Source organism: Alpinimonas psychrophila, from assembly GCF_014137865.1.
In the GTDB taxonomy this organism is placed as follows: domain Bacteria; phylum Actinomycetota; class Actinomycetes; order Actinomycetales; family Microbacteriaceae; genus Alpinimonas; species Alpinimonas psychrophila.
On the sequence record NZ_JACGWU010000001.1, the window covers coordinates 1 to 230686 of the forward strand.

At 58.7% G+C, this 230686-nt stretch carries 221 protein-coding genes, 6 tRNA genes and 1 riboswitch (1 of these 228 cut by a window edge); of the genes, 139 read left to right on the plus strand and 88 right to left on the minus strand.

The window, feature by feature from the left end:
* Together FB555_RS00005 and FB555_RS00010 are read left to right on the plus strand one after the other, a co-directional pair.
* A partial coding sequence (locus tag FB555_RS00005) for a CapA family protein (protein WP_246323486.1) occupies positions 1-1089 on the plus strand: 1089 nt, incomplete at its 5' end.
* Positions 1090-1134: 45 nt separating this feature from the next.
* Positions 1135-1461: a putative quinol monooxygenase gene (locus tag FB555_RS00010; protein ID WP_182483413.1), complete on the plus strand. Its 327-nt coding sequence runs from the start codon at positions 1135-1137 to the stop codon at positions 1459-1461.
* A gap of 20 nt (positions 1462-1481) precedes the next feature.
* On the opposite strand, the gene FB555_RS00015 is transcribed toward FB555_RS00010, so the two are convergent.
* A complete protein-coding gene (locus FB555_RS00015) occupies positions 1482-2687 on the minus strand; it encodes an ROK family transcriptional regulator (protein ID WP_182483414.1) in 1206 nt (401 codons plus the stop codon).
* Positions 2688-2880: 193 nt separating this feature from the next.
* Between FB555_RS00015 and FB555_RS00020 the strand changes: the two genes are divergently transcribed.
* The 10 genes from FB555_RS00020 to FB555_RS00065 all read left to right on the plus strand — a co-directional run bounded on the left by FB555_RS00020 (position 2881) and on the right by FB555_RS00065 (position 12050).
* A complete protein-coding gene (locus FB555_RS00020) occupies positions 2881-3702 on the plus strand; it encodes a sugar phosphate isomerase/epimerase family protein (RefSeq protein ID WP_182483415.1) in 822 nt (273 codons plus the stop codon).
* 50 nt (positions 3703-3752) lie between these two features.
* A complete protein-coding gene (locus FB555_RS00025) occupies positions 3753-4910 on the plus strand; it encodes a substrate-binding domain-containing protein (RefSeq protein ID WP_182483416.1) in 1158 nt (385 codons plus the stop codon).
* Positions 4911-5041: 131 nt separating this feature from the next.
* Complete coding sequence (locus FB555_RS00030; protein WP_182483417.1) at positions 5042-6232, plus strand: levoglucosan dehydrogenase; 1191 nt, start codon at positions 5042-5044, stop codon at positions 6230-6232.
* 5 nt (positions 6233-6237) lie between these two features.
* Positions 6238-7746, plus strand: coding sequence for a sugar ABC transporter ATP-binding protein (locus tag FB555_RS00035; protein ID WP_182483418.1), 1509 nt, complete (start codon positions 6238-6240; stop codon positions 7744-7746).
* On the plus strand, positions 7747-8721 hold the full coding sequence (locus FB555_RS00040) for an ABC transporter permease (RefSeq protein ID WP_182483419.1): 975 nt from the start codon (positions 7747-7749) through the stop codon (positions 8719-8721).
* Positions 8721-9815, plus strand: coding sequence for a Gfo/Idh/MocA family protein (locus tag FB555_RS00045; protein ID WP_182483420.1), 1095 nt, complete (start codon positions 8721-8723; stop codon positions 9813-9815). Before FB555_RS00040 ends, FB555_RS00045 begins: the two co-directional genes overlap by 1 nt.
* A 27-nt stretch (positions 9816-9842) precedes the next feature.
* Positions 9843-10850, plus strand: coding sequence for a sugar phosphate isomerase/epimerase family protein (locus tag FB555_RS00050; protein ID WP_182483421.1), 1008 nt, complete (start codon positions 9843-9845; stop codon positions 10848-10850).
* Between the two features lie 97 nt (positions 10851-10947).
* Entirely contained in the window at positions 10948-11364 is a 417-nt protein-coding gene (locus FB555_RS00055) for a hypothetical protein (protein WP_182483422.1), read from the plus strand.
* Positions 11361-11582 carry a helix-turn-helix transcriptional regulator gene (locus FB555_RS00060; RefSeq protein ID WP_182483423.1) on the plus strand — a complete coding sequence of 74 codons (222 nt, stop codon included), beginning with the start codon at positions 11361-11363 and terminating at the stop codon, positions 11580-11582. The genes FB555_RS00055 and FB555_RS00060 overlap by 4 nt, the downstream gene beginning before the upstream one ends.
* 66 nt (positions 11583-11648) lie before the next feature.
* Positions 11649-11713, plus strand: a riboswitch (guanidine-III (ykkC-III) riboswitch).
* A gap of 13 nt (positions 11714-11726) precedes the next feature.
* The gene (locus FB555_RS00065; RefSeq protein ID WP_182483424.1) at positions 11727-12050 is read left to right on the plus strand and encodes a DMT family transporter; all 324 of its coding nucleotides are present in this window, start codon (positions 11727-11729) and stop codon (positions 12048-12050) included.
* Between the two features lie 261 nt (positions 12051-12311).
* Here the strand turns inward: FB555_RS00065 and FB555_RS00070 are convergent.
* From FB555_RS00070 to FB555_RS00105, 8 genes are all read right to left on the minus strand, one after another.
* Positions 12312-12388: transfer RNA gene (locus tag FB555_RS00070), tRNA-Lys, on the minus strand.
* A 57-nt stretch (positions 12389-12445) separates the two neighbouring features.
* Positions 12446-13687 (minus strand): MFS transporter, encoded by a 1242-nt coding sequence (locus FB555_RS00075; RefSeq protein ID WP_182483425.1) that lies wholly within the window; start codon positions 13685-13687, stop codon positions 12446-12448.
* Between the two features lie 20 nt (positions 13688-13707).
* Complete coding sequence (locus FB555_RS00080; RefSeq protein WP_182483426.1) at positions 13708-15666, minus strand: ABC transporter ATP-binding protein; 1959 nt, start codon at positions 15664-15666, stop codon at positions 13708-13710.
* Positions 15663-17399: an ABC transporter ATP-binding protein gene (locus FB555_RS00085; protein ID WP_182483427.1), complete on the minus strand. Its 1737-nt coding sequence runs from the start codon at positions 17397-17399 to the stop codon at positions 15663-15665. The genes FB555_RS00080 and FB555_RS00085 overlap by 4 nt, the downstream gene beginning before the upstream one ends.
* A gap of 80 nt (positions 17400-17479) precedes the next feature.
* On the minus strand, positions 17480-18574 hold the full coding sequence (locus tag FB555_RS00090; protein ID WP_182483428.1) for an ABC transporter ATP-binding protein: 1095 nt from the start codon (positions 18572-18574) through the stop codon (positions 17480-17482).
* Positions 18571-19341, minus strand: a complete 771-nt coding sequence (locus tag FB555_RS00095) for an ABC transporter permease subunit (protein WP_220475718.1) — start codon at positions 19339-19341, stop codon at positions 18571-18573. The genes FB555_RS00090 and FB555_RS00095 overlap by 4 nt, the downstream gene beginning before the upstream one ends.
* The gene (locus FB555_RS00100) at positions 19334-20158 is read right to left on the minus strand and encodes an ABC transporter permease (RefSeq protein ID WP_182483429.1); all 825 of its coding nucleotides are present in this window, start codon (positions 20156-20158) and stop codon (positions 19334-19336) included. Before FB555_RS00100 ends, FB555_RS00095 begins: the two co-directional genes overlap by 8 nt.
* Positions 20159-20276: 118 nt before the next feature.
* Complete coding sequence (locus tag FB555_RS00105) at positions 20277-21365, minus strand: polyamine ABC transporter substrate-binding protein (protein ID WP_182483430.1); 1089 nt, start codon at positions 21363-21365, stop codon at positions 20277-20279.
* 275 nt (positions 21366-21640) lie between these two features.
* Between FB555_RS00105 and FB555_RS00110 the strand changes: the two genes are divergently transcribed.
* Genes FB555_RS00110 through FB555_RS00120 form a run of 3 tightly spaced genes read left to right on the plus strand, consistent with a single transcriptional unit; the run spans position 21641 to position 25023 of the window.
* Positions 21641-23089, plus strand: coding sequence for an aldehyde dehydrogenase family protein (locus FB555_RS00110; RefSeq protein ID WP_182484215.1), 1449 nt, complete (start codon positions 21641-21643; stop codon positions 23087-23089).
* Positions 23090-23099: 10 nt separating this feature from the next.
* Positions 23100-24500 (plus strand): NAD(P)/FAD-dependent oxidoreductase, encoded by a 1401-nt coding sequence (locus tag FB555_RS00115; protein WP_182483431.1) that lies wholly within the window; start codon positions 23100-23102, stop codon positions 24498-24500.
* A 28-nt stretch (positions 24501-24528) separates the two neighbouring features.
* Positions 24529-25023 carry an Lrp/AsnC family transcriptional regulator gene (locus FB555_RS00120; protein WP_182483432.1) on the plus strand — a complete coding sequence of 165 codons (495 nt, stop codon included), beginning with the start codon at positions 24529-24531 and terminating at the stop codon, positions 25021-25023.
* A gap of 11 nt (positions 25024-25034) precedes the next feature.
* Here the strand turns inward: FB555_RS00120 and FB555_RS00125 are convergent, their stop codons facing one another.
* The gene (locus FB555_RS00125) at positions 25035-25652 is read right to left on the minus strand and encodes a disulfide bond formation protein B (protein WP_220475719.1); all 618 of its coding nucleotides are present in this window, start codon (positions 25650-25652) and stop codon (positions 25035-25037) included.
* A gap of 11 nt (positions 25653-25663) precedes the next feature.
* A complete protein-coding gene (locus tag FB555_RS00130) occupies positions 25664-25822 on the minus strand; it encodes a DUF5993 family protein (RefSeq protein ID WP_182483433.1) in 159 nt (52 codons plus the stop codon).
* 34 nt (positions 25823-25856) lie between these two features.
* Here FB555_RS00130 and FB555_RS00135 point away from each other — a divergent pair, with 34 nt between their 5' ends.
* From FB555_RS00135 to FB555_RS00160, 6 genes are all read left to right on the plus strand, one after another.
* A complete protein-coding gene (locus FB555_RS00135) occupies positions 25857-26483 on the plus strand; it encodes a DNA-directed RNA polymerase subunit beta (RefSeq protein ID WP_343046355.1) in 627 nt (208 codons plus the stop codon).
* A 54-nt stretch (positions 26484-26537) separates the two neighbouring features.
* Positions 26538-27020: a cupredoxin domain-containing protein gene (locus tag FB555_RS00140; RefSeq protein WP_182483435.1), complete on the plus strand. Its 483-nt coding sequence runs from the start codon at positions 26538-26540 to the stop codon at positions 27018-27020.
* A gap of 61 nt (positions 27021-27081) precedes the next feature.
* On the plus strand, positions 27082-27756 hold the full coding sequence (locus tag FB555_RS00145) for a hypothetical protein (protein ID WP_182483436.1): 675 nt from the start codon (positions 27082-27084) through the stop codon (positions 27754-27756).
* A gap of 91 nt (positions 27757-27847) precedes the next feature.
* Positions 27848-28282, plus strand: coding sequence for a hypothetical protein (locus FB555_RS00150; RefSeq protein ID WP_182483437.1), 435 nt, complete (start codon positions 27848-27850; stop codon positions 28280-28282).
* Positions 28276-28881, plus strand: coding sequence for a sigma-70 family RNA polymerase sigma factor (locus FB555_RS00155; RefSeq protein ID WP_182483438.1), 606 nt, complete (start codon positions 28276-28278; stop codon positions 28879-28881). Before FB555_RS00150 ends, FB555_RS00155 begins: the two co-directional genes overlap by 7 nt.
* Positions 28878-29663 (plus strand): anti-sigma factor, encoded by a 786-nt coding sequence (locus FB555_RS00160; protein ID WP_182483439.1) that lies wholly within the window; start codon positions 28878-28880, stop codon positions 29661-29663. Before FB555_RS00155 ends, FB555_RS00160 begins: the two co-directional genes overlap by 4 nt.
* Before the next feature lie 296 nt (positions 29664-29959).
* Here the strand turns inward: FB555_RS00160 and pstB are convergent, their stop codons facing one another.
* The 7 genes from pstB to FB555_RS00195 form a co-directional block, all read right to left on the minus strand.
* Positions 29960-30739 carry a phosphate ABC transporter ATP-binding protein PstB gene (pstB, locus tag FB555_RS00165; protein WP_182483440.1) on the minus strand — a complete coding sequence of 260 codons (780 nt, stop codon included), beginning with the start codon at positions 30737-30739 and terminating at the stop codon, positions 29960-29962.
* Between the two features lie 62 nt (positions 30740-30801).
* Positions 30802-31881 (minus strand): phosphate ABC transporter permease PstA, encoded by a 1080-nt coding sequence (gene pstA, locus FB555_RS00170; protein WP_182483441.1) that lies wholly within the window; start codon positions 31879-31881, stop codon positions 30802-30804.
* Positions 31881-32828, minus strand: coding sequence for a phosphate ABC transporter permease subunit PstC (gene pstC, locus FB555_RS00175; RefSeq protein WP_182483442.1), 948 nt, complete (start codon positions 32826-32828; stop codon positions 31881-31883). Before pstC (FB555_RS00175) ends, pstA (FB555_RS00170) begins: the two co-directional genes overlap by 1 nt.
* A gap of 89 nt (positions 32829-32917) precedes the next feature.
* Complete coding sequence (gene pstS / locus FB555_RS00180) at positions 32918-34015, minus strand: phosphate ABC transporter substrate-binding protein PstS (RefSeq protein WP_182483443.1); 1098 nt, start codon at positions 34013-34015, stop codon at positions 32918-32920.
* Positions 34016-34176: 161 nt separating this feature from the next.
* Complete coding sequence (locus tag FB555_RS00185) at positions 34177-35124, minus strand: NUDIX hydrolase (RefSeq protein ID WP_182483444.1); 948 nt, start codon at positions 35122-35124, stop codon at positions 34177-34179.
* Complete coding sequence (locus FB555_RS00190) at positions 35121-37310, minus strand: RNA degradosome polyphosphate kinase (RefSeq protein ID WP_182483445.1); 2190 nt, start codon at positions 37308-37310, stop codon at positions 35121-35123. The genes FB555_RS00185 and FB555_RS00190 overlap by 4 nt, the downstream gene beginning before the upstream one ends.
* A gap of 66 nt (positions 37311-37376) precedes the next feature.
* Positions 37377-38063 carry a response regulator transcription factor gene (locus tag FB555_RS00195; protein ID WP_182483446.1) on the minus strand — a complete coding sequence of 229 codons (687 nt, stop codon included), beginning with the start codon at positions 38061-38063 and terminating at the stop codon, positions 37377-37379.
* Positions 38064-38366: 303 nt separating this feature from the next.
* Here FB555_RS00195 and ygfZ point away from each other — a divergent pair, with 303 nt between their 5' ends.
* Complete coding sequence (ygfZ, locus tag FB555_RS00200; protein WP_343046357.1) at positions 38367-39494, plus strand: CAF17-like 4Fe-4S cluster assembly/insertion protein YgfZ; 1128 nt, start codon at positions 38367-38369, stop codon at positions 39492-39494.
* Between the two features lie 62 nt (positions 39495-39556).
* Here the strand turns inward: ygfZ and FB555_RS00205 are convergent, their stop codons facing one another.
* On the minus strand, positions 39557-40468 hold the full coding sequence (locus tag FB555_RS00205; protein ID WP_182483448.1) for a class I SAM-dependent methyltransferase: 912 nt from the start codon (positions 40466-40468) through the stop codon (positions 39557-39559).
* 35 nt (positions 40469-40503) lie between these two features.
* On the opposite strand from FB555_RS00205, the gene FB555_RS00210 reads away from it, so the two are divergent.
* The gene (locus tag FB555_RS00210; protein WP_182483449.1) at positions 40504-41253 is read left to right on the plus strand and encodes a phosphoglyceromutase; all 750 of its coding nucleotides are present in this window, start codon (positions 40504-40506) and stop codon (positions 41251-41253) included.
* Between the two features lie 23 nt (positions 41254-41276).
* Here FB555_RS00210 and phoU read toward each other — a convergent pair whose 3' ends face one another.
* Positions 41277-41951: a phosphate signaling complex protein PhoU gene (gene phoU, locus FB555_RS00215; protein ID WP_182483450.1), complete on the minus strand. Its 675-nt coding sequence runs from the start codon at positions 41949-41951 to the stop codon at positions 41277-41279.
* Positions 41952-42136: 185 nt separating this feature from the next.
* Between phoU and FB555_RS00220 the strand changes: the two genes are divergently transcribed.
* Together FB555_RS00220 and FB555_RS00225 are read left to right on the plus strand one after the other, a co-directional pair.
* Positions 42137-43282, plus strand: coding sequence for a sensor histidine kinase (locus tag FB555_RS00220; protein WP_182483451.1), 1146 nt, complete (start codon positions 42137-42139; stop codon positions 43280-43282).
* On the plus strand, positions 43279-43971 hold the full coding sequence (locus tag FB555_RS00225) for a response regulator transcription factor (protein WP_182483452.1): 693 nt from the start codon (positions 43279-43281) through the stop codon (positions 43969-43971). The genes FB555_RS00220 and FB555_RS00225 overlap by 4 nt, the downstream gene beginning before the upstream one ends.
* 36 nt (positions 43972-44007) lie before the next feature.
* Here FB555_RS00225 and FB555_RS00230 read toward each other — a convergent pair whose 3' ends face one another.
* Positions 44008-44505, minus strand: coding sequence for a hypothetical protein (locus tag FB555_RS00230; protein WP_182483453.1), 498 nt, complete (start codon positions 44503-44505; stop codon positions 44008-44010).
* Between the two features lie 233 nt (positions 44506-44738).
* On the opposite strand from FB555_RS00230, the gene FB555_RS00235 reads away from it, so the two are divergent.
* The 6 genes from FB555_RS00235 to FB555_RS00260 all read left to right on the plus strand — a co-directional run bounded on the left by FB555_RS00235 (position 44739) and on the right by FB555_RS00260 (position 50103).
* The gene (locus FB555_RS00235) at positions 44739-45221 is read left to right on the plus strand and encodes a CarD family transcriptional regulator (protein ID WP_182483454.1); all 483 of its coding nucleotides are present in this window, start codon (positions 44739-44741) and stop codon (positions 45219-45221) included.
* 54 nt (positions 45222-45275) lie between these two features.
* Entirely contained in the window at positions 45276-46514 is a 1239-nt protein-coding gene (gene ispD / locus FB555_RS00240) for a 2-C-methyl-D-erythritol 4-phosphate cytidylyltransferase (RefSeq protein WP_182483455.1), read from the plus strand.
* 10 nt (positions 46515-46524) lie between these two features.
* Positions 46525-47937: a cysteine--tRNA ligase gene (cysS, locus tag FB555_RS00245; protein ID WP_182483456.1), complete on the plus strand. Its 1413-nt coding sequence runs from the start codon at positions 46525-46527 to the stop codon at positions 47935-47937.
* A complete protein-coding gene (gene rlmB / locus FB555_RS00250; RefSeq protein ID WP_182483457.1) occupies positions 47927-48940 on the plus strand; it encodes a 23S rRNA (guanosine(2251)-2'-O)-methyltransferase RlmB in 1014 nt (337 codons plus the stop codon). Before cysS ends, rlmB begins: the two co-directional genes overlap by 11 nt.
* Positions 48941-49028: 88 nt before the next feature.
* Positions 49029-49925, plus strand: a complete 897-nt coding sequence (locus FB555_RS00255; protein ID WP_182483458.1) for a DsbA family protein — start codon at positions 49029-49031, stop codon at positions 49923-49925.
* Positions 49926-50027: 102 nt separating this feature from the next.
* Positions 50028-50103: transfer RNA gene (locus FB555_RS00260), tRNA-Thr, on the plus strand.
* Positions 50104-50126: 23 nt separating this feature from the next.
* Here FB555_RS00260 and msrB read toward each other — a convergent pair.
* On the minus strand, positions 50127-50531 hold the full coding sequence (gene msrB / locus FB555_RS00265) for a peptide-methionine (R)-S-oxide reductase MsrB (protein WP_182483459.1): 405 nt from the start codon (positions 50529-50531) through the stop codon (positions 50127-50129).
* Positions 50532-50687: 156 nt separating this feature from the next.
* Between msrB and FB555_RS00270 the strand changes: the two genes are divergently transcribed.
* From FB555_RS00270 to groL, 5 genes are all read left to right on the plus strand, one after another.
* Positions 50688-50996 carry a DUF3263 domain-containing protein gene (locus tag FB555_RS00270; RefSeq protein ID WP_343046358.1) on the plus strand — a complete coding sequence of 103 codons (309 nt, stop codon included), beginning with the start codon at positions 50688-50690 and terminating at the stop codon, positions 50994-50996.
* A complete protein-coding gene (locus FB555_RS00275) occupies positions 50997-51599 on the plus strand; it encodes a LytR C-terminal domain-containing protein (protein ID WP_182483461.1) in 603 nt (200 codons plus the stop codon).
* Positions 51600-51725: 126 nt separating this feature from the next.
* Positions 51726-51929, plus strand: coding sequence for a cold-shock protein (locus FB555_RS00280; RefSeq protein WP_182483462.1), 204 nt, complete (start codon positions 51726-51728; stop codon positions 51927-51929).
* Positions 51930-51999: 70 nt separating this feature from the next.
* Complete coding sequence (locus tag FB555_RS00285; protein WP_182483463.1) at positions 52000-53031, plus strand: DUF3048 domain-containing protein; 1032 nt, start codon at positions 52000-52002, stop codon at positions 53029-53031.
* A gap of 150 nt (positions 53032-53181) precedes the next feature.
* Positions 53182-54801: a chaperonin GroEL gene (groL, locus tag FB555_RS00290; RefSeq protein ID WP_182483464.1), complete on the plus strand. Its 1620-nt coding sequence runs from the start codon at positions 53182-53184 to the stop codon at positions 54799-54801.
* A gap of 435 nt (positions 54802-55236) precedes the next feature.
* Here groL and FB555_RS00295 read toward each other — a convergent pair whose 3' ends face one another.
* The 6 genes from FB555_RS00295 to FB555_RS00320 all read right to left on the minus strand — a co-directional run bounded on the left by FB555_RS00295 (position 55237) and on the right by FB555_RS00320 (position 61565).
* Positions 55237-55527, minus strand: coding sequence for a WXG100 family type VII secretion target (locus FB555_RS00295; RefSeq protein WP_182483465.1), 291 nt, complete (start codon positions 55525-55527; stop codon positions 55237-55239).
* Positions 55528-55642: 115 nt separating this feature from the next.
* Complete coding sequence (locus FB555_RS00300) at positions 55643-57085, minus strand: sensor histidine kinase (RefSeq protein ID WP_182483466.1); 1443 nt, start codon at positions 57083-57085, stop codon at positions 55643-55645.
* A gap of 31 nt (positions 57086-57116) precedes the next feature.
* The gene (locus tag FB555_RS00305) at positions 57117-57803 is read right to left on the minus strand and encodes a response regulator transcription factor (RefSeq protein WP_182483467.1); all 687 of its coding nucleotides are present in this window, start codon (positions 57801-57803) and stop codon (positions 57117-57119) included.
* A 79-nt stretch (positions 57804-57882) separates the two neighbouring features.
* Entirely contained in the window at positions 57883-59520 is a 1638-nt protein-coding gene (locus FB555_RS00310) for a DNA repair helicase XPB (RefSeq protein ID WP_182483468.1), read from the minus strand.
* Positions 59521-59529: 9 nt separating this feature from the next.
* Positions 59530-61272, minus strand: coding sequence for a helicase-associated domain-containing protein (locus tag FB555_RS00315; protein ID WP_182483469.1), 1743 nt, complete (start codon positions 61270-61272; stop codon positions 59530-59532).
* 29 nt (positions 61273-61301) lie between these two features.
* Positions 61302-61565 carry a hypothetical protein gene (locus FB555_RS00320; RefSeq protein WP_182483470.1) on the minus strand — a complete coding sequence of 88 codons (264 nt, stop codon included), beginning with the start codon at positions 61563-61565 and terminating at the stop codon, positions 61302-61304.
* Positions 61566-61636: 71 nt separating this feature from the next.
* On the opposite strand from FB555_RS00320, the gene FB555_RS00325 reads away from it, so the two are divergent.
* A complete protein-coding gene (locus FB555_RS00325) occupies positions 61637-62017 on the plus strand; it encodes a cold-shock protein (RefSeq protein WP_182483471.1) in 381 nt (126 codons plus the stop codon).
* A complete protein-coding gene (locus tag FB555_RS00330) occupies positions 62010-62609 on the plus strand; it encodes a DUF3027 domain-containing protein (protein WP_182483472.1) in 600 nt (199 codons plus the stop codon). Before FB555_RS00325 ends, FB555_RS00330 begins: the two co-directional genes overlap by 8 nt.
* On the opposite strand, the gene serC is transcribed toward FB555_RS00330, so the two are convergent.
* Positions 62606-63718: a phosphoserine transaminase gene (gene serC / locus FB555_RS00335; protein WP_182483473.1), complete on the minus strand. Its 1113-nt coding sequence runs from the start codon at positions 63716-63718 to the stop codon at positions 62606-62608. The two genes, FB555_RS00330 and serC, sit on opposite strands and share 4 nt — an antisense overlap.
* Before the next feature lie 91 nt (positions 63719-63809).
* On the opposite strand from serC, the gene FB555_RS00340 reads away from it, so the two are divergent.
* From FB555_RS00340 to FB555_RS00360, 5 genes are all read left to right on the plus strand, one after another.
* Positions 63810-64511: an iron-dependent transcriptional repressor DtxR gene (locus FB555_RS00340; protein ID WP_182483474.1), complete on the plus strand. Its 702-nt coding sequence runs from the start codon at positions 63810-63812 to the stop codon at positions 64509-64511.
* 213 nt (positions 64512-64724) lie between these two features.
* A complete protein-coding gene (locus tag FB555_RS00345; RefSeq protein ID WP_182483475.1) occupies positions 64725-65591 on the plus strand; it encodes a hypothetical protein in 867 nt (288 codons plus the stop codon).
* A 135-nt stretch (positions 65592-65726) separates the two neighbouring features.
* Positions 65727-66224 carry an HNH endonuclease gene (locus tag FB555_RS00350; RefSeq protein ID WP_182483476.1) on the plus strand — a complete coding sequence of 166 codons (498 nt, stop codon included), beginning with the start codon at positions 65727-65729 and terminating at the stop codon, positions 66222-66224.
* Positions 66225-66241: 17 nt separating this feature from the next.
* Positions 66242-66316 (plus strand) — tRNA-Arg (locus tag FB555_RS00355).
* A 151-nt stretch (positions 66317-66467) separates the two neighbouring features.
* Positions 66468-67163 carry an alpha/beta fold hydrolase gene (locus tag FB555_RS00360; RefSeq protein ID WP_182483477.1) on the plus strand — a complete coding sequence of 232 codons (696 nt, stop codon included), beginning with the start codon at positions 66468-66470 and terminating at the stop codon, positions 67161-67163.
* 28 nt (positions 67164-67191) lie between these two features.
* Here the strand turns inward: FB555_RS00360 and FB555_RS00365 are convergent, their stop codons facing one another.
* Positions 67192-67377, minus strand: a complete 186-nt coding sequence (locus FB555_RS00365) for a hypothetical protein (protein WP_182483478.1) — start codon at positions 67375-67377, stop codon at positions 67192-67194.
* 29 nt (positions 67378-67406) lie between these two features.
* On the opposite strand from FB555_RS00365, the gene FB555_RS10870 reads away from it, so the two are divergent.
* Together FB555_RS10870 and FB555_RS00375 are read left to right on the plus strand one after the other, a co-directional pair.
* The gene (locus tag FB555_RS10870; RefSeq protein ID WP_220475832.1) at positions 67407-67610 is read left to right on the plus strand and encodes a hypothetical protein; all 204 of its coding nucleotides are present in this window, start codon (positions 67407-67409) and stop codon (positions 67608-67610) included.
* Position 67611: 1 nt separating this feature from the next.
* Complete coding sequence (locus FB555_RS00375) at positions 67612-68259, plus strand: dihydrofolate reductase family protein (protein ID WP_182483479.1); 648 nt, start codon at positions 67612-67614, stop codon at positions 68257-68259.
* Between the two features lie 133 nt (positions 68260-68392).
* Here FB555_RS00375 and FB555_RS00380 read toward each other — a convergent pair whose 3' ends face one another.
* The 3 genes from FB555_RS00380 to arr all read right to left on the minus strand — a co-directional run bounded on the left by FB555_RS00380 (position 68393) and on the right by arr (position 69940).
* Positions 68393-68920, minus strand: a complete 528-nt coding sequence (locus FB555_RS00380) for a GNAT family N-acetyltransferase (protein ID WP_182483480.1) — start codon at positions 68918-68920, stop codon at positions 68393-68395.
* A 61-nt stretch (positions 68921-68981) separates the two neighbouring features.
* Complete coding sequence (locus FB555_RS00385; protein WP_220475721.1) at positions 68982-69428, minus strand: VOC family protein; 447 nt, start codon at positions 69426-69428, stop codon at positions 68982-68984.
* Positions 69429-69511: 83 nt separating this feature from the next.
* Positions 69512-69940: an NAD(+)--rifampin ADP-ribosyltransferase gene (arr, locus tag FB555_RS00390; RefSeq protein ID WP_182483481.1), complete on the minus strand. Its 429-nt coding sequence runs from the start codon at positions 69938-69940 to the stop codon at positions 69512-69514.
* A 383-nt stretch (positions 69941-70323) separates the two neighbouring features.
* On the opposite strand from arr, the gene FB555_RS00395 reads away from it, so the two are divergent.
* The 3 genes from FB555_RS00395 (at position 70324) to FB555_RS00405 (ending at position 75476) form a co-directional block, all read left to right on the plus strand.
* On the plus strand, positions 70324-71109 hold the full coding sequence (locus FB555_RS00395) for an LEM-3-like GIY-YIG domain-containing protein (RefSeq protein ID WP_182483482.1): 786 nt from the start codon (positions 70324-70326) through the stop codon (positions 71107-71109).
* A 277-nt stretch (positions 71110-71386) separates the two neighbouring features.
* On the plus strand, positions 71387-75202 hold the full coding sequence (locus FB555_RS00400) for an ATP-binding protein (RefSeq protein WP_182483483.1): 3816 nt from the start codon (positions 71387-71389) through the stop codon (positions 75200-75202).
* Entirely contained in the window at positions 75195-75476 is a 282-nt protein-coding gene (locus tag FB555_RS00405) for a hypothetical protein (protein ID WP_182484303.1), read from the plus strand. The genes FB555_RS00400 and FB555_RS00405 overlap by 8 nt, the downstream gene beginning before the upstream one ends.
* A gap of 358 nt (positions 75477-75834) precedes the next feature.
* Here FB555_RS00405 and FB555_RS00410 read toward each other — a convergent pair whose 3' ends face one another.
* Positions 75835-76245, minus strand: a complete 411-nt coding sequence (locus FB555_RS00410; protein WP_182483484.1) for an FmdB family zinc ribbon protein — start codon at positions 76243-76245, stop codon at positions 75835-75837.
* A 43-nt stretch (positions 76246-76288) separates the two neighbouring features.
* Complete coding sequence (locus tag FB555_RS00415; protein ID WP_182483485.1) at positions 76289-76882, minus strand: 5-formyltetrahydrofolate cyclo-ligase; 594 nt, start codon at positions 76880-76882, stop codon at positions 76289-76291.
* A 71-nt stretch (positions 76883-76953) separates the two neighbouring features.
* Here FB555_RS00415 and galU point away from each other — a divergent pair, with 71 nt between their 5' ends.
* From galU to FB555_RS00500, 17 genes are all read left to right on the plus strand, one after another.
* Complete coding sequence (galU, locus tag FB555_RS00420) at positions 76954-77859, plus strand: UTP--glucose-1-phosphate uridylyltransferase GalU (RefSeq protein ID WP_182483486.1); 906 nt, start codon at positions 76954-76956, stop codon at positions 77857-77859.
* 9 nt (positions 77860-77868) lie between these two features.
* On the plus strand, positions 77869-78522 hold the full coding sequence (locus FB555_RS00425; RefSeq protein WP_182483487.1) for a GNAT family N-acetyltransferase: 654 nt from the start codon (positions 77869-77871) through the stop codon (positions 78520-78522).
* Between the two features lie 59 nt (positions 78523-78581).
* Positions 78582-79463: a hypothetical protein gene (locus FB555_RS00430; protein WP_182483488.1), complete on the plus strand. Its 882-nt coding sequence runs from the start codon at positions 78582-78584 to the stop codon at positions 79461-79463.
* 83 nt (positions 79464-79546) lie between these two features.
* Positions 79547-80341 (plus strand): lytic transglycosylase domain-containing protein, encoded by a 795-nt coding sequence (locus tag FB555_RS00435; RefSeq protein ID WP_182483489.1) that lies wholly within the window; start codon positions 79547-79549, stop codon positions 80339-80341.
* Complete coding sequence (locus FB555_RS00440) at positions 80338-82110, plus strand: protein kinase domain-containing protein (protein ID WP_182483490.1); 1773 nt, start codon at positions 80338-80340, stop codon at positions 82108-82110. The genes FB555_RS00435 and FB555_RS00440 overlap by 4 nt, the downstream gene beginning before the upstream one ends.
* A gap of 99 nt (positions 82111-82209) precedes the next feature.
* Positions 82210-83292, plus strand: a complete 1083-nt coding sequence (gene pstC / locus FB555_RS00445; protein ID WP_246323488.1) for a phosphate ABC transporter permease subunit PstC — start codon at positions 82210-82212, stop codon at positions 83290-83292.
* Between the two features lie 2 nt (positions 83293-83294).
* Positions 83295-84617 (plus strand): phosphate ABC transporter permease PstA, encoded by a 1323-nt coding sequence (gene pstA, locus FB555_RS00450; protein WP_182483491.1) that lies wholly within the window; start codon positions 83295-83297, stop codon positions 84615-84617.
* On the plus strand, positions 84614-86182 hold the full coding sequence (pstS, locus tag FB555_RS00455) for a phosphate ABC transporter substrate-binding protein PstS (RefSeq protein WP_343046359.1): 1569 nt from the start codon (positions 84614-84616) through the stop codon (positions 86180-86182). Before pstA (FB555_RS00450) ends, pstS (FB555_RS00455) begins: the two co-directional genes overlap by 4 nt.
* 127 nt (positions 86183-86309) lie before the next feature.
* On the plus strand, positions 86310-89039 hold the full coding sequence (locus FB555_RS00460; RefSeq protein ID WP_182483492.1) for a hypothetical protein: 2730 nt from the start codon (positions 86310-86312) through the stop codon (positions 89037-89039).
* A gap of 110 nt (positions 89040-89149) precedes the next feature.
* Complete coding sequence (locus tag FB555_RS00465; RefSeq protein WP_182483493.1) at positions 89150-90268, plus strand: hypothetical protein; 1119 nt, start codon at positions 89150-89152, stop codon at positions 90266-90268.
* 33 nt (positions 90269-90301) lie between these two features.
* Positions 90302-91597, plus strand: a complete 1296-nt coding sequence (locus FB555_RS00470) for an immunoglobulin domain-containing protein (protein WP_182483494.1) — start codon at positions 90302-90304, stop codon at positions 91595-91597.
* Between the two features lie 100 nt (positions 91598-91697).
* Positions 91698-92210 carry a hypothetical protein gene (locus FB555_RS00475; RefSeq protein ID WP_182483495.1) on the plus strand — a complete coding sequence of 171 codons (513 nt, stop codon included), beginning with the start codon at positions 91698-91700 and terminating at the stop codon, positions 92208-92210.
* Between the two features lie 101 nt (positions 92211-92311).
* The gene (locus tag FB555_RS00480; RefSeq protein WP_182483496.1) at positions 92312-93364 is read left to right on the plus strand and encodes a hypothetical protein; all 1053 of its coding nucleotides are present in this window, start codon (positions 92312-92314) and stop codon (positions 93362-93364) included.
* Positions 93361-94728 (plus strand): hypothetical protein, encoded by a 1368-nt coding sequence (locus FB555_RS00485; RefSeq protein WP_182483497.1) that lies wholly within the window; start codon positions 93361-93363, stop codon positions 94726-94728. The genes FB555_RS00480 and FB555_RS00485 overlap by 4 nt, the downstream gene beginning before the upstream one ends.
* Entirely contained in the window at positions 94728-96011 is a 1284-nt protein-coding gene (locus FB555_RS00490; RefSeq protein ID WP_246323489.1) for a sortase, read from the plus strand. The genes FB555_RS00485 and FB555_RS00490 overlap by 1 nt, the downstream gene beginning before the upstream one ends.
* 181 nt (positions 96012-96192) lie before the next feature.
* Entirely contained in the window at positions 96193-96990 is a 798-nt protein-coding gene (locus FB555_RS00495; protein WP_220475759.1) for a phosphate ABC transporter ATP-binding protein, read from the plus strand.
* A 71-nt stretch (positions 96991-97061) separates the two neighbouring features.
* Positions 97062-97137 (plus strand) — tRNA-Ala (locus tag FB555_RS00500).
* A 149-nt stretch (positions 97138-97286) separates the two neighbouring features.
* On the opposite strand, the gene FB555_RS00505 is transcribed toward FB555_RS00500, so the two are convergent.
* On the minus strand, positions 97287-98138 hold the full coding sequence (locus FB555_RS00505; RefSeq protein WP_182483498.1) for a UbiA family prenyltransferase: 852 nt from the start codon (positions 98136-98138) through the stop codon (positions 97287-97289).
* A 41-nt stretch (positions 98139-98179) separates the two neighbouring features.
* Between FB555_RS00505 and FB555_RS00510 the strand changes: the two genes are divergently transcribed.
* Genes FB555_RS00510 through FB555_RS00530 form a run of 5 tightly spaced genes read left to right on the plus strand, consistent with a single transcriptional unit; the run spans position 98180 to position 101684 of the window.
* Complete coding sequence (locus FB555_RS00510; protein ID WP_182483499.1) at positions 98180-98962, plus strand: SDR family oxidoreductase; 783 nt, start codon at positions 98180-98182, stop codon at positions 98960-98962.
* Entirely contained in the window at positions 98959-99486 is a 528-nt protein-coding gene (locus FB555_RS00515) for a heme-degrading domain-containing protein (RefSeq protein ID WP_182483500.1), read from the plus strand. The genes FB555_RS00510 and FB555_RS00515 overlap by 4 nt, the downstream gene beginning before the upstream one ends.
* Positions 99483-99863 (plus strand): hypothetical protein, encoded by a 381-nt coding sequence (locus tag FB555_RS00520; protein WP_182483501.1) that lies wholly within the window; start codon positions 99483-99485, stop codon positions 99861-99863. Before FB555_RS00515 ends, FB555_RS00520 begins: the two co-directional genes overlap by 4 nt.
* Before the next feature lie 3 nt (positions 99864-99866).
* On the plus strand, positions 99867-100508 hold the full coding sequence (gene pdxH, locus FB555_RS00525) for a pyridoxamine 5'-phosphate oxidase (protein ID WP_182483502.1): 642 nt from the start codon (positions 99867-99869) through the stop codon (positions 100506-100508).
* Positions 100509-100517: 9 nt separating this feature from the next.
* Positions 100518-101684: a MalY/PatB family protein gene (locus FB555_RS00530; RefSeq protein ID WP_182483503.1), complete on the plus strand. Its 1167-nt coding sequence runs from the start codon at positions 100518-100520 to the stop codon at positions 101682-101684.
* On the opposite strand, the gene FB555_RS00535 is transcribed toward FB555_RS00530, so the two are convergent.
* The gene (locus tag FB555_RS00535) at positions 101611-102510 is read right to left on the minus strand and encodes a DUF4349 domain-containing protein (RefSeq protein ID WP_182483504.1); all 900 of its coding nucleotides are present in this window, start codon (positions 102508-102510) and stop codon (positions 101611-101613) included. The genes FB555_RS00530 and FB555_RS00535 overlap by 74 nt on opposite strands.
* A gap of 54 nt (positions 102511-102564) precedes the next feature.
* Positions 102565-103770: an MFS transporter gene (locus FB555_RS00540; RefSeq protein WP_182483505.1), complete on the minus strand. Its 1206-nt coding sequence runs from the start codon at positions 103768-103770 to the stop codon at positions 102565-102567.
* 207 nt (positions 103771-103977) lie between these two features.
* Between FB555_RS00540 and FB555_RS00545 the strand changes: the two genes are divergently transcribed.
* From FB555_RS00545 to FB555_RS00565, 5 genes are all read left to right on the plus strand, one after another.
* Positions 103978-106479: a ribonucleoside-diphosphate reductase subunit alpha gene (locus FB555_RS00545; RefSeq protein WP_182483506.1), complete on the plus strand. Its 2502-nt coding sequence runs from the start codon at positions 103978-103980 to the stop codon at positions 106477-106479.
* 129 nt (positions 106480-106608) lie between these two features.
* Positions 106609-107601 (plus strand): ribonucleotide-diphosphate reductase subunit beta, encoded by a 993-nt coding sequence (locus FB555_RS00550; RefSeq protein WP_182483507.1) that lies wholly within the window; start codon positions 106609-106611, stop codon positions 107599-107601.
* 236 nt (positions 107602-107837) lie between these two features.
* Positions 107838-108725 (plus strand): ABC transporter substrate-binding protein, encoded by an 888-nt coding sequence (locus tag FB555_RS00555; protein WP_182483508.1) that lies wholly within the window; start codon positions 107838-107840, stop codon positions 108723-108725.
* A complete protein-coding gene (locus FB555_RS00560; protein ID WP_182483509.1) occupies positions 108725-109744 on the plus strand; it encodes an amino acid ABC transporter permease in 1020 nt (339 codons plus the stop codon). The genes FB555_RS00555 and FB555_RS00560 overlap by 1 nt, the downstream gene beginning before the upstream one ends.
* A 62-nt stretch (positions 109745-109806) precedes the next feature.
* A complete protein-coding gene (locus FB555_RS00565; RefSeq protein WP_182484222.1) occupies positions 109807-110559 on the plus strand; it encodes an amino acid ABC transporter ATP-binding protein in 753 nt (250 codons plus the stop codon).
* 73 nt (positions 110560-110632) lie between these two features.
* Here the strand turns inward: FB555_RS00565 and hrpA are convergent, their stop codons facing one another.
* From hrpA to FB555_RS00615, 10 genes are all read right to left on the minus strand, one after another.
* Positions 110633-114544 carry an ATP-dependent RNA helicase HrpA gene (hrpA, locus tag FB555_RS00570; protein ID WP_182483510.1) on the minus strand — a complete coding sequence of 1304 codons (3912 nt, stop codon included), beginning with the start codon at positions 114542-114544 and terminating at the stop codon, positions 110633-110635.
* Between the two features lie 373 nt (positions 114545-114917).
* Positions 114918-115796 carry an ABC transporter permease gene (locus FB555_RS00575; protein ID WP_182483511.1) on the minus strand — a complete coding sequence of 293 codons (879 nt, stop codon included), beginning with the start codon at positions 115794-115796 and terminating at the stop codon, positions 114918-114920.
* Positions 115796-116656 (minus strand): ABC transporter ATP-binding protein, encoded by an 861-nt coding sequence (locus FB555_RS00580; protein WP_182483512.1) that lies wholly within the window; start codon positions 116654-116656, stop codon positions 115796-115798. The genes FB555_RS00575 and FB555_RS00580 overlap by 1 nt, the downstream gene beginning before the upstream one ends.
* A complete protein-coding gene (locus tag FB555_RS00585) occupies positions 116640-117311 on the minus strand; it encodes a DUF4389 domain-containing protein (RefSeq protein ID WP_182483513.1) in 672 nt (223 codons plus the stop codon). Before FB555_RS00585 ends, FB555_RS00580 begins: the two co-directional genes overlap by 17 nt.
* Before the next feature lie 87 nt (positions 117312-117398).
* Positions 117399-118085 (minus strand): DUF2306 domain-containing protein, encoded by a 687-nt coding sequence (locus FB555_RS00590; protein ID WP_182483514.1) that lies wholly within the window; start codon positions 118083-118085, stop codon positions 117399-117401.
* An 18-nt stretch (positions 118086-118103) separates the two neighbouring features.
* Positions 118104-118373 (minus strand): hypothetical protein, encoded by a 270-nt coding sequence (locus tag FB555_RS00595; protein WP_182483515.1) that lies wholly within the window; start codon positions 118371-118373, stop codon positions 118104-118106.
* Between the two features lie 28 nt (positions 118374-118401).
* Positions 118402-119085 (minus strand): hypothetical protein, encoded by a 684-nt coding sequence (locus tag FB555_RS00600; protein ID WP_182483516.1) that lies wholly within the window; start codon positions 119083-119085, stop codon positions 118402-118404.
* Between the two features lie 116 nt (positions 119086-119201).
* The gene (locus FB555_RS00605; RefSeq protein WP_182483517.1) at positions 119202-121868 is read right to left on the minus strand and encodes a winged helix-turn-helix domain-containing protein; all 2667 of its coding nucleotides are present in this window, start codon (positions 121866-121868) and stop codon (positions 119202-119204) included.
* 66 nt (positions 121869-121934) lie between these two features.
* Positions 121935-122180 (minus strand): putative antibiotic biosynthesis monooxygenase, encoded by a 246-nt coding sequence (locus FB555_RS00610; RefSeq protein WP_182484304.1) that lies wholly within the window; start codon positions 122178-122180, stop codon positions 121935-121937.
* A gap of 14 nt (positions 122181-122194) precedes the next feature.
* Positions 122195-123124 carry an FAD-dependent oxidoreductase gene (locus tag FB555_RS00615; protein WP_182483518.1) on the minus strand — a complete coding sequence of 310 codons (930 nt, stop codon included), beginning with the start codon at positions 123122-123124 and terminating at the stop codon, positions 122195-122197.
* Between the two features lie 91 nt (positions 123125-123215).
* Here FB555_RS00615 and FB555_RS00620 point away from each other — a divergent pair, with 91 nt between their 5' ends.
* Complete coding sequence (locus FB555_RS00620) at positions 123216-123824, plus strand: helix-turn-helix domain-containing protein (protein WP_182483519.1); 609 nt, start codon at positions 123216-123218, stop codon at positions 123822-123824.
* A 97-nt stretch (positions 123825-123921) separates the two neighbouring features.
* Here the strand turns inward: FB555_RS00620 and FB555_RS00625 are convergent, their stop codons facing one another.
* Together FB555_RS00625 and relB are read right to left on the minus strand one after the other, a co-directional pair.
* The gene (locus FB555_RS00625; protein WP_182483520.1) at positions 123922-124188 is read right to left on the minus strand and encodes a type II toxin-antitoxin system RelE/ParE family toxin; all 267 of its coding nucleotides are present in this window, start codon (positions 124186-124188) and stop codon (positions 123922-123924) included.
* The gene (gene relB, locus FB555_RS00630) at positions 124185-124403 is read right to left on the minus strand and encodes a type II toxin-antitoxin system RelB family antitoxin (protein WP_182483521.1); all 219 of its coding nucleotides are present in this window, start codon (positions 124401-124403) and stop codon (positions 124185-124187) included. The genes FB555_RS00625 and relB overlap by 4 nt, the downstream gene beginning before the upstream one ends.
* Before the next feature lie 136 nt (positions 124404-124539).
* On the opposite strand from relB, the gene FB555_RS00635 reads away from it, so the two are divergent.
* Positions 124540-126084, plus strand: a complete 1545-nt coding sequence (locus FB555_RS00635; protein WP_182483522.1) for an MFS transporter — start codon at positions 124540-124542, stop codon at positions 126082-126084.
* 32 nt (positions 126085-126116) lie between these two features.
* Positions 126117-128021: a thioredoxin domain-containing protein gene (locus FB555_RS00640; RefSeq protein WP_182483523.1), complete on the plus strand. Its 1905-nt coding sequence runs from the start codon at positions 126117-126119 to the stop codon at positions 128019-128021.
* Between the two features lie 18 nt (positions 128022-128039).
* Here the strand turns inward: FB555_RS00640 and FB555_RS00645 are convergent, their stop codons facing one another.
* From FB555_RS00645 to FB555_RS00660, 4 genes are all read right to left on the minus strand, one after another.
* Positions 128040-129431, minus strand: coding sequence for an L-serine ammonia-lyase (locus FB555_RS00645; protein WP_182483524.1), 1392 nt, complete (start codon positions 129429-129431; stop codon positions 128040-128042).
* A gap of 93 nt (positions 129432-129524) precedes the next feature.
* Positions 129525-130130, minus strand: a complete 606-nt coding sequence (locus FB555_RS00650; RefSeq protein WP_246323490.1) for a CoA-binding protein — start codon at positions 130128-130130, stop codon at positions 129525-129527.
* Positions 130130-131443, minus strand: a complete 1314-nt coding sequence (locus FB555_RS00655) for an O-acetylhomoserine aminocarboxypropyltransferase/cysteine synthase family protein (protein WP_182483525.1) — start codon at positions 131441-131443, stop codon at positions 130130-130132. Before FB555_RS00655 ends, FB555_RS00650 begins: the two co-directional genes overlap by 1 nt.
* 65 nt (positions 131444-131508) lie before the next feature.
* Positions 131509-133278, minus strand: a complete 1770-nt coding sequence (locus FB555_RS00660) for a dolichyl-phosphate-mannose--protein mannosyltransferase (RefSeq protein ID WP_343046360.1) — start codon at positions 133276-133278, stop codon at positions 131509-131511.
* Positions 133279-133319: 41 nt separating this feature from the next.
* Here FB555_RS00660 and rsmI point away from each other — a divergent pair, with 41 nt between their 5' ends.
* Positions 133320-134201, plus strand: coding sequence for a 16S rRNA (cytidine(1402)-2'-O)-methyltransferase (rsmI, locus tag FB555_RS00665; protein ID WP_182483526.1), 882 nt, complete (start codon positions 133320-133322; stop codon positions 134199-134201).
* Between the two features lie 68 nt (positions 134202-134269).
* On the opposite strand, the gene FB555_RS00670 is transcribed toward rsmI, so the two are convergent.
* Positions 134270-135352, minus strand: a complete 1083-nt coding sequence (locus tag FB555_RS00670) for an AI-2E family transporter (RefSeq protein ID WP_182483527.1) — start codon at positions 135350-135352, stop codon at positions 134270-134272.
* A 41-nt stretch (positions 135353-135393) separates the two neighbouring features.
* On the opposite strand from FB555_RS00670, the gene metG reads away from it, so the two are divergent.
* Genes metG through FB555_RS00695 form a run of 5 tightly spaced genes read left to right on the plus strand, consistent with a single transcriptional unit; the run spans position 135394 to position 141550 of the window.
* Positions 135394-136995: a methionine--tRNA ligase gene (gene metG / locus FB555_RS00675; RefSeq protein WP_182483528.1), complete on the plus strand. Its 1602-nt coding sequence runs from the start codon at positions 135394-135396 to the stop codon at positions 136993-136995.
* 15 nt (positions 136996-137010) lie between these two features.
* Complete coding sequence (locus FB555_RS00680) at positions 137011-137922, plus strand: TatD family hydrolase (RefSeq protein WP_182483529.1); 912 nt, start codon at positions 137011-137013, stop codon at positions 137920-137922.
* Positions 137915-138760 carry a 16S rRNA (adenine(1518)-N(6)/adenine(1519)-N(6))-dimethyltransferase RsmA gene (rsmA, locus tag FB555_RS00685; RefSeq protein ID WP_182483530.1) on the plus strand — a complete coding sequence of 282 codons (846 nt, stop codon included), beginning with the start codon at positions 137915-137917 and terminating at the stop codon, positions 138758-138760. The genes FB555_RS00680 and rsmA overlap by 8 nt, the downstream gene beginning before the upstream one ends.
* Positions 138761-138769: 9 nt before the next feature.
* Positions 138770-139705: a 4-(cytidine 5'-diphospho)-2-C-methyl-D-erythritol kinase gene (locus tag FB555_RS00690; protein WP_182483531.1), complete on the plus strand. Its 936-nt coding sequence runs from the start codon at positions 138770-138772 to the stop codon at positions 139703-139705.
* Complete coding sequence (locus FB555_RS00695; RefSeq protein WP_182483532.1) at positions 139706-141550, plus strand: ABC-F family ATP-binding cassette domain-containing protein; 1845 nt, start codon at positions 139706-139708, stop codon at positions 141548-141550.
* Positions 141551-141567: 17 nt separating this feature from the next.
* On the opposite strand, the gene FB555_RS00700 is transcribed toward FB555_RS00695, so the two are convergent.
* Complete coding sequence (locus tag FB555_RS00700; protein WP_182483533.1) at positions 141568-142083, minus strand: MarR family winged helix-turn-helix transcriptional regulator; 516 nt, start codon at positions 142081-142083, stop codon at positions 141568-141570.
* 68 nt (positions 142084-142151) lie between these two features.
* Here FB555_RS00700 and FB555_RS00705 point away from each other — a divergent pair.
* The 5 genes from FB555_RS00705 to FB555_RS00725 all read left to right on the plus strand — a co-directional run bounded on the left by FB555_RS00705 (position 142152) and on the right by FB555_RS00725 (position 145467).
* Positions 142152-142222 (plus strand) — tRNA-Gln (locus FB555_RS00705).
* Between the two features lie 17 nt (positions 142223-142239).
* Complete coding sequence (glmU, locus tag FB555_RS00710) at positions 142240-143667, plus strand: bifunctional UDP-N-acetylglucosamine diphosphorylase/glucosamine-1-phosphate N-acetyltransferase GlmU (RefSeq protein WP_182483534.1); 1428 nt, start codon at positions 142240-142242, stop codon at positions 143665-143667.
* A gap of 30 nt (positions 143668-143697) precedes the next feature.
* Complete coding sequence (locus tag FB555_RS00715; protein ID WP_182483535.1) at positions 143698-144675, plus strand: ribose-phosphate diphosphokinase; 978 nt, start codon at positions 143698-143700, stop codon at positions 144673-144675.
* Between the two features lie 148 nt (positions 144676-144823).
* Positions 144824-145069: a type II toxin-antitoxin system VapB family antitoxin gene (gene vapB, locus FB555_RS00720; protein ID WP_182483536.1), complete on the plus strand. Its 246-nt coding sequence runs from the start codon at positions 144824-144826 to the stop codon at positions 145067-145069.
* Positions 145066-145467, plus strand: a complete 402-nt coding sequence (locus tag FB555_RS00725; RefSeq protein ID WP_182483537.1) for a PIN domain-containing protein — start codon at positions 145066-145068, stop codon at positions 145465-145467. Before vapB ends, FB555_RS00725 begins: the two co-directional genes overlap by 4 nt.
* Before the next feature lie 51 nt (positions 145468-145518).
* Here the strand turns inward: FB555_RS00725 and FB555_RS00730 are convergent, their stop codons facing one another.
* Together FB555_RS00730 and gndA are read right to left on the minus strand one after the other, a co-directional pair.
* On the minus strand, positions 145519-146481 hold the full coding sequence (locus FB555_RS00730) for a carbohydrate kinase family protein (RefSeq protein ID WP_182483538.1): 963 nt from the start codon (positions 146479-146481) through the stop codon (positions 145519-145521).
* On the minus strand, positions 146481-147965 hold the full coding sequence (gene gndA / locus FB555_RS00735; protein ID WP_425485568.1) for an NADP-dependent phosphogluconate dehydrogenase: 1485 nt from the start codon (positions 147963-147965) through the stop codon (positions 146481-146483). Before gndA ends, FB555_RS00730 begins: the two co-directional genes overlap by 1 nt.
* A 223-nt stretch (positions 147966-148188) precedes the next feature.
* Between gndA and FB555_RS00740 the strand changes: the two genes are divergently transcribed.
* The 3 genes from FB555_RS00740 (at position 148189) to mfd (ending at position 153389) form a co-directional block, all read left to right on the plus strand.
* Positions 148189-148896, plus strand: coding sequence for a 50S ribosomal protein L25/general stress protein Ctc (locus tag FB555_RS00740; RefSeq protein ID WP_182483539.1), 708 nt, complete (start codon positions 148189-148191; stop codon positions 148894-148896).
* Between the two features lie 6 nt (positions 148897-148902).
* A complete protein-coding gene (pth, locus tag FB555_RS00745; protein ID WP_182484226.1) occupies positions 148903-149499 on the plus strand; it encodes an aminoacyl-tRNA hydrolase in 597 nt (198 codons plus the stop codon).
* A gap of 326 nt (positions 149500-149825) precedes the next feature.
* Complete coding sequence (mfd, locus tag FB555_RS00750) at positions 149826-153389, plus strand: transcription-repair coupling factor (RefSeq protein ID WP_182483540.1); 3564 nt, start codon at positions 149826-149828, stop codon at positions 153387-153389.
* Here the strand turns inward: mfd and FB555_RS00755 are convergent.
* On the minus strand, positions 153346-154569 hold the full coding sequence (locus tag FB555_RS00755; RefSeq protein ID WP_182483541.1) for a Na+/H+ antiporter NhaA: 1224 nt from the start codon (positions 154567-154569) through the stop codon (positions 153346-153348). The genes mfd and FB555_RS00755 overlap by 44 nt on opposite strands.
* A 300-nt stretch (positions 154570-154869) precedes the next feature.
* Complete coding sequence (locus FB555_RS00760; protein WP_182483542.1) at positions 154870-156309, minus strand: helix-turn-helix transcriptional regulator; 1440 nt, start codon at positions 156307-156309, stop codon at positions 154870-154872.
* A gap of 152 nt (positions 156310-156461) precedes the next feature.
* On the opposite strand from FB555_RS00760, the gene FB555_RS00765 reads away from it, so the two are divergent.
* From FB555_RS00765 to FB555_RS00850, 18 genes are all read left to right on the plus strand, one after another.
* Entirely contained in the window at positions 156462-158348 is a 1887-nt protein-coding gene (locus tag FB555_RS00765) for a phosphoenolpyruvate carboxykinase (GTP) (RefSeq protein WP_182484227.1), read from the plus strand.
* 95 nt (positions 158349-158443) lie between these two features.
* Entirely contained in the window at positions 158444-159130 is a 687-nt protein-coding gene (locus FB555_RS00770; protein ID WP_182483543.1) for a nucleoside triphosphate pyrophosphohydrolase, read from the plus strand.
* Positions 159131-159134: 4 nt separating this feature from the next.
* Positions 159135-160427, plus strand: coding sequence for a histidine--tRNA ligase (gene hisS, locus FB555_RS00775; RefSeq protein ID WP_182483544.1), 1293 nt, complete (start codon positions 159135-159137; stop codon positions 160425-160427).
* 99 nt (positions 160428-160526) lie between these two features.
* On the plus strand, positions 160527-161807 hold the full coding sequence (eno, locus tag FB555_RS00780) for a phosphopyruvate hydratase (RefSeq protein WP_182483545.1): 1281 nt from the start codon (positions 160527-160529) through the stop codon (positions 161805-161807).
* 22 nt (positions 161808-161829) lie between these two features.
* Positions 161830-162336 (plus strand): FtsB family cell division protein, encoded by a 507-nt coding sequence (locus tag FB555_RS00785; protein ID WP_182483546.1) that lies wholly within the window; start codon positions 161830-161832, stop codon positions 162334-162336.
* 1 nt (position 162337) lies between these two features.
* Positions 162338-162847: a DUF501 domain-containing protein gene (locus tag FB555_RS00790; protein ID WP_182483547.1), complete on the plus strand. Its 510-nt coding sequence runs from the start codon at positions 162338-162340 to the stop codon at positions 162845-162847.
* Complete coding sequence (locus FB555_RS00795; protein WP_246323491.1) at positions 162844-164127, plus strand: S8 family serine peptidase; 1284 nt, start codon at positions 162844-162846, stop codon at positions 164125-164127. The genes FB555_RS00790 and FB555_RS00795 overlap by 4 nt, the downstream gene beginning before the upstream one ends.
* Positions 164128-164143: 16 nt before the next feature.
* Positions 164144-165460 (plus strand): FAD-dependent oxidoreductase, encoded by a 1317-nt coding sequence (locus tag FB555_RS00800; protein ID WP_182483549.1) that lies wholly within the window; start codon positions 164144-164146, stop codon positions 165458-165460.
* Positions 165461-165528: 68 nt separating this feature from the next.
* A tRNA-Leu gene (locus FB555_RS00805) sits at positions 165529-165605 on the plus strand.
* A 383-nt stretch (positions 165606-165988) separates the two neighbouring features.
* Entirely contained in the window at positions 165989-168088 is a 2100-nt protein-coding gene (locus FB555_RS00810; RefSeq protein ID WP_182483550.1) for an ice-binding family protein, read from the plus strand.
* A gap of 97 nt (positions 168089-168185) precedes the next feature.
* Complete coding sequence (locus FB555_RS00815; protein ID WP_182483551.1) at positions 168186-168905, plus strand: hypothetical protein; 720 nt, start codon at positions 168186-168188, stop codon at positions 168903-168905.
* 64 nt (positions 168906-168969) lie between these two features.
* Positions 168970-169605: a signal peptidase I gene (locus FB555_RS00820; protein WP_182483552.1), complete on the plus strand. Its 636-nt coding sequence runs from the start codon at positions 168970-168972 to the stop codon at positions 169603-169605.
* Positions 169602-170189 carry a TasA family protein gene (locus tag FB555_RS00825; RefSeq protein WP_182483553.1) on the plus strand — a complete coding sequence of 196 codons (588 nt, stop codon included), beginning with the start codon at positions 169602-169604 and terminating at the stop codon, positions 170187-170189. Before FB555_RS00820 ends, FB555_RS00825 begins: the two co-directional genes overlap by 4 nt.
* Positions 170190-170205: 16 nt before the next feature.
* Positions 170206-171099, plus strand: coding sequence for a cytochrome c oxidase assembly protein (locus tag FB555_RS00830; protein ID WP_246323492.1), 894 nt, complete (start codon positions 170206-170208; stop codon positions 171097-171099).
* A gap of 118 nt (positions 171100-171217) precedes the next feature.
* Entirely contained in the window at positions 171218-171784 is a 567-nt protein-coding gene (locus FB555_RS00835) for a LemA family protein (RefSeq protein WP_182483554.1), read from the plus strand.
* Positions 171785-171843: 59 nt separating this feature from the next.
* Complete coding sequence (locus FB555_RS00840; RefSeq protein WP_182483555.1) at positions 171844-172725, plus strand: M48 family metalloprotease; 882 nt, start codon at positions 171844-171846, stop codon at positions 172723-172725.
* 18 nt (positions 172726-172743) lie between these two features.
* Positions 172744-173988 (plus strand): threonine ammonia-lyase, encoded by a 1245-nt coding sequence (gene ilvA, locus FB555_RS00845; protein WP_182483556.1) that lies wholly within the window; start codon positions 172744-172746, stop codon positions 173986-173988.
* A 21-nt stretch (positions 173989-174009) separates the two neighbouring features.
* A complete protein-coding gene (locus tag FB555_RS00850; RefSeq protein WP_343046400.1) occupies positions 174010-174933 on the plus strand; it encodes a linear amide C-N hydrolase in 924 nt (307 codons plus the stop codon).
* On the opposite strand, the gene greA is transcribed toward FB555_RS00850, so the two are convergent.
* Positions 174930-175418, minus strand: a complete 489-nt coding sequence (gene greA, locus FB555_RS00855) for a transcription elongation factor GreA (protein ID WP_182483557.1) — start codon at positions 175416-175418, stop codon at positions 174930-174932. The two genes, FB555_RS00850 and greA, sit on opposite strands and share 4 nt — an antisense overlap.
* 30 nt (positions 175419-175448) lie before the next feature.
* On the minus strand, positions 175449-175850 hold the full coding sequence (locus tag FB555_RS00860) for a DUF4307 domain-containing protein (RefSeq protein ID WP_182483558.1): 402 nt from the start codon (positions 175848-175850) through the stop codon (positions 175449-175451).
* A 96-nt stretch (positions 175851-175946) separates the two neighbouring features.
* On the opposite strand from FB555_RS00860, the gene FB555_RS00865 reads away from it, so the two are divergent.
* Positions 175947-176186, plus strand: a complete 240-nt coding sequence (locus FB555_RS00865; RefSeq protein WP_182483559.1) for a hypothetical protein — start codon at positions 175947-175949, stop codon at positions 176184-176186.
* 38 nt (positions 176187-176224) lie between these two features.
* Here FB555_RS00865 and trhA read toward each other — a convergent pair whose 3' ends face one another.
* Together trhA and FB555_RS00875 are read right to left on the minus strand one after the other, a co-directional pair.
* Positions 176225-176884 carry a PAQR family membrane homeostasis protein TrhA gene (gene trhA, locus FB555_RS00870; RefSeq protein WP_182483560.1) on the minus strand — a complete coding sequence of 220 codons (660 nt, stop codon included), beginning with the start codon at positions 176882-176884 and terminating at the stop codon, positions 176225-176227.
* A 33-nt stretch (positions 176885-176917) separates the two neighbouring features.
* Positions 176918-177700, minus strand: a complete 783-nt coding sequence (locus FB555_RS00875; RefSeq protein WP_220475725.1) for a COG4705 family protein — start codon at positions 177698-177700, stop codon at positions 176918-176920.
* Between the two features lie 95 nt (positions 177701-177795).
* Between FB555_RS00875 and FB555_RS00880 the strand changes: the two genes are divergently transcribed.
* From FB555_RS00880 to FB555_RS00890, 3 genes are all read left to right on the plus strand, one after another.
* Positions 177796-178575: an isoprenyl transferase gene (locus FB555_RS00880; protein ID WP_182483562.1), complete on the plus strand. Its 780-nt coding sequence runs from the start codon at positions 177796-177798 to the stop codon at positions 178573-178575.
* Between the two features lie 80 nt (positions 178576-178655).
* Positions 178656-180023: an RNA 5'-3' helicase PhoH2 gene (phoH2, locus tag FB555_RS00885; protein WP_182483563.1), complete on the plus strand. Its 1368-nt coding sequence runs from the start codon at positions 178656-178658 to the stop codon at positions 180021-180023.
* A 122-nt stretch (positions 180024-180145) separates the two neighbouring features.
* Positions 180146-180646 carry a prepilin peptidase gene (locus FB555_RS00890; protein WP_182483564.1) on the plus strand — a complete coding sequence of 167 codons (501 nt, stop codon included), beginning with the start codon at positions 180146-180148 and terminating at the stop codon, positions 180644-180646.
* A 438-nt stretch (positions 180647-181084) separates the two neighbouring features.
* Here FB555_RS00890 and FB555_RS00895 read toward each other — a convergent pair whose 3' ends face one another.
* The 5 genes from FB555_RS00895 to xseA are packed head-to-tail and all read right to left on the minus strand — an operon-like array spanning position 181085 to position 185307.
* Complete coding sequence (locus FB555_RS00895; RefSeq protein ID WP_343046361.1) at positions 181085-182488, minus strand: class II fumarate hydratase; 1404 nt, start codon at positions 182486-182488, stop codon at positions 181085-181087.
* 50 nt (positions 182489-182538) lie between these two features.
* Positions 182539-183192, minus strand: a complete 654-nt coding sequence (locus tag FB555_RS00900; protein WP_182483566.1) for a carbonic anhydrase — start codon at positions 183190-183192, stop codon at positions 182539-182541.
* Positions 183189-183836 carry a DUF4245 domain-containing protein gene (locus FB555_RS00905; protein WP_182483567.1) on the minus strand — a complete coding sequence of 216 codons (648 nt, stop codon included), beginning with the start codon at positions 183834-183836 and terminating at the stop codon, positions 183189-183191. Before FB555_RS00905 ends, FB555_RS00900 begins: the two co-directional genes overlap by 4 nt.
* Positions 183833-184081, minus strand: a complete 249-nt coding sequence (locus tag FB555_RS00910) for an exodeoxyribonuclease VII small subunit (RefSeq protein ID WP_182483568.1) — start codon at positions 184079-184081, stop codon at positions 183833-183835. The genes FB555_RS00905 and FB555_RS00910 overlap by 4 nt, the downstream gene beginning before the upstream one ends.
* Positions 184082-184083: 2 nt before the next feature.
* Complete coding sequence (xseA, locus tag FB555_RS00915) at positions 184084-185307, minus strand: exodeoxyribonuclease VII large subunit (protein WP_182483569.1); 1224 nt, start codon at positions 185305-185307, stop codon at positions 184084-184086.
* A gap of 69 nt (positions 185308-185376) precedes the next feature.
* Here xseA and FB555_RS00920 point away from each other — a divergent pair, with 69 nt between their 5' ends.
* Positions 185377-186405, plus strand: a complete 1029-nt coding sequence (locus tag FB555_RS00920; protein WP_182484230.1) for a 4-hydroxy-3-methylbut-2-enyl diphosphate reductase — start codon at positions 185377-185379, stop codon at positions 186403-186405.
* A 12-nt stretch (positions 186406-186417) separates the two neighbouring features.
* Here the strand turns inward: FB555_RS00920 and FB555_RS00925 are convergent, their stop codons facing one another.
* Entirely contained in the window at positions 186418-187218 is an 801-nt protein-coding gene (locus FB555_RS00925) for a DUF6264 family protein (protein ID WP_182483570.1), read from the minus strand.
* A gap of 21 nt (positions 187219-187239) precedes the next feature.
* A complete protein-coding gene (gene fbaA / locus FB555_RS00930; RefSeq protein WP_182483571.1) occupies positions 187240-188265 on the minus strand; it encodes a class II fructose-bisphosphate aldolase in 1026 nt (341 codons plus the stop codon).
* A gap of 164 nt (positions 188266-188429) precedes the next feature.
* Here fbaA and glpX point away from each other — a divergent pair, with 164 nt between their 5' ends.
* Entirely contained in the window at positions 188430-189413 is a 984-nt protein-coding gene (gene glpX / locus FB555_RS00935) for a class II fructose-bisphosphatase (RefSeq protein WP_182483572.1), read from the plus strand.
* A gap of 30 nt (positions 189414-189443) precedes the next feature.
* On the opposite strand, the gene FB555_RS00940 is transcribed toward glpX, so the two are convergent.
* Both FB555_RS00940 and FB555_RS00945 read right to left on the minus strand, forming a co-directional pair.
* Entirely contained in the window at positions 189444-190700 is a 1257-nt protein-coding gene (locus FB555_RS00940) for an MFS transporter (protein WP_182483573.1), read from the minus strand.
* Positions 190701-190762: 62 nt separating this feature from the next.
* Positions 190763-192004, minus strand: a complete 1242-nt coding sequence (locus tag FB555_RS00945; RefSeq protein WP_182483574.1) for a DNA recombination protein RmuC — start codon at positions 192002-192004, stop codon at positions 190763-190765.
* A 182-nt stretch (positions 192005-192186) separates the two neighbouring features.
* Between FB555_RS00945 and iolC the strand changes: the two genes are divergently transcribed.
* From iolC to FB555_RS00980, 7 genes are all read left to right on the plus strand, one after another.
* Positions 192187-193149 (plus strand): 5-dehydro-2-deoxygluconokinase, encoded by a 963-nt coding sequence (gene iolC, locus FB555_RS00950; RefSeq protein WP_182483575.1) that lies wholly within the window; start codon positions 192187-192189, stop codon positions 193147-193149.
* A complete protein-coding gene (locus FB555_RS00955; protein ID WP_182483576.1) occupies positions 193146-194027 on the plus strand; it encodes a class I fructose-bisphosphate aldolase in 882 nt (293 codons plus the stop codon). Before iolC ends, FB555_RS00955 begins: the two co-directional genes overlap by 4 nt.
* Positions 194028-194107: 80 nt before the next feature.
* Positions 194108-195604 (plus strand): CoA-acylating methylmalonate-semialdehyde dehydrogenase, encoded by a 1497-nt coding sequence (locus tag FB555_RS00960; RefSeq protein WP_182483577.1) that lies wholly within the window; start codon positions 194108-194110, stop codon positions 195602-195604.
* Between the two features lie 108 nt (positions 195605-195712).
* Complete coding sequence (iolB, locus tag FB555_RS00965; RefSeq protein WP_182483578.1) at positions 195713-196666, plus strand: 5-deoxy-glucuronate isomerase; 954 nt, start codon at positions 195713-195715, stop codon at positions 196664-196666.
* A 36-nt stretch (positions 196667-196702) separates the two neighbouring features.
* Positions 196703-198631, plus strand: a complete 1929-nt coding sequence (gene iolD / locus FB555_RS00970) for a 3D-(3,5/4)-trihydroxycyclohexane-1,2-dione acylhydrolase (decyclizing) (protein ID WP_246323494.1) — start codon at positions 196703-196705, stop codon at positions 198629-198631.
* A gap of 30 nt (positions 198632-198661) precedes the next feature.
* The gene (gene iolG, locus FB555_RS00975; protein WP_182483580.1) at positions 198662-199675 is read left to right on the plus strand and encodes an inositol 2-dehydrogenase; all 1014 of its coding nucleotides are present in this window, start codon (positions 198662-198664) and stop codon (positions 199673-199675) included.
* 84 nt (positions 199676-199759) lie between these two features.
* Complete coding sequence (locus FB555_RS00980; RefSeq protein ID WP_182483581.1) at positions 199760-201037, plus strand: MFS transporter; 1278 nt, start codon at positions 199760-199762, stop codon at positions 201035-201037.
* Here FB555_RS00980 and FB555_RS00985 read toward each other — a convergent pair.
* The 8 genes from FB555_RS00985 to FB555_RS01020 all read right to left on the minus strand — a co-directional run bounded on the left by FB555_RS00985 (position 201018) and on the right by FB555_RS01020 (position 210358).
* Positions 201018-201980: an SDR family oxidoreductase gene (locus tag FB555_RS00985; RefSeq protein ID WP_182483582.1), complete on the minus strand. Its 963-nt coding sequence runs from the start codon at positions 201978-201980 to the stop codon at positions 201018-201020. The genes FB555_RS00980 and FB555_RS00985 overlap by 20 nt on opposite strands.
* Before the next feature lie 22 nt (positions 201981-202002).
* Positions 202003-202917: an NAD(P)-dependent oxidoreductase gene (locus tag FB555_RS00990; RefSeq protein ID WP_182483583.1), complete on the minus strand. Its 915-nt coding sequence runs from the start codon at positions 202915-202917 to the stop codon at positions 202003-202005.
* A gap of 4 nt (positions 202918-202921) precedes the next feature.
* Positions 202922-204130, minus strand: coding sequence for a Gfo/Idh/MocA family protein (locus FB555_RS00995; RefSeq protein ID WP_182483584.1), 1209 nt, complete (start codon positions 204128-204130; stop codon positions 202922-202924).
* Entirely contained in the window at positions 204127-204918 is a 792-nt protein-coding gene (locus tag FB555_RS01000) for an HpcH/HpaI aldolase family protein (protein WP_182483585.1), read from the minus strand. Before FB555_RS01000 ends, FB555_RS00995 begins: the two co-directional genes overlap by 4 nt.
* Positions 204918-206882 carry a 3D-(3,5/4)-trihydroxycyclohexane-1,2-dione acylhydrolase (decyclizing) gene (gene iolD / locus FB555_RS01005; protein WP_182483586.1) on the minus strand — a complete coding sequence of 655 codons (1965 nt, stop codon included), beginning with the start codon at positions 206880-206882 and terminating at the stop codon, positions 204918-204920. The genes FB555_RS01000 and iolD (FB555_RS01005) overlap by 1 nt, the downstream gene beginning before the upstream one ends.
* Positions 206883-206895: 13 nt before the next feature.
* The gene (locus FB555_RS01010) at positions 206896-208338 is read right to left on the minus strand and encodes an aldehyde dehydrogenase family protein (protein ID WP_182483587.1); all 1443 of its coding nucleotides are present in this window, start codon (positions 208336-208338) and stop codon (positions 206896-206898) included.
* 98 nt (positions 208339-208436) lie between these two features.
* On the minus strand, positions 208437-209459 hold the full coding sequence (locus FB555_RS01015) for a substrate-binding domain-containing protein (protein ID WP_182483588.1): 1023 nt from the start codon (positions 209457-209459) through the stop codon (positions 208437-208439).
* Between the two features lie 17 nt (positions 209460-209476).
* Entirely contained in the window at positions 209477-210358 is an 882-nt protein-coding gene (locus tag FB555_RS01020) for a TIM barrel protein (RefSeq protein WP_182483589.1), read from the minus strand.
* Between the two features lie 281 nt (positions 210359-210639).
* On the opposite strand from FB555_RS01020, the gene FB555_RS01025 reads away from it, so the two are divergent.
* From FB555_RS01025 to FB555_RS01040, 4 genes are all read left to right on the plus strand, one after another.
* Entirely contained in the window at positions 210640-211626 is a 987-nt protein-coding gene (locus FB555_RS01025; protein WP_182483590.1) for a substrate-binding domain-containing protein, read from the plus strand.
* A gap of 108 nt (positions 211627-211734) precedes the next feature.
* Entirely contained in the window at positions 211735-212784 is a 1050-nt protein-coding gene (locus FB555_RS01030) for an ABC transporter permease (RefSeq protein WP_182483591.1), read from the plus strand.
* Positions 212781-213563, plus strand: a complete 783-nt coding sequence (locus FB555_RS01035) for an ATP-binding cassette domain-containing protein (protein WP_182483592.1) — start codon at positions 212781-212783, stop codon at positions 213561-213563. The genes FB555_RS01030 and FB555_RS01035 overlap by 4 nt, the downstream gene beginning before the upstream one ends.
* Positions 213564-213572: 9 nt before the next feature.
* Entirely contained in the window at positions 213573-214355 is a 783-nt protein-coding gene (locus FB555_RS01040; protein WP_182483593.1) for a TIM barrel protein, read from the plus strand.
* 168 nt (positions 214356-214523) lie between these two features.
* On the opposite strand, the gene FB555_RS01045 is transcribed toward FB555_RS01040, so the two are convergent.
* Both FB555_RS01045 and FB555_RS01050 read right to left on the minus strand, forming a co-directional pair.
* A complete protein-coding gene (locus tag FB555_RS01045) occupies positions 214524-215285 on the minus strand; it encodes a GntR family transcriptional regulator (RefSeq protein WP_182483594.1) in 762 nt (253 codons plus the stop codon).
* A 147-nt stretch (positions 215286-215432) separates the two neighbouring features.
* On the minus strand, positions 215433-216038 hold the full coding sequence (locus tag FB555_RS01050; RefSeq protein ID WP_182483595.1) for an isochorismatase family protein: 606 nt from the start codon (positions 216036-216038) through the stop codon (positions 215433-215435).
* Positions 216039-216154: 116 nt separating this feature from the next.
* Between FB555_RS01050 and ychF the strand changes: the two genes are divergently transcribed.
* On the plus strand, positions 216155-217228 hold the full coding sequence (gene ychF, locus FB555_RS01055) for a redox-regulated ATPase YchF (RefSeq protein WP_182483596.1): 1074 nt from the start codon (positions 216155-216157) through the stop codon (positions 217226-217228).
* A 179-nt stretch (positions 217229-217407) separates the two neighbouring features.
* Here the strand turns inward: ychF and FB555_RS01060 are convergent, their stop codons facing one another.
* The gene (locus tag FB555_RS01060; RefSeq protein ID WP_182483597.1) at positions 217408-217659 is read right to left on the minus strand and encodes a DUF6458 family protein; all 252 of its coding nucleotides are present in this window, start codon (positions 217657-217659) and stop codon (positions 217408-217410) included.
* Positions 217660-218060: 401 nt separating this feature from the next.
* Between FB555_RS01060 and FB555_RS01065 the strand changes: the two genes are divergently transcribed.
* The 11 genes from FB555_RS01065 to FB555_RS01115 all read left to right on the plus strand — a co-directional run bounded on the left by FB555_RS01065 (position 218061) and on the right by FB555_RS01115 (position 226772).
* Positions 218061-218735, plus strand: a complete 675-nt coding sequence (locus tag FB555_RS01065; RefSeq protein ID WP_182483598.1) for an SDR family NAD(P)-dependent oxidoreductase — start codon at positions 218061-218063, stop codon at positions 218733-218735.
* Positions 218736-218774: 39 nt separating this feature from the next.
* Positions 218775-220232, plus strand: a complete 1458-nt coding sequence (locus tag FB555_RS01070; RefSeq protein ID WP_182483599.1) for a cryptochrome/photolyase family protein — start codon at positions 218775-218777, stop codon at positions 220230-220232.
* A gap of 166 nt (positions 220233-220398) precedes the next feature.
* On the plus strand, positions 220399-220905 hold the full coding sequence (locus FB555_RS01075) for a hypothetical protein (RefSeq protein WP_182483600.1): 507 nt from the start codon (positions 220399-220401) through the stop codon (positions 220903-220905).
* 55 nt (positions 220906-220960) lie between these two features.
* Positions 220961-221638, plus strand: a complete 678-nt coding sequence (locus tag FB555_RS01080; protein WP_182483601.1) for a phosphatase PAP2 family protein — start codon at positions 220961-220963, stop codon at positions 221636-221638.
* A 257-nt stretch (positions 221639-221895) separates the two neighbouring features.
* Positions 221896-222426, plus strand: a complete 531-nt coding sequence (locus tag FB555_RS01085; protein WP_182483602.1) for a dihydrofolate reductase family protein — start codon at positions 221896-221898, stop codon at positions 222424-222426.
* A 69-nt stretch (positions 222427-222495) separates the two neighbouring features.
* On the plus strand, positions 222496-224064 hold the full coding sequence (locus tag FB555_RS01090; protein WP_343046362.1) for an ABC-F family ATP-binding cassette domain-containing protein: 1569 nt from the start codon (positions 222496-222498) through the stop codon (positions 224062-224064).
* A 31-nt stretch (positions 224065-224095) separates the two neighbouring features.
* Positions 224096-224554, plus strand: a complete 459-nt coding sequence (locus tag FB555_RS01095) for a DoxX family protein (RefSeq protein WP_220475727.1) — start codon at positions 224096-224098, stop codon at positions 224552-224554.
* Between the two features lie 114 nt (positions 224555-224668).
* The gene (locus FB555_RS01100) at positions 224669-225097 is read left to right on the plus strand and encodes a DUF1761 domain-containing protein (protein ID WP_182483604.1); all 429 of its coding nucleotides are present in this window, start codon (positions 224669-224671) and stop codon (positions 225095-225097) included.
* 5 nt (positions 225098-225102) lie between these two features.
* Positions 225103-225627 (plus strand): SOUL family heme-binding protein, encoded by a 525-nt coding sequence (locus FB555_RS01105; protein WP_182483605.1) that lies wholly within the window; start codon positions 225103-225105, stop codon positions 225625-225627.
* Between the two features lie 20 nt (positions 225628-225647).
* Positions 225648-225935 carry a DUF2470 domain-containing protein gene (locus tag FB555_RS01110; protein ID WP_182483606.1) on the plus strand — a complete coding sequence of 96 codons (288 nt, stop codon included), beginning with the start codon at positions 225648-225650 and terminating at the stop codon, positions 225933-225935.
* 132 nt (positions 225936-226067) lie between these two features.
* On the plus strand, positions 226068-226772 hold the full coding sequence (locus FB555_RS01115) for a bacteriorhodopsin (protein ID WP_182483607.1): 705 nt from the start codon (positions 226068-226070) through the stop codon (positions 226770-226772).
* 97 nt (positions 226773-226869) lie between these two features.
* On the opposite strand, the gene FB555_RS01120 is transcribed toward FB555_RS01115, so the two are convergent.
* The 4 genes in view from FB555_RS01120 to nadA are tightly spaced (at most 18 nt apart) and all read right to left on the minus strand, a layout consistent with a single transcriptional unit that may run on beyond the window.
* Entirely contained in the window at positions 226870-228009 is a 1140-nt protein-coding gene (locus tag FB555_RS01120; RefSeq protein WP_182483608.1) for a cysteine desulfurase family protein, read from the minus strand.
* 18 nt (positions 228010-228027) lie between these two features.
* Positions 228028-228906, minus strand: a complete 879-nt coding sequence (nadC, locus tag FB555_RS01125) for a carboxylating nicotinate-nucleotide diphosphorylase (RefSeq protein ID WP_182483609.1) — start codon at positions 228904-228906, stop codon at positions 228028-228030.
* Between the two features lie 2 nt (positions 228907-228908).
* Positions 228909-230516 (minus strand): L-aspartate oxidase, encoded by a 1608-nt coding sequence (gene nadB / locus FB555_RS01130; RefSeq protein ID WP_182483610.1) that lies wholly within the window; start codon positions 230514-230516, stop codon positions 228909-228911.
* Positions 230517-230522: 6 nt separating this feature from the next.
* Positions 230523-230686, minus strand: the final stretch of a protein-coding gene (nadA, locus tag FB555_RS01135) for a quinolinate synthase NadA (protein ID WP_182483611.1). Its footprint extends 1129 nt past the window's final position; the window shows 164 of its 1293 coding nt (coding positions 1130-1293); its start codon lies beyond the right edge, outside the window — the gene reads right to left on this strand; its stop codon occupies positions 230523-230525.

Sequence of the window (230686 nt, forward strand, 5' to 3'; positions counted from 1 at the left end):
CCGGTGACGCATTCCGGAATTGGTCCAGTGTGCCCGACGAGCAACTGCTTCACAGTGGCGGTTACCGGCGACATGCTTTTTCACTCAGGCCTCTGGATTCCCGCAGCGCTCCCCGCTCCCGTGAACGGCGCCAACTTCGACTTCATGCCCCTTCTCGAGGGCCAGCAACGTTACTTGACCCAGGCGGATATCGCCATGTGCCATCAGGAGACCCCGTTCGCCCCCAGTGGCGGCCCCTACACCGGGTATCCCATCTTCAGCACGCCTCCCGAGGTGGCGACCGCGGCCAAGGCTATTGGTTATGACGCGTGCACAACATCCAGTAATCACACGGTAGATGGCGGTCACGAAGGTGTTGTTCGAACGCTTGACACCTTGGATGCCGCAGGCCTCAAGCACACCGGTTCCTACCGCACGCCCGAAGAAGCCCAAGGCGTTCTCATCATGGAAACTCCCGCCGGCAAAGTGGCCTTCGTCTCGGCGACCTTCTCCGTGAATGGCAACTGGAACGAGTTCGACTGGCAAGTCAATTACCCGCTTGATCCGGATGTCATGATTGCCCGCGCAGTTCAGGCACGTGCGCTCGGCGCAGAGATTGTGATTGGTGTTCAGCACGCGGGTACGGAGTACTCAAGCCAAGCCGACGTTCAGCAAATCAACAACGCCCATCTGCTAATTGACAGCGGTCAGTTCGACTTCGTCTACGGCCATCACCCTCACTCGATTCAGCCGATTGAGCTCTACAACGGTAAGTACATTGCGTACAGCCTCGGTAACGGCATCAGTGAGTCATCGTGGGACTACGCCGTAAATAACGAGTTTCTGTTGGTGCGCATCCAGTTCGCCAAAGACGACAAAACTGGGCTGTGGGCCACGTCAGACCTTGCCTGGGCGCCGGCAACAAACAAGCAAAACGGTGCCTACAAGTGGTGCTCCGTTGCAATGGATGCCCCGCAAGGCATATGTCAAAGCGCCGAGTTCGATGCGGGCGTGAGGGAACGCACACGTGCCACCGTCAACGCGATGGGGGCCCAAGCCACCGGCGTGCACGAGCTCCTGATCACGCAGGATGCGGTCGTGGCGCCGTAGCCCGACCGACACGAGGCACCCGACGCAAACCGTTAGGGTGTGAAAATGACACTTCAGAATTCACCCACGCCCGCCTCCGCCATCGTCACTCTGCTGCCAATTTTTATTGCCAAGCCTGGCCGCGGCGGCGACCTCGAGCAGGTGCTCCTCACTCTGCAAACCGCGAGTCGGGGTGATCGTGGCTGCCTTCAGTACTCCGTTTTCTCTGATCTGCACGATGAAAATCGTTTCGTGATGCACGAGGAGTGGACCAGTCGAGAACTCCTCGCGGAGCATAATCTCACAGCGCATGTGCTCGAATTCGTGGCGCAAATAGACGAGCTTCTGAGCGAACCCTTCACCGTTACGTGGATGCGCCCCATCGCCCCGTAGCCCGGTAGGTTGAGCCGGGTTCAGCTCTCGAGTGCGGCAGCCATGGCGTCAACGCTCTCAATGGAGAGGGCATATTCGATCGCCATAACGCTGGCGCCAATGATTCCGGCGTCGAGGCCCGCGCGAGACTGCGCGATCGTGAGATGCTCCGTGGCCAGCGGCATCGATCGGGAATAGACCACTTCGCGCACTCCCGCGAGAAGGTGCTCACCGGCTAGCGCGAGGGAGCCACCGATGGCGATAACAGAAGGGTTCAACACGCTGACGCACGTCGTCAAGACCTCGCCAATGTCGCGGCCCGCCTGTCGAACGGCTTGGATGGCCGCCAATTCGCCTGCCTTGGTAGCGGCAACCACGTCGCTCAACGTGGCAATGGGTTTGCCCTTGAAATTGACGCCTGCGAGAGTAAGTTGTTGGGCCAGCGCTGGTCCCGCAGCCATGGCTTCGAGGCACCCGCTGTTGCCGCAGCGACAAGGAACACTGTGGCCGCGCGCGATTTGAACATGCCCAATGTCACCGGCAATACCTTCGGCACCGCGCTGAAGAATGCCGCTGCTGATGATGCCGGAACCAATCCCGGTGGAGGCCTTGAGAAAGACCATGTTCTCGGTGTCGGGCCACGCGAACTTCTGCTCACCGAGCGCCATGATATTGACGTCATTATCGACCAAGACTGTCGCTTTGAGGTGGTGATTGACAAAACCCGGCACGTCGAAGTCATCCCAGCCCGGCATGATGGGCGGATTCGATGGCCGGCCGGTCGAGTGTTCGACGGGTCCCGGAAGACCAATACCAATAGAAATAAGGTCGGCCTCCTTGAGATGAAGCGCTGCGAGCTCTGAGCGAATCGTGCGCACCATCCAGCCGAGACACGTCTCGGGACCATCGGCAATGATGATTTTTGACGATGTTCGGGCGAGGATAACGCCGGTGAGGTCGGTGATTGCCACCGAGGCTTGCGTCGCCCCGAAGTCGACAGCGGCGACCACGCGGGCAGTGGGGTTGAGGGCGACTTGCGCCGAGGGCCGCCCGCCCGTCGAGACGGCATCATTTACGGGCGCGAGGAGGCCCAGTTCCAGCAACGTCTCTATGCGAAGCTGGATGGTCGATCGGGAGAGGCCCGTAATGTCTACAAGCTCGGCTTTTGTTCGCGGCTGTCCGTCCCGCAAGATCTGAAAAAGGGCGGCCGAACTGAAGCCGATGAATTTCTTTTGAATTTCAACCATTCCCTGATTTTAGTGACGGCAAGAATGTTCCTCTGAGGAATCCGCCTAGATTCGACATAAGTTTGTAACAGATTTATAACGTAATGTTTATTTTCGACAAAAGACTGGTTATTGATGTCATTATGTAATTCAGCAAAAATCATTTTTGATAAAGTTGCCAAACCATAATGGAGCACCGAAGAAAGGCAGATCGATGAAGATCGGATACTCGACGATTACGTGGGGCGGCGTTGTCGGACATCCAGCGGGAGTCACTGCGATCAAAGACCTCTTTTACCTGGCGAACGGTGACGCGCTCACCGCCATCTCTGACATCTCTTCGGCGGGCTATCAGGGCACCGAAATGTTCGACGGAAACCTTGCCGCGTTTGCGGATCGACCTGACGTTTTGCTGGATGCCCTCAAGAAGGCCCAGCTAGAACTCGTTGCCGTCTATACCGGTGCCAATTTCATTTATGACGACATTCTCGAAGACGAACTTCACAAAATTTCTCAGGCGGCCAAACTTGCCTCGGAGTTCGGCGCATCCCGACTCGTCGTGGGTGGGGGTGCCCAGCGCGCTCGTGGAGAGCAGCCCGATGACATGGCCAAGTTGGGGCGTGCCCTTGACAAGGTTGTAGAAATCGCCGCGTCCTTTGGGCTCGAGTGCACCTATCATCCTCACCTCGGCACCATCGTTGAGAGCCCAGACGCGCTCGAACGCTTGATGGGCCTGTCACAAATCAAGTTCTGCCCCGATACCGCTCACCTCACTGCTGGGGGCGGGAATCCTGTGGAACTAATCGAAAAGTATGCGGGCCGCTTGGCTCACGTACACCTCAAGGACTACAAGTACGCCACCGGAGAGTTTCTGCCTCTGGGTCAGGGAGACATTGATTTCCCGGGCGTAATTGCAGCGGTTCGATCGTCAGGCTACGACAGCTGGCTGATGGTCGAGCTGGATTCGTACGACGGGGACCCCAGGGTCGCTGCCGTCATCAGTAAAAAATACCTCGACGACCTTCTTGCCCTCTAGCAAGAGGCTTCTACCAATCCATCCATCACATCACTAAGGAAGTTATTTCAATGAAGAAATCAATTGCAGCGCTGGCCATCGGGACGGCACTCGTCCTCGGCCTTGGGGCATGTTCAGCGTCTGGCACGGGAGCCACCAGCTCCGACAACACGGGCGTTTCGGCTCAGGTCGATGCGGCCCTAGCGGCCCTCAAGGGCCAGGTTCTCAGCGTTGGGCCCAATGGCGAGAAGCCTTCCGGATTCGACACCACGACCCTGACTGATGCAGAAGTTACAAAAATCAAGGCTGGCAAGTTCAAGGCTGCCATCGTCATGCACTACGCCGGGAACGACTGGTCCACGGCTCAGGTCGAGGGCCTGAAATCAGAATTTACGCGTCTGGGCATTGAAGTTGTTGCAGTTACCGATGCAAACTTCAAGCCAGAACAGCAGGTCTCTGACATCGAGACCGTCTTGGCTCTCAAGCCTGACCTCATCGTGTCGATTCCGACCGACCCCGTAGCAACAGCGAAGGCCTACGCACAGGCCCGCGATGCTGGCGTAAAGCTCGTCTTCATGGACAACGTCCCCGCCGGATTCGTCGGAGGAAAAGACTATGTTTCCGTGGTCTCCGCTGACAACAAGGGCAACGGTGTTGTGTCTGCTCACCTTCTCGCCAAGGCGCTCGGCGGCAAGGGCAAAATTGGCCTCGTCTTCCACGACGCCGACTTCTTCGTCACCAAGCAGCGTTACGAAGGATTCAAAGAAACCATCGCCCTTTACCCTGGAATCGAAATTGTGGAAGAAAAGGGCATCGGCGGGCCAGACTTCGCCGGTGACGCTCAAGCAGCAACCACGGCGCTTCTGACGAAGAACCCGGATCTCGCCGGAATCTGGGGCGTCTGGGACGTTCCTGCCGAAGGCATCATGGCGGCTGCTCGTGAGTCCGGTCGCACCGATATCAAGATTGCTACCGAAGATCTTGGTACCAACGTTGCTATTGCTCTTGCTAAGAACGAACTCATCGTAGGTCTTGGCGCTCAGAGCCCCTTCGACCAAGGTGTTGCAGAAGCTCGCCTCGGCGCGGCGTCGCTCATCGGCAAGACCGGCATCCCGACGTTTGTCGCTTTGGGAGCGCTTCCTGTGACGCACGAAAATGTGCTTGATGCCTGGAAGCAGGTCTACCACATAGACGCTCCCGCATCGATCTCAAGCATCTACAAGAAGTAAGTAGGTTCCAAGGGGAGCTGACGGCAGGCATTGCGCGCTCGCTGTCAGCTCCCCTAGGCCACCCATCCATCAAAAAAGGGTAGAAAACTACCCTACCCAGCACTCCCGTCGCATCAGACAAGGAACTCACAATGAAGAAAATCAATGTTGGCCTCATCGGCGGCGGTTTTATGGGCAAAGCACATTCTCTCGCCTACTCAGCCGTGCCCATGTTTTTCTGGCCTACCGAGATCATGCCGGTCAAGCACAGCATCGCTGAGGCCACCGATGAATTGGCTTCCGACGCAGCAATGCGCTTCGGTTTTGAGAAGTCCACGAGCGACTGGCGCTCCATCATCGATGATCCCGAGATTGATCTTGTGGATATCGCCACCCCCAACAACCTTCACGCCGAGATCGCTATTGCCGCTCTCGAAGCGGGCAAGCACGTCATCTGTGAGAAGCCTCTGGCCCGAACGGTCGAGGAAGCCGCCAAGATGTATGAGGCCTCGCGGGGAACCGATCGTGTTCACATGGTGGCCTTTAACTATCGTCGCACCCCAGCCGTTTCTCTCGCTAAGCGTTACATTGACGAGGGCGCAATTGGGCGCATTCTGAACGTTCGCGCCACCTATCTTCAGGACTGGTCTGCTGACCCCAGCTCGCCACTCTCGTGGCGTTTCAAGAAGTCGATCGCAGGATCGGGCGCAGTGGGCGACATTTTGACCCACGTTCTTGACCTGGCCCGCTACCTTGCTGGCGAAATTACCGAAGTCAGTAGCTTGACCGCCAACATCATCACCGAGCGCCCTCTTCAGCAGGCCGGGGCTGACTCGCTCGGCAACGCCAAGAACGACGGTGGCCCGATGGGCCCGGTAGATGTCGAAGACGAGGTTCTTTCGCTCGTGAAGTTTGCCAGCGGTGCCATTGGCTCCGTTGAGGCCACACGCAACGCGTGGGGTCGCAATAACTTCATCACCCTTGAGATTCACGGATCTGAGGGTTCCATCTTCTTCAACTATGAGAACCGCGACGAACTTCAGGTCTGTTTCAAGAGTGATGGAAACGATCGCCGCGGATTCCGCACGATTTACACCGGCCCGAACCATCCCAATGGCGCCAACCTGTGGCCTATTCCCGCGCTCGGTATCGGTTACGGCGAGACGAAGATCATTGAAGCTCACGATCTCTTTACAGCTATTGCCGGCGGTGAGCCTGTTCGTCCCGACTTCGGAGATGGCTACCAGGTTGCCCTCGTCGATCATGCCATCCTCGAATCGGCGGCTTCGGGCCAGTGGGTTAAGGTTCCCCAGCTGAACAGAGAAACTGGAAAGGTCGCGTAGGGCACATGTCCACGTCTCCTGTTCTCGCGGTCGAGATGACCGATATCACTAAGGCCTTCAACAGTGTGCCGGTTCTTCGCGAGGTCAATTTCGAATTGATGGTCGGAGAAGTTCACGCTCTTGCCGGTGAAAATGGTGCCGGCAAGTCGACTCTGATGAAGATCTTGCAGGGGGTCTACCAGCGCGACAGCGGTGAGGTGAAAGTCCTCGGAGAAGTTGTTTCATTGACCGATACCTTCGCCGCGCGGGCGGCAGGCATCGGAATGGTTTTCCAAGAGTTCAGCCTGATTCCCACCCTCACCGTGTGGCAAAATATCTTTCTGACGGCGGAACCCTTGGGCAAATTCGGGCTCATCAACGACGGACTTGCTCGTAAAAAAGCTCAGGAAATCTTTGATGACATGGGCGTTGCCGTCGATGTTACGGCGCTCCTCGAACACTTGCCCACAGCGCTCTGGCAGCTCACCGAAATCGCAAAAGCCCTGGCGCAAAATGCCCGGGTGCTCATCATGGATGAGCCCACGGCGTCGCTGGCCAAGCATGAAACAAATGCGTTGTTCGAACTTATTGAACGGCTCAAGGCCCGAGGAATTTCCATCATCTACATTTCCCACCGCATGGATGAGGTCTATCGTGTCGCCGATCGCATCACCGTTTTGCGCGACGGACAAAATGCTCTGACGGCGAAACTTGCCGACGTTACCCCGGCACAGATTGTCGCGGCGATCGTTGGTCGAGAGATGTCCGGAAATTTGACCTACGAGGATCGAAGCGCGCGCATTAGCAAGGATGCCGTGCTGAGAGTCACCGGATTGGGATCAGGAAGACGCCTCTCCAATATTTCTTTTGATCTGCACCGCGGAGAAATTCTTGGTTTGGCCGGTCTCATGGGCAGTGGTCGCACCGAACTCGTGAACACCCTATTTGGCATCGACCGTGCTCATGCGGGGAGTGTAGAGATCGACGGAAAGAACGTTTCGATTCGCAATCCGGGTCATGCCATCTCGCTGGGGCTTGCGCTCATTCCCGAAGATCGTCGAGCGCAGGGACTTGTTCTTGAGCACTCCGTGCAAGAAAATCTCACCCTTCCCCTCCTGGATGGGCTCAAGGGTGGGTTGTTGTTGAGCACTCAGAAAATCGTGGAGCGAGCCCGGGAGATGATCGCCACGTTCTCGATCAAAGTCGCTGATCAGCGCATGCCTGTTGCGAAGCTTTCGGGCGGCAACCAGCAAAAGGTCGTGATCGGAAAGTGGCTGGGGACCGATCCCAGCATCCTGATGATGGATGAACCCACTGCCGGTGTGGACATCGGAACGAAGCAAGAAATTCTTGCCATGGTTCGTGAGATTGCTGACGACGGCAAGGCCGTCATCCTTATCTCATCTGAACTGCCTGAGCTGCTCTCGGTAAGTGACCGCATTTTGGTCCTCCGCGACGGTGAAGTGGTTCGCAATTTTTTGCGAGCCGACATCCCTTCTGAAGAATTCCTCCAACTCGCTGTTCAAGGAGCCTAAATGTCTACCCCATCAACCCAAATGATGCGCAGTCTTAAATTCGTCAAGCGTTTCGACTGGCGCCAAAACATTATCTATGTCGGTTTCGTCGTAGTATTTATTCTCTTCGCCATTCTCTTGGGCGATAGCGGGTTCACGAGTACCAACAACCTTCTCAACATCGCCCGTCAGACGGCCACGATTTCGATCATGGCCGTGGCGATGACGTTCGTGATTGCGACTGCCGAAATTGACTTGAGCATTGGTTCCGTCGCTGGGCTTGCCTCCGTTGTGTCAGCCATGGCAATGTCTTCCTTCGGGCTTGTCGCCGGTGTCGTCGCCGGACTCGCTGTTGGCCTCGTCGTGGGTGCCATCAACGGTGGCCTCGTTGCCTGGCTAAAGGTCCCTTCGTTCCTTGTGACGCTGGGAATGCTCGGATTGGTCGTCGGAGTTGCCCGCTGGATTACGGCCTCAGCTCCCGTTCCCATTGCCGATGCCACCTTCATTCAAATCTTCGGCGGCGGTGATTTCGGCCCGCTTCCATCGCTGTTGGTCTGGGCCGTGGTCTTTGTCGCCGTGGGTGCTGTCGTCATGAACAAGACGAAGTTCGGGCGCCAGGTTCGAGCCACTGGTGGCAACACTCAGGCGGCGATGTTTACCGGCGTCAATACCGCCCGCATCAAGTTTTATGTGCTTCTCCTTTCGGGAGTTGTCGCCGCCATTGCGGGAATGCTCTACGCCGGGCGCCTCCAGTCGGGACGGTTCCAGTGGGGCACGGGGGATGAGCTTTCTGTTATTGCCGCCGTAATTCTGGGTGGAACATCATTGTTCGGCGGCCGCGGCGCCGTCATCGGATCGCTTTTTGGCGCTTTGTTCATCGGCCTCGTCAACAATGGATTGATTTTGGCCGGTCTAGACGTCAGCCAGCAGCAAGTTGTTCGCGGCGCCATCATTATTGTTGCCGTCGCTCTGTCGAGCAAAAAGAAAACGAGCTAATGGAGTCACCCTTGCGCGCCGGAATCCTGGGCGGCGGTTTTATGGCGGAAGTGCACTCGCGGGCCATTCGGGCGGCCGGTCACGAGGTCATCATGATTTCGAGTTCCTCGCCAGAAAAGTCCGCTGAAGCGGCATCTCGCCTTGGTGTGCGTCATGTTGCGGCGGATGCGCGAAGGCTCGTTGAATCTGAGTCGGTCGACGTGGTGCACGTGTGCACCCCCAACGCTTTTCACGCCGAGCAAGCAGAGCTTGCCATCGCGGTGGGAAAACCCGTGGTGTGCGAAAAACCCCTTGCCACCTCTGTGAGGGATGCCACCAACCTCGTCAGTCGAGCCGCGGAGTCGAAAACTCCCACGGCTGTGCCCTTTGTGTACCGCTATTACCCTGCTGTCCGCGAGATTCGCTCCAGGATTTTGCGCGGCGACGCCGGTGAACTTCACCTTTTGCATGGCGCCTACCTTCAGGATTGGCTCGCCCTCCCAACGGCAACAAACTGGCGCGTCAACGAAGCCGTCGGTGGCGCGTCACGGACGTTCGCCGATATTGGGGTGCACTGGTGTGATGCCATGGAATTTGTCACCGGCCACAGAATCACGCGTCTTGTTTCCCTCCTCGCGCGGCCACATCCGGCGCGTGGCGCTACCGAAGACTCCGCATCCATTCTGTTTGAAACGGATCGGGGTGCCTCGGGCACTCTCATTGCCAGTCAGATTTCCCATGGACGCAAGAACCAGTTGGCATTTTCGTTCGATGGAGAACTTGAATCGTTTGAATGGAATCAGGAACACCCTGGGCAGTTCTCGGCCTCCACCCCGAATGGCTCGACGAACGTGAACGTCGGTTCCGTCGAATTGGCAGCGGCTTCGGCCCAAGAACTTGCGTACCTGCCGGCGGGTCATCCTCAGGGGTACCAAGATGCCTTCAATGCGTTCATGGCGGATGCCTACGCGTCATTTCAGGGCGATGTTGCCCCGGACCTCCCCACTTTTGAAGATGGTTTGCGCGCTGCCGTCATCACCGAAGCAGTTTTGCAATCAGCGCAGTCTCGACAATGGGTTGACGTCGCGCGAGTTGCGGCGCCCGCAATCCACTAGATTCGCAGTGAGTTCAAAGGAGCACTAATGACCAGACCCATCACACTTTTTACCGGCCAATGGGCTGACCTCCCACTCGAACAGGTCGCTCAGTACGCCAGTGAGTGGGGATACGACGGGCTCGAAATCGCCTGCTCTGGGGAGCATCTTGACGTGTGGCGTGCCGCCGAAGATGACGCATACGTTCAGGAACGTCTCGACATTCTCGATCGCTACAATCTGAAGCTTTATGCGATTTCTAATCATCTCAAGGGTCAAGCCGTGTGCGATGATCCCATTGATTTTCGCCATCAAGCCATCGTCGGTTCCACAGTGTGGGGCGATGGAGATGCCGAGGGTGTTCGCCAGCGCGCGGCCCAAGAACTCAAACTCACGGGCATCGCCGCCCGCAAGTTGGGTGTTGATACCGTTGTGGGGTTTACCGGCTCAAAAATATGGCCGTATGTTGCAATGTTTCCGCCGGTCCCAGCATCCGTTATTGAAGCTGGTTACCAAGATTTTGCTGACCGTTGGAATCCCATCATGGATGTGTTTGATGACAATGGTGTTCGGTTTGCACTCGAAGTCCATCCCAGTGAAATTGCCTATGACTGGCACACGACCGAAAAAACACTCGACGCTATCGGGCACCGTCCCGCATTCGGCTTGAACTGGGATCCGTCTCACATGATGTGGCAAGACATCGATCCTGCGGCATTCATTCTCAACTTCGCTGACCGCATTTATCACGTGGACTGTAAAGACACGACAATGCGGCCAAAGGATGGTCGCCGCGGTCGCCTTTCATCACATTTACCCTGGGGTGACCCTCGGCGTTCATGGGACTTCGTCTCGGCGGGCCACGGCAGCGTCGATTGGGAAGCCAGTTTTCGAGCCTTGAACACTATTGGGTATTCCGGTCCCATCTCAATCGAGTGGGAGGATGCTGGCATGGACCGCCTCCATGGTGCCCCTGAGGCATTGGCGTTCGTCCGCAAGCTGCTTTGGGCTCCTCCGACAGCTTCTTTTGACGCGGCTTTCAGCAACCAAGGCTGAGACATCCCGAGCGTCAGTCTTCGATGTGCGCCGTGCGTAATGAGGCATAAAGACAAGCAAGCTTGACAAACGCGGTCTAACGAGCCATGATCAAGTTATGACAAACAACCTTGACAGCTCCGGTGTGAGTGCCGGCGATCGTGCTATTTCACGCTCTTACCTACGTGAGTTCTGGTCCGGAATGATTGCGTACTTCGTTATCTTGGCTGCCGTTCTCCTGTGGGGGCAGTTGGATGGCGATAGTCCATGGCGATTCGTTTGGGCACTGTTACCAGTGCTTCCCGCCCTTTGGCTCGTGGTTGCTCTGCTTCGCCACATTCGCCGGATTGATGATTACCAGCGCCAACTTCTCCTCCAAGGGCTCGCTGCGGGTTTTGCCCTCGCGATGTTGGCCTCGGTGACGTTCGGGTTCTTGGCAATTGCGGGACTTGAGGTTCCCGGGATGGCGTGGATCATTTACAGCATCGGGATGCTGGGCTGGCTCGTCGCCTCCCAAGTCGTTAAGTACCGATGAAGAATCACCTGAAGGTACTTCGCCAAAATCGAGGCTGGACTCAGGGAGCGCTCGCTGACGAACTCGGCGTTTCGAGACAGACGGTCAACGCCCTCGAAACGGGTCGCTACGATCCAGCTCTTCCCCTAGCCTTCCGCATTGCTGCCCTCTTTAATCAACCGCTCGAGTCCATATTCATTCCGTCCACCGACTCTGCGTTGCCTTCTGGCCAACAGTAAAAACCAACTTACCTGGGTGGGAACTGCAGACACAGCTCCTGCACAGGACGGTCACGTAATATTTGGTTTACGCTGCGAAACGTGGCGCCGGACGAGGGATCAGTACCCGGAACGCGACAAGACTGGCCATCGAGGTGGATTGTCATGTCATGGATTTTACTCATCGTTTCGGGTGTTTTGGAGGCCGTCTGGGCAACTGCTCTTGGCAAGTCTGACGGATTCACGAGACTGTGGCCTTCTGTTGTCTTCGGAGTGGCACTCTTGCTCAGCATGGGGGGCCTCGCTGCTGCAATGCGAGACATTCCCGTCGGTACGGCATACGCCGTATGGGTCGGAATCGGGGCTTCGCTCACCGTGCTTTACGCCATGATTTCCGGAAGCGAGCCGGCGTCTCTCCTCAAAATTTTATTGATTTTCGGCCTTGTTGGCTGTGTCGTCGGCCTCAAACTCGTCGACAGCAACCACTAGCACGAGGGATTGCTATCGGTTGGATTGACTCAGTGAGGTGCCCTATGGTTTGGTTTCTCGGGGAGGCGTTCGACAACTCAGCGGTTTTCGGCGTCGTTCTCCCCAGCCGTAAACGGTTTAACGACGCGAACGAGCGCGTAGTTGGGGCAGCTCACATCCTCGACCCAGCACGCGCCAAAAATATAAACACCAGATACGCACCAGAGACAAGAAACGGGTCAGACGCTACTTTCAAAAATAGCGTCTGACCCGGTATTTCTTTGGTAGGCCCCGTCGGGATCGAACCGACGACCCTCGGATTAAAAGTCCGATGCTCTAACCAACTGAGCTAGAGGCCCTCGTCACGCAAGTGACGTTCGTGCAGCATTTATTCTACCGAACCGCAGGGACCGAACTCATACAGGGATGCTTGAGTCGTCGGCCTGGTTGCGCGGGGCGTCCGCAAAATACTTGCGCCGCAGAATGAATCCCGAAATCAAGGGCAATAAACCCACCCCCACGATCAGCAGGTACTCACTGGTCCAGTCATTACTAACGCCATGCATGATGCCGACGAGGAGGGGTCCGAGGGCGCCGAGGGCGTAGCCGACACCCTGCACCATTCCGCTGAGCACGACGGCTCCGGCCTGCGTCGTCGTGCGGAAAGCGATCATGACCAACGTGATGGAGAAGAGCATTGGCCCGGCTCCGGTGATGACCACCCACAGGACAGTTGCCACACCGGGAAAGAGCCACAGGCCCAGGTTTCCGATCACAAAAAAACCGGAGGCGAGAGCGAAGAGGGTAAAGAGGCTTTGGAGCCGTGCCACCAAGCGCGGAATGAAGAACCCCATGGGCAAAGTGATCGCGGCGTAAACGGCGAGCATAACCCCGGTCTCGGCGGCGCTCATACCTAGGCGTTCCTGGAGCATGGCGGGGAGCCATGCAAACATGACATAGGTCTGAAACGCGGCCACCGCGAATCCAAGGGTCATGGCCCAACTCGTGGGTGAAGTCCAGACACGGCGTGCGATGCCCGGGGCGTGGGTGACCTCGTAGGTAAGGTCTGTGCCGCGTTCTGTGTAGATGGTACCGAGCCACGGTAACACCGCAAGGATGGCAATGAGGCCCCAACTCCCGATGGAAATGCGCCAGTCGGTGGCCTGCTCGAGGGGTGAGGCGAAGTAAGGCGGCACGATGGAAGAGGCTACGGCGACCACCAGGTATATCGACGACATCGTCGAAATACGATCTGGGAAGAAGCGTTTAACGAGCGGAGGCAGCAACACGTTGGCGGCACCGATTCCGGCCATCGTGGCGATACTCCAACCTAAGAAGCCCGTCGTTTCTATTGCCGTGGCCCGCAGAATCTGACCGAGGCCGATGAACAAGGCAGCGGCCACCATCGTCCATTCCAGTCCGATACGGCGGGCGACAAGGGGAGTCAGGGTGCCGACGACGGCGAAGGTCAGAGGAGCCATCATTCCCAACAAGCCGATGGTCAGCGGGGTGAACGTCACATCTTTTTCGATGGATGCCATGATGGGCGAAACCGAGGTGACCGCCGAGCGCAACCCTGCTGCGACAAGAAAGATGCCGGCAAAAGTGACGGCGCGCCCGCGGAACAGCGAACGGGAAGGAGAAGCGACGATGTTCACGAGACCCGGCCAGTTCGCCGTTAGGCCTCGTCGAGAGCGGCCGCAAACTGCGCGTTGTACAGCGCAGCGTATGCCCCATCGGCGGTCAGTAGCGCCTCGTGCGTGCCCTGCTCGACGATACGGCCAGATTCCATGACGAGGATGAGGTCGGCATCGCGGATGGTCGACAAACGATGCGCAATCACAAAGCTCGTGCGGTCCGCACGAAGGGCCGACATCGCTTTCTGCACCAACACCTCGGTGCGGGTATCGACGGAGCTGGTGGCTTCATCCAGAATCAAAACGGTCGGGCGTGCCAAGAAGGCGCGGGCAATCGTGATTAATTGTTTCTCACCGGCGCTGACATTATCGGCTTCGTCGTTGAGGATAGTGTCGTAGCCGTCAGGCAGGGTATGCACGAAACGATCTACGTAGGTAGCCGTTGCCGCCTCATGGATATCTTCTTCGGTGGCATCAGGGCGACCGTAGGCAATGTTGTCGCGAATCGTGCCTCCGAAGAGCCACGTGTCCTGCAACACCATGCCGGTGCGTGAACGCAGGTCATCACGGGTCATCTGGGCGATGTTGGTGCCGTCCAGCGTGATGGTGCCCGAATCCAGCTCGTAGAAGCGCATGATCAGGTTCACCAGGGTGGTCTTGCCAGCCCCTGTCGGGCCCACAATCGCGATGGTTTGTCCGGGTTCGGCGACGAGACTGAGGTTTTCAATCAACGGCTTATCGGCCGCATACCTGAACGAAACATCATCAAATACGAGCTTGCCAACATCGCCGGTGGGAGTCTGCGAAGGTTCTGGATCGGGGGACTGCTCCTGCGCATCCAACAGGTCAAAGACACGTTCGGCAGAGGCAACGCCCGACTGCACGACGTTGGCCATGGAACCGAGTTGGGTGAGGGGCTGCGTGAACTGGCGTGAGTACTGAATGAAAGCTTGAACGTCGCCCAGGCTCAGGCTGCCGGATGCCACCATCAGTCCGCCCAACACGGCAATGACCACATACATCAGGTTTCCCACGAACATCATGGCGGGCATGATGATGCCCGAGATGAACTGGGCGCCAAAACTCGCGGCGTAGAGCTCATCATTCTTCTGAGCAAAGACCTCGGTCACCTCTTTTTGGCGACCGAACACCTTGACGAGAGCATGACCACTGTAGGTCTCTTCGATCGTGGCGTTCAGTTCACCCGTGTTCTTCCATTGCGCGGCGAACAACTTTTGGGCGCGCTTGGCAACCACCGTGGTGATCAGAATCGTGACGGGGATGGTGACGAGGGCGATGATGGCCAGCAGAGGCGAAATGATAAACATCATCGTGACCACACCAATGACCGTCAGGAGCGAGGTCATGATTTGACTCAAGGACTGTTGCAGGCTCTGCGAGACGTTATCGATGTCGTTCGTGACGCGACTGAGGAGTTCTCCACGCTGCATACGGTCAAAGTAGCTCAGCGGCAGGCGGTGAATCTTTGCTTCGGCATCTTCACGTAACCGGTAGATCGTGCGTTGCACGACTCCATTGAGTAGGTAGGCCTGAAGCCAGCTAAAGACGGAGGCGAACACGTAAATAACGAGCACTCCCAGCAAAACCATGCCGAGCTGAGCAAAGTCGATACCGGCTCCGGGGGTGAGCTTCACGCCCGAAAGAAGGTCTGCTTGCGATGTCTGCCCGGATGCCCGCAGGCCCGCAATTGCCTGCTCCTGAGTAATGCCGGCCGGAAGCATCTTCGACAGGATGCCCCCGAAGATGATGTTCGTCGCGTTGCCCAAAATCTTGGGTCCGAGAACGGCTAACGTGACCGACACCACGGCGAAGAGGGTGATGACAAAGATAAGCGTACGCTCGGGGCGAAGACGGCTGACGAGCCTCTTCGCGGAGGCACTGAAATTTTTGGACTTCTCTGCGGGAAGAGAGGGCCCGCCCATCGGTCCGCGGCCCATTGGGGGGCCGGAGGGGCGAGACGGTTTCAGGGTGTCACTCATGCGGCCTCCTCCACGGAAAGTTGTGACTCTACAATTTCTCTATAGGTTTGCGAACTTTTGAGAAGCTCTGCACTGGTGCCACGATCGGTAATGACGCCATTCTCGAGAACAAGAATCTGATCGGCATCGATAATGGTCGAGATGCGTTGGGCAACGACAATGATCGTTGCACCGTGGACATCCCGATGAAGCGCCTTGCGAAGGCGGGCATCCGTGGCGAGATCAAGGGCGGAGAACGAGTCATCAAAGATGTAGATTTCCGGTCTCTTGACGAGCGCCCGCGCAATGGCTAGGCGCTGGCGTTGACCGCCCGAGACGTTGGTGCCCCCCTGCGAAATTTCGGCTTCCAAACCTCCTGCCATCTTGGCTACGAAGTCTCGAGCTTGAGCCGTTTCAAGTGCGGCCCAGAGCTCCTCATCGGTGGCATCCGGTTTGCCGTAGCGAAGGTTGGAGGCGACCGTTCCAGAGAAGAGGTATGGCTTCTGAGGCACGAGACCGATGCGACTCCAGAGAGCATCGGCATCCGCTTCACGCACATTCACGCCATCGACCAGCACGTTGCCAGCGGTCGCGTCGAACAGGCGGGGGAGGAGGTTGATGAGGGTTGTTTTGCCGCTGCCGGTGCTGCCGACAATGGCAGTGGTCTTGCCTGGTTGCACCACAAACGCGAGGTCATGAAGAACGGGCATTTCGGCGCCGGGGTAGGCGAAACTGACATTGTCGAGGGTAATCGTTCCGCGTTCGCTGAAGTCGGTAATTCCGTTTTCGGCCAAAACCACCGTCGATTTGGTCGACAGAACTTCGTCAATGCGGTCGGCACACACCGAGGCGCGGGGAATGAGAAAGGCCATCATCGAGGCCATCATGACCGCCATCAGAATCTGCATGAGATAGGTCAAAAAGGCAATGAGGGTTCCGATATCCATGGACCCACTATCGATGCGATACGCCCCAAACCACAGTACGGCGACGCTGGAGATATTCAGGATGAGGAGAACGAGCGGGAACATCAAGGCAAAGAGGCGGCCGGCACGAAGCGCCGTATCGGTGACATCCGCGTTAGCTCCACCAAAACGTGTCGACTCACGACGCTCACGAACGAAGGCTCGAATAACACGGATGCCCATCAGTTGCTCGCGCAAGACACCGTTGACCTTGTCGATGCGCACCTGCATGAGGCGATACAGCGGAACCATGCGCACAATGACAAGACTCATAGCGATAAGCAAGACGGGGACCGCCACGGCGATGAGCCAGGACAGTTCGAGGTCGAGCGACAGTGCCATGATGATGCCGCCAATAGAGAGCATCGGGGCCGAAACCAAAATGGTGCAGGTCAGCAGCACGAGCATCTGAACTTGCTGCACGTCATTGGTATTGCGGGTGATGAGCGAGGGAGCACCAAACAGGGTGACTTCGCGCTCCGAGTATTGGCCGACGCGCAAGAAGATGGCGGAACGCAAGTCTCGGCCGAGGCCCATCGCCGCCTTCGCGCCAAAATAGACCGCGATGATGGCGCAGATGACCTGCACGAAGGTGATACCAAGCATGAGCGCGCCGGTCGAAAGAATGAATCCGGTGTCTCCGGTTGCAACGCCCTTGTCGATGATTTGGGCGTTTAACGTGGGGAGATAGAGAGACGCAATCGATTGAGCCAGCTGAAAGACGACCACGCCCACGAGCAAGCGCCAGTGGGGTTTGATGTACTGCCAAATGAGTCTCATGAGTGTCATTTGGGGCTCCCCTAAATCTGCTTCGTTCAAGTGGTGCGAAATGAACTCTACTTCAGAATGTCAAGAGGCTGGTACACGAACTAGCCGCCTGGATTTGCAACAACGACGCACCGCGGAAGGTCAAATTTCAGGCCAACACGGTCTCCGTAGGAGGCAACATTTGCGGCGTGGACGGTGCAATTGATTGGATGCTCCTGGCCGGGGACCTCGATGGACACTGTTGAGGAGCCACCCAAGAAGAATGTGTCGACAACAATGCCACTCATCGTGGCCTCACTGGGGCCAACGAGGACAACATCCTCGGGTCGGACCACCAGGGTGGCTGAACTTCCGGATGGAAGCTCGGAGGGTACGGCGAATGTGCCGAGACCCGGCACGTCAATCCCATCCGTTGTTGCACGCCCGTCGAAGAGGTTTGCCGAACCAATGAAACTGGCAACGAAGCGAGTCGCGGGTCGCGAGTAAAGGCCAAGGGGAGTGTCCAGCTGTTCCACGCGACCCTGGTTCAGGACCGCAATTCGATCAGCCATGGACATGGCTTCCTCTTGATCATGTGTAACGACCACAAATGTCATGCCAACTTCATGCTGCATGCGCTTGAGCTCGAGCTGCATCTCGGCTCGAACTTTTCGGTCCAGAGCGGAGAGCGGTTCATCTAAGAGGAGGAGTCGTGGCCTCTTCACTATGGCGCGAGCCAGGGCAACGCGCTGTCGCTGTCCGCCAGATAGTTTGGCCGGCCTGCGTTGCGCCATGTCAGTCAGACCCACAATTTCCAAAATTTCACCGACTCTTCGGCGACTCTCGGCGCGCGGTACGCCTTCGGATTCGAGTCCATAAGCCACATTCTTTTCCACCGACATATGGGGAAAAAGGGCATAAGACTGAAACATCATGTTCACAGGGCGCTTGTGGGCGGGCAGCGTGGTCAGGTCCACACCGTCCAAAAGAATTGCGCCGTGGGTGGGGGTTTCGAATCCGGCGATGGAGCGCAAGAGAGTCGTTTTACCGCATCCGGAGGGGCCGAGGAGCGCGAAGAATTCGTTATCGGCGATCGAGAGTGAGATGTCCTTGAGAGCGGCGACACTGCCGTAGGAATGATTGACGCCCTGAATATCCAGCAGGGGGGCGGCGGAGCGGGTCACGGGTGTTACGGGAGTGACGGCTGGAATTGTCATAGGGAGTCCGTTATTCGGGTCAGGCGCTGGGCGCCAATGACGGTGAGCACGCTGACAAGGAGCAACATGGTGGCCAGGGCGTTGATTTCGGGTGTCACGCCGAATCGCACCATCGAATAGATAGCAATGGGCAACGTCGGACTCGTTGGCGAGGTCGTGAAGAAAGCAATGACGAACTCGTCGAGGGAAAGGGTGAAGGACAGCAACGCTCCCGCGATCATTCCGGGGGCGAGCTGGGGGAGGGTCACTCGCCAAAACGTGCGTGCGGCTGAGGCGCCGAGATCCCTCGATGCTTCCTCCAAACTTGGATCCAGGTTGGCTAACCGGGCGAGCACAATCGCGGTCACGAAGGCCATCGCAAATGTTGTGTGAGCGATGATGACGGAATACAAGCCCAGCGTCATTGACAGTAATGAGAACAGGCTCAAAAGTCCGACCGCCATGAGAAGGTCCGGCAGGAGCGCTGGAGCGATCGCAAAGGCTCGAATCAACCCTCCCCGGGTGTACCGGTGAATACCCACAGCCATCAATGTGCCGATTGCCGTCGCCAAAATCGTGACCGACGTGGCCACAATGAGGGTGTTCTGAAGACCGGTCATGATGGCACCATCAGCAAAGACGGCCGGATACCACTCGAGCGAGAACCCGCGCCAAACAAAGAGGTTCTTCGAAGCGTTGAAGGACATGATGACGACGACAAGAATGGGCACGTAGAGGAATGTGTAGGTCAACCACAGCGGAAATTTAGCGAGGCGGGATTTACGCACGGGATGACACCTTCCTTTCTTCGGGCCCGTCCGTGAGCCGTTTGGATGCCCGTTGCTGAGCAACCAAGAGTGCTATCAGCAGAAGAGTAAGAACGAGGGCGAGAGCAGCACCAAAAGGCCAGTCACGGGCCTTAAGAAATTGGTCTCGAATGAGATTGCCAATCAATACAGTCTTGCCACCCCCGAGGAGTTCGGGAATCACGAAGTTGCTCATGGCGGGCACAAAAACAAAAACACAGCCAGTGAGGACCCCCGGGATGGACATCGGAAAAGTGACCGTTCTAAAAACCCGCCAGGGGCTTGCGCCAAGATTCGTCGCCGCTTCCACTAATTGGGCATCTTGAGAAGCGAGCGACGAATACAGCGGCAAAATCATGAGGGGGAGGTACATGTACAGCAACCCGATTGCGACGGCCTGCGGCGTGTAGAGCATGGTGAGCGGCTCATGGATGACCCCCATCCCTTGAAGTGCCTGATTGATCCACCCGGCATTATTGAGGAGCAAGATCCAGGCATAGGTTCGCACGAGGAAGTTTGTCCAAAATGGCAGCAGAACCGCCACGAGCGCGATCGTTCGCCACTTGGGGGACAACCGCACGATGGCGAGAGCCGTTGGGTAGCCAAGCGCTAACGCCAGGATGGTGACCACGAGGCCCATGCCAACGGAGGTCATGATCACGTTGACGTAGAGCGGATCGATCAGGCGAGCAAAATTATCAAAGGAAAAGTTGAAGACCACACCGCCGAAACGTCCGCGCTGAAAGAACGAGTAGCCCAATATCAAAACGAGGGGGGCCAGAACAAAGACGAGGAGCATGATGGATCCTGGGGCGAGAAATGGCGCGCCCGTCCATCTCCGGAGCCCCCGCGGGGAGGCGGGGGGAAGAGGGGATTGGCGCGCCATAACTATCTGCTGTTCTCTGATCGTGGCGGCGTTAGCCGGCCATTACTTCCGTAGCGAGTTTTGTGTACTGGGGGCTGAATTCACCAAGATCGATGACGGTCTCTTGCTTGAGCAGCTCGGCAGGAGTCATCGTCAGGTTGGGGTAAGAAGCCAGTACGGCAGGGTCGACCAGTTTCATGGCTGCTTCGTTCGGTACCTTGTACAGGATGTTCTCAGCGACCCAGGCTTGAGTTTTTGCCTCAAGGATGTAGTTGACGAACGCCATTGCGGCCTCCTTGTTCTGCGAAGATTTCAAAACGGTCATCGTGTCGACCCAGAGGTCGCTGCCCTCGGAAGGAACGACAAATTTAATGTTGGGGTCTTCCGCGATCCCGTAGTTGCACCAGCCATCCCACGCTTCCGCCATCACCGACTCACCGGAGATGAGCTTGGAGTAAAACGTAGTGTCGTCAAAAGCCAGCAACGTTTTCTTTGTCGTGAGGAGCTGCGTCTTCACCTTTGCAAGGTCATCGGGGTTCGTCGAGTTCACCGACATTCCCATGGCTTTCAAAGCAGGCAGTGCCATCCAGCGCTCGGTCGACAGCATTGTCGTCTTGCCGACGAGCTCCGGGGCGGGGTTCAGGAGATCATTCCAGGATGTTGGTGCCGTTGGCATCAAATCCGAACGGTAGCAGAGCCCCGTCGTTCCCCAGGCATAAGGTATGGAGTAGTTGTTGCCCATGTCGTAGCTCAGGGTGGTGGCCTCGGTGTAAAGATTTTTTTCGTTGGGAATCATGGACTTCTCCATGGGCTGCAGGAGACCCGCTTCGTTGAGGGCTTGGGCGTACTGGCCAGAAACAAAAGCAACATCAATACCGGAGTCGGCCCCTGTTGTGAGCTTGCCCATGATTTCTTCGTTGGTGGCGTGATTCACGATGGTGATCTTTATGCCCGTCGCCGCCTCGAAGTCTGCTGCCAGCCCTTCGGGGTAATAGCCCGCCCAGTTGCTGACGACCAGTGTCTGCTTCGTGACGTCGGCACTGGGGTCCAGAGCCGAAGATGTCGTTGCGCCGGCGCAAGACGTTAGCGCTGTTGTGGCGAAAGTCGCTACTACAAGAAGCGGAATTATTTTGGATCGCATAGTGCCTCCTAGTGATTGGGGGCAAAATGCCCACGATGATGATCGGTCGTATCTGTGTGTGGCTCAAGTATGTCGAGGCCCTAGTCATAAATCAACAACTTTATGTAACAATCTTGTTGAATTCGCAAATGATGGATCAAATATTTGCTAAATATGTTGACTTTCAATCTGGATTGATTAGTGTGAGAACCCAGGCGGAAATGCCATCCGGTCTTAGCCGCTATACCTTTTTGAAGAAAATAGTTCGTCCCGAAGAGAGGCTCCTCGTGAATTCAATGCCCACACCACCGCGTCAGCAGCTGTATATCGATGGTCAGTTCACCGATGGAACCTCGGGTTCATCCGTAGACGTCGTGAGCCCCGTCACGGGACAGGTTATTGGGACACTCCCGGTTCCCAGTTCAGCCGATCTTGATCGGGCTGTTAGCGCCGCTCGGGCCGCACAAGCAACGTGGCGCGGCGTAGGCGTGTGGCAACGCGCCGCAATCTGCCACCGAATCGGCGATGAACTCTTGAAACGAGCCGACGTGCTGGCTCGGCTGCAGACTCTTGAGCAGGGCAAGCCACTCGCCGAGTCTCTCTCTGACGTCAAGGAAGCTGCTCAGCTCTTCCACCTTCACGCTGAGGATGCCGTTCGTCTTCACGGCGAAACAATGCCCTCGAACGACACTCACAAGCGCATGTTCACGTTCTATCGCGCTGTCGGAACCTGGGCCATCATCACCCCGTGGAACTTTCCCCTGCTCATGCTCGCCGAATTTGTTGCTCCGGGGCTTGCCACCGGAAATGCCCACGTTGTCAAGCCACCAACCCACACGTCCCTTACCGTGCTGGCGGCCATGGAGGCATTTGACGCAGCTGGCCTGCCCAAGGGACTCATCAATATCCTTCCGGGCGAAGGCGACTTCGGCACCAAGCTCGTCACGCACGACGGTATCGACGCGATTGGTTTCATCGGATCCTCTGCGACGGGGGCGAAAATCAATGCCGTCTCCGGGCTGAAACGATCGATTATGGAGCTGTCGGGTAATGGGCCCGTCATCGTGCTCGAAGACGCTGATCTTGAAGCCGCGGCACGAGCTGCCGCCGAGGGTGCCTACTTCTGCGCCGGCCAGGTGTGTTGCGCCACCGAGCGTGTTCTCGTTCACGCCAATGTGCACGATGCCTTCATCGAGCAGTTGCTCAAGACCGTTCCGGGTGTCAATCTTGGAGATCCCTTCGACCCCTCGGTAAACCTCGGCCCCCTGAATAACGAGGGTGTGGCCCAAAAGATGGATCGTCATCTGGCCGACGCGCGAAGCCGCGGGTTTGATATTCTCGCCGGCGGCGGACGTCGCACAGGTTTCCCCACAGATTTGTACTACGAGTTCACCATCGTTGATGGCGTTTCCGAGGACAGCTTGCTCAGCGTGGAGGAGTCATTTGGCCCCGTTGTGCCCGTTATCACCGGGGCATCAGACGACGACCTTTTGCGCATTGCAAACGCCGACAGGTTGGGGCTGCAAGCCGCGGTCTTCACCAATAATCTCACCAAGGCCTTCCGTTTCATGGAGGAAATTGAGGCGGGGCAGGTTGTCGTCAACGACAGCAACGGCTTCTGGGACGTCAACATGCCCTTCGGCGGCGCTGGCGGCAAGAACACTGGTTGGGGTCGCATCGGCGGTAAGCACACATTGCTCGATATGAGTGATTTGCGCACCGGCATCATCCACCTCAACAACTAGGGCGAGAACTATGTCAGCGAGTGCGCCCACCGTTGGGCTTGAGGGTGCACGACCCGTTTCGTTATGGATTGATGCTGCACTGGCGCCGGAACCGCAAGATCCCCTCGTGGGCGACATTGAAACTGATTTGCTCATTGTGGGAGGTGGCTATACGGGGCTCTGGACCGCAATTTTGGCGAAGGAAGAGGACCCCGCTCGCAGGGTAGTCCTCCTGGAATCAGGAAAATGTGGTCATGCGGGGAGCGGTCGAAATGGGGGATTCTGCTCGCCGAGTCTGACGCACGGTCTGTCCAACGGTTTGAAGCGCTGGCCAAAAGAAATCGACACTCTCGTTCGGCTCGGTCTTGAGAATCTCCACGAGATTGAGCAGACACTCAAGCGTCACGGTGTCGAAGCAGACTTCCAGATGACTGGCAGAGTTGCCTTTGCGCGCACGGAGTGGGAGGCCGAGGGGCTCAAAAGCGCAGCCGTGACGAATACTGCGCATGGCGATGCTGCAACATTTATTCCGCGCGAAGAACTGTCGAACTGGACCACCTCACCGGCCTATGTGGCAGGAATGTATTCGCCAAACTATGGCCTCGTCGATCCCTACAAACTCGTGCTGAGTTTGAGGCGAATTTGTCTTGAGTTGGGCGTTCTCGTTTATGAATCGACGCCGGCAATATCGGTGGAAATGCATCAGCGAGAGTGTGTCACGGTCGTCACTCCCCGCGGCACCATCCGGGCTCAATTCGTCGCCTTGGCCACAAACTTCACGCGACCGCTTTTGAAACGGATGTCACTTCTCACGGTTCCGGTCTACGACTACGCCATCGTTACCGAGCCTCTTTCGGAAGAGCAATTTGCCAGCATTGGATGGCGAGGCGATGTGGGCCATACAGACTCGGGAAACCAGTTTCACTACTATCGCAAGACTCCTGATGGACGAATTCTCTGGGGTGGTTACGACGCCATTTATAACTTCGGATCCGCTCGCGACGAAGAGAAAACCCAGCGCCCAGAGACTTTTGAGAAGTTGGCGGCACAGTTTCGTGCGACCTATCCGCAGTTGGCCGACGTGACGTTCACGCACCAGTGGGGCGGTGTGATTGATTCCTCAACACGGTTCTGCATGACGACAGGCACCGCGGCTCGTGGCCGTGTGGCCTATGCCATTGGATTCACCGGTCTCGGGGTCAGCGCTTCCAGGTTCGGCGGCCGCGTCATGCTCGATTTGTTGTCGGGGAGGCAAACGGAAAGAACCCGCCTAGCTATGATTCGCCGGGGCGCATTTCCGTTTCCGCCGGAACCGATTCGCTTCCTTGGGGTGCAGCTGACGCGCTGGTCCATGGCACGTGAAGACGCCACGGGACGGCGCAACCTTTGGCTGCGCCTGATGGACTGGCTAGGTCTCGGTTTTGACTCTTAAACGTGGGCTGGACGCTAGTGTTGGAGGCATGACTTCCCCCGTTGATATGGACGATATTGACCGGCAGATCATTACCGCCCTCCAGTCAGACGGCCGCAAGTCCTTCACCCAGATTGCCGAAGATTTAGGAATTCCGGCGTCATCGGCTCGCTATCGGACCCGCCGACTCGAAGAGACGGGCATCCTTCAAATCGTGGGAATCGCTAACCCCCTGGCGATTGGTTTTGATCGTCTTGCCATGATTGGTATTCGGACAGCCCCGGGCAAAGCTCGTGTGGTATGCGAGGCACTTTCAGAGCTCCCGGAGACCAGCTATGTCATCATGACAACGGGGCAATTTGATGTGATGGCCGAGGTCGTGTGCCGGGACATCGAGCACTTCACCAATGTGGTCAACGACCATATGCAGGGTATCGACGGACTACTCTCGACCGAATCATTCTTCGTCTTGGAGGCCCACAAGCTGGCCTACGGCTGGGGTGTCGGTAACGTTCCAGGGCCGTCGGGAGTCTCCAGCACCTAACGAGAGCTTGACTACTTCAGAATTCCCAACTGATAGAGCAACTCGTACCGCACGGGGTTATCGGGCAGATAGAGGTTGAAGCCCTCCTCAACGAAGACAACCACGAGGTTGACGGCGACCGTGGCAACGAAGATCCAGATGATGATCCAGACAATGGTGCGGGCCGCCGGCGAGGTCGGGGCAATGGGAGTGAACTCTGTGCCAAATACGAGAATCACGCCGGCAAACACAAGCACGACAACGAAACTCACGAGAGCCCAGGTGTAGAGGTGCAGGCCAAAAACAGCCTCACCGTATCCGGGGTCTCCGGGCGCGATATGCAGCAGAATCTGGCGGGCTGACATGAAGGCGCCGAGCAGCGCTCCCACGATGGAGAATCCCAGGCCCGTCATAAAGCCGGAGGTTGAAAGTGTGCCTCGTAGGGACTGCACGAGAACGTAGACGGCGCCGAGGGAAGACAGCATCATGCCCATGCGCTGCGTGATGCACAGGGGGCAGGGCAACTCGTTCAGAGCGAACTGAAAGAAGAACATGGCACCCGAAAGGACACCAATGTAGGCGACGAGAAAAGCGACTTGGGCCCAGAACCCTAGTTTGCCCAGCAGCATGTTGCGTTGCTCTAGTGCCACAGGTTCCGGCATCAGAAACTCACGTTCAGGGCGTCGGTGACGTGGTGGGCGAACAACGCCGCGGTTGCGAGAAATGCCACGGAGTAGCTGAGCATAATTACCCAGCGCTTTCTCACGAAGATAATCACGAGCGCGGCAACCAGAATGAGCGCAAAAACGAGGGGGTCCATAAGATCACCCTATCTTCGTAGGAGAATGGAGGGGATGAATGAATTTCACAAACCCGCACTTTTTGCTGGCCATGAGTTCACTGCTTTTCGCGGCGGTGAAGATCCAGCAGAGGTGAGTTTCTTGGCGCACGAGAGCGCCCGGGCCTTGCTGGCGAGGGTTCGCGAGGCCCAGCAGCCCGAACTAGTCGATCGTGTTGTGACGTTTGCCGATGAAAATGGCATCGATGTTTTGGCCGAACTGTGGTCAACCTCGAGCCCGCACAGCCTGCCGGGGGCCTTGTGGCGCATGTATCTCATTCGCGACATGATTGTCACGAACGCTGAGAACATCAGCATTCTCTATGGGCGGGGGGTGGAAATATCCGTCACTCCCGACCCCCTCGTTGCCGGTGCCCCGGTTCCCGCCGGCCCGGAGGAGATGCGTGCGCTCGCCGACCGGATTTTGCGTGGAGCCTTCGAAGGTGACTTTGCGGATGCCCTGCATCGCTCGGCAGCGTTCTGCCGGGTCTTGGCGCACGGCTGTACCTCCATGGCCGATGACGCTGAGCTCATCAACCCTGAACGTGCGACAGCCCTCACGACGCAAGCCTTTCGCTTGAGCAAAACCGCCGCCGAGTTCAGTGTCTGCGCCCGTCTGCATCGTGATGGTTCGCTCGCCTAAACCCGTCGACAATTAAAGACCAATCCCTTTGGGCGAGGGCTCCGAACTAGTTACATGTCACAAGCATCCACAATCACCCGCAAGGGTGTTCTCGTTCTGCCGATCCTGGTCCTCGCTTTGTCGGGATGCACAGGTTCCACACCATCCCAGGTGCTGCCTTCCGGCAGTGCAACGGGCCAGGCGGCAGAGCACGGAACGACCCATGCGGCAGAACACGGCGCTGAACAGGCTTCGGGCGACGTCGTAACGCTCAGCCTCAAATTCATGCCCGACACGATCACAGTACCGGCAGGCACAACAGTGCGCTGGGTAAACGGCGAACGCATTTTGCATACTGTGACGACCGGGGCGTGGGGCGACGTCAATCAAAAGACGGGGCTTCGCGGATCGCAGACGCCCGACGGTCTTTTCGACCACCGCCTTCTACCGGAGGGCGAGGCGGGCAGCACGTTCGAGTTCACGTTCGCCACCCCCGGCACGTATCCGTACTACTGCGATATTCACAAGGCCATGAACGGCGTGGTCATCGTCGAGTAATCGACGCCATAAACCGAACCTTTGCACCTGGGAACTGCACATCACAATTAGGAGAAATAAAATGCGCAAAACAACAGCATTCGCTGGTCTTGGTCTCGCCGTAGCGCTCGCGCTTACCGGCTGTGCCGGAGCCGCAACAGCCACACCAGAAGCAACGACTTCCCCCTCGGTGCACGACCACGATACGGTCAACAGTGCCGGAGCCGGCCTTCGGGCAGCTCTTCAGGGCGTTCTCTACGACCACGTTTTCTTGGCCGGTGCCGCGATCCATCAGGCGCTTCAGGACGGCGGAGACCTCACGGCCCCTCGCACTGCTGCCGCTATCCAGACACTCGACGATAACTCGGTTGCCGTCGCTAAGTTAGTCGGCTCTGCTTACCCAGATGCAGAACAGCCCTTTTTGGATTCATGGCGATCGCACATTCCCCTCTTCGTCGAGTACACGCTCGGCAAGGTCGGAAATGACCAGGCCAAGGTTGCCGCTGCCGTAGCCGGTCTCGGCGATTATGCCGTTGCTTTCGGCCAATTGATTCACTCGGTTGTCCCCACGCTGCCGGCTGAAGCCGTTCAGGCAGAGCTTGAGATGCATGCGACAACCCTGCTCGCGGCAATTGATGCTGATATCGCCGGCGACCCCCTGTACTACTCGTTATTGCAGGCATCCGCTACACACATGCAAGCCACTGCGGCGGCTCTGGCCGGCGGCATAGCTGTAGACAAGAAAATCGCGCTATAACCCAGGCACCATAGAACAGGCCGGCGGAGAGCGGGGGAACTTGCTCCCCGCCGGTTTTCTTTGATGAGCAGAATCACGTAGGAGAGTTTCCATGAAGGTCATTGTGCTCGGTTTAGCTATCGCGACAGCCACAGCGTTCGGCGTCAACGCCGCCATACACTTCATGCTGGCGGGACCCTTTGATGCCAACCCGGGAAATCTCGTGTCGCAGGGTGACTTATTCAGGGTTCAGGCTGTCGGCAACGTCATTGCGGCGGCGTTGCTGGTTATTCGGCCCCGGCCGGTAACGGCGTGGATTGCCGCGGCCGTGGCAGCCGTTGGACTGGGGCTCGTCGTCTTCACGGTTTACGCGCCTCTGGACCTCCTTGCGATCGGCGGCCCGTTTCTCTATGAGCCGGCCTGGTACCCCGACAAGGTTGCGTCAGCAATTGCTCAACTCGTGGCAATCGTCGGTTCGCTGTTGCTGGTAATCACCACAGGACGGGTTCAATCAAATAGGCGGAGCGCAGGGCATCTGTCATGCTGAGGCTTGTGACAAGGGAAACAGACGTCGAGAATGACCTCGAAGAACTTTCACCAGCCCAGCTCCAACGTGATTTGATCGAGCGCATAGCCGACGGAGATCAAGGGGCTTTTTCGAACCTTTACGATCACATCGCCCCGCGAGTGCTTGGCTTGGTCACGAGGTTGTTACGAGATCACTCGCAGTCTGAAGAAGTAACCCAAGAGGTCTTTCTCGAGATCTGGCAGACTGCCCCACGCTTTGATCCCCACAAGGGGGCCGTTGCAACCTGGATCTTCACCATGGCTCATCGCCGGGCCGTAGATCGGGTGAGAGCGTCACAGGCGTCCCGCACGCGAGACACGAAAATCGGCATCCGGGATTATGATCCCGAATATGACAATGTGGCAGAATCCGTGGAGATTCGCATTGAGCATGAGAAAGTAGAAAAGGCTATGACGCGACTGACTGAGCTGCAACGTCAGGCCGTCACGCTCGCCTATTACGGTGGCTACAGTCACACCGAGGTGGCCACGATTCTAGACGTGCCGGTAGGCACAGTGAAGACCCGCTTGCGTGATGGAATGATTCGCCTTCGCGACGAAATGGGGGTGGCATCATGAGCTCCACTGACGACAACAGTATGAACAACATGGCCGGTGCCTTTGCACTTGACGCGCTCAGTGCAGAAGAAAGATCCGCCGTCGAAGCTCACCTCGGTGAGTCCGAGTCGATGCAAAAGGAGGTGGCAGAAATGAGAGAGACAGCGTCGCTCCTTGGTCGTGCCGTGACACCAGTCGAGCCCTCCGTGGCACTTAAATTGAACCTCATGACCCTCGTGGCATCGACGCCACAGTTGCCCGGGGCTTTAGCCTCCGTTAGCGCTTTGCCACGCGAAAAATCCTCTTCTCCGACGACGTCGGAACGCAAGGCTCAGTCCCGTTGGTTCCTCCGGCCGGTCACAATCTTTGCCGCGGCCGCGGCATCTGTCGCCCTCGTTATTGGTGGTGTTGCCGTCGCAAATACAATCATTGACGCCGACGCAAAGTTGGCACAGACCAATCAGCTCGTCGCTATCAACGCGTCCAACGATTTTCAGCAAGCGAGTGTTGATGTCAAGGGAGGCGGACACGCCAAACTTGTGTGGTCGGTGGAACTGGGAAGCTCCGCGCTGCTGATGGACGGCTTGGCGCTCCTTCCCTCAGACAAGACGTATCAGCTCTGGTACATCGACGCGGCGGGTGCTCGCTCTGCCGGAACGTTCGCCGCAGCGGGGAACGGATCTACGTGGAGAGTGCTCGATGGAACCTTGGCCAAGGGCGACACGGTAGGGGTGACCGTCGAACCGAGCGGGGGCTCAACGTCGCCGACCACGGACCCCATCATTATTGTCACAAGCACGTAGCGATGTTCGTTGTGAAGGTTCGCTCGACGAGTTCATGCGGAGCGCGTATCTTTTAGATTTGCCTGCGAGAGGTGGGACTCGACTGTGCGAATCGAGAGGATAAGTATGGCCGCAATCTGCCCGCGGGCTTTTAAATCTAAAGCCAACGATTCACTGTGAACTCTTCAGGTGTGCATCAGGGATGCCTTGGTAAACTATGAGAGCCGGACCGCAGTAACCCCGGGCTCCATTTTTTCGCCGCCATGAGCGGCCGTCCGCCGTGAGGCGTTCACTGCGGTTCGGCTTTTTGCGTCTGATTACCCGAAACGGCCGGAGATGTAGTCCTCGGTGGACTGCACGTGGGGGTTCTCGAAGATGGTCGTGGTGTCATCGAACTCGATGAGCTTGCCCGGTTCTCCGGTGCCGGAGATGTTGAAGAAGGCGGTGCGGTCGGAGACGCGGCTGGCCTGTTGCATGTTGTGCGTCACGATCACAATTGTGAACTCATTCTTTAATTCCCCAATGAGGTCTTCGATGGCCAGAGTCGAGATGGGGTCGAGTGCCGAACACGGCTCATCCATCAGCAGAACATCGGGCGAAACGGCAATCGCCCGGGCGATGCAGAGACGTTGCTGCTGTCCGCCGGAGAGTCCGGAACCGGGTTTGTCGAGCCGGTCCTTGACCTCGTTCCAGAGGTTGGCACCTTGGAGAGACTGTTCCACCAAGTTATCGGCATCCGATTTCGACATTTTGCGATTGTTGAGCTTGACGCCGGCAATGACGTTGTCACGAATCGACATGGTGGGAAAAGGGTTGGGGCGCTGAAAGACCATGCCTACTTGGCGGCGGACGACGACGGGGTCGATCCCAGGGCCGTAGAGATCCTGGCCATCAATGAGAACCTCGCCCTCGACGCGGGCGCCGGGGATGACTTCGTGCATGCGGTTGATGGTGCGAAGGAGGGTTGACTTGCCACAACCGCTGGGGCCGATGAACGCCGTGACGGTGCGGGGTTCGATTGTGAGGCTGACTCCTTCGACAGCGAGGAAGTTGCTGTAATACACGTTGAGGTCATTGATTTCGATGCGCTTAGACACGTCTTATCCTTCGGCAGTTTCGCTGGAAATGGAGGCGGGGGGACGATGGAGGGTAAGGGGCATTATCGGAGCCCCTTCGGGGAGAGGAAGTGTGAAATCAAGCGAGCCACGAGGTTGAGGGCCATGACGATGAGAATGAGCACGAGGGCACTGGTCCACGCTCGATCAAGATAGGCCTGAGTATCCATTCCTTGGTTCGCATACTCCGTGTACACAAAGACAGGAAGGGTCGCCATGCGGTCGCTGAAAAGGTCGTAATTCATGCTCGTGCTCATGCCCACAATGATGAGCAGGGGGGCCGTCTCACCAATGATGCGCGAGATCGAAAGCATCACACCCGTAACAATCCCGGCGATAGCAGTCGGTAAGACAACTTTGACAATGGTTAACCACTTTGGCACCCCGAGGGCAAATGCTGCTTCGCGTAGCTCGTTGGGAACGAGTTTGAGCATCTCTTCGGTCGAACGAACGACCACAGGAATCATTAAGACCGACAGTGCGACTGCGCCACCGATGCCAAAGCGAATGCCGGGGCCAAAGAAGATCGCGAACAGTGCGAACGCGAACAGCCCGGCAACAATCGACGGGATACCGGTCATGACGTCGACAAAGAACGTAATCGCCTGGGCGAGGCGGCCGCGGCCGTACTCCACGAGATAGATCGCGGAAAGTAGGCCGACCGGCACGGAGATGAGGGTAGCCGCGCCGGTGATTTCTAACGTTCCGATGAGCGCATGCAGCCCACCACCGCCTGCGCCGACAACGTTGCGCATGGAGGAGCCAAAGAAATCGATGTCAAAGCGCGGTAGGCCATTGACGACGGTTGTGAAGATGAGCGAAATCAGGGGCAGGAGTGTAACCAAGAAAGCTGTCGTAACGAGCCCCGTCATAAGGCGATCGGTTGCTTTGCGCCGCCCTTCAGAGATTCGCGAGAGCACGTAGATCAAGATGATGTCAAGAACGGCAGCAACGACAACAGCACCGATGATGTTGAAGTTGTGAGTCGCGCCACCGAGATCCAAAATAAAAAAAATACCGAAGGCAACAACAACGCTGAGCCCGAGTGTGGTCAGCTGTACTCGCTTCGTGAGCGGGCGATATCCGCTCGCCACAACGGGTCTGTTCATGGTCATGGTGGTCATTAGTTGGCCCCCGAGAATGCCTTGCGGCGGTTGATGGCGACACGGGCAATTGAGTTGACAATCAGCGTGATGATGAACAAGAGCAGACCGGTTCCGATCAAAACATTCACGCCGATGCCGCTGGCCTCCGGAAAGTTGAGAGCGATATTTGCGGCGATGGTTGTCGGGTTTTGCGATTGGAGTAAGGCAAACGAGATGATGACCGACGGCGAGAGCACCATGGCAACCGCCATTGTCTCACCCAGGGCGCGGCCGAGGCCGAGCATCGTGGCCGAAATGAGGCCGGGGCGCCCAAACGGCAGCACGGCCATCTGTATCATTTCCCAGCGCGTAGCGCCGAGGGCCAATGCGGCTTCCTCGTGCAGGCGCGGTGTTTGCAGAAAGACTTCGCGGGCGATCGCGGTGATGATGGGAAGGATCATGACGGCGAGCACGATAGCGACCGTGAGAACGGTTCGCCCCGTTCCAGAAACGGGGCCGGCGAAAAAGGGAATCCAACCGAGGTTGTCAACGAGCCAAACAAAGAACGGCTGGACGGCCGGAGCGAGGACGGTGATACCCCATAAGCCAAAGACGACCGAGGGAACAGCCGCTAGCAGGTCAATGATGTACCCGAGGCCTTGAGCGAGCTTACGCGGCGCTATATGGGAGATAAAGAGGGCAATGCCGATCGACAGGGGCAACGAAATGAGGAGTGCGAGTGCGGCTGCCCAGATCGTTCCAAAGACGAGGGGGCCAACCAGCCCCCAGAATCCTGATCCATCGGAGGAGATATCGGCAGGGTTTGCTAGGAAGGCGGGGAGGCTCTCGGCGACCAAAAAAATAGCGACAGCGGCAAGGACCACGAGGATCGCAACTCCAGCAACCAATGCCGAGGTTGAGAACACTTGGTCCCCCCGTCGTTTCGGAGAGCGAACCTGATTTGAGGCAGTCACAGCGTGAGTCACATGTCTTTCTTAGCGCACAGGGGGCTTACAAAGAAATACCCGGCTCGAAAGTGTCCAGAAAAGGACCTTCGAGCCGGGTACTAGTTTATTTACTTGATGGCGTTGACGATAGCCAATGCCTTTTCGGAAACAGCTGCCGCGAGGGGAGCCGATCCGGCGTTTGTAGCGGCGTCCATCTGTCCTGCATCGCTCAGGATGTAGTCAAAGTAGGCCTTGACCAGGGGAGCAGATGTTGCGTCCACGTACGAGTTGCAACCAATGAGGTAGCTGACCAACACGATGGGGTAGTGCGTGGGGTCGGTCGTGGTGCGGTTGATCTTGATCGCCATGTCGGTGGCATCGCGGCCCGCGACTGCAGGGCTGCCAGCAACAACGGCTGCGGCGGCTTCTGCAGTGTAACCAACGAACTTGTCGCCAACCTTGATCTTGGCTACGCCAAGCTTGCCAGCCTTTGATGCATCTGCGTAGCCGATGGTTCCGACTCCGTTTTTGACAGCGTCAACGACACCTGAAGTGCCCTTGGCGCCTTCACCGGTTGCAAAGGGGAAGGGGTCGGCGGGCTTGTCGATTGCCCAGTCAGCCTTTGCCGTCTGGAAGAGGTAGTCCGAGAAGTTCTTGGTCGTGCCCGAGTCATCCGAGCGGTGAACTGCTGTGATGGCGGTCGAAGGCATGGTGGCCTTGGGGTTCAGAGCAACAATTGCGGGGTCGTTCCAAACGGTGATGGCACCCGAGAAGATCTTGGCAAGAGTAGAAGCATCGAGGTTGAGCTCGGTTACGCCCGCGACGTTGAAGATAACAGCGATGGGGGAGATGTAAGCAGGAACCTCGAAGGGCAACGTACCGGCGGTGCAGGCAGCGAAGGGTGCAGCCAGCTCGTCCGTGCTGAGTGAGGAGTCAGTACCAGCGAATGCAGATCCGCCAGCGATGAACGTCTTGCGTCCCGCGCCGGAACCGGTGGGGTCGTAGTTGATCGTGACTTTAGGGTTGGCAATCTGGAAGGCAGCGGTCCAAGCTTTCTGAGCGCTGTCCTGGCTGGATGCGCCGGCGCCGACCAATGTACCGGTCAGGGTGGAGACGGATGCCACGGGTGCTGCTGCTTCGTTGCTGGCGCAAGATGACAGCGCGAGGGCTGCTACGGCTGCGGTTGCAACGATGGCCGAAATACGGCCGGTGCGTGTGATTTTCACTGTGAGGTGATTCCTTTCAGGAATGTAAGTACAACGCGAACCAGTGTTGGTGGCTCGTTGCAAATGTAGGCAGTGGAAGTAACGCCCCACTGGCCCCAAGGTAAACGCAAGGTTAACTCGACATGAATCGCAGGTTCTCCCTAAGGTGAACGGCAGGGGTTTCACACTAAAGCGTCGTGGGTTTCAATGGCGATGATGCCGGATGCCGGATGCGTCTTCGACAGGTGAATCACACTGAAAGAAGCGGTATCCAGAAGGCCTGCCTCCATGACAAAACTCCCCAATGGAGTGCCCGTTGCGAGAGCAATCTCACGAACGAGCTCAGGAATAACGGGTCCATGGCTGCAGATCACGACGGTTTTCTTCGATCGCACACGCTTGCCAATGAGGCTGCGCACGTCCTCGCTGTCATCGTGGAAGGCGTGCTGGCTGATGGCCTCGACGAGCTTGACGTCGCGCCCCAACGCTTGGGCAAGGGGCGTCATTGTCTGCTGGCACCGTAAACTCGTGCTGGCGATCAGGCGGCGGGGGTGCCAGCTGCTCAACGCCTTGACGAGGGAGGTTGCTTGACGAGAACCACGGCGACTCAAAGGACGGTCGACATCAGCGCCTTTGAATGTTGTGGGTTCCACAGCCTTGGCGTGACGCAGAACAATGAGGGCAAACGTCTCCGTGATTTGTTGTTTCAGGAGAGCTGCGAAATTATCCAAAATAATGCGGTCCGGGTCGTAACTGAGCTCTTTGCGTGCCCTCTCCACGGGCATCCACTCCAGGGCGGCGACCTCGTCGTTGGGAATGAAGGTTGACGCGTGAATCGCGTTCTCAGTGACCTCGGCCGCCCAGTAATGCACGATCTTGTTGCGGCCGCTGGGGAGGACGTACTCCGTGACGCCCAGCGGTACGCCCAAGGCGACCGTCAGACCGGTTTCCTCGGCAATTTCTCGAACCGCTGTTTCGGGCAACATTTCGCCGGGGTCAACTTTGCCCTTGGGCAGAGAAATGTCGCGCCGGCCCGAGCGATGGATGAGCAGCACCTGCACGGTGCCCCCAATGTTTCGCCAACAAACTGCTCCAGCGGCGTAGACCGCCGTCTCAACGGTCAGGCTCATCGTTTTACTCCGGTGCGGCGGCGTTGGGAAATCTCTTTCATCACGGTGTCTTGGAGGTCTGTGAGGGGAAGCCCATCAGGTCCCGTGGCGTGCCGAACCCATGACCCATCTGGGTCCATCCACCAGGATGCTGTCTGCGCGTCCATCGCCAACGTGAAGAAATTATCAATCTCGGCGACGTGGTCTGGCACGGCGAGACGAACGAGCACTTCCACTCGGCGATCGAGGTTGCGGTGCATCATGTCGGCACTGCCGATAAAGACCTCGGGCTCACCGTTGTTGGCAAACATGAACACCCGCGAATGCTCAAGGTAACGCCCAAGAATCGAGCGAACACGGATCGTTTCGCTGAGCCCCGGCACACCGGCTTTCAGGGCGCAGATGCCCCGAACCCAAATATCAATCGGCACACCCGCCTGGCTCGCTCGATACAAGGCATCGATGATTACTTCATCCACTATGGAGTTGATCTTGATTTTGATTCCCGAGGGTAACCCCGCAATTGCGTTGGCGGTTTCTGTGGCAATGTGTTTGAGGAGGCCCTTGCGAAGGTGGAGGGGTGCCACCAGAAGGCGCTTGAACTTCTTCTCGATCGCGTAGCCCGAGAGCTCGTTGAAGAGACGCGTCAGGTCACGGCCCACCAAAGGATCGGCGGTCAGTAGCCCAAAGTCTTCGTACAACCGGCTCGTCTTCGGGTTGTAGTTGCCCGTTCCCACGTGAGAGTAGCTGCGGAGAATGCCATTCTCTTGACGAATAACCAGCGCCAGTTTGCAGTGGGTTTTCAAACCCACGAGTCCATAGACGACGTGGACGCCGGCTTTTTCCAGTTTTCGTGCCCAGCTGATGTTGGCCTGCTCGTCAAAGCGCGCCTTCAGCTCGACGAGGGCAAGAACCTGTTTGCCGGCCTCAGCCGCGTTGATGAGGGCCTGAACAATGGGACTGTCGCCCGAGGTGCGGTAGAGGGTCTGCTTGATCGCCAAGACGTTGGGGTCGGCCGCGGCCTGCTCGAGAAAAGCTTGCACGCTTGTGGAGAATGACTCATACGGGTGGTGCAACAGAACATCTCCGCGTCGAATGGACGCAAAAATGGAGGATTGCTCACCGGTTTCACTGGGCAGCAGTTCGGCAGCCGTCGTCGGAACGTGGGCTGAGTAGTGCAGGTCGGGGCGTTTGAGGCCAGAAAGCCCAAATAGGCCGCCAAGGTTCAATGGTTCAGGCAGGCGGTAAACCTCTTGGTCGGTGATGTCGAGTTCGCGCACCAACAGATCGAGGGTCACAGAATCCATGGCCTGGCTGATTTCCAAACGGATGGGCGGCCCGAACCGCCTCCGCAGAAGCCCTTTTTCCAACACTTGGATGAGGTTTTCGGTCTCATCCTCATCGATCTGTACGTCCTCGTTGCGGGTGACCCGAAACGCGTGATGTTCGATGATTTCCATTCCAGGAAAAAGATGACCGAGGTGATTGGAAATGAGGTCCTCGAGCGCAATAAAGCGAACGTCGGACAGTTCTTCGCGCTTATCAATCCGCAGGAACCGCGGCAACATGGGCGGAACCTTCAAGCGAGCAAATTCCTCCGTGCCCGTTTTTGTGTTTCGCACTCGAATCGCGAGGTTCAACGACAACCCTGAAATGTAGGGGAACGGATGCGCCGGATCCACGGCGAGCGGCATTAGGACCGGGAAAATCTGGTCGGTGAAGTACTCCTCCAAGATGTCCTGGTCGGCTGCATCGAGGCTATCCCACGTGACGACATGGATCCCGGCCGCTGACAATTCTGGGCGCACCACATCTTTGTAGACCGCGGCGTGGCGAGCCTGTAGCTCATGGGCTTTGGCGGAAATAGACGCCAGAACGTCGCTCGGGGCCGTTCCGATGTTGGTGGGGACGGCGAGCCCGGTCACGATGCGACGTTTGAGACCAGCGACGCGAACCATGAAGAACTCGTCGAGATTGGCGGCAAAAATTGCGAGAAAGTTTGCTCGTTCTAGAACGGGAATGGCGGTATCTTCGGCCATCTCCAGAACGCGCTGGTTGAAAGCGAGCCAGCTCAATTCACGATCAAGAAATCGATCATGGGGCAAATCGGCAACCTCGGCAAGGGGTGATTCGTCGAAATCGTCGTCGAAATCGTCGCCGACTTCGGGAGTCGCGCCCAATGCGCCGCTGGCTGAAAGTACATCCATAAGGAATATCTTGTCAGGTTAGTCAAACGTCAGACGTCCCGAAGGTGTCCAACAACTTAACGACGCCTATGCAGACAGCGGGGCCTTGCGCGCGTCATCCGCGACATTGAAGCGATACCCAACGTTGCGAACAGTGCCGATGAGCTGTTCCATCTCGCCCAACTTGGCGCGTAGTCGTCGCACGTGCACGTCCACCGTTCGGGTGCCGCCGAAGTAGTCGTAGCCCCACACTTCGCTGAGCAGTTGTTCGCGGGTGAACACGCGAGAGGGGTGTGTGGAGAGAAAGCGGAGGAGTTCAAACTCTTTGTACGTCAGGTCCAAAGGTTTGTCGTGAACCTTGACCGAGTAGCTCGCCTCATCGATGACAACCCCCGAGGCCAAGACGCGTGAATCACTGTGAGACGCGCTGTTTGCACGGCCCAAGGCCAAGCGAATGCGAGCATCCACCTCTGCGGGCCCCGCCGTTTCAAGGATCACATCGGTCACACCCCAATCGGGGCTCACCGCGGCAAGGCCGCCCTCGGTTATGACGAGAAGGAGAGGAGCGCTCAGGCCGGTCGCTTGCAGAATCTTGCACAGGCTCTTGGCGCTGACGAGGTCTGTTCGCGCATCCACAATAATCACATCGCTGTTGGGGGCATTCACCAGCTCTGCCGGCTGAGCGGGAATTGTCTTAACCGAGTGCGAAAGCAACTCAAGGGAAGGAAGCACATCGCTTTCGGGGCGCGTGGCCAAGATAAGGATGGTCGCCATGTTTCCTCCGCGTCTCTTGCAGTTTCATTCTAACCCACGAGAATCCAGCGTCTTTTCCGTGCAACGGGGGGTGAATTTCCCGGCGGATGACCGGATCTCCTGGCCGAATGATTAGAATAAAACCATGCTGCTTGCACTGGAACTCTTCTTCATTGGACTCCTCGCTTTGGCGAGCCTTTCCATCGCTTGGGTTGCTGGCATCGTCGTCTTCAAACTCTTCCGGGGCCAGCGCTAATCGCATCCGCCCCGTTCACCGAGAACCCTTCTGCTTCTGAGAGCGTGCCTCGCTCCTTGGGGTCTCCCGTGCGATCACCCCTGCTGGGTTTGCCGGCATCCGTTGAATCAATCGGGCTTGGGGTCGCTGCTTCTTATGGCAATCCCTTCACTGAGCAACGTGATCTCCTTTCAGGAAGCGCTGTGGTCGATCTCTCGCATCGCGGCGTCGTTACTGTTACCGGCCCCGATCGTCTTTCGTGGCTGGATTCGCTGCTGAGTCAGGATTTGCGCTCGCTGAAGCCCGGGGACAGTACTGAGGCGTTGCTCCTCGATCCTCAGGGCCACATCGAACATGCCATGCGCATCATGGATGACGGTGTAACCACGTGGCTACTGGTTGACGAAGACCGCTCTGTGTCGCTTGTGAAGTGGCTGGACCGCATGCGTTTCATGAAGCAAGTCGAGGTCGCCGATGCTTCTGATGCTGTTGCGACGTTCGGGTGTTTCGATAGCGGCTCGGCATTTTCCGCGCTCGGTGCAGTCGCCCTTTCTCCCCAGGGAGCCGCTCTCGTGTGGGCCGATCCGTGGAATCACGTGTCTGCCGGCGGTTGGCAATATGCCGATGCCGCTGAGCATCCTGCCGGTGAATGGAACTATCGCGAGGTGCTGGTGGCGCGCGAGCGTATGCCCGAACTCGTGCTGTCCATGAAGGGGGCAGAGACTGCTCCCGCGGGCCTCATTGCCCTCGACGCACTTCGTATTGCTGCGTGGAGACCGCGTATCGTGACGGAGGGTGACGCGACAGCGTTACCTCACGAAACTGACTGGCTACGCTCGGCGGTGCACTTAAACAAGGGCTGTTACCGCGGCCAAGAAACTGTGGCCAAAGTGCATAACCTTGGCCACCCCCCTCGGCGTCTCGTTTTTCTGACGCTGGATGGTTCCGACGCTGTTCTGCCAGAAGCGGGAACTCCCGTCTTCTTCGGCGAAACGGAAGTCGGGCGCATCACCTCCTCGGGCCGCCATTTTGAGGAGGGGGCCGTTGCGCTCGCCATCATCAAACGCTCGGTGGCCCCGGATGCTGAACTCGTGGTGAATGTCGACGCCGTCGAAATCGCCGCCGCTCAGATTGTCATCGTGCCGACGGATGCCGGTCGTGTCGCCAATGTGCCGCGCATGCCGCGTCTGGGCAAGGTCACCCGCCCAATCGCGTAGCTCACCCGCCCAATCGCGTAGCTCACCCGCCCAGTCGTGATTTATTGAACGGCCGACGATCTTCAAGCGAGGGGAGCGACGGCTGCCCAGTCCACGGTGAGCTCGCCCAAACGCCACCGGGTTCGACCGGCACGAATCGGCCAGCCGGCGTCACGTAGGGCGCTGACCGTAGCGATCCAGCGTTGCGTTGCTCCGAAGTCGCGCAGCGGTGCATTTACGCGCCACGCCCGATCTAAATCGGTGAGAAAACGATGAATGTTTTCTCCCTCGACGTTGCGGTGAATGAGAGCCTTCGGCAAACGTTCTGCCACGATCGACGGAAGTTCCAGCTCGTCGAGACGGAGCGAAATCGAGAGTGTTTGAGGTCCTCCCGGCACGGCCGGGTGACCTGATTTCTGAATCCCGGGCGGAGTGACCGCAATCCAGCTGGCGATGCGCCCGATTTCATCGCACGTCCCATCCACGAGTACGCCCCCAGGTTGCAATCGCGTCAGCATGCGTTCCCACGCGGGCGCCACTTCGCCTTCGTCATACTGGCGCAACACGTTAAACGCCCGAATGATGACGGCTCGGCGATTGCGGGGGAGCGGCACTTCAAATCCGCCGCGTTCAAAACTGACATTCTGCATGTCCGCGACATCACGCGCGACCCTAGCGGTACCGCGGAAAGGGAGCGGCGGGGGAGTTCCCTCAAGCACCCGTGCCTCTGCGAGTGCCCGAGCCTCCTCAAGTTCCCTCCGGGCAAGAGCTACGCGCTCAGGATGGATCTCCAAGCCGATCAGCTGCACGTCCGGCCGAGCCTTGCGCAGGCGCTGCATGAGTTCTAGGGGTGTAACGGCGCTCGCGCCATAACCTAAGTCGACAACGAGGGGATCATCTGTCGTCCTGAGTTCGGGCCACGTCTGGAGCCAACGGTCGACGCGGCGTAAACGGTTGGGATTCGTGGTCCCCCGCGTAATCGTTCCTTCGGCCATGATTCCTAGTCAACCACCTTCGGTAAACTGGATGTATGACGACGCACACCCTCATCCTTCTTCGCCACGGTAACAGCGAGTGGAACCAAAAGAATCTTTTTACCGGATGGGTGGATGTCCGGCTCACCGAACAAGGCGTCGCAGAAGCGAAGCGTGCCGGCGATTTATTGGTTGCGGCTAATCTCCTTCCCGACGTGCTTTACACCTCAGTCCTGACCCGTGCCATCCAGACGGCGAACTTGGCTCTGGATGTTGCCGACCGCGCCTGGATCCCTGTCAAACGAAGCTGGCGCTTGAATGAGCGCCACTACGGTGCGCTTCAGGGCAAGGACAAGGCGCAAACCCTCGCCGAGTATGGCGCCGAGCAGTTCCAACTGTGGCGTCGGTCATTCGACGTACCACCACCTCCCCTGAGTGACAACAGTGAATTTTCGCAGGTACATGATCCGCGCTATGTCGGGATTGACGGCGCGCTCCCCAACACAGAGTGCCTCAAAGATGTCATCGACCGCATGCTGCCCTACTGGGAGTCCGACATTAAAGTTGATCTTGCCGCAGGCAAGACCGTTCTCGTTACGGCCCACGGCAACTCGTTGCGCGCGATGGTCAAGCACCTAGAGGGAATCTCTGATGACGCCATTGCCGAGCTCAATATTCCAACGGGAATCCCACTCGTCTACACGCTAGACGACAATTTCCTGCCCATCGGTGCGGGAGAGTATCTTGACCCCGAGGCCGCTGCAGCGGGTGCCGCCGCTGTCGCCGCTCAGGGCGCTCAGAAGTAGAAAGTCGCCCACGCAGAAAAGCGCTATTCGGCAGATTTCTTGGTGGCTGAAATGTCGGGTGCCCACTCGCCGGTCGAGAGGTATTTGACCTTGCGCGCAATTGAGACGGCGTGGTCGGCAAAACGTTCGTGATACCGCGAAGCGAGGGTAGCGTCCACGGTGTCGCCGATTGATCCTGACCATTTTTCACTCAGTACCTTGTCGAAGACGCTCACGTGAAGTTCATCGATTTTGTCGTCGATGTCGCGAATTTCTTCGGCAAAAGTGAGATTTTGCGTGCGGAGAAGCTCAACGAGCTTGCCGACGATTTCGACGTCGAGTTCCCCCATTTTGCGGAACGTGCCACGGAGGCCCTTAGCGACGACGCGTTCAGGGAAACGGTACCGAGCGAGTTGCGCGATGTGCTCGGCCATGTCACCCATGCGCTCGAGGGAAGCGCTCATGCGAAGCGCGCTCACTACGATCCTGAGGTCGCGAGCCACAGGCTGCTGACGGGCAAGAATCTGAATGGCAAGTTCATCAAGACTGAGCGCGAGTTCGTCAATGCGAGCGTCTTCTTCAATAACTTGTTCTGCCAACTCGACGTTGACGTCACCGAATGCCGTCGTGGCATTCTTCATTGAAGCGGCGACAAGTTCAGCAATCTCCACTAGTCGCTCTTGAACTTCATGAAGTTCCTGTTGAAATACATCGCGCATGAATATCCTCCCGGCACATCGTGGTAGCCGTCTCAGTTAGCCCCGAAAAGGTATCCCAGACATGTCTAACAGGTTAACGCAAACTCAGACTCTGGTTAACACTTGAGCACTCTTGTCGCCGCCACGCTATCGCGCCCCCTCCGACACCGCCGCGAGGCGCTCCGGTGGATTAGCCTGAACACGACATGAATACTGAGTACCTTCTCCTCATCGCGATCGGCGTCGGGGCAATCGCTGGCGCGGCAATTTCGAGCTTGGTCTTTGCCGCCGCGCGTCAACAGCAAACAGCCGCCAAACTTTCCTCTTGGGAAGTGCCCCAAGGGGTGACCTCGCTCATGGAACTCTTGGAGGTGCCCGCGATCATCGTTGATCCGTCGCACAATGTCATGACGGCTTCACCACTCGGGTATTCCCTGGGTTTCATCTCGCAAGGACGCCTCGTTACACCGGAACTTGTCCAAATGGTCGATAATCTTCGAGACCGGTCAGATTCCCTCACCGGCGAATTTGAGGTTGCCCGAGGCCCCTTCGGGGATGCGTCGCTCAGTATCTTTGCGAGGGCATCACACTATGGCATTCGGTTCACCCTTCTCCTCATCAGCGATAAGACGGAGTTTCGTCGGTTAGATGAGGTTCGCCGAGATTTCGTCGCCAATATCAGCCACGAGCTTAAGACGCCGATTGGCGCCGTTGGGCTGCTCGCCGAGGCAATAGAACAGGCAGCCGATGATCCTAAAATGGTCAAACATTTTGCCGATCGACTCCAGACGGAGGGCCGGCGCTTGGCGGGAATCACCCGGGAAATCATTGAACTCTCCCGACTGCAAGCTGAAGGCGCTCTCACCTCTTTCGAAAAGGTGAGCATTGACGACATTATTTCTCAGGCCGTCGATCGCAATCGCGTTGTTGCCACGACGAAGAACGTCGATGTCACGGTGGGTGGTGAGTCGAGGACCTTTGTTTACGGTGATGCCGGATCTCTCATTGTCGCTGTAGACAACCTCATTTCGAATGCCCTGCAATATTCCCCCAATAACTCCCGCATCGGAATTGGTGTCACTCGGCAACGTGACTGCATCGACATTGCCGTCACGGATCAAGGGATAGGAATGACGCCGGATGAGGCGGCGCGCGTTTTTGAGCGCTTCTATCGCACCGATCAGGCACGGTCGCGCACGACCGGGGGAACGGGACTCGGACTCAGTATTGTGAAGCACACCATCCAGAATCATGGTGGCGAAGTTCGCGTGTGGTCTCGCCCCGATAACGGTTCAACTTTTACTATCCGATTGCCCGAAGCTACCGAATACCCCCACGGAGAGACTCCATGACCCGCATCCTTCTCGTCGAAGATGAAATAGCCCTCAGCGAACCACTGGCATTCTTGCTGGGGCGTGAAGGCTTCGAAGTGACTGTAGCGGAGACCGGACCTGAGGCAATCGAGATGTTCGCGCTCGCAAACCCCGACCTGATTCTGCTGGACCTCATGCTTCCGGGCATTCCGGGAACCGAGGTGTGCCGCCAGATTCGTAACATTTCGAATGTTCCGATCATCATGTTGACGGCGAAGGACTCAGAGGTCGACGTTGTTGTGGGTCTTGAGCTTGGGGCTGACGACTACGTCACGAAGCCATATTCCACGCGGGAACTCTTGGCCCGGGTGCGTGCGGTCATGCGTCGCCGTATAGAAGAAGGCTCGCCGATCTCAGATGACGTGCTGTCGTCAGGGCATATCTCCCTGGATATCGACCGCCACACTCTGCACGTCAGCGGGAAGCTGACGCCCATGCCATTAAAGGAATTCGAGCTGCTGGAGTACCTCATGCGAAATGAGGGACGCGTTCTTACCCGCGGCCAATTAATTGACCGCGTCTGGGGTAGTGACTATTTCGGGGATACCAAGACGCTGGATGTGCACATCAAGCGCATCCGCTCCCGTATCGAAGCTGATTCCAAAGAACCCGTCATGCTAATGACCGTTCGTGGTTTGGGCTATCGCTTCGACGCTCCACACAGTTAGCATCCCCGCGAAGTCTCGCCGCGAGGGCTGAAAAAGTTACTTTGTGCCGAGGTGCAGAACGGTGGAGGGCTCGAGCCCGCTATATTCGGGTTGACCCGTCGTGAGCACGGGCACGAGGGTAGTCTTGCCGTCGGAGTTTCCATACTGGAAGTACACCTTGAGAAGCGACCCGGGTTGCGTGTCAATACCTTCGAAGACAATCTTGTTCTCGGTGGCGGCACCCCACGAGGTGGGGGTTTGCGAGCTGGGAATTCTCAGTTTCCCGTCTACCATTGCCCCCTTGGACAGGAACTGGATGTTCAAGTTCACGTCACTGCCGGAGGTGTTGATGGCGGACATGAGCAAGCTGGCGGCCTGGCCGTCATTACTGATCAAAATGAGGTTGCGAAGTTTGATATCGCCCACGTTGACGCCAATGCCATCGCTGGCATCGTACTGATGGGTCGTTGCCTGGGGCTGGATGAGGTTGCAACCGCTGGCACCAAGGGCGAGCCCAATGGCCAAGATGGCAGAGATGGCGATACGAACCTTCACGACGAAAGCCTCCAAGTGGGCGGTCTGTGCGGCCTCATTTAAGGCCGAAAATCACAGCAAATACAGCTCAACTCTAGCCTAAAAACCATGCGCGGCTCGGCTTCATCACCCCGCTGAGCGGGAAGATATTATGAAATGGATTTAGTGTAGTACACAGTGTTTTGCTGGAAAAGCCCCGAAACCAGAGGCTATTTGGCGTGGTAAACTGGACTATCTTCGAAGGAGAAACACGCATGCAGTTCATCGTCGGTGAAACCGTCGTCTACCCGCACCATGGTGCGGCAAAAATTACAGAGGTTAAGACCCGTGTAGTTAAGGGCGAAGACAAGCTCTACCTCAAGCTTCACGTTACGCAAGGCGACCTCACAATTGAGGTTCCTGCCGAGAACGTAGACCTTGTTGGCGTTCGAGACGTCATTGGCAAAGAGGGCCTCGAGGAGGTCTTTGACGTGCTTCGGGCACCCTTCACGGAGGAGCCCACCAACTGGTCGCGTCGCTACAAGGCCAACTTGGAAAAGCTTGCCTCGGGCGATGTCATCAAAGTTTCCGAAGTGGTTCGTGACCTGTGGCGTCGTGACCAAGATCGTGGACTCTCCGCTGGGGAGAAGCGAATGCTTGCCAAAGCGCGTCAGATTCTGATTTCAGAACTTGCGTTGGCCGAGAAGACCGACGAAGAGTCGGCATCCCTCGTTCTCGATGGCGTTCTGGCGTCGTAGGCGTAACGCTTTCATTCTTTAGCCCGTTCTCGGAGCGAACATGAATCAGCACGCATGAGTCCTTCGTTCACGCCGCGCGTCGGCGTGATTGTGGTGGCCGCCGGGAGTGGCGCGCGTCTTGCCATGACAGAACCCAAGGCTTTCGTTGAGCTGTTAGGGGAGACGCTGCTCGAGCGGGCGCTACATTCTGTTTTTGGAATGTTGGAGCCGGCTCAGGTCGTCATCGTTGCCCCGCCAACGCATCTCGAGCAGGCTCGCGTCATCGGCGAGCGCGCCGCAGGTGTGATTCCCGGAATCATGTCGGTGGTTGCCGGTGGGGAGACTCGGCATGCCTCGGTCGAGGCCGGCCTTGCGTGCCTCAACCCTGGCATCTCTGTTGTGCTCGTGCACGATTCGGCCCGAGCACTGACTCCGGCTTCCGCCTTCGACGCCGTTGTGGCAGCCGTGGACTCTACGGGCGAGGGCATCGTGCCGGCTCTTTCGGTAGTAGATAGCATCAAGAGAATTGGTTCCGGAGGCGAGATTCTGGGCGTTGTCGATCGCCGTGACTTGGCGGCGGCCCAGACGCCTCAGGGTTTCCCGCGGGCAGATCTTGTGGGCGCCTACGAGCGTGCCGAACATGCGGACTACACGGACGACGCTGCCGTCTTCTCGGCCGCGGGCCACCGAGTCCACGTCATTGAAGGTCATGCCCTCTCTTTCAAGATCACGACCTCGTGGGACCTCAACCGGGCGCGCCATCTTCTGAGCGACCGTTTCGACGGCGCTACGGTGGCCGCAGTCCCAGCCGCAGCCGCAGTCCCCATGGCAGCCCCCGCTGCAGTGTCTCGCGTGGGAATAGGGGTCGACGTGCACGCTTTTGGCCAAGGGGGGAACCTGTGGCTGGCCGGGTTGACGTGGCCCGGTGAAAAACAACTCTCGGGACACAGCGATGGTGATGCCGTGGCGCACGCCTTGTGCGATGCCCTTCTTTCGGCAACGAGCCTCGGTGACATGGGCGCCGTCTTTGGAACATCACGGCCAGAATTTGCCAATGCGAGCGGTGAGGTTTTTGTGCGCGAAACAATTCGGCTTCTTTCCGTAGCCGGCTTTGAGCCCGTTCATGCCAGCGTGCAAATCATTGGCAATCGCCCCACCTTTTCCCCTCGCCGCCTCGAAGCGGAAGCGCTCCTTGCACGATGGGTCGGGGCCCCCGTCAGCCTTTCTGCCACGACAACCGACGGGCTCGGATTCACCGGCCGCGGTGAGGGAATTGCCGCCCTGGCAACCGCCCTCGTTCGCCTCCGCCAGTAGGCTATGTCGGGTGAGCATCCGCCTATTTGATTCGAAAGAAGGAGCCCTTCGGGCTTTCGTTCCGCTCGAACCCAATCGCGTCTCTGTGTACGTGTGCGGCCCCACTGTTCAGTCCAGTCCTCATGTCGGACATTTGCGAAGCGCCTTGGTTTACGACCTCCTTCGTCGCTGGCTGACCCACGAGGGGTATGACGTCACGTTGGTGAGAAATGTGACCGACATTGATGACAAGGTCCTGGACAACGCGGCAGCGGCGGGCATCGAAAAATGGTGGGCGCTGGCCTATCGCATGGAACTCGAGTTTTCGCAGGCCTATGCGGCGTTGGGCATCCTTCCGCCGACCTACGAACCTCGGGCTACCGCGAGCATTCCCGAGATGATTGCGCTCATCGAGCGCCTCATCGACCGCGGTCACGCGTACGTTGCTGCCGATGACTCGGGCGATGTTTACTTCGACACGCGCCGTTGGCCTTCCTACGGTTCTCTGACCCATCAGAATCCTGATGACATGGATGCCGCGGCCGACGCGGACCTTCGCGGCAAGAACGACGCGCGCGACTTCGCCCTCTGGAAGGGCCACAAGGTAGGCGAGCCCGATTCGGCAAATTGGACAACGCCGTGGGGCGGCGGCCGCCCCGGCTGGCACATCGAGTGTTCGGCGATGGCCACCAAGTACCTTGGCTCATCCTTTGATATTCATGGCGGCGGGCTCGATCTGCGCTTCCCCCACCACGAGAATGAACTGGCTCAGTCCGAGGCAGCCGGCGACGGTTTCGCTCAGTACTGGCTGCACAACGGACTCGTCTCGATTGGCGGTCAGAAGATGAGCAAGTCGCTCGGAAATTCAGTTTTTGCCGCCGACTTGTTGGCCGCATCCGATGCCATTGTGCTTCGTTATTTGCTCGGATCGGCACACTATCGTTCGACTCTAGAGTTGCACGAAACCGCTATTGCCGAGGCGCAGGCCGCCTTTGACCGAATCACGGGTTTTCTAGCCCGGGTCAACAGATCTGCCGCCGCCGATGTTGTTGCCGGGCAGGTTCCGGAAGCGTTTCGAGAGGCCATGAATGATGACCTCAATATTCCTCAGGGTATTGCCGTGATCTTCGACGAGGTACGCTCAGGGAACACGATGCTAGATGATGGCATGATTGCTAAGGCGGTTTCCATCGCCGAACGCATTGTTGCGATGCTCGATGTTCTGGGATTGAACCCGGGAGCACCCGAGTGGAACAACACCGGCACACAGCCCAGCGCCGTAGCCCTCGAGCTCCTCCTGGAGCAACTACTTCTCAACCGCCAAGAAGCGCGTGACACACGTGATTTCGCGGCGGCCGACAAAATCCGCGACAATCTCGCCGCGGCAGGAATCACGATAGAAGACACCCCCACGGGTGCACATTGGAGTCTTCATGGCCGGTAAGCCAGGACGAGCCGGAGCGGTTCGCAAGCAGGGTAAGAATAAAGCAGTTGGTTCCGGCGGACAGGGCCGTCAGGCGCTTGAGGGCAAGGGCCCTACGCCGAAGGCAACGCAGCGCGACTGGCACCCCGCCGGCAAGCGCAAGATTCACATGGACAAGTTGGCGGCCACCCGGAAGCTTCGCGGCCCGGGTTCTCCGGCTTCGGCTGATGGTGCCGTGCGCAAGCCGCAGGTTCGCCGCCCCAAGCAGGTCGACGAGGCAGAAATCGTGACGGGGCGCAACTCCGTTCTCGAGGCACTCCGCGCGGAGATTCCCGCCACAGCCTTGTACATCTCGAACCGCATCGAAATGGATGACCGGGTCAAGGAAGTCCTCAACATTGCCACCAAACGCGGCCTCCCCATCATGGAGGTTATGCGCCCCGAGCTTGACCGCCTCGCCGGTCACGACTCGGTGCATCAGGGCCTGGCCCTGAAGGTGCCGCCGTACGAGTACGCACACCCCACCGAACTTCTGGATGAGGTCATTGCCTCGGGCCAGAACCCTCTCTTTGTGGCGCTCGATGGCATCACGGATCCCCGCAACTTGGGAGCAATCATCCGTTCCACCGCAGCTTTTGGCGGGCATGGAATCATCGTGCCTCAGCGACGTTCGGTAGGTCTCACCGCTTCCGCGTGGAAAACCTCGGCCGGTGCGGCGGCTCGTTGCCCCGTGGCAATGGCCTCCAATCTGACGGCCGCGATCAAGGCATTCAAGGAACGTGGCGTGTTTGTTATTGGCCTCGACGGCGATGGCGACGTAGATCTTCCGGGCCTCGAACTCGCCGAGCGGCCATTGTTGATTGTCGTGGGCAGCGAAGGCAAGGGACTGTCGCGTCTCGTCACGGAGACGTGCGACGCCATCGTTTCAATCCCTATCTCGGCCAGCACAGAGTCCTTGAATGCAGGAATCGCAGCGAGCGTCACGCTCTATGAGGTTTCCCGCTTGCGCTCAGCCGCTGTCTAGCTAACTTCCAGACTTCGCCCCTAGGCTAGAAGATGCGCCGGCGGCTTCATGCCGGTGACACCCCAGACCCCCCTTGGAGTAAACCCGCATGACCATTGGTTCGCCAGGATCACGGCCCACCCGAAATGAGCGTCGCGAAGACGCCCGTTCGAAGGCAAAACAGCATCGCGAAGCGCAAGCTAAGAAAGACAAGCGCAATCGTTGGCTCCTTCAGGGCGGTATTGCTGTGGCTGTCATCGCTGTCATCGCTGTTGTTGGCCTTTCGATCAGTAGTTCTGTCAAGCCGGCAGGCCCCGGCCCCGCCAACATGGCGAGCGATGGAATCGTTCTCGGTATTGGCATGAAGGCTCAGCTGACGGATGCGCTGGCCGACGGTGCCGCGATCGTTCCGACGGTGGAGACGGCTGGCGTTATCGATATCCGCATTTATCAGGATTACTTGTGCCCGTATTGCAAAGATTTTGACACGACAAACTCGGTACAGATTCAGAAACTCGTCGAGAGCGGCGCCGCCACGGTTGAAGTTCACCCCATCGCGCTGTTGACGAGTCGCTCTGCTGGTTCGAAGTATTCATTGCGGGCGACGAACGCCGCTGTCTGCGTGGCAAACTACTCACCCGACAGCTTCTGGGCCATGAACCAAGCTTTCTTCGCCCAGCAACCAGCTGAGGGAACGGCCGGGCTTGATGACACGGCCATCAAGGCGCTCATTGCCTCGACCGGTGCCGCAAACACCTCGACGATAAACAAGTGCATCGACGATAAAACGTTTGAGAAGTGGTCCCAGTCGGCTACGGATCGTGCGCTTACCGGACCATTGCCTGGCTCGCAGGTGGCCAGTGTAAGTGGAACGCCCACGGTTCTCGTGAACGGTGTTCAGTATCAGGGATCCCTCACGGATCCCGCGGTGTTCAACGCATTTGTCTTACAGATCGCTGCGGCGGCCTACTCGACGGCAACACCCACGCCAACACCGACTCCGTAACGCTCGAATTCATCAAAAAAGCCCATCCTTCACCAGGGTGGGCTTTTTTGCGTTCACGGATTCGTTATTGTTAAGGGGTAGGTCCCCTTTCGGGGCGTACATGCCGGCTTGGCGCAATTGGTAGCGCACCGCTCTTGTAAAGCGGGGGTTGTGGGTTCGAGTCCCACAGCTGGCCCCACGTTCGTTTTCGCCCGATCGGGTTTATTTATCCTCGGCTGAAAAGTCCAGAGCCAGTGAGTTCATGCAGTAGCGGTCGCCGGTGGGAGTGCCAAGACCGTCGGGAAAGACGTGGCCCAAGTGAGAACCACACGCGGCGCAACGGACTTCCGTGCGCATCATTCCCAAAGTATTGTCCTCGATCAGCTGGACAGCTTCGGGGTTAATAGACTCATAGAAGCTGGGCCAACCGCATCCGGAATCAAACTTCGTGCCACTCTTGAAGAGCTCGGCATGGCACGCGGCGCAGGTATAGAGCCCCGATCGTTCTTCATCGAGGAGTTCGCCCGTCCAGGGGCGCTCGGTGGCTGCCTCGCGTAGGACCGCAAATTGCTCTTGCGTAAGTTCGCCGCGCCATTCGTCATTGCTCTTTGAAACTGTGTAATCCATGTTTTGCCTCCTCCTAAATTGTACGCGCGCCGATGCTGAACGGGTGGTGAGAAGACAGTGAATGACGCTCTGTGACGTTCTCATGCAGTGCCCTCAGGGGGGGAGGGACTCGGATCCGCCCATAGGATGAAGGGAGACGTCTTGGGAGGGATGAGGATGGCATCGAGCGAAGCTAGGCCAAAAAAACCCGCTCCACGGAGCCTGACGGATCGTGACATGGCTATTCTGGATTTTGAGCGGGAGTGGTGGCAACATCCCGGTGCGAAGGAAGACTCGATCCGCCAGGTTTTTGGGCTTTCGGGGGCTCGGTACTATCAAGTTCTCGGCGCCCTGCTGGTGTCGGAGGCAGCTTTGGCCTACGACCCAATGCTGGTTAAGCGTCTGCTTCGCATAAAAAATGAACGCAGCAGTAACCGTCAGGCACGAATTTCTCCCGAATCCGCCAAAAATAGTGACGAAAGCTAAATGAATAAAAAAATTACTGTGGATGCCTATGACGACATTCCTGAAGGCTTAACACGGCGCGGTGCGCACCGTACCCCCAAGCGAACCCGAAGCGGGTATGTGAAGTTTGCGTGGGCGGCGTTGGCGACGGGAGTTCTTGTGTCCCTCGGAGTCGGCGGCCTCGTCGTCGTCAGTGACACGGTGAGTTTGAAAGAGCTCACGTCACTCTTCGCGGGCTCCACGCCGAGCCCCACGCCGAGCGCCGAGGTAACGGCCGCTCCGACGCTTGATCCGGCCCTACTGGTCAATGTTTTGAACGCCACAGACTCCCCAAGACTCGCGACGACAGTGGTGGCAACCCTGGCCGCGGCCGGATGGCAGGTCGGGTCCGGAACTAACGCGAGTGAGGTGGTCCAGAACACTGTTGTGTACTACGGCGACCCCAGCCTGGAGGGTGCCGCTCGGGGAGTTTTGGCAACGCTCGTTGCCGGGGGATGGGATACCGGCGGCGGAACAATTGACCTGACGGATGCCTATATTTCGAGTTCAGCCCAGCTCACTGTCGTGCTCGGAGCGGACTTTCTCGGGCCAATTACGGCGACAGAAACTCCCGCTGCAACCTAATCGTTACCATTTAGAGGAATTTTTGGTGGCATTGAGTTTCTCGCACAAAGATTGGTCGACTAGTATCAATTCAACGGCACCAGCGTTTTGTGGGTGTCGGTTGGTTACTGCAATTGGAGATTTAACATGGCGAATGGAACCGTAAAGTGGTTCAACGCTGAAAAGGGCTACGGTTTTATCACTGTAGACGGCGACGAGCAGGACGTTTTCGTCCACTACTCCGCTATTGACATGAACGGCTACAAGGTCCTCGAAGAGGGTCAGCGCGTCGTATTCGAGGTCGGTACTGGAAACAAGGGGCCTCAGGCTGAGTCTGTACGTTTGGGCTAACCTTTTTTGAAATTTCGGGCACGCCCGAACTAACGCCGTCCGCACTAGTGGGCGGCGTTAGTCTTTGCTGGTGAGCCTCTCTTCGAAATATGTGTCCCGTGCGCTGTTCGCCGTCGTTACGGCAGGCCTCGTGCTCGGGGTTGTTGCGTGTTCATCTCCAGGCGCATCGCCCTCGGGGAGCAAATCACCGGCGTATGTCTCTACTTACGCGACGCCCGCCCCCACAGTAATTGCGCCGTTGACAGGTCTCGTCGTGGCCGCAGGCGCTGCATCCGGCCCCGCTCTCTCGGTGAAAATCTGCAACGTTGAACACTGTGAACCACAGATTGGTTTGAATCAGGCCGACGTCGTCTTCGAAGAACTCGTCGAAGGTGGCATCACCCGCTACGTCGGGATCTGGCAATCCAACGTTCCCGAGGTCGTTGGGCCAGTTCGCTCCGTGCGGCCCATGGATCCCGACATCGTCTCCTCGTTCGGTGGCATCGTCGCCTATTCCGGATGGGGTCCTCAAGAAGTTCGAAACATGATCCTCGATACGGGGCTCGTAAACATCACCGAGAATGACACCACCATGTTCCGGATCGACACCCGTGTTGCCCCGTACAACTTGGCGCTCCGCGCGCAACAGGTCATTGCCGAGAACCCAGGGCTCGCTGCCCCCCAGCAACAGTTTGCGTACGCTTCCAGTCCGGCACTGTCCTCTGCAGGCCGTGACGGTACCCCGACCAGTAGCATCACGACCGTTTTTAGTAACTACAGCGAAAACTCTTGGGCGTATGACGTGGCATCCGGCAAGTATGTGAGGTCACAGTGGGGTGGCTCCGACCTCGATGAGGCGGGCGGTCAACTGGCCGCAACCAACGTGGTCGTGATGCGCGTTGCGATCGAAGAATTCATGACCCTTCCCAAGACCGTCATGGTCTCCAGCGGTGAAGCGTGGGTGTCCACGGGGGGTAAGACGATTCATGCAACGTGGAGCAAGGATTCGGCGACAAGTCCCATCCGTCTGACGGATGATTACGGAATGACAATCCGTTTGGCTCCCGGCAACACGTGGATCGAGATGCCTCCCGGCGATGGCTCGGTCACGCTCAATCCATAAGCTGTGTCGGGAGGTCGCCTGCCGACCACGAATCGCCCTCCAACTCACTTGCACTCTCAGGTAGTGAGTGCCAGAATGAGAGTTAGCACTCGTCTGTTTTGAGTGCTAATCCAGTATTTTTCTGACGTCCGGGAGGGACGAAAAACAACCATGGCAAAAATTATTGCTTTTGATGAAGAAGCCCGTCGTGGCCTAGAGCGCGGCTTGAACATTCTCGCCGACACGGTCAAGGTCACCCTTGGGCCCCGTGGCCGCAACGTGGTCCTCGAAAAGAAGTGGGGAGCCCCCACGATTACCAACGATGGTGTGTCCATCGCTAAAGAAATCGAGCTTGACGACCCGTTCGAAAAGATCGGTGCCGAGCTCGTCAAGGAAGTTGCTAAGAAGACTGATGATGTCGCTGGCGACGGAACGACGACCGCAACGGTTCTCGCTCAGGCACTCGTGCGTGAGGGACTTCGCAACGTTGCTGCTGGCGCAGACCCTATCGCTCTCAAGCGCGGAATCGAAAAGGCTGTTGCCGCTGTTTCGGCAGAGCTGATTGCGAACGCCAAAGAGATTGAAACCAAAGAAGAGATCGCGGCTACCGCATCCATCTCTGCTGCAGACCCCGAGATCGGCGCCATCATTGCTGAGGCCATCGACAAGGTCGGTAAAGAGGGTGTTGTCACCGTTGAGGAGTCGAACACGTTCGGTACCACTCTTGAGCTGACCGAGGGCATGCGCTTCGACAAGGGCTACCTGTCGGCATACTTCGTCACCGACCCTGAGCGTCAAGAGGCCGTCTTCGAAGACCCTTACGTTCTGATCGTGAACAACAAGGTCTCGAACATCAAGGACCTGTTGCCCATCGTTGACAAGGTCATCCAGTCGGGCAAGCAGTTGCTCATCATTGCAGAAGACGTTGATGGCGAAGCACTCGCTACTCTCGTCGTCAACAAGATTCGTGGCATCTTCAAGTCCGTAGCCGTCAAGGCTCCTGGCTTCGGCGACCGCCGCAAGGCAATGCTTCAGGACATCGCCATCCTCACCGGTGGACAGGTCATCTCTGAGGAGGTCGGACTCAAGCTTGAGAACGTCACCCTCGAGCTTCTTGGTAACGCCCGCAAGGTCGTCATCACCAAGGACGAGACCACCATTGTTGAAGGTGCCGGAGACCCCGAGCAGATCGCAGGCCGCGTGGCTCAGATCCGTGCCGAGATTGAAAACACCGACAGCGACTACGACCGTGAGAAGCTCCAGGAGCGTCTCGCCAAGCTTGCGGGTGGCGTTGCTGTCATCAAGGCTGGCGCCGCTACGGAGGTCGAACTCAAGGAGCGCAAGCACCGCATTGAGGACGCTGTCCGTAACGCCAAGGCTGCCGTTGAAGAGGGCATCGTCCCCGGCGGCGGAGTTGCTCTCATCCAAGCTGGCAAGACTGCTTTCGAGAAGCTCGAGCTCAAGGGTGACGAGGCGACCGGTGCAAACATCGTTCGCGTCGCTATCGAGGCTCCTCTTCGTCAGATCGCGTTCAACGCTGGTCACGAGCCCGGAGTTGTCGTCGACAAGGTTCGTAGCTTGCCCATCGGTTGGGGCCTCAACGCCGCTACCGACGAGTACGTTGACCTTCTCGCCGCCGGTATCATCGACCCCGCCAAGGTAACGCGTTCCGCGTTGCAGAACGCCGCGTCGATTGCGGCACTGTTCCTCACCACTGAGGCCGTTGTTGCTGAGAAACCAGAACGCGCCCCTGCTCCCATGGGTGACCCTTCGGGTGGCATGGACTTCTAGTCCATTTCGGGAGGCGTCCCTCGCGGGGCGATTCCTTACTCGAACGGTTCCTACGGAACAAATGCTTTACATGCACTACGAAGAAATGCTCTTCGCCTCTTGGGCGGGGAGCATTTCTCGTTGGGCTGCCAGCGCGTTTTGCTGAGTTGTTTAAGTTTTCTCCGCGCGCGCGTCCCCTTCTGGAGACATGTCGAGGGGTCTGTCATGCGTGTCTGTCGTGCGTGGAATGCGCCGTGAGCCGCGAGTGGTCGCGTTTCGCGGCCTGTTCGGATGCACTGAGGGCCGAGTGGTCGTGTTTCGCGATCCCCGTCGGCGTGTCGGCCACGAAACGAGGCAACTCGATTCAGATATTCGCTGGGCGGTAACGAAACGAGGCAAGTCGATTTCGGGCCAACGTTTCGGGCGAAGTTGGGCGCGGCAGGCGGGCCTGTGGTGCTAGCCGCGGAACATCCGCATGTTGGCTGCCTCGATCTCGACATACTGGTTTGCGGCGAGAGTGAGCGCTTGGTTGATGGCGGCAAGACTCTCATCGACACGGCGGGCGGTGAGATGCCACTGGCCCACAACGCCCTGGAAGGCGTCAGAGGCCGTTCCTTGCCACGAGGACTGCAGATTTGTCAGTTGGGCGTGTAATCCGGTCACCTCGGCCTGGATGCGGGCTATGGAGGCCTGCACGGACTGAGTGGTCGAGGTGACGGCATCGCTGTCTACGCGGAAGATGGCCATGGAATGCTCCTTGTCGTTGGAGTTGAACTCTAGGTTTCGCGCTGCTCACCGCTACGGCCAATCTTCGAGACGAGCCCGGGAAGCAGTCCGGTGGAGCATGTGGAGGAGGGGAGCCCTAGGCCTCGTCGGGGAGTAGCGGCAGGCGCACGCGGAAGGTCGCCCCGCCCCCGGGGGTCTCCACGACATCAACGGAGCCATGGTGGGCCGCCAGAATCGATGAAACGATGGCCAAACCCAGGCCACTTCCGCCCGTTTCCCGGGTGCGAGAGTTGTCGGCGCGCCAAAAACGTTCGAAGATTTTGTCGCGAATTTGCGGGGGAATGCCGTCGCCGTGGTCGACGATCTCGATGATGGCTTCTTTCGTCTCTAGGTCTTCTGCCACGTTGAGCTCGAGGGGTGATCCCGGGTTCGTGAACCGCATGGCGTTCCCCATGAGGTTGGTCACAACCTGGCGAATCTTGTTCTCCTCGCCCGAGACGAGGACGGAGTCACCGGTGACGGTGACCGTGCGTTCGGGGTCGAAGGCGCGAGCATCCAGAGCGGCATCGTTGGCGATGTCATGCACATCAAAAAAGGTGAGGTCCAGAGGGCGCGTTTCGTCTTGGCGGGCGAGCTCGAGCAAATCCTCGACCAGTTCCCCCATGCGAATTGCTTCTTTTTCGATGCGGTCCATGGCCTGGGCAATTTCTTCCGGGGTCTGTAAGGCACCCATCCGGTACAGCTCGGCATAGCCGCGAACGGAGACCAGCGGTGTGCGCAATTCATGACTGGCATCGCCCACGAATCGGCGCATTTGGTCGATCGTTCGAGCACGGTCGGTGAAGGCGCGATCGATGCGACCCAGCATGGTGTTGAGCGAGCGATTGAGGCGACCGACTTCGGTATTGACGGGGGAGGAGCTGGGAAGTCGCTGGCTGAAGTCCCCGCCCGCAATGGCTGCCGCGGTTTGCTCGACCTCTCGGAGGGGTTCAAATGTTGTGGTCACCAGAAACCGCGTGAGCAGGGCGCCGACGATGACGACACCGATTCCAAAGCCTAAGAAGATCGATAAATACGTCGTCATGAGACGGTCGACGCTAGCCGTCGAGAGGGCGACGAGTACGGTCCCCATCGTTCCGGCCGAATCTTGAAATGTTACGGGTACGGCGATGGCGTGAAAGAGGGTGCGATCGTTGCCCGAGCGAATCGGAAAGATCGTACCGTCAAGGACAATTGCCTGATTGAGGGTGAGGCCGGAGGCGACGGTGGGCCGGATGCTGTCGGTCTTGTCATTCCAATTGTGCTGGAGGAGTTTGCCACTGGCGTCGTAGACGGCGTAATAGAAATCTGTCGGGGCGCTTTGCAGCGAGTTGGTACTACTGACATCCAGAACGCTCGTGAGATCCTGTTGCACGGCCTGAAGCTCGCTGTCGAGCTGGCCGATGAGGGCCGGCTTGAGCATGGCCATGGTGCCAATCCCCGAGACGAGCAACCCCAGCGTCAACAGCAAAACGGTGACACCGGTCACCTTGGTGCGCAGTGATACGGAGTTCCAGCGTTCGGAGAGGGTCTCAGACATGAGGGCAATCAGACAGTTAGAAAAGGATGGTTTACTTCGAGACCTTCAGCATGTAGCCGAACCCGCGCTTAGTCTGAATCAGGGGCTCCGTGGAGTACTGATCGAGCTTGCGGCGTAGGTAGGAAACGTACGATTCAACGATTCCCGCATCTCCGTTGAAGTCATATTCCCACACGTGGTCGAGAATTTGCGCCTTGCTGAGAACGCGGTTGGGATTCAGCATGAGATAGCGCAGGAGCTTGAACTCGGTCGGGCTGAGATCGATGCTGGTGTCACCCACGAGGACCTCGTGCGTGTCCTGATCCATGGAGAGTTCACCGGCACGAATGAGGGCCTCCTCATCGGCGGCCATGGTGCGACGCAAGATTGCCTTGATTCGGGCGACAATTTCATCCAAGCTGAAGGGCTTCGTGACGTAGTCATCGCCACCGACCGTGAGACCGGTGATCTTGTCTTGGGTGTCGTCTTTTGCCGTAAGAAAGAGAATCGGTGCGGTGTAGCCGGCGGCCCTCAGGCGCTTGGTGACGCTGAACCCGTTCATGTCGGGCAACATCACATCGAGAACAATGAGGTCGGGCTCCTCTGCCAGAACAGCAGAAATCGCAGCAGCGCCGTTACCGACAGCCTGAACGGCGAAACCGGCAAATCGCAAGCTTGTAGTGAGCAAGTCGCGGATGTTCGGTTCGTCATCAACAATGAGAATTCGTGGGCCTTCCATGACTCAATTATCTGCATGTTGGCTGGGAGAAAGCTGGGAGTTGGCTCGGCGTGTAACGCCGGCCGGCGCCTCGCGGGTGTCACTCCAGAGTGTGGGCATCCACGATCTCATAGGCGTACCCCTGCTCGGCCAGAAAACGCTGGCGGTTCTGGGCGAAGTCCTGATCCACGGTGTCCCGGGCAACCAGCGTGTAGAACGTCGCCGTGAATCCTGAGGTCTTGGGGCGTAGGAGGCGACCAAGGCGTTGCGCCTCTTCTTGGCGAGAGCCAAAGGCTCCCGATACCTGGATAGCGACGCTGGCCTCGGGGAGGTCGACCGAGAAATTGGCGACCTTGCTGACGACGATGACGGGCTCACTTCCCTCACGGAATGCCTGGAAGAGGCGCTCACGTTCGTCGATGGGAGTGGCGCCGGTGATCTCGGGAACGCCGAGGGCTGCTCCGAGCACGGCCAACTGGTCGAGGTATTGACCGATGACGAGGATGCGCTCGCCGGGGTGATGGGCGATGAGCTTCTTGACGACGGCGAGCTTGCTGGGGCTAGTGGCCGCCAAGCGATAGCGTTCTGAGTCGCTGGAGGCCGCATACATCATGCGCTCGTCGGGCTCGAGATCAATGCGAATCTCTTTGCACTCGGCGGGAGAGATGAACCCCTCCTGCTCGATTTCTTTCCACGGAGCATCGAAGCGCTTCGGGCCGATGAGGCTGAAGACGTCGGATTCGCGACCGTCTTCCCGAACGAGCGTGGCGGTCAGGCCGAGGCGGCGACGAGCCTGCAACTCAGCTGTCAGCTTGAAGACCGGTGCGGGCAGCAGATGCACCTCGTCGTAAATGACGAGGCCCCAGTCGAGGGCATCCAACAAGGCAAGGTGGGCAAATTCGCCGCTGCGCTTGGCCGTCAAAATTTGATACGTCGCGATCGTGACGGGGCGAACTTCCTTGGTTTGCCCCGAGTACTCGCCGATTTCCTCGGCCGTGAGACTCGTGCGTTTCAACAGCTCGTCGCGCCACTGGCGGGCCGAAACGGTGTTGGTGACCAGGATCAGGGTGTTGGTCTTGGTTGCCGCCATCGCGCCGGCACCCACAAGAGTCTTGCCCGCACCACAGGGGAGCACGACCACGCCGGATCCGCCGTCAAGAAAGTTATTGATGGCTTTTTCTTGATAGTGACGCAAGTTCCATTTCTCGGTGTTCAAGCTGATTTCGTGCGGGGCTCCCGGCTTGTAGCCGGCGTTATCTTCGGCCGGCCAGCCCAGCTTAAGTAGCTCTTGCTTGAGCTGTCCGCGGGCCCAAGCGGCAACTTCGTAGGTACCATCGGGACGCTGACCAACGAGAAGGGATGACACCTTCTTGGACCGCGAAACCTCGGTCAGAACGTTGTTGTCGGTGCCGCGCACAATGAGCACACCGTCCTCGTCACGCTCAATGGTGAGGCGTCCGTAGCGCGCGATCGTCTCGGTGATGTCGATGGTCACGCTCGCCGGAACGGCATACTTCGAGTAGGTCTCGAGCGTGCCCAAAATTTCATCGGCGGTGTGACCGGCGGCGCGCGCGTTCCACAATCCCAGTCGCGTAATGCGGTAGGTGTGGATGTGCTCGGGAGCACGCTCCAGTTCAGCGAATACCGCCAAGTCGTGGCGGGCATCTGCAGCTAACGGATGCGCAACCTCCAACAAGACAGAGCGGTCACTTTGGACAATCAGGGGGCCGTCGGACATCTGACTAATTTACTCCGCTTGTCGCAGGGCCGTGATGCTTCCCACGGGCAGCGTGCGCTCGACTTCGGTTGCCCGGTCAAGTGCGCGCAAGCGCCCGTTAGAGAGTCCCCGAGGCTCAATGGTGAAATCACGAGAGGAGCCATCTGGCAGCCCCACCGTGACGACGATGATGGAACGGTCGCGAACGGCCAGATCAAGTTGGCGCGCAATCCATTGGGCGGCGTCGTTGCCGGTCTCTTCGCGCGCTCCGCGCAAACGATCAACGACGGCAATGTGAGGGTTCGTGTGCTCTACTCGCATATCGATGGTACGAGCGCGCTTGGGAAGAGAGACGATGGCACCGGCGGTGTTAATCATCACGGCGGGATAGCGAGCGTCGATAAGAGCACCGACAACGGTGGCAGGTTCACGACGGGAGTGCAAAACGCCCTCGGCATCGCGCAAGAGAGTGAGTGCCGTGAGCGACTGGTCAGCTGCAAGAGTTCGCAGCACAACGGGGTCAGCGCAGTTGATGACAGATCCCGCCTCATGCGCCCGCACCGTGATGGAACCGAAACGGTCGGCAACATCACCGATGAGGTAGGTAACGGGCTGCGGAAGGTCAACAGCAGAAAGTTGCGTGAGCAGAGCCAGGATGCTGTTGGCCGTGCCTCCCGCCGCCAGCGCCGCCGTAATACCGGCCGCCGTGAGGCGATACGTCGACGCAACCCCACGAGATTCGACGACACACAGTTGACGCAAAGCAGATTCTGCTGGAGGGCGTAGTGGTCCAGGGGCGACGATGGTGAGGTCGTGCTGCACGTACACCAAATCGGCATAGGGGGGAACGGCTTCGAGAGCCAAAACTTCGGCCTGCTCCCACTCACCGGCCAAGACGAGAGCGCCCAGCTGGGTGCGGTGGCCGTCGGCGTTCAGGCCGAGCAACTCGCCCAACCGAATGCTTTCGTTAATGGAGGTTTCCAACCATGCGGAGCTGATGGGGTAAGCCCATTCCACGAACGCGTTCAAGGATGTTCCCCAGTCGGATCGTTCGGAGAGAACCCAGCGCTCGGCGGGGCTGAGCGAATCAAACCAAGCATGCGTCAGAGCAAGCCAACGACCGGCAGCCTCCTCGGTTATCCAGGTAGAAACGGAATCGGAGGCAAGCCACCAACCGCCCCGACGTTCGATGAGGGAGGCACGAGCGGCCAAGCTCAGTAGTTCTTTGGGAATCATGTCGCCGAGTGGCATGCGCTCCGTTAAGCGAGTGGCGTCGGCGGCACTGAGGCCTCCGCGAGCAAGTTCCCGCAGGGGGTCTTCCCCTACGGCACGCGCCAATTCTTCTAGTGCGATGGAGGTTCCGAGTCCACGCTCGAGAGAGACGCGCTCGCGCAAGTGTCGCTCCGGGGTCTCTCCCAGAATGAGCTCGGCGGGGGGATCTTGAGAGAAATCAATGCCGGTGCCTTGCTCGCCTAAGCGGGCGAGGACCTCGGGAAAAATAACAACACCCTCGTCAGAATCGAGGGCCAGCAGCTGTTCCACCGCAAAGGCATTGGCCTGGGCGCTGGGCCGTGCCAGCGTCAATGACGCCAGCAGGGGGCGGGGCATGCGCGCCACGGCCGAGTCGATGGCGATGGGCGCAAGCAGTGCATCCGCTAGGTCAAAAAAGTCACGGATCCCCGTGGCCGACACAACACGTTCTGCAATGACCCCCTGCAGACGTTCGTCAGAGAGTTCTCGGAGGTGCTTGGAGAGGGCGAGGGAAGATGACACGGTCCGCAAATCAGGCAAGGAGCACCGAGTTAGCGAGCAACCGTGTTCGAGCTGCGCTTGCGACGAAGACCGTTCACGATAAGCAAGCTGAGGAGAAGGAGGAACCCGAGGGGCAGGCCAACCAATGGGAATGCAGTAATAAAATAGCCGAATTGCGAATTTAGGCTGTAGCCCAACGGGCCAGCGAGCATCACGCCAAAAAAACACAATACAGAAAGTCCCACCGCGACGGCAACCATGGTTGCCAGAACGCGTTCTGGTCGAGACGCTTCCGGAGTTTCTTCAATGGCCATAATCTCTAGGATACGCGTGTCTGGTTACGTCCCGGTAAACTGGCACTTGGTTCGCTACTGCAGGAGGAAAAATGCCAACCGGCAAAGTCAAGTTTTACGATGACGATAAAGGCTTCGGCTTCATCTCAACCGATGATGGCCAGGAGGTCTTCTTGCACGCCTCTGCGCTGCCAGATGGCGTCAAGGTGCGTCCTGGCTCGCGCCTTGAATTTGGCGTAGCAGAGGGAAAGCGCGGTGCTCAGGCGATGTCTGTTCGCGTGCTCGACGAACCGACCAGCATGGCCAAGCTCAACCGCAAGCCTGCCGACGACATGGCCATCATCGTGGAAGACCTCGTGAGCCTGCTCGATGGCATTGGCGAGTCGCTCAAGCGTGGTCACTACCCTGACTCGACGCACAGTCGCAAGGTCGCCGCCGTATTGCGCCGCGTGGCCGATGAACTCGATGCATAGGACGCCTTTCGCTAGTGTCACCGAAGCGGAGAACAACGTTGCTCTCGCTGCCCTTCGGGAAATAACCAGTGAAGACAGTATTGGTGAGGCCATTGGCCGCACCGAAAACGACGACGGCGCCCTGAACCTCATTTTTGCGTGCCTGTTGCCGGGCTACCCCGGATGGCAATGGAACGTCTCTGTCGGCCGTGTCGAAGGCGATGAGCCGACGGCGATGGAAGCAGACCTCTTGCCGACCGACGGTGCCCTTGTCGCCCCCGAGTGGGTGCCGTGGTCCTTGCGCCTTGCCGATTTCTTGGAAGCCCAGAAGGTTGCGGCTGAATCGGGCCTCGCCCTCGACGGAGATGTGGCCGTTGTCGTTGAGGAAGACGATGATGATGATGACGATGACGATGACGATGACGATGACGATGATTTAAGCGACATCATTGAAGATGTCCGTGACGTCGACATCGACGGGATTCAGTTCGAGGAAGAGTCACTTCCCGAGGACGAAGCTCATGATGGCGATGTTGACGAAGACGAAGATAATAGCGACGACGAAGATAACGAGACTCACGAGGATCACATTTCGGCGGAACAAGAAAGCTAGAGCTTTCCGACCACGTATTCGATCGAGCCAATGAGCGCTCTAACGTCATTGGGGTCAATCGCCGTAAACGTCGCAACCCGAAGTTGGTTGCGTCCTAGCTTGCGGTAGGGGTCGGTGTCCACAATTCCGTTGGCCCGGAGAACCTTGGCAATGCGCGCCGCATCAATGTCGTCGGTGAAATCAATCGTGACGACAACCTGCGAGCGGTGATCAGGATGAGCGACGAACGGCGTTGCGTAGTCAACCGAAGCGGCCCAGTCGTACAGGGCTGCGGAGGATTCCTTGGTGCGCGAATCCGCCCATGCGAGACCTCCCATCTCGTTCATCCACTGAATCTGGTTCTCCATCATGATGAGCGTGGAAAGGGCCGGGGTGTTCAGGGTCTGTTCGAGACGAGAGTTATCGAGAGCATTCTTGAGGCTCAGAAATTCCGGAATGTAGCGGCCGCTGGCGGCGATGCGTTCGACGCGCTCGATAGCTGCCGGCGAGAACAGAGCGAACCAGAGACCCCCGTCGGAGGCAAAGTTTTTCTGAGGCGCAAAGTAATAGACATCCGCTTGGCTGATATCCAAGTCGACACCGCCAGCGGCACTGGTGGCATCAATCACCGTGAGCGCTCCGTCGTCACCCTGCACGCGCGTGACCGGGGCCATTACCCCAGTGGATGTTTCGTTGTGAGGCCAGGCGTAGACATCGACGCCCTCGGTGACAACGAATTCACTGCGTGAACCGGCAGGGGCATGGATGACATCGGGGGCCCTCAAGAAAGGGGCGGCAGCCGCGCTGGCAAACTTCTGCCCGAATTCGCCAAACACGAGATTCTGACTGCGGTTTTCAATAAGAGAGAAAGCGGCAGAATCCCAGAATGCTGTAGACCCACCGTTGCCCACGAGAACTTCATAGCCATCTGGCAAGGCAAAAAGAGTCGACAGGCCATGTCGAACGCGCCCGACCATGTTCTTGACTGGTGCCTGGCGGTGCGATGTGCCGAGCAGGGATGCGCCGGCGGCGCTCAGGGCGGCAATTTGCTCGGGACGCACTTTGGAGGGGCCGCAACCAAAGCGCCCGTCGAGGGGGAGGAGGTCTGCGGGGATAGTGATATCGGCCATAGAGCAATTCTAGGGTCGACGCCGATACGAAGAGGGCGATGGTGGGCGGCGCTAAGATTGCAACACGGCGAACCGGCAGGGATAAATAGACATGGCTGACCTGATCGACACCACGGAGATGTACCTCCGCACAATCTTGGAGCTCGAGGAAGAGAACATCGTTCCTCTGCGGGCTCGCATCTCCGAGCGCCTCGGACAATCCGGTCCCACCGTGTCCCAAACCGTGGGCCGCATGGAACGCGATGGCCTCGTGCTGGTCTCTGGAGACCGCCATTTGGAACTCACCGAAGACGGTCGTCTCAAAGCCACGCACGTCATGCGCAAGCACCGCCTCGCCGAACGCCTCCTGAGCGACATCATTGGGCTCGAGTGGGAGTTCGTCCATGACGAAGCGTGCCGCTGGGAGCACGTCATGAGTGAACAAGTGGAGCGCCGCATCCTCTTCCTCCTAGGAAATCCATCTGAATCCCCGTATGGCAATCCCATTCCTGGTCTCGCAGAACTCGGCCTTCCTGCCGCAGAATCCTTTATGGCGGGTGTTTCGGCAGCGACTGATCTTGTTTCTTCAGAGGGTGCCACGGCATCCGGTATTCTGCGCCGGCTCGGGGAGCCTGTTCAGTACGACCCTGAACTTCTGGCTAATTTCCGTTCAGTGGGTGTTATGCCCGGCGTGTCGGTTGCACTTTTTCGCAGCAATCACAGGGTGCTTATTTCGGTGTCCGAATCCTCAGAAATCCTTGATTTACCACTAGATGTAGCGGTTCACGTCTTTGTCGAACCCAAGCTGTTGTAATTGAAGCGTTACCTATTTGTGATAAATATGTGCGGCGAATATGACTTTCACAGGTTTGTCGCGTAGTGTCGATAGCGCTGATAGACCACATAAGGGTTTATCGGACTCCCGCCCAGACGTCTCAACCCCTACCTCTTGGCGAGAGCACCGAAGCGGATTCCGCATCGTGGTGGGGCAGCTACCTAGCTTGTTGAGGCGCCGGAGGTTTATGCTTTGGCCGAAATAGGTAACGGGACTTCGAAAGAAGTTTCTTCAGAAAATAGTTCATCTGCAGTTCACTACGGTTCCCGTTCTGAACGCAAAAAAGCCGAGCGCACGTCGTTCGGTTCTTCGGCTCGCGCCGCCTTCACGTCTTCGCGTGCAAAGAAGTCACGCGTTGCTGTTCCCTCTACCGCCGTGGCTGTGAGCCACCCCGGCTTAAACAAGAACGAAGCCCCTCGTGCGTCTTCGACCACCCCTCGTGCGAACCGCATTTCTGTGCGCCGCCGCGCTTCGGGAGTTGTTGTCATGACGGTCGCCATGGGCATCATCGGAACCTTTGCTCTTCCTGCCTACGCTTTCAACCCCGCCGACGGCGCCGTTGACCACAACACGTTCGTTGCTCCTTCTGGCACAACGCAGAGTCTCTATGTCGCTGCCGGGGCTGAGGCCTCCACTGCTCGCGATGCTTTCTCCGCCACGGCTGCCGCTCCGGTGGTTGTAGCGAACAACTTCGGAACCGCTCCCACCACACGTGGAGCAAGTGTTGACGTTTCCAGCATCCCGTCAAACTCGGCGCTGTTGTCTGCTGCGCTTTCACTCGTCGGCATGTCTGGTGACTGCACAATGTTGGTCGAGTCGGCTCTTCGCCTCCTCGGGTACCAAGTTGGCGACCTCGGCCCCATGGGCTTCGGCGGCTACGGCACAGTGTTCTATGACCCCAGCCAGGTTCAGCCCGGTGACATCATGATGCGTGGCGGTCACGTTGCAATTTATGCCGCTCCCGGTTTGGCTGTTCAGGGCGGTATCGGCTTCATGTCGTACCTCACCTCCGTTGCCTCCAACCCGGCCGAATACGTCGCCTTCGTTCGCGTCGGCTAACAGGCGCGCCGTTACCTCCCGTTCACACTCTGGGGCTAATCTGATACACAAGCATCGTGAGAAATCACGCGTTGCGACCATTCGACACCGCCTCCTGCGCGCCACGTAGGACAAATCGAAGGGGGCTCATCGCCCGTGCGCACTCTCGTACTCAACGCAGGTTTTGAACCACTAGCAGTGGTCTCATTTCGACGAGCTCTCATGCTCGTGATGAATAACAAGGCCACGGTGATCAAGGCGGATGCTGAGCATCCGATTGAATCGACGTCAGAATTCTTTGAGCGGCCCACCGTTATCGTGCTCACGCGCTATGTGCGCATTCCTTTTGCGCGTCGGGTGCCACTTACCCGGCGCGGAGTTCTGCGCCGTGACTCGCAGTCCTGCGGCTATTGCGGCAAGGCCGCCAACACGATTGACCACGTGAGGCCCAAATCTCGCGGGGGAGCCGACTCGTGGGAAAACCTTGTCGCGTGTTGCTTCAGATGTAACAACATCAAGGGTGACCGCACGCCGGCCGAAATGGGCTGGCGTTTGCTGGTTAACCCGCGCATGCCGTCCGGCCCCTCGTGGTTCGCCGTGGGCATCGAACGTCGCGACGAGGCCTGGGAAGCATTCCTGACCCCTGCAGCCTAAGTAGACTTTGGCGGTACGCCTCTGTAGCTCAATGGAAGAGCAGTTCCGTCCTAAGGAAACGGTTGGGAGTTCGAATCTCTCCAGGGGCACCACCTGAGCGCGAATTTCTTACGGGCGGCGCAACCACGACTCTCATGCCCAGAAGGACTGCGCGGTACCGCCTTCGCGGGGGATTGTGCTTAGGGGTCCGCCTAACGGCACTGCTCACTGAGCAATGTCACAGGTACGAGGAATAATTGAGCCATGAAGACGATCGTTATCCCGCCCCTCCTCTGCTCGCCTCTTACCTACACCCCAGTGCTAGACACGCTCTGGTCGCGAGGGCAGGTCACCATCGCAGACACACGTCGCGATAACACCATCACGGCCATGGCAGAACGTCTCCTGCGGGAGAACACAGGAGACTTCGCTGTTCTCGGAACGAGTATGGGCGGGTACGTTGCCCTCGAGGTGATGCGGCAGGCACCCGAGCGTGTCATCGCACTCGCGCTTGTGAGCACATCCGCTCGGGCCGACACAGACGAGCAGAAAGCAGCCCGCGCTCGACAATCGGCTCTTGTTGAAGCAGGACAATTCACGACTTTGATCGATGCCGCCTTCCCCGGCGTGGTCACGGCAGAGAACGAATCCAACGAAACACTTCTCGCCATCTGGCGGCAAATGACGACCCCGTTAGGCGCAGACGCGTTCCTCCGGCAGCAGCAAGCTGTTATGAACCGAGCTGACCTGCGTTACATGCTGCCCGCGATTACCTGCCCGACCGCGATCATTCACGGCGCTGGCGATCGCCTCATTCCGATTGCTGCCGCCGAAGAATTAGCGGCAGCACTGACGACGGCCACCTACACGGTTATTGAAGACGCTGGGCACTTCTTGTTCCACGAACAACCCGCAGCAGCACGCGCCGCCATCGTCGCGTGGCTGGACCTAGCCGTCTGATCGATTGTTTGCCCGGTGAGCTGAATCGTTAGAGCCAGGTTTCGATGACGGCGGTGTGGCTGGGTGCCGTGGCGTACTTGCGGTCATTCTCAATGAACGAACGGATGTCCTCGCTACTGGCCTCAACGCTGCTTCGGGCACTGATTCGCGCGAGCACGTCGACCATTGTGGGGCGGGACGTGTCGTCTCGAACCTGGATGATCTTGGTACTCATACGGACTGAATATCCTAGGTTCACGAATTGTGCATGCGAAGGTTACACTTCCCGCATGGGCAGATCAGCCATTCCTCGCCTCGGATGCCGCACTTCGAAGCGTCATCGACCGCATCGCCCCCGACGCCCTCGACGCCCTGCATCTGTGGCTCGGCGAGCAGCGAACCCTTGCAGAACGCCAAGCCGACCGGCTGGGTATCCACCTAATCCGAACTGCTCCGAAGGGAATCTGACATGACCCGCGTTCGCATCGACCTGTTTCTCTCGCTCGACGGTTATGCCGCGACGGCCGAGCCAACCCCCGAAAATCCGATGGGCGAGGGCTGGGAGCGCCTCACCGCCGCCTATGTCGCAACTCGTACGTTCCGCGAGATGGTCTTCGGCGACACCAGCGGCACCGGCACGACCGGCATCGATGACTCCTACGCCGCCGCGTTCTTCGAGGGCGTCGGACCCGAGATCATGGGCGCGGCGATGTTCGGCCTGCACTCGTTTCCCGACGATCCGAACTGGAAGGGCTGGTGGGGTGACAATCCGCCGTTTGGCAGCCCGGTCTACGTGCTCACCAAAACTGCTCCGCGTCCGTCGATCCCAATGGAGGGCGGAACGACGTTCCATTTCCGCAACGCCGCCATTGAGGAGGTACTCGCCGAGGCGACCGAGGCTGCCGGCGGCCTGGACGTGCGCGTCGGCGGGGGGATCAGCACCGCGCGGGAGTTCCTGCTTGCCGGGCTGGTCGACCACCTGCACCTCATGATCGCCCCGATCATCCTCGCCAAGGGGACTCGGCTGTGGGATGACCTCGGAGGTCTCGAGCTCACTCACACGGTGACGACCGAAGTGGCCGAGAGCGGCACCATCCACGTCAACTTCACCAGATAAGACCCATTCATAACGATCGAACGGCCGCGTGCTGTTGCTGTGACGTTTCCGCCCTTCCAGCGGGCCACAAAACACAACAATTAACCGTGAGGACCTCGTTTCAGAGAGGTAGGCTCAGCGGAAAATTCGGATATCAGAGTGGGTGTTCTTGACGGAGTGCGGTCAAATCAAATGACCACGCGTTCACTCTGATCGGATTTCCCTTTGGGTACTCGAAGTCCTGCTCTCCGCGGAACGCAAAGCCGACAGATTTACAAAGTGAATTCGAAGCTGTGTTGTCTACGCGAGGGAATGCCACCACATCCTGACGGTCGCCGAACGCTGCCGCGTGTTGCAGACACTCTCTCAGTGCACGGGAAGCTAAACCCCGACCCTGGTACCGAGTCTCGATGCTCCACCCGGCTTCGTAGACTCCCACGTTCGCCCACTTCGTCTTCCAGTAACCGACAGATCCGACGGGCTCGCCCTCGGAGTCGGTCCTGATCGTGAACATACGCGCTTCGTCGTCTTCCCACCGACGGAGGAAGTTCGCTTGGCGTTTCACCAGCTGCTCTGGGGATTCCGGACCACCGAGAAACGTTGTCATCTCGGGAGTGTTACTTCGCTGCAATACCGGCAAATCATCAACTGTCCAGGGCAGCAAGAAAACCTGATCCTTCATAGCTTGACCCTATAGGCCACTGGTTTGGCTGAGAGGCTCCGGCGTTGCTTGCTCTGGTTTATCAGTCAATTTGTTCGGCCAAAGCGACGATGATGCCCGCGGGGCCGCGGAGATAGCAAAGCCGGAAAGTACTCTCGTACTGTGCCACCTCGCCGAGGAGTTCTGCGCCGTGGATGCGCAAGCGGGCGATCGTGTCGTCGATGTCGTCGACGGTGAACATGACACGATGAAGGCCCAACGTGTTCGGCGGCGGCGGCGGGCTCTCCGGCTCGGTGCTTGTCGGCGCTGGGGTGTGGTATTTGGTCAGCTCCAGCTTGCTGAGGCCGTCCGGGGTTCGCATCATCGCAATGTCACTCCGGACGCCGTCAAGTCCAACGGTGCGGTCCGCCCACGGGCCTTCGATCTGTCCCCGGCCTTCGAACTCCATGCCGAGCGCGGTGAAGAACGACACAGCCGCGTCTAGGTCGGAAACAATGATGGCGACGTTGTCCATCCGCTGAATGCTCATGTCTCTGAGCTTAATGAGCGTGGAGAAATATGGTTGCTGGATGGTGAATTGGGTAGGGTTCAAACGCTTGTGCCCGAACGCTTCTAATCGTGAATCACAGCGAGACCACGGCGTTTTAGGTCGGCGAGGCCGTCTCGCATGGCCTGCAATTGCTCGGGTGAGTGTCCGATCCAATCCACGAGTTCACCAACAACCTTCACCGACTCCCGGGTGCGGTACGACCGAGTCGGATTGCCGGGGAACTTCTTATCCGTCACGTTTGGGTCGTCTTCGACGCTGCCTGTCGGTTCCACGATATAGATCCGTCCAGGACTTTCTCCCGCGGATAGTTCGGCACCCCACGTTGCGGCATCCAGGGTGGCGGTCATGTAGACGTGATTTGAGATCCTGCCTTCTTCAAAGTTTGAGCCGCCTCCCGGAACCAACAGGTCTCCCACCGAAAGGGACGCCTTTGTTCCGTGAAACAGGACGCCCGATTCGTGGACTTCGAATGGTTTGGGTTCGTTCGACATGCATACTCCTAAAGGTTCGATGGTGAGATGTTAGCCCGGCCGCCCCATTACGATAGCAACGCTCTCTGTGGTGAAACGAGCCGGGAGTAGACGCCCGCACGTTCTCTAACGTTGGGGTGGGGCTCGAGACTCCCCAGTGCCACTATTTTTTGGATGGTTGAAACTGTTGCTAGTTCGAAGTGGTCAGGACTAGAAAGTCATCCCCTGTCGGTAGAGTCGAAGAAGAGAGCCAAGAGGTTCTGATGCTTCTCAGCAAGGACGACAGTGTCGCTCAATAAATCAAACAAGCATTCCCAACTACTTACTGAGAAATTGGGAACCTATCATCGGGCCGAAGACGAACGGCTGGACGGTGCGCTGTTGACCGAAGGGGAGTCGATCTAATGGAAAACAGCCGCGAATCAATTCCCCATGAGGTGGCAGAGCTCCTGGGCTACTACGTCTATGCGCTTCGGGATCCACGCGATGGGCGTGTTTTCTACGTGGGCAAGGGTGTAAGGGGCCGGATCAACGCCCATTCTCAGGAAGCCGGAAAGAACCCAGCCTCGGAGCGGGCCAAGCTTCATAAGATTAATGACATCGAAGCATCCGGCAGTCGTGTCGAACTTCTCTTTCTGCGCACAGGAATCACCGATGAGGCGACCTCGTTTATGGTTGAGCAGGCCGTAATCGACGCATTCGCAGCCAACCACCAACCACTCACCAATCTCGTCAAAGGCCATCATGCCGGAGAACACGGATTGGCGACGCTCGACGCAGTCATTGCCCGCCACGGAGCCTTGCCAACCCCTCAGATTGCTGAGCCGTTGATCATGGTGAAGATCAATCGTGCTTGGCTCCCTGACATGAACGATCAGGAACTCTACGAGGTGACTCGGGGGCACTGGAAGATTCGACGCGAAGTGCGTGATCAAGCGAAGTATGCGTTGGGCGTTGCTCACGGGGTGGTCCGTGGCGCTTATAGCGTCGACTCCTGGTTCCCATCCGCGCAACCCGGCGAGGCAGGACGGTGGGGATTCGTCGGGGAGCCCGCTACTGAATTGAAGCATGTCATTGGGACCCATGTGCGGGATTCGTTCGCACCCGGGAGCCAGAATCCGTACCGGAAATTCTTGAGCGGGTACAAAATGGATGCAGCAGTTGCAAGCGAAGAAGCCGAGATTCTATGACCGCTTCGACAAAGGCGACATTTAGCCCATTCTGACCGATCTGAGCTACGTAGTGCTTCGCCTGGCCGTGGCAGCGCAGTGGCGAGTAGCAGTCATTGTGATGAGGCCGGGAAGCCGCAATCTTTGCTGAGAAGTTCGCGATACCCCGCGTCAATACGTGATGTTTGTACCCCGGGAGCATAGGGTTTTGCCTGTGTGGCGTCTTGATCGAAAGTCTGCCGACGGTTATCCGTCGGCGAATAATGGCGGCTCGTCTAATGAAGATGAGAACGTCCCGATGAGTGACGACCCCATCCGCCTCGATTCGGGGCCCACAGAACGGGTCACGTCGGTGTCGATAACCTCAGCAACTTTCTCCACAGCGCGGCCAGAATCTGCCGAGTCTTCTCCGTTGCCAACGTCGCACTCGGCTGCGTTCACGGCCATTAATGTCGCTGCACCAACGTGGCAAGAATGGCGCGAAGAACTCGGGCAGGTCGGAGGCACCTCGCCGCTGCTGCAGTTCGTCGACACTCCGCGCACCAGAATTGACCTCACCTCGATGCATCCTGGCGGTTTGCCGCAGTTCATTTCGGGGCAGTCCACGTTGCTCTCGCACCTCATTCGTGAAGACTTTGCCCTGCGTAATGCTCGGCTCGCGGCCACGGCCATCGCCGCCAAAAGTGTTGAGCTGCGATCCATGCGCGGCATCGAATCGGTCTACGTTGCCATTGGCTTGGCAACGTGGGAATTCGGAGAGCTCAGCTTTTGTGGGCCCGTGCTCTTGCGCCCCATGTCGCTTCGTCGCTACGGCAAAGACTTTGAACTAAAACTCAGCGGTCGCGCTTTTGTGAACCCGCAATTGGTGCGCGCCTTGGAAAGTCAGTTCCAGGTTTCTCTCGATACCGAGGCTTTTGTGGCTTTGGCTCACGACAACGGCACGTTTAAACCGCAGCCGGTGATCGATCGCTTGCGTGGCTTGACGCAACATGTGCCGTCATTCGCCGTGGAGCCGCGGCTCCTCGTGTCCACGTTTGCCGACGTGTCGGCAAGCATGGTGGCCGATGTGCGTCAGTTGGAGCATCCGGTGCTGGATGCGTTGGCAGGCAACATTTCGGCGCGTGCCGCCCTCAATAATGGTTTTCTCGACGTTGTGGCCACCGGCCAAGACGAGCGCCCGACGGCCACCGACACCTTGTTGCTCGACGCGGACGCCGAGCAAGAACAAGTTGTTGCGGAGATTCTCGCCGGGAACAGCATGGTCGTGAAGACCCTTCCGGGCACCGGAGGCACCCAGACCATCGTCAACGCGCTGGGCGCCCTGACCGCGCAACACAAGCGCGTGCTAATTGTGGGAGCCCGTCGCTCCAGCCTTGACTCCATCTTTCAGCGGCTCGAGCAGGTGGGCTTGGACGGCCTGACCGTCTCACCCCGTACCCTTCGCAAAGACCTGATCAGCGCGATTTTGCGCAACGAGAAGGCCACGCGCCCCAACGTCACGGATGTTGACGATGCGCTCATGCGGTTGCGCAAAGTTCTGGTGGACTACCGCACGTCGCTCGGACGCCGCGACGAAGTGCTGGGGGTTTCTGCTCTCGAAGCGCTCGAGGAACTGTCACGTCTGAGTCTGCTGCCGACTGCTCCCGCAACCACCGCGCGTCTTCCGAAGCGCGCTATCGAAGGCTTGGCGTCTGGCCGCACCGACGCAGCGCAGAGTTTGATCACCGCGGCCGCCCTCGGCGAGTTCAAGTACGGCCCCGATGACTCGCCTTGGTACGGCGCCGATTTCTCCACCACCGCGGAGGCAACGGCCGCTCACGACTTGGCCAAACGGATCCACGCCATTGACCTGCCCCGACTCCTAGAGCGTGCGGACACCGTTTTTGGCCGCACCCGCATGCGTCCGTTCGAGAACATGATCGAGCTGGGCATCTATATCCGCCTGCTCATCGACATTCGCGAGACGCTGGATAAGTTCTTGCCCGCCGTCTATGACCGTCCCCTCACCGAGCTCATTACGGCCACGGCCGGGCGACGCGGGGGCGACATGACGAGCGCCAATCGTAGACGCCTGCGCAAGCTCGCGGATGAGTATGTGCGCCCGGGCGCGAACGTGTCAGATATGAATGACTCGCTTACGCGCATCCAGCAGCAACGCGTGCTGTGGCAGCGTTATGTTGTCGCCGGAGCCGTGCCCGAAGTGCCGGTTGGCGTGGGCGATTTGCAAGCCGCGTACCAACGCGTTGTGGATGACCTCACGCAGCTCGACATGCCGCTTGGGGCAACGGGCACGACAGAGTCTCTAGTGCGGCTCGATCTGGTGGGTCTGCGCAACAAGATTGGATCGCTGGCGGCGGAGTCCGAAGTTTTGGCTAATCTCCAGGAGCGCACCACTCTGTTGGCATACCTTCGTGAACTCGATTTAGACGTTCTGCTCGCCGATCTCTCGGCTCGGCATGTACTCGAGGCTGATGTTGCCAACGAGCTCGAACTCGCCTGGTGGCAGTCGGTTCTGGAAGGCATGCTGGTCGAGGATAAAGCACTTCTGAGCGCCAATACCGCCATTTTGGATCGTCTCGAATCGGACTTCCGCATGGTCGATGAGGCCCACGCTTCGGCCAACGGCCAACTCCTGGCAGCCCGTTTATCAGACCTCTGGAAAATCGGACTCGTGGACTGGCCCGATGAGGCTGACCGCCTTCGCCGCACACTTCGGGGCGACCAGATCACCCCGGCCGAACTCTTTCGGATCGCGCCACGGCTTTCGCGAGCCATCTCACCAATCTGGGCGTGCTCGCCGTATGAGGCGCACCTGATTCCCAGAGATGTTGCCTTTGACGCTGTTTTCTTGCTGGATGCTGGCGCCACCACCATTGCCGAAAACGCGGGCGCTATTCGTCGGGGTTCCGCCATCGTCGTTTTCGGTGATCCCGTCACTCAGACACCTTCGCGCTTTGAAACCGGGCTTGGTGAGGACAGCAATGGCATGTTGCGTGCTCCCGTGGGCGATGCAGATGCGTGGCACTCGCGCTCGGCCCTCGCCAAGCTTTCTGAGGTTTTGACCGTTCGCACGCTCACGCACAGCTATCGTGCCGGTGGCGAAGACCTCGCCGATGTGGTGAACCGTCGTTTCTACGGCGGCAAGATTACGTCCCTTCCCTGGGCCGGAACGTTCCTCGGCCACTCCAGCCTGCGCCTGCGGTACATCGCGGACGGTACTGGCATGCCCGACCCCGTTTCTGGGGCGATTGAGAGCGTCGACGCCGAAGTGGCGAAGGTTGTGGAGTTGGTGCTCGCTCACGCGGCCGACCGCCCCACCGAATCTTTAATGGTGATCACGGCTAGCCCCAAGCACGCCGTTCGCGTGGAGCAGTCGGTACTCTCAGCATTTGCGCGTCGCAGTGACTTAGCCGAATTTATTCTGGCCGACCGCGCCGAACCCTTCGCCGTCATGACGTTGGAGCAGGCCGTTGCGCAGAGCCGCGACCGCGTCATTTTCTCCCTCGGTTACGGGCGCACCCCGCACGGTCGTTTACTCTCTGACTTCGGTGCCCTCGCCAAGCCGGGGGGAGAGCGTTTGCTGGCCGTGGGAATGACGCGCGCCCGCCGATCCATGGAAATTGTGTCGTGCTTCCGCCCCGGTGACATTGAAGAGAGTCGTCTCAGCGGCGGCATGCGGGCGCTCGCGGAAGTTCTCTCGGAGACGGATCGCACCCCCACTCTTGTTCGGAATGACGCGGATGCTGAACCCATGCTCGTCGAGTTGGCCGAACGCCTCGTGGCTCGCGGTTTGACCGTCTCACTTAATCACGGCGAAGAAATTGCTCTCGCTGCGTCGTTCGAGGGGCGGGCGGTTGCCGTCGAGACCGATGCGTTGCTCGGTCGGGGTAGCCTGCGTGAGTCGCTGCGGTTGCGACCGGAAATGCTGCGCCGCCTGGGTTGGCATTACCTGCGCGTGCACAGCTTCGAGTTATTCGCCGACCCCGAAGCCGTGGCCACGCGCATTGCGAGCTTGATCGGCGCTGTCACTGACGATGACGTGTCAACCGGCCCGATTGTGTTGCCCGCGCGTGATGCTGCGGGTGCTGGTGCGCATGCCGGAGCTCATGCCTAAGAAAGCGAAAGATCTCGAGAGTGCCGATTCGAAGAAATCGGGCATTCGAGAGACAGGTTCGCCGACTCCCGCGCTGGCAAAGAAGGCCAGGGTTTCTCGGCGTGTGAAATGGATTCAACCAGGATCTACCGAGAATCCGGCCAGCAGTGACACCGAAGTGCCCGAGCGGGATCGCCCAGAAAACTGGGGCGATCGGGCAACGCGCACTCGTTCAGGGGCAAACACGAGCAACGACGAGCAACTTCGCCGCGACAAGCCACCGCACTGGGGCTAGCCGCAGTATCTGCTGCTCTGAGCAAACGCACCGACGGGTGGCTGTTCTGTCTAACGTCGGGCGACCGGATATCGGGCGATTTAACGCGGGGTGACCTAGTGCCGGGCCGGTTGTGTTCGTAACTCCTGTAAATCTTCGGACGTCACGTTGCAGGACTGAAGTAGACCCCCGTATTCTCGGGCTTTTTGTTCCCATCGGACGAACGCGTGGGAAAAATTACAGGAGTTACGCACGATGGGACGTCGCCAGTGCCCACTGTGGGAAGGATGTGCCGCAGGGCGGGACGAGATCAAGCAAATCTGAGTTCTCAAGCCCGCAGGAGAACTCGGATTAGTTCATGGCTTTAGGAGAACTCGGACTAGTTTGAGGAACTGGAAGAACTGGAAGAGCCGGACGACGAAGTGGAAGGCTTCGAGGGGGCGGAGCCGCTGGAGCCTGAGCCGCTGGAGCCTGAGCCGCTGGAGCCTGAGCCGCTGGAGCCTGAACCACTGGAGCTTGAGCCGCCCGAACCGCCTGAGCCGCTGGACGAGCTAGAAGAGCTCGAGGAGCTGGCCTTGCCTGCCTTACTGGGCTTGCCGGAGGAACCGGCAGCGGCACGGGAGTCTGTGCGGTAGAAACCAGAGCCGTTGAAGGTCACGCCGACCATGGCGAAGATTTTGCGGAGCTTGCCGTTGCAGACGGGGCAGACCGTGAGGGAGTCTTCGCTCAGTGCCTGCTGAATGTCGAACGCATTGTCACATTCGGTACAACGGTAAGAATAGGTTGGCACGGTGAATCTCCGGACGTTAGTAGGTGCAGAAGTTGTAGAGAGGTCAGAAAGTGATGAGTGCTGACGGGGTAACAACACCGTCAACGGGCTGGTCATGAATTTCGCGCGGCAGGTCTTCCAGCAGCTCTTCATCGAAGATGATCGCATAGACGGGCGGGCGTTTGTCCATGGAACCGAGAGTCTTGTCAAAGTAGCCGCGACCCCAGCCCATGCGCGTCCCTGAACTGTCTACCGCTGATGCGGGAACGAGAATGAGGTCGACATCGTTGATGGCGATCGGCCCAAGGAGCTCGCCGGTGGGTTCTGGGAGGCCGTGAAGGCCCTCGTTCTCTTCATCCGTTCCGTTGGCTACGGCCCAGTCGAGCAGGCCGTCATCACGGGACACCGGTAGAAGAACCCGAATGCCTTGCTCGAAGGCCCAGGAAAGGAACGGACGCGTTTCCGGCTCCGTTGGACCAGCCAAATAACACGAGAGGCTCTTGATGCCGCGGGCCGCCACAAGATTCTTGAGGTGCTCGGTGATGCTCGACGTGGCGGCGTCGCGCGCCAGATCGGGCATTCCTCGGCGGCGTTCACGAATATCTGCCCTGAGGGCTCGCTTGGTGGACACGGCGGTGTCGGGCAGGTCTTCAGACATGTTTCCAGTCTAAGCGGCCCGGATGGGCGCTACTTTCGGGAACACTGAGGTTCGCTGGCTAGACTTCGACCATGAAATCTCGTGTGACAAAAGCCGTCATTCCCGCCGCTGGTCTCGGAACGAGGTTTTTACCCGCAACCAAAGCACTGCCGAAAGAGATGCTGCCGGTGGTTGATAAGCCGGCCATCCAGTACGTCGTTGAAGAGGCGGTAAACGCGGGACTCATCGATATTTTGATGATAACCGGGCGCAACAAGAATGCGTTGGAGAACCACTTCGACCGCAACTTCGAATTGGAAGCGCGGCTCGAGGAGAAAGGTGACGACTCTCGCCTCGATAAGGTCACCCATTCCACCGACTTAGCTGATATTCACTATGTTCGCCAGGGTGATCCTCTCGGACTGGGGCACGCTGTTTCTAAGGCCGCGATGCACGTGGGACAGGAACCATTTGCGCTCCTGCTGGGCGACGACATCATTGACGAAGAATTCGATTTGCTCGTTCAGATGATTGCGGAGCACAGCGAGAGAAACGCCACAATCGTCGCCCTGATGGAGGTGCCCGACGAGCTTGTCTCCAGCTATGGCATTGCCTCCATCGAGGCGACCGAGAAAGAGGGCGTGGTTCGGATCACCGGCCTCGTGGAGAAACCTGAGTTGGGGCAGCAACCCTCGAACTACGCCGTTATCGGCCGTTACATTTTGCAACCCGAAGTCTTTGCTGTTCTTGCCGAGACAAAGCCCGGCCGCGGTGGCGAGATCCAGCTCACGGATGCTTTGGCCGTCCTGGCCAAAGACACCAACCTTGCGGGGGGTGTCTACGGAATCGTTTTCTCTGGCCGTCGTTACGACACCGGTGACCGACTCTCCTACCTGCAGGCCGTGGTCCAAATTGCGGCCCACCGCAAGGACCTGGGGGTGGCCTTCAGTGCGTGGTTGGTTGACTACGCCGCTTCGCTCCCTGCGCAAGAGAAGTAGCAATTCAGGATGAGCCCAAACATCCCCGATCTGACGAGTGGCCGCATCTCGATTCGCGGTATTCGGCCCCGAGATGCCAAGCCGTTGGAACGCGAGCTCATGCTGAACCGGTCATGGTTGCGAAAGTGGGAGGCGACCACGCCCCAAAGTTTTATCTCCTTTGACACTAAGGGGAGCATCCGGTCGTTATTGAACGCTGCCCGTTTTGGAGGAGCGCTTCCCTTCGCCATTGAACTGGATGGCGAATTTGTGGGGCAACTCAACGTGTCGGGCATCGTGATGGGGTCGTTGTCTTCGGCACAGCTGGGGTATTGGGTTTCCGAGCGTGCCGCCGGGAATGGGGCAACCCCGACGGCCGTTGCGCTGGCCACGGACTATTGTTTTCGCCGGATGAACCTCCACCGCATGGAGATCTGCATTCGGCCCGAGAACGCGGCTTCGCTGCGCGTAGTGGAGAAGTTGGGCTTTCGTTACGAGGGCCTTCGTCGCCGCTACATCCATATCAACGGGGATTGGCGTGACCACTTTTCGTTCGCGTTGACCCGCGAAGACGTGCCGGGAGGGGTGCTCGATCGCTGGCTCAGCGGGAGTGTTCCGGCGGGGGCGACGCATATTCCCGAGGGCGACATTGCCGCGGCGGCCTCGGGAACAGATTCTCCGTAACCTCAACACACCCGGAGAGCTTAAAGTGCAATGGGGTACATGTCTCGTACCTTTGAAGCATGAGCGGTGACTTTCTTGGGGGCGGACTGGTTTTTGCCATTGCCGCGACGCTGTGGATCGTCTATTTGATTCCCACGTGGCTCCGCCGTCGCACGTTTGATGCCACCGAACTCAATGCCATTCGCATGCAACAGACAATTCGCGCGCTCGCTGAAACCACGCAACTGCCCACGGAGCTCCGAGTCGAAGCGTCGGCTCGCGGGGTTGCCGAACAAAAGCGTGTCCTCCGGGAAGCGGAGACACAGGCACGCCTTCAGTTGCGTGCCGCCACCGCGGCCGCGATTGGGTATGACGATGCTGGTCACCGTGCGCGAGCTCGCCGTCGCCGCCAACGTCTTGCCGCGAGTGTGGTCTTGTTGGCATCCGTCATGGGAATTGTTACCGGAATCACGTTCATCGTGACGCAACAAGGATGGCAACTTTTGGCCGGCTCGTGCGTGGCGTTTGCGGTTGCCATCATCGTCCAAAATGAACTGTCCGGGGCCGTTGTCGTCAACGCTCGCAGCGCCAGTTCCGGCGTCTTTGCGGCGCAGGCGTTTGCAGACCACGCGCCGGTTGTCGCGCAAGCGAACTCTCGAACCTGGACCCCTACGGCTCTGCCTCGGCCGATGCACCTTTCTGAAGGATCCATTGCGGCGGCGGTTGTTGCCTCCCAAGCTGCGGCCGAGCGGTTGCGTCTGTCCGGTGCCGAGGCGGCCCTCGTGGAACGCCTGCGCGCCGCGGGAAATATCAACCCGGCAATCCGCGTCTCGGCGCCAGCGCCAACACCGGTCGTCGGCCGATTCACCAGTATGGGTGTCGTTGGCGACACCGGTACCCACACTCAAACGGGTCATCTTGACCTGGATGCCGCACTGCGCCGCCGCCGCGCTGCCGGATAGTTCACCAACAATTAGGGCTTTAGTACACCTGCTGTCCAACTGAGCGTCGCCTTGTCTTAAGGCGGTCCTTTCATAGTTGGTGAATGAGCACCCCTACCCTTTCGCGTCTTGGCCTCTGGGTCATGATGGGCGTTTTCATCGCTTGTGCGGTGTGGGTCTTTGTGGGGTTTTTCAACCTTCATGAACCGGATGCCCGAGCTGGCACCTTCACCCAGACAACAATCATCGGTGCGCCCGTCTCCCTTTCGGCGGAGTTTGCTCCGGCGGATGACTCGGGCACCCACACCCAGTTGGCCTCCCTTGAGGGCGGTAACGCTCAGAAGATCGACCTAACCTGGGCAGCCTCCGCAGCGGAATCTACGGGGATTCCTCTTCGTGCCGTTCTGGGGTATGCCGGGGCAACTGTGGTGGTGAACGCCGAACAGCCGTCGTGCAATCTGACCTGGACGACCATTGCGGCAATTGGCAATGTCGAATCTGGCCATGGCACGCACGCCGGGTCGCATATTTCTGCCAACGGTGTGACGCAACCGCCTATCTATGGGCCGCTGCTCGATGGCGCGTCTTATGACGCCGTGAGCGACACCGATGGCGGTCAGTTTGACGGCAATATCCTGTTCGACCGGGCGGTCGGGCCATTGCAATTCATCCCCTCGACGTGGGAACGCTGGGGCGCGGACGGTAACGGTGATGGCATCAGGGATCCTCAACAAATCGATGATGCGGCGCTGGCGACCGCACGATACCTCTGTCATTACGGCGATTTATCCGGCGTCGATGGCTGGCGCACGGCCATTTTTGCCTACAACCATGTGGAGTCCTACGTCGACGGTGTTGCCGCGATGGCCAACATTTACGCTGAGCGAGCGGGCTCATGAGTGCGGACAAAGATGGTCTCATCTCCGACCGTTATCAACTCGGTGGGCTGCTCGGCAGTGGTGCTTCCGCCTCCGTCTATGAGGCGACCGATATGGCCACGGGGGAGCGCGTTGCCCTCAAAATATTGCACCCCCAGTTCTCACAAACGGCTGCGCTGCGGGTAGCTTTTTTGGAAGAAGCTCGAATAACGGCCGGGATCACGCACCCGAATCTTGCTGCCGTGCTCGACTTTGGCATTCACGATCCGCGTCGGCAGAACAGGGCGTGGATCGCCATGGAATTTGCGTCCGGCATGAGCCTGGCCGAGTTCATTGAGACGGTGGGCCTGCCGTCCCCGGCGGAAGCGTTGGCCGTGGCCGATGGTGTCTTGGATGCCCTCTCGGCGATTCATGATTCTGGGCTTGTGCATCGTGACGTGACACCGCACAACATCATGGTGGAGGCCGGCCCCGACGGTTTTCTCACCGCTTCGGGTGTTCACCTCATTGACTTTGGTCTCGTCGATATTGCAGGGGAATCCTCCACTGGTACCCATGTGCTTCGGCATGTGGCGCCTGCTCATGAGGGCGAGCGCGCGGGCGTCATCGGAAGCGCCAATTACATTTCGCCCGAACAAGCCCGTGGTAACGGAGTCGATTCGCGCGGAGACCTCTATCAAGTCGGATGCGTTCTCTACTTTGCTCTGACGGGACAACCGCCTTTTCCGGCCCACACTCACGAAGAGACATTGCACGCTCATGCTGTCTTGCCGCCACCGGTGCCTTCAGTGTTGCGCCCAGAAGTTTCCGCGGCAATCGATCGAATCGTGGTGCGAGCGATGCTCAAGGCACCGGTGAGCCGGTTCGGTTCGGTTGCCGATTTTAGAGCTTCTATTCTGGCGGCAAACCTGGCGCTACAGCGGTCGGCGGAGAACACGACCGACATTGCGATCGCCGGCCACGAATTGGATGCGTCCCATAACGGTGGACGCACGCGCGTTCTTCCCCGAACAAGCGTTGCAGAAGATGGAAATCGCACGGCGTTGATCGGGGGAGCTGCTTTCGGGCAGGCTCCGGGTCGCGACCTGGCAAACGCGGCTAGGGGTCGTTCTGCCGTCGGGGCGGCAGCGTCAGGGCGTCGTTCCTCACGCTCGTTCTGGCTCGTTGTCATTCCAACGTTGCTGGCGGCCGTCGTGGGAGTGAGTGTCGTCTCTGCGGGCGCCAGTACTTCGGCCATCCCGGCAACCGATACGGGTTCCCCGACGCCACCGCCCACGAGCCCATCGCCGACACCGTCCACGTTTGACGGTCCCGCCATGATTTCCGTTCCCGCTATTGGTGGATCTCAGGCGGTCGCCGCCAGAATTCTCATCCTCCGGTCAGGGCTGAAGATTTCTGGTGAACGCGTCGAAGACTCATCCTTGGCGGCGGATACTGTGCTCGCCCTGACACCGGGGGCGGGGGAGCTCGTAGCCCCCGGCACTTCGCTGAGCCTGGTGATCGCCTCGGGCTCGAACCGAGTGCCCACTCTCGTCGGGGTAACCCAAGCCGAGGCAATCACGCTTCTGCACGCTGCCGGATTCACGGTCGTCATCACGACCGGTACGGTGCAGGGGCCTCAGCCCGGCCACGTCATGGAATCCTCGCCCAGCGCGGGAGCATCGCTGCGCTTGGGGTCTTCCGTCACGGTGGTGCTGGCCCCGCCGGACTCAACGGCACCGTCGACGACAGTCACCCAAACCCCGGCACCAACCGTCGGCACATCATCGACGCCGGTTCCTGCTGCCTGAACCGATAAATGTAAAACCTATAATCCATCTCGTCGCAATCCTCCCGCTACCTCTTGTTCACTTTGCGCCAGCAGAATATTGAGTTGAGTGAGGTGAGCATTGTCCGAAGGAAGCCGTTTTCAATCGATCGAGGATGTCCTCATCTCGAATTCGCGTACCCCTGTTCTCGAAGGTGAACGCGAGCACGATCGCAAAGAGAATCACGAACCCGTTTCGGGCCGCCGCAGCCTTGTTTCCAAGCCTTCACGCTCGGACTCCGTCTTTCGCAACGTCTCCTACGCGGCCGGCATGGCGACGGTCGGCATCATGCTTGCCGTCGGCGTCTTCCTCACTCTGCGCGCTTCCGATGCGCTCAGCGTTGCTGGTTTCTCCTTTCTCACGGAACAAGAATGGTCGCCAGAAACACAAAAGTTTGGCATCGCGGCGGTTCTCTTTGGAACCATCACGATCGCCCTTATTGCCTTGTGTGTTTCAGTTCCGCTTTCTCTGGGGGCCGCGCTCCTCATTTCTGAAATTGTTTCCCCCAAGGTGCGCACTGCACTCATCACCTTGGTCGACCTCATGGCCGCTGTGCCCAGCGTCATTTTTGGGCTCTGGGGTGTCTTCTACTTGCAAGCCAATGTCATTCCGGTTTCTCAGTGGATCTCGACAAATTTTGGCTGGATCCCCATTTTTCGCGTATCAAACGCTGCCGGCGAGTTGGCAACCGAGGCTAGCGCGTTCACATCTTCCGCCTTTATCGCTGGAATCGTTGTTGGATTGATGGTTGTGCCGACGCAGACCTCGGTTATGCGGGAAGCTTTCTCGCAGACGCCCATGGGCGAACGCGAAGGTGCCTTGGCCCTGGGGTCAACGCGCTGGGGCATGATTCAGACCGTCGTTCTTCCTTTTGGTCGCGGTGGCATCATCGGTGGCGTCATGCTGGGCCTCGGCCGCGCACTCGGCGAGACCATCGCCGTCTACATGATCATTTCGCCCATCTTCGTCATCAACTGGGAGCTCCTGAAAACGGGCACAAACTCCGTTTCCTCCCTCATCGCCTTGCGCTACGGGGAGTCCAGTCAGTTTGGCCTCTCGGCGCTCATGGCTGCGGGGCTCGTTCTCTTTCTCATCACGCTCGCGATTAACTTCACGGCTTCCTCAATCGTGGCGCGGTCGCGTTCCGGCGCGGAGAGCGGCTAATCATGACAATTATTCCTGACACCACTTCGGCGCCATTCGTGGAGAGCCTGTTGGATGACGGCACGCCGAACCCTCGGGCTCGCACCTTTATCCCAAACTCTGAAGGCGTCGAAACCGCTGCCCGCCGCCACATCCATGGAACTCCTCTTGAGGAGAGGTTCAACGTCTTTGGTGCGGCTGCCGCGGGCATATCGGTCGCCATCCTGCTCTTTGGCTGGTTCGCCCCGTTGACGGGTCAGGTCGGCTGGGCTGTCGTTGCCTTTATTGGTTTCCTGGGCTTCTACGCGGTGCTGGTATCCCTCAAAGCAGATGGCCAAGAAGTCAAAGACCGCGTCATGATTTCTCTTCTTTACTCCGCAGCGGCGATTTTGTTGGGCGCTCTCCTTTTTGTTGTCATCTACACCCTGGCTCGCGGCCAAGAAGCACTTCCTCACGCGAACTTCTTTTTTGACACGATGTTGCTTGCCGGTCCTCTCGATCCGCTCACTGTGGGTGGAATTGCCCACGCCATTGTGGGAACGCTCATGCAGATTGGGATGGCCCTTGCCCTGGCCGTCCCTCTGGGGATCACGACCGCTGTGTTTTTGAATGAAATTGGTGGAAAATTTGCCCGCTTTGTGCGCACTATTTCCGATGCCATGACGGCTTTGCCTTCCATCGTTGCCGGACTATTCGTCTACGCAGCGATTATCACGCTGATCACCCACCAGCGCTCAGGGTTTGCAGCAGCGATGGCCATCATGGTCATGATGCTCCCCATCATCATTCGTGCCTCGGATGTTGTTTTACGTCTTGTCGCAGGAAATCTTCGCGAGGCCTCCTATGCGCTGGGCTCCACGAAGTGGCGCACTGTCTGGCACGTTGTTCTGCCCACGGCACGGTCCGGTCTTGTCACCGCCGTCATCCTTGGGACCGCTCGCGGCATTGGTGAAACGTCGCCGGTGTTGCTTACGTCTGGTGTGACATCCGTCATGAACTTGAACCCTTTTGAGGGCCCCATGATTTCTTTACCCCTGCAGGTCTTTGCCTTCGTGAGGTCGCCCGAGCCCAACATGGTGGCTCGTGGCTTTGGAACTGCCGCCGTCCTTCTCCTTCTCGTCCTGGTGTTGTTCGCTCTGGCGCGTGTATTTGGGGGCAGGGGCCCCGGCCAGCTTTCGGTTCGTCAGCAGCGGGCCACTGTTGAGCGCAGCGGCCGTGACGCCATGCGCATCACAATTTCTTCCGGTCGTCGTGCGCGCGCTCTCGAGCTCCCCAGCGATGCTGCGTCTCTGAATTCCTCTGGCCCAGATTCCTCTTCCCCCGCTCCTAAGGAGACACTTTCGTGAGTCCGTCCCACGCACGTTCATCGCAGCTTCGCCGCCGCACCCTGAGCGCCAGTTTTGGCATTGTTCTGGTTGGAATAATGGTGTTCGCAGGCGCTTCGGCAGCAAATGCTGAGTCCTATGACCCCATCACGGGAACTGGGTCCACATGGTCTCAGAACGCACTGGACCAATGGCGCAAGAACGTTGCGTCCAACTACGGCATGACTGTGAACTACTCGGGTACCGGATCCTCCGCCGGCCGCCGCGACTACATCGGTGGCACGGTGGACTACGCCGTCAGCGAGATCCCGTTTCAGGCAAACCCGGAGGATGGATCGCCAGCGGAGATTCCACCCCGAGGCTACGCCTACATGCCCATCGTCGCCGGTGGAACGTCGTTCATGTACAACCTGAAAATCGGTGGTCAGCGAGTATCCAACTTGCGCCTCAGCGGCGACACCGTAACCAAAATATTTAGCGGTGCCATCAGTAAATGGAACGATCCGGTCATCGCCGCCGATAACCCCGGTCTGGCGATGCCCGACAAGACAATCACGCCGGTCGTGCGCTCGGATGGCTCGGGATCAACGGCGCAGTTCACTCTCTGGATGTCCAAACAATATCCCTCGATTTGGACCACAGGAATGACCTCCATCTTTCCTGGCCTGGCGGGCTCAAAAGGACAAAGCGGATCATCGGGCGTGGCCGGTTACGTCAGCCAGGACTATGGGGAGGGCTCCATAACCTATGTCGAGTATTCCTATGCTCTCGAGGCCGGTTTCCCCGTTGCCAAGATCCTAAACGCTGCTGGATACTACGTAGAGCCGACATCGTCTTCTGTGGCAGTGGCCCTCTTACAAGCTCAAATTGCGGGTGACCTCACGCAGATTCTCGATGGGGTCTACAACAACGCAGATCCACGGACCTACGCCCTCTCGAGTTATTCCTACATGATTGTGCCCACTGAGGTTGGGGGTGTCTTCACCGTGGGTAAGGGCAAGACGCTCAGCACCTTCGCCAAGTACATGCTGTGTGAAGGGCAACAACAGGCTGCCGATTTGGGCTACTCGCCCCTTCCGATGAACCTCGTCATCGCCGGATTCACGCAAGTAGCGCGTATTCCTGGTACTGCCGTTCCTGCTTTTGACCCCAGTTCCTGCAACAACCCCACGTTCAAGCCCGGCGAGGACCCCAATAACAACTTGCTGGCTCAAACAGCACCGCAACCAGCCACGTGCGACAAACGAGGCCCTGACCAGTGCACGACCGGCACCGGTGGCGCCTCAGCAACAGAGACGGCAATTTCGGGAACAGGGAACGGCGGAAGTGCATCAGGTTCAGCAACCGGTAGCTCCAGTGCCTCGGGTGCGTCGACGACGGCCTACGACGAATATGGCAACTCAGTCTCCGGGGGGACGGGGGTTGCGGGTGCCGTTTCGGCATCCCCCTTCACCCTTGCCCAAGACTCGTGGGGGACCCCTCAAAACATCATGTTAGCTGCGGGGCTTTTTGTTGTCCTCGCAGCCGTTGTGCCTCCTTTCGTCGCCCCTCAAATGCAACGTCTCATGCAAAAAAGGAAGCGCTAAAACCACTAAACCTAAAACGACATTTAGGGTGACTGAATCATTCTCTTTTCGTTTACTTCGTAGACACTTAGCACTTTTATTCTCGTGACATGCCCACAAAAGTGTGGGAATCACCTGAGAGGTTGCTGTGCTGTCACGTCGTCGCCATCGTAAAAACCCGCTCATTCTGAGTGCGAGTGCCACCGGCATTATTGTCGGTCTCCTCGTGAGCGTTTCCACGGGTTTGGCGATTTCAATTACGGATTCTCAAGCGGCTCATGCCAATTCCTCCAGCAGCCAGACTCTGGCGGCTGTGGACTACGATTTGACGGCGTCAGCGGATCCTCAGCATCAAAAATTCCCCATGCCAAATTTGGCCGTGACCGTTTCACAGACGAGTGACCTCGTCTCTCAGGGCATCGTGGTCTCTTGGACGGGGGCGGAGCAATCCGTCAAACCGGACGGCTCAACGGGAGGAAAGAACTTTCTTCAGATCGCCCAGTGTTGGGGGGAGGACCCCCTGAACCCGGGTCATCCCGATCGCACTACGTGCCAGTACGGCGGCTTCTCCGGCAAAGCAGGGGCCGCACGAAGTAACACCGTTGCGTGCGCCAATGTGAATCCGGATCCCGCTGGCGACGATATCAACCAGCCCGTTCTTGATCCGAACGATTTTGTTTACACAACCGGAAAAGAAGCCGACTACACGGCCGCGAATGCGTGCCCTTCCGTTGGCAGTCCATTCACCGGGATTCCGTTTCGCGCCGCAAACGATGGGGGAGTCATTGCCTCTGTATTCCCTGATCCCACGGGTGCTGATACCTCTGGTCGCCGCCATGCATACTACCTCGACCCGATAACGGGTTGGGTCCAAAAGTCGACCGGTGAGAAACTGCAAAATGGAGTGGCGTTGCCGGCAGGAATTAACGGGGTCAACCTCCAGGCCAATCAGTTCTATTCGCAATATACGACGAACGAGGTCCCCTGGGCGGGCTCGGGTGCCGGTGGATCCGGTTCCTACAAGTTTGAGATTCAAAATGCCGTTCAGAATCCTTACTTGGGCTGCGGTACAAACGTGACGCTGCTTGATGGTTCGCAAGGACCACAACCCTGCTGGCTCGTCGTGATCCCTCGCGGCGTTTCCGACTCCGGGGCGAGTGGCATTACAAAATCCGGATTGTTCTGGGATGCGTGGAAGCACCACATCGCTTTCAAACTGGATTTCAAACCACTCGCTGTTCGCTGTGATATTGGCGGGACGGAGAAGCAGCTCTCGGGTAGTGAGCTCATAGCGGGGGCGGTCGCCTCGTGGCAGCCAAAGTTGTGCTCGGGCGCGGCGGGGTCGTCGTTCGTCCTCAGTACGGGCAACGAAGAGGACGCCCTCACGAAAGCCAGCCAGACCTCTCCTAGTCCGCTCGCGCTGACGTCCAGACCGCTTCAGTCTTCGGGAAAAGACCCGGTGCAGTATGCCCCGGTTGCGCTGTCTGGACTGGCACTTTCCTTTTCCATTGATCGCAATGTTCGCGTCACGTCGGATTTGCCCGCGGGGTACGCCGCTAAAGACGCTGAAGCATTCACTTCGATGAAGCTCACGCCCCGCTTGGTGGCGAAGCTCCTGACAAATTCCTACGTGGAATCGCTCCCGGCGGGCGGCAATCTCGCGCACATCGGTTACGTCAATTATTCCAACGCTGGCCCCAATGCCCTCAACTTGACGAAAGATCCAGACTTTCTTAAGGTCAATGACGATAATCCTGAGTGGAAGTATCAAGCGCTCTCGGGGCCGTCGCTTGCCGACCTGCTGCTCCCTTTGGGACGGTCGGATGAGGCCCTTCAGCTCTGGAGCTATGTCATGAGCGATCCGGATGCGGTAGCTTTCCTCGGCGGGGCCGCCGACTCTTGGGGAATGAAGGTCAACCCGTGGTATTCGACTAATTCCAGCATCAATCCCTCGGGAACCGGAATGAAGCTCCCGCGAACAAACTTTCCGAAAGCCGACCCGGTAGAGAAAATTACCGCCTCTGAGGGATTGATCAACCTCGTCACGTGGCGACCGTACACGTCGGATTTTGATCAGGGCGCGAGCCTTACCCTCCGCGGTGACGGGCTCGAGTTGGGCGACTGGACCCCCGCCAGCACGCCTCCAAAGTATGGCAAGAGCGTTCGCCAGCTTGCGGGCACGCAGCGAGTGGTAGCCGTCACAACGGCGGCTTCCGCCAACCTCTATCAAAATGTCACAGCGTCTCTCCTCAATTCGGCTGGCGAATTTGTTGCTCCCACACAGGCGGGAATGGCAGCAGCAGCAGCAGCGATGACCCCTACAGAGAAGAATTCCAGTGTCGTGGAGTACAACTTTGAAAGTGCCCAAGCGTTGGCGGCAGCCGATGCCTATCCGCTCACAATGCCGGTGTACGCCGCGTTGAACCCCTTGCAAACCGATGCGCAATTGAGGGCAAAATATTCCGGGTTCATTCGGTATGCCGTGCAGAGTGGCCAAACTTCCGGAACGAGTATTGGTCAGTTGCCTCCCGGCTACGCTCCGATTCCGCAATCATGGGCTGACCAAGCGCTCGCCTCGGCGACGGCGATCGAGCAGGGGATTAGTCCGCTCAGTCTGGTAACGCCCAGCACGACAGCAGGTGGTCAAAGTTCCCAAACCGCGGCGCGGCGCGCTGTGCCGCTTCCGAGCGATGTTGCCGCTACCGACCCAAACCCACAAGCTTCGGGCGCACCTGCCGGTGCCCTCGTTGGTAAACCTACGCCCGATGACCCCGTGCTGGGTCCGGTTTCGGCGGCCATTCCTGCCGGCTTATTGTCGGGGCTGAGTGCCGCAGCGGCCTTCCCCCTGTTCTCGCGCTTTCGACGGCGGCTCCCCTAAAGATTTCCCAAATTTGAGGAATGCCTCGAGCTTTTCACCACGAGCATTGTCCTCAAAAAAAAGACTTGCCTAATCGGGTTGGTCTCAGCACAAAAACGAAAGGTTACACAGTGATCTCCAAGAAGGTTGTTGCGCTCTGCGCGACAGTTGGCGTTGCCGTTTCCGGTCTCGCATTTGCACTTCCCGCCAACGCTGAGCCTGTTTCTAACAGCTACTCCATCGTTGGATCTGACACGCTCGAAGACGTGGTCAGCGCTATTGCAAACGGCTCCAACCTCACTGGCTCCACTGTGCGGGCAACTGCGGGCGGTGCCACTATCGGCTCGTTCGATGCAACGGGTTCATCCTCCATCATCACAAAGCCTTACGGAACGCGTTTCGCTCGCCCCAATGGTTCCGGTGACGGCAAACTCGCCCTCTCACGCTCCATCGATGGTGTCGGCTACACGTCGAACGCCTCCGGCGCCAGTGGAGTTCTTCCGTTGACGATCATCGCCGATCAGGTCGATATCGCTCGTTCATCGAGTGCCTCTGCGGAGAACACTGCTGGAACACTATGGCAGGTCCCCTTCGGCCGCGACGCCTTTGCTTACGCCTACGACTCCGCCTCGACCGTCGCGGGAATTGGCACGATCAGTAACGCTGACATGGCGAACCTGTACTTGTGCGATGCCACGACATTGGCAACCTACGCGGTTACGCCCGTCATTCCCCAGGCTGGTTCCGGTACCCGCAAAGACTGGCTCTCAAAATTGGGGTTGACCGAAACCACCTTGAAAACTGTCAGCGAGGGTGGCTGCGTCACTGAGGGCCAGGAGCACGATGCTTCAGCGCTTGGCATTAACCAGATCATGCCCATGTCTGCTTCGCGCTGGGTTGCGATGAACACGGGTGCCAGCTTCGCCAAGATGAAGAGCACGACCGTTCTCGGTTCGCTCGTCACTGGGCAGTCGCCGGTTACAGGCACGGGAATCAGCATGGTTCCCAACGCCACGTACTACGCCGACACCAAATGGGGTCGCGACACTGTTTTGGTTGTGGAGTTTGCTCGCATTGACTCAACCAACGCAAAGTACGACGCCAACCTTGCGGCATTGCTGAACCCTGCATCCAGCCAGAGCCTCGCAAACCTCACCTTCACTGGTGCCACCAAGGCAGGAACGCTCAAAGGCAAATTCGGATTCGTTGCGCCCTTGAGCAGTGTCGCCTTCAAAATTGCCGCTTCCTAAATCCCATAACAATCGAAAAGGACAGTGAAAATAATGTTTAGCACAAAGAAAATTCGCTTAGCCGCCGTGGCGGTTGTCTCGATTGCCTGTGTCGCTCTCGCTGCAGGGTCGGCTTCGGCTGTCGTGCAGGGCAACGGCTCAGACTCCGGTCTGTATCTTTATGACGCCGTTCCCGCGCTCGCCGCCAGTAATGCCGTGTGGGCCTGGACCTCAGAGGCCTATGGTGCATCCAGCGCGACGGATGCAAATGCCGTGATCACCTGCTCGACCGGGTCTACGGGTGTCAAGACATTCATCGCCCTTGCCGGCGACGAGCGCATCGTTGCCAACTGGAAAGCATCGGCAGCGTCGGCGTTCATGTCGGGAACGAAGACAGTCTTGTCTCCCAACTTGTCGCTCGCATCACAGGTGAACGGTAACGCCGCAGCCGTCAAAGCTGCCGGCGGTAGCTACAGCCTCGGTGTCGCCTGCACGAGCAACTCGGGTGTCACCGTCACAGGAGCGGTCTACCGCACCATCAGCGTGACGGCCAGCACGGGCGCTTGGACAGCAACGGATGCCGTGGTCACCGATCAGTTCCGGTTCACAACCCAGCCTGCATCGCAGACGGTTGCCGTGGGTTCGAACGTCACGTTCACAGCAGCCACCTCGGGTACCCCAGCTCAACTCAGTATCCAGTGGCAGAAGGCTGAATCGACAGCCACAACTACCTTCGCTGACGTCGCTGGGGCAACTACGGGTACCCTCGTTGTGACCTCCGTTACCGATGCTGACAATGGTGACGTGTACCGTGCGGTTGCCACGAACAGCGCCGGAAACGTGAACTCCAGCTCCGCAATCCTGACAGTCTCCGCGACTACGGGTTCTGTGGGCATGAGCGCGGGCGTTGTCGCCGCACAAGATGGAGCCCTGAGTCTCTCAGTTCCCGCTAATGCGACCGTCACCTTCAACACTCCGACTCTGGTGTCAAACAAGTCGACTGCGACCGGCGCCATGCCGGACATCACGGTCAACGATGCTCGCGTCAGCTCGCGTCCAGGGTGGTCATTGTCCGCTTCGGTCAATGACTTCTCGTACCTCACCAACACCATCAGCAAGTCGCAGCTTGGCTTTGCTCCGGCAAAGGTGAGCGCAACCGCTGTGGCAACGCAAGCTGGTGTGACTCAGGTCGCGGGAGCTGCTGTTTACCCAGCTGTCATCGCAACCGGTACCGCCGCTAACACCGTGGGAAACACCGTATTGAATGGTGTTCTTACGTTCGTGGCTCCTCAGGAAAAGCCTGCGGGAACCTACACCTCGACGATGACGCTCACGCTCATCACGAACTAGCAAAAGTGAATGGTGGGGAGGGCCTTCGGGTCCTTCCCGCCATTTTTCGCACGACCCAATCCCACCTTGGAGGGAACTCGTGGACCAAAGATATTCGCGGATGTTGAGGCTCGGCATCATTCTTGCTCTCGCTACGTCGCTGACCTCGTGCGCGGGTACGGTCGGGAATGTCGTCGACGTTTCCTCAGACGGTCCCGTCTTCATCTTCGACGGCGGCGATGCCGTTGTTGCTCCGGGCACGAAAATGGCGTGGAACGACGACGCCTTTGCGTCTTCGGTTGAGGCAACAGAATACGCCGAATTCTTGTGCCCAGAATCCTCCACAGGTGGTTTTAGCTTTCTGGCAGAGCGCGGAAATGAAAAGTCTCCTTCTGCTTGGAAAATGAATGCCCCATTGGGTTTCCGGCCAGGGAGCCATAGTCTGCTCGCGCCAGTGGTGACACCCGATTGGCTCATCAACGGTGATTTTGCCCAGATCAAAGCTCAAGGCGGCAGCTACAGCCTGGGTGTGGCCTGTGTCGAAAACAACGGATTGTCAGCGTCCAAGGTGTTCTTCCGGAGCATCACTGTCACGGCCGGCACGGGTGACTGGACGGCCGACCCCAATAAGTGATTCAGTCATCTTCCGTTTACTGCACGTTAAGATTTGCGACGGTCACCAGACACATGGCTTTGAGGTAATAGAACATGCAATCTGATCGTTCGCGTCTATTCATGGCGCCTCGGGCCTCGTTGAGAGCGGCAACCCTCGTTTTTGCCTCGATGGCCATGTTTGCCCTCGTTGGTTTTGGTTTCACGAGCCCGGCCAGCGCTGAAGACGCTCAGAGTTTTTCGGGCGCTCCGTCTGACGGCACCCAGGCCGATTCAACGCGCACGACTTTCTCTTATGCGGCGGCTCCGGGGCAGACGTTGAGTGACGCATATATTTTGATTAATGACGGTACCGTTGTGCAAGACATCACGATTTTGGCGACCGATGCTTTCAACGCGGAGGATGGTTCTTTCTCTCTCTTGGACACGACTGCTCCGGTTGTCGATGTGGGGACCTGGGTCACGTTTGAGGGAGTACCGAGTCAGGTGATCACTCTCGAACCGGGGGCAACGAAAGTTATTCCCTTCGTGGTCAACATTCCGGCGGATGCTCGCCCAGGCGACCACGTTGGCGGAATCATCGCTTCGGTTTCAAGTATTGACGGCCAGGTCAAGCTGGAACGGCGTGTTGGGACACGCCTCTATGTTCGTGTTGCTGGTGACCTTCAAGCTGGATTGACAGTGAGCGGTCTCGGGTCCACCTACGAACCCAGCCTCAATCCCTTTGATGGAAAACTCGTGCTCACCTTCACCGTTCAAAACTCGGGCAACATTGCGCTTGGCTCGCGCGGATTCGCGTCTGTCACCGGGTTGTTTGGAATTCCTCTCTCGGGACAAGCCAACTTTGCCGTGCCAGAGTTGCTTCCAGGAGCCACGCACGTGGTCACCACTGAGATCCCCGGCGTCTGGCAGTGGATCTGGATGAACGCCAAACTTTCGTCTATTGGTGTTGACGCGAATAAGGCGATGGTAGCTGGCGTCATGCCGACCGCCACCCGCGAAGCCTCAACGTGGGCTGTCCCGTGGGCTCTCCTCATCCTCCTAATCGCTGCAGGATTCGTTTACTTTTACATTCGATTCTCGCGTCTGAATAACGAACGTCGCTCCCAGCAATGGATGGAATACACGGAAGCCGAAGCGCGTCTGCGTGCTCGTGAGGAAACGCCCGAATTGTGACGAAAAAGCGCCTTCCTCTCCTGGCGTGCGGTTCCCCATCCATTGCGACGGGCGCCTGCGTTGTGCTCGCCATTGCCCTCTCGAGTCTTCTCATTCCCCAGGTTTCGCAAGCCGTCGATGCAACCCCGGCTCCTGTCGGCATCAACGTCAGCGTTCCCGTGATCGAGGCTCCTCCAGCCCCGACCGCTGGCGCCATTATTCCCGTGGGTGCTGCCGCGGACACGGCCCAAGTCGAGGTCGTCGTCGCGGGGTTGCAACCCTATTCCTACTTTGAGCTCTACCTCTACTCGACACCGAAACTCGTGGCAAGTGGTTTTGCCGACAGCACTGGGACGTTCAAGGTCACGATTATTCTGCCTACGACCCTCGAAGTCGGAAACCACTCACTTGGCGTAAAAGCGACCGATGCCGGCGGACAGCCTTACACCAAAACCATCAGCCAATTTGCGATTACAGCGGATCGGCGTCTTGCCGGTGCCGGCCCAGGCTCATCACTCATCTCCTCAACCGTCAATACTGCCGGAAGTGTCGCATCGTCGACCCAGACGACCCAGACGACGCAAACGGATCCGGCAGCGGCCGTGGAGGCACTCGGCTCCAACCCGCTTGATGTAGGAGGCATCCTCTACGCAGGGGGTGTCGTGGCATCGACCGCCCCTTTGGTGACTCCTCGTGGCGGCACGGTAATTCTGGCCATGACCGTCAAGAACGTGTCCAACACCACCTTTGACGTGAGCTTGGATTTTTGGCTCACGTCTCCCCTTGGAGACACCCTCGCGTATCTTGACCCCATCAGTGTTGCGGGATTGGCGCCCGGGGAGACTCGTACCGTGCAAGCGACTTTGACGAACGTCGGCCAGTGGCCTGTCATGACAGCGCATGCCACGTTGACCCCTCCGGCTGCTGTTGAGGGCACTGACCTTTCTGCGGTCACCCGTGACACTGTTGTCTGGATGTGGCCATTTTTTGCCCTCATAATGTTTGGACTTCTTGTCGCTGGATATGCTCTGTGGCGTTTTCTACCGATCATGGGAAAGGGCCGTCGTGCCGAGCGTAGCCAGCGACGGGATGACGCTGAGACTCTGGCGGATGCGGCGGCGATTGTGCGCGCCGAAGCCCACATTGTTGACGCTCAGGCATCGCTGGATGACGACCCTCTTTTCGTAGCGGAACCCGAGCGCCCACACCCCCTCGAACCAGCAGCCAGTGTGGTGCCGAAGAAGCCGCGAGCACCCAGAACCCCCAAAGGTGTGCCGGCCGCTGATAACGACGCTGTCACGAAACCTGTCGCCAAGAAACCACCGGCACCCCGCGCTCCGAAGGTTGTCTCCCCAGCCTCAGAAAGCCGTGAGGACGACGCCTAATGTCAGACCCTAAGAATCACGAAACGCCCTTCTGGCGAAAGCTCACAGATTCCTTTGCGTCCTCCGCAACCAAAATAATTGCGCATTGGTCGGCTCCCGCTCGAGCCGATCGGGCAGCATCAAAAAACGAGCAGGCAGCCGAACGTGCGCGGCGCATGCCGCCTAAAGGCTGGAAGCCCGGACAGCCCTACATCTTTGAGACGCAAGATGAGACTCGTGTCGAAGCCGCCACTGACCCTGCCCATTTCGAGCCGGGCGGGCCCGAGCCTGTGCGCCACGAGTCTGGAGCCCAGACGGCACCGCAACACGGGACAGGCCTCGGCAGCCATCGGATCTCTGATGGTAAGCGTCCACGCAAGCCGCCTAAGCGTCCACGTAACTTCGTTCCCGGGGGCAAATACGCGGGTGCCCCGAGCGCTCGGCCGCCGATTGTTCTCACCCGCCGCGAGCTCATAACCCGCAACTCTCTTGCCGTGCTGAGCGTGCTCATCCTGGGTCTCATTATCAATATCTTCATCCTGGGAAACCTGCAGCATTCGGCAGCACAGCAGCAACTCACCAATACCTTCAGAGTCCAACTCAGCGACGCTACGGCTCCCGTGAGTGAAGGTGACTATCAGAAGTTCCTCCTCACCGATGGGGTGCCGGTCGCCTTAATTGATATTCCGTCCATTGGTGTACGCGAAGTCATCGTGGAGGGCACAAGCTCCAGCGTTTTGAAGGCCGGCCCGGGTCACCGCCGCGACACCGTTCTTCCGGGGCAGTCAGGGGTGAGCGTCATCATGGGCCGCGCTGCTGCCTACGGCGGGCCCTTCTCTCGCCTCCAGGAATTGAAACCGGGCGATCCATTTAGCGTTATCACCGGGCAAGGCAAACAAACCTTCGAGGTATTGGGGCTTCGCTACGCGGGAGACCCCTCTCCCGCGGCGATGAAGGCAGGATCCTCGCGGATCATTCTTGAGACGGCCCGCGGACCGGCGTTCGTCCCCACCGGCATCGTTCGTGTGGATGCGCAACTCACCAGCGCGGTTCAACCGTCTGGACAGCGTCAAACGACGTTCGTAACTTTGCCCGCCGCGGACCGCGAATTGGCCACCGATACCCGCTCCATTTGGGCTCTCGTCTTTGCTTTGCAGTTCTTGGTACTGATCGAAGTTGCCCTCGTGTGGGCCTTTGTGCGCGTGGGCCTTCAGCGCACCTGGGTCGTATTTGTCCCCCTCTTTCTGCTCGCAGGACTTCTCGTTGCTGACCAGGTAACGAGCCTCCTGCCTAACCTGCTCTAGTTAAAAGGATCAGCTCATGACAAATGTGGAACCGAACGACATCACAAAGGTCTTGCCCCTAATTTCGCAAGACCGACCCCCAGCATCGGATCCTAGCGCCGTGCTTGAAAAGACTAAACGCCGACTCTTGCCGTGGTCGGCGCCCAAAGTGCACGAACCGAAGATGCGTCGCGGAAACCACATGCCGCCGCCAACTCCCGAGCCACTCGCGTCTCTCGAAGGCCGCAATGTGTCGGCATGGTTTGGCACACACCAGGTGCTCGACCGGGTGTCGTTGACGATGCCGGCCGGCGTGATCACGTCCCTGATTGGCCCGTCGGGCTGCGGTAAATCGACCTTCTTACGCATCCTGAACCGCATGCACGAGCTCGTGCCCTCGGCCAGCCTCGCGGGCGAAGTCTTGCTCGATGGTCAAGACATCTATGACGCTGAGCGCAAACTCGTTGACGCGCGCAAGTCAATTGGCATGGTCTTTCAGAAGCCCAACCCTTTTCCGGCGATGTCAATCTACGACAACGTTATCGCCGGCCTGAAACTTACCGGAGTGCGTGCCGATAACGACCGCAAGGATTTCTTGGTGGAGTCGTCGCTGCAGAAAGCCGGCCTCTGGAAAGAGGTCAAAGATCGCCTGCGCTCGCCTGGTGGTGGGCTCTCGGGTGGCCAGCAGCAGCGTCTGTGTATTGCGCGTTCACTCGCCGTCATGCCGCGCGTTTTACTCATGGATGAGCCGTGTTCGGCGCTGGACCCCACCTCCACGCGCGTCATCGAAGAGACGATGTTGGAATTGGTGAACGACGTCACCATCGTCATCGTGACGCACAACATGCAGCAGGCTCAACGCGTCTCGACGCAGTGTGCGTTCTTCTTGGCTTCGCAGGGAACGCCCGGGCTCATTGTGGAGCACGGCGACACGGAGGCGATGTTTGATTCGCCGATTGATCCCCGAACGTTTGACTATGTCAATGGACGTTTCGGGTAACCCGAATGCAGGGGGTTAGATTCGCGCACGGCTTTTTGGAATGGGGCCGTGCGTGATATTCTCAGTTCCACGGGTCTATGGCGCAGTTGGTAGCGCGCTTCGTTCGCAATGAAGAGGTCGGCAGTTCGAATCTGCCTAGATCCACCAAATGTGAGGCGGTCCACCGGAGGGTGGGCCGTTTTCACATTTAACTATCTGCTGATTCGAGGAGGAGGACAAGCTTTGCTTGTCTGACGGGGTCTGCCTAGATCCACCAAATGTGAGGCGGTCCACCGGAGGGTGGGCCGTTTTCACATTTAGGCGAGAATCTTGGTCCCGGCAACTGCAATCATGACGACATTGGCCAGCGCCGCAACCATGATGAGCTGAAACGCGAGGCGGGTCGGCGGCTGATTTGGGGACCACCGAACAACGAGCCAGACGCCCACGACAGCAATAAGAACGTTCACGCCCAGACCGATCCACTGAGCCACCGAAATCGCGCCGCCGGGGCCAAAGAAGGCAATCGTCGCGCCGAAGAGAAGAACGATGTACGTGATAACGCCGGATGCCCGTGCCCCCAGTCGTTGCGGCAACCCGAGGATCCCTTCCGACCGGTCATGCTCAATGTCGGGTAATGCGTTGGCGAAGTGGGCCGCCACGCCAAGCACCGCAGCCACGGCAATGACCCAGGGTGCGGCGAGAACGGGCGTGCCTGAAGAGAGACTCACGATCACCGGCAGAATGCCGAATCCCACAACGTACGGCACAAAGGAGAAGACGGTTGCCTTAGCGCCGAGGTTGTAGATCCAGCCGCTCGCAATGCCCGCAACCTGCGCGAGCAAGACCCACGGCCCCAACCACGCACTGAGCCCGAGCGAAATGACCACGCAGACAAAGGCCACGTTGCGCACCAGCGTGGGGGAGAGCAGGCCCGTAACCAGAGGCTTGTCACCTCGTGCGGCACGGGTGTCGCGGGCCGAATCCCGCCAGTCATTGGAAAGCCCAATGGAGAACTGATTGGCCAGCATGGCCAGTGCCACGAGCACGAGTCGGTCGAGCGGCAAGCCAGCGGTGACGGCCAAAACAATGGTGACGGCCGTGACGGCAAGGGAGGGGCCCGGATGCGTCGCCAAAAAGAGGTTCCGTACGAGCCCAATTCCACGCATGCGGTCATGTTACAAGGAGTGAAAGACACTAGCGTTGACGCATGACTACTAAGCGTGTCGTTGTAACCGGGGCGAGCTCCGGCATTGGTGAAGCTACTGCTCGGCGTTTTCGGGCCCACGGCTGGAATGTCGTGGGGGTTGCCCGCCGCGCGGAACGTTTGGCGAAGTTGGCCGCAGAAACCGGTGCCGACACTTTTGTGGCCAACATAACGAAACAATCCGACGTGGATGCCCTGCGCGACTACCTCGCAAAATCCGGCCCGGTGCATTCCCTCGTCAACAATGCCGGCGGTGCTTTTGGCGCTACCTCCGTAGAGGACAGCGACCCGGCTGATTGGCAACGCATGTTCGATGTGAACGTGCTGGGGATGCAGCGCGTCACGAGTGCCCTCCTTCCCCTTCTGCGCCGGGGCGCCCTGGCGGTCGGTCACGCCGATATCCTCACCGTCACCTCGACCGCCGGGTTCACCTCCTACGAGGGTGGTGGGGGCTATAACGCCGCGAAGTTTGCGGCACACGGTGTTGTGGGGACCTTGCGTCTGGAACTTGCGGGAGAGCCGATCCGGGTTATCGAAGTTGCTCCGGGCATGGTCAAAACGGAGGAGTTCACGCTGAACCGGTTTGGTGGGGATTCGGACCGGTACGAGGCCATTTATCGCGATGTGGTTGACCCGCTGAGCGCCGATGATATCGCCGAGACGATCGTGCACGCGCTCGAACTTCCTGGCCACGTGAATCTCGACATGATTACGATTCGCCCGGTCGCGCAAGCAGCGCAGCACAAACTTGTGCGCGGACCCCTCACGCCGAAGGCATCCTCATGAGTGAACAGCGCGATACCGATGCCCTTGATCTGACAGCTCTGGTCGCTGAACTCGAGGAGCAGGATCGTGAACTGCGTTTCGTGGCGTTCGGTTACGACGACGCCTGGGCGCTCGGAAATGACATCGTTACCCTGGCGCGTGAGGCGAAGCATCCTGCGGCGGTGGCCATCTTCTTCGGTGAGCAACGTGTCTTTCATGCGGCACTTTCTGGCGCTTCCGTGAATAACGATTCTTGGTTAGAACGAAAGGTGCGCACCGTGCGCCGTTTCAACGAGTCCTCCTATTTGGTCGGTCGACGGTTCGCTCTCTCGGGTCAAAAATTTGAGACGGATGCCAAAGTCGACCCCCTTCTGTACGCCGCACACGGGGGTGCGTTCCCTCTTCGCGTAGGTGATTTGCAAGTCGGCGTCGTCGCCGTCAGCGGGCTACCCCAAGAAGTTGATCACGCCATTATCGTCGCGGCCTTGCGTCGGGCACTGAAGCGCCAGCAAAATACCCACACGCCAGGAAGCTCATTATCATGACCTCAATAGCCGCAATCACATTCACTGTCCTCATCGCGCTCCTCGCCATCTTTCAGCTGGCGTTGGTCTTTGGAGCGCCCCTCGGCCGCTTCGCCTGGGGTGGACAAAATGATGTCCTCCCGCCTCGACTTCGGCGGGGGAGCATTATTGCGGTCGTTCTCTACGCAGCGTTCTCACTCATTCTGCTCGCGGCATCCGGTGTGCTTGTTATTCCCGTTCTCGGTCCCGTCGGGGGCCTTTTGTGCTGGATGATCACGGTCTACCTTTCGTTTGGGGTTGTCATGAACGCTCTCTCTCGTAGTAGGCCCGAGAGGTTCGTGATGACCCCGGTGGCAATGGTCCTTTTCGCTTGTGCGCTTATTGTGGCGCTGGGTTAGCCCATGGAATCGTTGACACGACACACGGATTACGGCGCTAAGGGCCTCAACGAGATCGACATCAATCAGAATCCGATGGCGCAATTTGCCACGTGGCTGCACGAGGCAGAACAAGCGGAGATCTTTGAACCCAACGCGATGGTCATCTCCACCGTTGACGCGGACGGGCAGCCAACATCCCGAACGGTATTGCTCAAGGGACTCGACGACACGGGCTTCGAATTTGTCACGAACTATGAGTCCCGCAAGGGAAAATCATTGCGGGCAAACCCTTCGGTCGCGCTCCTTTTTCCGTGGTATGCCCTGAAACGACAGGTGATGATTGTGGGCACGGCCGTTGCCACGGATGCTGCGACGTCGGACGCCTATTTCGCCCGGCGCCCGCAAGGAGCGCAGCTTGCGGCATGGGCCAGCGACCAATCCGAGCCCATTGCTCGCCGGGAAATATTGGACGAACGCATGGCCGCCCTTGAGGCGCAATATCCGGAAGGGACGCATGTTCCCCGTCCCGAAAAATGGGGAAGTTTTCGTGTTGTTCCGTCCAGCATCGAATTTTGGCAGGGGCGCTCGAAGCGTTTTCACGACCGCCTTCGATTTACGGCACTGGACGATGGGACGTGGAAACTCGAGCGTCTGCAGCCTTAGGCTTTGGTCATGACGTCGATGCAGATTTTTCACCCCCTCCAGACATTGAGCTTGACGCAACTTCAACGGCGCCAGAGTGCTAAGTGGCAGCGCTACGGAAAAGACATTCTTCCCCTGTGGGTTGCCGAAATGGATGTTCCTCTGGCCCAGCCCATTATCGATGCTGTGCAGAACGCCATGGAGATGGGCGACACCGGGTATGGGAACGGTGACGCCTACGGGGAAGCTTTTGCCGAGTTTGCCCTCGCTCGCTGGAACTGGACGGTGGATCCGGTCGACACGTTCGCCGTCATTGACGTTTTGACCGGTATCACGGAGGTCATCGCGCAGATCTCGGGCGAGGATGTTCCCGTTGTTATCACCCCCCCGGTCTATGGACCCTTCGAGAAATATGTCACACGGATGGGGCGCAAACTCCTGCACGCGGTGCTGACTCCCGAAGGGCGTTTGAACCCGGAGACCCTGGAAACTGCCTTCGCGGCCATCAAGAAAGCGCGCACTGGCGGCATCGTTTTGATTAGCAACCCCCACAACCCCACTGGCGTTTCGCACACGCGAGCCGAACTCGAGATGCTCTCGGCTTTGGCAACCACCTATGGGATTCGGATCATTTCCGACGAAATTCATGCGCCCCTGCAGATGCCGGGCCACGAGTTCACTCCCATCCTCACCGTCACTGGCGCCGAGTCGGCCATTGTGGTGACGAGCGCGTCAAAGTCGTTCAACCTTGCGGGCTTGAAAGCGGCCCTTGTTGTGGGGGGTCCGCCATCGCGGGCAGACCTGAACGCGCTGCGTGAGGGGCATGTCCACGGCGCGAGCCACCTCGGGGTAATTTCTCACGCCGCGGCCTACCACTCGGGAGGCCCGTGGATCGATGCGGTCATCGCCGACCTCAACACGAATCGGCATCTTCTCGGGGATCTCGTGGCCAAGCATCTACCGGGAGCACACTACTTTTTGCCCGAGTCGACCTATCTGGCGTGGGTGGACTGCCGGCCCCTTCAGCTCGCTGGTGACCCCGCCCAGATTTTCGAGGAACAAGGCAAAGTAGCCTTCAGCCCCGGTTCATTCTTTGGGGACGAAGGCGCCGGCCACGTGCGCATCAATTTTGCGACGAGTCCGACGATTCTGACGGAGGCCCTGCGCCGCGCCGGGAGCGTGTTGCTCGCACGCTGAGCCAGATGACGGCCCCGGCCACGAGAGCAATTCCTGCCATGATGGCAAGCCACGGCAACAAGAATCCGAGGGCAACCACGAGCACGCTGCCAACGTTGATCACAGATTGCCAGCCCTGCGAAAGGCCATCCCAGAAGCTCTGGGAGGTCGGGGCCGCATCAGTGGTTTGAATCACGGAAACGGAGAGCGTGGCCAAATCGACTTGGTTCGCTAGGTAATCGCGTTGACCCACCAGGCTCTCGAGCTCGCCCTGGCGCTGGGTGAGGGCGCTCTCTGCGGCCAAGAGGTCCGCAGTGTTCGTGGCGTTTGCCATGAGGGCCGTAAGGCGGTCTATCGAGGTTGTGAGGCTGGCGATGCGAGCCTCGACGTCGGTCACTTGGAGTGTGACGTCTGTTTCACTCTGACTCGATGATACGAAGGAACCAAGGGCGAGAACCTCCTCCGTCACGGAGTTGAGTTTGTCGGCCGGAACCCGGAGGGTGGCAAAGGCGCTCTCGCTCTGATAATCGCTTGCGGGGGAACTGCTGCTGTCTTGCACGTAGCCGCCGGCTCGGGCGGCAATGGCCGCAAGTTCAGGAGCAATATCGAACGGATGCTCGACAGCAACCGAGACTGCGCTCGTCTTGACCACGGAACGGGAGGAGTCCGTCACCACAGCACCGCTCGAATCGGTGGCGACGCTCCCATTCGGATTGGCTTTGAGGCCTTCTGACGTCACCATCCCAGAATCGAGCAAGGAGACGGACGGTGCAGTGGATCCGCCGGTTGAACACCCGGTCAGTAGTAATGCCGAGGCAAGGACGCCGAGCGCGAGCAATCGTTTCATACAAAAACACTAATGCTCGTCGGCGATCAGCGGGAATGAATTTTCAGCGAACGCTCAGTGTTGAACGGGGATGGGCTCAGTGTCTGGGATCGGGCTGAGGTCGCGATTGCGGAGGTCCGGACTCCACGGTTTGGCGATGAGGGCGGCCACCGTTCCGGTACCGGCGAACAAGGCGGCGACAAGAATCGCGGCGGCGGGACCAAAAGCATCGATCGTGAGACCCGCAATTGCGGAACCCATCCCGACACCGATGAGTTGGCCGCTGCCGATCCAGGCGTAGGCTTCGGCAGTTTCGCTGAACTTTAGGGTGGCCGAAACGTTGGCAAACAGTACGGTGAGGGCCGGCGCCACGCCGATCCCCGAGATGAACAACATGATCGACAACCACCAGAAGTCGGTGGAAAAAACGGCCAGTCCCATGCCGGCGGCAACGACGAACATGCGAGCCGTCAGCGAGAAGGAGCTGATCTCCCGGTGTCCCAGGGCGAGACCGCCGAAGAGAGAACCAAGCGCAAAGATGGCCAAAACCCAGCCAGCGGTGGGGCCGCCGTTCCCAAAGATGGCGACAATGCCTGCTTCAACCGCGGCGAACGAGGCCACGAGGAGAAGGCCCACAACGGTGCTGATGATGACGGTCGGACGCTTGAGCACGCCGCCAAAACGCGTCTTGCTGCGGGGAATGCGAACCCGGCCAACGATGGGGGAGGTGAGGAACCACGCCCCGCCAACAATGAAAAATCCGACGGCCAAAAAGATCGCGGCCGCGCTGCTGATCTGCACCGCAACGAAGGTTGTCAGAACCGGGCCCACAATCCAGATGATTTCTTGGGCGGAGGCGTCCAGTGAGAAGAGGGGAGTCAACTTTGTTGACGGCACCATTTTGGGGTACATCGTGCGAACGGCCGGCTGGATAGGCGGCATCGACGCGCCGGAAACCAGACCGAGGACCATAAGGACCCAAATGGGCAGCGGGAACAAGACCATGACGCACACCGTGATCGAGACCACGACAATGGTGGAAACAATGACCGGGCGAATTCCGAAGATGCCCATCATGCGGCTGGTGATGGGACCGACGAGGGCTTGCCCCAGTGCGAGAGCCCCGAGAACGGCTCCGGCGGCTGCGTAGGAGTGGTAAACGTGTTCGATGTGGATAAGGAATGCCAGCGACACCATTCCGAAGGGGAAACGAGCCGTGAGTTGGGACAACAAAACTCGGGCTACCCCCGGCGTTTTCATGATGTCCCAATAAGTCTTCACAACAGACCCAGTCTACGGGGGCCGGGATGCCTGTGGAGTCAGTAAACAGCTGGGGGCGCGTGCATGAACATGTGCATAATTCGGCACAACTTATCCACAGGTGTGGACGACACGCCTACAACATGTAGGGATTCAAATACCATCGTCACCCCTTATATAGTGGTCAAGCACCTAAAAGACGAAAATCGAGCAAGGAGATAACAAGACGTGGGAATTACCGTCGTAAAGCGCAACGGACAGCGCGAGCAGTATGACGCCAACAAGATTAATTTGGCGATCGAAGAGGCCTCACAGGGTCTCGATGACTCCATTGCGTGGGTCACTCAGATTGCCTCGGAGCTCGAAATCACGCTATTCGATGGCATCTCCACTCAGCAGCTCGATGAAGCGGTCATTCAAGTCGCTTTGCAAAACGTGAAAGATGACCCCGCGTTCGACATCGTCGCCGCTCGTTTACTTCTCAAGACCATCTACAAGCGTGTACTGGGCGACTACACCACCGCCTCGCAACTGAAGAACTTGCACCGCGAGCACTTCGCCGCCAATATGATCCGCGGAGTCGAAGAGGGTTTGCTTGACCCTCGTCTCACCTCGCTTTTTGATCTCGACGCCCTGGCCGCGGAGATCGAGCCCATCCACGATGAGCTGCTCAAGTACATCGGTGTCGTCACGCTGAACAATCGCTACGGCATCAAAGGCCGCAATGGCGACCCCCTCGAGGTTCCTCAATATTTCTGGATGCGAATCTCCATGGGCTTGTCGCTCAACGAAGCGAACCCCACCGAGCACGCCCTCAACTTCTACCGCAAGATGAGCCAGCTCGAGTACTTGGCCGCCGGATCCACGCTGGTCAACGCCGGTACCATCTACCCTCAGTTAGCCAACTGCTTCGTCATGGAAATGCAAGACGACATGGAGCACATCGCCAAGACAACGCGCGATGTCATGTGGCTTACCAAGGGAACTGGTGGCATCGGCCTCTCGGTGACCAAGCTTCGGTCCCAAGGTTCGCCCATCCGTTCGAACAACACGACCTCCACAGGGCCGATCCCGTTCATGCACACCATCGACTCCATCCTGCGTGCGGTGAGCCGGGGCGGCAAGAAGTTCGGCGCCCTGTGCTTCTACATGGAGAACTGGCACCTCGACTTCCCCGAGTTCCTTGACCTTCGTCAGAACTCTGGCGACCCTTACCGTCGTACCCGCACGGCTAACACCGCCGTCTGGATCAGCGACGAGTTCATGAAGCGCGTTCAGAACGACGACTCCTGGTACCTCTTCGATCCCTTGGAAGTTGGCGATCTTAACGAGCTCTACGGCAAGGCGTTCTCTGAGCGCTACAACTTCTATGTGGCCGAGGCCGAAGCTGGTCGCATGAACATGTACAAGAAGATTGGTGCTCGCGAGCAGTTCAAGGCGATTCTGATTTCGTTGCAGTCCACCAGCCACCCCTGGTTGACGTGGAAAGACACGATTAACCTCCGAGCGTTGAACAACAACACCGGCACGATTCACTTGTCGAACCTCTGTACCGAAATCACGTTGCCGCAAGACGAAGACAACATATCGGTGTGCAACTTGGCATCGATCAACCTGTCGCGCCACCTCACGGCCGACAATGAGGTCGATTACCTCAAGCTCGCAGAGAGCGCCAAGTTGGCCGTTCGTCAACTCGACAACCTCATCGACATCACGCGTTCCTCGGTTCAAGAAGCTGACTTCTCCAACTCGCAGAACCGTGCGATTGGCCTCGGGCTCATGGGCTTCACCGACATCGTCGAGCGTCTGGGCTTCTCTTACGAATCTGAAGAGGCGTATGACCTCATCGACGTCATCACGGAGCACATCTCGTACGCCGCCATTGAGGCGTCCATCGAGTTGGCTCAGGAGCGCGGGGCGTACACGAACTTTCCCGGCAGTCGTTGGTCGCAGGGGCTTGTTCCTTTCGACAGCATTGACTTGGCCGAAGCTGATCGCGGCATCCCCATCACGGTAAACCGCAAGACCACCCTTGACTGGGATGCGTTGCGCGAGCGTGTGAAGGGTGGCATCCGCAATGCAACCCTGATGGCAATTGCTCCCACGGCATCCATTGGTCTGGTTGCCGGAACAACTCCCGGTCTTGACCCTCAGTTCTCGCAGATCTTCAGCCGTGCCACCAGCTCGGGTAAGTTCCTTGAGGTGAACCGCAACTTGGTTGTGGACCTTCAGAAGCTAGGCCTCTGGGAGCGTGTTCGCGAAGACCTGCTGCGGAGCCAGGGCGACGTTCAGAACATTGCGCTGATCCCCGATGATATCAAAGCGACCTACAAGACGAGCTTCCAGCTTGCGCCGTCCTCCTTCATTGAGGTTGCCGCACGCGCCCAGAAGTGGATCGACCAGGCGATTAGCCGCAACATGTATCTCGAGACGCGTGACGTCGGCGAAATGATGGGCATCTACTCGGCGGCCTGGGAGCGCGGCGTGAAGACGACGTACTACCTGCACATGAAGCCGCGGCACACCGCAGAGCAGTCGACTGTGAAGGTCAACAAGTCTGAGGACATTAGCAACAGCATGGGCGGCGCCAAGAAGGGCTTCGGCTTCGGTAGCGGTTCTGCTTCCGCTCCAGCCCCTCACTCGGTTTCGGCCGTGGCTAAGGCCGAGCCCTCCGTCCCTGCGCCAGCACGACGGGGCTTCGGCTTCGGTGCGACGGGAGGGAAATCATGAACGAGGAATACATCGTTCCGGTAGACCCGATGGACGAACTTCAGTGTGAGTCCTGCCAATAACAGTTTTGGCTCATCCTTTTCACAGCAATTTTTGACAGTATTTGTAGACCAATCAAGGAGAAATATTATGGGTATTCTCGGTACCGGCGTTGAACAAGGCTTGATGCTCAAGCCCGTCACTTACCAGTGGGCAATGGATCTCTATGACCAAGCCGTTGCGAACACGTGGTTTCCCAACGAGATTCAGCTGGGTGAAGACATTGCCGACTTCAAAAAGATGACGGATGAGGAACGCCACGCCATCACGTTTCTGATGAGTTATTTCAACCCCAACGAGCTGCTCGTGAACAAGGCCCTGGCCTTCGGCGTGTACCCCTACGTCAATGCTCCCGAGTGTCACCTCTACCTCGCCAAGCAGATGTGGGAAGAAGCCAACCACTGCATGTCGTTCGAATACGTCTTGGAGACGTTCCCCATCGACCGCGAGGAGGCTTACGGCTCGCACATTAACGTTCCCTCGATGGCGCGTAAAGAGGAGTTCGAGGTCAAGTTCATCAAGCGCATGACCGAGCAGACTCTCGACATCACGACCACCGAGGGCAAGAAAGATTTCGTTCGCAATCTGATTGCGTACAGCATCATTCTCGAGGGCATCTGGTTCTACTCGGGCTTCATGGTGGCGCTCAGCTTCCGCCAGCGCAACCTGTTGCGTAACTTCGGATCTCTTATGGACTGGGTCGTTCGCGACGAGTCACTCCACCTCAAGTTCGGCATCAACTTGATCCTCACGGTTCTGGAGGAAAACCCCGACCTTCAGACTGAAGAGTTCGCTGCCGAAATCAAGCAAATGATCATGGATGCCGTCGAGATGGAGGAGGAATACAACCGCGACCTCCTGCCCAACGGCATCTTGGGGCTGAACTCGAACTATATCAACCAGTACGTCAAGTACTTGGCTGACCGTCGCCTCGAGGAGCTGGGCTTCGAAGCCGAGTACAAGGTATCCAACCCCGCGAAGTGGATGGCTACCGCCAACGACACCCTTCAGTTGGTCAACTTCTTTGAGTCGACCAACACCAGTTACGAATCCAACGCCTCGGCAACGGTCGGCGCTCACTAACGAAGAGCGATTATTGCGGTCGAGTCCTATTACCTGTCTGGTCGTAGAGACTCGGCCGCATTTTTGTTTTAAATTCCGCCATTCGAAATGAAACCGTAACGAAATCCTGAGTAGGCTTCTCATACCGTCGAGACGAAGAAGTTTTGCAACCGTATGCTTTCTTCTGACTCAAAATTTATGACGCTTTCATCTTTCACCACAGCGCTCACTTCACCACCAAGAGAAAAGGGAAACACATGCGTAAGAGATTGGTCATACCGGCACTCGTTGCCATCACGGTTCTTGCCCTCACCGGTTGCGTTAACAACGCGACAACAACGGGGGCAGCGACCACGGCTGCTGCCATCGGTGTCGACTCGGCCGCCGTTGCGCTGCTTCCCGCTGACATCGCAAAGTCTGGCGTGCTGAGCATCGGCATTGACGCCACCTACCCGCCTAACGAGTTCAAGGACGCCAATGGTAACCCCATCGGTTGGGACGTCGAGATCGCTAACGGTGTTGCCGCGAAGCTTGGCCTCAAACCCGAGTATCAAGTGGCACAGTTCGCCAACATCATCCCCAGTGTTGTGGGCAACAAGGTCAACATTGGTGTTTCGTCGTTCACTGATACGGTCGAGCGCGAAGCTCAGGTTGATTTCGTGAACTACTACGAGGCCGGCATTATGTGGGCATCGGCCGCAGGTAAGACGGTTGACCCCAACAACGCTTGCGGGCTCAAGGTTGCTGTTCAGGCCACAACCTACGAAGACACCGACGAGGTTCCTGCCAAGAGTGCCGCCTGTGTTGCTGCGGGCAAGGCCCCCATCGAGAAAACGCAGTTCGATACTCAGGATGCCGCCACCAATGCCGTTGCCCTTGGACAGGTGGACGCTCTCAGCGCCGACTCGCCCGTCACGATGGCCGCTATTGCCAACACCAACGGCAAGCTCCAAGCTGCCGGTGTTTCCTTCGACGTTGCTCCCTACGGTATCGCCGTGAGCAAGACCGGTGGCCTCGGAAAAGCTATCCAAGCCGCACTTCAGTCCATGATTGATGACGGCAGCTACATGGCTATCTTGGATAACTGGGGTGTCGGGGATGGCGCAATCAAGACCATCACGATCAACGCGGCAGCCAAAGGCTAATGACCGATTCACGGCCCCAGGCCAAGCCTCTAGCGACGGGTTCATCCCCGTCGCTAGAGGCATCCGCTAGTTCTGGACCCATCCGGGCTGTCAAACTGAAACACCCATGGCGCAACGTTATTGCGGTCGTCATCATTATTTTCGCTGTTCTCTTTGTTCTCGATGCATCCCAACGAACCGCCTATGACTGGCCGTCGGTGGGGAAGTACATCTTTGACCGTCGAGTATCCGAAGCCGCATTGAATACTCTTCAACTCACGGTGTACTCGATGATCATTGCCGTCACTCTGGGCATCATCTTGGCCGTCATGCGCCTGTCTCCTAACCCCGTCTTCAAGTCGGTGGCCTGGTTTTACCTCTGGGTTTTCCGCGGCACACCCGTGTACGTTCAACTCGTATTTTGGGGATTGCTGGCCATCATCTATCAGTCGATTGACATCGGTATCCCGTTCATGCAACCGTGGGCGTCTTTTCAGACGACTGCAGCGCTGAACACGTTTACTCTGGCCGTCATCGGATTAGCACTGAACGAAGCAGCGTACATGGCTGAGATTGTTCGCGCGGGTCTGATGGCCGTCGATCGTGGTCAAGAAGAAGCAGCAACGGCCCTTGGTATGACCTGGTTTCAGACCATGCAACGCGTGGTCATTCCCCAGTCGATGCGGGTTATCATTCCGCCCACGGGCAACGAAGTTATCTCAATGCTGAAAACGACGTCGTTGGTGACCGCGGTGCCCTACAGCTTTGACTTGTATACGCGAACGCGCGACATTTCTGCGGAGACGTTCAACCCCATCCCCATGCTGTTGGTTGCCTCGATTTGGTACCTGTTCTTCACGTCAATCTTGATGGTGGGACAGTACTTCCTGGAGAAGCGCTTTGCCCGCGGCGTTGGCGACCGCAAGCCGGAAAAGAGTGAAAAAGTGAGCCTGGCTACGGGAGTGCTTTCTACCGTGCCGGATTCGACAGGCGCTCTTCCGCTGCCAATTGCCGACAAGAATGGAGGAGACTCACGATGAGCGACGTTTCTGCTGCTAGTCCGGCTACTTCGGTCGCTGCCACTTCAGCGGCAGTGCCGCCGATGGTCCTCGCCGAGCAAGTGTCGAAGAGCTTCGGGTCCAATGAGGTCCTCAAGAGCATTTCGTTGAGTGTGGCAAAAGGTGAGGTGATGTGTCTCGTCGGGCCTTCCGGCTCGGGTAAGTCAACTTTCTTGAGGTGCATCAACCATCTTGAGGTTGTCAACGGCGGGAGATTATTCGTCGATGGTGAGCTCGTTGGGTACACCCAGAAGGGTGACACTCTTTATGAACTTCAGCCGAAGCAGGCTGCTGCACAGCGTCGCGAAATTGGCATGGTCTTTCAGAAATTTAACTTATTCCCACACATGACTGCCCTCGAGAACGTCATAGAGGCCCCGATTCATGTCAAGAAGCAGCCCAAAGCGTTGGCAATCGCACGCGGAAAAGAGTTGCTTGACCGTGTGGGCCTCACCGATCGCATGGGGCACTATCCCGCGCACCTTTCGGGTGGCCAACAGCAGCGGGTTGCTATTGCCCGAGCGCTCGCCATGGACCCCAAGCTCATGTTGTTCGATGAGCCAACTTCGGCCCTCGACCCCGAGCTTGTGGGCGAAGTGTTGGATGTCATGAAGGGTCTCGCGCAGTCGGGCATGACCATGATTGTCGTGACGCACGAAATGGGCTTTGCCCGCGAAGTCGCCGATTCTCTGGTCTTCATGGACGGTGGCGTTGTGGTTGAGACAGGTGTTCCGCGCGAGATCATCGCCAACCCGCAGCATGCGCGCACCAAGGCATTCCTCTCCAAGGTTCTGTAGCGGGCGGTTCTCTCGGCGAACAACCTCCCGATCGCGTGAATTGAGAGCCGTGATCGGTGCGGTCCTGATGGGGTTAACCGTCGTGGGTGAGCACCTTACGAATGCGCTGCACCGAGATGGGCTCGGATGTGCCCAGGTTTTGGGCGAAGAGGCTCACGCGTAGCTCCTCGAGCATCCAGCGCGCGCGGGCAATGTGCGCGGGAGCGTGTTCCGGCAACGGAATGCGCCCACCAGAAGCTTCGAACAAGGTGAGCGCCGTCGCGAACTCCGCGGCGAGGGTGCGGTCGCGCCCAGGGTTCTCTTGCATCTTCTCGATGCGGGCGGTGACGGTGCGCAAGTAGGTGAGCAGGCGGGGGAGACGAGCCAAGCCCGCGGCACTCACAAAGCCCATGGGGAGCAGTTGCGCGATGTGCGCCTTCTCTTCCGAGAGCACCGCGAGGAAGGTCATGCTGTTGGCCTTCGCGATGGCGCGCTGGGCATCCCGGCTGGCGACAAGAATGCGCGAGACCTGGGACACGGCCTCAAACAGGGTGTCCATGATGATGCCCTGAACCCGATCGCGCAGGGTCTCAAACTCGGCCTTCTGAAAGATGAGGCCATCCGCTCGCATGGTGAACAAAACGTTATCGATGCAGGCGGCGATCGCATCGTCAATGAGGGCGTTGAGGTTGGCATACGGGCTCTGCGCCAGGATGAGCTTCTCGTTTTGGGTGAGATGCTCCTGCACATACTTGGCGGGGGAAGGAATAACGCCGAGCACGAGCGTGCGAACGCCCACGACATGAGCCCGCGCTTGGTCGATCTCGGTAGCCATGAGACGGATGCTAACCCCGGTCGCATCCTTCACCAACGCTGGATACGCGCGAACCGTGTTGCTGCCGTGCTGGGTATCGATAGTGCGGGGGAGTTCAGCGAAGTCCCACGTTGTGAGGCCCGAGCGTTCAATCGGGTTACTCACGCGTTCCACAACTTGGGCGACGGCCTCACGGCCGGGAACAGCCAGCCCGCGCTGCAGTGCCGCTAAGTTCTTGTCTGTGCCGAGATGTTGGCCACGCTCACCGATAACGCGGTAGGTCATGCGGAGGTGATCAGCGAGACGATGCGGTTCAAAGTCAAGGGAGGTGACAATGGCGCCACTGAGGCGCTGCAGGGTTGACGCCAGCACAGCGAGAAAGTTACCGGTGGGCTGCTCGGGGAGTGAGGCGAGTGCTTTGGCGGCCCAGTCCCCGGCCGGCACAACCTGACGGCGAATGGCTTTGGGCAACGTCTTGATGAGTCCAGTGATGAGCTCAAGGCGGAGCCCGGGAACCTGCCAGCCAAAGCTCTCGTCATTCAGGCTGGCCAGCAATGGAAGGGGAATCTCCACCGTGACGCCGTCATCGGCGCGGCCTGGTTCGAAGCGGTATTTCAGGCCCAGGCGTTGTTCACCGAGCTGCCACTGCGAGGGAAAATCGTTCTCGTCACCGACTTCCTCCTCATCTTCGAGCAGGTCGCTGCGTTTCATCGTGAGGAAGTCGGGGTTCTTCTCCCGTTGCTTCTTCCACCAGCCTTCGAAGCTGCGACTGGAGAGAACATCCGCGGGTATCAGAGCGTCATAAAAACGGTAGACAGCTTCGTCGTCGGCCAAAATATCGCGGCGGCGAGAACGCTCCTCCAAGTCTTCCAGCTCACGCCGCAGGGCGTTATTGGCACGATCAAAAGACTGTTTTGAATCCCACTCCCCGTCGACCAACGCGTGGCGAATGAACAACTCGCGGCACAGCGGCGCATCAATGCGCGAATACTGCAGACGACGGCGGACGACGATGGGCACGCCAAAGAGGGTGACTCGCTCGTATGCAACAACAGCGCCTTGCGTCTTTTCCCAGTGTGGTTCACTGTACGAGCGTTTGCAGAGATCTCCCGCGAGTTGCTCGGCCCATGCGGTGTCAATGGCCGCGTTCATGCGGGCGAACAGGCGACTGGTCTCCACCAGTTCGGCGCTCATGAGAGCCGTCGGGCCTTTCTTGGCCAAAGCAGAACCAGGGAAGATGACGAATTTTTGGTTGCGTGAACCGAGATACTCGCCGGAGAGTTGTTTGCGGGCTCCGGCGGCGCCGCCTGCTTGACTGCTGCGGGCATCCGGTTTCTTGAGGGTCTCGGTGGTTACCTTCAGCCCAATTTGAGAGAGCAGGCCAGAAAGGATGGAGCGGTGGATGCCATCGGGATCGACTTTGGCCTCTTCGAGGGTGATACCCAAGGGCCTACTGACCTGCTTCAGCTGGCGAAACACGTCTTGCCACTCGCGCACGCGAAGATAGTTCAGATATTCGCTCTTGCATAGGCGTCGAAAGGCGCTTGAACCGAGTTCGTCTTGCTTCTCCTCAAGGTAGTTCCAGAGGTTCAGCAATGAGAGAAAGTCACTGGTGGGGTCGACGAAACGGGCGTGAAATTGGTCGGCCTGCGGGCGCTTTTCGAGAGGGCGTTCTCGGGGATCTTGCACGGTGAGACCGGCGACAATGGCAAGTACCTCGCGTGAGACACCATGCTTTGCCGATTCCAGCACCATCCGGCCAAAGCGCGGCTCAATGGGCAGCCGCGAGAGTTCCCGGCCCACTTTGGTGAGCACAAGGGGAGCTTCTGTGGCCTTGGGTTCGGTGCGAGAAACTGCCTGAGCAGCTGCCTGGGCAACTGTCTGGGTAACCGTGACCGCGCCGAGTTCTCGCAGCAGGTCGATGCCATCTTTGACTCCGCGGGAATCCGGTGGCTGCAGGAACGGAAAGTTTGTGATGTCGCCGAGGCCCAGAGAGGTAGCTTGCAAAATGACCGAGGCAAGATTGGTGCGCAAAATCTCGGGGTCGGTGAACTCGGGGCGTCGGCCAAAGTCTTCTTCGCTGTACAGCCGAATCGCGATGCCGTCGCTGGTTCGACCGCAGCGGCCCGAACGTTGATTAGCACTCGCTTGCGATATTGCTTCAATGGGAAGGCGCTGTACCTTGGCCCGCGGACTGTAACGGCTCACGCGGGCGAGCCCGGCATCGATGACATAACGGATGCCCGGCACCGTCAACGATGTCTCCGCCACGTTGGTGGCCAAAATGATGCGACGTTTCATGCCCGGCATGCGCGAGGTCTGAAAGACGCGGTGCTGATCGGCGGCGGAGAGGCGGCCATACAGGGGCAGGACCTCGGTGCCGGATGACATGCGCCCAGCCGTGATATTGCCGGCGAGGGCCTCCTGGGTGTCGCGGATCTCGTTCTCGCCCGAGAGAAAAACGAGCACGTCACCGGAAGCCTCGCGCTCAAGCTCGTTGAGAGCCGAGACGATTCCATCGACATAGTCCGAGGCCGAGGGTTCGGCGGTCTTACCCTTGGGGCTGTCATCGTCATCCGGGTCATCGGTAGCCATGCGTTCGGCGACCAAGGGCCGGTACCGAATCTCGATGGGGAACGTGCGTCCCGAGACCTCGATGATGGGCGCATCGTTGAAGTGCGCCGAGAAGCTGCCGGGGTCGATGGTGGCCGAGGTAATGATCAGCTTGAGGTCGGGGCGTTGGGGAAGAAGCTGCTTGAGGTAGCCGAGCAAAAAGTCGATGTTGAGGCTGCGCTCGTGCGCCTCGTCGATGATGATGGTGTCGAAACGCTTCAGCGTGCGATCGCGCTGCAGAGCGTTCAGCAGAATGCCATCCGTCATCACTTTGATCTTGGTGTCGGCACTCGCCTGATCGGTGAAGCGCACTTGATACCCGACGAGGCCACCGAGTTCAACACCAAGCTCTTCTGATAGGCGTTCGGCGACCGCGCGGGCGGCGATACGGCGGGGCTGGGTGTGGGCAATAGCCGTGCGCCCCAGCTCGAGACACATTTTGGGCAGTTGAGTCGTCTTACCGGAGCCGGTCGCCCCCGCGATGATGATGACCTGGTTTTCTTCGATTGCGCGCAAGATTTCTTCGCGCCTAGCACTGACCGGCAGATCTTGCGGGTACGTAATCTTCAGTTCGGTCATGGGTACTTCAATGTTAACGCGCCAAAAGCTATCAGGTCTGCTGGCTACGGATCAATAGGTCGGGGGTCGAATGCCTCCGGGCGCACCAAAAATAACGGGTCTGACCAGGATTTCTTCTGGAATGTGGTCGGGCCTGTTGTGGTTTTTGCCCACATTCTGTCCACACTTCAAAATATTTGGGGCCGATTCTGGGCCGAAAATCGACCAGTCCGACACATCGGACCACAGTGTTTGTCTGGGTTTTGATCTAGCGGGTGACGTTGACCAATTGACCCTTGGACAGCAGGTGATCCCAGGCGAGGCGTCGCTTAAAAATCGCTACAGATAGAAGTACTTGCATGCACCAGCACGCGATAGCGCGAGTACATGGACGCTAGCGGATGCGATCGCGAACTCGAACCGCGGACAGCGCTGTGAATACGATGGCGACGAGCGCGAGCAGACCGATCGCGTACCAAGTCGGCACGGCCCAGCCGGCCACAGTTAGGTCGATTCCGTAGAACTCGTTCAAAGTGTCAGTTGCCGTCACGGTAGATCCGACCAGACTCGATAGTGAGTCGGCTGCTAGCGATTGCCTGAGGAGCATCGCGCTCTGTGCGAACGGGAAGGCACTGAGTGTCGAGCGAACCGCTTCCGGGATCAGCCCCAACGGAATGTAAGCACCGGCGACGAAGCCCACCGCGGTGCCGACGATTGTGGACACAGCTGAAAAGGCCCCGTTGGTGCGGAGGAACGAGACTACGAGTGCCCACATCGCTGTGAATGCAGCTGTCGAGAGCAGAACCGACCCCAGGGCGCTGGCTACTTCGGGCACCCCCGGAACGACGCCACTGACGAACCCCAAATACAGCAGCCCGAGTGCGAGTACGAGCACCGTCATGACCATGCCAACGGCGAATGCGGCGAGAAGGTATCCCAGGACCAGTTGGCTGCGTTTGATGGGTGAGACCACAAAGTCTCGGAATCGGTTAGATCCTGCGTCGTCCATGAATACGGACAGAGCGCTGAGTGGAGTGGTGATCGACGAGAGTGCAACAATGCCGCCGAACATCCAAGCGTCGACAAAACCGTGCACCTGGCTAAAGTCAGCACCAGGTGCGCGATTGACGATCGATGCAACCTGCAATTCGCCGAGAAACAGTTTGTAGAGCAGGAACAGGATGAGCGGGCCCAGCAGCGAGAAGAGGATGCTGAGCGGATCCCTGACGTAGATGAGCAGGTTGCGTCGGGTGAGCGTTATGACGATGTTCATCAGGCTGCCTGTACTGTGTGGCCGGTGAGCGAAAGGAATACGTCATCCATCCGCCCGTGTCGAAACTCGAAATCGAGAATGGAGTCGCCCCGTTCGATGAGGATCCGGCGGGCCTGCGATGCATCGTCGACGTGGACTTGCTCGGCACCGGCGATTGTGGTGAGGGTGAGGACGCTCGAGCTGTGTTGAGCACGCAGTTCGGCTGGGGTCCCTTCCGCTATGAGGTGGCCGTGATCGATGATCGCGACGTAATTGGCCTCCTCCGTCTCCTCCATGTAGTGGGTGGTGAGAAAAACAGTCAGGCCAGTGCGCTCGCGCAACTCGTGGATAGTGCGCCACACGAGTTGGCGGCTCGCCGGGTCCAGGCCGGTCGTGGGCTCGTCCAGGAAAAGAACCTGTGGGTCGTGAATGAGCGCGCGGGCGATGTCGACCCGGCGCCGATGGCCACCGGAGAGCTTTCCGTACCTTCGGTTGAGAATCTCGTCGAGCTGCATTGTCTCGGCAAGCTCAACAATCCGTTCCCGGATGGCCGTTTGATTCCCAAGGTATGGAAGTCCGCGAACCATGAGATTCTCGCGCACCGTCAGACTGTCGTCTAGGAGAGAGTCCTGAAACACCACCCCGATTGTCCGCCGAACCGCCTCGCCTTCGGAGGCAACGTCGTGGCCGCCGACTGAGAGTCGTCCTGCGTCAGGGCGAACCACCGTCGTGAGGCAGGCGATCGTGGTTGACTTGCCCGCGCCATTCGTCCCCAGGAATGCGAACACGCTGCCCTGAGGCACCGCGAACGACACGTCGTCTACGGCTGTGACGTCGCGGTACTGTTTCGTCAATCCGGCGACTTCAACGCTTGATGGCATCGGAATCATTTGTGTCGAGCCGGAACGGTGGGTACTCGTCGCGCATGAACGCGACATAAGCCAGGACTCGATAGAGCCATGTGTTGATTCCGATGAGCAGGTCGAATAGTGGTCGAGGGTATCGCCCCGTGAGTAGCAGAAAGATGCCGGCGATGACCGTCAGCACGTTGAGGACTGAGAAGGCTCCTGAGGTGACATACGTTGGCTGGGCGAATGAGAGTAGATCGCCCATGATGAGGGCGACGATCACGAGATGGGGCACCGCCATGAACCATTTGAGCGGCACCAGCCCCTTGGAAGGACGGGGGTCGTAGGCGACATCGAAGTTTGCGGGGTAGTCTGCTCGAGGAGCGAGGCTGAACGGCGGGTACTGGTCGGTGCCCAGCCCTGCATAGACGTAGAACCCCACTCGCCAGTTCCAGCGCAGAATGCCGACATTGAGGTCGAATAGCCTGCGCGGGTAGTGACCGGTGGCAACTATTGCGATTCCAGCGAAGAGAGTGGTGAGAATGAATGGAATCCACAGCGCCGCGAGAATCACGAAGTGAGGGATAGCGAGGAACATCTTGAATAACCAGAGCCACCGGGAAAGATGGGGGTCGAACTCGCCGATGAGGCGAACCTTGTCAATTGCGGGTGTAGCTGTCGTGGTCATATCTTGTGAATCCTTCGTTTAGGTCAGTGTGGTGAAGCAGGGCAGGGACGGCCAGGAGTGCGGACGCGAGAGGTGCTGCGAGGGCGGTCATGCGGTCACCCTGAGTTGGGTATTGCCGAGCTGGTGACGTGTGCGCCGACGGATGACGAGTTCAGCGACCGTGAGGTTGATGACCCACGCCGCACCCATCAGAGTGGTGCGTGAGATCTCGTGGGTGGAGCCGAAGATGATCGACCCAGGGATCAGCACGATGGCCTGGGTGCCGGCGCCGATCCCTATCGCGTAGGCCCGGGTCATCCATGCGCTGTGCAAGACGATTTTCCGTTGGGAGATCGCGCGGACGCCGAGGATGATGCACGCGATCATCGCCGCGCCGAAGACGAGTCGCAATATCACCAGGACGTCGCCGTCGCCGGCGGGGTGAGGGTAGAACGCGGCCATCCACATTCCGGAGAGTGCGGTGAGCAGACCCGCGGGTATGAGGATGCAACCGGCCATCCGGTGCCAGCGAGCTCTGCTTCGCCGTAGGGCTGGCACGAACTGGAGGGCGCCGAGAAGGCTGAAGATCGTGACGCTCACGATGTGGGCGATGACTGGAACGGGTGAGTCCAGGAAACGTGAGTTGGCTGGAGTGGGGAGCACGTTCCCCGTCAACTCAGTGAGTCGCATCACGCCCGCGAGGATCGGGATCAGTGCGAGCAGGATGAGGCCGGTCGGGGCTAGCCATTGACCCCGGGGTCCTCTCACTGCCACCGCGGTCGCGATTGTGGTCATGATGTTGCGATCCGTGAATCAAAGCGCGGGTCCTTCATCGGGTTCTTCTTTCGAATTGTTGGTGACATTGAGGGAGATCAGGGTTACGCCGAGGTCTCCGACGCGTCTGAGTAGACCGTGCAGGGCAGCTTGATCAATCACTGGACCGGTGAGGATGGTGGTTCCGTCGCTCTGGTTGGTGAGCGTGAATCCCTCAAACCAATCGCTCCAGCGCTGGTCAAGCTGCCCGCGGAGGCGAATCTCGTATCTGCCGGGTTCGGCGTCGCCGTCGGCTGGTGGGTGGGTCATCGCCGTGGGTCCGTCGAGTTGCACGAAGTCAGCAGGCGGTGATCCGGTCGGAGTCGGTGGACACGGTCAGTTGCGAAGGGTTCGTGCGGCTGTTCGTCCAGAGGGAGTAGCCGAGCCAGATCAGGGCGAGGCCCATTGGTACAGCGGCCATGCGCTCGAGCGTGTGAGGTAGCAGGGCGCCAGCGATGGGAGTCACGACCGCTGCGACGATGAGGAGGATTCCCGCTCCGCGGGAGAGCAGGCGAGCTCGGATGGTGGCGATGCCGAACAGCAGGGCGCCGCCGACGTAGAGGATGGCACCGACGTTCGGCAGTGCTGCAAGTGCGCCGAGGTTGGTCTCGGCGGGATAGCGTCCGAATAGGCCAGCGAAGTCGACCGCGAGCTGGGGCGCATTGATCGCAATCAGGGGTGCGATTAATGCTTCGGCGAAGTTAAACGATGCTTGCAGAATGAAAAAGAAGCCGAACATCACGTATCCGATGAGGCCAAGGATGCCGACCATTCGTGCTTGGTAAAGATAAAGGCCGGTCACACCGATCAGTGCGAGCACTGCTTCGACGAAGCTGAAGACATGGACGTTCGCCCACGCCTGCGTGGAGAGGGACTCAATGACGTCAGACGGGTGGATGAACTGGATGACGACGTAGGCGACGCCTGCGAGTGCTGCGGCGACAGCGGCCGCACGAGTGAGGGTGGTCGAGGTGATGCTCATGGCGGTTCTCCGATGCTAGGGATGTCCAGGCTTGTCGCTTGGGGACGTCCTAAAGCTATGAAGGAAGGTGGTGACCCGACATCACCATGTGGGTCTTGCACATGGTGATTCTTGGGCTATATGAGTCCGAGGGACTCCGCGCGGCGGACGGCAGCGCGGCGATTATTGACCTCGAGCTTTAGGAAGATGTGCTTGGTGTGCGTGCGCATAGTGTTTAAGGAGATGTGAAGTTGGCGAGCTATTTCGGGACCGGACAATTCGGTCGCGAGCAGTCGAAGGACTCCCTGTTCACGTTCGCTGAGGGGCTCGGCCATCGGCGCTATGGCGTCGTTTTCGCCGGCGTTCCTTAGCGACTGGCTGAGCATCCTCACGAAGTCAGGCTGGATGCCCGCACCAGCGGCTGTTCGCAGCAACCGCAGCATCGGGGCGCCCTCGTCGAGGAAGACCCGGATGTGGCCTTCGGGTTCTGCAAGTATGAGGGCTTGTTCCAGCGACTCTAGGGCGAGCTTTGTCTGTGCTTGAGTCTGCCGTGCGAGAGCCTGCAGGATCAAGATCTCGGAGAGGCTGCCTGTGCGTTTTCCCAGTTTGGCGGCGTGGGCGAGACGGGTGAGCAACGCTTCGGCGTCGTTGACAGCCTCGTTGGTGCCTTCCGCAATGAGTAACCGCGCGAGAGTGATGTGGCCAAACTCACTGAGGTAGGTGGGTTCGTCAGAACTGCTCAGCGCTTGTTCGACAACCCACGCCCAGGCGTCGGCGTGACGATGTTGGGTGATCCAGATCCTTGCCTTCAAGCCGCCGATAGGTCTGGCCTCCGGGAAGAATCCCCGTCGGTACTGCATCTCCGCGGCGGTCAAGAAGCCGAGAGCGCCTTCCATATCTCCTTCGGATCGTGTGACGCCGGCCATGCCGACCGACCAGCGATATTGGTGTTCGTGCGAGAATGCGCCATTTCCCAGTGCAACGGCTGCAGCTAGCTGCTCTGCGGCGGCTTCTGGCTGGTCGCGCTGCCGCAGCACTTCGCTGAGGCCCGCGTGCAGGTCTGCGGCAGGTGGGTTCCCGTCGGCTTCGCGCAACGCCAGATCATAGCCTGATTGCGCTTCTTCGAGCAGACCGAGCGCGAGCAGCATGTCCGCAACGACCATAGTTGTACTGAGGGCATCGAAATGATTGCCCGCCCGACGCAGATTGCGGGCGGATTCGCGGAAAGCACCCACTCCTGCCTCGAGGTCGCCGCTCACCCACGCGGCTAAGCCCAGCATGCCTGCCGCTGCGCCTCTGCCGAGGTGGTCGTCCGGCGTAGCCATATCTAGGGCGTGCTGCGCGTGTGTCCTAATCGCTGACATGTCGCCCAAGGCCATCGCAACCGCACCCCGGTAGAGAGCGATGGTGACAAGGAGCGAGTTCAGTTCTTCACCGGGCTCGGACTCGTGAGCGCCACCGTCCACTGCAGAATTGAATTGCTGCTCTGCAGCGGCGAGCTGGGGTTCGACCGCTGCGATATCGCCGGCGACGAGAGAGGCCCAGGCCGCGAAGACACGCAGCACGGGTCGGGAATCGATGACGGACGGGGGTAGAAGGGCGAGCCATCCGAGCAGCGTGGCGTCTTGTCGACTTTTTCGGACGCTCGGAATAGTGGACTCGATCACCCTCGCGGCTCGAGGGAAGTCGGAGCCTGCAAGCGCGTGTCGTACAGCCTCCTCTGGCGAGCCACTGCGTTCGAACCAATCGCTGGCGCGGATGTGCAGCGCATTCACGTGGGCGACGCCGTGCGCCAGGAGTCGGGCCTGCAACACGTCTGCGAAGAGGTGGTGATACCGGTACCACTTTCGCTGGTCATCCAGAGGAACGACGAAAAGATTGGCACGCTCGAGGGCGGCGAGCATCTCCGTACCGTCCGAGTTGCCGGTGATGGCATCGCACAACGGCCCGGAGAGTCGATCCAGGATTGCGGTCTGGCAGAGAAATTCGCGGACGTGGTTTGGCGCGCGTTCAAGAACCTCTTCGATGAGGTAGTCGATGACGAATCGATTGCTGCCGGTGAAGGCAGTGACGAACTCGGAGACGTCGGGCCGTTCCCGCAGGGAAAGGGCAGCAAGCTGGAGTCCGGCAATCCACCCCTCGGTTCGAGCCTCGAGAGCGGCGATGTCACCGGGAGACAGGGCCATGCCGGTGGCTAGGGTGAGGAACTCTGCAACTTCGTCGGGGGTGAACCGCAGGTCAGTCGCCCGCAGTTCGGTGAGTTCGTCCCGTGCGCGCAGCCGCGCGAGGGGAAGCAGCGGATCGGATCGACTGGCAATCGCGATGTGCAGATTAGGGGGTGAATGATCGAGGAGGAAGGTGACCGCGTCGCGTATAGATGTGTCCTCGATCAGCTGGAAGTCGTCCAACACCAGCAGTATCCGGTTGGCATGGTGTGTAACGTCGTTTACAAGCGCCGTCAGTGTCCATTCCATCGACCGCGTCACATCATCCCCAGTTGAGGTCGCCGATCCATGCGCGGCGTCGAATGCTGCGACCAAATAGGTTAGGAATCGGATTGGGTCGTTGTCGCTCTCTTCGAGCGACACCCAGCCGACACGGAGGTCGGGGTCGGCAAGTCGGCATGCCGCGATCCATTCGCTGAGCACCGTGGTCTTGCCGAACCCGGCGGGTGCAGATATGAGCGTGAGCCTTCGACCAGCGGCAGCCCCTGCATCCAGTTTTCTGGTGAGGCGGGGGCGAGGGACGGCCTGGGTGCGCGGTAGGGGCACGAAGAGTTTAGTAGCCAGAACCTGCATCGCCATGTGCTTATCCTAGGGATGCGCCGGTGAGCGGGTCGACCTCCCGTGGAGAGGCACGACCCCTGGGCGTCAGCGACGCGTAGTGCGGATCTTGCCGTAGAGCCGCACTAACTGGGGAACGACGATGTACACCGCGAGTGGCACCACAAAAACTGACAACACGAATTCGCGGAGAATCGGGTTCCAATCGGTCGCAAATGGTGCGATCGCGAAGAAGCCCAAAGTGACCAAGGGAAAGATCGCGATCCACGTGATCACCGCTCGGGCATGAACGGTGGGCGGGGCGGTGGCAAGCGTGTTGTTCGTCAATGACATGGTGGGGCTCCTTCTTATTGTCGCGCCGCGATCGTGGCGTCGAGGTCGTTCTGCAGGAGCCACCCGTTGATGGCGATGGCGCTAGCGCTTCCTGCTCCTGCTGCGGTGATGACTTGGGCGGTCGGGGTCACGACGTTGCCCGCGGCCCATACCCCGGCGACGCTTGTCTGGCCGAAGCCATCCACGATAACCAGACCGGTGGTCACATTCTTCTGGCATCCTAGGGCTTCCAGGATCTGATCGTTGGGGCGCGGTCGCGGTGCAACGAAGGCCGCCTCGCACTTGATCAAAGTGCCGTCCTCGAGCGCGACTCCTTCGAGGAATCCGATCTTGCCTGCAAAGTGCGACACCACTCCGACGACCACCTGGATCCCGAATGTCTCTAGGCCAATACGCTCGTCATGGGTTAGATCGACTCCATTGGTGACGAGCGAGACTCGGTCGCTGTAGCGGCGTAATAGACCCGCCTGCTTGATCGACATCTCTTTCGTGGGGCTGCCGATGACCACGATGTTCTTGTTGAGCACTTCGTATCCGTGGCAGTAGGGACAATGATGAACGAGTGTCCCCCACCGTTCGCTGAGGCCGGCGATGGGGGGCAACTGGTCGGTCAGACCGGTTGCCACGAGCATCGTGCGTGCGTACACAGTGGCTCCACTCTCAAGCGTCACGGTGAACGTTCTGTCCGAGCCAAAGTCGACTCTTTGCACCGTGTCGAAGATGATTGATGCCCCATAGCCGCGTAACTCGTTGCGACCCAGCTCAATAAATTCGAGTGGCGGGATGCCGTCACGCGAAATAAAACCGTGCATCTCTGCAGCAGGTGCGTTCCGTGGACCACCCGCATCTATGACCGTGACGGAAGATTGCGCGCGCGCAAGAACCAGCCCCGCGCTGAGTCCAGCGGCACCAGCACCGACAATCACTGCGTCACTCCGAGTCACCTTGACCACCTCCACAGTACAAACTGTCAGTGGAGCGCGGACAATGGGAACTTCTGTTGCTAAAACCGGAACAACCTGATTGCCTGTACCTATGAGTACAGCACAGAGAGTGGCGACCGAACTTACTCAGATCGCGCCGAGGTTGAGGCAAGCCCGGCAAATGAAGAACGTTACGCTCGACGAGTTGGCGAAAGAGACGGGCATCTCGAAGAGCACTCTTTCGAGACTCGAATCGGGACAGCGCAAGCCGAGCCTGGAGCTCCTGTTACCTATCGTTGCCGCGCTTGCGGTTCCCTTAGACGAGATTGTCACGTCACCCAGGATCGAGGATCCGCGTGTTCCTCAAAAGTCGAGCCGTGCCGACGGCCGGACTCTTACCCGCCTGTCTAACCACCATGGTGAGCCGCAGGCATACAAGATGACCATCCCAGCGACCGATCGCACCCCTGTCCTACGAACACACGAGGGGTACGAATGGATCTACGTCCTTTCGGGCCGCCTCAGACTGGTGCTTGGTGAGCACGACATCGTCATGGCGGCGGGCGAAGCTGCCGAGTTCGACACCAAGAATCCGCATTGGTTCGGTGCAGCCGGAACGGGTCCCGTTGAGCTGCTCAGCATGTTCGGTAAGCACGGTGAACGTATTCACCTGAGAGCACGCTCGAGCGCAGCACTGAAGTCTTCAGTTGGCACGAGATAGCCAGTCCTGTGTGACTCATGTGGGCCGCGATTACATCTACCGATGACGAAAAGGACGGACATCGCACTTGGCGTCTCGTGTCACGCTGCGGCTGCGATTAGGGCTTGCTGTAGACCTCGCGACGGTGTGCGACCTCGACAATGAGGATGAGGATTTGGTCGTCGTCAATATTTGTGAGGATTCGGTAATCGCCGACCCGGTAACGCCAGAATTCTTCGTTGACGAGTTTTTTACCGAGCTGGCGGGGATTATCTAGTTGGGAGAGCTTCCGTTCAAGAAAATCACGGATCCGTTTTCCTGCAGCCGAGTCAAGTTTCCTGACCTGTTTGGCTGCCTTCGGGGTGAACCTGATCGTGTAGCTCACGCAGGCCAGACCACATCAGCGAGATCAATCGCGTCGTCGTTGGACTGAGTGAACTCTTCGAGCGCATCCTTGGCCAGGAGATAGTCTTCGTTCTCTTCCAGATACTGGATCAATGCTTCGGTCGCATAGAACGTTTTTGACCGACCCGTGCGCTCCGACAGGTGTTGCAGGCGGCGTTCTGTTTCATTGTCAACGCGCAGATTGATTTGTGGCATATGGAACCCTCCTAGGATGCTATACAAATATAGCATCAGATTGCGTCCCGCGGAGTGTCTTTCGGCTAGGAACTGTTACCTCGCATCGCTATGGTTAGTTACGAGCTGCACGCATCGGCGCAAAAGGAAGTCACGTATGTCTGTTTCTACACCTGTTTCTTCTGCTCCTGAGAAGGGCTTCCGCCGGTCGGCTGTCATCCTCCTAGGCCTCCTCGGGGCTATTCAGGTGACGGACCCCCTCATCTCCTCCCTCGCCCTCGTGCGGGCCTCGGATGAGCTCAACTTCACGGCCTCGGTGCAGTCCTTGGCCGCCGGTATTTCCACCCTCGCGCTCGCCGCTACGGTGATTCCCGGGGGTCTCCTCGCCGATCGCCTCGGACGCCGCCAAGTCTTGATGGTGTCGATTTTGGTGGCTTCTCTGGGCCAGATAATCACCGCCGTTGGAACCGACCCGGGCATTTATCTGCTTGGCCGCATCATTGCCGGAGTCGCCTTAGGAGTCACCTTTGGTGCTGCCTACGGAATGCTCAAAGAGGTGAGTGCCCCCAAAGCATTGGGTCCGGCCATGGCCACATTTAACATTGTGAACGGCGTCATTCCGGTCGTGGCCATGATTGCCACGGGAATCCTCGTGGCCGTCAACTGGCGGCTGGCATACCTGATTTTGCCTCTCATTTCCGTTCTGTGTTTCCCCTTCATTCCCCGAATTCTTCCGAAAGTCGCCAAACTTCCGGGCGGAAAAGTTGACCTGTGGGGCATGACTTTTGTCGCCCTCGGCGTCGCGGGGCTCCTCTTTGGTATTAGTGCCGCCAGCGGTGGCCTAGAAAAGCCGGCTTTCTGGGGTTCTATTTTGCTGGGGCTCGTTTCCTTTGCCGCTTTTGCGATTGTGGAAAATAAATCACAGGCTCCCGTATTCCCGATCAAGCTTCTAACGCATCCGGCATTCTTGGGCGCCGTCATTATGGGAGTTTTTTGGAACTTTGGTTCGGCTGCGATGAGTCAGATGCTCCCTAATTTTTGGCAGTATGTCACGCACATACCCTCTGGGCTGTTGGGTGTCGCCAATCTTCCCATGTCGTTCGCGGGCATCATTGGTTCCCTCGTGGCCGGTATTTTCCTCGGCAAGGGCGTCGCATCGCGGACACTTTCGACAATCGGTTATGGCCTTATCGTCGTAGGCTTCCTCTCCTACACGCTCGTGACTCCCGCAGCCGGTTATGTTATTTTCATTCCAGGAATGCTCCTTGCGGGCGCCGGTTGGATGATGAACGCCACGTCTCAGGGCAACCTCTTTATTAGGCTTGCTCCCGCCAAATTCTTTGGCCCGGTCACGTCTAGCAAGGTCACGGTGGGGCAGTTTGGCTATGCATTGGGGCTCACCGGAACCACCGTTTTGGTCAGCACTTTCACGCTCGCTGGCGTGGACAAAGCTTCCAAAGGTGCCGTGACCGGGGAGGGCAACTGGGACGCTATCACGTCGTACCTTGCGACCGGAACCACGACCAACGCCGACTTGACGGCAATCGGCCAGAGCGCGTTGGAGACCATCTACGCGCAGGCGTTCCAAACGACATCCGTCATCGTGGCGATTGTGGTGGCGATTGCCGGAGTCTTCATGTACCTCAATCTCAAGAACAAGAAGGCGGACGTCCCCGTAGACGAATTCCTTGGTCTCACCTGATTTTGAGGCGTTTGTTTTGACACAATAGAGGCATGGCCAAACGTCTCGCCTCCGCCATCAGCCCGTACCTGCTTTCGCATGCCGACAACCCGGTGGACTGGTTTCCGTGGAGCGCCGAAGCCTTCGTTGCCGCCGCCGAACGTGACGTGCCGGTCATGGTCTCCATCGGGTATTCGACGTGCCACTGGTGTCACGTCATGGCGCGCGAAAGTTTCAGCGATCCGGCTACCGCTGCCTACCTAAACGAGAATTTCGTGAGCGTCAAGGTTGACCGTGAAGAGAATCCCGAGGTCGACTCGGCCTACATGGCAGCCGCGGGTGCCTTCACGACCAACCTCGGTTGGCCGCTCACGGTGTTCGTCACCCCTGCCGGTCAAGCTTTCTATGCGGGCACGTACTTTCCGCCGGAGCCTCGTGGCGGCATGGCATCGTTTCGGCAAGTTCTCGACGCCATAACGGATGCGTGGGTCAACCGCCGAGAAGAAGCAGAAGCCAATGCGGCAGGGGTAACCGAAGCTGTTGCCGCAATGGCCAAACGCTCGCCGAGTGACTCTTCCCTGTTCGTGCATTCTCGGGATGGGGACAATGGGCGGTCCGGCGAAAATGCTGATCTCGACGCGCGCCTGGATGACATCGCGGATGCCGTTGTCCGTACCGAAGATCGCATAAACGGGGGTTTTGGGCGGGATCCTAAGTTTCCGCAGGCTCCCGGTCTGGGGTTTCTGCTTCACCGCAGTGGGCCCTTTGCGGCAGTCGCTGAGCGCGCCCTGGCGGCTATGGCAATCTCGGAGCTTCGCGACCCGGTCGAGGGCGGATTCTTTCGCTATTGTGTGAAAGGCAACTGGACCGAGCCCCACTACGAACGCATGCTCTACGACAACGCCCTACTCCTGGCCGATTATGTGGCGGTCGCGGTCTCGGCGGTGGGGCCGGGGTTGGCTGGCGACGAGAACGTGTGGGCTCGTGACGCGGCGCACGGCATCGGCGACTTTCTCATTACGACGATGCGCCTGCCGGGCGGTGCTTTTGCGGCGGCTCAGGATTCCGAGAGTACGGTCGCTGGGGAGCGCACCGAGGGCGGGTACTACGGCCTTTCAGCGGAGCAACGTGCGCGGGAGACTCCGCCGGCACTGGATACAAAGGTACTCACGGGCTGGAACGGTCTAGCGATCGCGGCGCTCAGTCGCGCTGGGTTTGCTCTCAACCCCGTCTGGATTGATGCCGCCCGCGCTGCCGCGGACTATCTGCTGGAGAATCACGTGGTCGAAGGTCACCTGGTGAGAGCATCCCGTGGCGGCCTGATTTCTGCGGCTCCCGCCACGCTTGAGGACTACGGCGCCTTCGCTGTCGGGTTGCTCGAACTTGCCTGCGTCACGGGCGAGGTTCGCTATGCCATCTCTGCCCGCCAACTCGTCGCCACCACCCTGATGGAGGGTAACTTCGCGGCCCCCCGCGGCGATGCTGTTTTGTCGGCTCAGGGACTCTCGCTCGAAGTCGATCCCTCGGAGGGAGCGTATCCCTCGGGGATGACCTCGAGCGCTCGTGCTTCCTGGATGCTGTACGTGCTCACGGCCGACGAAAAGTACCGCGTTGCCACAGAGCGTGCTCTGGGTCGCGTTCTGGGTCTCGCCGAACAGCATCCCCTCGGATTCGGGGCGGTGCTGCATCTGGCCAGCGAAGTCGCGCGACCTCTTCGGCAGCTCGTTGTTATCGTGCCCGACCTACAGGATTTGGCTGAGGCCACAGAAATGCTGAGGGTTGTCCGCACGCTTCCCACGAGCATCACTGCGGTGGCAACCGAGAGCCAGGCTCAAGCCTTCGCCGCGGCAGGCTTTGAACTATTTGCCGGACGGGGTGCTGTTGACGGCCAACCAACGGCCTACCTCTGCACGAACTTCGTCTGCGCCCTGCCCACAACACATCCCGGCACGTTCTAGCAAGACTGCCTGAGGCCCTCAGCACTCCACCACGTTGACGGCGAGGCCGCCTTCGCTGGTTTCTTTGTACTTTGTCGACATATCTACTCCGGTTTGTCGCATCGTTTCAATCACCGCATCCAAGGACACGATGTGCGTGCCATCCCCGTGCAGGGCGAGTCGGGCCGCGCTGACCGCGGTCGAGGAGGCAATGGCGTTGCGCTCGATACACGGAATCTGAACGAGGCCACCAACGGGGTCGCAGGTGAGACCTAAGTGGTGCTCCATCGCAATCTCGGCGGCGTTCTCGACCTGCTGTGGTGTTCCCCCCAGCACGGCGCACAGGGCGCCGGCGGCCATCGAGCATGCCGAGCCCACTTCGCCTTGACAGCCTGACTCAGCTCCTGAAATGGAGGCGTTCGCCTTGAAAAGTGACCCGATAGCGGTCGCGGTGAGGAGGTATCGACGAATACCCTCAATGTTGGCACCAGGCACGAAGCGCATGTAGTAGTGGGCTACCGCTGGAACAATGCCGGCCGCTCCATTTGTTGGCGCCGTAACGACCCGCCCACCTGCAGCGTTTTCTTCATTGACAGCGAGAGCAAAGGCGTGCAACCACTCGATCGTCGTATCGCGGCGGTTTTCAATGGCAGCATCCGCGGCGACGAGGTGTTCACGCAACTGCGTGGCTCGACGTTTTACCCGAAGCCCACCGGGCAAAATGCCCGAGGAATTCAAGCCCTCATCGACACAGGATGTCATGGCCGACCAGATGGCGTCGAGGCGTTCGCAGATTTCGGCCTCAGTGTGCGTGGCCGTCTCGTTGCGCAGGGCTACTTCGTCGATCCTGAGATTCTTCTCGACACACATCGCCATGAGCTCGGCCGAGGTGGCAAATGGCAGGGCCGGAATGATTGTGATTGCGGCGTTGGTGTCGTCACCTTCGCGACGGATGAAGCCCCCGCCGATGGAGAAATACGTTTCGGCCGCGAGAATTTCGCCTTCGGGGAACGACGGCGAGGCGACTGCCCACGCGGTGAGTGTCAGGGCATTGGGGTGGCCGGGCAAGCGGGTTCGTGGTTCGAAAGAAATATCGGTCGGCTGGCAGACAATCTGGTGGGTGCCTGCGAGCATCAGCACGGGGATATCGCTAAGCCCGGTCCACGCGCCACGCACGTTTTCGGGCAAGCACGTCTCGGGGGTTTTGCCTGCGAGACCAGAGATGATGGCCCCTGGAGTTCCGTGGCCGATGCCGGTGGAACCCAGTGAGCCGTACAGCGTGCACGAGACCCGGGTGACGTCGTCAAGAATGCCGTCATCGACAAGAAGCTCAGCGAAAGCCTTGGCCGCTCGCATGGGGCCGACAGTGTGGGAGGAGGAGGGGCCAATGCCAATGGAGAACAGGTCGAAGGCCGAGACGTATGCAGTCACGAGTCGAGCCTAGGGGGACAACTTCTGCACGCCTAGGGTTGTGAGCGCTCAATTCGTGCGTGAGTCGAAGATCTCATGCACATTCTGCGCTCGTTAGTCCGAGCGGACAGCCTTGCGGGCGGTGATGACGCCCGTGTCGAAGCCGAACAAGCGGAGTCCGCCGTGAAAACGAGCGTGCTCCACTTTCAAGCAACGGTCCATCACAACTTTGAGACCCTTTTCTTCACCGTAACGGGCGGCTTCCTCGTTGAAGATGCCGAGCTGCACCCAGACGGCAGGAGCGCCGACAGACAAGACATCCTCGATGACTGCAGGAATATCGCTGGCTTTACGGAACACATCCACAATGTCAGGCACTTCAGGCAATGATGCCAGGTCGGGGTACACCTTTTGGCCCAGGATCTCTTTCGCATTGGGGTTCACGAAGTACACGCGGTAGTTGGTGGACTGCAGTAGGTAGGTGCCCACAAAGTAACTGGAGCGCGCGGGGTTAGGCGACATGCCCACAATGGCAATGGACTTCGCTTGGCGCAGAATCTTCAGGCGCTCCTTGGCATCCGGACCGATCCAGGTGCGCTGGCTGCGCAACATCTTGGCCAGCGGAGAGTTCGCCGGCAGGTCGCAGCTCAGGCCGTTCGAGAGTTGTGTCGTCACCAGTTCAGGTGTCACGAGTTCTGGTGTGATGAGTTCAGTAGCCATTACTTTCCCTTCCCTGCTGTGGTGCCTGCCTTGACCGCGGCATCCAGCGCCTGGTCGAGGTCGTAAATGATGTCCTCCACGTCTTCGATACCGACCGAGATGCGCACGATGCCGGGCAGAACGCCCGCGTCAAGAAGCTGCTGCTCACTGAGTTGAGCGTGCGTCGTCGATGCCGGATGAATAACCAGCGTCTTCGCGTCACCAATGTTGGCAAGGTGGCTGGCAAGGTTCAGTGACTCGATGAAGGTGCGACCGGCGTCACGCCCGCCGACGACACCGAAGCTAAACACCGAGCCCGGGCCTATGGGTAAGTACTTCTGGCCGCGCTCGTAGTGGGCGTGCGAGGGGAGGCCGGCCCAGTGGACGAACTCAATGCGGGGGTCGGCATCTAGCCACTGGGCAACAACGCGAGCGTTATTGACGTGCGCCTGCATGCGGTACGGCAGGGTCTCGACGCCCTGCGCAAGGAGGAATGCTGAGTGTGGCGCAAGCGCGGGACCAATGTCGCGCAGCTGCTCGGCGCGCAGACGGGTCAAAAAGGCGTACTCGCCAAAGTTACCGGCCCAAGTAAGGCCGCCATAGCTAGGAACGGGCTCATCAAACAGGGGAAACTTTTCGGTGTTCCAATTGAAACGCCCCGACTCCACAACAACCCCGCCGAGGGTGGTTCCGTGCCCGCCCAAGAACTTGGTGGCGGAATGAATAACAATGTCTGCTCCCCACTCGATCGGGCGCGAGAGGTAGGGGGTAGCAATGGTTGAGTCGATAATGAGCGGGATGCCGTGAGCGTGCGCAACCTCGGCAAGACCCTCGATGTCGGCCACCTCGCCGGAGGGGTTTGCCACGGATTCCGCAAAGATGAGTTTCGTTTTGTCGGTTATGGCCGCCGCGTAGTCCTCGGGGTTGGCCGAGCGCACAAAAGTAGTCTCAACACCGAAACGACGGAGGGTGACATCGAGCTGTGTGATGGAACCGCCGTAGAGGTTGGCCGAGGAAACAATGTGATCGCCGGCACCGGCGAGGGAGGCGAACGTGATGTACTGCGCCGAGAGACCCGATGACGTGGCAACGGCGCCAAGGCCACCCTCGAGGCTCGCAATACGTTCCTCAAACGAGGCGACCGTGGGGTTGCCCAATCGCGAGTAGATGTTGCCGTACTTCTGCAGCGCGAAGCGCGCTGCAGCATCCGACGTGTCATCAAAGACAAACGCACTGGTCTGGTAAATGGGGAGCGCGCGGGCGCCCGTCACCGCGTCGGGAATGTTCCCTGCGTGAATGGAACGGGTCTTGAAGCCGTACTCGCGATCTGCCATGGGTTAACGCTAGCTGAGTTAGTAAAACTAGGCGGTGCCATGCGTCACATGCGGTAACGGATGCGCTAGATCCAGCTTGGCAACCACATGTGGGCTTGCCAGAACCAGTAGGGAATCTGCATGCCCGTCCAGATCGGGAAGAAAAAGGCACTGACGAGAACGACAAAGATCAGATAAATGGCGACGACCCGGATGCCGCTCAGTCGGTGCCAGGTGGCATCCGTTCGCTTACCCAGAATGATGCCGATCGTGAAGGTGAGCGCCAAAATCATGTACGGCTCGTAGATGATGCCGTAGAACTGAAAAACGGTGCGGTTCATGTACATCAGCCACGGCAGGTAGCCAGCGACCATGCCCATCAAGATGAAGCCGACGCGCCATTCGCGCCAGCGAGCGAAGCGGTAGATCAGGTAGGCAATGGCGGCGGTGCCAGCCCACCAGATGAGAGGGTTTGCGAGCGCGGTGATGGCGGTGGAACAGGAGTCAAACGTGCACCCGTTTTCGCCGAGCTTCGAGCCCTCGTAATACATGCTCGTGGGACGAATCATGAAGAGCCAGGTGAGGGGATTGGCCTGGTACGGATGCGAGACAGTGAGCCCGGTATGGAAGGTATAGGCAGATTGGTGGTACAGCCAGAGGTTTTGGGCCCATTCCGGGACCCACGAGAACGTACCCTGCCACGCGAGGCCGTTCGTGGCTGTAATGGTGTGGCGGCCGTAACCGCCGGCGGTGAGAATCCAGCCCGTCCAGGACAGCAGATAGGTCACGAAGGCGATCGGCACGAGGGCGAGGAGCGCCGCTGGTGCCTGCTTCAAAATGGAGGCAGAAATCCAGAAAGGGAGACCGAGGCGTTTGCGATCGAGGGCATCCATGACAACCACATACACGCCGAACGCGGCCAAAAAGTAGATGCCCGACCACTTGACGCTGCAGGCCAGACCGAACGCGAGGCCGGCAGCCACGAGCCACGGCCGCCACCAAAGCGTGGGTCCCCAACTGGGCGAACGGCCAAGCGCTCGCCGGGCAGTCACGAGGTCGTCGAGCCGTCGCCTAGACCACTCTCGATCAATCAGCATGAGCCCAAAGCCCGCAAGAGCAAAAAGGGCCGCAAAGTTATCGAGCAGACTCACTCTCGACAGGGCGATGGCCTGTCCATCGATCGCGAGCAGGCCCCCGGCGATAACGCCGAGCAGTGTTGAGCCCGTGAGGCGTCGGGCAATGAGAGCAATCAGTAGCACCATCAGGATGCCTGCGATTGCCACCGAAAAACGCCAACCGAATGCGTTGCCGGCCCCAAAGGCTGCCATCCCCAACGCTATGAGCCATTTACCCAAGGGCGGATGCACGACATACGAGCCATCCGTTTTAAAAATGTTCGTTTCCCCCGCCGCAAAACGCGGGTCAGTCTCGGCCGGCCACGTCGTTTCGTATCCGTTATTGAAGAGGCTCCACGCGTCCTTGACGTAAAAGGTCTCATCGAAGACAAGCGAGTGCGGTTGCCCGAGGTCCCACATGCGCAGGCCGGCGCCAATTGCGGTGACAGCAAGGGGCCCGCCCCAGTACCAGAGTTTGAGCCGAGTTGGGGTTGAGAGTGTGCGACCCCACCAGGCGTCGAGGCGCGTTCCGCGGGGAGTGTCGTCTGTGTCGGTATCGGCGGCAACGGCAACGGGAGCAGTAAGGGTAACGACCGGCATAGCCGGAGGAGCCTGCACCCCAGTGGCTTCGGCAGTGGCTCCGAGAGCGGCGTCGCGCACCGCCCGGGCTTCGCGGCGGGTGAGCGCGCTAGCGGGCTTCTCTGCAGGGTTCCCCTGCTCAGGCTGTGCGTTATCGCTCACAGAGGAATCCTAGCGAGCGAACGCAGTGCCAGACTGGAGGAGTGATCATTCTTGGAGCAACTCCCATCGGCAATCTCGGCGATGTGTCGCGCCGTCTCGTGGAGATGCTCGACACGGTGACCATCATCGCCAGCGAAGATACCCGCACGACGAAGAAGCTCCTCGCAGCGTTGGGCATCGAAAACCGCCCCCGCCTCATTGCGCTGCACGATCACAACGAGAGTTACAAATCGCTCGAAATTATCGAACTTGCCCGTGAGGCCGACGTTCTCGTGCTCAGCGATGCCGGCATGCCCACCGTGAGTGACCCTGGATTTCATCTCGTTGAAGCGGCGGCGGCCGCTGGTGTTCAGGTCACTGCACTCCCGGGCCCTAGCGCCGTCATCACGGCTCTCGCTGTGGCCGGGCTACCTACCGATCGCTTTACATTTGAGGGTTTCTTGCCGCGCAAGCCGGGAGAGCGCACGACGCTTTTCACCGAACTTGCCCGCGAAACCCGCACCATGGTCTTCTTCGAATCGCCGAACCGGATCGCCGATTCCTTGGCCGATGCCCGCGACGTCCTCGGAGCCGATCGCCGGGCCGTGGTGTGCCGCGAGCTCACCAAGATGTTTGAAGAGGTCAAGCGGGGAACGCTGGCTGAACTTGCTGATTGGGCGGCTGAGGGCGTTCGCGGTGAAATCGCTCTCGTTCTTGCGGGGGCCGAACCTGCGACCATGGGTCTTGAAGCAGGGCTTGCTCAGGTGCGCATTCTTATTGCCGACGGCGTGCGTCTCAAAGAAGCGACGACGCAGGTCGCCGAGGCTACGGGGTTAGGCAAACGCGACCTCTACCAGGCGGCACTCGAGGGGCATTCCGCACACTCCGCACTCTCGGCACCCTCCAAAGGGAACGGACTGGGCGACCTCCCCCTACCGCGTTAGCGCGTGAGACCTGCTTGCTCGTAGAGCCTTTCTTGCGGATGGGGGAGCGGGGGGCTATCCGCTAGCCATTAGCCTTCGGAATCCCGAGTGGAGCCCTTCGGCTTCCGTTTTTGCATGAGATTGCCGGTCAGCCGAGCGGCCCAGTCACCATTGGGGTCTGAGTCGATGAGCACCATGCGTCCCAGCAGGGTCATAGGAACAGCCAGCAGCGCGCCCAGCGGTCCGAGGATCGCTGCCCAGACAATGACGGAAACGAACGTGAGCGTAAAACCGATCCCCACGTGCACGCCCACAAAGATAGGTTGCACGAGCGTCTGAATCATGTTGGCCGCGGCGTAAAGAACAATGACGAGAATCGCGAGAGGCCAGCCGCCAATGAGAAGGGCGATGATGGCGGGCGGAATGACCCCAATGACAAACCCGATGTTCGGGATGTAATTAGTAATGAATGCGAGAACCGCCCACGTCAGAGGGCCGGGGATGCCGAGCGCCACCAAAATGATTCCATCGAGAACGGCAATGAAGATGCCGAAAATCGTGTTCACGACCACGTAGCGGCGCACGCCCACGGCATACGCGTTGAACGAATCCGCGAGGCGCGGGCGACGTTCGGCAAGTTCGGCAATGAGCGCCGGAACGAAAGCTGCATCCGCCGCCATGAAAATGACGTAGGCCACCACCAAGATCAGCCCAACGGACGAATCAAAGAAGGAGTTGGCGACGCTGAGGCCCACCGCCACGAGCTGATCGGTATTGAATCCTGAAATCAAGCTCTCCGTGCCGGTGGGGACGATGCCGGCCGATGTCATCCAGCCAATCAATTGATCGGAAACCGCCGTGAGACGATCGGCGTAATCCGGTAATTGCTGCGCGAACTGTGTCACGGCAAAAGCGAGGAGTGTCGCAAAAATTGCGAGGGCAACGTAGACGGCAAGAACGACAACAGCCGTGGCTAGCCACCGAGGCCAGCCCCACCTCTCGAGGCGATAACGAAGTGGATGCGCCACAATCGTGAGCACCGCCGCCAGAACGAGAGGGCCAATAACATCGCGAGCGCTGTGGATGCCCCAAATTGCAATACTGGCCGCCGCCACGGTGATGAGAATCCGCGCTGGCCTAGAAAAGTGGGCGTGCTCGTGGGTCGCGGTCACGCGGTCCTCGCATCCTTGTTGCTCAAATTAGAATAGAGACCATGTCTTCCGGCAAAAGTTTCTATGTCACTACGCCCATCTTCTATGTTAATGACGTTCCCCACATTGGGCACGCCTATACCGAGGTGGCCGCAGATGTTCTTGCACGTTGGCACCGTCAGGCCGGAGACGACACGTGGTTGCTCACCGGGACCGATGAGCACGGCCAAAAAATTCTGCGCACGGCCACGGCAAATGGCTCAACACCTCAGGAGTGGGCCGATCGCTTGGTCGAGAATTCGTGGAAGCCGCTTCTGAAAACCATCGACATTTCTAATGATGATTTCATTCGGACCACGGATGCGCGCCATGAAGAAAATGTCCAAAAGTTTTTGCAACACATCTATGACTCAGGCTTCATCTACACCGGTGAATACGAAGGTTCGTACTGTGTTGGCTGTGAGGAGTACAAGCAGGCGAGCGATCTGGTCGCAGGCACCGGGGAGTATGTCGGCCAGCAGGTGTGTGCCATTCACTCCAAGCCGGTAGAGATGCTGCACGAGAAGAACTACTTCTTCAGGATGAGCGATTTCACGCAAAAGCTTCTAGATCTCTATGAGGAGCGCCCCGACTTTATCCAGCCCGAGTCGGCGCGCAACGAGGTCATTCAGTTCGTCAAGCAGGGCCTTTCGGATCTGTCGATTTCTCGCTCCAGTTTCGACTGGGGAATCAAGCTTCCGTGGGATGACAGTCATGTTGTCTATGTGTGGTTCGACGCGCTACTCAACTACATCACCGCTTCCGGTTACGGTTATGACGCCGAGATGTTGGCTCGCCGTTGGCCGGCCACTCATATCGTGGGCAAGGACATTCTTCGCTTCCATGCTGCTATCTGGCCCGCCATGCTTTTGGCTGCCGGCCTCGAGGTGCCTCACCAGGTCTTCGGTCACGGCTGGTTACTCGTCGGCGGTGAGAAGATGTCGAAGTCCAAACTGACGGGCATTGCTCCGAACCAGATCACCGACACCTTTGGGTCGGATGCGTTTCGGTACTACTTCATGAGCGCCATCAGCTTCGGCCAAGATGGCTCATTCAGCTGGGAAGATCTGTCAGCCCGCTACCAAGCCGAGCTTGCCAACGGTTTCGGCAACCTAGCATCGCGCACGATTGCTATGGTTGGCCGCTACTTCGATGGTGTCGTGCCGGCGCCGGGGGAGTACACGGATGCCGACAAGGCCATCCACGACATTGTGGCCGCCGCTGTGGTGACGGCCGATGACGCCATCGAGCGCCTAGCCATGCACGAGGCTATCGCCTCCATCTGGAGAATCGTCGAGGCGCTCAACGGGTACATCACCGAAATGGAACCGTGGGTTTTGGCCAAGGACGCGGCTCACCGCGATCGCTTAGCCACCGTCTTATACACGGCACTCGAGGGCCTGCGGGCGCTCGCCGTGTTGCTCTCCCCTGTGATTCCTCGCTCAACTCATAAGTTGTGGGTCGCTCTCGGAGCCGAAGCTTCGTTGGGTGAGCTTACTGCTCAGCCGGTGCGCTCTTCTGGCGTCTGGGGTCAGCTGGTCGCAGGTGCTCAGACTGCTTCCCTGGAGCCACTGTTCCCGCGCATCGAAGCCGCACTTGAAGACGCCGTCGAAACCGCGAAATAGGCTCACTGTTTTCATATGACTGAATCGGCATATATCCGCAAGCGTGAGAAGGTCGCGGAGCACGGACAAACCCGTGACCTCACATACCCGCCGCTTCCGGAGGCATTACCGGTGGGAACCTACGACAACCACACGCACCTCGAGATTGCCGATGGAGAAAACCCCATCGACTTTCACGAGCATCTGGAGCGCGCCGCGACAGTGGGCATCATGGGCGTTGTTCAAGTAGGCGGCGACGTTGAGACTTCCCGCTGGTCCGCCGAGGTTGCATCCACGGAGCCACGAATGATTGCGGCTGTCGCGATTCACCCCAATGAGGCACCGCGTTATGAGGCTGCTGGAAAGCTGGACGAGGCTCTCGCCGTCATTGACGAACTTGCGGCCTGGCCCCGAACGCGCGCCGTGGGGGAGACTGGCCTCGACTTTTTTCGCACAGGGGTCGACGGTCAGCCGGCACAGTTCCGTTCGTTCGAGGCCCATATTGGCATTGCCAAGAAGCATGACATCGCGATGCAAATTCATGACCGGGATGCTCACGAGGCCGTCATCGAGGCCCTTCTCCGTGTTGGCGCCCCCGCTAAGACCGTCTTCCACTGTTTCTCCGGCGACGCTGCCATGGCCCGCATCGCCGCCGATAACGGCTGGTATCTCTCGTTCTCTGGAACGGTCACGTTCAAGAAGAACCACGACCTGCGCGAGGCGTTGAGCATCATCCCCCGCGAGTTGATTCTGGTGGAAACGGATGCCCCGTTCCTCACCCCACAGCCCTTCCGCGGCCGCCCCAACGCTCCGTACCTCACTCCGCACACCGTGCGTGCGATGGCCACACACCTCGCGACAGACCTCGGTGATTTTTGCGCGCAGCTGGCGATCAATACCGAGCGTGTTTACGGTTCCTGGCAGGAAGGTCTGACCGTTGGTGCCTGAATCAGCCGTGACGTTGCTCGGGGCAACCGAGGTTCGCAGGCTCGCCGAACTGCTTGACGTCACTCCCACCAAGAAGCTCGGCCAAAACTTCGTCATCGACGCCAACACTGTGCGCAAAATCGTGAAGGTAGCCAAGGTCGAGGCCGGCGATACCGTGGTCGAGATTGGCCCGGGGCTGGGTTCGCTCACCCTTGGCCTACTCGAAGCCGGTGCCGCTGTCGTAGCCGTTGAGATTGATGGTCGACTCGCGACTCAGCTACCGCTCACGATTTCGGAACACGCTCCCGGTACGTCGCTGACCGTCATTCATGAGGACGCCATGAAAGTGATGGCGCTGCCGGATGCGCCCACTCGGTTGGTCGCGAACCTTCCGTACAATATTTCTGTTCCGGTCTTGCTTCATTTCATGGAACATTTTGCGAGCATCCGGTCGGGCGTTGTTATGGTGCAAGCCGAAGTGGGACACCGTCTCGCGGCTGCTCCTGGGTCGAAGGTCTACGGGGGTCCTAGCGTGAAGGCGGCCTGGTATGGCACGTGGCGTATCGCGGGCACTGTCAGCCGCCAAGTCTTTTGGCCCGTGCCCAACGTGGATTCTGTTCTGGTCGGTTTTGAACGTTTCGAAACCGAACCCGGGGATGAAGCGCTGCGTCGTCGCACCTTTGAGTTGGTGGATGCTGCCTTCGGCCAGCGCCGCAAGATGCTGCGCCAGGCGCTGTCGACCCTGTGCGGAACGAGTGCGGATGCCGTGGCACTTCTCGAGTCTGCCGGCATCGATCCCACCCTCCGAGGGGAGCAGTTGACGGTTGCCGACTTCGTGTCGTTGGCCCGCCGACGCTAAGTTGGAAGTATGACGGAGACACATTCATTGGACGTGGTTCACGCCAGGGCTCCCGGCAAGATTAACGTCTCGCTGAAGGTCGGCGCTGTCATGGAAGACGGCTATCACGACGTTGCGACCGCCTACCAAGCCGTCTCGCTTTATGAAGATGTGCGTGCCTGGCACGCGGATGATTTTTCTGTTTCTTTCACCGGCCCCATTGATTCCAAGGGCGTTCCGGTCGATGCGACAAACTTGGCCATTAAGGCGGCTCGACTCCTTGCGCGCAAAACAAAATATCGGGGCGGAGTGCGACTCGAGATTGAGAAGCACGTTCCCGTCGCAGGGGGAATGGGCGGTGGATCCGCTGATGCGGCGGCAACGCTCGTGGCCTGTGACGCCCTCTGGGGAACAAACCTAAGTCGAGACGACATGCTCGCACTATGCGCCCAACTCGGCTCAGATGTTCCCTTCTCGTACCTCGGCGGAACGGCCATCGGTACCGGTCGAGGTGATCGGTTGAGTCCGGCGCTCGCCAAAGGCCACTTTCATTGGGTACTGGCCATTGCCGACTTTGGTTTGAGCACCCCGACGGTCTATTCCGAGTTGGACGCCCATCGCGAACGCAACGTTCACGACATCGCGCCGTCCCCGGTCTCCCCTCAGGTCGATCCTTTGGTGTTGCACGCTTTGCGTGCCGGAGACCCGCACATGCTGGCGGACGCGCTTTCCAATGACTTGCAGGCACCCGCACTGCACCTTGAACCATCACTCAAGCTTGTGCTTGAACTGGGCGAGAAAAACGGCGCTCTTGCCGGAATTGTTTCGGGCTCGGGGCCCACCATTGCCTTCCTTATGGCAGATAACGAAGCGGCGATCGATTTGCAGGTGACCCTCAGCGCTGCGCAGCATCACGCACTGCGCGTCACGGGTCCCGTGCATGGCGCCCGGATTGTGAACGACTAAATGGCTCATCTCCTCGGCGGAGAATCCCTGCATCTCGAATACCCCACCCGCGTCATCTTTGACGGCGTGACCGTGGGAATCAACGATGGCGACCGTATTGGTGTCGTCGGTCGTAACGGTGACGGAAAATCCACACTCCTCTCTCTTCTCGCGGGTCGCATCGAACCCGACTCCGGCCGTGTTACGCGCAGTGGTGGTTTGACTCTCGGCATGCTCGACCAGTCCGATGAGATTGACCCCACTCTTACCGTCGGCTACACGATTATTGGCGGCATCGAAGAGCACATTTGGGCCGGTGACGCCAACGTGCGTGACGTGCTCGCCGGGCTCGTCTCTGATATTCCTTGGGATGCCCTCGTGGGCGATCTCTCCGGTGGCCAGCGTCGCCGGGTGGCCTTGGCCGCGTTGCTGACCGGTGATTACGATGTCATATTTCTGGATGAGCCCACCAACCACCTCGACGTGGAGGGTATCTCCTGGCTGGCTGGTCACTTGCGCAAGCGTTGGCCGAACGGCCGCGGTGGCCTCGTGGTGGTCACCCACGATCGGTGGTTCCTCGATGAGGTTTCCACACAGACCTGGGAAGTCCACGATCGCATTCTCGAACCCTTTGAAGGCGGCTATGCGGCGTACATTCTGCAGCGCGTGGAGCGTGACCGCATGTCGGCAGCGAGCGAAAACAAGCGCCAGAACCTCATGCGCAAGGAGCTCGCGTGGCTTCGTCGCGGAGCACCCGCCCGGAGTACCAAGCCCAAGTTCCGCATCGAAGCAGCCAACCAACTGATCGAAGACGAGCCGCCCATCCGGGACAGTGTGACGCTGTCATCCATGGCCATGCAGCGGCTCGGAAAAGATGTCGTAGACCTCGAGAACGTCTCCGTCAGCTATGGCGAAAACGACGTCTTGCGCGATATCACCTGGCGCATCGCGCCGGGCGAGCGCACCGGCATTTTGGGTATCAACGGAGCGGGTAAGAGCACGTTGCTCGGCCTCGTCTCGGGCCATGTCAAGGCCACGAGTGGGCGCATTAAGCGTGGCACGACCGTGAAAATTGCCACCCTGACGCAGCAGCTCGATGAACTGAAAGACGTGCAGAACGATCGCGTCAGCACTGTCATCGCGGGCAAGAAGACGACCTATGTCACGGCGGGAAAGGAGATGACGCCGGGCCAGCTTTTGGAGCGCATGGGCTTCGCCAGCGCTCAGCTGTCGACCCCCGTCAAGGACTTGAGCGGTGGCCAGAAGCGTCGACTGCAACTGCTCTTGATCCTGCTCGATGAGCCCAACGTGCTCATCCTCGACGAGCCCACCAACGACCTCGACACCGACATGTTGGTCGCCATGGAGGACCTTCTCGACACGTGGCCCGGAACGTTGCTGGTCATCTCGCACGACCGGTACCTCCTGGAGCGCGTCACCGACAACCAATTCGCGGTCATGGATGGGCACGTTCGCCACCTTCCGCGTGGCGTGGATGAGTACCTGGAGCTACGCACCAAGCAGATGGCGGCACCCAAAACGGGAACGGCTACCGGAGCGCCCACCTCGCACGGCTCTGCTGGTTTCGAGTCTGCGGGTCCTTCGGGCTCCGCTGCTCCCGCCGCGCGCGTTTCGTCGCTGACCGGTGCCGACCTGCGTAACGCCGAGAAGGAGTTCTCCTCAATCGAGCGCAAGATTGCCAAGCAACAGGGTGACGTCAAGGCGATTCACGCCAAGATGGCGAGCCACGATCCCAACGACTATGTGGGCCTTGGTGCGCTGTCAGATGACATCGGCAAGGCCGAGACGACCATCGCCGACCTCGAACTGCGGTGGCTTGAACTCTCGGAGCTTCTCGCGAAATAGAGCACTTTAACGGCAGGCTAGGACAGGCGCGCGTCGCGCTGATCGACCTGGATGCTGAGGCGCCGCAGGGACTCCGTGAGGCGTGCCTGCTCGGAACGCGACAACGACGAGAGCAGCAGAGCTTCGGCATCGACAAGGCGGGTGATGGCGGCATCCACTCGCGTGAGGCCAGCAGCGGTCATCTTGACCAGGACTCCGCGTCCATCATTGGGGTCCATGCGGCGCTCGACCAGACCGCGCCCCACGAGGCGGTCGATACGGTTTGTCATGGTGCCACTGGAAACGAGGGTCTGGGTTAGCAAGCCCTTGGGGCTGAGCTGATAGGGGTCGCCCTCGCGCCGCAAGGCGGCGAGCACATCGAACTCCCACGAGTCCAGCTCGGAACGGGTGAACGCCGTGCGGCGGGCCCGGTCCAGCATCTTTGCCAAGCGGCCGACCCGGGAAAGAATCTGCAGGGGAGCGAAGTCGAGATCCGGGCGCTCACGACGCCACGATTCCACAATTCGGTCGACTTCATCGTTCTCGGGTGTCATGCCCTCATTATCCCGCGTCATTTTCTGGCAGACTGTACATACTGAGATTGAACGACTGATTTCATAATTCCGCCATGGTGTAATGGCAGCACGGCAGCCTTTGGAGCTGCCTGTCTAGGTTCGAATCCTGGTGGCGGAGCGGATGAAGGGAATCCCATGGCTGACAAAAACCTCGCCATCATCGTTTTGGCGGCAGGCCAAGGCACCCGCATGAAAAGCGCGACGCCTAAGTTGTTGCACAAATTAGGCGGCGTTTCCGTCGTCAGTCATGTCTTAGCCACGGCCAAGCAGCTCGAGGCGGCTCACGTCGTCACGGTGGTTCGCCACGAACGCGACGCGCTCGTCGAGGTCATCGAAGTGGACCTTCCCTCCAGCATCATCGTCGACCAAGACGATATTCCGGGCACGGGTCGCGCGGTCGAATTAGCCATTGCCGCTCTCCCCGCTGGTTTCGACGGGGATATTCTGGTGGTCAATGGCGATGTCCCCCTGCTCGATGCCGATACGTTGAGGCGTCTTGTTTCCGCTCACCGCGAAGATGAGACCGCGGCCACAATTCTTTCCACCACCCTGGATGACGCCGATGGGTACGGTCGCATCATTCGTGCAGCGGATGGTCGGCTCGACCGCATCGTCGAACACAAAGATGCCTCGCCGGAAGAGCGCGACGTTCGCGAGATCAACGCCGGCATCTATGTTTTCTCGTTGGCCCCGCTGAAGCAGCAGCTCGCAAACCTCACCTTAGAGAACTCGCAGGGTGAGAAGTACATCACCGATGTGATTGGCCTCTTGCGGGCATCCGGTGCTCCCGTGGCCGCCGTGGAACTCACCGAGTCTTGGAAGGTTGAGGGCATTAACGACCGCGCTCAGCTGGCACGCGCCGCTTCATTGCTCAACGGCCTGATCGTTCGCGGATGGCAACTAGCCGGCGTCACGATTATCGATCCTGCGACCACCTGGATTGACCTGCAGGTGCAACTGGCCCCCGATGTCGAAATCAAGCCGGGCACCCAACTTCTCGGCGCCACTGTCGTCGAAACCGGCGCCATCATCGGCCCCGATACGACGCTTGTCGATACCGAAGTGGGAGAGAACGCGGTCGTGAAACGAACGGATGCGACGCTCGCCGTCATCGGCGCCCGTGCCAGTGTAGGTCCTTTCGCCTACCTTCGCCCCGGAACCTACCTCGACGCTGACGGCAAGATCGGCACGTTCGTCGAGACGAAGAACGCTCGCATCGGTGTGGGAAGCAAAGTGCCGCACCTCTCTTATGTCGGCGATGCCACCATCGGTGAGGGCACCAATATCGGTGCTGGAACCATTTTTGCCAACTATGACGGCGTGACGAAAAATCATTCCGTCATTGGATCTCACGTTCGAACGGGATCGCATAACGTGTTTGTCGCGCCGATTAGAATTGGTGATGGCGCATACTCCGGAGCCGGCACCATCGTTCGCAAAGATGTCCCCGCCGGTTCGTTGGCTATTTCCGTTGCTCCACAACGCAACATGGATGGTTGGGTCGTCACCAACCGTTCCGGTTCTGCCGCTGCAATAGCTGCCGAACGCTCCGACGATAAATAGCGCAAGCGTTTCACAAGCCAAAGGGGCACCGTGACCGAAATAGTCGTTCAGAACAAGAAGAAACTCGTTCTGGTAACCGGTCGGGCATATCCTGAACTTGCGGAGCAAGTCGCCTTCGAACTCGGTTGCGAGGTCTCGACGACAGACTTGCGAACCTTCGCCAATGGCGAGATTTACGCTCGTTATGACGAAAGTGTTCGTGGGGCCGATGCCTTCGTGCTTCAGTCGCACAGCACCCCCATCAACGAGTGGCTCATGGAACAACTCATCATGGTGGATGCCCTCAAGCGCGCCTCCTGCAAGCGCATCACCGTCGTGGCGCCGTTCTACCCCTACGCCCGTCAAGACAAGAAGGGCCGTGGTCGCGAGCCCATCTCCGCTCGCCTTGTTGCCGACCTTTTCAAGGCTGCCGGCGCCGACCGCATCATGAGCATCGATCTGCACGCGGCTCAGATTCAAGGTTTTTTCGACGGCCCGGTTGATCACCTCTTCGCAATGCCAGTGTTGCTCGAGCACTTCCGCGCTCAGCTCGACCCCGCAACCCTCACTGTGGTCTCACCCGACATGGGCCGCGTGCGCGTGGCGGACATTTGGAGCGAGAAGCTCGGCTGCCCACTGGCCATTATCCACAAACGTCGTGACCCCAAGGTGCATAACCAAGTCACGGTCCACGAGATCGTCGGTCAAGTTGAGGGCCGCGTGTGCCTCATTGTTGATGACCTCATTGACACGGGACGCACCATTGTGAAGGCCGCCGAAGCCCTCAAGGCTGCCGGTGCCATCGGCGTTGTTGTAGCCGCCACGCATGCTGTCTTCTCGGACCCCGCTGTCGAACTTCTTCAATCTGAATTCATCGACCAGGTTGTCGTCACCGATACCTTGCCGGTGCCACCCGAGAAGCGCTTCGACACCCTCACGGTTCTTCCCATCGCCCCGCTATTGGCGCGTGCGATCCAAGAAGTCTTCGGTGACGGCTCGGTTACCTCCATGTTCGAGGGCGCCGCGTAAGGTTCCTTTCCTCCCCAACTCACCTGGAGTCACCCGCATCGTCGCCATCCTTCCGGCGCTGTCTTTTGCCCTAGAATTTGGCTTACGTTGAGCTATGGAAATCACGCACTCTGTTGTATATACTTCTAACGTATACAAGGAGACTCCGATGGTATCCAGCAAGCTTTTTTTCAATAACACCACCCAAGCGGTTCGTCTCCCGAAGGACGTTGCGTTCCCGTCCAATGTTGCTGAAGTGGACATCATTCTGCAGGGCGATGCCCGCATCCTGGTGCCCAAGGGCACCGGCTGGCAGTGGTGGGCACAGCATGGTCCTCGCCTACCCGAAGACTTCAACCTCCACCGTGAAGAATTTCCCCCCGAAAAAGAACCTTCCGACTGGTTCAGCAAGTGAGATTTCTAATTGACTCGGATGTCCTTATCGAGCTTGAACGTCATCGAGCGACATCACTGCTTGAGAGATTCATCGCCAACCAAGGACATCTTGCCGTTTCGAGTATTGGGGTCTCGGAGTTGTTTTACGGCGTTGCTCGATCGCGCTGGCCGCAACAGGCAGAGGCCTCACTGGAAGCATTACTGACCAATCTCTCGGTGCTGAATTTTGACCGAAAGGATGCCGAGCATGCCGCCGACATCCGTGCGGGGTTGCACAAAGCGGGCACTCCGATTGGAACTCATGACATTCTCATTGCGGCGCAGGCGCGCGCGCGGGCCCTCGTTCTCGCCACATCAAATACCAGAGAGTTCGACCGTGTGCCCGGGCTGAGAACAGAGAATTGGTTAACAAACTAATGGGTCCGCCTGTGCAGAGGTGATGAACTCACAAGCCGCTGCCATCGATTTCTAGGCCAGTTCGAGTTCTGCCAATGTGGGGGGATTGCATCCCGCGCGTGAGCACGTGATGGCGCCGACGCGAGCGGCCAGCGTGAGGAGCTCGCGCCACTGGTCGACGGAAACCGCTGCCAGGAGCGCGTCGGCATTGCGCCCCAGAGCACCGCGTTGCTGCAGACCATAGAGTGTTGCCCCGAGGAACGAGTCGCCGGCACCGACGGTATCGACAAGTGCGATGACCGGAGCCGAGACACTGACGGTCTCACCCAGCGGCGTGAAAAGAGTTGCCCCATCGGCGCCGCGGGTCATAATGACATAGTGGCCGTCGGCCGCCCAGACTGCCGCAGTTTCGTCCAGCGTGTGCTCGGGAAACAGCCACGCGAGGTCATCGTCACTGGCCTTGACGACGTGGGCAAGGCGGATTTGGCGGTCAACGCGCAGACGTTCAGTATGACGGTCAAACCCGAGGCCCGGGCGGATGTTGAGGTCAATCACGACGGTTGAGCTCTGCGAGGAATGCAGGCTGGCCGCGAGGTGTTCGATCACGGTGGCTCCAGGGTCGATCGCGGTCGCGAGAGACCCGATAACGATCGCACACGGAGGGGTAACCTTGAGGTTTTCGAAAGCCCCCAGTGTCCACCCCCAGTCAGCGGTCCCCTTGACGTAGAAGCTGTAGGTTGCTTTGCCGTTCTCATCGAGAACAGCGACCGCCAAAGTGGTCGGATCGGCCGTTCGTTCGACGAGAGAAAGGTCTATGGTCTCAGTGGCGAGCCAGGCGTGAAGTTGCTCACCAAAGCCATCCGTGCTCATCCGACCGGCAAAGTTCACGTGCGCGCCGAGACGAGCCAAGGCAATGGAAGCGTTTGCCGGTGCGCCACCTGGCTTGGCTTGGTAGCTGCCATCGGTCTGTTGGATGAGGTCGATCAGCGCCTCGCCAATGACGACTATGCGGTCATCGACTATGAGGCCACCCATTAGTGCGTGCTGGGCACTGCGTCGATTTCGGTGCGGTCACCCGACCACAGGGTGTGGAAGATGCCAGGCATGTCGCTGCGCTTGTAGGTGTGGGCTCCGAAGAAGTCGCGTTGCCCTTGAACAACGGCGGCAGGAAGGCGCGGTGCGCGGAGGCCGTCGTAGTACGACAGTGACGAGCCGAAGGCGGGTACAGGAATTCCGGCGAGGGCCGAGTGTGCCACGACGGTACGCCACGAGGCGAGCGAGCGTGAAACTGCCTCAGTGAAGTATGTGTCGTGCAGCAAACTCAGGAGGTTCGCGTCGGTCGCGTAGGCATCGGCTATGCGATTCAGGAACTGGGCGCGAATGATGCAGCCCCCGCGCCAAATCTTGGACACGGCACCCAAGTCGATCGTCCAGTTGTACTGTTTGGCACCGGCACGAATGGCGTCGAATCCCTGGGCATACGCGACGATTTTCGAGGCGTACAAGGCGCGGCGAACATCCTCAACAAATGCTTCTTTGTCGGTGATATTCCACAAGGTGGCGTCGGCGGGAAGTGTGTGCGATCCGGCGCGCTGGGCGGTCTGCGACGAGAGCGAACGAGCAAATACGGCTTCGGCAATGCCCGAAACGGGAACCCCGAGGTCGAGAGCGGTCTGAACGGTCCACACGCCGGTGCCCTTGGAGCCAGCTTCATCGAGAATGACATCCACCAGGGGCTTGCCCGTCTTCGCATCAACCTGCTTGAGAATTTCAGCGGTAATTTCGATGAGGTAGGACTCGAGCTCACCCGTGTTCCACTGCGTAAAGATGTCGGCAATCTCCGCGGGGGAGAAGCGGCCTGCCTGCCGGAGGATGTCGTAGGCCTCGGCGATGAGCTGCATGTCGGCGTACTCAATGCCGTTGTGAATCATTTTCACGAAGTGACCAGCACCGTCGGTGCCCACGTGAGTGACGCACGGCTCGCCCTCGGCGATGGCAGCTATAGACGCAAGGATGGGGCCGAGCGTCTTGTACGACTCGACCGAACCGCCGGGCATGATGCTGGGGCCTTTGAGAGCACCTTCTTCACCGCCGGAGATTCCCGCACCAACAAAGTGGATGCCGTTTGCGCTGAGGGCCTTTTCACGACGGATGGTGTCGGTAAACAACGCGTTTCCGCCATCCACGATGATGTCGCCCGGTTCAAAGCGCGCAGCGAGTTCATTGATCACGGCATCGGTGCCGGCGCCGGCTTGCACCATGATGAGGGCCGTGCGGGGTGTGGTGAGCGAGGCGACAAAGTCATCAATCGATTCACTGCCAACAAATTTAGCCTCAGGATGCTCTTCGAGGAGAAGGGCGGTGCGGGCAAACGTGCGGTTATAGACAGCAACGCGGTTGCCCTCGCGGCTGGCCAAGTTTCGCGCTAAGTTCGAACCCATGACGGCCAGGCCAACAACACCAATGTTTGCAACGGCAGCAACGCTCACGTAAATCTCCTCAAAAGCAGTCTCTAACACGGGAGTTTTCCCTTGTTAAGCGTAGCGTTTTGCCGGCCGCATCTAGAGCGGGTAGGCTGAGAGTCGAACTTCGGCGAGGGATGCCCGTTGAATCGCAGTTAGTTGCGGTGAGCATCCGTAATCGACGCGGTGGAATGTGGCTCTCGCCTTTTCCTCACGCTGACATGCGTTCGAGTTGAAAACATAATGAGGGGCTACGGCCTCGCAAGAATAGGAGGCCATCATGGCTGAACTCACCAACAAGGTACCCGCCGACGTCCGTACCGAATTTGGCAAAGGCTTCGCTCGCCGCTTGCGCGCAAAGGGCCAGATTCCTGCCGTCGTCTACGGCCACGGTGCCGAAACGGTTCACGTTTCTGTTCCTGCTCACCAAATTGGCCTTCTCCTTCGTAAGAAGAACGCCATCCTTGACCTTCAGATTAACGGCGAGAGCCACCTGGTCCTCGTGAAGGACGTTCAGAAGGACCCCGTTCTTCAGATCATCGAACACCTTGACCTCGTTGCCATCACCAAGGGCGAAAAGGTTCTCGTTGAGGTTCCCATTCACGTTATTGGCACCGCTCAGTCCGGAACTGTTCTCGAGCACGATGTCAAGAGCGTTTCGGTTGAGGCCGAAGCAACCCACATTCCCGAGTTCATTGACGTCAGCGTCGAGGGTGCCCGCCCCGGCTACCGCGTTCTGTTGGGAGACCTCGTTCTTCCTGCCGGCACCACTCTCGTGGGCGACCCCGAGGCTGTTGTCGTTCATGTCAACGTTCCTGATGGCGCCGATTCGGCCGAGTCCGACAGTGAACTTGCTGCAGAAGAAGCCGATGACGCTGCTCACGCAGATCACAAGGACGAGATCCACGCAGAAAAGCACGACGCTGAGAAGGCTGCCGCTCTTGCGGACGCCGAGCTCTCTGGCGCCAACGCCGCCAAATCTGAGTAATTAGCTCTGTCGACAAACACCTGGCTAGTAGTCGGGCTCGGTAACCCCGGGCCCGGCTATGCCAGCCATCGCCACAACGTTGGGCAGATGGCGGCTTCGCAGTTGGCCAGCGACATGAGGGCGACTTTTCGCACTCATAAGGCGAATGCCCTCGTTGCTGAGGGCTGGCTGAAGCCCGGCGGCCCCAAGGTCATTCTGGCGAAGCCCAACACATTCATGAACCTTTCGGGTGGCCCCGTTGCCGCCCTGTTCAAGTTCTATGACATCGAACCTTCGCAGCTAATCGTTTTACATGACGAGCTTGATCTGGATTTCGACGTCGTGCGCATCAAGCATGGCGGCGGTCACGGCGGTCATAACGGCCTTCGCGACATCATCGCGGCCGGTGGCAGTCCCGACTTCACTCGCGTGCGCATCGGTCTCGGACGCCCTCCTGGCCGCCAAGATGCCGCCGACTTCGTGCTGCAAGATTTCTCCAGGAACGAGCGCGAAATTCTGCCGCACATTCTCGCCCATGCAACGGATGCGGTGGAGACCATCGTCGTCGAGGGACTCACGGCCGCTCAGCAACGATTCAACTCGCCGCCGCCCGCACGGGACTAGTCCACCGTTGAGGGCACCTGTTGCCTGAGTGTTGTGGGCCACGTCGAGATCACACGAAATCGGGGTTAACGTGCGAAAAAGTCGGACCACGTGCGATCTCGCCGAAGAAGTTTTCTGCCAGGTCGGATTTCGTGCGGTCTCGATGCGAAGACGGCCTTGCGCTCCGCGGGATAGATCGTGTGGCCCACAAGCAGCTGGGCACAAAGGTATTTCCCTTGGGCGGTTACCACGCCGGGTTTCTCGAGACAGGTTTGGACGGATGAACTTTCCATGGCCGGATTTTCTCACCGACTGCCCGCGACGACCGAGAGCGTAGACTTGGAGCTATGGTATTTCAGGGTTTGGCGCGCGCCCTCTCGCGTACCCCCACCATTGAAAAAGCTCTCGATTACGCCACGCGTGACGGTGATTTCTCTCTCGTCGAGGGGCTCAATGCGCCGCTGATTGCGGCACTTCTCGAGGCACGTCAGAGCGCCGGCAAGCCGCCCGCGTTGCTGGCGATCACGGCCACGAACCGTGAGTCAGAGCGCCTCCGCGCCGCCCTTTCGAGCCTGATGCCGCATGCCGAACTCTGCGATTTTCCGGCGTGGGAAACGCTGCCCCACGAACGTCTAAGCCCCAGTCCCGAGATTGTCGGTCACCGTTTTGATGCTCTGCGCCGCATGGCGAAGTGGAACGGCGAGCACCCCTTCATTGTTGTGTCCTCGGTGCGCGGTGCGCTGCAACCCATCGCCGATAACTTAGGCGATGTTGAACCTATCGAGCTGAGTGTCGGTTCGCGTGGCCACGACCTGGTTGAGCTCTCTCGGTCACTGGTGGATCTGGCCTATGCCCGGGTCGACATGGTCACGCGCCGTGGGGAGTTCGCCGTGCGCGGCGGAATCCTCGATGCATTCCCGCCCGTCGCCGAGCATCCGTTCCGCATCGATTTCTTTGGTGATGAGGTCGACAGCATTCGCGCCTTCTCAGTCGCCGATCAGCGCTCGATCGACGGCGACATCACCGACGTCGTGCTGGCCCCGAGTCGTGAGCTGTTGCTGACCGAACCCGTGCGTCAGCGCGCCCGCGAGATGCAACACGAATTTCCGGCCATGGCCGCCATGCTCGCCAAGGTGGCCGAGGGTATCCCCGTCGAGGGAATGGAGTCGTTGACCCCGGCTCTGGTCGACCGTCTGGTTCCGATGACGCACTATTTGCCGGCCGGAACCGCAGTGGCGCTTCTGTCGCCTGAGCGCGTTGCCACGCGGGCCATCAATTTGACCGAGACGAACCGCGAGTTTCTCGATGCAGCGTGGAACGCGGCCTCGGAGGGTTCGAACTCGCCGATTGACCTGTCTACCGGTGACTTCTTGACGGTTACCGAGTTGCGTAACGGCATTACGGATGCCCCCTGGTGGACCTTCAGCGGTTTCCAATCGGGGCCCGCACCGCTTCCGGAGGAGCTCGATCTCGACGAAATTCTGACGGTGCGCATCGACGCGGATCCCGTGCCGAGCTTTGCGGGCAACGTAGATGGCGCCGTCACACACGTTGCTGATTTGCTGACGCTCGGATGGTCGGTTGTTGTTGCCGCCGAAGGACATGGCCTCGTGGAGCGCGCTGCGAGCGTGCTGGCCGAAGTGAATCAGGCCGGTCGCATTGTGCATGAGCTGCCCGAGAAGATGGAGCCCGGCGTGGCCTATCTCGTTCAAGCCTCGGTCGAAAGTGGTTTCGAACTTGCCGAGGCCAAAATTGCGGTCATCAGCGAAGCCGAGTTCTACGGTCGGTCCTCGAGCTACGACGCCCGGCAGCCACGCAAGCTTGCCAGCCGTCGCAAGAATGTCGTCGATCCCCTGCAACTCGTGAACGGCGACGTCGTCGTGCACGAGACCCACGGAATCGGCCGTTTTCTCGAACTCGTGCAAAGGGAGACCACCGGTGGTGGTCGCAATCCCATTAAGACCACCCGCGAGTATCTCGTCATTGAGTACGCCCCCAGCAAACGAGGGTACCCCGGGGACAAGCTCTACGTCCCCACCGACCAGCTCGATCAGCTCACCCGTTACGTCGGAGGGGAAGCTCCGCCGCTCTCCAAGATGGGCGGCAGCGACTGGTCGCAGGCCAAGTCCAAGGCGCGCAAGGCCGTGCGCGACATCGCGGTTGAGCTCGTTAAGTTGTACTCGGCCCGCATGGCCAGTCGCGGTTTCGCGTTCAGCCCGGATACCCCGTGGCAGCGTGAGCTCGAAGAGGCGTTCCCGTTCATGGAGACCCCCGACCAGCTGACCACCATCGACGAGGTCAAAGCGGACATGGAGCGGCCGATCCCCATGGATCGCCTCATCTCTGGAGACGTTGGTTTCGGCAAGACGGAGATTGCGATCCGCGCCGCGTTCAAGGCGGTGCAGGACGGCAAGCAGGTCGCCATGCTCGTGCCGACCACGCTGCTCGTGCGTCAGCACATGGAGACCTTCGCCGAACGTTTCGCCGGGTTCCCCGTGCACCTTCGCCCGCTCAGCCGTTTTCAGACGGAGAAGGAGTCCAAAGAGACCCTTGCCGGAATGGAGGATGGCACGGTGGATGTCGTCATCGGTACGCACCGCCTCCTTTCCGAGAAGATCAAGTTCAAAGACCTCGGGCTCGTCATCATCGATGAGGAGCAGCGCTTCGGTGTTGAGCACAAGGATTCGCTCAAGAAGTTGAAGACCAACGTCGACATCCTGGCAATGAGTGCCACCCCGATTCCGCGCACGCTGGAGATGGCGGTCACGGGCATCCGCGAAATGTCGACCTTGGCCACACCGCCCGAGGATCGTCATCCCATCCTCACCTTTGTGGGCCCGTATTCTGAGAAGCAGGTCTCGGCTGCTATCCGTCGCGAGCTCCTGCGCGAGGGGCAGATCTTCTTCGTGCACAACCGCGTCTCCAGCATCAATCGCGTGGCCGCCCAGCTGGCCGAACTTGTGCCTGAGGCCCGCATCGGCGTAGCCCACGGGCAGCTCAGCGAGCACAACCTCGAACGTGTCATCGTCGATTTCTGGGAACGCAAGTTCGACATTCTCGTCTCGACCACCATCATCGAGACCGGTCTCGATATTGCCAACGCCAATACCCTCATCGTGGATCGCGCCGACAAATATGGTCTGAGTCAGTTGCACCAGTTGCGTGGCCGAGTGGGTCGTGGCCGCGAGCGCGCCTACGCGTATCTCTTCTATGACGACGGCGCGCCGCTCACCGAGACGGCCCACGATCGCCTCACCGCGCTCGCCGCCAATAACGAACTCGGCGCCGGTATTCAGATTGCCCTCAAGGACCTCGAGATACGTGGCGCCGGAAACCTGCTGGGCGGCGAACAGTCCGGTCACATCGCGGGCGTCGGCTTCGACCTGTACCTCCGCATGATCGGCGAGGCCGTCTCTGTCTTCCGCGGCGACGTCGCCGAGGGTCAAACCGAGCTACGCCTCGAACTTCCGGTTGATGCCCGCATCCCCGAAGATTACGTCGACAGCGAGCGCCTGCGCCTCGAGGCCTACCAAAAGCTCTCGGTGGCCAGTGGCCCCAATTCGCGTGACGAACAGATCGATCAGGTTCTGGATGAACTTACCGACCGCTACGGTGAGCCCCCTGCTCAGGTGCACAACCTCATCCAGGTATCTCGCCTGCGCCGTCGTGCCCACAAGTCGAGCCTTAGTGAGGTGGTGGTCATGGGGTCCAACTTGCGCGTGACCCCGGCCGACTTACCGGATTCGATTCAGGTGCGGCTCGCCCGCATGTATCCGGGCGCCAAGTACATGGCAGCCGCGCGCGTCATCGCGCTCCCACTGCCAGCCGACGGTGACCTCATCGCCTGGACCGCCAACTTCCTTGACGCTATTTTCCCTTTGCCTTCCCCAACGCCTTCGCCGCAGCCTTAGTGTTGCGGTAATGCTTGGCCCGCCACACCACGAGGCCACCACCGATAACAATAGAGATTGCTGAGCCGACCAGCACGCCGAGCACTCCTTCGTCGCTGAGATGGGGTGAGTTGGTGAAAGCAAGCTCGTTCATCAGCAGAGAGACGGTGAAGCCGATACCAGCTACGGCAGCAACCGTTACGAGATCCCAACCGAAAACGCCTGCTTCGGGCTTGGGGAGGCCGGCGGCGGCGGCCTGTTTGACCGCGTGGCGGTGAATGAAAAACCAGACGGCTGATCCCGCAATTGTGACACCGATGATCTTTCCCAGCGGCAGGGCAATCGCAATTCCCCAGAACACGGGGCTCAGGTCGGCCAACGGAACGTTGGGAATGACGACGAGCGCTGCCGAGAAAGCAAATAAGGGCAAGACGATTGCGTTGGTGAAAGGTTGCAACGCATGGGCTGCCTTGCGGGCGATGCTGGGGCGCAAGACGAGGCCGAGCGCGACGCCGGCGATTGTGGCGTGGACGCCGGAAGTGAGCACGAAATACCACGTTGCAAGAGCCAGAAGCACGAGTCCAATGTTGCGCAAAGTCTTGGCCTTCTTGACGCGTCCCAGGCGCCAGAATGCCAGGATGCAGACTACCGAGGCGATCAGCGCGGCAGTGTTGGTACCCTCCGTGAAGAACAAAGCGATGATGGCAATGGCGATGAGGTCATCGAGAACCGCGAGGGCAAGGAGAAACGCCCGCACGCGAGTGGGGAGTCCCCGTCCCACGAGGGCGATGAGTCCGAGAGCAAACGCGATGTCGGTCGCCGTGGGGATAGGCCAGCCGACAGCGAAACTCGGTCCGGCGATGAGGATAAAGAGCAGGGCAGGCACAATCACGCCACCAACAGCGGCGATTCCCGGAGCAAGGGCGCGTTGGAAGGAGTTCAGTTCTCCGTTGGTGAGTTCGTAGCGAAGCTCGACCGCAATGATGAAGAAAAAAATGACGAGGAGGCCGTCGGTCACCCAGTGGGAGACGCTCAGGTCTAAGCCCAAGGCGCCAATCCCCAAATGAGAGCCAAAGAGGTCAAGAAGCCCTGGCCCGGCGATAGAGTTGGCCAGCACGAGTCCGAGGACAGCAGCCCCGGCCAGCGAGAGTGCTGCGTAGCGTTCGGACCTAAAAATATTGCGCTTTGAGCTGCTGGACATGTCTCCAGCCTAGGGCTGACGCGCATGGAAATCCTGTCAAGAGGCCCCGACAAAGGCATGCCACCGAAGAAAGCTGATACCCTGGGGGGTATACTAAAGTTTCCCATCAAATTAAGGAACGTCTATGTGTCGCCAAGTCACCTGCCGCAAGTGCGGAAAAGCAAGCTGGGCCGGTTGCGGTCAGCACGTCAACGAGGTCATGCGGGGAATCCCCAAGGCCAAGCAATGCCAAGGTCATGCCGATGACCCTGTTGAACCTGGTTTCTTCGCACGCCTCTTTGGCGGCAAAAAGTAAGAGTTTTACGCGTCTGCGCGCGCGTGTTTTTCCAGAAATGAGTAGACCTCAATGTCGTCGACCCCAGGAAACCGGCCGGTTGGCAAGGGAGAAAGCACATGCGCATGCATGCGTGCGCTCGGCCAAACTTTGCCTTCCCAACGGCTGGTGAGTTCGCCGCCGGGGAGCCGACAACACCCCACTGAGGGACACGTTGACACCTGACGGTTGGTGGTATCGCGCCCGCGAAAGAACTGGGCTTCGTCAAAGGGGACGCCGACGCTGATGGAGAAGTCCTCGCCTGCACCGGTGCCGGTCTGGGTGGTATCCCAGAAGGTGCCCGCGGGAGTGTCGGTGTATTGGTAGAACTCCGTGGTGCGATTTGTGCGCTCAAACGCGATCCGTGACGGCCACTTGCGGCACACCACTTGGCCCTCGATGGATCCCGTCGGGTCGGAGGCGAAATCAATGCCGTCGTTCTCATAGCCCCGAAAGATACCGCCGTCATCATTCACCCTCAAGAAGTGAGTAGTGAGCCCGAGATATTTTGTAGCGAGGTTGGTAAAACGCAACGCTGCTGCTTCGTGGGTGACCCCGAAGGCATCCCGAAAATCTTCGATGGCAATGTTGCGATCCTTCTTCGCCGCTTGCAAAAACGCCACCGAGCGGGCACGGGGCATGAGACAGGCTGCGGCAAAGTAGTTGATCTCCAAACGCTGCTTCAGAAATTCGGCGTAGTTGACAGGCTTCTCGTGCTCGAGCACGCGGTGAGCAATCGCCTGCAGAGCCATGGCACGCAGACCGTGCCCACCCGGGATGGAGGCGGGAGGCAGATAAATGCGACCGTTCGCCAAGTCAGTGACACTGCGCGCGGAGTTGGGAAGATCATCCACGTAAATGAGGGTAAAACCGATGCGGGCTGCCATCTCGGTCACGGTTCGGTGCATAAGAGCCCCAACCTCGTGACCGCTTTGGCGAACCATGTCTTCGGCTAACGCGTCAATCTCGGGCAAGTAGTTATTTTGTTCCCGCATTTTCTGCTGAAGTTCGGTGTTGGCGCGCCGTGCCTCCTCGGGGGTGGCAATGGCATCCCGCGCACGTCGCTCCATTTCGCGGTGCAACCCGACGATTGCTTCCAGCGCCTCGTTGGGCAAAGTCTTGGTGTTTCGAACCTGGGGGAGCCCAAGATCGGAATAGAGAGCACCCCGTTGCAGGCGGTCGAGTTCGATCTCTAGCTCCGAGCGGCGGTCGGGGGCCTCGGTGCTCAGCAGATCGGCGATCGAGACTCCCAGCGTTGCCGCCAGAGCGGTGAGCAGGGAGAGCTTGGGCTCGCGGCGCCCATTTTCGACCAGCGACAGTTGACTGGGGACGACCCCCACACTGTCCCCGAGCTGTTCCAGGGTGAGGCCCGCCGCCGCCCGAAAATGACGGATGCGTTTACCCAAAACCAAGAGGTTAGTTTCCATTTCTTTACCATATGCGAAAAAGCCCGAATATTTCCACTCAATTCCAGGGTCGGACCCACGGTCGCGGGGCAATAATCGAATTACCACCAAATATTCTTCCCTTACTTGTGACGATATGACGTGGGGATGAGACAAAGGAGACTCTTGTGACTATGACTGATGTGAATAAGACCGTTTCAAATGCTGATTCGTCCGTGACACTGGGCCAGAAAGTCCCCGTTACGACGCGGCTGAACGCCCCCGAGTTCGTCACCAACCGTGCCCTTCTGCGCTGGATCAGCGACATCGTTGTCCTCACCAAGCCCGAGAACATTCACTGGTGCGATGGGTCCGACGCCGAATGGACCGCACTCACCGCCGAGCTCGTGACCGGTGGCGTCCTGATTCCCTTGAACTCCGAACTTCGTCCCGGCAGTTTTCTCGCCCGGAGCGACCCTGACGATGTCGCCCGCGTCGAAGACCGCACGTTTATCTGCTCCGTTAACGAAGCGGATGCCGGCCCCACCAACAACTGGCGCGACCCTGACTCCATGAACGCCGAACTCAAGGTTCTCTTCGACGGCAGCATGCGCGGCCGCACCCTCTACGTTGTTCCCTTCTCCATGGGTCCCTTTGGCGGCCCCATCTCGCAGGTCGGCATCCAGATCACGGATTCGCCTTACGCCGTCTTGAACATGCGCATCATGACCCGCATGGGATTCGACGCCCTGGCGCAAATTGACGACAAGACCCCCTGGGTTCCCGCCGTTCACTCCGTAGGTCAGCCTTTGGTTGATGAGAGTGGCTTGCGTATTGCCGACTCTGCTTGGCCCTCCAACTCCACCAAGTACATTTGTCATTTCCCTGAGACCCGTGAAATCTGGTCCTACGGATCCGGCTACGGCGGAAACGCCCTTCTGTCAAAGAAGTGCTTCGCGCTGCGCATCGGTTCCTACATGGGCCTGCAGGAAGGGTGGCTCGCTGAGCACATGCTCATCCTCAAGCTCACCAGCCCCGAGGGCAAGGCGTACCACGTTGCCGCCGCGTTCCCCTCGGCTTGTGGCAAGACAAACCTCGCCATGCTGCGCCCCACCGTTCCCGGTTGGAAAGCCGAGACTATCGGTGATGACATCGCATGGCTTCGCCCCGATGCGGATGGCCGGTTGCGCGCCATCAACCCCGAGGCCGGTTTCTTTGGTGTCGCTCCTGGCACCGGCGAGATCACGAACCCGGTCGCCATGAGCACCGTGTGGGGAAACACCATCTTCACCAACGTTGCTCTCACCGACGACAATGACGTGTGGTGGGAGGGCATGACGGAGAAGACCCCGTCGCACCTCATCGACTGGCGCGGCGAAGACTGGACCCCCGATTCCGGACGCCCGGCAGCTCACCCTAACTCGCGCTTCACGGTTCCCATCCAGCAGTGCCCCACACTGGCCGATGACTGGTTTGAATCTGCCGGAGTTCCGCTCGACGCCATCATCTTTGGTGGCCGTCGTGCCACCAACGTGCCTCTCGTCGCAGAGGCTTTCAGCTGGCAGCACGGCGTCTTCATTGGCGCCACCGTTTCGAGCGAAAAGACCGCCGCGGCCGAGGGCACCGTGGGGGAGCTTCGCCGCGACCCTTTCGCCATGCTTCCCTTCTGCGGCTACAACATGGCTGACTACTGGGGTCACTGGTTGGCTCTCGGCGAGAAGATGGGCGCCAACGCTCCCAAAATCTTCCAGGTCAACTGGTTCCGTAAAGATGATGACGGATCCTTCATGTGGCCCGGATTCGGCGAGAACTCAAGAGTCCTCGAGTGGATCGCTCGCCGTGTTGACGATGAAGCGCACGCCACCATCGGGGCCGTCGGTCTCGTTCCGTCTCAGGGCAGCTTGAACGTTGAGGGCCTAGACCTTAACGATGAGGTGCTGGGCAAGCTCTTCGAGGTCAACGAAAAACTGTGGCTCGACGAGTGCGATCTCACCGAGGAATTCTTTGACCAGTTTGGTGACCGGCTACCTTCCGAGCTCACCACAGAATTGGCTGACCTGCGCGGGCGTCTCTCCGCGTAGCTTCAGTCAAAGCCGACTTCGGTCGGATGTACCGCCCGCGTCCGCAGTCTCTCGGATGCGGTGAGATGATGGGGCTGAACATCTGGAGGGAACCGATGACCAGCCCCATCATCTCCGCACCACTCGGCGGAGCCGAATTCGCTACCGAGCTCGACGAACTTGTCGCCGTCATGGCGCGCCTTCGGGGCCCCGGCGGTTGCCCGTGGGACGCGGAACAAAGCCACGAATCGCTCGTGAAGTACCTCGTCGAAGAAACCTACGAACTCATCGACGCGATCGAATCCGGGAGTCGCGAGGAGCTCCTCGAAGAACTCGGCGATGTGCTCTACCAAGTACTTTTTCATGCCGATCTAGCCAGCAACACGCCCGGCGAAGAATTCGACATTAATGATGTTGCTGCTCAAATGACCGCCAAAATGGTTGGCCGGCATCCGCATGTTTTTAGCGATGCCTCGGCCGATACCTCTGATGACGTTATGGCCGTCTGGGACGACCTGAAGCGCGTGGAGAAACCGGGCCGCACCTCGACTCTCGACGGCGTTCCGCAGGCGATGCCCGCACTGGCCTTGGCCGACAAGATTTTGGGCAAGGCCGAGAAAATTGGCATCGTGGACATCGGTGGCCCCGCCCCGTTCCCCGTCGAAACGGAAGCGGAATTGGGGTCTGTACTGTTGGCGATTGTCGCCTCAGCCAGAACCCAGGGGCTGGATGCCGAGCGGGCCCTGCGCAACACACTGCGAGGACTCCAGGCCGAGATTCGCGAGAGCGAAGTGGGAGAATAGCCCCATGGCTCGTGACGTTTCCCCTCCCCGCGGTATGCGCGATTTCCTTCCCGCCGAGAAAGCTAAACGTGAGCGGGCGTTGCGCATCATTCGTGAGGCCTATTCTGCGCATGGGTTTGACGAGATTGAAACTCCCGTGGTCGAAGACTTTGATCGCCTTCACTCCGGCCTCGGTGGCGATAACGAGAAACTTGGGTTCAGCGTTCTCAAGCGCGGCCTCACCCATGGCGACCTTTCTGCTGCCGCAGCATCCGGCGACGCCCATGCCCTTGCCGATTTGGGGCTGCGTTTCGACCTGACGGTTCCTTTGGCGCGCTTCTACGCCAGTCACCGGGCCGAGTTGCCCACCGTTTTTCGGGCCATCCAGATCGCCCCCGTGTGGCGAGCGGAGCGCCCCCAAAAGGGTCGGTACCGCCAGTTTGTGCAGTGTGACATTGACATTATTGGTGAGGCGAGCCAACTGGCCGAAGTCGAGCTCATCAGCGCTACCGCCTTCACCCTGGCCGCCCTCGGTCTCACGGGGTGCACAATTCGGGTCAACGATCGACGCATCCTGACCGGCATTTTGCACTACTGCGGATTCGCCAAGGAACGCTTTGCCCAGGCTCTAATTTCGATCGACAAGCTCGACAAGATTGGTGCTCCGGGCGTCGTTGCTGAACTCGCGGAGTTTGGGGCCGATTCGGCGGCCGTCCTCGGTGGACTGCTCAAACGCATTCAGCCACAGCTCGCTGGCGGGGGAGTCCCTCTGACGACACCCGGAATTTTGAGTGTTTTGCCGGATGGCATCGATCCGGATGCGGTGGCTGCCCTCGAGACGTTGGCCAACGCTCTCACCGGTTTGCCCGAGGGCGTCGAGGTTCGCTTCGACCCCACCCTGGTTCGCGGCATGGGCTACTACACGGGCACGATTTTTGAGATTGCCCATCCCGCGTCCGGTAGTTCGATCGGCGGCGGCGGTCGTTATGACGGCATGATCGGTCGATTCCTTGGTCAGGATGTCCCCGCTGCCGGGTTCTCCATTGGGTTCGAGCGGATTGTCGACCTGATCACGGTCGACGAAACCGCGATCGGTGAATCCATCGTGCTCGTGCACGACATCGATGTCGCGCTGACAACACTCATCGCTCTCAAGAACGAGTTCATCGCTCGCGGTGTTCGCGTTCGCCTCGAAAAGCGTGTCAAGAATGTCACGCCCCTCTTGGAGCGTGCGCGCATTGCCGGTTTTGACAGCTTTGCCTTTGTCAGCGCGGAGGCGTCGGATGCGCAAAGCCTTCTCGTGAAGCCTTTGGCCTAGCCGCCCGTCGTTTCTGGGTGCTCGGATGTGGCTCGCGTAGAATTGTTGTAATTCCCTCTCATGTATTTTCAGTGAAACACCTATGCACAAGGAGAAAACGTGGCTATCATTGACGCCATCGGCGCCCGTGAAATTCTCGACTCTCGTGGCAACCCCACGATTGAAGTTGAGGTTCTTCTCGAAGATGGCGTGCTTGCGCGCGCCGCTGTTCCCTCGGGTGCCTCCACCGGTGCTTTCGAAGCCTACGAACTGCGCGACAACGACAAGAGCCGTTACCTGGGCCGCGGTGTGCAGAAGGCTGTAGCTGCTGTCATTGACGAGATTGGCCCGGCACTCGAGGGCTATGACGCCAGCGATCAGCGCCTTATTGACGCCATGATGATCGAGCTCGACGGTACCGAGAACAAGCAGCGCCTCGGCGCAAACTCTATTCTTGGGGTGAGCCTCGCTGTTGCCAAGGCCGCCGCGGACTCGGCCGATCTTCCCCTCTTCCGCTACCTTGGCGGCCCGAATGCGCACACTTTGCCCGTTCCCCTCATGAACATTGTTAACGGTGGCGCTCACGCTGACACCGGTGTCGACATTCAAGAATTCATGGCCGTTCCCCTCGGTGCCGAGTCATTCTCTGAGGCGCTTCGGTGGGGTGTGGAGGTTTACCATTCCCTCAAGTCGCTGCTGAAGACCAAGGGATTCTCCACGGGCCTTGGCGACGAGGGTGGCTTCGCCCCCGACCTGCCCAACAACCGTGCGGCTCTTGAATTCATTGTTGAGGCCATCGAGCAGGCCGGCTTTAAGCCGGGTACCGACATCGGCCTCGCGCTTGACGTTGCGGCTACCGAGTTCTTCCACGACGGCGCTTATTCGTTCGAGGGCAAGAAGCTTTCGGCTGGCGAACTCACCGCGTACTACGCCGACCTCGCCGCATCGTTCCCCTTGGTATCCATCGAAGATCCTCTCGACGAGAACGACTGGGAAGGCTGGACGCACCTGACCGCCCAACTCGGTGACAAGCTGCAGATTGTGGGCGACGACCTCTACGTCACCAACCCCAAGCGCCTCGCCGATGGAATCGCTAAGAAGGCCGGTAACTCCATCCTGGTCAAGGTCAACCAGATTGGAACCCTCACCGAGACGCTCGACGCTGTGGCGCTGGCTCAGCGCAACGGCATGAAGGCGATTTTGTCGCACCGCTCCGGTGAGACCGAAGACACCATGATTGCTGATCTTGCTGTGGCAACAGATGCTGGTCAGATCAAGACAGGTGCTCCTGCCCGCAGCGAGCGCGTTGCTAAGTACAACCAGCTCCTGCGCATCGAGGAAGAACTGGATGAGGCTGCGTTCTTCGCCGGTCGCACCGCCTTCCCTCGTTTCACGGCCTAGGCTTAAAAAGAATCTCACAACAATGGTGAAAAACTCACGCCTGACAAAGGTGCCGGTGGCGATGGCCGTCGGCACCAATAAGGCGGGAGTCTGGCTCGGCAGCATTCGACTGTCGGGCTTCACCATGTTGATCATGGGGCTCACGCTTCTCGGAGTTTTGATTCTGGCCCCTCAGCTGCGAATCCTGATCGAACAGCGGCAACAAATCGCGGATTTGACCGCGATCAGCACATCGACTCAGACCGAGCTGGATGATCTGACCAAGCAGCGCGCACGTTGGGATGACCCGGCCTATGTACGCGCCCAGGCTCGCGACCGGCTCTATTACGTCATGCCCGGGGAAATCAGTTATCTCGTCATCAATGACGTCACGCTGGACCCCAACAAGCGGGTGCAAGAAACAAGCGAATTGAAAAACACCAACAACGATTGGGTTGCCGGATTGCTGGGATCGTTCCTCGTGGCGGGTCTGGGCACGCAAACCCCCGCGGAGCTCACGCCGACCTTCCCCGCGCCCACCGGAGGCTGACATGCGACCCCCTTTTCCTACTCCCACGGCCGAAGACATTCGTCTGGTCTCAGCCCAGTTGGGTCGTCTCGCCCGTGATGTCATTGGTATTCCCGCCCGGTGCGTGTGCGGCGCCCCCACCGTTGTTGCCACGGCGCCCCGTTTAGCCGATGGCACGCCTTTTCCCACACTGTATTACCTGACCCACCCCGCCGCGACGGCTGCCATTTCAGAGCTCGAAGCAACGCAGGTGATGAACGAATTCTCCCAAGTCTTGGCCGAGGATGAAGCGATGCAGGCGGCATATTTGCTCGCTCATGAGACCTATATTGCCGATCGCGAGAGCATCCTTCTCGTTCCCGAGCTGGAGGGAATCTCGGCGGGCGGAATGCCTGTGAGGGTCAAGTGTTTGCATGCCCTCGCGGGGCATTCACTCTCGGTTGGCCCAGGCATTAACCCCATTGGAGACCTAGCGCTGGCCCGCTGTTCCTGGACCCCGACCGTCTGCCAATGCTTGGTTTACGACGCATGATTGTGCGCAAGCGACTGGTGAGCGTGGCACTCGCTTTCTTGGCTGTCATCCCTCTTACGCTGGGGCAGGCGTTGCCCGCGCAAGCCGACACGATTCGCGGCATGGAGTACTGGCTCAGTACCTATGGATTTTATGACGCATGGAACGTCACGCGCGGCGGCGGCGTCGTTGTCTCTGTCATTGACTCGGGAATTGGCAATGTCGCTGACCTCGGTAATGCCGTCATCGGCGGTGCAGACTTCTCGGGAATCGGTTCTCCCGACGGTCGAACTCCAATCGGGGCATCCCCCGATCACGGCACCCTCGTGGCGTCACTACTCGCCGGGCGTGGCACGGGCGCGAATGCGGGTGTCATCGGCGCGGCTCCCGAGGTGTCACTGCTCTCGGCGTCCGTTGCTTTAGGGGTCGCGACCGATATCTCCTCGGACGATCAAATCGCGCAGGCCATTCGTTGGTCAGTTGATAACGGAGCGACCATCATCAACATGTCGCTCACCCGAAATTCTCTCGAGTGGCCTCGTAGCTGGGATGACGCCTTTTTATATGCCTTTGACCATGACGTGGTCATTGTGGCGGCGGCCGGCAACCGGGGCACGGGCACCGAAGAGGTCGGTGCTCCCGCCACAATCCCGGGGGTGCTCACCGTCGCTGGGCTCGACGCCAACGGCGAGGCAAGTTACGACGCTTCGAGCCAAGGCATCACCATTGGGGTCGCTGCCCCTGGTGAGCAACTGGTGGGGGTTGCCGCGTCTGGTCAGTACATGACATGGTCTGGATCCAGCGGCGCAACGCCGCTGGTTTCCGGGCTGGTGGCTTTGGTGCGGGCTTCGCACCCTGGGCTCGACGCCGCGAATGTGATTCAGCGCGTGCTCGCAACGGCTACCCCGGTCGGTGCTGTGCCGAGTCCCACCTATGGGTACGGGATCATCAACGCTGGCGCTGCTGTCTCGGCTGACGTCCCTGCGGTCGAGGCAAACCCCCTTGGCGATTTGGCACAGTGGATTCACCTCTATCGCCGGGCGGAATCAACGCAGGCCCCCACACCCGATTCGACAGTGACGGCTACGCCGTTGCCGCTCCCTGATGAATGGTCGCAATTTTCGGGGGCCCCGACACTGTTTCAGAGCACAAACCTCGCGCTCCCGTTAGCGTTTCTCCTAGGATTCGCTACGCTTATAGTGCTGGGAAGCATTGGCGTTATCCGGCGCGTTCGTTCTGTTCCAGATGTCCCTGAGACGGAAGACATCGAAGACGAACCAAATACACCCCCTGTTCTGTGACTGGAGACATTTCCCTGTGCCCAAGATTCTGATTGTTGGCGGCGGTTACGCTGGTTTTTACACCGCGTGGAAGCTCGAAAAATTACTGAAAAAAGGCGAAGCCGAGGTCACCATTGTTGACCCCCTTCCCTACATGACATACCAGCCGTTCCTGCCTGAGGTCGCTGCCGGTTCGATCGAGCCGCGTCACGCTGTTGTTGCTCACCGCTCCCACCTCAAGACCACGCGCATCATCGCTGGCAAGGTCACGGGTATTAACCACGCGACATCGTCTGCGACGATTCTGCCCAACGCTGGGGAGAGCTTCACTCAAGGTTATGACCACGTGGTCTTCACTGCTGGCGCTGTTTCTCGTACATTCCCCATCCCTGGAGTCGCCGATGAGGCTATTGGCCTCAAGACCATTGAAGAAGCGATCGCAGTTCGCGACCGGATTCTCGGCAACTTCGATCGTGCCGCCCAGCTGCCGGCCGGCCCCGAGCGCGAAAGACTCCTGACGGTTGTTGTTGTCGGTGGCGGTTTTGCTGGGATCGAGATTTTCGCTGAGTTGCGTTCACTCGCCAGCGACCTCATCAAGAGCTACCCCGAACTCGAGTTCGCGGACACCCATTTTCACCTCATCGAGGCAATGGGCCGCATCATGCCCGAAGTATCGCTGAAGACCAGCCACTGGGTTCTCAAAAACCTCGACGAGCGCGGCGCGACCGTTCACCTGGACACCCAGCTGAAGTCGGCCAAGGACGGCATCATCGAGCTGTCCACCGGCGAGAGCTTCGCTTCGGACCTCATCATTTGGACCGCCGGCGTCATGGCGCATCCCATCTTGAAGAACACAGATTTCCCGCTGGACGAGCGTGGACGCCTGCGCCTGCGCGCCGACCTTCGCGTTGAAGGCGACGAGGGAATCCTCGAGGGCGCCTGGGGTGCCGGCGACGCTACAGCGTGCCCCGACCTCTCCGGTGGTGGCGTAGGCGGTTTCTGCGTTCCCAACGCTCAGCATGCCGTTCGCCAGGGAAAGTTGCTGGCAAATAACCTTGTCGCCGCCCTTCGCGGCGAAGGCCCCACGGACTACCTCCACAAGAACCTGGGAGCCGTTGCTGGCCTCGGCCTCAACGTGGGTGTCTTCCAGTCCGGAAAGCTTGCCATCACTGGCTGGCCCGCTTGGATCGCTCACCGCGGCTACCACGGTCTCGCTATGCCTTCCTTCGAGCGCAAGTTCCGGGTAGCAGGCGGCTGGTGGAACAACTTCTGGCTGGGCCGCGACATTGTCTCCCTCGAAGCCCGCGAGACTCCTCGCGTCGCCTTTGAAGAATTCGCGTCACGCCCTAAGTAATTTTGGTGTCTATGTAAAGGGGGGGGGCCTTCGGGCCTCCCTTTTACATTGCTACTCTTGCAAGGCACGCCCCCATAGCCCAACCGGCAGAGGCAGACGACTTAAAATCGTCACAGTCTGGGTTCGAATCCCAGTGGGGGCACCATTTTATCGCGGCAAAAACCGGAAATTGCTTAAGTGTGGCTTTCTGCACCCGGTTCCTGACGTGGAGTCTTCGTAACGAACTCTGTCCATATTGAGTCTGCTCGCAGCGGACGTTGATAGGTAATTCATAGAACTTTCACTGCTTATACACGGTCTCGGGGGCAGATAACAGCACTAAATGCATATTTGCCGCCGCGGCCTGCTTATGTGGCCTTATATTTAGCAACGGAGCTGTACCACCTTTAGGAACTTGTAATTGAGACTTCTGGTGTGGCCGAAGTTCCACTTTGTGACACTCCGTGGTGTCACAAAAGTTTCTTAACGAAGTCGATTAGGCATCGTCCAATTTCTAACGCCGTCACGACAACTTAGGGGCTATCACAGGTGTTTCACTTTTCGCATCTGACTGTTCGCCCTGTTCATGGATCGCATAAACAGTGTCTGGCTACCGCGACGACAATCGTCGCCGTCATCTCGACCTTATTGGCCATTATGAATCCGTTGGCTTCGTCAGCCACCGACGCAGCGGGCGACATTTACTTGGGAACGGCCTCGGCCTATTCCTCTATCTCGGCGGGTGCTTTGACGGTCGGTGCGGGTGCCGACGTAGCTGGAAGCGCCGTGGTTGGTCCTGGTGCTTCTTCGACGACGGGCGCTGGAGCCTCAGTGGGCGCCGCGGTTGCCGGCGTCGGGCAAGCACGAGCAGATCTTGAAACAGCCTATGCGGAGGCCGCTTCACGAACAGCGACGGCCTTCTTTGCCGGCGATATTATCAGCACGACGTTCGTCCCTGGCGTCTATCGAGCAACAGCCGCTATTGCGAACACTGGAGTGGTGACACTCGATGCACTGAACAATCCCGACGCCGTTTTTATCTTTCAAATTGGAGCCGCATTCAATAGCGCTGCCTCGACTTCGGTTGTGCTCATCAACGGCGCTCAGGCTCGGCATGTTTACTGGCAGGTGCTCGGCGCCGTAAACATCGGAGCCGATGCGACATTTGCGGGAACAATTCTCGCAAATGGTGCCATTGCGGTCGGTGCGAATACTGTTATTTCCGGCCGAACGCTTTCGACGTCGGGCGCCGTTTCATTGGGTGCGGGAATGGGAACGCTCGGCGTTCCAGAAATTTCACTCTCGAACAGCCCGAGCCCTTCTGATCTTGTGTTTGATGGCGAAACAATTACCTACACTTTTGTTGTTACCAACAGCGGCAACGTCGCCCTGACCGTTCCACCGATTGTGGTCAATGGCGTCCCGGGTATTTCCACTATCTCCTACGTCTGGTCGGGGGATCCCGGAATTCTGTTGCCCAAAGAGTTTGTTGTCGGAACGGCCACATACCTGGCGACATTCAACGACGCCGTTAAACGGTACGCCACGGCTACAGCCGGCGTCGTGGGAACGAGTTCCACACATATCATGGTCATTGCAACTCAGACCAAAACAGTTGTGGTCTGGCCTATTCCGGTCGTCGACGCCGTTACCGTTTTGCAGGGTGCCGCAACAACTTTTGATGTCCTCACGAACGACCAGACCCTTCCGACTGGCGTTGGCGTCTCTCGCACGCAGCTCACCTCTCACCCACGAGCAATCGGTGAAGCGAAGACCACGATACCGGGTGCACCTATTTTCGGCAGTGTGAAGTGCTCAGATGCGGGGGAAACTCGGGGTTTCTGCACGTACAAGTCATCAGAGTTGTTTACCGGAACGGACGGGTTTGATTACTCTGTTTCTCAACTAGGTCGCTCGTGGAATGTTCACGTGACAGTCACTGTCTCGGCTGTTGCGGTCGCCCCACTAACGCGCGCCGACCGCGCCGTCGTTACCACTGGCGGCCCCACCATAGTGATTGCGCCGTTGGCCAATGACACGGACGGTGGCCCGGGCACCCTTGTTATCACCTCAGCCGATATTCTTTCGCCAAGCCAAGGTGTTCTTACGTGTTCGAGCGCCAGTTGTACTTACATTCCCCCAACCTCCGGTTTTGTCGGGCCAGTCGTAGCAAACTACATTGCCGCTGATCAGTCGACTGAGGGAGTGAACGGTCCGACTTCTTCAGCTAGCATCACCATATTTGTGGATGCCGCGGCTCTCATTCCGCAAGGTTTCACCAGCTATCCTAGCGCCGTTCCAACCGTTGCCGCTGGTGACTGGTCAGAGAGCGCTGTTGTGGCACCGCCCATTTCGAGTTGTCTCAGTGGGCGACCGCAGGCCTCTCTCTCCTGGACGGAAAACTCTCGAGCTACGTCGTGGACTATTCAACGACGAAACATACCTCGAAGCCCGGGGGCAGCTCCATCCGGCTGGACGAGCATAGCTATCCTGCCAGGCGCTGCAACCTCATTCCTCGATGATCGTGTCGGGGAGTCCAATGACTTCCAATATCGAGTCCGTCCGGACTTGTATCGCTGGGAGGGCGTTTTCTCAGGCGCCAGCACCTCATCGACAACACCCGATGCTGTCAGCGCGGCTGGCTGCTAGCACGGTCAACTGCGAGAAGCAGTTTCTCAGATTTTCGCCAAGAAATGGCGAGAGCATCATCACTGGCCTTCAGACCCAACAATAAGGAAAAAATATCATGCGTTTGTCACAGAAAATTAGTCAACTTGGAACCCTCGAAAAAATCGTTGCCACCGGTGGTGTCCTTATCGGTGGTGCCGCCATCGTGGGTGCCGGTGCGTTCGCAACCTTCACGTCAACCGGAAACGCATCAATTTCAGCCGATGCCGGTGCCGTTAAGATTACAAATGTAACCGCTATGACAATTGGCGACATGGCACCGGGTGACGTCGTTTACAAAGAAATGACAGTTAACTTGCCATCGACGGCCGGTGCAGGAAACTTGGCCTCCGGACTCGAGCTATCGTTCGTCGCACCCAGTGGTGCGTCACTAGTCTTGGGCAACGATGGAAAAGGCAACAGCGGCGGGTCCTTACTGGATGCAACAACCGGACTCCAGTTCACTGTTCTGACGTGCCCAGTTGCGTGGACAGCAATTTCACCTGTTCCCACAACAGGGCCTCTCGTTGAATGCGTTGGTAGCGCCCCCACGGTGACATCAGCCGCAACAAACCTCAACGATTTTGTTTCCACTCACGCCATTCACACCTTTGCGCCTAGCGACTTTGGCCTAACCGCGACCACCTCAGGGACGTTTAACACCGATGGCGGTGCTGTACCTATTTATGCAATGGCTGTTTTCAGGCTCCCAGTGGGCGCTGACAACACATACCAAAATGCATCGACGGCCCTGAGCTTCACATTCGTTGCTGTCCAGCGTGCCGGTGCAACGAGCTAAAAATCGAATCACCTAACGTTTCACCTGTTCGACAGTAAATAGTTAGCTCGCAAGGAGACACCACATGCCTCACGGTTTGCATGTACCGGCAGTTCATCTGCCTGCACTGCATCTGCCAGTGGTGTCTCCTCGAGCTCGCCGCATCTTCTTCGCTATTCGTGTTCTGATCACAAGTTTGGTCGGTCTCGGAGTGTTACTTTCCGTGGCAATCTTTGCTCTCTCCGCGACGGGGACGGCACGATTAGTACCCGTCTTGTCAAACTCCATGGCCCCTAATATGCCTGTGGGGTCAATGGCACTGACGGTACCGGTTTCTAAAAGTAGCATTCAGGTCGGCGACGTTATTGTGTTTTCGAATCCTACGCAGCCGTCGACACGTGTCATCCACCGCATCACGCATGTCTACGGTCCCAATGAAGCCGATCAGTTCTCCAACTGGAACCCCGACGTGCTTTTTGCTACCACCCAGGGTGACAATAACCCTCAAGCCGATCCGTGGATCGTCACGATTGCCGATGCGACGGTCTGGCGCCTCCAAACATCGGTGCCTTTTCTCGGGTACCCAGCGATTTGGCTGGCGCAACCCCTTGCTCCCATCTGGCTTCTGGCAACTGGCGTACTCGTGGTCGCCTTGTGGATCCTCCGCTCTGTCTGGCACCGTCCCCGGGCGCATGAAAGCGTTGCACAGGAGGCATCATGAATCACCTTCGACTTCGGGTCTTAGTCCCTGTAATCCTTGGAATTGTCTTTTTGGGTACGTCCGTGGCCCTGGCGTCGTCCGGTGTATTTGGAACCTTCAGTGATTCGAGTGTGAGCAGTGTCAGCGTCGGTGCGGGAACAGTGAAGCTCTCTTGGAACGAAACTGCAACGGCGCAGTTGGACACGACCGTCGGTCCTCTCAAGCCCGCTGATTCTGTCCAGTTTGTGTCCGATCTCTCAAACTTCGGTGCCCTGAATCTCTCCACCATTCAGATTGCTGTGGCGGGCACGAATACGGGCTCCATTTCAGATGGCCTTCAACTCGCCATCGATTCGTGCACGGTTCCGTGGGTTGGCAACACGCCAAACTTTACCTGCGGGGCAGTGGCGAAAATAGTGAGTGTTGACCGCCCGGTCACAGGACTCATCAACCTTCCGGGTTCAGACGCTCTGACGCCCGGTGGCGTCGATCACCTACGTTTTACCTACCGACTGGCCGACTCGGCTCCGGCATCAATGGCGAACACCACGGGACACGTCACCATCATCGCTACGGCTATTCAACGAGCGGGTCAAACGAAGTAACTAAAATTAAACAACAATGCCTCCCGTTTTAGTTTTTCTTGCCACGTGGCATTTCGACGCCGTCGCCGTCGCGGCGATCGTCGTTTATGCCATGCTCTACCTCCTCGGAGTCCGGTCGCTGCGCCGCCGTGGGCACGCTTGGCCGCGGCGTCTCACCGCGTATTTCTTTGTTCTCGGGCTGGGCTCGTTCGCGTGGGTGTCTTTCGGTTTTCTGGGAACGTACAGCACCGAGCTGCGCTGGGCCTTTACCACCCGCGTGGTTCTGCTGTTGTTCGTGGTTCCGGCCGGGCTCTCGCTCGGCAAACCCATCGCCCTCGCGCTGATAGTCCTCCGGGGCAAGCCCCGCCGCGTCCTGCGCACCATTCTGAGATCCTGGCCACTGCGGCTCATCTCCAACGCCGTTTTTGCGACCTTCTTTGCCCTCGCCTTGTTTATGGTTTTTGTGACGCCCTTCGCGGGCGTACTGCGGCAAAGTGATATTTCGCAAGCAATCTTTACGATTGTCGTGCCGCTGATGGGTCTGCTCATCATCTTGCCGGCGTCGGTGCGCAACGTTCGTGTGACGACGTTTCTTATCACGGCTCAGTTTTTGCTGGTGTTTGCCGAGCTAATGATGGATGCGATCCCGGGCATCGTCATTCGAATTCAAGAGACGGTTACCGATCATGTAGGTACCGTAGCCGGAGTCCTGCCGTTGTGGTTTCCGAACCCGCTGCGCGATCAGCAGCTATCAGGCGACCTGCTGTGGGCTATCGCCGAAGTGGTCGATATTCCGGTGTTGGCACTGCTGTTCATCGTGTGGCGTCGCTCCGATAAACGTGACGCCAAGGATGTCGACAAGTTGAGTGACGAACAGATGGATGAGCTCGTGAAAGAGCATCTTCGTGGTCCCTATTCGGCAGGCCGCTAGGGATTTTCGACTCAGCAGCCGGCGCGGGCGTGCGGCGGAATTTTTTCACCGCTCAGGCTCAGGAGTTGCGCCGGTTTCTCGGAGCAGACATTCAGCCTTTGCGGCCTACGATTGAAACATGGACTTTCTGATTCCGCTCCTCATTGTTATTGCAATCGTTGTCATTATTGGCATTGTTTTGTGGGCGACATACAACGCCCTCGTGACGCTGAACGTTCGCGTTGACGAAGCGTGGAGTGACATCACCGTTCAACTCAAGCGCCGTGCCGATTTGTTGCCCAACCTGATTGAGGCCGTCAAAGGGTATGCGGCTCATGAGAAAGGTGTCTTTGAGGCCGTAACCAAGGCTCGGGCCGAGACTCTTTCGGTCAGCGGTCCCGCGGATGCCGCGGTTGCTGAGGGGCACATGCAGGCAGCCCTGAAGAGTCTCTTTGCCGTTGCTGAGGCCTACCCTGAGCTTCACGCGAGCCAGAACTTCTTGCACCTGCAAGGTGAGCTTGTCGATACGGAAGACAAGATTCAGGCTGCCCGTCGTTTCTACAACGGTGGTGTGCGCGAGCTCAACACGAAGATTCAAATCTTCCCCAACAACATGTTTGCCAAGCAACTGGGTTTCCATAACCGTGACTTTTTTGACGTCGCGGATGCCGCGGCCATCGCCGAGCCCCCTCGCGTTCAGTTCTAATCACCACTGAAGCCGCAGATCTCAACCCCCACTCTTCACTCTGACAAGCAGGGTTAGTCATGTATTCCGCTATTGCGCGCAACAAACGCAACACGATCTTCATCATGGCCATTTTTATGGTCCTCATCGGCGGTCTGGGGTGGGTTGCCGGGGCTTGGTATAAAGATCCCAATATCATTTTTTGGACCGTTGGTGCCGCCATCGCCTACGTCATTTTTCAGTACTTCCTTTCTGGCTCCGAGGCGGTAGCCCTCAGCGGCGCCATCCAGATTGACAAGTCCGATAACCCGCGGTTTTATCGCATTGTCGAAAACCTCGCCATCACTACGGGCATGCCGATGCCCAAGGTGTACATCATCAACGACCCGGCCCCGAACGCTTTTGCCGCGGGGCGCGACCCCAAGCACGCTGTTGTGGCCGCTACTTCTGGTCTGCTCGACATCATGGAAGATGACGAGCTCGAGGGGGTCATGGCGCACGAGATGGGGCACGTTCAGAACTATGACATCCGCGTTTCGGTCATTGTGTTCGGTCTCGTCGTAGCCGTTGGTTTCATCGCGGATATTTTGTTACGGATGTCGTTTTTCGCCCGCGGTAGCCGTGACAACGGTGGCGGGAATCCCGTGGTCCTCATCTTCGGCCTCGTCGCGATGATCGTGGCCCCTCTGGTGGCGACGATGGTGCAACTCGCGGTCTCCCGCCAGCGCGAATATTTGGCTGATGCCACGGGGGCTCTCACGACACGGCATCCCGAGGCTTTGGCCCGAGCGCTCGCCAAGTTGGGGCAATACGGTCGTCCGCTTCAGAAAAAACCCACCAGCATGGCGCACATGTGGATCTCCGAACCCGACAAACCCGGCGTGGTCGCTCGCCTGTTCGCCAGCCATCCGCCACTGCAAAGCAGAATCGACCGCTTGCGTGCCATCGGGGGCAGCTTCTAAAGTCGTAGAATCGGGGGTATGCCGCTCACCACGTTTGCCGGACCAAGCCTTGCCGAGTTCGAGGCCGCACGACTTGTTGTTACTGAGGTAACGCAACCCACTCCCATGGAAACCTCACGGTTTCTGGGCAGTATTTTGGGCTCACCGGTGTTCTTAAAATGTGAAAATCTGCAGCGCACCGGCAGCTATAAACTCCGTGGCGCCTACAACCGTTTGTCCAAGCTCACAGCCGAAGAGCGTTCCCATGGCGTCGTGGCGGCGTCGGCGGGCAATCACGCTCAGGGCGTGGCTCTCGCCGCCCGAGAACTTGGAATCAAGGCAACCATCTACATGCCGTTGGGCGTAGCCCTTCCCAAGTTGGAGGCCACGCGCGATTACGGCGCCGAGGTCGTGCTCGAGGGTCACATCTTCAATGAGTCTCTGGCGGCCGCTATCGAGATGGCGGAGCGGACCGGGGCTATGTTTATTCCCCCCTTCGATCACGCGGATATTATTGCCGGCCAAGGAACGTTGGGCCTCGAAATCTTGGACGAGATTCCTGATGTCGACACCATCATCGTTGCCATCGGAGGCGGCGGGCTCATTTCGGGTGTCGCCAGCGCCGTCAAGCAGAAAGCTGCGCTACTCGGCCGCACCGTGCGCATCATTGGGGTTCAGGCCGAAAACGCCGCCGCCTATCCTCCCTCCTTGGCCGCTGGGCACGCCGTGACGATTGACGTGCATCCGACCATTGCCGACGGAATCGCGGTCGCGAAACCGGGCCTCCAAAACTTTGACATCATCAAAGATGCCGTGGACGAGGTGGTGACCGTGAGTGAGGACGACACCGCTCGTGCGATGCTCATGCTCATGGAACGCGCCAAAATGGTCGTCGAACCGGCCGGAGCCGTTAGTGTCGCCGCAATCCTGGCAGGCAAAGTCACCGACGCCGGTAAAACGGTCGCCATTCTCTCCGGTGGCAACATTGATCCCTTGGTCTTGCAGCGCATCGTGGCACACGGACTGGCCGCCTCTGAGCGGTACTTGAAGCTGCGCATAATGCTTCCCGATCGCCCCGGGCAACTTGCCCGCACGGCGCAGATCGTGTCCGACGCCAACGCGAACGTGGTCGAGGTGTTGCACACGCGTCACGGGCGCGGTTTGCAGATTGGCGAGGCCGAACTTGAGTTGCACATCGAAACGCGTGGCAAAGAACACCGCCAACTCGTCGTAAAGCGCCTGCGCGACGAGGGTTTCAAGGTTCGCATCAGCGACGACATTTAGGGGATCATCATCTGCACGCGCATTTTTTGGAACAACAACGGAATCGCCAATGTCACAAGTCGCTGCATGGACTGGGGCGTGTCCGACGAGCCCGAGTTGTGGTTTCTGCCGCGGGGCCTCAAGCGCGCGGCGGTGGGGGATCCCCAGCCGTTGACCTGGGAATCAAAGTATTCGAGCGTGAGCACAAGCATGTGGGGGGTCGGTGCCGCCGATGGCATCAATGAGCACGGCCTCGCCGCACATCTCCTGTATCTCGACAACGTCACGTGGCCGGCAGTTGACGATCGCCCGGGGCTCACGCACGCGCTGTGGGCTCAGTACGTTCTCGATAACTACACGACGGTTGCGGAGGTGTTGGCGGACCTCGCCTCGTATCGACTCTTCTCTCCCGACATTCGCGGTCAACAAATTGGTGTGCATCTTGCCATCGAGGATGCCTCGGGCGACTCGGCCATTATCGAACCGCACAATGGGGAACTGATTGTCCACCACGGCCGTGAATACCGTGTGATGGCGAATTCGCCGCTTCTCGATGAGCAGCTCGAGAACCTCGCACGTTACGCACCGTTCGGCGGCGAGCTACCGCCTCCCGGCGATATCAAGAGCATGGACCGCTTCGTTCGGGCTAGCTACTTCTTGAACTACCTGCCGAAGCCCGAGACCACGGATCAGGCTCTCGCGGGAGTGTTTCAGCTCATCCAGAATGTCGCCGTGCCCTTCGGCGCTCCGGATGAGCAATGGGGCGTCTACCCGACGTGGTGGTATTCGGTGTGTGAACTCGACGAGCCAACCTACTATTTTCAGTCTCGGCTCAGCGCCACCCCCGTGTGGATTCGGCTCAGCGATATTGCCGATGGAACCCAGGTCCTCAGTATTGACCCGAGCAACCCTCGCCTTTTTGGGGATGTCTCAGGGCTGCTCACGCCGGCAGAACTGACCTTTTAGCCAGTAAAGGTGGCGACGTTCGTGATCTCGACGTGGATTTCACGGCCGTTGGGAGCTTCAAACGTGACGGACTGCCCAATTTTGAGGCCAAGAATCGCGGCGCCCATGGGGCTGGCTTCGCTGTAGACCGTAAAGTCGGTGCCAGCCGCAATTTCGCGATTTCCTAATAGGAAGACTGACTCGTCGCCGGCAACCATCGCGGTAATAACCGTTCCTGGCTCGACGACACCGCTGCTTACCGGAGCCTCGCCCACGGTGGAATCTTTGAGCAGGGACTTGAGGGCGTGAATGCGCGCCTCAATCTTGCCTTGCTCGTCTTTGGCTGCGTGGTAGCCACTGTTTTCCTTGAGGTCGCCCTCTTCACGAGCGGACTGAATGCGCAGTGCAATCTCTTCACGGCCTGTGGTCGATAACGTTTCGAGCTCAGCTTCGAGACGGTCGTAAGCCGCTTGGTTGATGAATTTTGCGATGGGCGCTTCAGCCATGATGATCCTTATCCAACGAGTTGTAACAGCCTAGGTGAGCCAACAGGAGTACACCAAACCTGTGGTGGCGAACTCCGATGTGGTGACGGTCTCGGTTATTTGACGGATGCGTTCCGTCGACGCCGGATAGACAAAAATCTTCCAGCCCACGACCGCAAAGTCGGGATTAAGAGCCTGGATGGCGCAGGCCGCCTCGCGACCCTCGGTGACGGTGAGATCAAAACTCACACTGACCTGAGCATCGCTGATGAGGGAGTGCCCGGTGTCCCGGAAGACGACGCTGGGCTTGAGCCCCAAGACATCGGTCCACAGTAACCACACAATAATTGCCCCCAACGTCAGCGCAGCAATTGACCCCAGAAGGATGCGCCGACGAAGCGGGTTCGCATTTTTGGGGGAGCGGCCGTAACGGTCATCGAGCTGCGTGCTCACACGGTTCTCCCAGAGATATTCCTGCCCACCGACGGTACGCTTTACCTCTAAGGGTATGCGCAATTTGTGCTCCTTGTTTTTGTAAAAAGTCTTCAGATGGCACCACCGGAGGAACCTGTGTTTTTTGTCGCAGCTGAGCTTGACCCGAACTTGGTGACGCCCGGCGTCGTAGGTTTCTTTGCAACGTTTTTCATAGCGGGCATGACGGTTCTGTTGGTTTTTGACCTGGTGCGCCGCATCCGTCGCTCACGTTATCGTGAAGAAGTAGGAATCCTCCTCGACGCCGAGGTTGCGGCTGGTGAGGCGGCTGAGCAAGATCGCCAAGCCGCCAACTAGTCGCGTTTGGGCTCATGCTGGAGGGCTGTCAAAGCCCGTTAGGCGTTGTACATCGGCGCAAGCGCAATGATGAGCACCGCGCTCCAGTGGCATAAGAATGCCAAAACCGTCAGTGAGTGGAATATCTCGTGAAAGCCGAAGACTCCCGGAACGGGGTTTGGTTTCTTCATTCCGTATATGACGGCGCCCACGGTATAGAGCAGACCGCCAGTCAGAACCAGAATCATCATCGGAACGCTCGCGGTGAACAGAGGAACGATGTAGGCAAATGCGCCCCATCCCATCAGAACGTAGAGCGGAACGTAGAGCCAACGTGGGGCGCTAATCCAAAAAACGCGGAAGGCGATGCCGAGCACCGTTCCGGACCAGACCATTACCAGCAGGAGAGTGCCTTGCGCGGGAGGAAGGGCGAGCACCGCGAGGGGCGTGTACGTGCCCGCGATCAGCAAGAAAATATTCGCGTGATCGATACGCTTCAGGATGATTTTGGTGCGTGGCTTCCAGGTGAAGCGGTGGTACAGCGCCGAATTGCCAAAAAGTAGCAGTGACGTCAACACAAAGACGGCAGAGCTCCACTTGGCGGCGGGGCCGTGGGCGAGAACCAAGAGCACTATTCCTGCGACAATCGCAATGGGAAAGACGCCGGCATGAATCCAGCCGCGCCACACTGGTTTTGTTTCTTCGTCCCGTGCATTCATACTCGCCAGAATACGACCTTGAGCGAGCCCGCGTTACTCCAACGTTGGCTGTTCCTTCTTTTCTCTGCGGGCTAGAACAGTAACGATGACCACGATAATCACCAGGAAGACGGCGCTGGTGATTGTTGTTCCGAGCCCCAATCCTCCCGCATCGGTGGGTTGCGAGAGCAGGTCGCCAAATGCGGCACCGAAAGGGCGAGTGAGTACGTACGCAGCCCAGAAGGCGAGGACGGCGTTCAGCTTGAAGAAGAAGTGAGCGCCCGCGATGACGGCAATGACGCTCGCAAAAATGATGCCCGAAAGCAGGTAGCCCAAGTCGAGACCCTCGGAGAACAGGTCGCCGCCGGCTGTACCAAGCGCAAACGTGAGGAGAATCGCCAGCCAGTAGAAGGCTTCGCGACGAAAGGTTGTGATCGAGTGAATCGACAGGGTGCGTTCAGTCGCAAACCAGGCAATGAAGACAACGGCGAGCGCAATCGCAAAGATGACCGTTGTCATCCAAAGTTCGATACCGAGGTTATCGGTGAGGTTATCGGTCACCAGTGTGCCAAAGACGCTGATGAACACGACGGTGACCCAGTAGGCGGCGGGCACGTAGCGATGTTGACGGAACTGCACGATGAGGGCGACGATAAGCAACGCCAACATGACCACGGTGGTGCCGTTCAAGCCGAGGCTCAGTGTGGTCGAGAAGAAATCGGCGACCGTCTCACCGACGGTGGTGGACATAATCTTGACGATCCAGAAAAGTAGGGTTACTTCGGGCACCTTGTTGAGGAGCGTGCGGCCGATAGTGGCGGGGGGCAAAGTTGTCATGGCATAACAGTGCCCGAATATTCCTATCAATCGGCTGTGAAGGATCGCAATCATTCGCTGCTTGACGAGGACGGACTTCGACTAACGTAAGAAGCGTGAATTCCCACGCACATCGCCCCGGCTTTCTCTATGGTTTGTACCAAAAGCGACTGCGCCATGGTCTTACGACCGACGTGCTTCCGCACCACATCGGCATGATTGTGGATGGAAACCGGCGTTGGGCCAGAGAGCGTTTTTTGGAGAGCGCCTCCCATGGGCATCGCGCCGGTGCCCTCAAGGTTCCCGAGTTTTTGGTCTGGTGCGATGACATCGGGGTCCAGATGGTCACTCTGTACCTTCTTTCCACTGATAATTTGACGGGTCGCGACACGGCTGAGCTCACCGAACTCTTCGACATTATTGGCGATCTGGCCGAGGGCCTCTCCCTTTATCGCGACTGGAAAATCAAGCACGTCGGAAACGATGAAGGCCTTCCCGCACCCCTTCTCGAGCGACTCGTCGCCGCGGAAGAGCGCAGCAAGAACAACACGGGGCTTCATGTGAACCTTGCTATCGGTTATGGCGGCCGGGCCGAGATTGCGGATGCGGTGCGCAGCATCATCGCCGAACATCAGTCGCAAGGCGGCAGCATTGACGATCTGGCCGAGAAACTCACGCCGGAACTGATCAGCGCCCATCTCTACACGGGAGGGCTGCCGGATCCGGATCTCGTTATCCGAACATCCGGTGAGCAAAGGCTCTCCGACTTCATGTTGTGGCAGAGCGCCCACAGCGAGTTCTACTTCGTGGAAGCCATGTACCCCGACCTGCGCGAGGTCGATTTCTTGCGTGCCATGCGTGACTACACGCGGCGCGATCGTCGCTATGGTGGCTAACGTTTAACACTCATGTGTCGCCTTGATGAACGAGGGCGTGTCGCGTGCCTTTTGTGAGCAAGCCGACGTAGTTTCTAGTCATGAGCCCGCAGAGCAGTGGCGCCACACGATCCCGCACCTCGGGATTGCGCCAGACAAGTGAAAAAGTCCGTCAAACCGAGCGTACCTATGTCTTAGATACCTCGGTTTTGTTGTCTGACCCGCAGGCATTGTTTCGGTTCGCCGAACATGCCGTGGTCATTCCCGTGGTGGTGATTAGCGAGCTGGAGAAAAAACGGAATGACCCCGAAATCGGTTATTTCGCCCGGCAGGCGTTGCGTCATCTCGATGACTTGCGTGTCAAACATGAGCGGCTCGATTTTCCCATTGCCATTGGTGACGGCGGGTCCCTCCGCGTTGAGTTGAATCACACGAACCAGGCTGTCTTGCCTTCGGGGCTGCAGTTGGGCGATAACGACTCGCGAATCCTCGCGGTTGCCATGAACCTCGCTAACGACGGCCTAGCCGTGACGGTGGTTTCCAAAGATTTACCCATGCGTGTCAAGGCCGCCTCCATTGGCCTGTCAGCTGAGGAGTATCGTGCCGAACTTGCTATCGATTCCGGATGGACCGGAGTCGCCGAGATTACCCTCAGCGACGAGCAGATGGCCGAGCTGTACGAGTCCGACACGATTCGCGTGCGCGAAGCAGTAGACATGCCCGTCAACACCGGGCTCATCATTCACTCTGGACGCGGTTCGGCTCTCGGTCGGGTCGGCGAGAAGGGTGAAGTCAAGGCTGTTCGCGCCGATAAAGATGTCTTCGGACTTCACGGTCGTTCGGCCGAGCAACGTCTCGCTATCGACATGCTTCTCGACCCGAGTGTGGGAATTCTTTCGCTTGGGGGGAGTGCCGGAACGGGGAAGTCGGCGCTCGCACTGTGCGCCGGTCTCGAAGCCGTTTTGGAGCGTCAACAGCACAAGAAGATCGTGGTCTTCCGGCCGCTGTATGCGGTAGGCGGCCAAGAACTCGGCTACCTTCCCGGTGACGCCAGCGAGAAAATGAACCCCTGGGGTCAAGCGATCTTTGACACCCTCGGCGCCCTCGTATCTCAGAACGTTCTGGATGAGGTCGTTGACCGTGGGTTGCTCGAAATCTTGCCGCTCACGCATATCCGGGGCCGTTCGCTACACGATTCGTTCGTCATCGTGGATGAGGCCCAGTCGCTGGAGCGCAACGTGCTCCTGACCGTACTCAGTCGCATTGGGCAGAACTCGCGCGTCATCTTGACTCATGACGTAGCCCAACGCGACAACCTGAGGGTCGGTCGTCACGACGGTATCGCGAGCGTCATTGAAAGCCTGAAGGGGCACGCGTTGTTCGGTCACGTCACGCTCACCCGCTCCGAGCGCAGTGCCATTGCAGCTCTCGTCACCGAGCTGTTGGAGTCGCCCGACTACAACGCCTAAGGCGGCCTTGGGCGGCCTACATCAGCCTGAAAATCTCAAAACGCAACAAACTTCTTAGTGTTCATAGTGCAACTTGTGGAAGACCCCCGCCGTGCGGGGGTCTTTTGCATTAGCGTGCGCATATGAATTCCTGGGGCTGGCTGTTGCTGGCATATATTGCCGCGGTGACGGTGCCGCTCTTCGTTATTGACATAGGCTCGCGGCGCCTCCCCAATCGCCTCGTGTTGCCGGGCTATCTGGTGGCAGCGGTGAGCCTGGTGTTGGTCTGGGTAACAGACGGCGATTTCTCCGCAACGGTAATCCCGTGGTCGGTCTTGCCGGCGGAACTCATCGCCCTCATCTCAGGTGCGGCCTACATGCTGTTTCTTTTGCTCCTGAGCCTTACTGGTGGCATGGGAATGGGGGATGTGAAGCTTGCCGGCGTTTTGGGAATCGCGGCTGGCCTTGTTGACCCAACGGTGAGCGTACTCTCGCCACTGCTGGCATTTGGTCTGGGTGGCCTCGCGAGTGCCGTCATCCTGATCGCCCGTCGTGGAACGCGGACAAGCCGCATCCCGTTCGGTCCGTTCATGTTGCTCGGCTTCTGGATTGCGGTTGCTCTGGGGCTCCTCCTCCCCAGCTAATTCACGCTCATGTCTCTTCTTCCTCCTCAATCAGAGAGTCAGGGCAGTCGTCAACAGGTTCGCGTGACGGCAATGAGGGCGCTACGGGCGCTCTGTGGCACTGAACGCGCTGCGACCCCGGGCCGCATCATCGAGTTGCCTCATTTGGTGGCCTGAACATCCCCCGTCTTCATTGACATGCCTCGTTTGGTGGCCTGAACATCCCCCGCCCTCATCGAGTTGCCTCGTTTGGTGGCCGACACGCCGACCGAGGTCGCCAAACGAGGCATGTCGACGAAAATCTTCGGTTTGAGGTCACTAAAGGTGGCATGTCGAATGTGTTTGCGGAAGCGTAAGTATTTTGGGCGCGGTGGTGTCGATCGTTTGTCCGCGGGGGCAATTCTCATTGTTTGAGCTGAGGAAGCGGTGCTGTCGCGATGGGCGACGACGCGGTGTTGTTTAGCCGGGGTGCGTCATGGACAGCACGTCCAGGGCAGTGTCTAGCTGGTCCAGCGTGACCTCTCCGCGCTCAACGAACCCGAGGTCGATGACGGCCTCGCGCACGGTCATCGCCTTGGCAACGGCGTGCTTGGCAACTTTGGCGGCAGCCTCATAACCGATGACCTTGTTCAAAGGTGTCACGATGGCGGGGCTGGACTCGGCCAAAGCGCGAGCGCGGTCAAGATTGGCCACGAGACCAACGATGGTCTTGTCGGCTAAGACCTTGCTCGACTCGGTGAGAAGGCGAATTGACTCGAGAATGGCGGTGCCCATGACGGGGATCGCTACGTTGAGCTCGAACGAGCCGGAGGCGCCGCCCCACACGACGGTGGCATCGTTTCCGATAACGCGTGCGCAGACCATGAGAACAGCCTCGGGGATGACGGGGTTGACCTTGCCGGGCATGATGGAGGAGCCGGGCTGCAGGTCAGGGATGTGCAATTCGCCAAGACCGGCGTTCGGGCCTGAACCCATCCAGCGAAGGTCGTTGCAGATCTTGGTGAGCGAGACGGCAACGGTGCGTAGGGCACCGGATGCTTCGACCAGACCATCGCGGTTGGCCTGAGCCTCGAAGTGGTTGCGGCTCTCGGTAATCGGAAGACCTGTTTCGTTTGCGAGCAACGCGATGACGAGCTGAGGGAAGCCCTTGGGGGTGTTGATGCCAGTCCCAACGGCGGTGCCACCAAGGGGAACCTCGGCGACGCGGGGGAGAGCGGATTCAATGCGCTCAATGCCATAGCGAACTTGGGCAGCGTAGCCGCCAAATTCCTGGCCAAGAGTGACGGGGGTGGCATCCATCAAGTGGGTGCGGCCGGCTTTGACCGCTGTAGCCCACAGGTCAGCCTTGACCTCTAGGGCTTTGGCAAGGTGGTCGAGCGCGGGGATCAAGTTGTTGATGAGGGCGCTAGTAACCGCAACGTGAACGGATGTGGGGAACACATCGTTGGAGGACTGCGAGCAGTTCACGTGGTCGTTGGGGTGCACAGGCTTGCCGAGGCTGCGGGTCGCCAGCGTTGCCAGAACCTCGTTCATGTTCATGTTTGAGCTGGTGCCACTACCGGTCTGGTAGACATCGATGGGGAACTGGCCGTCAAACTTGCCGGTGGTGACCTCGTCGGCGGCCAACGCAATGTTCTGCGCGATCTCCTCATCGAGCACGCCGAGCTGGGCGTTGGCGAGGGCAGCCGCCTTCTTGATACGGGCAAGAGCGGCGATGTGGGCCGACTCCAGTACGGAACCGGAGATGGGGAAATTCTCCACCGCACGCTGCGTCTGCGCCGCGTAGAGGGCATCCTTGGGGACGCGAACCTCACCCATGGTGTCGTGTTCAATGCGGTACTCAGTTGCGTTGTTCTCGACCACGAAAGGCATCCTTGCTGTCTGGTTTGTGACTGATTTTTTAAAGGAAGAATCTATTCGATCATTCCGACGACGACATCGGGTAAAACGCGACCCTGACCGAGTCGATAGTTGGCGCCGACAATGGCAAGGTTACCCTCAGCGATGGCCGCCGTGATGAGTTCGGAGGACTCCAGGAGCTCAGCAATGGTGTCCCGCAGGTGCTCGCGCCCGACGGCGAGAGCATCAACGGAGTCGGGGTCCAGCGTTCCATCGGGAGCGAACAGACCGGCGGCACCAGCGACCCGTCGGATGGCTGGTGTGATGCGCGCTACGAGGTTCGCAATGTGGGGCGGGAGCTCAACGGCATCGGGGCCGAGCATGTCGATGGCGCCTTTGACAGCGCCACAGTTGTCATGACCGAGCACAACGATGAGGGGAACCCCCAGAACTCCGACGGCATATTCGAGGGAACCGACCACCGAATCCGAGATGATCTGACCTGCATTTCGCACCACAAAAAGGTCGCCCAGCCCTTTATCGAAGATGATTTCTGCGGCCAAACGGGAATCTGAGCATCCGAAGAGTGCTGCCATAGGCTTTTGTTCAATGATGAGTTCATTGCGGCGATCAACGTCTTGGTGAGGATGGGCGGGTGCGCCGGCGACAAAGCGCTCATTTCCGAGTGACATCTGCTTCCAGGCATGGGCAGGAGTGACGATCGTCATGATTTGCTCCTTTCGATTTCGGCCGAAATCTTCTCGGCCAGCGTGGTAAATTCTGCGTCGTTTGCCGTACCGTACAAAACAAAAGTACTGTCTCCGTGGACCGTCACAAGGGCATACGCAAGATTCTTCGCATCTTCCATTGACCGGTAGTCATATTCGGTCCACACGATGCCGCCGATTGTGCGCGCGGCGGTAGGTGAATGGCCCTTCAACGTGTTGGCAACCCACGTGGGGTTCGCCACGAGGGCTTCTTTATAACCAATGAATTCGCTCGTGGGCGTAATGAAGCCCACGTACCAACTTGTGACACTATCGGAGGCACTGGAGCGAACCTCGGCGGCGTTTGCTGCCCACCCCTCAGGCATCTGTGGGGTGACGAGTGTGCCCCCCATGCTGAGCGCTGCCTGTTCGCTCAAGGCCACGTAGTCAACCTGCCAATTCGGCGTGACATTCGAACGAGGGACAGCGAAAAAGATAACGGCGACAAGGCCGACGGTGGCCAGCATCGAGAGCACGAGGTTGTTCACGGTCTTGCGCTGCACATACAGGCGGGAGTTTTCGGCTTTTCTGGCCTGAGTTTCCGACGCCGTCTCGGGGCGCCCGAGCCCGGCAACAATCTTTGGTTCTTTGGGAGTCTTGCTCATGCCGGTGGGGCAGAGGTATCGACAGTTGTCGCAGCAGCGTCGAGGCCGGCGCGAGCAGCGTTCAGGCGCTCCTTGGCACCGATGAGCCATTCCTCACATCTTGTGGCAAGGGCCTCGCCGCGTTCCCACAGGGCCAGAGTCTGCTCCAGCGTAGGAGAACCCTGCTCGAGTTCGGAGACGACATTGACGAGCTCGTTGCGAGCTTCTTCGTAGCTGAGCTTTGCGGTATCTACTGGGGCTGCCATGGTTATGATTCTACCGATCGGGGTCCGTTGCTGACCGCGTCGATGACGCCGTTCGCAAGTGTGAGAGCAAAGGATGTCTTGGCTGGAGCATCAGCAGCGGCGCGCACAATGTGTCCGTCTTTCATGACAGCAATGGCGTAGCCACGGTCAAGGGTTTGCTGGGGCGAAAGGGCACGAAGTTGGGCTCGGAGCTGCTGAGTTTCGGCCGCCGCGCGATCAAGGCGACGTTCCACCAAATCGGACCCACGCTGAACGTGCCGCATGACGTCTTCGGCGCGACTGGTGATGATCCACTCGTTGTCGGCCAATACCGGTCGAGAGCGCACTTGCTGCAGCTTCTCCCATTCGCCGGACACGAAGGCGGTGACTCGCGTTTGGATTCGCCCACGTGCATCGAGAATCCGAGCGAGCTCCTCCGTTACGTCGGGAACGACGCGTTTCGCCGCATCCGTGGGGGTGGAGGCTCGCAGATCGGCAACGTTGTCGAGAAGCGGGCTATCGGCTTCGTGCCCGATGGCACTGACGATCGGAGTGACACACGCAGCAGCGGCACGCACGAGCCGCTCGTCGCTGAAGGGGAGAAGGTTCTGAAAGTCGCCACCACCGCGAGCAACGATGATGACGTCTACCTCGGGGTCCGCGTCGAGCTTGGCCAGCGCCGCGATTACCTCACCGATCGTCTGATCTCCCTGAACGTGGGTGTGAATGGTCTTGAAGACGACCTGGGGCCAGCGGAGGTGAGCATTCTTGAGGACGTCTTTCTCAGCATCCGAATCTTTACCTGTTATGAGCCCGATGCACTGGGGCAGGAACGGCAAAGCCTGCTTGCGGGAGGCGTCAAAGAGGCCCTCACTCGCGAGCTGTTTGCGCAGGCGCTCCAGCTTCTCGAGCAGATCGCCGAGGCCCACATGGCGCAACTCCAGCACATTCAGACCGAGCTGACCGTTCTTCTTCCAAAAATCTACGCGCACGAGGGCAATAACGCGGTCGCCCTGCTTGAGATCGGCGGGCATCTTCGACTTCGCCGAGGACCAGACGGTGAACCCCATAGTCGAGTCTTCGGTGAGGTCTTTGAGCTTGCCAAAAACCCCGGAAGACCGAACGTCCCACTGGGTGATTTCGCCCTCCACCCACACCAACCCCAAGCGGTCTAGGTAGGACTTGAGCTTGGTCGTGAGGGCGGCAACGGGCCACGGCTCGTCGGGGGTTGCGCTGACATCACTCATGATTGACAAGGCTAGCGCGCACCACCGACTTAGACTTGAGAGGTGAGTAACGTATCGATAGGTCTTGGCATGCCCCGCCTGCGCGGCCAGGCCCTGACAATCCCCAATTTTCCCGTCGACAAGCCCAAGAAAGTGCTCTTGGCAGCCCCCCGTGGCTATTGCGCCGGTGTCGATCGCGCGGTCATCGCCGTCGAAAAGGCTCTCGACCTCTACGGTTCGCCGGTCTATGTGCGCAAAGAGATTGTGCATAACGTGCACGTCGTTTCCACGCTCGAGGAACGCGGTGCAATTTTTGTGAACGAAGTGGATGAAGCTCCCGCCGGTTCCCACCTCGTCTTCAGCGCTCACGGCGTTTCTCCCGCCGTAGTCAAAGAGGCTGCCGACCGCAACATGCAGACCATCGACGCCACCTGCCCTTTGGTCACCAAGGTGCACCGCGAGGCCGTTCGGTTCGCCCGTGACGACTACGAAATTCTCTTGATCGGTCATGCCGGTCACGAAGAAGTTGAGGGCACGGCCGGTGAGGCCCCCGATCATGTCACCATTGTCGACAGCCCCGCGGCGGTTGCCACCGTTGTCGTCAAGGATCCCAACAAGGTTGTGTGGTTATCTCAGACCACGCTCAGCGTGGACGAGACGATGGAGACGGTGCGTCTGTTGCGCGAGCGCTTCCCGAACCTGCAAGATCCCCCCAGTGATGACATTTGCTATGCCACGCAGAACCGTCAGGTAGCGATAAAAAAAGTGGCCCCGGATGCCGACCTCGTCATCGTCGTGGGCTCTGCCAACTCCTCCAACTCGGTCCGTCTCGTCGAGGTTGCCCTCGAATATGGCGCCCGCGCCGCGTACCGCATCGACTACGCGCACGAGGTCAAGCCCGAGTGGTTCGAAGGCGTGGCGACCGTGGGCGTGACCAGCGGGGCATCCGTTCCCGAAGATTTGGTTCAGGATCTGATGGCGTTGCTGGCTACGGGTGGTTATGACACGGTCGAAGAAGTGAAGACAGCCGAGGAAGACTTGCTCTTCTCGCTACCGAAGGAACTGCGCTTCAACGTCACCGGCGAAGAAGACGCTCGCGCTCGCGGCGGTCGCGTCTAGAATTTTTCGAATTTAGCTGTTTTGACCGGGCGTCTTTGTGGCGGAAGTGTTCTGAATGTAGGTCAGGATTGCGTTCCACGCGGTGGGGTCTGCGACGAACGCGAACACCATAAAGCCCAGAACCACGGCGCTTGAAATAGCGAAGCCGACGACGGGAACCCAAAACGCCATTTTGCCGGCGCGCATGCGACGGATAGCCCACCAAAAGGTCAGGCCGATCACGATGGCTTGGGAGAAAACAATTCCCCAGCCGAGTATTTTAGCCAAGCCCATGTTTGCGTAAGGGGCGAGGTTGAGGCCCGGCTCCATGGTGTTCAGCTGATCGAAGGCGGCGTTGAGGGTTCGCGTGAGGTTGACGTAGTCGCCGAGCCCCGAGACGATCGAAAATACGGCGACTCCGAGCAACCCCCACGTGATGAAGCGATCTGATGCCAACTTGGCCAAGGCCACTGTTCGGGTCTTTTTTTCTTCTTCGGAGAGGTTCTGATTCGAATCGGCGCTCGGGGGAGAACCGAATATGGCGGCGATGGCTTTCGGCGGTTTGGGTGGTTTTGCGCCCCCGACTGGCTTGGGTAGCTTGCCGGGCTTTTGGGAAATATCAGGGGTTTGATTCGCTGTGGGTGCGCTCGCCACCTTGGCACTGGTCGCAGTGCTTGCCGCTTTTGTCTTTGCGGCGGCTTTTGCGGCCGCCTCTGCCGCCTTTAGTGTCTCTGGAGTGTGGGGCGCATTTGCTTCGGGATTCCACGACCAGCCCTCCGGTGCAAGCTCGCCGAACTCTGGTTGCGCCGGAGGGTTTTTCTGGTCTTCAGACATAAATGCGATGGTCCCCTTGGTTTACTTGCCCGAGTGCCCGGCGGAGCCGAGCTGGTGTGTTGCTTGGATCACGCGAGCCGCCATAGCAGTCTCGGCGATCTTCCCCCACGCGCGTGGGTCGTAAACCTTCTTGTTACCAACGCCGCCGTCTACCTTCAGCACACTGTCGTAGTTCTTCAGCATTGTGTCGGCAATCGAACGAGTAAAGGCGTACTGAGTGTCCGTGTCAATATTCATCTTGATGACACCGTTGGAGACTGCCGTGGCGATCTCTTCGTCGGTGGAACCCGATCCGCCATGGAAGACGAGGTCGAAAGGCTTGGGGCCGTGGCCGTGAACGGCGGCCACGCCATCCTGAATTTCTTTAAGAATTTCGGGTCGAAGTTTGACGTTACCGGGAGCGTAAACGCCGTGAACGTTTCCAAACGTCATGGCAGCCATGTAGCGGCCGTGCTCGCCGAGGCCCAACGCTTGAACGGTCTTGAGGCCGTCTTCGACGGTGGAGTATAGGCTGTCGTTGATCTCGTGACTGACGCCGTCTTCTTCTCCGCCGACGACACCAATTTCAACTTCGAGAATGGCGTTAATTTGCTTCATCTTGGAGAGCAGAAGGTGGCCGATTTCCAAGTTCTCCCGCAGAGGGATAGCCGAACCATCCCACATGTGCGACTGGAAGAGGGGTTCGCGGCCAGCTTTGACTTCCTCAAGGCTTGCGGCAATGAGGGGCAAGACGAAGTCGTCGAGGGCGCCCTTGGGACAATGGTCGGTGTGGAGCGCAACGGTGACGGGGTAATTCTTGGCCACTTCAGTAGCGAACTTGGCGAATGCGATGGCGCCCGTGGCGCGACCCTTGACGGTGTGACCAGCAAAGTAATCGGCGCCGCCGGTCGTGACCTGAATGATTCCGTCGGAACCTGCTTCGGTGAGGCCTTGGAGAACTGCGTTAAGAGTTTGAGAGCTGGAAACGTTGAACGCGGGGTACGCAAAAACGTTGGCCTTCGCTTTGTCTAGCATTTCAGCGTATTGGTCCGGGGTTGCAACGGGCATGATGTCTCCTTCTTGGCCGCAAACAATGGCATGTAGAGCAGGGAAGCCCTCGAATCATTCTAGTGAAATCCCGACAATTCTAGGCGAGAGCCCTGACGTGTCCGGGGCCGCTCACGGCATGCCCTCACCCCACTATCAGCCTGACCGATAAGCTGAAAAATGTGATGAGTAAAAACACCGGAACCCAGGATCTGCACCCCGACCGCAACTTGGCCATGGAGTTGGTGCGTGCCACCGAGGCAGCGGCCATCCGCGCCTACCCCTTTATTGGGAAGGGCGATAAGAACGCTGCCGATGGCGCCGCTGTTGATGCCATGCGTGCTTTCTTAACCACGGTTAACTTCGCCGGCGTCATCGTCATTGGTGAGGGCGAGAAAGACTCCGCCCCGATGCTCTTCAACGGCGAAGAAGTTGGTAATGGCCACGGCCCGGCGTGCGACATTGCCGTCGATCCCATTGATGGCACGAGCCTGACCGGCGCCGGGCGCCAAAATGCCGTCTCGGTCATTGCGGTGGCTGACCGCGGCACGATGCTGGATGCCTCATCCGTCTTCTACATGGACAAGCTTGTTGCTGGGCCTGAGGGCGTTGGCGTGCTCGACATCCGTCGCCCCATCGGGGATAACATTCGTGCGCTGGCAAAGGCCAAGGGCAAAATTGTTTCTGACATGAGTATTGCGGTGTTGGATCGCCCGCGTCACGCTCAACTGATTGACGAGATCCGTGCGTCCGGTGCTGGAACCCGCATGATGCTGGATGGTGACGTGGCCGGCGGAATCAACGCGGCGCGATATGACTCCCGCATCGACATGTGCGTTGGCATTGGCGGAAGCCCCGAAGGAATCGTGACGGCCTGCGCCATCAAGGCCTTGGGCGGCTTTATTGAGGGCATTCTGGCTCCTTTGGATGAGGCTGAGCGCCAGCGCGGAATCGATGCGGGCCTCAAGATGGACCACGTTTACGACGCCAACGGGCTGGTCTCCAGCGATAACACCTTCTTCGTCGCCACGGGTGTCACCGATGGCGGTCTCGTCGACGGCGTTCGCCGCATGGGGCCCGTTATCCGCACCGACAGCATCATCTTGCGTGGTCACTCAGGAACGATTCGCCGCGTTCGTGCTGACTACCGGGCCGACCGCTGGATGTAAGGCTTTCTATCCGCCACCGACCGCTAGTCGTTAGGAAATCGGGCGAACGAGCTCGTCGTCGACGATTCGCTGGCGCGCCAAGACAATTCCGGCGGCGGATCCCGAAAGGGAAATCACGGTGAGAAAAATGAGAGCCGCGGTCCAGTTGCCCGTGACGGAAAAGAGCATGCCGAGAGCTGGCGGGCCGGACAGTGCCACAACGTAGGCGATAGTTGTCGCAAAACCGCTGAGCGCCATCGACGTCCGGGGGGTCCGAGTCCGCAAGTTGACCATGACGAGCGCCAGGGGAAAAAGCAACGGTCCCGAGCCGGCAATGATGACCCAGAGCAAAGTTGCCTGCGTCGGGAAGAAAATCAATCCGGCATAGCCCACGAGAAAACAGGCCGTGGCGATGTGTACGAGGTAATCGACCCGCCGGACACGAGCCGCAATCATGGGCAGGATGAGCGCAAAAGGTGCTCCCATCGCCGCAAAGACTCCCAGCAAGGCACCCGCCTGAACGAGGGAGACGTTGGAAATATCACTCAGGATGATGGGCATCCAGGCAAACATGGCATAGCCATTGATGGAGGAGACGGCCAAGATAATCGCGATTGCCCAGGCGGTGGAAGAACGCCAGATGGCAACATGGTCCGGGTGAACCTCGGTCGTTGCAGCAAGGGCAGCAGCTTTTGCGGCGCTGCGATTTCGTGAGATCTCAATGATCCAAGGAATGAGAGCTAGGACGGCGATGATGCCCCACTGACCAAGGAATCCTCGCCAAGAAATGCTGTGGCTAAGCGGCACGGCAATCAGCGGGGGGAGGAGGGAGCTAATTGCCACGAGCGTCATGTAGAGCGAGGTCATGAGGGGGATGCGGTCCGGGAAATACTTCTTTACCAGAGGCGGCATCAACACATTGCCGAAACCCATCCCGAGCAGAGCAAGAAAAGTTCCCACGCTGAGACCACCCCAGTTTGCGGCGGTGGCGCGAAGAATGTGACCGATGATAATCAGGGTGAGGGCGATCACGACGGTGTATTCAAGGCCAGCGCGGCGAGCGATCTTCGGGGTAAAAATACCGCCCAGGGCGAAACACAGGGGAGCGATGAAGCCGAGGAATGAGATGGCGAAGATGCTGAGAGGAAAGTCTTGCTGAATCAGCGGGATGATGGGCGACAGCCCGGCCACGGCGAGGCGCATGTTTAGCGCAACGAGCAGAATCCCTGCAAAAACGAGAAAGCGCCCACGCCACAGCGGGAGGGACGGTTCAGGAAAATTTCGCGGGGAGGGCATTCTCTCAATCATGCACCTAATTCAAGGTGTCAAATTTCCGCTCGCACGGAGAGGTGACTGTTAAAAAAACGCGATTACGCGGGCTCGCCCGTTGGCAGCGCCAATTCAGGATCAACTAGTTCGGCCGCGGTGATGGGGCGAGGGGCTTCGTGGATTTCTGCGCTCTCCGCGATGATTTTTGTTGGATCGATGCCAGGGAACTTGCGCGCTGTGGTGAGAACGCGAGTCTCCAGCGCGCCGACAAAGCCGTTGTAGTGCTTGACCGTGCTCTCGATGGCCTTGCGCAGATCTTCGGAGTGCTTCGTCATCGTTGCCAGTCGTGAGTAAAGTTCGTTACCAAGATCGAAGAGTTTCTTGGCCTCATCGGTGACGACTTGCTGTTGCCACGTGTAGGCAACTGTTTTCAGCACGGCCCACAGGTTCACGGGGGAGGCAAGTGCCACCCGTTTGCTGAACGCGTAGTCCAGAAGAGTCGGGTCGGCTTCCAGCGCCGATGCCAAGAGGGACTCACTCGGAATGAAGGCCAGCACGAACTCGGGGCTGAAGTCGAAGCCGGTCCAGTAGTTCTTACTGCTGAGGGCATCTACGTGTGCACGGACAGCTTTCACATGAGCCTTGAGCAGAGTCTCGCGTCGGGCAGCCTGCTCGCCCGTTGCTGTGAGGGGAATTTGACTAGCTTCGAGATAGGAGTTGAAGGGCACCTTGGCGTCAATGACGATGGTCTTGCCGCCGGGCAGGTTGATAATCATGTCGGGGCGAATAACCCCGGTATCAGTTGTCATGGTCTGCTGGGTATCGAAGTCGACATGTGCAGTAAGGCCGGCGACCTCTACGAGTCGGCGAAGTTGAGCTTCGCCCCACGTGCCACGAACGCTATTCGACGACAGGGCGCTGGCGAGAGACTGGGTGGTAGCGCGGAGTTCCTCACCAAATTGACGAGATTCTTTCAGTTGCTGTTCTAGAGCGCCATACTGCAGGCTGCGTTGCTGTTCGAGTTCAGACACCTTGGTCTGCATCGTGCGAAGGGTCTCTTTCACCGGCGCGAGGGCCTCGAGCACTTTGTGCTCTTCCCGCGCTCGCTCGGTTTCTTCATCAGCGCGGCGTCGGTTCTCGTCACCAAGCTCCCGGTTGCGCTGCTCGAGCGAGAAGATTTGGGCGTCTTTTGCGATGACGGTCGCTTCGGCCGCAGCGAGCCGAGGGGCTAGATCCTCCAGCACAATCCCCGCGCCCACACGGGCTTTCAGCAGCCAACCGAGGGCCAAGCCGACGGCAAGGCCCGCGATGATTCCGAGGGCTAACACGAGTATGAGATCCATGTCTTCAGTGTGCCAGTCACGACTGACACTTGCGGGTCGGCGACCCGTCCCCCACAGCAATTTCCCGCCAAGATTGCCAGCGAGTAGAATTTTGATGTCAATATGTCATAACATAGTGAAAGTCACACAGTTGTGAAAGTGTCACCGTCACCCTACGAACACGGAAAGTTGTACATCGCAGTATGACCGCCTCAACGCGCACTCCCTTTGATGTCCTCACGATTGGTCGTGTGGGTGTCGACATTTATCCCCTTCAAGATGGGGTTGGTCTTGAAGACGTTTCCACATTCGGTAAGTACTTGGGCGGTAGCGCCACCAACGTTGCTGTCGCCGCAGCGAAGCATGGCCTGAAAGCGGCCGTCATTACCCGCACGGGTAACGACCCCTTTGGCACGTATATTCACCAGGAGCTCGCGCGCCTCGGCGTCAGTGATGAGTATGTCTCCGGTGTCGCCGGCCTGAACACGCCCGTAGTCTTTTGCGAGATATTCCCGCCCGATGACTTCCCGCTCTACTTCTACCGCGAGCCCAAGGCCCCCGACCTCGTGATCAACGCCACCGAGCTCGACCTTGACGCCATCCTGCACGCCAAGATCTACTGGTCAACCGTCACGGGTCTGTCCCAGGAGCCCAGCCGCACGGCGCACCATGTCGCCTGGGATGCGCGCGGCCGCAAGCCTCTCACCATCCTGGACCTCGATTACCGACCAATGTTCTGGAACTCTCCCGAGTTGGCCAGCGCCGAGGTTGACAAGGCTCTGGGCAAAGTCACCGTTGCCGTGGGGAACAAAGAAGAGTGCGACATTGCCGTTGGAGAAACGGAGCCATTACGGGCAGCGGATGCTCTGCTCGAGCGCGGTATCGAACTTGCGATTGTCAAGCAGGGCCCCAAGGGCGTTCTGGCCAAGACTCGCACCGAGACGGTGGAAGTTCCTCCCTACTTTGTCGATGTCATCAATGGCCTTGGTGCCGGCGATAGCTTTGGCGGAGCCCTCTGTTACGGGTTGCTTCAGGAATGGCCGCTGGAGCGCATCCTCCGTTTTGCAAATGTGGCCGGTGCTCTTGTCGCCAGCCGCCGTGAATGTTCAACCGCCATGCCGACCACGGCCGAAGTTGAAGAAATCCTGAAGGGGCTCGACGCATGAAAAATCTCGACTTTGACAAGCTTCGCGAAACCCGTGCCGCTCATCCGGAACGCATCGCCGAGATTTTTGCTGCGCGTAAACGGCGCGAGTTGATTCGCGGAGACGGACGTCTCTTCATCGTTGCCGCCGACCACCCCGCTCGTGGAGCGCTCAGTGTCGGCTCCGACGAGAGTGCAATGGCAGATCGTTACGGACTTCTTGAACGCCTCGCCACCGCACTGTCGCGCCCCGGTGTTGACGGCGTTTTGGGCACCCCTGACATCATCGAGGACCTGGCGTTACTGGGCCTGCTCGATGACAAAATTGTCGTCGGATCCATGAACCGCGGAGGGCTCAAAGGCGCATCCTTTGAAATGGATGACCGTTACACGGCCTATGACATTGAAAGCATTATGCGCTCGGGCTTGGACTTCGCCAAGAACCTCTTGCGCATCAACCTCGCCGACGCAGGTTCGGTCACCACGTTGGAAGCAACTGCCATGGCGGTCAGCGATGCCGTCGATGCGACACTGCCCATCATGCTGGAACCGTTTATGAGCGAATGGGTCGATGGAAAAATTCGTAACGACCTCTCCACGGATGCCGTTATCCTCTCAATTTCGATCGCCGCTGGTTTGGGTAACTCCAGCTCGTATACATGGCTGAAGCTTCCCGTTGTTGCCGACATGGAACGTGTCATGGCCTCGACCACGTTGCCAACGCTCCTGCTCGGTGGCGACCCTGAAGGAAACCAAGAAGAAACATTTGAGGCCTGGAGCAAGGCACTTGCGCTTCCAGGAGTGCGGGGTCTGGTTGTGGGCCGCAGCCTGCTCTACCCTCAGGATGGGGATGTCGTGAGCGCTATTGACGCAGCAGCAGCCCTCGTTCACGGCGCTTAAATTCAAGAATCTGAATTTGACGCTTAAATTTCACACCGAAGAAATATCCGAACTCGATAGTTCACGAAAGAAGATCACCTATGTCTAACCTTCCTGTCGTTTCACACTGGATTGATGGCGCCGAGCGCCCCAGCACATCCGGTCGCACCTCACCCGTCTTTGATCCTGCTCTTGGCGTTGTCACCAAGCACGTGGGTCTGGCCGATGCCGCCGAAATTGACGCCGCTATTGCCTCGGCAAAGGCTGCTTTCCCCGCGTGGCGCGACCTTTCACTTGCCAAGCGGCAAGCCATCATCTTCAACTTTCGTGAATTGTTGAATGCTCGCAAAGGTGAGCTCGCCGAAATCGTCACGAGCGAGCATGGCAAGGTACTCTCCGATGCTCTGGGTGAGATCACGCGCGGCCAAGAAGTAGTCGAATTTGCATGTGGCATGAACCAAATGCTGAAAGGTGAATATTCCGAGAACGTCTCGACAGGGGTGGATGTCTACTCGACACGCCAGCCGCTCGGAGTCGTTGGCGTCATCAGCCCCTTCAACTTTCCTGCCATGGTTCCCATGTGGTTCTTCCCCGTGGCCATTGCGGCCGGCAACACCGTCATTCTGAAGCCCTCTGAAAAAGACCCTTCGGCCGCCATCTGGATGGCACGTTTGTTCACAGAGGCCGGTCTTCCCGATGGCGTCTTTACCGTGCTGAACGGTGACAAAGAAGCCGTTGACGGTTTGCTTGAGCACCCTGATGTCAAGGCCATTTCCTTCGTGGGTTCCACTCCCATCGCCAAGTACGTCTATGAAACCGGTGCCAAGAACGGCAAGCGCGTTCAGGCTCTCGGCGGCGCAAAGAACCACATGCTTGTTTTGCCCGATGCTGACCTCGAGCTCGTGGCTGACTCTGCCATCAATGCCGGTTTTGGTAGCGCCGGCGAGCGTTGCATGGCCATCAGCGTCATAGTTGCTGTTGAGCCCGTTGCGGATGCTCTCATCGAGAAGATTGTCTCGCGCATGAAGGGCCTCACCATCGGTGATGGCCGCCGCAACTGCGACATGGGCCCTCTGGTCACCGAGGTTCACCGCGACAAAGTATCCAGTTACATCGACATCGCTGCCGCCGATGGCGCAACGGTTGTGGTCGATGGTCGTGGTATCGAGGTCGACGGCGACGCCAACGGATTCTGGCTCGGCCCGACTCTGCTGGACAACGTTCCCACCTCATCCAAGGCCTACACGGAGGAAATCTTCGGACCGGTTCTCTCGGTCGTGCGTGTTCACTCCTATGAGGAGGGTGTTGACCTCATCAACAACGGCGCCTTCGGTAACGGAACCGCCATCTTCACCAACGATGGCGGAGCGGCTCGTCGTTTCCAAAACGAGATTGAGGTCGGCATGATCGGAATCAACGTTCCCATCCCCGTGCCCGTTGCCTTCTTCTCGTTCGGAGGGTGGAAGAACTCGTTGTTCGGTGACACCAAGGCCCACGGTGCCGAGGGCGTTCACTTCTACACGCGTGGCAAGGCCATCACGAGCCGCTGGCTTGACCCCAGCCATGGCGGCATCAACTTGGGATTTCCCCAAAACTAGTTTCATAGCGTTGCGGGTGCTGGGCCGGGAGAATAATCTTCCGGCCCCGCACTACGCCCGTCATCAACTCATACTTATTTCACGGCCCATCTCATTGCGGAGGACACCATGACCGGCATAGCAACCAAAACCGTGGCGGGTTCAGGCCGCGGCGACTGGTTCTTCGCCAGGGGCTCCCTCACGCGTGACGGCTGGGAATCCGTCGTCGATGGAACGTTGACGGGCTGGACATACACCGGAGTTCGAGTAGCCGAGCTTGCTGGCGGATCCGTCACGCTCGACGCCATCGCGGTGGAGCGGATTATCGTGCCGCTTGCCGGCTCATTCACCGTCGAATACACCTTGTCGACCACGGCTGCAGGGGAGGCCGGGGCATCGACTGCGCCCGTAACCCAAAAACTGACCGGCCGCGCATCCGTTTTTCATGGCCCGACCGATACCTTGTATCTGCCCACAGGAACGGCGGCAATCATCACCGGTACTGGTCGTGTCTCCGTGGCTGAGGCACCCACGGAACGAGCATTCCCCGTCGCGTACCTTCCCGCAGCCGAGGTGCCGGTCGAGCTACGCGGCGCCGGTCGGTCGAGCCGGCAAGTCCAAAACTTTGGAACGCCCGTGGCGCTCGCCGCCGATCGCCTCATCGTGTGCGAAGTCATCACGCCTGCCGAGAATTGGTCGAGCTACCCGCCCCACAAACACGACGAATCTATTCCTGGCCACGAGGCGCAGCTTGAGGAGATCTATTATTTCGAGACCGCGGTCACCCGTGGTGCGAATGCCCCAGAAACAGCGGAATCTTTTGGCTACATGCGCACTTATGCCTCCGAGGCTGGCCCCATCGACATTCTGGAAGAAGTGCACACTGGCGACATTGCTCTCGTGCCACACGGATGGCACGGCCCGTGTGTGGCGGCTCCCGGCTACGACCTCTACTACTTGAACGTCATGGCGGGCCCGGATCCTGACCGCGTCTGGGAGATCAGCGATGATCCTGCGCACGCATGGATTCGCGATACCTGGGTGGGGCAAGAATTCGATTCGCGCCTTCCCTACACCGCCTAAAAACTTCGCTCATATAAATTTGAAAGGACACCGAGCATGACATCGTCTAATGCAACCAGGCGCATGACCGTGAGCCAGGCTCTCATTGAGTTCTTGGGCCATCAGTTCACCGTTGATGGTGACAACCGTGCACGAACGATAGTGGGCACTTTCGGTATTTTTGGTCACGGAAACGTTGCCGGCATAGGGCAAGCCCTCAAGCAGCTCTCCGTCGATGAGCCCACCCTTATGCCCTATCACCAGGCCCGTAATGAACAGGGTATGGTGCACGAATCTATTGCCTACTCGCGCATGACGCGTCGCCGTTCGACCTTCGCGTGTGCCGCCTCCGTTGGGCCCGGGTCCACGAACATGCTGACCGGCGCTGCCGTTGCCACCACAAATCGTCTTCCCGTTCTTCTGCTTCCTTCAGACACCTTCGCCACGCGCGTCTCCGATCCCGTCTTGCAACAACTGGAGCTTCCGCAGGACGCCAGCATGAGCGTCAACGACGCCTTCAAGCCGCTGTCGCGTTTCTTCGACCGAGTGAATCGTCCCGAGCAGCTTTTCTCAGCAGCCCTGGGCGCGATGCGCGTTTTGACTGACCCGGTTGAGACAGGCGCGGTCACTATTTCGCTCCCCGAAGATGTGCAGGCCGAACTCATCGAGGTTCCGGCTGAATTCTTGGCCGACCGCGAGTGGCACATTCGTCGCCCCCGCCCTGACCGGGGCATCATCGCCGAGGTTGCCCGTGCCATTTCACGCGCGAAGCGGCCCATGATCGTCGCCGGTGGTGGCGTCATCTACTCGGATGCTGCAGCCGCCCTCCGCGCCTTCGTCGAAGCGACCGGCATCCCGGTTGGTCTCTCGCAGGCCGGGATGGGGTCGCTCACCTGGGATCACGCCCAAAACCTTGGCTCTGTTGGTGCCACCGGAACAACCGCTGCCAACCGTGCCGCAGCTCAGGCTGACCTCATTATTGGAATCGGTACGCGCTACAGCGACTTCACCGCGGCCAGCCGCACCGCGTTCCAGAACGCCGACGTGCGTTTTATCAACATCAATATCGCCTCCTTCGACGCGTTCAAGCACGGCAGCGCTATTCCGGTCGTAGCGGATGCCCGTGAATCGATTCTCGAGTTGACTGAGGCTCTCACGGGTTTCCATGTGGCGGCAGATTTTGTCGCTGATTACGCGCGTGATAAAGCCACGTGGGACGCCGCGGTCGATGAGTCCTTCGTTGACCGTCGCCTCGCACTCCCCAGCCAGGCCGAGATCATTGGTGCCGTTCAACAGGCCTCGGACCCGCGTGATGTCGTGGTGTGTGCCGCGGGATCACTGCCCGGCGATCTGCACAAGCTATGGCGTGTGCGTGACGACTTGGGCTACCACGTGGAATATGCCTTTTCGTGCATGGGTTACGAAATTGCCGGTGGTATCGGTGTGGCTCGGGCCGATAAGACCCGTGACGCCATTGTCATGGTCGGTGATGGCTCGTACTTGATGATGCACTCCGAAATCGTCTCGGCCGTTGCCGAGGGAATCAAGTTCATCATCGTGCTGATTCAGAACCACGGCTACGCGTCGATCGGTCACCTCAGTGAAGATATTGGGTCCCAGCGCTTCGGCACGCTGTATCGCTATCAAGACGATGAAGGCAACTTCGAGAAGGGCGAGATTCTCCCCATCGATTTGGCGGCCAACGCCGCCAGCTACGGCCTCGACGTCATCTCCATCGAGCCCACAGCCAACGCGATTGCTGACCTGAGCGCTGCCATGGCGAAGTCGAAGGCATCGAACCGCGCCACCTTGATCCACATCAATAACGATCCTCGTTTGTACGCTCCCGACGGTGAGGGGTGGTGGGACGTGCCGGTTGCGGCTGTTTCCACTTTGCCCAGCACTCAGAAGGCTCGCGCCGAGTATCTCGAGAATCGAACGGCCCAGAGGCCCCTCCTTGGGCGCGGCACCGCTGACCGACTCTAACTAAATCCCAACATCTTTAGGAGAAACATCATGGAACAAAACTTTCGTATTGGCCTCATTGGAACCGGCCGCATTGGCCTTGTGCACGCGGGCAGCATTGCCGACACTAAGGGTGCTGAACTCACGTGGGTCTGTGATCCCTTCATCGAGGGTGCGGAGCGCATCTCCGCTCAATTCGGTGGCAAGATAACCAAGAATCCTGAGGAACTTTTTGCCTCCGGTGAGGTTGATGTCGTCGTCATTGCTTCGCCCACCCCGACGCACGTTGACCTGATTAGCGCTGCCATTGATGCCGGAGTTCACGTTCTGTGTGAAAAGCCCATTGACCTCGATATCGTTCGTGTCGATGCGTTGCGTGCAAAAGTTGCTGCGGCGAAGGCCAATGTTGCTTTGGGGTTCAACCGTCGATTCGACCCCCAGTTCGAAGAGATTCACACGCGTGTTGCCGAGGGCGACATCGGAATTCTCGAACAACTCACCATCATCAGCCGTGACCCCGCGCCCGCTCCTCAGGCCTACATTGCTGTCTCCGGCGGAATTTTTCGCGACATGACCATTCACGACTTTGATATGGCGCGCTACTTCATTCCCAACATCGTTGAGGTGACGGCCGTCGGTGCCAATAGCTTTAGCGATTACATCAAAGAAGAAGGCGACTACGACTCCGCTGTCGTCACGTTGCGCGGTGACAACAACGAGCTGATCACGATCGTTAACTCGCGTCACAGCAGCTACGGGTACGACCAGCGCCTGGAGGCGTTTGGAAGTGAAGGAATGCTCTACGCCCAGAACATCGCCGAGACCACCGTTGCGAAGTACGGCAAAGCGGCCGTTGAGGCTCGTAAGCCTTACCTCGAGTTCTTCCTCGACCGTTATGCCATTTCGTACCGCCGCGAGCTCGGGCTGTTCCTCGACAGTATTCGCAGTGGCACGCAGATTAACCCGAGTTTTGAGGATGGTCGCGCGGCACTCGTCTTGGCGGACGCAGCTCTCGAATCTGCCCGCACCGGCAAAACGATTGACGTTCGCGGCAAGCTCTCATAGTAAGACGCGCGGCGGTTCTGAGCAGCCGCGCGGACATATCCTTTGCGCCACAATATTTCGCACAATTACTTCCTGAGGACGACGATGATCACAGCACTCCCAACTCTGTCACCGCGCGTCCCCCGGGCAATGGTGGTGTGGTTCTGGTCGATCTTCGCCCTGTTCTTCACCCGTGGAGTGCTTCTCGCTACATGGTCCAACCGTGGGCCCGAAATTCGCGAAACACTCAACCTCGACCTTCCATCGATGGGCTGGTATGCCGCCTGTCTCAGCGTCGGAGCGGTTACCGGCGTCTTGATTTCTGAGAGGCTCGTGGGGAGGATCGGCTCCCGAAACTTCTCGCTCCTGTCCTATACGGTCATGGGAAGCGCACTGGCGCTCCTGGGGTTAAACCTGGAGTGGAAGAACGTCCTAATGTCTTTCATCGTCACAGTTTTGCTTGGCTTGCCGCTCGGAATGGCCGACTACGACAACAACCTTGAAGCCAGCAATATCGACCGTGAATCGCCCAAGAGTCGTGTACCGGCCCTGTCAGGGGGATTCAGTGTGGGAGTTCTTCTCGGAGCCCTCCTGGTAGGGATTGTCAGCACTGCTGGAATGGGCATCACCCCCAACTTCATTTCCATCGGCCTCATCGTTATTGCCCTCTCGGCCATTGCCTCTCTCTTTATCGGCAAGACGAACGGCCGGATGGCCCACGTTGCCGAGGGTGGCGTTCGCGCAGCAAAGATCTCGTTCAAGGACATCGCCCGGGAACCTCGAAGTCGGCAGATTGCCGTCATCGCCTTCGCCTTCGTTTTTGCGGAAGGAGTGGGGGTCGTTTGGATTCCGGTCGCCCTCGTGCAGAATGGCTTTTCTCCCGCGTTGGCAGCGTTTGGTTACACCCTGTTTGGCTTGGGGTTTGTCGTCATGCGCTTTGTGGGCGGGCCCATCACTGACCGCATCGGGCGACGCAACGTTGTTCTTTTCTCCGCAATCACCGCCAGCGCCGGCATCATCATCTTTATTTTCACTCCCGTTCTGGGCATCCCCCTCCTAGGAATTTTGCTCTGGGGGCTCGGTGACTCCATCGGTTTGGCCATGTGTATTGCTGCGATGGGCGATGATGAGAAGCGCGTTCACGCTCGCATGACTTTCCTGTGGACCATCGTCTACGTGGCCAACATCGTTGTCGGGCCCATCATTGGCCAGTTGTCCGGGGCCTTTGGCCTCATGGGCGCGCTGGTTGCGCCGCTGGTGTTCCTCGTCGCTGCCGGTCTCGTCAGTCGCGCTGTAGGCGAATCGCATCCCGATGCAATTCCTACCTCATCGTCAGCTCCCGCCTCAGTAGCAGCGGCAGACCCTAAGGACGTATCGGCTTAGTCAGGGTTCCCAGTTGGTGCGTCTCAAGCTCATTCTTGAAGACGCGCAGAAGCTCCACGAGTGGCGTAGAGCCGAGCTGGAGGACCTTCTTGGTCTGGGCGTTGCCAAGGGATGAGTCCATCGGGACAGCTGCGGGGAATAGCTGATCCACTGGAGGCTCGGTTTGACGAAGCAAGCCGGCATCGAGTTCAAAGACATCACACACCAGTAGTGCAAGGTCCCAGCGAGCGATGGCATCGTCGCCGACGAGATGGAACGTTCCGGCCGCACCAAGGGTGATGACGCGTTCCACCTGAGCGCCAATTTCGGCCGCCAACGACGGGGTCGTGATGAGGTTGACGCGGTCGCCCATCCAGACATCAAAAGGTAATCCAGCCTGGAGGGCCTCGACGAGGGAATAGACGAAATAGCCAAAGCCAACGTCTTGACTGCGGGGACTTTCGGCAAGTTGGTGGCGGCCCATGACGCCGGCAATGCGGCAGATGGCGCCCGAGGTCGGGGCGAGATCACGGATGACTTGCTCACCTAAAGCTTTGAGGTAGCCGTAAAAATTGATAGCGTTTCCGGGATGGTTTTCGGGCTCGAGGTGCCCCGTGCCATCCATGATCCAATCGGTGGAGATATACACGATGTGGGCGTTGTTTCGTTTGGCTGCCTGGGCAACCCGGCTCGTCATGCCGACGTAGGCGTCGTAGGCGGCAGGGGGATCTGCCAGAAGTTTGTTGAAATCGTTGGCAATGGCACAGTGCACGATGGCATCCACCCCAACCGTGCCGGCAGCCAGCGAATCGATGTCCGAGAAATCAACGAGACGCGTCTCCCAAGGCACGGGGCTTTCGGGCTCACGACGAACGAGGCCCATAACGTCGTGGCCGTACAGACTCAGAACGGAGGCAACGTTACTTCCCACAAATCCGGTTGAACCGGTGACAGCAATTCTCATGTTTCTCAACTTCTCTGAGTGGCTAGGGCAGAACCTGGTGGGGTGCCGGGCGACCTTCCAGAACGTCCTTGACTCCGTTGGCGGCCTGCCGAAATGTTTCCCGCGTGGCATTGATGCTGAGGCCCATCACGTGCGGGGTGAGCACGACATTCTCGTGCGAAAAAATAGGATGAAAAGCCGGTGGCTCCTCATCGAAGACATCGAGCCCTAAGCCGCCGAGGTGCCCAGAAATCAGCGCCGCGTGAGCGGCCTCTAACTCGAGGAGGGGTCCACGGCCACAATTGATGAGCACGGCTCCGGGTGGCATTGCGTCGAGAAAGTCGGCGTTGACCATGTGGCGGGTTTCTTCGGTCAAGGGCACGTGCAAGGTGATGACGTTGCTCCGCTGCGCCAACTCTGCGAGGTCGGCCACCCGACGCTCGGCGGGGATGTCGGCGTAGGGGTCGAAAGCCAACACCCGCATCCCAAAGGCGGAGGCGATCTCGGCTACCCGACGCCCAATGCGGCCGTAGCCAACGATTCCGATGGTCGCGTCTTCCACGTCGTGCACAGGGTAATTCGTGCGTTCGCTCCAGCGCCCTTGAGCGACAATCTGCGTCAGCGGGCCGAGACGTTTGACAAGGTGCAGGGTCTGGGCAAAGACACCTTCCGCAACAGCATTGGTGTTGGAACCGGGGGTAATGAGCACCGGGATATTTCGCAACGCAGCCGCGGCAACATCCACCAGTTCCGTTCCCACTCCGGTGCGCGCAATCACCTTGAGGTGTGGCATGGCGTCAAGCTGGTCCACGCCAACAACATAGGCGGCGCGCACGATCGCACCGGAGGCTTCGGCGAGATCGGCATGCGATGGGGCATCAATGAACCGGATCTGTGGGCCCAGGACAGGTTGCACAATTTCTGGATCAACCGGTCCCAGACCAACAACGGTGAGCATGGAACTAGGCCCGGAGTGCGGCAGTCGTGCCCGCTTCAGCAGACAAGGTAACCCAGGCACCGGAATCCGCCGACGTCTCCGCGGCAGAGACAACACGGGCTGCAGCGACGGCATCATTAATGTTCGAGTTCAACGCCTGGCCGCCAACGAAGGCCTCCAAGAATTTCTTCGCTTCAATCACCTTGAGGTCGTCGTAGCTCATTCCTGTTCCCGCGCCGGGCTGGAAGTGATCAAAATCACCAAAGCCCGGAGCGACCATGACACGCTGGTAACCGAGGTGCACGCCCTTGCGTCCGATCGCCAGTTGAATCTCGTTCATGTTTTCGAAGTCCCACTTCACGGAGCCTTCGGTTCCATAAATCTCGATGGCATAGCTGGCGCGCGGGCCAACCGCAACCCGGGATGCCTCCAGAGTGCCCATGGCACCGGCACCCTGAGCGGAGTCCGCGAACTTCACCATCATCGCGGCGTAATCCTCGTTCTCCACGGCTTTCATTTCGCCACCCTCGATCACGTCGAAGTGAGTGCCCTGACCCATTTGCAACACGGGTCGCTCGGTGTAAACGGTCTTCGTCATACCGTTGACGTCGGAAATAGGGCCGACCGTGTAGTGCATCAGGTCAATGAGGTGACCCATCAAGTCACCTAAAACGCCGCTTCCGGCGAGGCCGCGAATGAAGCGCCATGACAGTGCACCGTTGGGTTCAGAAGAATAGTCCGCGAACATGCGGCCGTGCACGTTGGTGACGCGGCCCAGTGAGCCGTCAGCGACGAGAGTCTTGATGTGTTCGATGGCGGGAGCGTTGCGGTAGTTGAAACCGATCGTGGTGAGAACGTCGGCTTCCGCCGCCGCGGCCTGCACGCTCATGGTTTCGACAACACCGCGACCCACGGGTTTTTCGATCCAGAATGCTTTTCCAGCCTTGGCCGCTGCAATACCAATCTCCGCGTGGAGAAAGTTGGGGGCGCAGATGGAGACGACCTCCACCTCGGGGTCGGCCAAGACCTCGTGGTAGTCAAGCGTTGACCGCTCAAAGCCCAAGACGTCGACGGCGTAGTCGGCGCGTTCCTGCGAGGTATCGGCCGCAATGATGAGTCTCGGCTTGATTCCGAGTTCGGGGTAGACAACGGGGAGTGCTTGGTAGGCACGACTGTGCACTTTACCCATCCAGCCAACGCTGATGAGGCCGACTCCAACAGTTCTTGCGGTCATGATGCGTGTTCCTTTAGTTGTGATATTTCTTGGGTAACAATTTTGCGCAGGAGCGTGGAATCGCTTCCCACGGCGATGAAGGTAAAGCCCATGTCTCTGAAGCGGCTGCCACTGGTGGCATCGGGGGCAAGAATTCCGCAGACAATGTTTTCCCTTTTGCCGGCGGCCAAAACCTTGTGGCAGGCCTCGACAAAGACGGGGTGGGTGAAGTCTCGGGGGACTTCCAAAGCGAAGCTCAAATCCAGCGGGCCAATGAACAGAACGTCAACACCCTCAACGCGGGCAATGTCATCTACGGCACTCAGTGCCTCCAGCGTTTCAATCTGGATGATGCACGCGGCATCGCGGCCCGACTCGAGCACCGAAAGGTCGCCGCCCCACCGGGCCGAACGGTTGTAGGTGGCAACGCCACGATCCCCAACGGGGGGATAGCTCATGTGCCGCACGGCCTCGATAGCCTCAGCCGTGGAACGAATTCGAGGCACCATCACACCGGCCGCCCCCGCGTCGAGAGCCCGCCCAATGCGAATACGTTCCTGCGACTCGACCCGCACGAACGCGCCCACACCGTAGGCACCCGCAGCCACAATGGTGGCTCCGAGTTGTTCCTCGCTACCGCCACCGTGCTCCTGGTCGATGAGGACCCAATCCACACCGCTGGTGGCAACCACCTCAGCGGCCATCGGCGAACCGAGCCCAAGGAAAGTGCCATAGGTTGACTCATTGGCAATGAAACGTTGGCGCAGGGCGCCCATATCGAGCGGAGAGCTCGCCAGCAGTCGTGCCATCAGCCATGCCATCTCTGTGTGGCAAGACCAATTTCATAGTCTGCGCGAATGTCGGCAACCCAGGCTTGTTCGGAGACTTCAGCCGGGGCCACATCCCACCACAGTTCTGAGCCGGGAAGGTTTGCGTGAGGAATCGTGGGCACCACGATAACCACGGGACCGTTGGATGAGCGGGTTGCATCCAGAACGTTTGCGAACTCTGCTGCGTTCTCGGCGCGGTAGGCCTCACATCCCATGCCCAGCGCCATTTGCACGATATCCAACTTAAGAAAGTTCCCCTCAAGGCGCGGTGCCTTGCCGCCAGCGCTCGCCGATTCGGTCACGACCGGACCTTCCTCGCGGTAGCGAAACTCATTGCCGAAGGAGTTTCCAGTGCGCCACATTTGCAGGCGTCGAATCACTTGGTAACCGTGATTCTCAGATACCACGATGGTCAGTGGCAGGTGCTCTTGGGAAGCCGTCACGAGCTCGGTGGGGGCCATCACAAAGGTGCCGTCACCGATGAAGGTGACAACGCGGTGGGCGGGGTTGGGGTCAGCCAGGCGCACGCCGATGGCCGCGGGCAATTCGTATCCCATGCACGAGAAACCGAACTCGAGATGAGCGGTCCGGCCACCGGTCGCATCCCACACCTTCTGGATATCTCCTGGAGGACTCCCGGCACCCGCAATGAGGGTGTCCCCCTCGCGCATGTGCTTCTGCAGCACGCCAAGGAGCTGCCCCTGCGTGATGACGGCGTCGGTGTTTTCTGAGCCCACGAGGGTTGTCTTATCGAAGGTCACCTGGGTATCGATGGCGGCCTCACGCGTGACGCGCCACTGGGACATCTTCTCGCGAATATCCGCGCTCCAGCTTTCCGGAACGCGATACCCGAGGATGGCTGCGGTGAGGGCAGTCAACCCGAGCTTGGCATCAGAGATGATGGTCTTTGCGCCCTGCTTAATACCGTCGAATTCGGCAACGTTAATGGAGACGAATCGCACATCAGGATTCTGAAAAAGCGACTGGGAGCCCGTGGCGAAGTCTGTGAGGCGTGTGCCGACATGGATGATGACGTCGGCTTGCTCAGCGAGACGATTTGTCTGCGGGGCGCCTTCGAGACCAACTCCCCAGACGTGCCAATCCGCTGATGTCTGAACAGCACCTTTGCCGCCAAACGTTTCGGCTACAGGGATCCCGGTTGCGTCGGCAAACGCGCGCAGGGCCTCAACGGCATCGGAATAGATGATTCCGCCGCCAGCAATGAGGAGGGGCTTCTTGGCAGCCTTGATGACGGCTGCGACATCCGCTACGTCATCGGAAGAGGGCTCGGGGCGGCGAATCTTCCAGTCTTTTTCGGCGAAGAAACTCACCGGAAAATCGAAGGCGTGAGACTGCACATCTTGGGGGAGGGAAATGACAACGGCCCCGGTCTCCACGGGATTCGCCAAGACGCGGAAAGCCTGGGGCAGTGCCGTGAGGAGTTGCTCGGGGCGGGTGATGCGATCAAAGAACTTTGAGACGGGGCGGAAAGCATCGTTGACCGTGATGTCGGGGCTGTGGGGGAGCTCAATTTGCTGGAGGACGGGACCTTGGCGCCGGGTGGCGTAGGTGTCGCCGGGGAGAAGCAGCACAGGAATACGGTTGACCGTAGCTAATGCGGCCGCCGTCACCATGTTCAAAGCACCGGGCCCAATGGAAGCCGTCACAACGAGTGCCTGCTTGCGCTTGGAGGCCTTAGCGAAGGCGATGGCAGCGTGCGTCAGGGCTTGTTCATTGCGTCCCTGAACGAACGGAAGATCGTCACTGTACTGGTCTAGTGCCTGACCAAGTCCGGCGACATTCCCGTGTCCGAAAATTCCCATCGCAGCCGGGATGAAGCGCCGTCGCACCCCATCAGAGACGGTGTACTGGACGGCGATGTATTTGACGATTGCTTGAGCGACCGTAAGACGAACGGTTTCACCATAGTTGGGAGTAGTCATAATCTTTTCTTCCTTAGTTCCAGGCTCTACCGTGCAGGATGACCGTTTTTACTTCAGTCATTTCGGCTACGGCAGAGCGAACGCCTTCCTTGCCGATACCGCTGGACTTGTAGCCACCGTAGGGCATGAGGTCGGCGCGCCATAGTTGAGTCCAGTTGATATGGACGACGCCAGATTCGACTTGGCGGGCAGCTTGGATCGCGGCCGAGACATCCTTGGTGAAGATACCGGCACCGAGGCCATAAACGGTGCTGTTGGCTAATTCAATGGCGTGGTTGGTGTCACGGGCTGTGCTGATGGCCACGGCAGGGCCGAAGAGCTCGTCTTGAGCAATGGATGCCCGTGGGTCAACGTTGGAAAGAATCGCCGGCTGAATGAGAGTTCCATTTTGCTCGCCACCGGTGACCAGCGTGGCCCCCTCGGCTTGCGCACGCTTGAGGGCGGCGGTTACGCGGTCAGCCTCGGCACGGGAAATGAGTGTGCCAACCTTTGTGTCCTCCGCACGTGGGTCACCAACCTTAATTTTTTCCACTTTGCTCTTGAGCGCATCAATGAAATCAGCAGCGATATGGTCGTCGACAATCACGCGTTGGACAGAAATGCAGACTTGACCGGCATTGATGTACCCGCCGAGAGCTACGGCTTCTGCGGCGAAATCGATGTCGGCGTCACGCAGGATGGCTACAGGCCCGGAGGCACCGAGTTCGAGGGAGAGCTTCTTGATGCCGGCAACCCTCGTGATGTGCTCGCCTGTTGCTGTCGAGCCAGTGAAGGAAACCTTGCGAACGCGGGGATCGCTGACAAGGGCATCTCCGAGCAGGGCGCCCGAGCCAGTGACGATGTTCAGCACACCATCGGGGAGCCCCGCGTCTTGGAAACACTGCGCGAGGGCAATGCTGGTTAGAGGTGTCGCACGTGCGGGCTTGAGTACGACGGCGTTACCGGCCGCAATCGCGGGAGCAATTTTGTGGAGAACGAGGAGAGCCGGGTAGTTGAACGGTGCAATGGCCACGACAACGCCAACGGGTTCGCGAAGCGTGAAACCTATTTTCTCGAAGCCCGTTCCCTTGTTGGCGTCCAAGGGGAGGGACTCTCCGTAGAGCTGGCTGCCCTCGAAGGCGGCGAGACGAATAATCTCCCCTGATCGACCAGCTTCGCCGCGAGCTTCAACGAGGCTTTTACCGTTTTCGGCGCTGATGACCTGGGCGATGTCTTCCGATCGCTCATCGGCGAGAAGTGCTGCCTTGAGCAGGATTGCAAACCGTTCGTGGGCGGGGGTAAAGCGCCAGGCCTTGGCCCCAGCGGTGGCCGCAGCCAACGCAACATTCACGTCTTCAGCGTCGGCAACCGCTACAGTTCCGACGATTCTGTCGTCATAGGGGGAGAGGATGTCTTCATACTTTCCCGCGCGCGGGGCTGTCCAAACGCCGTTGACTAAAAGGCTCTTACGCTCCATTGCATACTCTCCCGTCGAGGTTTCCAGACAAAGTCTGGAACGGTCCAATTCTCATGCGTAACACTACACTGACGTCAAACTAAAAGTTTCTTCCTGGCCTAACGGCGCTGCGTCGAATCGCGAATAACGAGGGTGGGCACAAACTGAATGTCTTGACCAGCAAGTTCAGACCAGGGTCGTTCCGAGGTCAAGAGTTCCGCGGCCTTTAGCGCCATCGCTACTTTTTCTTGCTCAATGCTTGTAATCGAGATCTGCCTCAGCGACGCAACGTGCGTGTTGTCATAGCCCGTCAGCGCAATATGGGCGTGACCTGCTGCCACGCTTTCTTTGATGGCGTCTTGAGCTCCTACGGCAACAACGTCATTAAAGCAGACGATGGCGCTCGTCTCGCTGTGTTGGGAAAGTGCTTTAACCGTCGCCCGGTATCCGCCCTGCTCGGATCGATCGGTGGCATCAAGGCTCAAGGGAGCCAGACCAACGCGTGTCATGGCCCGTTGATAGCCCTCGAAGCGTGATGTGTCGACGGCACCATCCATTGGCCCGACATACACAACGTGCTTGTGCCCTTCAGCTTGAAGATGCTCAACGATGAGGCGCATTCCTTCGTCGTCATTGCTGCGGAGGTTGACTTCCCGAGAAGTTGCGTCTGAGGGTATGGTCAGGACTTTGACAATAGGAATGTGGGCAGGGACAGAGAGCAGGGGGCGTTCATCCGGCAAGTCTCCTACGACCAAGATGCCTTTAGGGCGAAGATCCAAAAGGGCTTGCACAGTCGAGGGCTCGACAATCTTTCGTCCACCAACTTCCACAATGATCGCTGCGGTCATGAATGTTTCGTGCCCCCGGGCGAGGAGCGCGATCCGAACGATGTCCGCTATTTCGGTGTATACCTGATTGTGCAAATCAACGACCAGGATGCCGACAAAATTGCTTGCCCCAGTAGCCAATGAGCGCGCCCAAGAGTTGGGAGTAAACCCGAGTTTATTTGCGGCGGCCAAGACGGCGGCCCGACGTTCGGGGCTCACCTTTTCCTTGCCGGCGAACACGAGGGAAACCAACGACTTGGAGACCCCGGCTTCGAGGGCGACATCTCTAATGGTGGGACGTTTTTTTGTCGACACAGGGGAGTGGTCCAGCTCTAATCGAGCTCGGCTAGAGCGGCTTTTAGAAAGTCGACCGAGGCTTGGGCATCCTCAATTGGGCCCTCGGAAACGGCCGGCTCCTGGCTCAACACGTTGTCTTGCTCTAGGACGTACCAACCTGCGTAGCCGGCAGCGTTGAGAGCGGCCAGGATTGCTTTCATGTCAACATCGCCCTGACCAACGGGTGCATAGAGACCCTGGATGACGCCTTGGTAATAGTTGATTTCACCATCAATGACGCGTTTAGCAACTGTAAGGCGCACATCCTTCAGGTGAACATGACCGATGCGATCGGCATGGTCCTGGGCAAATTTCACGGGGTCTGTTCCACCAATCATCATGTGTCCCGTATCGAAACAGAATCCGATCCCCGAACCGTTGACGACGCGCTCAATGTCTGAGGGGCCTTCGACAATGGTGCCGACATGAGGGTGGATGACGGCGCGAACACCGTATTCAGCGGCAACACTCTCGAGTTTGTCAAGATTCCTGAGGAGAAGGGCCCACTCGTTTTCCGTCAATTCAGGACGGCTGTTGTAATCGTCGTTGCCTGTTGTTGCGGCGAGCACCATTACTTCGGCGCCGGCGGCCCTGAAAGCTTCGAGCTCCTTGCGAATCTCGGGCTCAGGATCATGGTCTGCCTTATAGAGGACGACGGGAACGAATCCGCCAACAGCCGTCAGGTTGTGCTTCTTGAGAACCTCGCTGCGCAGGGCGGGCTCTTCGGGAAGAAAACCGAGAGGGCCGAACTCGCAGGCGCTGAAACCCACCTGCGTCATTTCACTCAGTACACGATCTTGTTGCATTTGGTGGCCCCAGCCGGGCACCTCGCACACGCCCCATGAAATGGGGGCCCCAGCGATTTTGTGTTGTGACATCAGTGTCCTTTATTTATTGTGTAAGCGATTTTTTGAGCTCCGCAAGCATCATGGACCGTTCCAAAATACTATGGATGTGCGGGTGTTTTGTCTAGCGCGCACCCCGAGTAATCCGATCGAATATCAAAACCCCCAGTGGATCGATACTCAACCATTTCGGTTTGATAACTTTTGGCCTCATCGGGATTTGCAATGTAAGCATGTTATGACATACTTCAAATGTTATGACAAAGATGTGTGACGTCGTAACCACCAATTACTCAATGAAGAGAGGCACGTCAATGACATTCAAAATCAAGATCGCTTCTGTTGCAGCAGTTGCAGCAGTTGTCGCGATGACGCTCGCAGGCTGTTCGGCCGGAGCCACCAGCTCCAGCACGACAGGCGCAGCAGCAGTTAAAGGCAACAAGATCTGCGTTTACACCCACGGTGATGGCGGAACGTTCTGGTCCGTCTTCCAAAAGGGTGCCGAAGCAGCAGCTGCTGACCTCAACGTAACTCTCGACTACCAGGGCTCGACCAACGACTCGGCCAAGCAAGCTCAGACCATCACCGCTGGTATTGCTGCTGGCTGCCAAGGAATCGCCGCATCGGCTCCCGACCCCGCTGCTATCAAGACGGCAATGCTTGCTGCTCATGCCGCTGGCATCCCCACCGTCACGGCAAACTCGGGCTCTGCTGTCTTCGCTGAGCTCGGTGCATTTACGCACATTGGTCAAGATGAAATTGTCGCTGGCCGCGCTGCTGGCGAGAAGTTCAACGCAATGGGCCTGAAGAACATCCTCTGCCCCATCCAGGAAGCTGCTAACTCTGGCCTCACCGAGCGTTGCAAGGGTGCCTCTGAAACCTTCAAGGGTAAGGTCACGAACTTCAACGTTGATGGTGCTCTGGCAGACCTCACTGGTGCAGAGGCAAAGATTGCCGCAGCTCTCACAGCTGACCCCACGATCGACGGAATCTTTGCACTGAACGCTGACGTAGCCACCGGTGCTGCGCTTCCTGCAGCAACTGCATCGGGCCGTGCCATCAAGATCGGAACGATCGACATGTCAGCCGATGCTCTCAAGGCAATTAAGGCCGGAACCATTGCCTTCGCTGTCGACCAGCAGCAGTACGCTCAGGGCTACATGGCCGTCGTTCTCTTGAACTTGGCCATCAACAACGGTAACGAGCTCGGTGGCGGACTGCCCATCTACTCGGGTCCTGGCTTTGTAACTGCCGAGAATGTCGACGCTGTTATGGCACTTGTTGCGGCTGGTACTCGCTAACACCAAGCGGTGACAGACTGGCCGGTGAGCCGCAGGCTTACCGGCCAGTCTTCATTCCAAAACCCGGAACCCGTAACCCGCAACACCGAACGAAAGAATCTGCCGAAGATGACAGACACAAAGACCGCGACGAAAGACGAGCGGATAAGCAACGTCTCCTTCCTGACGAATATCATGAGGCGCCCTGAATTTGGCGCTCTAATCGGCGCCGTCGTCATCTACGTGATGTTCGCCGTCGTTGATACCACCGGCCAATTTGCGACCCTGCAGGGTACAGCCGGTTGGACCGACTTCGCGGCTCCCATCGGGATCATTGCCGTTTTCGTCGCACTTCTCATGATTGCCGGAGAGTTTGATCTCTCGACAGGCGTCATGGTGGGAACATCAGGCCTTCTCCTTGGAATTCTCGTTTCACAATTCGGCTGGGCCATCTGGCCGGCCATCGGCTTTACGCTGGTTTTCGCTGCCGGTATTGGGCTCATGAACGGTCTTCTTGTGATCAAGACGGGCCTCCCTTCCTTCATTGTTACGCTGGCCACATTCTTTGTCCTCAAGGGAGCGAACTTGGCGGTGACAAAGGGATTTACGGGATCCGTTCGAGTCTCCAACATTGACCAAGGCGCCGGCTTTGAGGATGCTCGCAAGATTTTTGCAACAACGTTTGATCTCGGCGGCGCACAGTTTCAAATTACAGTCGTCTGGTGGATTATCGTCACCATCTTGGCCACGTGGCTCCTCACCAAGACCACATTCGGCAACTGGATCTTCGCATCGGGCGGCGACGCTAATGCCGCTCGCAATGCGGGAGTCCCCGTCAATCGCACCAAGGTCACCCTTTTTGTGATGACTTCCGTGGCGGCCGCCCTCGTTGGTATCATGCTTGCCCTTCGCCTCAACGGCATGCAGGCAGGTCAGGGTGTAGGCCAAGAGTTCTACTACATTATTGCCGCTGCGGTCGGTGGAACCCTCCTGACCGGTGGTTCTGGTTCCGCGATCGGTGCATCGATTGGTGCCGCCATCATGGGCCTCGCCGCGATTGGTATTCCTTTCGCCCTCTGGGACCAAGACTGGGTCTCCACCTTCCTCGGTGTGATTCTTTTCTCCGCGGTCCTTGTCAACTCATTCATCTCTAGAAAAGCGAAGGGTGCCCGCAAATGACGACGCCAGCTCTTGAACTCGTAAATGTCACCAAGTCTTTCGGTAACGTGACGGCGCTCAACAATGTCAGCCTCAAGGTTGAGCCCGGAACAGTGACCTGTGTCTTGGGTGACAACGGTGCGGGCAAGTCAACTTTGATCAAGGTTCTTGCGGGTGTGCACAAGCCGTCATCGGGGGAGTTCCTTGTTGAGGGCGAGCATGCTGACTTCTCCTCACCTCGTGATGCACTTCACCGGGGCATTGCCACGGTCTTCCAGGACCTCGCGACGGTTGCCCTGATGTCCATTTGGCGCAACTTCTTCCTTGGCAATGAGCCGAAGAAGTGGTGGAAGCCTCTTGGAATCATGGACACCAAGCTCGCGAAAGAAATCACGAAGCGAGAGTTGCTCGCGATGGGCATCGATCTTCGAGACTCCAACCAGGCCATTGGCACACTTTCTGGCGGGGAACGCCAGGCTGTTGCGATAGCTCGGGCGGTGCATTTCGGCGCGAAGGTTCTCATTTTGGATGAGCCGACGAGTGCACTCGGTGTCCGTCAGTCTGGAATCGTCTTGAAGTATGTCCTTGCGGCCCGGGATCGAGGCGTTGCTGTTGTCTTCATCACGCACAATCCGCACCACGCGTTCCTCGTTGGCGATCGTTTCTACCTTCTCAATCGTGGTCGCATGATCGCTGATTTCCAGCGCGGCAAGGTTGAACTGGATGAGCTGATCAAGGCCATGGCCGGCGGAGCCGAGCTCGAGCAGTTGACGCATGAGATTCAGGTCATCCGCAAGTAGTTCGAGATCATGACGCAATCATTCACGCTGGCTGTATGCGCCGAGATGGTTTATGAAGACCTTCCCTTCGTTGAGCGCGTGAGAATTCTCGACTCCGAAGGCTTCGCGGTAGAGATGTGGGATTCCACTTCGAAGGACGTGGCGAAACTCGAATCGACCGGAATACCCATCGTCTCAATGACCGGTTACCTTGAGGGCAGTGTCTCAGACAGGGAAAATGCCCACAGGGTCATTGAGACCGCCGCCGAACTCGTTGAAACTGCGAAACGGCTTGGTTGCACAAGACTCGTCGTGCACTCGGCAGAGCTGGTCGCAGGATTGGCGGCTCGTCCCACGTTCCGGCCCTTAGGTCAAATGTGGTTTACGGCGCGGGACACCATGCTTCGACTAGGCGACCTGGGGGCACTCCACGGGCTGACGTTTTGTCTCGAGAATCTCAACACTGTGGTGGATCACCCGGGGATTCCTTTGGCGAGGGCCAAAGACACGCTAGAAATCATCCGCGAAGTCAATCATCCAAATGCGCGCATGATGCTCGATCTCTACCACGCCCAAATCGGCGAAGGGAATCTCCTTCAATTGATTCGGGATTCGCTTCCGTGGATTGGTGAGATTCAAGTAGCCGACGTTCCAGGGCGAGGGCATCCGGGGACAGGGGAAATCAACTTTTCTGCAATTGCTGCGGAGCTGACTGTGCTCGGCTATGAAGGAACAATCGGACTTGAGGGATGGGTTCGCGGAGACGTTGCGGCAGGGTTAGATCAGTTCCGAAAAGCATTTGCCGTCGAGTGAAGCGAGCTACCTCCGACATGCTCACGGTCGATGCCACAAGACCAACGAGGCTTGCTTGGGGTTGGGCCTCGGGCCTGCTTCCGGAATACCTAACTGCGGGTAACCGGGATCTTTGCGGGGCAAGCTCAATGGCTGAGGTAATATCCCCCAAGGCGTTTGGCAGGCTAGCTACTTCTCGACGAGCGTTACTTCGAATGAGTAGAGGTCGGGGCGGTAGCAGTGGTGGCCAAATTCCACAGCGCGACCAGAGCTGTCATAGGCCGTACGATCCATGGTCAGGAGTGCCGACGACTTGTCAATTTCCAACAGGTTCGCCTCCTCAGCCGTGGCCTTTCGGGCACCAATATGTTGCTTCGCGACGCGCATCGTGACGCCGCGTGAGCGCATGACTTGATAGAGGCCGTGCTCAACGATATCTTCGGCGACGAGGTCGATGAGCCCCGTGGGGAGCCAGTTTTCCATCACAGAAACGGCAACATTGTCGGTCAAGCGAATTCGACGCAGGTGAAGGGTGGGGGCACCTTCTTCGATGGCCAGCGCTGCCGCAATTTTTGAATCCGCTGGAATCACGTTCATTTCCAGCAGAATGGTCGAAGGCTTCTTTCCGCTTTGAGCGAGGTCGTCGTAAAGGCTCGTGAGCTCGACGCCCCGCGTCACCTGACCGTGCACAACCTGCGTGCCGATTCCCCGGCGACGAACGAGAAGACCCTTGTCCACCAGTTCTTGGATTGCGCGACGAACGGTTGGGCGGCTCAGCCCGAGACGCTCCCCAAGGGCGACTTCGTTCTCCAAGCGTGAGCCGGGTGGAAGGTCACCTTCTAGGATTGCCTTTTCAAGGCGCTGTGAAATCTGAAAGTACAGGGGGATTGGGCCCGAGCGCTCAAGGTCCATGAAAAGACCGAGGGGCAGGATACTTTCTTTGGGATTCATGTGAAGTGAGTTTCCTTAGGCCAGTCAGCGTTGACACGAAGCAGAGTTTGGCTACTTGTTAAGACATTATCACCACATTGCGGAAGGCATCAGAATCGGCGATTAACCGTGTTGGGGCTCGATCCCTTTTCATCTATCGGAGAGCGATTACAGGCTCCCGCGAAGCTCGGAGTCCGTCTCGGCGGCCGTCAACACACGGCCAAAGAACGTGCGCATGACGTTCTCGGTCGCCACCTGGGCAGGCGCGGTGAGGGCTCCCGTGGCATCCGACACAAAGGCAACCTTGTAATCGCGCATGTACGCGCCGCGCGCCGTCGACTCGCAACAGACCTCGGTGAGGGTACCCGTGATGATCACCGTATCAATCTGATTCAAGCCCCGGATGGAGCGAAGGACGGGCTCCAAATTCGTGGCATAGAAGGCGTCATAGCGATACTTCTCAATGACGATGTCGTTCTCAGCGGGCTTAAGCGCATCAATGACCTGCACGCCAAAAGTTCCTTTGCGCATGCCCACGGTCAGAAGTCGTTCGTTGTAGGTCGATTCGAGCGGAGAGACCGCGAAATCATCGCGCAACGTGTGCTGGGAATAGATAACGGGGATTCCGAGCTCGCGACTCGTTGCAATCAGTTTCTGAATATAGGGGATAGCGGTGCGCGCCTCTGGCACCTCCATGGGATGGCCTTCGAGCACGAAGTCGTTTTGCATGTCAATTACGAGGAGGGCAGTCTTGGCCGGGTCAATTTTCCACATGACCTCCATGATTCCGGAACTGGCCGGCTCGTCCTAGTGAATTCGTGCAGAGTTAGCCGCGTGCAACGAAGGCATCGGGGCTATAGGGGAACTCCCGCCCGGTAGAATTGACTCTCGTGGCTCTTACAATTGCAATCGTCGGACTCCCCAACGTGGGCAAGTCAACCCTCTTCAACGCGCTGACCAAAAACTCGGTGCTCGCTGCGAACTACCCGTTCGCCACGATCGAGCCCAATGTCGGGGTTGTTAACCTCCCGGATGCGCGGCTCGCGGAGCTCGCGACCATCTTTGGCAGCGAACGCCTTCTGCCCGCGCCGGTGTCCTTCGTAGACATTGCCGGCATCGTGCGCGGCGCCAGTGAGGGCGAGGGCTTGGGAAACAAGTTCTTGGCCAACATTCGTGAGGCGGATGCCATCGCACAGGTCGTGCGCGGATTCGCCGACCCCGACATCATTCACGTCGATGGCAAAGTTAACCCCGCCGGTGACATGGAGACCATCAACACCGAGCTGATTCTTGCCGACCTCCAGACGCTGGAGAAGGCTATCCCTCGTATTGAAAAAGAGGTTAAGGGCAAGAAGGCCGAGCCCATCGCGCTCGAGACCGCGCTCGCCGCTCAGGCATTTCTTGATGCCGGCCAGCCGCTCTCCTCCTCGACAATTGACCTTGAGCCCATCAAGGAAATGGGCCTGCTCACAGCTAAGCCTTTTATCTATGTCTTTAACGTGGACGAGGCAGTGCTCACCGACCCAACCAAGCGCGCCGAGCTGGAAGCTCTCGTGGCGCCAGCCAAGGCCGTGCTGCTGGATGCCAAGCTCGAGAGCGAGCTCATCGACCTCGACGAGGTTGACGCCACCGAACTCCTGGAGTCCACCGGACAATCCGAGTCGGGCCTGAACCAGCTTGCCCGAATCGGCTTCGACACCCTCGGCCTGCAGACCTACCTCACCGCCGGCCCCAAAGAGTGCCGCGCTTGGACCATCCACAAGGGCTGGACCGCTCCTCAGGCTGCCGGCGTCATCCACACTGATTTCCAGAAGGGGTTCATCAAGGCGGAGATATTCTCCTTCGAGGACCTCATGGCTGCCGGCTCCATCGCCGAAGCCCGCGCCAAGGGCAAGGCCCGCATGGAGGGCAAGGACTACGTTATGCAGGATGGCGACGTGGTCGAGTTCCGCTTCTCAAACTAACCTCTGGCACTCAGAACAAGTAACCACACGGGCAATAAAAGAGCCCGCATAGTCAAGCCGTGGCGCAGGGCACAATAGGAACATCCCCGGAACCAAGGCCCGGGGCTTTGCCATGACGACCTGCAGAAAACCCAGATCAAACCCTGGCGCCTCATTAACTAAAGCAGATCAGGGGAGGTTTAGATGTTGTCGCTCTTGGTTTCGTGCTGTACGACCTGCTCGCCATTTGAGGGGTCCACTGCAGTGCGTGTTGTGGTCAACGACGAGCGCCTCTTCATGACAAGTACGAGCGAGATGATGAAGATCACGATCCCAGCCCCCATGAGCAGATAGCCGACGAACTGGAGGTTGATCCAGGTGACCTGGATGTTCAGCGCGAACGCCAAGATGGCGCCCACGACAAAGACGAAAATTCCTGAACCGATACCCATAATTCAGTCCTCTCAATTGCGTTAGTGAGATTTCAACGTCACCGGTTAGTTTTGTCAGGATTGACCGGTGGTCTGTACCTGCAAGGTAGCATAAGTTCTCCCGAATAGTGGGTCGGCGGAGCGGGAGCGGTTTCCTCGCATGAACCTGGGGGAAAGAAAGACAGATGCGCCATGTACGCGGACGAACTCAGTACAAACAACCTCGGTCTGGTCACCATTAACATTTAGGCATCCACTTCACCATGGATGGCAACGTGGTCGAATTCAGATTAAACGTCTAGCTACCCCAGGTTGCATTCGCAACCTCACAACGGTCCGGCGATGGCAGCAAGCCGAGATTCCCATAGACTTTTTCTGACCTGACCGATCTCCGGTCACCATGATTATCAAGGGAGTCCATTGTGCCTGTTATCGCAATCATTGGAGCTGGACCGGGACTCGGCGCGGCAGTTGCCCGAAAGTTCGGGCACGAAGGATTCTCGGTAGCGCTGATCTCGCGCACCCAATCGAAGCTCGACGACATGGCTGCGCAGCTCAGAGGCGTCGGCGTGACCGCGAGGGGTTACGCGGCAGATGTACGAGTACCGGCGGAGCTTGGTGACGCACTTGTCCGTGCTGCAGCGGAGTTGGGACCCATTACTACGCTGCAGTACAGTCCGCTCCCTTCGCGTGACTATCTAAAGCCAGTGCTTGAAATGACTGCGGAGTTGGCGCTCGAAGCATTGCAGTTCTCAGCTCTCGGGCTCATCCACGCGGTGCGTGCGGTGTTACCAGCAATGCAAGAAGCACGCAACGGCAGTATCATCCTGATCAACGGCGGAACCTCGGTGAAGGCACGTGCTGGCTTCGCCGGCACATCGATCGCGTTCCCGGCTGAAAGCGCTTACGGTGAGATGCTCCATGATGTTCTAGCGGATCAGGGCATTCGTGTCGGTCAACTTGTGATTCCGGGGGGCATCCCACAGCTTCAGCTTCCCAACGGAATCGACGACGTCGCCGATCGTATTTGGGGCCTCCACGCTAACGCTGGTCCGTTCCGCACACTGCTCATCCCACTCGAGGACGGCAGAGAATAGGGGCGCTTTTTTGCGCAGGCCTTGTGATAAATTTCGCTCATGCAGCAGTTGCTTTTTGCCTACCAATTAGGGCCGCATTTTGACCTCGGCGAACCCATTGTTCTCCTCGAGAGCATAGGGCGGTTGGCAGCTCGGCCTTATCATTGGCAGAAGGCGCACCTGATCCTCAGCGCAATTCGTCACCGCGCGCAAGATGACAATGTCACGCTCGTCAAGGCGCCGAGTTATCGAGAGTTTTTGGCGTCGAGCGCGGCGTCTTTTACGGTGGTTAATCCCACGTCGTTTGGTTACCGGAAACTCGTGGATTCGGAGCGATTTACTGTTTTTCCTAGTCGAGGATTCGTCACCAATGAGGATCGCTGGGCCTCGTGGATGGCACCCAAATCGGGCAAGGGCTTTGTGTTTGAAGACTTCTACCGGGATACGCGCCGCCGCACAGGCCTTCTCATGAACGACGCTGTGCCGATCGGTGGTGCGTTTAATTTCGATCACGAAAACCGGTTGCCAGCGCCAAAGAAAGTGTCCTCCCTCCCCGTCGCCCCTCCGTGGCAGCCGACAGAGGATGACATTGATGCCGGGGTTCGACGGGACCTCATGAGGTGGCAGGCCGAGGGCAAGATTCAGCTTTCAGGTAAAGACGGTCCGCGACTTTTTGCCGTCACGCGACAGGAGGCTCTCGCGGCCCTAACGCACTTTATTGCGGAAAGATTAGATCTTTTTGGTCCCTATGAAGACGCGGGGTTAGAGGGTGATTGGGCCATGTCCCACTCCCTGCTGAGCGTGCCTCTTAATTTTGGACTGCTCGACCCTCTTGAGGTTGCACTGGCAGCTGAGGCTGCCTACCATTCCGGCAATGCCCGCTTGTCTTCGGTTGAGGGTTTCATCCGGCAGGTTATCGGATGGCGAGATTTTGTCTGGCATCTGTATTGGCATTTTGGCGAAGACTATACGGGCCTTAATTTCCTTAGCGCCACCGCGGAACTTCCGCCCTCGTGGAAAGAGCTGGATTCGACTCACGTCCAAGCAAACTGTGTCAGCCACACAATTGCTAAGGTCTCTGATCGAGGATGGCTTCACCACATTGAACGGCTCATGATTTTGGGAAATGTTGCAATGCAACGAGGTTTCAACCCACGAGAACTTAATGATTGGTTCATCAGTTCCTTCGTTGACGGAACGCCGTGGGTGATGCCGGTGAACGTGATCGGCATGTCTCAGTTTGCTGACGGAGGAATGATGAGTACAAAACCCTATGCGGGGGGAGGCGCATACATTTCCAAAATGACCAACTACTGCGGTGAATGTCCTTACAACCCTAAGGTCCGCGTCGGAGAAAATGCCTGCCCTGTCACCGCGGGTTACTGGGCCTTCCTCGATAGAAGTGAGGCTGAGTTAACAGGTAATTTTCGGATGGCTCAACCCATGGCGGCGATGAGAAAAATGGTGGATCGCCAGGCCATCCGTGAGCAAGAAAAGCTTCGCGGAACAGCACTTTAACGACTCATATGGGACTGCTGTCGGTTCTGTTGACTCCAAACCGTGAGGCACGCCAGTTCTCCGGAGTGTGGCCTTGCGGATCACAAATTTCATAGTGGAATCTAATTGCCGGTGCCGTCCCTTTGGGTTTTGTTACTCTCGTGATAGCAGACTGAAGTGAGGAATCGTGAACGCCGGAATCCAAGACACAATCGATCAGAGTATCGCCGCGCTCAAAGAAGCCGGGATCCCCTTCGAGGAGCTCGCTGAATATGAGCCTGCCCGCCGTCGCTGGTTTGGCTCTTCGCGAGCTCGGTTTCGACCTCTTGGCCAGGTGTGGCGATTAGGGGTCCTCCTTCTGAGTCCGGAGGGAACGCTCTTCTCTGTCGGAACGAGCACACGCGCTGTTCCACCACGGCATCCCAATAACCAATCGTTGTCGGCCGAAGCTCGTCGTCATTTTCGCGAGGTTGCTTTTCGAGGTCCTTTCACCGAAGGCGCGACGGTGAACTTCGATGCTCGCGTAGTGCGCTGGACGCCGGACGGGCTTCAGGATCCTAAGAGTGCCGTCTTCGAGGCTGGCGGCCAGATTCTGGTCCGTTGGCGCCCGGGCGCCGACGCGACAAATTCAATCTGCTTTGCGGATTACGTGGAGGAGAAGGTTGGGTTCGCTTCGCGCCGCGACCGCCAATAAATACGCGCAGTGGTAACTCTCAGGATTACGAAACTGAGATTAGTAAAGTGAACCCATGACAAAAAAATTGGTGATTCCGAGAATCGCTCACCCGATTTTATGGCTTGTTCTCAGCCTCGTCATTACTCTCGGCATCGGCGCGTGGGGACTTCTTTATCCCGATGCTCGCTCGTCGCAAATCACCATCAATATTTTTGTCAACGAGAACGGTAATCGCGTTCTCGACCTCTTGGCCCAAGGCGTGGAGAAATTCTTTTCGCCCGCCTACGCCATCGGTTTGACAGTCGTGATCGCCCTCATCGTCTGGATTTTCAGCAAGTCGCTGTGGACTGCCGTTGGCTTCGGGCTGGCGGTTGCTGCCGCGTGGCTCCCCGTTGAGATTTTCAAACTACTTTTTCACGAGAATCGCCCGGACCCAACGCAGCTCATCAACATTGTCGTGCCTTTTCAAGCTGACACTAGTTTCCCCAGCGGCCACGTGAGTTTTGCCATTGGGCTGGCCTACGCATTGCTGCTTTTAGTGGGTAAGGGCAAACCCAAAAACTTCCTGATCGCTGTCGGCATCGTTTTTGTCGTGGTCGTCGCGTACGCTCGCGTCTACGCTGGAGTGCATTTTGTATCCGATACCGTCGGCTCGGTCTTCGCTTCGGTGATTGGCATCCTGATTTTCAACCAGCTCTGGCCCGTCATCACGCGCTTCCTTACAAAGCAAAAGGGGCGCCGCTCAAAGTAAGGCGCCATAACGTCGTGAACTTCTCTGCTGCAAACCTATTGGGGTCGTTACTTGGGTAGGAGCGACTTCATCTGGTCATAGATGATCTTGCTGGTCACGGCAGAAGCCCCTCGGTCAACAGCTTGAACGCGGCCTTCGTGGCGCCCTAAAGGTTGACGTTGATGACGAGGTCGATGTTCACCCCGGCGAGCTTCTTGGTTTCGGCGAGTCCAGCCTCGTTAAGGTCGATCGGCGCTTCGCATTAGGCTGACTACGCCATGTCACATCGCCCGCGCATCTCCGTCTTTATAGCCACCAGCCTCGATGGCCTGATCGCCACCACCGATAACTCGCTGGAGTGGCTCGAGTCGGCCGTCGGAGAGGGTGAGGACTACGGTTATACCGCGTTCATGGCCGGCATTGATTCCCTCGCCATGGGCCGGGGAACCTATAATTTCATCGCCCCAATGGACCCGCTGCCGTTTGGTAAAAGGCCACTGTTCGTGTTCACGCGTGATACCGAAATTTCCCGTGAAGGTGTCAAATTCACGACCATGACGCCCACCGAAGCGGTCGAAGACTGGACGCGCCGGGAGCTTAAACATGTCTACCTCGACGGCGGCAAACTGATCAGCAGCTTCGTGAAGCTTGACCTCGTGGACGACATGACCATCACACGCGTGCCCGTTATCCTTGGAACAGGGTTGCCGCTGTTTCAGCAAGGATTTGGACCGTTGGCGTTTACCCTCGACACCTCCAATGCGTGGCCCAGCGGGGTCATCTCGCAGAAATACTCTCGCATTCGCTGATTGCTTGAGATATCGAGTGCGCCCCCAATACCGATTGGCCCCAATATGAGCCTCATCAGGCTGAACGACGTGAGCGTCACGTTTGAAAAGAATCCCGTTCTGCGTGAGGTATTTCTCAAGCTAGAAAATGGCGACCGCGTCGGCATGATTGGGCGCAACGGCTCGGGGAAGTCCACGATCTTGAAGCTCATTTTCGAACAGGTAACCCCCGATTCCGGAACCGTCGTTGTGGAGCCCGGCGTCAAGCTGGGCTATTTCTCACAGTTTTCAGAGCTGAACGGCGCCCAGACCATCACCGAAGTGCTGGATGAGCTGTTCACCGAGATCAAGGCCATCGAAGCTGAGCTCGCGGGCATTGACATCGCCATCGCCGGGAACCCTTCACCCAGCGTTCTTGATGACCTGATTCACCGTCAGTCCGAGCTTTTCGGAGAGATGGAACGCCTCGACGGCTGGGACTACACGCGTCGCATCGACACGGCCCTCACACGTTTGGGCTTTGCCGAGGAACACCGCGTCTGCGCGATCGACGAGCTTTCTGGCGGCTGGCGCAACCGAGCCGCCCTGGCGAAGATCCTTCTCGAAAACCCCGATGTTCTTCTTCTGGATGAGCCCACCAACTACCTGGACGTTTCGGGGGTGGAGTGGCTGGAGGGCTGGTTCCGCGACTTCCGGGGCGCCGCCATTGTGGTGAGCCACGACCGGGCGTTTCTCGATACCGTGGTCACCCGCATTATCGAGGTCGAAAACTTTCACTTGCAGGAATATCCCGGCAACTTCGGTGAGTACATCATCCAGAAGCAATTTCGGCTCAAGAATCTCGAACAGCAATTCGTTCATGAGTCTGAACTGCTGGCCTTCGAGGCCGAGGGTATCGCCGATCGTCGGGAGGCCGCCAAGGCTGCCAGCAGAAATCTTGGCAGCCAGCTCGCGCACATCAAAAAGTCACGCACCCCGCGCCCGGTGGATGAGATCATCACCGACATTTATGGCGGGTTGCATGTCAAGGATGTTCTGTGTCGCGTCGTGGGACTGAGCAAGTCCTATGGCGACAAGACCCTGTTCCACGACCTGACGTTTGAGCTGCGTCGCCGCAATCGCGTCGTTGTCTTGGGGTCGAACGGTAGCGGCAAGTCGACGTTGTTGCGGGTGCTGACCGGCGAGGAGAAGGCCGATTCCGGCGAGGCGGATTGGGCCGCCGGTGCGAGGGTGGTGTCCTACAACCAGGTGCTCGCCGATCTCGACGTGAATGACACGGTGACCCACGCCGTGAACGCGATGCCGGAGAGCCTCGCCTTCACCGCCACGCGAAAGTCGGTCAACAGGTTTCTCTCGATGTTCCAGTTCTCGCAAGCAGACCTGCAGCAAAAGATTGGGAACCTGTCGGGTGGTCAGCGGGCCCGGGTCGCGATGGCGCAGTGTCTGCTTTCGGGGGCCTCGGTGCTGGTTCTGGATGAGCCCACGAACCACCTCGATCTCTCAAGCACCCAGGTGATGGAACAGGCGCTGTTGCATTTTCCGGGCGCCGTCATCATCGTGAGCCACGATCGGTTCTTCACCGACAAGATTGCCACGCGTCACCTCGTGTTTGGTGTCGCTGGTCTGGCCCCCGGAGAAATCGCCGTACTCGACCGCTAACGAACACGGTCGGAACTAGTCTGGAGTCCTGATGAAGACACCAAACCCTCACCCCGAGAAACATTCCGTGCTCTCGCCGGGATCTTTACTTCGACGCAAAATTGCTCGCATCCTTCTGGGCGCCGCGCTTCTTTTCACGGGCGTTGCTCATGTCAGCTTTGCGCGAGCCACCTTCGTTGCCCAAGTTCCCGCGTGGGTGCCGCTGGATGCAGACTTCGTGGTTGTGGCCTCGGGGGTCGTCGAGCTCGCGCTCGGCGCTGGCCTCATTTTGTGGCCCAAGCAACAGGCCGTCACTGGGTTGATCGTGGCGTTCTTCTTCTTAGCTATCTTTCCGGGAAACATTTCGCAGACGCTCAACCATATTGATGCGTTTGGGCTCAATAACGACGCGGCCCGTATCATCCGGTTATTCATTCAACCACTACTGATTATTTGGGCACTGTGGTCCACTGGAGCATGGCGCGCGTTGGTGGCTCGGGCACTTCGTTAGGGCTCAAGTCTCGTATTTCGCTCTACATCCTCGCGAGCCCTTTGCCGCGGGCCGCCCACCACAAGAAATCAGAAATCCCCTCAACAATCGTGAATTGGTGGCAAAATGTGCACCATGATCTTCATTGAATTGAATTGGCTTGCCATTGTCGCCGCCACTGTTGCTGCTTTTGTCGCTGGAGCTATCTGGTTTGGTCCTAAGACCTTTTTCCCGGTGTGGTGGAAGTTGATAGGCAAGGAGGCCGGGGTAGATCCCGGAGCAAACTTGAACATGGCCATCGTTTTCGCCTCCACGTTCGTAGGCGCGCTTGTACAGGCTTTCACGCTCGCCGTCATCATTCACTTCGTGGCGGCGGGAGATTCTGCATTTGGTGCTCTTGCGGGCGGCGTGACCGGTCTCCTCGTTGGCATCGGTTTGGCGGCCGCATCATCGCTGGGCCATCGCCTCTTTGCGGGTGCAGGTTTTCGCGTCTGGTTGCTCGAGGTCGGCAGTGACGTAGTGAACCTGACGATCATGGGTGTGATTCTCGGAGCCTGGCGGTAACCAGCATGACCGCTCAGCAACCGTTTCGCCTGATTCGAAAATTCGACGAGGTCGAACTGCGTCACTACCCCGACTACGTTCTTCTGCAGGTTGAAGTCGAAGGCGATTTCATGCGGGCGGGCAATGTTGCGTTTGGTCCGCTTATCTCGTACATTAGCGGCGCCAACGCAACCGGTACAAAGTTCGCGATGACAGCCCCGGTCATCCAGGAATCAACAGCGGAGAAGGCGCATCTCGTCAGCTTCGTGCTGCCCGAAGGCGTTTCGGTGACCGAGGTTCCTGTTCCGCGAAATTCGAAGGTCTCCACCGTTGCCGTGGCAGCCCATGACGCGGCAGTACTTCCATTCTCAGGAAGTTGGAACGCTGCGCGTTTTGAACGCAAGGGCGCCGAACTCATGACGGCGGTTTTGACCGCGGGTCTCCAAGTTCAGGGCAACCACTACTTCGCTCGATTCGATCCACCGTGGAAACCTGGTTTCCTCAAACATAATGAAGCCCTGGTTCATGTGGTGCAAACTGGCAGTAACTAATTCTTGAGAAGGAGAAGCCCATGGCCGTTTTTGGCGACGACGTTGTGAAATCAATTTGCGGATACATGAACGCGAATCAGGCGGACAATAACCTCCTGATCGTTCAGGTTTTGGGAAAAGAACATGACGCCACAGCGGCCAAGTTGATTGGTTTCGACGAGCACGCTGTGTTCTTTGGCGCGACGATTTTAGATGGCGAACTTGAAGTTCGCCTTCCATGGAGTCATCAACTTTCACAGCGGGCAGAGATTGCCCAGCAACTCTTTGCCATGGTTGACAAGGCGATGGCGGCCTTCGAAAGCGAGTAACAGCTCGGCAGCCTCGCTCGACGAAAATATTTCTTTCACAAAGCGTGACCAGACATAGGGGTAAACCCCTATGCTCAGTGTCACCGGTTCATTTTTTATGGACCTTAATGCGTTAACTGTGAAAGGAACATTATGGATCTTCAAATTGTCCAAGCAGCATTCATGTTGGGCTTTGTGGCGATGGCGGCGGGTGCGTTCTATTTCTTCATGGAACGTGGCGACCTGAAACCAGAGCACCGTTCGGTCGGCACCTATGCAGCTGTCATTGCTCTCATTGCCGCAATTATGTATTACGTCATGAAAGACACCGTCATGTTCCCGGGCGGCATGATTACCGTCACGGAAATTAACGCGACGATGCCCCTTCGCTACATTGACTGGCTGATCACGACGCCTCTTCTGCTCGTTGAATTTGGTCTGATCGTTTCTCTTGCCGGCGGCGCAAAAGCCGGCATGGTCACGAGGTTGGTCATTGCCGACCTCATCATGATTGTCACCGGATACCTGGGTGAAATTGGGGTTGTCGGCTCGGCTAGCAACTACATTTTCTTCATCATCTCCACTCTTGCCTGGGTGTACATCATCATGCAGATCATGCGTGTTAATATCTCCTCCGGTCCCGCCTACGCTCAGCGTGCTGTCAAGACCATGCGTTGGTTCGTTATTGCCGGTTGGGCGATTTACCCCATCGGTACCGCAATTCAGCAGTTCATGGGCATTGGCGGCGCTGACATTACCCAAGCGGCGGCCATTGCTGCCGTGATCTACGTTGTGGCCGATGTTTTGAACAAGGTCGGTTTCGGCATGATTGCCGTAAGCGCTGCCAAAAAGGCGTAACCGAAGTCTTTCCCCCAAAAGATGCAGAAGTCGTTGCCGCCTTGGCTGAGAAAGGGCGGCAACGACTTTTCTGTCCCAGGAGTATCCGTTTGTGGCGTTAGCCGGCCAGCGCGGTGACGGATGCCACGGCCTCGGTGAGAGCCGCTACAGCGCGAGTGAGCTCCTCGGCCGTGGTCTCGTGCGAGAAGCTGAATCTCACCGATGTCTGGGCAACTTCGGGGTCAATTCCCACGGCGAGAAGCACATGGGAAGGGTCGGTCTTGCCGGCCGCGCAGGCGGAACCGCTGGAGACGATGACATTGCGTTCCTCGAGCTCCAGAAGCAAGGTTTCACCGTTGAGCCCGGCAAAGGTGAATGATGCTATGGCCGGATGGCGGGTAAGTTGAGGTCCTGTGAGTTGGGCCCGATCTATTGCCGATTGCACAGAAGTGATAAAGATGTCGCGGAGCTGGGCGACACGGGGGCCTTCCTGAGCGGGGTCATCCAGCAGTGAAATGGCGGTAGCAAGAGCAACCGCCCACGCAACATTCTCGGTACCGGAACGACGATCAAACTCTTGGCCGCCACCGTGGAGCAGGGGTTCCACGGCGAGCCGTCCACGAAGGTAGACCGCGCCGCTCCCCTTCGGGGCCCCAAGCTTGTGCCCCGAGAGGGTGAGCGCGTCAACGCCGAGGGTGGTGACGCGCACATCAAGCCAGCCAGCCGCCTGAACGACATCGGTGTGCATGAGCGCCCCCACGGCGTGCGCGAGTTCGGCGATAGCGGCGATGGGATGAATCGTGCCGATCTCGTTGTTGGCCAGCATGAGCGTCACCAGGGTGGTGCCGGGGCGAAGGGCTGCGTTCACGTCAGCGAGAGTCACCTCGCCTGAGGAAGAGACGGGCAACCAGCTCACCTCAAAGTTGTGCAGCCGCACGAGAGCGTCGATTGAGGCCAGTACCGCCTCATGCTCCGTGTGTGCGGAGACGATGTGACGACCCCGGGGGTTTGCCAGCGCAAGCCCCAAGATGGCGATGTTGTCACCCTCGGTGCCGCCGGAGGTAAAGACGACTTCGCTGGGGCGGCAGTCCAGCCACGTTGCAACGGTGGCACGCGCATTCGATAACGCACCGGATGCCCGATGGCCCAACTCGTGCGTACTTGAGGGGTTACCAAACTCGCTGGTCAGCCAGGGCCAGGCAGCCTGCAACGCCTCGGGACGAACCGGAGTCGTGGCGGCATTATCGAGATAGATCATGACGGGATTGGCAATCGACTAGTCTTTCGCCGTGAGTGTGGGTGCGGTCGTGATCGTCACGTCGAGGCCCAGATCCAGGGCGGGGGCACTATGAGTCAGCGCGCCCACCGAGATGACGTCTACGCCCGTCTCGGCAACGTCTCGAACGGTGTTAAGGTCGATGCCGCCGCTGGCTTCTACGACGGCCTGACCGGCAATGAGAGCTACTCCCGAACGCAGGTCGGCCAGCGAAAAATTGTCCAGCATGATGGTGTCGACGCCGGCGCTCAAAATAACTGGGATCTGGTCGAGGCGGTCAACCTCAACTTCAAGATGGGCGGTATGGGGGAGTTCACGGCGTATTCGCGCGAGTTCGGTTGCGAGGTCACGGCCACCGGCCTGCAGGACCGCGAGATGATTATCTTTGGCCATCACGGCATCCGAGAGTGAGTACCGGTGATTGCGAGCCCCGCCACAGCGAACGGCGTGGCGTTCGAATGCCCGCAACCCCGGCGTGGTCTTGCGCGTATCAGCGATGCGAGCACTGGTCCCCGCAATGCGCGCCACGTACTCGAATGTGAGGGTGGCAATGCCGCTCATGCGTTGAACAAAATTGAGGCCCACGCGTTCGGCGCCGAGGATCCCGCGGGCATTTCCCTGCACGCGAGCCAAGACATCGCCCTTCTGGAACGCGGCGCCGTCGGCGACCAACAAGTTGACCGTTATCGCAGGATCGGTCAGCGTGAAAGCGGCAGCAAACACGTCCCCCCCGGAGAACACTCCGGCCTCACGAGCGACAAGTTCGGCGGTCGCCGTGGCATCCTCGGGAATCAAATAGGCACTTGTCAGGTCGCCCCATGGGGCATCTTCGTCGAGGGCGCGACCAACAACATCGGCAATAACGCGGTGAGTCAACATGGCTAAACCTTTCGGGCGATGGTAATGGGGCGAGCAAGAGCCGGGCTCGTCTCGGGGTAATCAAGACGATAATGACCACCGCGAGATTCGTGGCGGGCCAGTGCGGATTGCGTCAGCGCCTGGGCCAGGAGCAACAAATTGGCGTCCTCCCAGTCGGGAAAAAGACGGTGGGCCGGATCGGCGGGCCGCCACCCCCGGATCTGCTCCAGAGTTGATTCCAGCTCGGTTCGGGTGCGGGCCAGGCCAACGTTGTCCCACATCATTGTCTGAAGTTCCACGCGATCGACAACTTGGGTGGCGAGTCGACGAGCGGCATCCGCATCGTTAGTGGCAGCGGGTGCGTCGGCCGTCAAGTGATCTGTGAGCTCCAACTCGAGCAACGGCCCCTGGGCGCCCCAGCGGGCGGCCGGAGCATCTTCGGGCCACGGTTGACCCAGATGAGAAACGGCGCGATGGGAAAACACAATCGACTCCAGCAGCGAGTTCGAGGCGAGACGATTGGCGCCGTGGGCTCCGGTACAGGCAACCTCGCCAACGGCATACAACCCGGGAATGCTGGTGCGGCCCCAGCTGTCGGTGGCGACGCCACCCATCCAATAATGTGCCGCGGGGGTCACTGGAATCGGGGCGGTAGCCCAGTTCAAACCATAGGATCGGCATGCCGCGGTGATGGAGGGGAAACGCTCCGAGAGAAAAGACTCACCCAGAGCGGTGGCGTCAAGCAAAACGGGTTGCCCGCCCTGCGCCATCATTTGTGCCTGTATGCCTCGGGCCACGATGTCGCGGGGAGCCAGCTCCGCGAGGGGGTGCAGATTCTTCATGAACCGCTCACCGGCGGCGTTGATGAGTACGGCACCCTCACCGCGAACGGCTTCCGAGATCAGGAAGCTCCCGGGAACAGCCAGTGCAGTGGGGTGAAACTGGTAAAACTCGACGTCGGAGAGCACTGCACCGGCACGGAGCGCCGCGGCAACCCCATCTCCCGTGGTGACGGCAGGATTGGTCGTGTGGCGGTAAAGCTGACCGGCCCCACCGCTGGCCAAGATGACGGTGTCGGCCTCGATGAAGCGCGTTCCGGCGGTGTCGAAGACATGCACGCCGATAACCTTCTTTCGGCCGTCCGCGTCTACTTCCGTTGCAATATCGACGAGAAAAGTGTGTTCGTAAATTTCGGTGCTGGTGGCACGAACCGCGGCGACCAGAGCGTTGCTGATCCCGGCCCCCGTGGCGTCACCCCCGGCATGCAAGATTCGGGGATGCGAGTGCGCGGCTTCCAGGCCGCGAGCGAAGGTCTCTCCCTGGCGATCAAACTCAACGCCGAGCGCCACGAGATCGTTGATGCGCCCAGGGCCCTCCGCACACAAGACGTTGACGGCTTCGGGCCAGCACAAACCGGCACCGGCGACGAGCGTGTCGGTTACGTGCTCGGCGACCGTGTCGTCATCGGTCACAACGGCGGCAATCCCGCCCTGTGCGTAGTGCGTATTACTCTCGGCAAGGTTTGATTTCGTGATCAGGATGACGGAGTGGTTTCGGCTCGCTTCGACAGCGGCAATCAGCCCCGCAATTCCGCTGCCGATGACGATAACGCGCGAACGTGTTTGTACCATCGGGCGCTAGACCGGCTTCGCAGCTAGCATGCGCTCGAGGGCAACCCGTGCAGGAAGGGCAACGTCTTCTGGAACGACGATCTGGTTGACGACCTCTCCGGCGACGAGACGTTCGAGCACCCAGGCAAGATAACCGGGGTGGATGCGATACATCGTCGAGCAGGGGCACA

What these genes read in the sequence shown, in the direction of transcription:
- FB555_RS00925 (WP_182483570.1), bottom strand. Translation starts at nt 187,218, where the DNA reads ATGTCTGAAGACCAGAAAAACCCTCCGGCGCAACCAGAGTTCGGCGAG.
- glmU (WP_182483534.1), top strand. Translation starts at nt 142,240, where the DNA reads ATGGCTGACAAAAACCTCGCCATCATCGTTTTGGCGGCAGGCCAAGGC.
- FB555_RS00305 (WP_182483467.1), bottom strand. Translation starts at nt 57,803, where the DNA reads ATGGAAGGCCCACGAATTCTCATTGTTGATGACGAACCGAACATCCGC.
- galU (WP_182483486.1), top strand. Translation starts at nt 76,954, where the DNA reads ATGAAATCTCGTGTGACAAAAGCCGTCATTCCCGCCGCTGGTCTCGGA.
- FB555_RS00380 (WP_182483480.1), bottom strand. Translation starts at nt 68,920, where the DNA reads ATGAAGGATCAGGTTTTCTTGCTGCCCTGGACAGTTGATGATTTGCCG.
- FB555_RS00015 (WP_182483414.1), bottom strand. Translation starts at nt 2,687, where the DNA reads ATGGTTGAAATTCAAAAGAAATTCATCGGCTTCAGTTCGGCCGCCCTT.
- pstA (WP_182483491.1), top strand. Translation starts at nt 83,295, where the DNA reads ATGACAATTATTCCTGACACCACTTCGGCGCCATTCGTGGAGAGCCTG.
- FB555_RS01000 (WP_182483585.1), bottom strand. Translation starts at nt 204,918, where the DNA reads ATGGCACGACTGCTGGCGAGCTCTCCGCTCGATATGGGCGCCCTGCGC.
- FB555_RS00210 (WP_182483449.1), top strand. Translation starts at nt 40,504, where the DNA reads ATGACGACGCACACCCTCATCCTTCTTCGCCACGGTAACAGCGAGTGG.
- FB555_RS00365 (WP_182483478.1), bottom strand. Translation starts at nt 67,377, where the DNA reads ATGAGTACCAAGATCATCCAGGTTCGAGACGACACGTCCCGCCCCACA.
- FB555_RS00320 (WP_182483470.1), bottom strand. Translation starts at nt 61,565, where the DNA reads ATGGCCATTGAAGAAACTCCGGAAGCGTCTCGACCAGAACGCGTTCTG.
- FB555_RS00220 (WP_182483451.1), top strand. Translation starts at nt 42,137, where the DNA reads ATGAATACTGAGTACCTTCTCCTCATCGCGATCGGCGTCGGGGCAATC.
- FB555_RS00740 (WP_182483539.1), top strand. Translation starts at nt 148,189, where the DNA reads ATGGCTGAACTCACCAACAAGGTACCCGCCGACGTCCGTACCGAATTT.
- FB555_RS01105 (WP_182483605.1), top strand. Translation starts at nt 225,103, where the DNA reads ATGACCGCTCAGCAACCGTTTCGCCTGATTCGAAAATTCGACGAGGTC.
- FB555_RS00980 (WP_182483581.1), top strand. Translation starts at nt 199,760, where the DNA reads ATGATCACAGCACTCCCAACTCTGTCACCGCGCGTCCCCCGGGCAATG.
- FB555_RS00900 (WP_182483566.1), bottom strand. Translation starts at nt 183,192, where the DNA reads ATGACGATCGTCACTCCTGCCCATGCCTGGAAGCAGATGTCACTCGGA.
- FB555_RS00440 (WP_182483490.1), top strand. Translation starts at nt 80,338, where the DNA reads ATGAGTGCGGACAAAGATGGTCTCATCTCCGACCGTTATCAACTCGGT.
- FB555_RS00760 (WP_182483542.1), bottom strand. Translation starts at nt 156,309, where the DNA reads ATGGAAACTAACCTCTTGGTTTTGGGTAAACGCATCCGTCATTTTCGG.
- FB555_RS00310 (WP_182483468.1), bottom strand. Translation starts at nt 59,520, where the DNA reads ATGTCCGACGGCCCCCTGATTGTCCAAAGTGACCGCTCTGTCTTGTTG.
- FB555_RS00515 (WP_182483500.1), top strand. Translation starts at nt 98,959, where the DNA reads ATGAGTGAACAGCGCGATACCGATGCCCTTGATCTGACAGCTCTGGTC.
- FB555_RS00255 (WP_182483458.1), top strand. Translation starts at nt 49,029, where the DNA reads ATGACCATTGGTTCGCCAGGATCACGGCCCACCCGAAATGAGCGTCGC.
- iolB (WP_182483578.1), top strand. Translation starts at nt 195,713, where the DNA reads ATGACCGGCATAGCAACCAAAACCGTGGCGGGTTCAGGCCGCGGCGAC.
- FB555_RS00435 (WP_182483489.1), top strand. Translation starts at nt 79,547, where the DNA reads ATGAGCACCCCTACCCTTTCGCGTCTTGGCCTCTGGGTCATGATGGGC.
- FB555_RS00055 (WP_182483422.1), top strand. Translation starts at nt 10,948, where the DNA reads ATGACAAACAACCTTGACAGCTCCGGTGTGAGTGCCGGCGATCGTGCT.
- FB555_RS00080 (WP_182483426.1), bottom strand. Translation starts at nt 15,666, where the DNA reads ATGAGTGACACCCTGAAACCGTCTCGCCCCTCCGGCCCCCCAATGGGC.
- FB555_RS00600 (WP_182483516.1), bottom strand. Translation starts at nt 119,085, where the DNA reads ATGAGCATCACCTCGACCACCCTCACTCGTGCGGCCGCTGTCGCCGCA.
- FB555_RS00960 (WP_182483577.1), top strand. Translation starts at nt 194,108, where the DNA reads ATGTCTAACCTTCCTGTCGTTTCACACTGGATTGATGGCGCCGAGCGC.
- FB555_RS00890 (WP_182483564.1), top strand. Translation starts at nt 180,146, where the DNA reads ATGAATTCCTGGGGCTGGCTGTTGCTGGCATATATTGCCGCGGTGACG.
- FB555_RS00050 (WP_182483421.1), top strand. Translation starts at nt 9,843, where the DNA reads ATGACCAGACCCATCACACTTTTTACCGGCCAATGGGCTGACCTCCCA.
- FB555_RS00155 (WP_182483438.1), top strand. Translation starts at nt 28,276, where the DNA reads ATGCTGAGGCTTGTGACAAGGGAAACAGACGTCGAGAATGACCTCGAA.
- iolG (WP_182483580.1), top strand. Translation starts at nt 198,662, where the DNA reads ATGGAACAAAACTTTCGTATTGGCCTCATTGGAACCGGCCGCATTGGC.
- FB555_RS00090 (WP_182483428.1), bottom strand. Translation starts at nt 18,574, where the DNA reads ATGACAATTCCAGCCGTCACTCCCGTAACACCCGTGACCCGCTCCGCC.
- FB555_RS01020 (WP_182483589.1), bottom strand. Translation starts at nt 210,358, where the DNA reads ATGTCACAACACAAAATCGCTGGGGCCCCCATTTCATGGGGCGTGTGC.
- FB555_RS00830 (WP_246323492.1), top strand. Translation starts at nt 170,206, where the DNA reads ATGCCTCCCGTTTTAGTTTTTCTTGCCACGTGGCATTTCGACGCCGTC.
- metG (WP_182483528.1), top strand. Translation starts at nt 135,394, where the DNA reads ATGTCTTCCGGCAAAAGTTTCTATGTCACTACGCCCATCTTCTATGTT.
- FB555_RS00620 (WP_182483519.1), top strand. Translation starts at nt 123,216, where the DNA reads ATGAGTACAGCACAGAGAGTGGCGACCGAACTTACTCAGATCGCGCCG.
- FB555_RS00610 (WP_182484304.1), bottom strand. Translation starts at nt 122,180, where the DNA reads ATGTCATTGACGAACAACACGCTTGCCACCGCCCCGCCCACCGTTCAT.
- FB555_RS01115 (WP_182483607.1), top strand. Translation starts at nt 226,068, where the DNA reads ATGGATCTTCAAATTGTCCAAGCAGCATTCATGTTGGGCTTTGTGGCG.
- FB555_RS00520 (WP_182483501.1), top strand. Translation starts at nt 99,483, where the DNA reads ATGACCTCAATAGCCGCAATCACATTCACTGTCCTCATCGCGCTCCTC.
- FB555_RS00065 (WP_182483424.1), top strand. Translation starts at nt 11,727, where the DNA reads ATGTCATGGATTTTACTCATCGTTTCGGGTGTTTTGGAGGCCGTCTGG.
- FB555_RS00190 (WP_182483445.1), bottom strand. Translation starts at nt 37,310, where the DNA reads ATGGATGTACTTTCAGCCAGCGGCGCATTGGGCGCGACTCCCGAAGTC.
- FB555_RS00480 (WP_182483496.1), top strand. Translation starts at nt 92,312, where the DNA reads ATGGCGCCTCGGGCCTCGTTGAGAGCGGCAACCCTCGTTTTTGCCTCG.
- FB555_RS00275 (WP_182483461.1), top strand. Translation starts at nt 50,997, where the DNA reads ATGAATAAAAAAATTACTGTGGATGCCTATGACGACATTCCTGAAGGC.
- FB555_RS00565 (WP_182484222.1), top strand. Translation starts at nt 109,807, where the DNA reads ATGGTCCTCGCCGAGCAAGTGTCGAAGAGCTTCGGGTCCAATGAGGTC.
- phoH2 (WP_182483563.1), top strand. Translation starts at nt 178,656, where the DNA reads ATGAGCCCGCAGAGCAGTGGCGCCACACGATCCCGCACCTCGGGATTG.
- FB555_RS00680 (WP_182483529.1), top strand. Translation starts at nt 137,011, where the DNA reads ATGACTGAATCGGCATATATCCGCAAGCGTGAGAAGGTCGCGGAGCAC.
- FB555_RS00295 (WP_182483465.1), bottom strand. Translation starts at nt 55,527, where the DNA reads ATGGCCATCTTCCGCGTAGACAGCGATGCCGTCACCTCGACCACTCAG.
- pdxH (WP_182483502.1), top strand. Translation starts at nt 99,867, where the DNA reads ATGGAATCGTTGACACGACACACGGATTACGGCGCTAAGGGCCTCAAC.
- FB555_RS00040 (WP_182483419.1), top strand. Translation starts at nt 7,747, where the DNA reads ATGTCTACCCCATCAACCCAAATGATGCGCAGTCTTAAATTCGTCAAG.
- FB555_RS00205 (WP_182483448.1), bottom strand. Translation starts at nt 40,468, where the DNA reads ATGGCCGAAGGAACGATTACGCGGGGGACCACGAATCCCAACCGTTTA.
- vapB (WP_182483536.1), top strand. Translation starts at nt 144,824, where the DNA reads ATGGTATCCAGCAAGCTTTTTTTCAATAACACCACCCAAGCGGTTCGT.
- FB555_RS00535 (WP_182483504.1), bottom strand. Translation starts at nt 102,510, where the DNA reads ATGAAACGATTGCTCGCGCTCGGCGTCCTTGCCTCGGCATTACTACTG.
- FB555_RS01110 (WP_182483606.1), top strand. Translation starts at nt 225,648, where the DNA reads ATGGCCGTTTTTGGCGACGACGTTGTGAAATCAATTTGCGGATACATG.
- FB555_RS00105 (WP_182483430.1), bottom strand. Translation starts at nt 21,365, where the DNA reads ATGCGATCCAAAATAATTCCGCTTCTTGTAGTAGCGACTTTCGCCACA.
- fbaA (WP_182483571.1), bottom strand. Translation starts at nt 188,265, where the DNA reads ATGCCCGTTGCAACCCCGGACCAATACGCTGAAATGCTAGACAAAGCG.
- FB555_RS00945 (WP_182483574.1), bottom strand. Translation starts at nt 192,004, where the DNA reads ATGGATCTCATACTCGTGTTAGCCCTCGGAATCATCGCGGGCCTTGCC.
- phoU (WP_182483450.1), bottom strand. Translation starts at nt 41,951, where the DNA reads ATGCGCGATGTATTTCAACAGGAACTTCATGAAGTTCAAGAGCGACTA.
- FB555_RS01085 (WP_182483602.1), top strand. Translation starts at nt 221,896, where the DNA reads ATGTCACATCGCCCGCGCATCTCCGTCTTTATAGCCACCAGCCTCGAT.
- FB555_RS00010 (WP_182483413.1), top strand. Translation starts at nt 1,135, where the DNA reads ATGACACTTCAGAATTCACCCACGCCCGCCTCCGCCATCGTCACTCTG.
- relB (WP_182483521.1), bottom strand. Translation starts at nt 124,403, where the DNA reads ATGCCACAAATCAATCTGCGCGTTGACAATGAAACAGAACGCCGCCTG.
- FB555_RS01100 (WP_182483604.1), top strand. Translation starts at nt 224,669, where the DNA reads ATGATCTTCATTGAATTGAATTGGCTTGCCATTGTCGCCGCCACTGTT.
- FB555_RS00385 (WP_220475721.1), bottom strand. Translation starts at nt 69,428, where the DNA reads ATGAGCATTCAGCGGATGGACAACGTCGCCATCATTGTTTCCGACCTA.
- FB555_RS00865 (WP_182483559.1), top strand. Translation starts at nt 175,947, where the DNA reads ATGGCACCACCGGAGGAACCTGTGTTTTTTGTCGCAGCTGAGCTTGAC.
- FB555_RS00035 (WP_182483418.1), top strand. Translation starts at nt 6,238, where the DNA reads ATGTCCACGTCTCCTGTTCTCGCGGTCGAGATGACCGATATCACTAAG.
- FB555_RS00145 (WP_182483436.1), top strand. Translation starts at nt 27,082, where the DNA reads ATGCGCAAAACAACAGCATTCGCTGGTCTTGGTCTCGCCGTAGCGCTC.
- FB555_RS00940 (WP_182483573.1), bottom strand. Translation starts at nt 190,700, where the DNA reads ATGATTGAGAGAATGCCCTCCCCGCGAAATTTTCCTGAACCGTCCCTC.
- FB555_RS01060 (WP_182483597.1), bottom strand. Translation starts at nt 217,659, where the DNA reads ATGGGTATCGGTTCAGGAATTTTCGTCTTTGTCGTGGGCGCCATCTTG.
- hisS (WP_182483544.1), top strand. Translation starts at nt 159,135, where the DNA reads ATGGCTCGTGACGTTTCCCCTCCCCGCGGTATGCGCGATTTCCTTCCC.
- FB555_RS00110 (WP_182484215.1), top strand. Translation starts at nt 21,641, where the DNA reads ATGCCCACACCACCGCGTCAGCAGCTGTATATCGATGGTCAGTTCACC.
- glpX (WP_182483572.1), top strand. Translation starts at nt 188,430, where the DNA reads ATGAGTAAAAACACCGGAACCCAGGATCTGCACCCCGACCGCAACTTG.
- FB555_RS00835 (WP_182483554.1), top strand. Translation starts at nt 171,218, where the DNA reads ATGGACTTTCTGATTCCGCTCCTCATTGTTATTGCAATCGTTGTCATT.
- FB555_RS00700 (WP_182483533.1), bottom strand. Translation starts at nt 142,083, where the DNA reads ATGACACCCGAGAACGATGAAGTCGACCGAATTGTGGAATCGTGGCGT.
- groL (WP_182483464.1), top strand. Translation starts at nt 53,182, where the DNA reads ATGGCAAAAATTATTGCTTTTGATGAAGAAGCCCGTCGTGGCCTAGAG.
- FB555_RS00185 (WP_182483444.1), bottom strand. Translation starts at nt 35,124, where the DNA reads ATGAGCCTGACCGTTGAGACGGCGGTCTACGCCGCTGGAGCAGTTTGT.
- FB555_RS00905 (WP_182483567.1), bottom strand. Translation starts at nt 183,836, where the DNA reads ATGAGCAAGACTCCCAAAGAACCAAAGATTGTTGCCGGGCTCGGGCGC.
- FB555_RS00330 (WP_182483472.1), top strand. Translation starts at nt 62,010, where the DNA reads ATGCATAGGACGCCTTTCGCTAGTGTCACCGAAGCGGAGAACAACGTT.
- FB555_RS00875 (WP_220475725.1), bottom strand. Translation starts at nt 177,700, where the DNA reads ATGACAACTTTGCCCCCCGCCACTATCGGCCGCACGCTCCTCAACAAG.
- FB555_RS00405 (WP_182484303.1), top strand. Translation starts at nt 75,195, where the DNA reads ATGCCTAAGAAAGCGAAAGATCTCGAGAGTGCCGATTCGAAGAAATCG.
- FB555_RS00815 (WP_182483551.1), top strand. Translation starts at nt 168,186, where the DNA reads ATGCGTTTGTCACAGAAAATTAGTCAACTTGGAACCCTCGAAAAAATC.
- FB555_RS00060 (WP_182483423.1), top strand. Translation starts at nt 11,361, where the DNA reads ATGAAGAATCACCTGAAGGTACTTCGCCAAAATCGAGGCTGGACTCAG.
- FB555_RS00235 (WP_182483454.1), top strand. Translation starts at nt 44,739, where the DNA reads ATGCAGTTCATCGTCGGTGAAACCGTCGTCTACCCGCACCATGGTGCG.
- FB555_RS00635 (WP_182483522.1), top strand. Translation starts at nt 124,540, where the DNA reads ATGTCTGTTTCTACACCTGTTTCTTCTGCTCCTGAGAAGGGCTTCCGC.
- FB555_RS00085 (WP_182483427.1), bottom strand. Translation starts at nt 17,399, where the DNA reads ATGACACTCATGAGACTCATTTGGCAGTACATCAAACCCCACTGGCGC.
- FB555_RS00360 (WP_182483477.1), top strand. Translation starts at nt 66,468, where the DNA reads ATGAAGACGATCGTTATCCCGCCCCTCCTCTGCTCGCCTCTTACCTAC.
- FB555_RS01030 (WP_182483591.1), top strand. Translation starts at nt 211,735, where the DNA reads ATGACAGACACAAAGACCGCGACGAAAGACGAGCGGATAAGCAACGTC.
- msrB (WP_182483459.1), bottom strand. Translation starts at nt 50,531, where the DNA reads ATGGATTACACAGTTTCAAAGAGCAATGACGAATGGCGCGGCGAACTT.
- FB555_RS00840 (WP_182483555.1), top strand. Translation starts at nt 171,844, where the DNA reads ATGTATTCCGCTATTGCGCGCAACAAACGCAACACGATCTTCATCATG.
- FB555_RS01050 (WP_182483595.1), bottom strand. Translation starts at nt 216,038, where the DNA reads ATGTGGAAAATTGACCCGGCCAAGACTGCCCTCCTCGTAATTGACATG.
- FB555_RS01045 (WP_182483594.1), bottom strand. Translation starts at nt 215,285, where the DNA reads ATGAATCCCAAAGAAAGTATCCTGCCCCTCGGTCTTTTCATGGACCTT.
- FB555_RS00820 (WP_182483552.1), top strand. Translation starts at nt 168,970, where the DNA reads ATGCCTCACGGTTTGCATGTACCGGCAGTTCATCTGCCTGCACTGCAT.
- ilvA (WP_182483556.1), top strand. Translation starts at nt 172,744, where the DNA reads ATGCCGCTCACCACGTTTGCCGGACCAAGCCTTGCCGAGTTCGAGGCC.
- FB555_RS00020 (WP_182483415.1), top strand. Translation starts at nt 2,881, where the DNA reads ATGAAGATCGGATACTCGACGATTACGTGGGGCGGCGTTGTCGGACAT.
- FB555_RS00030 (WP_182483417.1), top strand. Translation starts at nt 5,042, where the DNA reads ATGAAGAAAATCAATGTTGGCCTCATCGGCGGCGGTTTTATGGGCAAA.
- FB555_RS00825 (WP_182483553.1), top strand. Translation starts at nt 169,602, where the DNA reads ATGAATCACCTTCGACTTCGGGTCTTAGTCCCTGTAATCCTTGGAATT.
- FB555_RS00595 (WP_182483515.1), bottom strand. Translation starts at nt 118,373, where the DNA reads ATGACCCACCCACCAGCCGACGGCGACGCCGAACCCGGCAGATACGAG.
- FB555_RS00755 (WP_182483541.1), bottom strand. Translation starts at nt 154,569, where the DNA reads ATGTCCAGCAGCTCAAAGCGCAATATTTTTAGGTCCGAACGCTACGCA.
- FB555_RS00640 (WP_182483523.1), top strand. Translation starts at nt 126,117, where the DNA reads ATGGCCAAACGTCTCGCCTCCGCCATCAGCCCGTACCTGCTTTCGCAT.
- FB555_RS01040 (WP_182483593.1), top strand. Translation starts at nt 213,573, where the DNA reads ATGACGCAATCATTCACGCTGGCTGTATGCGCCGAGATGGTTTATGAA.
- FB555_RS00530 (WP_182483503.1), top strand. Translation starts at nt 100,518, where the DNA reads ATGACGTCGATGCAGATTTTTCACCCCCTCCAGACATTGAGCTTGACG.
- mfd (WP_182483540.1), top strand. Translation starts at nt 149,826, where the DNA reads ATGGTATTTCAGGGTTTGGCGCGCGCCCTCTCGCGTACCCCCACCATT.
- FB555_RS00575 (WP_182483511.1), bottom strand. Translation starts at nt 115,796, where the DNA reads ATGAACATCGTCATAACGCTCACCCGACGCAACCTGCTCATCTACGTC.
- FB555_RS00790 (WP_182483547.1), top strand. Translation starts at nt 162,338, where the DNA reads ATGCGACCCCCTTTTCCTACTCCCACGGCCGAAGACATTCGTCTGGTC.
- arr (WP_182483481.1), bottom strand. Translation starts at nt 69,940, where the DNA reads ATGTCGAACGAACCCAAACCATTCGAAGTCCACGAATCGGGCGTCCTG.
- FB555_RS00270 (WP_343046358.1), top strand. Translation starts at nt 50,688, where the DNA reads ATGGCATCGAGCGAAGCTAGGCCAAAAAAACCCGCTCCACGGAGCCTG.
- FB555_RS01095 (WP_220475727.1), top strand. Translation starts at nt 224,096, where the DNA reads ATGAAGACACCAAACCCTCACCCCGAGAAACATTCCGTGCTCTCGCCG.
- FB555_RS00550 (WP_182483507.1), top strand. Translation starts at nt 106,609, where the DNA reads ATGGGTATTCTCGGTACCGGCGTTGAACAAGGCTTGATGCTCAAGCCC.
- FB555_RS00590 (WP_182483514.1), bottom strand. Translation starts at nt 118,085, where the DNA reads ATGACCACAATCGCGACCGCGGTGGCAGTGAGAGGACCCCGGGGTCAA.
- FB555_RS00045 (WP_182483420.1), top strand. Translation starts at nt 8,721, where the DNA reads ATGGAGTCACCCTTGCGCGCCGGAATCCTGGGCGGCGGTTTTATGGCG.
- FB555_RS00920 (WP_182484230.1), top strand. Translation starts at nt 185,377, where the DNA reads ATGCCCCGCCTGCGCGGCCAGGCCCTGACAATCCCCAATTTTCCCGTC.
- FB555_RS00160 (WP_182483439.1), top strand. Translation starts at nt 28,878, where the DNA reads ATGAGCTCCACTGACGACAACAGTATGAACAACATGGCCGGTGCCTTT.
- FB555_RS00135 (WP_343046355.1), top strand. Translation starts at nt 25,857, where the DNA reads ATGAATGAATTTCACAAACCCGCACTTTTTGCTGGCCATGAGTTCACT.
- FB555_RS00115 (WP_182483431.1), top strand. Translation starts at nt 23,100, where the DNA reads ATGTCAGCGAGTGCGCCCACCGTTGGGCTTGAGGGTGCACGACCCGTT.
- FB555_RS00580 (WP_182483512.1), bottom strand. Translation starts at nt 116,656, where the DNA reads ATGCCATCAAGCGTTGAAGTCGCCGGATTGACGAAACAGTACCGCGAC.
- FB555_RS01070 (WP_182483599.1), top strand. Translation starts at nt 218,775, where the DNA reads ATGCAGCAGTTGCTTTTTGCCTACCAATTAGGGCCGCATTTTGACCTC.
- FB555_RS00690 (WP_182483531.1), top strand. Translation starts at nt 138,770, where the DNA reads ATGACGGAGACACATTCATTGGACGTGGTTCACGCCAGGGCTCCCGGC.
- FB555_RS00150 (WP_182483437.1), top strand. Translation starts at nt 27,848, where the DNA reads ATGAAGGTCATTGTGCTCGGTTTAGCTATCGCGACAGCCACAGCGTTC.
- FB555_RS00490 (WP_246323489.1), top strand. Translation starts at nt 94,728, where the DNA reads ATGTCAGACCCTAAGAATCACGAAACGCCCTTCTGGCGAAAGCTCACA.
- FB555_RS00655 (WP_182483525.1), bottom strand. Translation starts at nt 131,443, where the DNA reads ATGGCAGATCGCGAGTACGGCTTCAAGACCCGTTCCATTCACGCAGGG.
- iolD (WP_246323494.1), top strand. Translation starts at nt 196,703, where the DNA reads ATGACATCGTCTAATGCAACCAGGCGCATGACCGTGAGCCAGGCTCTC.
- FB555_RS00415 (WP_182483485.1), bottom strand. Translation starts at nt 76,882, where the DNA reads ATGTCTGAAGACCTGCCCGACACCGCCGTGTCCACCAAGCGAGCCCTC.
- iolD (WP_182483586.1), bottom strand. Translation starts at nt 206,882, where the DNA reads ATGACTACTCCCAACTATGGTGAAACCGTTCGTCTTACGGTCGCTCAA.
- FB555_RS00995 (WP_182483584.1), bottom strand. Translation starts at nt 204,130, where the DNA reads ATGACCGCAAGAACTGTTGGAGTCGGCCTCATCAGCGTTGGCTGGATG.
- rlmB (WP_182483457.1), top strand. Translation starts at nt 47,927, where the DNA reads ATGGCCGGTAAGCCAGGACGAGCCGGAGCGGTTCGCAAGCAGGGTAAG.
- FB555_RS01025 (WP_182483590.1), top strand. Translation starts at nt 210,640, where the DNA reads ATGACATTCAAAATCAAGATCGCTTCTGTTGCAGCAGTTGCAGCAGTT.
- FB555_RS00795 (WP_246323491.1), top strand. Translation starts at nt 162,844, where the DNA reads ATGATTGTGCGCAAGCGACTGGTGAGCGTGGCACTCGCTTTCTTGGCT.
- FB555_RS00195 (WP_182483446.1), bottom strand. Translation starts at nt 38,063, where the DNA reads ATGGCGACCATCCTTATCTTGGCCACGCGCCCCGAAAGCGATGTGCTT.
- trhA (WP_182483560.1), bottom strand. Translation starts at nt 176,884, where the DNA reads ATGAATGCACGGGACGAAGAAACAAAACCAGTGTGGCGCGGCTGGATT.
- FB555_RS00300 (WP_182483466.1), bottom strand. Translation starts at nt 57,085, where the DNA reads ATGTCTGAGACCCTCTCCGAACGCTGGAACTCCGTATCACTGCGCACC.
- FB555_RS00375 (WP_182483479.1), top strand. Translation starts at nt 67,612, where the DNA reads ATGACCCGCGTTCGCATCGACCTGTTTCTCTCGCTCGACGGTTATGCC.
- serC (WP_182483473.1), bottom strand. Translation starts at nt 63,718, where the DNA reads ATGGCCGATATCACTATCCCCGCAGACCTCCTCCCCCTCGACGGGCGC.
- FB555_RS00765 (WP_182484227.1), top strand. Translation starts at nt 156,462, where the DNA reads ATGACTGATGTGAATAAGACCGTTTCAAATGCTGATTCGTCCGTGACA.
- nadB (WP_182483610.1), bottom strand. Translation starts at nt 230,516, where the DNA reads ATGGTACAAACACGTTCGCGCGTTATCGTCATCGGCAGCGGAATTGCG.
- FB555_RS01035 (WP_182483592.1), top strand. Translation starts at nt 212,781, where the DNA reads ATGACGACGCCAGCTCTTGAACTCGTAAATGTCACCAAGTCTTTCGGT.
- greA (WP_182483557.1), bottom strand. Translation starts at nt 175,418, where the DNA reads ATGGCTGAAGCGCCCATCGCAAAATTCATCAACCAAGCGGCTTACGAC.
- FB555_RS00730 (WP_182483538.1), bottom strand. Translation starts at nt 146,481, where the DNA reads ATGGGTGGCCTCATAGTCGATGACCGCATAGTCGTCATTGGCGAGGCG.
- FB555_RS00985 (WP_182483582.1), bottom strand. Translation starts at nt 201,980, where the DNA reads ATGAGAATTGCTGTCACCGGTTCAACCGGATTTGTGGGAAGTAACGTT.
- FB555_RS00560 (WP_182483509.1), top strand. Translation starts at nt 108,725, where the DNA reads ATGACCGATTCACGGCCCCAGGCCAAGCCTCTAGCGACGGGTTCATCC.
- FB555_RS00400 (WP_182483483.1), top strand. Translation starts at nt 71,387, where the DNA reads ATGAGTGACGACCCCATCCGCCTCGATTCGGGGCCCACAGAACGGGTC.
- FB555_RS00340 (WP_182483474.1), top strand. Translation starts at nt 63,810, where the DNA reads ATGGCTGACCTGATCGACACCACGGAGATGTACCTCCGCACAATCTTG.
- FB555_RS00785 (WP_182483546.1), top strand. Translation starts at nt 161,830, where the DNA reads ATGGTGAAAAACTCACGCCTGACAAAGGTGCCGGTGGCGATGGCCGTC.
- pstA (WP_182483441.1), bottom strand. Translation starts at nt 31,881, where the DNA reads ATGACCACCATGACCATGAACAGACCCGTTGTGGCGAGCGGATATCGC.
- FB555_RS00120 (WP_182483432.1), top strand. Translation starts at nt 24,529, where the DNA reads ATGACTTCCCCCGTTGATATGGACGATATTGACCGGCAGATCATTACC.
- FB555_RS00770 (WP_182483543.1), top strand. Translation starts at nt 158,444, where the DNA reads ATGACCAGCCCCATCATCTCCGCACCACTCGGCGGAGCCGAATTCGCT.
- FB555_RS00510 (WP_182483499.1), top strand. Translation starts at nt 98,180, where the DNA reads ATGACTACTAAGCGTGTCGTTGTAACCGGGGCGAGCTCCGGCATTGGT.
- FB555_RS00130 (WP_182483433.1), bottom strand. Translation starts at nt 25,822, where the DNA reads ATGGACCCCCTCGTTTTTGCGCTCATTCTGGTTGCCGCGCTCGTGATT.
- FB555_RS00555 (WP_182483508.1), top strand. Translation starts at nt 107,838, where the DNA reads ATGCGTAAGAGATTGGTCATACCGGCACTCGTTGCCATCACGGTTCTT.
- FB555_RS00990 (WP_182483583.1), bottom strand. Translation starts at nt 202,917, where the DNA reads ATGCTCACCGTTGTTGGTCTGGGACCGGTTGATCCAGAAATTGTGCAA.
- FB555_RS00585 (WP_182483513.1), bottom strand. Translation starts at nt 117,311, where the DNA reads ATGACCACGACAGCTACACCCGCAATTGACAAGGTTCGCCTCATCGGC.
- FB555_RS00605 (WP_182483517.1), bottom strand. Translation starts at nt 121,868, where the DNA reads ATGGCGATGCAGGTTCTGGCTACTAAACTCTTCGTGCCCCTACCGCGC.
- FB555_RS00650 (WP_246323490.1), bottom strand. Translation starts at nt 130,130, where the DNA reads ATGGCTACTGAACTCATCACACCAGAACTCGTGACACCTGAACTGGTG.
- FB555_RS00395 (WP_182483482.1), top strand. Translation starts at nt 70,324, where the DNA reads ATGGAAAACAGCCGCGAATCAATTCCCCATGAGGTGGCAGAGCTCCTG.
- FB555_RS00280 (WP_182483462.1), top strand. Translation starts at nt 51,726, where the DNA reads ATGGCGAATGGAACCGTAAAGTGGTTCAACGCTGAAAAGGGCTACGGT.
- FB555_RS00695 (WP_182483532.1), top strand. Translation starts at nt 139,706, where the DNA reads ATGGCTCATCTCCTCGGCGGAGAATCCCTGCATCTCGAATACCCCACC.
- nadC (WP_182483609.1), bottom strand. Translation starts at nt 228,906, where the DNA reads ATGTTGACTCACCGCGTTATTGCCGATGTTGTTGGTCGCGCCCTCGAC.
- FB555_RS00470 (WP_182483494.1), top strand. Translation starts at nt 90,302, where the DNA reads ATGTTTAGCACAAAGAAAATTCGCTTAGCCGCCGTGGCGGTTGTCTCG.
- FB555_RS01120 (WP_182483608.1), bottom strand. Translation starts at nt 228,009, where the DNA reads ATGATCTATCTCGATAATGCCGCCACGACTCCGGTTCGTCCCGAGGCG.
- FB555_RS00425 (WP_182483487.1), top strand. Translation starts at nt 77,869, where the DNA reads ATGAGCCCAAACATCCCCGATCTGACGAGTGGCCGCATCTCGATTCGC.
- FB555_RS00100 (WP_182483429.1), bottom strand. Translation starts at nt 20,158, where the DNA reads ATGCTCCTCGTCTTTGTTCTGGCCCCCCTCGTTTTGATATTGGGCTAC.
- FB555_RS00505 (WP_182483498.1), bottom strand. Translation starts at nt 98,138, where the DNA reads ATGCGTGGAATTGGGCTCGTACGGAACCTCTTTTTGGCGACGCATCCG.
- FB555_RS00955 (WP_182483576.1), top strand. Translation starts at nt 193,146, where the DNA reads ATGAAAAATCTCGACTTTGACAAGCTTCGCGAAACCCGTGCCGCTCAT.
- FB555_RS00140 (WP_182483435.1), top strand. Translation starts at nt 26,538, where the DNA reads ATGTCACAAGCATCCACAATCACCCGCAAGGGTGTTCTCGTTCTGCCG.
- FB555_RS00475 (WP_182483495.1), top strand. Translation starts at nt 91,698, where the DNA reads ATGTTGAGGCTCGGCATCATTCTTGCTCTCGCTACGTCGCTGACCTCG.
- hrpA (WP_182483510.1), bottom strand. Translation starts at nt 114,544, where the DNA reads ATGACCGAACTGAAGATTACGTACCCGCAAGATCTGCCGGTCAGTGCT.
- xseA (WP_182483569.1), bottom strand. Translation starts at nt 185,307, where the DNA reads ATGAGTGATGTCAGCGCAACCCCCGACGAGCCGTGGCCCGTTGCCGCC.
- iolC (WP_182483575.1), top strand. Translation starts at nt 192,187, where the DNA reads ATGACCGCCTCAACGCGCACTCCCTTTGATGTCCTCACGATTGGTCGT.
- ispD (WP_182483455.1), top strand. Translation starts at nt 45,276, where the DNA reads ATGAGTCCTTCGTTCACGCCGCGCGTCGGCGTGATTGTGGTGGCCGCC.
- FB555_RS00225 (WP_182483452.1), top strand. Translation starts at nt 43,279, where the DNA reads ATGACCCGCATCCTTCTCGTCGAAGATGAAATAGCCCTCAGCGAACCA.
- FB555_RS00910 (WP_182483568.1), bottom strand. Translation starts at nt 184,081, where the DNA reads ATGGCAGCCCCAGTAGATACCGCAAAGCTCAGCTACGAAGAAGCTCGC.
- FB555_RS00495 (WP_220475759.1), top strand. Translation starts at nt 96,193, where the DNA reads ATGCCGCCGCCAACTCCCGAGCCACTCGCGTCTCTCGAAGGCCGCAAT.
- FB555_RS01010 (WP_182483587.1), bottom strand. Translation starts at nt 208,338, where the DNA reads ATGGAGCGTAAGAGCCTTTTAGTCAACGGCGTTTGGACAGCCCCGCGC.
- FB555_RS00430 (WP_182483488.1), top strand. Translation starts at nt 78,582, where the DNA reads ATGAGCGGTGACTTTCTTGGGGGCGGACTGGTTTTTGCCATTGCCGCG.
- FB555_RS01080 (WP_182483601.1), top strand. Translation starts at nt 220,961, where the DNA reads ATGACAAAAAAATTGGTGATTCCGAGAATCGCTCACCCGATTTTATGG.
- FB555_RS00025 (WP_182483416.1), top strand. Translation starts at nt 3,753, where the DNA reads ATGAAGAAATCAATTGCAGCGCTGGCCATCGGGACGGCACTCGTCCTC.
- FB555_RS00325 (WP_182483471.1), top strand. Translation starts at nt 61,637, where the DNA reads ATGCCAACCGGCAAAGTCAAGTTTTACGATGACGATAAAGGCTTCGGC.